General features: G+C 60.1%; 218 protein-coding genes, 3 tRNA genes and 19 pseudogenes (1 of these 240 running past the window's edge). 138 read left to right on the top strand and 102 right to left on the bottom strand.

The window, feature by feature from the left end; genetic code table 11:
• Positions 1-58: 58 nt before the first annotated feature.
• From ACZ1HN_RS17265 to ACZ1HN_RS17240, 6 genes are all read right to left on the bottom strand, one after another.
• Positions 59-499: an SRPBCC family protein gene (locus tag ACZ1HN_RS17265; protein ID WP_472728381.1), complete on the bottom strand. Its 441-nt coding sequence runs from the start codon at positions 497-499 to the stop codon at positions 59-61.
• Positions 499-918 carry an SRPBCC family protein gene (locus ACZ1HN_RS17260; RefSeq protein ID WP_472728380.1) on the bottom strand — a complete coding sequence of 140 codons (420 nt, stop codon included), beginning with the start codon at positions 916-918 and terminating at the stop codon, positions 499-501. Before ACZ1HN_RS17260 ends, ACZ1HN_RS17265 begins: the two co-directional genes overlap by 1 nt.
• Complete coding sequence (locus ACZ1HN_RS17255) at positions 915-1235, bottom strand: ArsR/SmtB family transcription factor (protein WP_299201038.1); 321 nt, start codon at positions 1233-1235, stop codon at positions 915-917. Before ACZ1HN_RS17255 ends, ACZ1HN_RS17260 begins: the two co-directional genes overlap by 4 nt.
• Entirely contained in the window at positions 1232-1639 is a 408-nt protein-coding gene (locus ACZ1HN_RS17250; protein ID WP_472728379.1) for a cupin domain-containing protein, read from the bottom strand. The genes ACZ1HN_RS17255 and ACZ1HN_RS17250 overlap by 4 nt, the downstream gene beginning before the upstream one ends.
• Before the next feature lie 101 nt (positions 1640-1740).
• A complete protein-coding gene (locus tag ACZ1HN_RS17245) occupies positions 1741-2496 on the bottom strand; it encodes a COG3904 family protein (protein ID WP_472728378.1) in 756 nt (251 codons plus the stop codon).
• Positions 2493-3767, bottom strand: coding sequence for a hypothetical protein (locus ACZ1HN_RS17240; RefSeq protein WP_472728377.1), 1275 nt, complete (start codon positions 3765-3767; stop codon positions 2493-2495). The genes ACZ1HN_RS17245 and ACZ1HN_RS17240 overlap by 4 nt, the downstream gene beginning before the upstream one ends.
• A 107-nt stretch (positions 3768-3874) precedes the next feature.
• Here ACZ1HN_RS17240 and ACZ1HN_RS17235 point away from each other — a divergent pair, with 107 nt between their 5' ends.
• Both ACZ1HN_RS17235 and ACZ1HN_RS17230 read left to right on the top strand, forming a co-directional pair.
• On the top strand, positions 3875-4336 hold the full coding sequence (locus tag ACZ1HN_RS17235) for an MmcB family DNA repair protein (protein WP_299742384.1): 462 nt from the start codon (positions 3875-3877) through the stop codon (positions 4334-4336).
• Positions 4337-4556: 220 nt separating this feature from the next.
• The gene (locus tag ACZ1HN_RS17230) at positions 4557-5609 is read left to right on the top strand and encodes a hypothetical protein (protein ID WP_472728376.1); all 1053 of its coding nucleotides are present in this window, start codon (positions 4557-4559) and stop codon (positions 5607-5609) included.
• Between the two features lie 155 nt (positions 5610-5764).
• On the opposite strand, the gene ACZ1HN_RS17225 is transcribed toward ACZ1HN_RS17230, so the two are convergent.
• Positions 5765-5953 carry a DUF6324 family protein gene (locus ACZ1HN_RS17225; RefSeq protein WP_299201024.1) on the bottom strand — a complete coding sequence of 63 codons (189 nt, stop codon included), beginning with the start codon at positions 5951-5953 and terminating at the stop codon, positions 5765-5767.
• Positions 5954-6034: 81 nt separating this feature from the next.
• Here ACZ1HN_RS17225 and ACZ1HN_RS17220 point away from each other — a divergent pair, with 81 nt between their 5' ends.
• Together ACZ1HN_RS17220 and ACZ1HN_RS17215 are read left to right on the top strand one after the other, a co-directional pair.
• Positions 6035-6517 carry a GNAT family N-acetyltransferase gene (locus ACZ1HN_RS17220; protein WP_472728375.1) on the top strand — a complete coding sequence of 161 codons (483 nt, stop codon included), beginning with the start codon at positions 6035-6037 and terminating at the stop codon, positions 6515-6517.
• Positions 6518-6560: 43 nt separating this feature from the next.
• A tRNA-His gene (locus ACZ1HN_RS17215) sits at positions 6561-6637 on the top strand.
• 170 nt (positions 6638-6807) lie between these two features.
• Here ACZ1HN_RS17215 and ACZ1HN_RS17210 read toward each other — a convergent pair.
• Entirely contained in the window at positions 6808-7125 is a 318-nt protein-coding gene (locus ACZ1HN_RS17210) for a DUF6476 family protein (RefSeq protein ID WP_472728374.1), read from the bottom strand.
• Between ACZ1HN_RS17210 and ACZ1HN_RS17205 the strand changes: the two genes are divergently transcribed.
• From ACZ1HN_RS17205 to ACZ1HN_RS17190, 4 genes are all read left to right on the top strand, one after another.
• Positions 7097-8122 (top strand): RluA family pseudouridine synthase, encoded by a 1026-nt coding sequence (locus ACZ1HN_RS17205; protein WP_299699153.1) that lies wholly within the window; start codon positions 7097-7099, stop codon positions 8120-8122. The two genes, ACZ1HN_RS17210 and ACZ1HN_RS17205, sit on opposite strands and share 29 nt — an antisense overlap.
• A gap of 210 nt (positions 8123-8332) precedes the next feature.
• Entirely contained in the window at positions 8333-9229 is an 897-nt protein-coding gene (gene rpoH, locus ACZ1HN_RS17200) for an RNA polymerase sigma factor RpoH (RefSeq protein WP_299201017.1), read from the top strand.
• A gap of 149 nt (positions 9230-9378) precedes the next feature.
• Positions 9379-9696 (top strand): hypothetical protein, encoded by a 318-nt coding sequence (locus tag ACZ1HN_RS17195; RefSeq protein ID WP_299742372.1) that lies wholly within the window; start codon positions 9379-9381, stop codon positions 9694-9696.
• Positions 9693-11768 (top strand): SUMF1/EgtB/PvdO family nonheme iron enzyme, encoded by a 2076-nt coding sequence (locus ACZ1HN_RS17190; protein WP_472728373.1) that lies wholly within the window; start codon positions 9693-9695, stop codon positions 11766-11768. Before ACZ1HN_RS17195 ends, ACZ1HN_RS17190 begins: the two co-directional genes overlap by 4 nt.
• Here ACZ1HN_RS17190 and ACZ1HN_RS17185 read toward each other — a convergent pair whose 3' ends face one another.
• Positions 11769-12944 (bottom strand): dipeptidase, encoded by a 1176-nt coding sequence (locus ACZ1HN_RS17185; RefSeq protein WP_472728372.1) that lies wholly within the window; start codon positions 12942-12944, stop codon positions 11769-11771.
• 146 nt (positions 12945-13090) lie between these two features.
• On the opposite strand from ACZ1HN_RS17185, the gene ACZ1HN_RS17180 reads away from it, so the two are divergent.
• The 3 genes from ACZ1HN_RS17180 (at position 13091) to ACZ1HN_RS17170 (ending at position 15347) form a co-directional block, all read left to right on the top strand.
• A complete protein-coding gene (locus ACZ1HN_RS17180; RefSeq protein ID WP_472728371.1) occupies positions 13091-14092 on the top strand; it encodes a Gfo/Idh/MocA family protein in 1002 nt (333 codons plus the stop codon).
• A gap of 48 nt (positions 14093-14140) precedes the next feature.
• The gene (locus ACZ1HN_RS17175) at positions 14141-14410 is read left to right on the top strand and encodes a DksA/TraR family C4-type zinc finger protein (RefSeq protein ID WP_299200983.1); all 270 of its coding nucleotides are present in this window, start codon (positions 14141-14143) and stop codon (positions 14408-14410) included.
• A 166-nt stretch (positions 14411-14576) separates the two neighbouring features.
• Complete coding sequence (locus tag ACZ1HN_RS17170) at positions 14577-15347, top strand: alpha/beta fold hydrolase (protein ID WP_472728370.1); 771 nt, start codon at positions 14577-14579, stop codon at positions 15345-15347.
• 21 nt (positions 15348-15368) lie between these two features.
• Here ACZ1HN_RS17170 and ACZ1HN_RS17165 read toward each other — a convergent pair whose 3' ends face one another.
• The 6 genes from ACZ1HN_RS17165 to ACZ1HN_RS17140 all read right to left on the bottom strand — a co-directional run bounded on the left by ACZ1HN_RS17165 (position 15369) and on the right by ACZ1HN_RS17140 (position 22042).
• Positions 15369-17189 (bottom strand): M3 family oligoendopeptidase, encoded by a 1821-nt coding sequence (locus tag ACZ1HN_RS17165; RefSeq protein ID WP_472728369.1) that lies wholly within the window; start codon positions 17187-17189, stop codon positions 15369-15371.
• 140 nt (positions 17190-17329) lie between these two features.
• Entirely contained in the window at positions 17330-18187 is an 858-nt protein-coding gene (locus tag ACZ1HN_RS17160; protein ID WP_472728368.1) for an amidohydrolase family protein, read from the bottom strand.
• Entirely contained in the window at positions 18180-19772 is a 1593-nt protein-coding gene (locus tag ACZ1HN_RS17155) for an ATP-dependent DNA ligase (protein WP_472728367.1), read from the bottom strand. The genes ACZ1HN_RS17160 and ACZ1HN_RS17155 overlap by 8 nt, the downstream gene beginning before the upstream one ends.
• Entirely contained in the window at positions 19769-20773 is a 1005-nt protein-coding gene (locus tag ACZ1HN_RS17150; RefSeq protein WP_472728366.1) for a ligase-associated DNA damage response exonuclease, read from the bottom strand. The genes ACZ1HN_RS17155 and ACZ1HN_RS17150 overlap by 4 nt, the downstream gene beginning before the upstream one ends.
• A gap of 38 nt (positions 20774-20811) precedes the next feature.
• Complete coding sequence (locus ACZ1HN_RS17145; RefSeq protein ID WP_472728365.1) at positions 20812-21720, bottom strand: alpha/beta fold hydrolase; 909 nt, start codon at positions 21718-21720, stop codon at positions 20812-20814.
• A gap of 31 nt (positions 21721-21751) precedes the next feature.
• A complete protein-coding gene (locus ACZ1HN_RS17140; protein WP_299200962.1) occupies positions 21752-22042 on the bottom strand; it encodes an SCP2 sterol-binding domain-containing protein in 291 nt (96 codons plus the stop codon).
• 86 nt (positions 22043-22128) lie between these two features.
• On the opposite strand from ACZ1HN_RS17140, the gene ACZ1HN_RS17135 reads away from it, so the two are divergent.
• The 5 genes and pseudogenes from ACZ1HN_RS17135 to ACZ1HN_RS17115 all read left to right on the top strand — a co-directional run bounded on the left by ACZ1HN_RS17135 (position 22129) and on the right by ACZ1HN_RS17115 (position 27102).
• The gene (locus ACZ1HN_RS17135) at positions 22129-22674 is read left to right on the top strand and encodes a tetratricopeptide repeat protein (protein ID WP_299699165.1); all 546 of its coding nucleotides are present in this window, start codon (positions 22129-22131) and stop codon (positions 22672-22674) included.
• Positions 22675-22691: 17 nt separating this feature from the next.
• Positions 22692-25526, top strand: a pseudogene (locus tag ACZ1HN_RS17130) (helicase-related protein).
• Positions 25527-25913, top strand: coding sequence for an RNA-binding S4 domain-containing protein (locus ACZ1HN_RS17125; RefSeq protein ID WP_299200956.1), 387 nt, complete (start codon positions 25527-25529; stop codon positions 25911-25913). It abuts the pseudogene before it with no gap.
• Positions 25914-25964: 51 nt separating this feature from the next.
• Positions 25965-26300: a ferredoxin FdxA gene (fdxA, locus tag ACZ1HN_RS17120; protein WP_299200954.1), complete on the top strand. Its 336-nt coding sequence runs from the start codon at positions 25965-25967 to the stop codon at positions 26298-26300.
• Positions 26301-26589: 289 nt separating this feature from the next.
• Positions 26590-27102 carry a CarD family transcriptional regulator gene (locus tag ACZ1HN_RS17115; RefSeq protein ID WP_299200952.1) on the top strand — a complete coding sequence of 171 codons (513 nt, stop codon included), beginning with the start codon at positions 26590-26592 and terminating at the stop codon, positions 27100-27102.
• A gap of 62 nt (positions 27103-27164) precedes the next feature.
• Here ACZ1HN_RS17115 and cobS (ACZ1HN_RS17110) read toward each other — a convergent pair whose 3' ends face one another.
• Positions 27165-27929 (bottom strand): adenosylcobinamide-GDP ribazoletransferase, encoded by a 765-nt coding sequence (cobS, locus tag ACZ1HN_RS17110; protein WP_472728364.1) that lies wholly within the window; start codon positions 27927-27929, stop codon positions 27165-27167.
• A gap of 71 nt (positions 27930-28000) precedes the next feature.
• On the opposite strand from cobS (ACZ1HN_RS17110), the gene cobT (ACZ1HN_RS17105) reads away from it, so the two are divergent.
• Positions 28001-29008 (top strand): nicotinate-nucleotide--dimethylbenzimidazole phosphoribosyltransferase, encoded by a 1008-nt coding sequence (gene cobT, locus ACZ1HN_RS17105; protein WP_472728363.1) that lies wholly within the window; start codon positions 28001-28003, stop codon positions 29006-29008.
• 59 nt (positions 29009-29067) lie between these two features.
• Here the strand turns inward: cobT (ACZ1HN_RS17105) and ACZ1HN_RS17100 are convergent.
• Together ACZ1HN_RS17100 and ACZ1HN_RS17095 are read right to left on the bottom strand one after the other, a co-directional pair.
• Positions 29068-30949: pseudogene (locus ACZ1HN_RS17100) on the bottom strand (cation:proton antiporter domain-containing protein).
• Between the two features lie 211 nt (positions 30950-31160).
• Positions 31161-31616, bottom strand: coding sequence for an Lrp/AsnC family transcriptional regulator (locus tag ACZ1HN_RS17095; RefSeq protein WP_299597867.1), 456 nt, complete (start codon positions 31614-31616; stop codon positions 31161-31163).
• Positions 31617-31752: 136 nt separating this feature from the next.
• Between ACZ1HN_RS17095 and hppD the strand changes: the two genes are divergently transcribed.
• The gene (gene hppD, locus ACZ1HN_RS17090) at positions 31753-32847 is read left to right on the top strand and encodes a 4-hydroxyphenylpyruvate dioxygenase (RefSeq protein ID WP_472728362.1); all 1095 of its coding nucleotides are present in this window, start codon (positions 31753-31755) and stop codon (positions 32845-32847) included.
• Between the two features lie 58 nt (positions 32848-32905).
• Here hppD and ACZ1HN_RS17085 read toward each other — a convergent pair whose 3' ends face one another.
• Positions 32906-35734, bottom strand: coding sequence for a hypothetical protein (locus ACZ1HN_RS17085; RefSeq protein ID WP_472728361.1), 2829 nt, complete (start codon positions 35732-35734; stop codon positions 32906-32908).
• A gap of 162 nt (positions 35735-35896) precedes the next feature.
• On the opposite strand from ACZ1HN_RS17085, the gene ACZ1HN_RS17080 reads away from it, so the two are divergent.
• Positions 35897-36574 (top strand): SIMPL domain-containing protein, encoded by a 678-nt coding sequence (locus tag ACZ1HN_RS17080; RefSeq protein WP_299200930.1) that lies wholly within the window; start codon positions 35897-35899, stop codon positions 36572-36574.
• Between the two features lie 129 nt (positions 36575-36703).
• On the opposite strand, the gene ACZ1HN_RS17075 is transcribed toward ACZ1HN_RS17080, so the two are convergent.
• The 7 genes from ACZ1HN_RS17075 to ACZ1HN_RS17045 form a co-directional block, all read right to left on the bottom strand.
• Complete coding sequence (locus ACZ1HN_RS17075) at positions 36704-37996, bottom strand: O-acetylhomoserine aminocarboxypropyltransferase/cysteine synthase family protein (protein ID WP_472728360.1); 1293 nt, start codon at positions 37994-37996, stop codon at positions 36704-36706.
• A gap of 102 nt (positions 37997-38098) precedes the next feature.
• Positions 38099-38536 (bottom strand): hypothetical protein, encoded by a 438-nt coding sequence (locus ACZ1HN_RS17070; RefSeq protein WP_299597852.1) that lies wholly within the window; start codon positions 38534-38536, stop codon positions 38099-38101.
• Between the two features lie 125 nt (positions 38537-38661).
• Entirely contained in the window at positions 38662-39669 is a 1008-nt protein-coding gene (locus ACZ1HN_RS17065) for a hypothetical protein (RefSeq protein WP_472728359.1), read from the bottom strand.
• Positions 39670-39747: 78 nt separating this feature from the next.
• The gene (locus tag ACZ1HN_RS17060; protein WP_472728358.1) at positions 39748-40011 is read right to left on the bottom strand and encodes a hypothetical protein; all 264 of its coding nucleotides are present in this window, start codon (positions 40009-40011) and stop codon (positions 39748-39750) included.
• Positions 40008-40763, bottom strand: a complete 756-nt coding sequence (locus ACZ1HN_RS17055) for a hypothetical protein (RefSeq protein WP_472728357.1) — start codon at positions 40761-40763, stop codon at positions 40008-40010. The genes ACZ1HN_RS17060 and ACZ1HN_RS17055 overlap by 4 nt, the downstream gene beginning before the upstream one ends.
• Complete coding sequence (locus ACZ1HN_RS17050) at positions 40760-41833, bottom strand: Rieske 2Fe-2S domain-containing protein (RefSeq protein ID WP_472728356.1); 1074 nt, start codon at positions 41831-41833, stop codon at positions 40760-40762. The genes ACZ1HN_RS17055 and ACZ1HN_RS17050 overlap by 4 nt, the downstream gene beginning before the upstream one ends.
• The gene (locus ACZ1HN_RS17045; protein WP_299699177.1) at positions 41830-42201 is read right to left on the bottom strand and encodes a hypothetical protein; all 372 of its coding nucleotides are present in this window, start codon (positions 42199-42201) and stop codon (positions 41830-41832) included. Before ACZ1HN_RS17045 ends, ACZ1HN_RS17050 begins: the two co-directional genes overlap by 4 nt.
• 237 nt (positions 42202-42438) lie before the next feature.
• On the opposite strand from ACZ1HN_RS17045, the gene ACZ1HN_RS17040 reads away from it, so the two are divergent.
• The 3 genes from ACZ1HN_RS17040 to ACZ1HN_RS17030 all read left to right on the top strand — a co-directional run bounded on the left by ACZ1HN_RS17040 (position 42439) and on the right by ACZ1HN_RS17030 (position 45541).
• The gene (locus ACZ1HN_RS17040) at positions 42439-43404 is read left to right on the top strand and encodes a glycine betaine ABC transporter substrate-binding protein (RefSeq protein WP_472728355.1); all 966 of its coding nucleotides are present in this window, start codon (positions 42439-42441) and stop codon (positions 43402-43404) included.
• 75 nt (positions 43405-43479) lie between these two features.
• Positions 43480-44514, top strand: a complete 1035-nt coding sequence (locus ACZ1HN_RS17035) for an ABC transporter permease (RefSeq protein WP_472728354.1) — start codon at positions 43480-43482, stop codon at positions 44512-44514.
• Position 44515: 1 nt separating this feature from the next.
• A complete protein-coding gene (locus ACZ1HN_RS17030; RefSeq protein WP_472728353.1) occupies positions 44516-45541 on the top strand; it encodes a quaternary amine ABC transporter ATP-binding protein in 1026 nt (341 codons plus the stop codon).
• Positions 45542-45646: 105 nt separating this feature from the next.
• Here the strand turns inward: ACZ1HN_RS17030 and ACZ1HN_RS17025 are convergent.
• A tRNA-Tyr gene (locus ACZ1HN_RS17025) sits at positions 45647-45730 on the bottom strand.
• A gap of 106 nt (positions 45731-45836) precedes the next feature.
• On the opposite strand from ACZ1HN_RS17025, the gene rlmB reads away from it, so the two are divergent.
• From rlmB to ACZ1HN_RS17010, 3 genes and pseudogenes are all read left to right on the top strand, one after another.
• Positions 45837-46613 (top strand): 23S rRNA (guanosine(2251)-2'-O)-methyltransferase RlmB, encoded by a 777-nt coding sequence (gene rlmB / locus ACZ1HN_RS17020; RefSeq protein ID WP_472728352.1) that lies wholly within the window; start codon positions 45837-45839, stop codon positions 46611-46613.
• A 9-nt stretch (positions 46614-46622) separates the two neighbouring features.
• A complete protein-coding gene (locus tag ACZ1HN_RS17015) occupies positions 46623-46913 on the top strand; it encodes a hypothetical protein (protein WP_299599655.1) in 291 nt (96 codons plus the stop codon).
• Between the two features lie 222 nt (positions 46914-47135).
• Positions 47136-47610: pseudogene (locus ACZ1HN_RS17010) on the top strand (CoA-binding protein).
• A 108-nt stretch (positions 47611-47718) separates the two neighbouring features.
• On the opposite strand, the gene ACZ1HN_RS17005 reads toward ACZ1HN_RS17010, so the two are convergent.
• Positions 47719-48117, bottom strand: coding sequence for a DUF2147 domain-containing protein (locus tag ACZ1HN_RS17005; RefSeq protein ID WP_472728351.1), 399 nt, complete (start codon positions 48115-48117; stop codon positions 47719-47721).
• Between the two features lie 157 nt (positions 48118-48274).
• Positions 48275-48652, bottom strand: a complete 378-nt coding sequence (locus ACZ1HN_RS17000) for a DUF2147 domain-containing protein (protein WP_299768844.1) — start codon at positions 48650-48652, stop codon at positions 48275-48277.
• Between the two features lie 130 nt (positions 48653-48782).
• Here ACZ1HN_RS17000 and hisA point away from each other — a divergent pair, with 130 nt between their 5' ends.
• Positions 48783-49502 carry a 1-(5-phosphoribosyl)-5-[(5-phosphoribosylamino)methylideneamino]imidazole-4-carboxamide isomerase gene (gene hisA, locus ACZ1HN_RS16995; protein WP_472728350.1) on the top strand — a complete coding sequence of 240 codons (720 nt, stop codon included), beginning with the start codon at positions 48783-48785 and terminating at the stop codon, positions 49500-49502.
• Positions 49503-49505: 3 nt separating this feature from the next.
• Here the strand turns inward: hisA and ACZ1HN_RS16990 are convergent, their stop codons facing one another.
• A complete protein-coding gene (locus tag ACZ1HN_RS16990) occupies positions 49506-49961 on the bottom strand; it encodes a DUF302 domain-containing protein (RefSeq protein ID WP_472728349.1) in 456 nt (151 codons plus the stop codon).
• 182 nt (positions 49962-50143) lie between these two features.
• Here ACZ1HN_RS16990 and hisF point away from each other — a divergent pair.
• Positions 50144-50903: pseudogene (gene hisF, locus ACZ1HN_RS16985) on the top strand (imidazole glycerol phosphate synthase subunit HisF).
• Positions 50900-51211 (top strand): phosphoribosyl-ATP diphosphatase, encoded by a 312-nt coding sequence (locus tag ACZ1HN_RS16980; RefSeq protein ID WP_472728348.1) that lies wholly within the window; start codon positions 50900-50902, stop codon positions 51209-51211. Before hisF ends, ACZ1HN_RS16980 begins: the two are co-directional and overlap by 4 nt.
• 270 nt (positions 51212-51481) lie before the next feature.
• On the opposite strand, the gene hisH is transcribed toward ACZ1HN_RS16980, so the two are convergent.
• Complete coding sequence (hisH, locus tag ACZ1HN_RS16975; RefSeq protein ID WP_472728347.1) at positions 51482-52120, bottom strand: imidazole glycerol phosphate synthase subunit HisH; 639 nt, start codon at positions 52118-52120, stop codon at positions 51482-51484.
• Positions 52117-52704, bottom strand: coding sequence for an imidazoleglycerol-phosphate dehydratase HisB (gene hisB, locus ACZ1HN_RS16970; RefSeq protein ID WP_472728346.1), 588 nt, complete (start codon positions 52702-52704; stop codon positions 52117-52119). Before hisB ends, hisH begins: the two co-directional genes overlap by 4 nt.
• Before the next feature lie 144 nt (positions 52705-52848).
• Here hisB and ACZ1HN_RS16965 point away from each other — a divergent pair, with 144 nt between their 5' ends.
• Positions 52849-53088 (top strand): Lrp/AsnC family transcriptional regulator, encoded by a 240-nt coding sequence (locus tag ACZ1HN_RS16965; RefSeq protein WP_299200866.1) that lies wholly within the window; start codon positions 52849-52851, stop codon positions 53086-53088.
• A 192-nt stretch (positions 53089-53280) separates the two neighbouring features.
• Here ACZ1HN_RS16965 and ACZ1HN_RS16960 read toward each other — a convergent pair.
• Positions 53281-53355 (bottom strand) — tRNA-Gly (locus ACZ1HN_RS16960).
• A 98-nt stretch (positions 53356-53453) separates the two neighbouring features.
• On the opposite strand from ACZ1HN_RS16960, the gene ACZ1HN_RS16955 reads away from it, so the two are divergent.
• Positions 53454-53879 carry a hypothetical protein gene (locus tag ACZ1HN_RS16955; protein WP_472728345.1) on the top strand — a complete coding sequence of 142 codons (426 nt, stop codon included), beginning with the start codon at positions 53454-53456 and terminating at the stop codon, positions 53877-53879.
• The gene (locus ACZ1HN_RS16950) at positions 53879-54064 is read left to right on the top strand and encodes a hypothetical protein (RefSeq protein ID WP_472728344.1); all 186 of its coding nucleotides are present in this window, start codon (positions 53879-53881) and stop codon (positions 54062-54064) included. The genes ACZ1HN_RS16955 and ACZ1HN_RS16950 overlap by 1 nt, the downstream gene beginning before the upstream one ends.
• Here ACZ1HN_RS16950 and ACZ1HN_RS16945 read toward each other — a convergent pair.
• The 4 genes from ACZ1HN_RS16945 to ACZ1HN_RS16930 all read right to left on the bottom strand — a co-directional run bounded on the left by ACZ1HN_RS16945 (position 54061) and on the right by ACZ1HN_RS16930 (position 60072).
• On the bottom strand, positions 54061-54438 hold the full coding sequence (locus ACZ1HN_RS16945) for a VOC family protein (protein WP_472728343.1): 378 nt from the start codon (positions 54436-54438) through the stop codon (positions 54061-54063). The genes ACZ1HN_RS16950 and ACZ1HN_RS16945 overlap by 4 nt on opposite strands.
• Before the next feature lie 96 nt (positions 54439-54534).
• Positions 54535-55224: a phosphotransferase gene (locus ACZ1HN_RS16940; protein WP_472728342.1), complete on the bottom strand. Its 690-nt coding sequence runs from the start codon at positions 55222-55224 to the stop codon at positions 54535-54537.
• Positions 55221-58667, bottom strand: a complete 3447-nt coding sequence (locus ACZ1HN_RS16935) for a pyruvate carboxylase (RefSeq protein WP_472728341.1) — start codon at positions 58665-58667, stop codon at positions 55221-55223. The genes ACZ1HN_RS16940 and ACZ1HN_RS16935 overlap by 4 nt, the downstream gene beginning before the upstream one ends.
• A gap of 265 nt (positions 58668-58932) precedes the next feature.
• Positions 58933-60072, bottom strand: a complete 1140-nt coding sequence (locus ACZ1HN_RS16930) for an alpha-hydroxy acid oxidase (RefSeq protein ID WP_472728340.1) — start codon at positions 60070-60072, stop codon at positions 58933-58935.
• 164 nt (positions 60073-60236) lie between these two features.
• On the opposite strand from ACZ1HN_RS16930, the pseudogene ACZ1HN_RS16925 reads away from it, so the two are divergent.
• Positions 60237-62667, top strand: a pseudogene (locus tag ACZ1HN_RS16925) (ATP-dependent helicase).
• Positions 62668-62870: 203 nt separating this feature from the next.
• Here the strand turns inward: ACZ1HN_RS16925 and ACZ1HN_RS16920 are convergent.
• The 5 genes from ACZ1HN_RS16920 to ACZ1HN_RS16900 form a co-directional block, all read right to left on the bottom strand.
• Positions 62871-63584: a sigma factor-like helix-turn-helix DNA-binding protein gene (locus ACZ1HN_RS16920; RefSeq protein ID WP_472728339.1), complete on the bottom strand. Its 714-nt coding sequence runs from the start codon at positions 63582-63584 to the stop codon at positions 62871-62873.
• A complete protein-coding gene (locus tag ACZ1HN_RS16915; protein WP_472728338.1) occupies positions 63559-63825 on the bottom strand; it encodes a sigma factor in 267 nt (88 codons plus the stop codon). Before ACZ1HN_RS16915 ends, ACZ1HN_RS16920 begins: the two co-directional genes overlap by 26 nt.
• Positions 63822-64370 carry a hypothetical protein gene (locus tag ACZ1HN_RS16910; RefSeq protein ID WP_472728337.1) on the bottom strand — a complete coding sequence of 183 codons (549 nt, stop codon included), beginning with the start codon at positions 64368-64370 and terminating at the stop codon, positions 63822-63824. Before ACZ1HN_RS16910 ends, ACZ1HN_RS16915 begins: the two co-directional genes overlap by 4 nt.
• Positions 64367-64750, bottom strand: a complete 384-nt coding sequence (locus ACZ1HN_RS16905; RefSeq protein ID WP_472728336.1) for a hypothetical protein — start codon at positions 64748-64750, stop codon at positions 64367-64369. Before ACZ1HN_RS16905 ends, ACZ1HN_RS16910 begins: the two co-directional genes overlap by 4 nt.
• A 391-nt stretch (positions 64751-65141) precedes the next feature.
• Positions 65142-65372: a DUF1127 domain-containing protein gene (locus ACZ1HN_RS16900; RefSeq protein WP_299200833.1), complete on the bottom strand. Its 231-nt coding sequence runs from the start codon at positions 65370-65372 to the stop codon at positions 65142-65144.
• Between the two features lie 223 nt (positions 65373-65595).
• Here ACZ1HN_RS16900 and ACZ1HN_RS16895 point away from each other — a divergent pair, with 223 nt between their 5' ends.
• Entirely contained in the window at positions 65596-66669 is a 1074-nt protein-coding gene (locus ACZ1HN_RS16895; RefSeq protein ID WP_472728335.1) for an Mrp/NBP35 family ATP-binding protein, read from the top strand.
• A gap of 10 nt (positions 66670-66679) precedes the next feature.
• Here ACZ1HN_RS16895 and ACZ1HN_RS16890 read toward each other — a convergent pair whose 3' ends face one another.
• On the bottom strand, positions 66680-67444 hold the full coding sequence (locus ACZ1HN_RS16890) for a hypothetical protein (protein ID WP_472728334.1): 765 nt from the start codon (positions 67442-67444) through the stop codon (positions 66680-66682).
• 750 nt (positions 67445-68194) lie between these two features.
• On the opposite strand from ACZ1HN_RS16890, the gene mraZ reads away from it, so the two are divergent.
• The 9 genes and pseudogenes from mraZ to murD all read left to right on the top strand — a co-directional run bounded on the left by mraZ (position 68195) and on the right by murD (position 77964).
• Positions 68195-68686, top strand: a complete 492-nt coding sequence (mraZ, locus tag ACZ1HN_RS16885) for a division/cell wall cluster transcriptional repressor MraZ (protein WP_299200824.1) — start codon at positions 68195-68197, stop codon at positions 68684-68686.
• 2 nt (positions 68687-68688) lie between these two features.
• Positions 68689-69650 (top strand): annotated as a pseudogene (rsmH, locus tag ACZ1HN_RS16880) (16S rRNA (cytosine(1402)-N(4))-methyltransferase RsmH).
• Complete coding sequence (ftsL, locus tag ACZ1HN_RS16875) at positions 69650-70006, top strand: cell division protein FtsL (protein ID WP_472728333.1); 357 nt, start codon at positions 69650-69652, stop codon at positions 70004-70006. Before rsmH ends, ftsL begins: the two are co-directional and overlap by 1 nt.
• Positions 70003-71790: a peptidoglycan D,D-transpeptidase FtsI family protein gene (locus ACZ1HN_RS16870; protein WP_299200811.1), complete on the top strand. Its 1788-nt coding sequence runs from the start codon at positions 70003-70005 to the stop codon at positions 71788-71790. Before ftsL ends, ACZ1HN_RS16870 begins: the two co-directional genes overlap by 4 nt.
• A gap of 35 nt (positions 71791-71825) precedes the next feature.
• Complete coding sequence (locus ACZ1HN_RS16865; protein ID WP_472728332.1) at positions 71826-73301, top strand: UDP-N-acetylmuramoyl-L-alanyl-D-glutamate--2,6-diaminopimelate ligase; 1476 nt, start codon at positions 71826-71828, stop codon at positions 73299-73301.
• Positions 73298-74746 carry a UDP-N-acetylmuramoyl-tripeptide--D-alanyl-D-alanine ligase gene (locus tag ACZ1HN_RS16860; protein WP_472728331.1) on the top strand — a complete coding sequence of 483 codons (1449 nt, stop codon included), beginning with the start codon at positions 73298-73300 and terminating at the stop codon, positions 74744-74746. The genes ACZ1HN_RS16865 and ACZ1HN_RS16860 overlap by 4 nt, the downstream gene beginning before the upstream one ends.
• Before the next feature lie 12 nt (positions 74747-74758).
• Positions 74759-75841, top strand: a complete 1083-nt coding sequence (gene mraY / locus ACZ1HN_RS16855; protein ID WP_299768786.1) for a phospho-N-acetylmuramoyl-pentapeptide-transferase — start codon at positions 74759-74761, stop codon at positions 75839-75841.
• A complete protein-coding gene (locus tag ACZ1HN_RS16850; RefSeq protein ID WP_472728330.1) occupies positions 75841-76497 on the top strand; it encodes an SDR family NAD(P)-dependent oxidoreductase in 657 nt (218 codons plus the stop codon). Before mraY ends, ACZ1HN_RS16850 begins: the two co-directional genes overlap by 1 nt.
• A 72-nt stretch (positions 76498-76569) precedes the next feature.
• Positions 76570-77964, top strand: a complete 1395-nt coding sequence (gene murD, locus ACZ1HN_RS16845) for a UDP-N-acetylmuramoyl-L-alanine--D-glutamate ligase (protein ID WP_472728329.1) — start codon at positions 76570-76572, stop codon at positions 77962-77964.
• A gap of 70 nt (positions 77965-78034) precedes the next feature.
• Here the strand turns inward: murD and ACZ1HN_RS16840 are convergent.
• Positions 78035-79200 (bottom strand): annotated as a pseudogene (locus ACZ1HN_RS16840) (BaiN/RdsA family NAD(P)/FAD-dependent oxidoreductase).
• 108 nt (positions 79201-79308) lie between these two features.
• On the opposite strand from ACZ1HN_RS16840, the gene ACZ1HN_RS16835 reads away from it, so the two are divergent.
• The 18 genes and pseudogenes from ACZ1HN_RS16835 (at position 79309) to ACZ1HN_RS16750 (ending at position 96741) form a co-directional block, all read left to right on the top strand.
• Positions 79309-79836: a redoxin domain-containing protein gene (locus tag ACZ1HN_RS16835; protein WP_472728328.1), complete on the top strand. Its 528-nt coding sequence runs from the start codon at positions 79309-79311 to the stop codon at positions 79834-79836.
• Positions 79837-79955: 119 nt separating this feature from the next.
• The gene (gene ftsW, locus ACZ1HN_RS16830; RefSeq protein WP_299597746.1) at positions 79956-81119 is read left to right on the top strand and encodes a putative lipid II flippase FtsW; all 1164 of its coding nucleotides are present in this window, start codon (positions 79956-79958) and stop codon (positions 81117-81119) included.
• The gene (locus tag ACZ1HN_RS16825; protein ID WP_472728327.1) at positions 81116-82213 is read left to right on the top strand and encodes a UDP-N-acetylglucosamine--N-acetylmuramyl-(pentapeptide) pyrophosphoryl-undecaprenol N-acetylglucosamine transferase; all 1098 of its coding nucleotides are present in this window, start codon (positions 81116-81118) and stop codon (positions 82211-82213) included. Before ftsW ends, ACZ1HN_RS16825 begins: the two co-directional genes overlap by 4 nt.
• Positions 82214-82215: 2 nt before the next feature.
• Entirely contained in the window at positions 82216-83622 is a 1407-nt protein-coding gene (gene murC, locus ACZ1HN_RS16820) for a UDP-N-acetylmuramate--L-alanine ligase (protein ID WP_472728326.1), read from the top strand.
• Positions 83619-83849, top strand: coding sequence for a hypothetical protein (locus ACZ1HN_RS16815; protein ID WP_472728325.1), 231 nt, complete (start codon positions 83619-83621; stop codon positions 83847-83849). The genes murC and ACZ1HN_RS16815 overlap by 4 nt, the downstream gene beginning before the upstream one ends.
• The gene (locus ACZ1HN_RS16810) at positions 83849-84109 is read left to right on the top strand and encodes a DUF2484 family protein (RefSeq protein ID WP_299699210.1); all 261 of its coding nucleotides are present in this window, start codon (positions 83849-83851) and stop codon (positions 84107-84109) included. Before ACZ1HN_RS16815 ends, ACZ1HN_RS16810 begins: the two co-directional genes overlap by 1 nt.
• Positions 84106-84354 carry a DUF2484 family protein gene (locus tag ACZ1HN_RS16805; RefSeq protein ID WP_299200779.1) on the top strand — a complete coding sequence of 83 codons (249 nt, stop codon included), beginning with the start codon at positions 84106-84108 and terminating at the stop codon, positions 84352-84354. Before ACZ1HN_RS16810 ends, ACZ1HN_RS16805 begins: the two co-directional genes overlap by 4 nt.
• Entirely contained in the window at positions 84351-84620 is a 270-nt protein-coding gene (locus ACZ1HN_RS16800; RefSeq protein WP_299200777.1) for a hypothetical protein, read from the top strand. Before ACZ1HN_RS16805 ends, ACZ1HN_RS16800 begins: the two co-directional genes overlap by 4 nt.
• Before the next feature lie 31 nt (positions 84621-84651).
• Positions 84652-85575, top strand: a complete 924-nt coding sequence (murB, locus tag ACZ1HN_RS16795; protein ID WP_472728324.1) for a UDP-N-acetylmuramate dehydrogenase — start codon at positions 84652-84654, stop codon at positions 85573-85575.
• A gap of 80 nt (positions 85576-85655) precedes the next feature.
• On the top strand, positions 85656-86573 hold the full coding sequence (locus tag ACZ1HN_RS16790; protein ID WP_472729343.1) for a D-alanine--D-alanine ligase: 918 nt from the start codon (positions 85656-85658) through the stop codon (positions 86571-86573).
• Positions 86561-87328: pseudogene (locus ACZ1HN_RS16785) on the top strand (cell division protein FtsQ/DivIB); the annotation flags it as partial. The gene ACZ1HN_RS16790 and the pseudogene ACZ1HN_RS16785, both read left to right, overlap by 13 nt.
• Positions 87329-87433: 105 nt before the next feature.
• A complete protein-coding gene (gene ftsA, locus ACZ1HN_RS16780; RefSeq protein ID WP_189369814.1) occupies positions 87434-88768 on the top strand; it encodes a cell division protein FtsA in 1335 nt (444 codons plus the stop codon).
• Entirely contained in the window at positions 88747-89172 is a 426-nt protein-coding gene (locus ACZ1HN_RS16775) for a hypothetical protein (protein ID WP_472728323.1), read from the top strand. Before ftsA ends, ACZ1HN_RS16775 begins: the two co-directional genes overlap by 22 nt.
• Positions 89173-89523: 351 nt before the next feature.
• Complete coding sequence (gene ftsZ / locus ACZ1HN_RS16770) at positions 89524-91167, top strand: cell division protein FtsZ (protein WP_472728322.1); 1644 nt, start codon at positions 89524-89526, stop codon at positions 91165-91167.
• 198 nt (positions 91168-91365) lie between these two features.
• A complete protein-coding gene (gene lpxC / locus ACZ1HN_RS16765; protein WP_299200764.1) occupies positions 91366-92289 on the top strand; it encodes a UDP-3-O-acyl-N-acetylglucosamine deacetylase in 924 nt (307 codons plus the stop codon).
• A gap of 107 nt (positions 92290-92396) precedes the next feature.
• Positions 92397-93266 (top strand): outer membrane protein assembly factor BamD, encoded by an 870-nt coding sequence (locus ACZ1HN_RS16760; protein WP_472728321.1) that lies wholly within the window; start codon positions 92397-92399, stop codon positions 93264-93266.
• 40 nt (positions 93267-93306) lie between these two features.
• The gene (gene recN, locus ACZ1HN_RS16755; RefSeq protein ID WP_472728320.1) at positions 93307-94956 is read left to right on the top strand and encodes a DNA repair protein RecN; all 1650 of its coding nucleotides are present in this window, start codon (positions 93307-93309) and stop codon (positions 94954-94956) included.
• A gap of 96 nt (positions 94957-95052) precedes the next feature.
• On the top strand, positions 95053-96741 hold the full coding sequence (locus tag ACZ1HN_RS16750) for a chloride channel protein (RefSeq protein WP_472728319.1): 1689 nt from the start codon (positions 95053-95055) through the stop codon (positions 96739-96741).
• Here the strand turns inward: ACZ1HN_RS16750 and ACZ1HN_RS16745 are convergent, their stop codons facing one another.
• The 6 genes and pseudogenes from ACZ1HN_RS16745 to cobS (ACZ1HN_RS16720) all read right to left on the bottom strand — a co-directional run bounded on the left by ACZ1HN_RS16745 (position 96742) and on the right by cobS (ACZ1HN_RS16720) (position 103117).
• Entirely contained in the window at positions 96742-97086 is a 345-nt protein-coding gene (locus tag ACZ1HN_RS16745) for a DUF427 domain-containing protein (protein ID WP_299200757.1), read from the bottom strand.
• A 76-nt stretch (positions 97087-97162) separates the two neighbouring features.
• A pseudogene (locus tag ACZ1HN_RS16740) lies at positions 97163-98952 on the bottom strand (aminopeptidase P family protein).
• 45 nt (positions 98953-98997) lie between these two features.
• A complete protein-coding gene (cobT, locus tag ACZ1HN_RS16735) occupies positions 98998-100875 on the bottom strand; it encodes a cobaltochelatase subunit CobT (RefSeq protein ID WP_299742165.1) in 1878 nt (625 codons plus the stop codon).
• Positions 100872-101573 carry an aspartate/glutamate racemase family protein gene (locus ACZ1HN_RS16730; RefSeq protein WP_472728318.1) on the bottom strand — a complete coding sequence of 234 codons (702 nt, stop codon included), beginning with the start codon at positions 101571-101573 and terminating at the stop codon, positions 100872-100874. Before ACZ1HN_RS16730 ends, cobT (ACZ1HN_RS16735) begins: the two co-directional genes overlap by 4 nt.
• 35 nt (positions 101574-101608) lie before the next feature.
• On the bottom strand, positions 101609-102124 hold the full coding sequence (locus ACZ1HN_RS16725; RefSeq protein WP_472728317.1) for a hypothetical protein: 516 nt from the start codon (positions 102122-102124) through the stop codon (positions 101609-101611).
• Between the two features lie 6 nt (positions 102125-102130).
• Positions 102131-103117, bottom strand: a complete 987-nt coding sequence (gene cobS / locus ACZ1HN_RS16720) for a cobaltochelatase subunit CobS (protein ID WP_299200750.1) — start codon at positions 103115-103117, stop codon at positions 102131-102133.
• 190 nt (positions 103118-103307) lie between these two features.
• Between cobS (ACZ1HN_RS16720) and ACZ1HN_RS16715 the strand changes: the two genes are divergently transcribed.
• Positions 103308-103781: a hypothetical protein gene (locus ACZ1HN_RS16715; RefSeq protein WP_299742160.1), complete on the top strand. Its 474-nt coding sequence runs from the start codon at positions 103308-103310 to the stop codon at positions 103779-103781.
• On the opposite strand, the gene ACZ1HN_RS16710 is transcribed toward ACZ1HN_RS16715, so the two are convergent.
• Positions 103774-104400, bottom strand: coding sequence for a J domain-containing protein (locus ACZ1HN_RS16710; RefSeq protein ID WP_299200746.1), 627 nt, complete (start codon positions 104398-104400; stop codon positions 103774-103776). The two genes, ACZ1HN_RS16715 and ACZ1HN_RS16710, sit on opposite strands and share 8 nt — an antisense overlap.
• Positions 104401-104489: 89 nt before the next feature.
• Between ACZ1HN_RS16710 and ACZ1HN_RS16705 the strand changes: the two genes are divergently transcribed.
• Positions 104490-104747: a BolA family protein gene (locus tag ACZ1HN_RS16705; RefSeq protein ID WP_472729342.1), complete on the top strand. Its 258-nt coding sequence runs from the start codon at positions 104490-104492 to the stop codon at positions 104745-104747.
• A 6-nt stretch (positions 104748-104753) separates the two neighbouring features.
• Here the strand turns inward: ACZ1HN_RS16705 and ACZ1HN_RS16700 are convergent, their stop codons facing one another.
• Together ACZ1HN_RS16700 and ACZ1HN_RS16695 are read right to left on the bottom strand one after the other, a co-directional pair.
• Positions 104754-105248 carry a DUF4177 domain-containing protein gene (locus tag ACZ1HN_RS16700; RefSeq protein ID WP_472728316.1) on the bottom strand — a complete coding sequence of 165 codons (495 nt, stop codon included), beginning with the start codon at positions 105246-105248 and terminating at the stop codon, positions 104754-104756.
• Positions 105249-105296: 48 nt separating this feature from the next.
• On the bottom strand, positions 105297-105770 hold the full coding sequence (locus tag ACZ1HN_RS16695) for a thioesterase family protein (protein WP_472728315.1): 474 nt from the start codon (positions 105768-105770) through the stop codon (positions 105297-105299).
• Positions 105771-105855: 85 nt separating this feature from the next.
• On the opposite strand from ACZ1HN_RS16695, the gene ACZ1HN_RS16690 reads away from it, so the two are divergent.
• The 3 genes from ACZ1HN_RS16690 (at position 105856) to ACZ1HN_RS16680 (ending at position 108766) form a co-directional block, all read left to right on the top strand.
• Positions 105856-106305, top strand: coding sequence for a class I SAM-dependent methyltransferase (locus ACZ1HN_RS16690; protein ID WP_472728314.1), 450 nt, complete (start codon positions 105856-105858; stop codon positions 106303-106305).
• A complete protein-coding gene (locus tag ACZ1HN_RS16685; RefSeq protein WP_472728313.1) occupies positions 106280-107047 on the top strand; it encodes a hypothetical protein in 768 nt (255 codons plus the stop codon). The genes ACZ1HN_RS16690 and ACZ1HN_RS16685 overlap by 26 nt, the downstream gene beginning before the upstream one ends.
• A 120-nt stretch (positions 107048-107167) precedes the next feature.
• Complete coding sequence (locus ACZ1HN_RS16680) at positions 107168-108766, top strand: C1 family peptidase (protein WP_472728312.1); 1599 nt, start codon at positions 107168-107170, stop codon at positions 108764-108766.
• Between the two features lie 37 nt (positions 108767-108803).
• Here the strand turns inward: ACZ1HN_RS16680 and gatB are convergent, their stop codons facing one another.
• Positions 108804-110318: an Asp-tRNA(Asn)/Glu-tRNA(Gln) amidotransferase subunit GatB gene (gatB, locus tag ACZ1HN_RS16675; protein WP_472729341.1), complete on the bottom strand. Its 1515-nt coding sequence runs from the start codon at positions 110316-110318 to the stop codon at positions 108804-108806.
• Positions 110319-110422: 104 nt separating this feature from the next.
• Between gatB and ACZ1HN_RS16670 the strand changes: the two genes are divergently transcribed.
• The gene (locus ACZ1HN_RS16670; RefSeq protein ID WP_472728311.1) at positions 110423-110917 is read left to right on the top strand and encodes a hypothetical protein; all 495 of its coding nucleotides are present in this window, start codon (positions 110423-110425) and stop codon (positions 110915-110917) included.
• Here the strand turns inward: ACZ1HN_RS16670 and ACZ1HN_RS16665 are convergent.
• Positions 110914-111612 carry a hypothetical protein gene (locus ACZ1HN_RS16665; RefSeq protein ID WP_472728310.1) on the bottom strand — a complete coding sequence of 233 codons (699 nt, stop codon included), beginning with the start codon at positions 111610-111612 and terminating at the stop codon, positions 110914-110916. The genes ACZ1HN_RS16670 and ACZ1HN_RS16665 overlap by 4 nt on opposite strands.
• Positions 111612-112220 carry a hypothetical protein gene (locus ACZ1HN_RS16660; RefSeq protein ID WP_472728309.1) on the bottom strand — a complete coding sequence of 203 codons (609 nt, stop codon included), beginning with the start codon at positions 112218-112220 and terminating at the stop codon, positions 111612-111614. Before ACZ1HN_RS16660 ends, ACZ1HN_RS16665 begins: the two co-directional genes overlap by 1 nt.
• 279 nt (positions 112221-112499) lie before the next feature.
• Between ACZ1HN_RS16660 and ACZ1HN_RS16655 the strand changes: the two genes are divergently transcribed.
• Positions 112500-113123: a transglycosylase SLT domain-containing protein gene (locus ACZ1HN_RS16655; RefSeq protein ID WP_472728308.1), complete on the top strand. Its 624-nt coding sequence runs from the start codon at positions 112500-112502 to the stop codon at positions 113121-113123.
• Between the two features lie 91 nt (positions 113124-113214).
• On the opposite strand, the gene ACZ1HN_RS16650 is transcribed toward ACZ1HN_RS16655, so the two are convergent.
• The 5 genes from ACZ1HN_RS16650 to pepN form a co-directional block, all read right to left on the bottom strand.
• Positions 113215-114114, bottom strand: coding sequence for an alpha/beta fold hydrolase (locus ACZ1HN_RS16650; protein ID WP_472728307.1), 900 nt, complete (start codon positions 114112-114114; stop codon positions 113215-113217).
• Complete coding sequence (locus ACZ1HN_RS16645) at positions 114111-114542, bottom strand: hypothetical protein (protein ID WP_472728306.1); 432 nt, start codon at positions 114540-114542, stop codon at positions 114111-114113. The genes ACZ1HN_RS16650 and ACZ1HN_RS16645 overlap by 4 nt, the downstream gene beginning before the upstream one ends.
• Complete coding sequence (locus tag ACZ1HN_RS16640) at positions 114539-115282, bottom strand: SDR family oxidoreductase (protein WP_472728305.1); 744 nt, start codon at positions 115280-115282, stop codon at positions 114539-114541. Before ACZ1HN_RS16640 ends, ACZ1HN_RS16645 begins: the two co-directional genes overlap by 4 nt.
• A 21-nt stretch (positions 115283-115303) precedes the next feature.
• Positions 115304-115819 carry a DUF1993 family protein gene (locus ACZ1HN_RS16635; protein WP_472728304.1) on the bottom strand — a complete coding sequence of 172 codons (516 nt, stop codon included), beginning with the start codon at positions 115817-115819 and terminating at the stop codon, positions 115304-115306.
• 77 nt (positions 115820-115896) lie between these two features.
• The gene (gene pepN, locus ACZ1HN_RS16630) at positions 115897-118440 is read right to left on the bottom strand and encodes an aminopeptidase N (protein WP_472728303.1); all 2544 of its coding nucleotides are present in this window, start codon (positions 118438-118440) and stop codon (positions 115897-115899) included.
• Between the two features lie 111 nt (positions 118441-118551).
• On the opposite strand from pepN, the gene ACZ1HN_RS16625 reads away from it, so the two are divergent.
• Both ACZ1HN_RS16625 and ACZ1HN_RS16620 read left to right on the top strand, forming a co-directional pair.
• Positions 118552-120078 carry a cryptochrome/deoxyribodipyrimidine photo-lyase family protein gene (locus ACZ1HN_RS16625; RefSeq protein ID WP_472728302.1) on the top strand — a complete coding sequence of 509 codons (1527 nt, stop codon included), beginning with the start codon at positions 118552-118554 and terminating at the stop codon, positions 120076-120078.
• Entirely contained in the window at positions 120078-120242 is a 165-nt protein-coding gene (locus ACZ1HN_RS16620) for a DUF2256 domain-containing protein (protein WP_472728301.1), read from the top strand. Before ACZ1HN_RS16625 ends, ACZ1HN_RS16620 begins: the two co-directional genes overlap by 1 nt.
• A gap of 394 nt (positions 120243-120636) precedes the next feature.
• On the opposite strand, the gene ACZ1HN_RS16615 is transcribed toward ACZ1HN_RS16620, so the two are convergent.
• Together ACZ1HN_RS16615 and ACZ1HN_RS16610 are read right to left on the bottom strand one after the other, a co-directional pair.
• On the bottom strand, positions 120637-121500 hold the full coding sequence (locus ACZ1HN_RS16615) for a sugar phosphate isomerase/epimerase family protein (protein WP_472728300.1): 864 nt from the start codon (positions 121498-121500) through the stop codon (positions 120637-120639).
• Entirely contained in the window at positions 121497-122405 is a 909-nt protein-coding gene (locus ACZ1HN_RS16610; RefSeq protein WP_472728299.1) for an NAD(P)-dependent oxidoreductase, read from the bottom strand. Before ACZ1HN_RS16610 ends, ACZ1HN_RS16615 begins: the two co-directional genes overlap by 4 nt.
• 453 nt (positions 122406-122858) lie before the next feature.
• Here ACZ1HN_RS16610 and ACZ1HN_RS16605 point away from each other — a divergent pair, with 453 nt between their 5' ends.
• The 4 genes from ACZ1HN_RS16605 to ACZ1HN_RS16590 all read left to right on the top strand — a co-directional run bounded on the left by ACZ1HN_RS16605 (position 122859) and on the right by ACZ1HN_RS16590 (position 127030).
• Positions 122859-125000 (top strand): malate synthase G, encoded by a 2142-nt coding sequence (locus ACZ1HN_RS16605; RefSeq protein WP_472728298.1) that lies wholly within the window; start codon positions 122859-122861, stop codon positions 124998-125000.
• Positions 125001-125105: 105 nt separating this feature from the next.
• Positions 125106-125531, top strand: coding sequence for a GlcG/HbpS family heme-binding protein (locus ACZ1HN_RS16600; RefSeq protein ID WP_472728297.1), 426 nt, complete (start codon positions 125106-125108; stop codon positions 125529-125531).
• Positions 125532-125642: 111 nt separating this feature from the next.
• On the top strand, positions 125643-126422 hold the full coding sequence (locus tag ACZ1HN_RS16595; RefSeq protein WP_299200709.1) for a gamma-glutamyl-gamma-aminobutyrate hydrolase family protein: 780 nt from the start codon (positions 125643-125645) through the stop codon (positions 126420-126422).
• A 35-nt stretch (positions 126423-126457) separates the two neighbouring features.
• On the top strand, positions 126458-127030 hold the full coding sequence (locus tag ACZ1HN_RS16590) for an REP-associated tyrosine transposase (RefSeq protein WP_472728296.1): 573 nt from the start codon (positions 126458-126460) through the stop codon (positions 127028-127030).
• Between the two features lie 96 nt (positions 127031-127126).
• Here the strand turns inward: ACZ1HN_RS16590 and ACZ1HN_RS16585 are convergent, their stop codons facing one another.
• Complete coding sequence (locus ACZ1HN_RS16585; protein ID WP_299597583.1) at positions 127127-127894, bottom strand: SDR family NAD(P)-dependent oxidoreductase; 768 nt, start codon at positions 127892-127894, stop codon at positions 127127-127129.
• Between the two features lie 168 nt (positions 127895-128062).
• On the opposite strand from ACZ1HN_RS16585, the gene ACZ1HN_RS16580 reads away from it, so the two are divergent.
• The 4 genes from ACZ1HN_RS16580 (at position 128063) to ACZ1HN_RS16565 (ending at position 133226) form a co-directional block, all read left to right on the top strand.
• Positions 128063-128515, top strand: a complete 453-nt coding sequence (locus ACZ1HN_RS16580; RefSeq protein WP_472728295.1) for a methyltransferase family protein — start codon at positions 128063-128065, stop codon at positions 128513-128515.
• Between the two features lie 146 nt (positions 128516-128661).
• A complete protein-coding gene (locus ACZ1HN_RS16575; protein WP_472728294.1) occupies positions 128662-130236 on the top strand; it encodes a Re/Si-specific NAD(P)(+) transhydrogenase subunit alpha in 1575 nt (524 codons plus the stop codon).
• Between the two features lie 15 nt (positions 130237-130251).
• Positions 130252-131748: an NAD(P)(+) transhydrogenase (Re/Si-specific) subunit beta gene (locus ACZ1HN_RS16570; RefSeq protein WP_299200703.1), complete on the top strand. Its 1497-nt coding sequence runs from the start codon at positions 130252-130254 to the stop codon at positions 131746-131748.
• A gap of 194 nt (positions 131749-131942) precedes the next feature.
• Positions 131943-133226, top strand: a complete 1284-nt coding sequence (locus tag ACZ1HN_RS16565; protein ID WP_299768677.1) for a DUF3422 family protein — start codon at positions 131943-131945, stop codon at positions 133224-133226.
• A gap of 145 nt (positions 133227-133371) precedes the next feature.
• Here the strand turns inward: ACZ1HN_RS16565 and ACZ1HN_RS16560 are convergent, their stop codons facing one another.
• From ACZ1HN_RS16560 to ACZ1HN_RS16550, 3 genes are all read right to left on the bottom strand, one after another.
• Positions 133372-134343: an ABC transporter permease gene (locus ACZ1HN_RS16560; protein WP_472728293.1), complete on the bottom strand. Its 972-nt coding sequence runs from the start codon at positions 134341-134343 to the stop codon at positions 133372-133374.
• The gene (locus ACZ1HN_RS16555) at positions 134336-135343 is read right to left on the bottom strand and encodes an ABC transporter permease (protein WP_472728292.1); all 1008 of its coding nucleotides are present in this window, start codon (positions 135341-135343) and stop codon (positions 134336-134338) included. The genes ACZ1HN_RS16560 and ACZ1HN_RS16555 overlap by 8 nt, the downstream gene beginning before the upstream one ends.
• Before the next feature lie 82 nt (positions 135344-135425).
• Entirely contained in the window at positions 135426-137129 is a 1704-nt protein-coding gene (locus ACZ1HN_RS16550) for a peptide ABC transporter substrate-binding protein (RefSeq protein WP_472728291.1), read from the bottom strand.
• Positions 137130-137422: 293 nt separating this feature from the next.
• Between ACZ1HN_RS16550 and ACZ1HN_RS16545 the strand changes: the two are divergent.
• Positions 137423-139256, top strand: a pseudogene (locus tag ACZ1HN_RS16545) (ABC transporter ATP-binding protein).
• On the opposite strand, the gene ACZ1HN_RS16540 reads toward ACZ1HN_RS16545, so the two are convergent.
• Positions 139250-139702, bottom strand: a complete 453-nt coding sequence (locus ACZ1HN_RS16540; RefSeq protein WP_472728290.1) for an HIT family protein — start codon at positions 139700-139702, stop codon at positions 139250-139252. The pseudogene ACZ1HN_RS16545 and the gene ACZ1HN_RS16540 overlap by 7 nt on opposite strands.
• A gap of 83 nt (positions 139703-139785) precedes the next feature.
• Between ACZ1HN_RS16540 and argE the strand changes: the two genes are divergently transcribed.
• The 4 genes and pseudogenes from argE (at position 139786) to ACZ1HN_RS16520 (ending at position 144743) form a co-directional block, all read left to right on the top strand.
• Positions 139786-140946, top strand: a complete 1161-nt coding sequence (gene argE / locus ACZ1HN_RS16535) for an acetylornithine deacetylase (RefSeq protein ID WP_472728289.1) — start codon at positions 139786-139788, stop codon at positions 140944-140946.
• A gap of 90 nt (positions 140947-141036) precedes the next feature.
• Positions 141037-142382: pseudogene (locus tag ACZ1HN_RS16530) on the top strand (NAD(P)/FAD-dependent oxidoreductase).
• A gap of 12 nt (positions 142383-142394) precedes the next feature.
• Entirely contained in the window at positions 142395-143561 is a 1167-nt protein-coding gene (locus ACZ1HN_RS16525; protein WP_472728288.1) for a M20 aminoacylase family protein, read from the top strand.
• A gap of 15 nt (positions 143562-143576) precedes the next feature.
• A complete protein-coding gene (locus tag ACZ1HN_RS16520; RefSeq protein ID WP_472728287.1) occupies positions 143577-144743 on the top strand; it encodes a M20 aminoacylase family protein in 1167 nt (388 codons plus the stop codon).
• 49 nt (positions 144744-144792) lie between these two features.
• On the opposite strand, the pseudogene ACZ1HN_RS16515 reads toward ACZ1HN_RS16520, so the two are convergent.
• The 5 genes and pseudogenes from ACZ1HN_RS16515 to moaA form a co-directional block, all read right to left on the bottom strand.
• Positions 144793-145841 (bottom strand): annotated as a pseudogene (locus tag ACZ1HN_RS16515) (glycosyltransferase family 4 protein).
• The gene (locus ACZ1HN_RS16510; RefSeq protein WP_472729384.1) at positions 145834-146535 is read right to left on the bottom strand and encodes a 3-deoxy-D-manno-octulosonic acid transferase; all 702 of its coding nucleotides are present in this window, start codon (positions 146533-146535) and stop codon (positions 145834-145836) included. Before ACZ1HN_RS16510 ends, ACZ1HN_RS16515 begins: the two are co-directional and overlap by 8 nt.
• 21 nt (positions 146536-146556) lie before the next feature.
• A pseudogene (locus ACZ1HN_RS16505) lies at positions 146557-146739 on the bottom strand (glycosyltransferase N-terminal domain-containing protein); the annotation flags it as partial.
• Between the two features lie 70 nt (positions 146740-146809).
• Positions 146810-147130: pseudogene (locus tag ACZ1HN_RS16500) on the bottom strand (3-deoxy-D-manno-octulosonic acid transferase); the annotation flags it as partial.
• Between the two features lie 7 nt (positions 147131-147137).
• Positions 147138-148145, bottom strand: coding sequence for a GTP 3',8-cyclase MoaA (gene moaA, locus ACZ1HN_RS16495; RefSeq protein ID WP_472728286.1), 1008 nt, complete (start codon positions 148143-148145; stop codon positions 147138-147140).
• Positions 148146-148221: 76 nt separating this feature from the next.
• Here moaA and ACZ1HN_RS16490 point away from each other — a divergent pair, with 76 nt between their 5' ends.
• Complete coding sequence (locus tag ACZ1HN_RS16490) at positions 148222-148671, top strand: hypothetical protein (protein WP_472728285.1); 450 nt, start codon at positions 148222-148224, stop codon at positions 148669-148671.
• A 10-nt stretch (positions 148672-148681) separates the two neighbouring features.
• On the opposite strand, the gene ACZ1HN_RS16485 is transcribed toward ACZ1HN_RS16490, so the two are convergent.
• From ACZ1HN_RS16485 to glmU, 3 genes and pseudogenes are all read right to left on the bottom strand, one after another.
• On the bottom strand, positions 148682-149356 hold the full coding sequence (locus ACZ1HN_RS16485; RefSeq protein WP_472728284.1) for a DNA alkylation repair protein: 675 nt from the start codon (positions 149354-149356) through the stop codon (positions 148682-148684).
• Positions 149353-151172: pseudogene (gene glmS / locus ACZ1HN_RS16480) on the bottom strand (glutamine--fructose-6-phosphate transaminase (isomerizing)). Before glmS ends, ACZ1HN_RS16485 begins: the two are co-directional and overlap by 4 nt.
• Positions 151173-152528 carry a bifunctional UDP-N-acetylglucosamine diphosphorylase/glucosamine-1-phosphate N-acetyltransferase GlmU gene (gene glmU / locus ACZ1HN_RS16475; RefSeq protein ID WP_472728283.1) on the bottom strand — a complete coding sequence of 452 codons (1356 nt, stop codon included), beginning with the start codon at positions 152526-152528 and terminating at the stop codon, positions 151173-151175.
• A gap of 127 nt (positions 152529-152655) precedes the next feature.
• Here glmU and ACZ1HN_RS16470 point away from each other — a divergent pair, with 127 nt between their 5' ends.
• From ACZ1HN_RS16470 to ACZ1HN_RS16445, 6 genes are all read left to right on the top strand, one after another.
• A complete protein-coding gene (locus ACZ1HN_RS16470) occupies positions 152656-153321 on the top strand; it encodes an HAD-IA family hydrolase (protein ID WP_472729340.1) in 666 nt (221 codons plus the stop codon).
• 80 nt (positions 153322-153401) lie between these two features.
• Positions 153402-154601, top strand: a complete 1200-nt coding sequence (locus ACZ1HN_RS16465) for a DegT/DnrJ/EryC1/StrS family aminotransferase (protein ID WP_472728282.1) — start codon at positions 153402-153404, stop codon at positions 154599-154601.
• A 155-nt stretch (positions 154602-154756) separates the two neighbouring features.
• On the top strand, positions 154757-155479 hold the full coding sequence (locus ACZ1HN_RS16460; RefSeq protein ID WP_472728281.1) for an EF-hand domain-containing protein: 723 nt from the start codon (positions 154757-154759) through the stop codon (positions 155477-155479).
• A gap of 79 nt (positions 155480-155558) precedes the next feature.
• Positions 155559-156722 (top strand): isovaleryl-CoA dehydrogenase, encoded by a 1164-nt coding sequence (locus ACZ1HN_RS16455; protein ID WP_472728280.1) that lies wholly within the window; start codon positions 155559-155561, stop codon positions 156720-156722.
• Positions 156722-156997 carry a hypothetical protein gene (locus ACZ1HN_RS16450; RefSeq protein WP_472728279.1) on the top strand — a complete coding sequence of 92 codons (276 nt, stop codon included), beginning with the start codon at positions 156722-156724 and terminating at the stop codon, positions 156995-156997. Before ACZ1HN_RS16455 ends, ACZ1HN_RS16450 begins: the two co-directional genes overlap by 1 nt.
• 2 nt (positions 156998-156999) lie before the next feature.
• Positions 157000-158460 carry an AMP-binding protein gene (locus ACZ1HN_RS16445; RefSeq protein ID WP_472728278.1) on the top strand — a complete coding sequence of 487 codons (1461 nt, stop codon included), beginning with the start codon at positions 157000-157002 and terminating at the stop codon, positions 158458-158460.
• A gap of 14 nt (positions 158461-158474) precedes the next feature.
• Here ACZ1HN_RS16445 and ACZ1HN_RS16440 read toward each other — a convergent pair whose 3' ends face one another.
• Positions 158475-159080 carry an OmpW/AlkL family protein gene (locus tag ACZ1HN_RS16440; RefSeq protein WP_472728277.1) on the bottom strand — a complete coding sequence of 202 codons (606 nt, stop codon included), beginning with the start codon at positions 159078-159080 and terminating at the stop codon, positions 158475-158477.
• Between the two features lie 137 nt (positions 159081-159217).
• Between ACZ1HN_RS16440 and ACZ1HN_RS16435 the strand changes: the two genes are divergently transcribed.
• The 5 genes and pseudogenes from ACZ1HN_RS16435 to ACZ1HN_RS16415 all read left to right on the top strand — a co-directional run bounded on the left by ACZ1HN_RS16435 (position 159218) and on the right by ACZ1HN_RS16415 (position 165085).
• A complete protein-coding gene (locus ACZ1HN_RS16435) occupies positions 159218-160822 on the top strand; it encodes a carboxyl transferase domain-containing protein (protein ID WP_472728276.1) in 1605 nt (534 codons plus the stop codon).
• A gap of 10 nt (positions 160823-160832) precedes the next feature.
• A pseudogene (locus ACZ1HN_RS16430) lies at positions 160833-162766 on the top strand (acetyl/propionyl/methylcrotonyl-CoA carboxylase subunit alpha).
• A complete protein-coding gene (locus ACZ1HN_RS16425) occupies positions 162763-163428 on the top strand; it encodes a glutathione S-transferase family protein (RefSeq protein WP_472728275.1) in 666 nt (221 codons plus the stop codon). The pseudogene ACZ1HN_RS16430 and the gene ACZ1HN_RS16425 overlap by 4 nt, the downstream one beginning before the upstream one ends.
• A complete protein-coding gene (locus ACZ1HN_RS16420) occupies positions 163429-164283 on the top strand; it encodes a hydroxymethylglutaryl-CoA lyase (protein ID WP_472728274.1) in 855 nt (284 codons plus the stop codon).
• A 16-nt stretch (positions 164284-164299) separates the two neighbouring features.
• Positions 164300-165085, top strand: coding sequence for a crotonase/enoyl-CoA hydratase family protein (locus ACZ1HN_RS16415; protein ID WP_472728273.1), 786 nt, complete (start codon positions 164300-164302; stop codon positions 165083-165085).
• Here the strand turns inward: ACZ1HN_RS16415 and ACZ1HN_RS16410 are convergent.
• Positions 165082-165993, bottom strand: coding sequence for a LysR family transcriptional regulator (locus ACZ1HN_RS16410; protein ID WP_472728272.1), 912 nt, complete (start codon positions 165991-165993; stop codon positions 165082-165084). The genes ACZ1HN_RS16415 and ACZ1HN_RS16410 overlap by 4 nt on opposite strands.
• 93 nt (positions 165994-166086) lie before the next feature.
• Here ACZ1HN_RS16410 and ACZ1HN_RS16405 point away from each other — a divergent pair, with 93 nt between their 5' ends.
• The 32 genes and pseudogenes from ACZ1HN_RS16405 to ACZ1HN_RS16250 all read left to right on the top strand — a co-directional run bounded on the left by ACZ1HN_RS16405 (position 166087) and on the right by ACZ1HN_RS16250 (position 191185).
• On the top strand, positions 166087-166368 hold the full coding sequence (locus tag ACZ1HN_RS16405; protein WP_299699273.1) for a DUF1330 domain-containing protein: 282 nt from the start codon (positions 166087-166089) through the stop codon (positions 166366-166368).
• Between the two features lie 176 nt (positions 166369-166544).
• Positions 166545-167336, top strand: a complete 792-nt coding sequence (locus tag ACZ1HN_RS16400) for a GAF domain-containing protein (protein WP_472728271.1) — start codon at positions 166545-166547, stop codon at positions 167334-167336.
• 150 nt (positions 167337-167486) lie between these two features.
• Positions 167487-167852: an NADH-quinone oxidoreductase subunit A gene (locus tag ACZ1HN_RS16395; RefSeq protein ID WP_299549776.1), complete on the top strand. Its 366-nt coding sequence runs from the start codon at positions 167487-167489 to the stop codon at positions 167850-167852.
• Positions 167849-168382, top strand: a complete 534-nt coding sequence (locus tag ACZ1HN_RS16390) for a NuoB/complex I 20 kDa subunit family protein (protein ID WP_472728270.1) — start codon at positions 167849-167851, stop codon at positions 168380-168382. The genes ACZ1HN_RS16395 and ACZ1HN_RS16390 overlap by 4 nt, the downstream gene beginning before the upstream one ends.
• Positions 168383-168391: 9 nt before the next feature.
• A complete protein-coding gene (locus tag ACZ1HN_RS16385) occupies positions 168392-169000 on the top strand; it encodes an NADH-quinone oxidoreductase subunit C (RefSeq protein WP_299200636.1) in 609 nt (202 codons plus the stop codon).
• 5 nt (positions 169001-169005) lie between these two features.
• Positions 169006-169173 carry a hypothetical protein gene (locus ACZ1HN_RS16380; RefSeq protein ID WP_299201149.1) on the top strand — a complete coding sequence of 56 codons (168 nt, stop codon included), beginning with the start codon at positions 169006-169008 and terminating at the stop codon, positions 169171-169173.
• Between the two features lie 129 nt (positions 169174-169302).
• Positions 169303-170520 (top strand): NADH-quinone oxidoreductase subunit D, encoded by a 1218-nt coding sequence (locus tag ACZ1HN_RS16375; protein WP_472729339.1) that lies wholly within the window; start codon positions 169303-169305, stop codon positions 170518-170520.
• Between the two features lie 74 nt (positions 170521-170594).
• Positions 170595-171734, top strand: coding sequence for an NADH-quinone oxidoreductase subunit NuoE (gene nuoE, locus ACZ1HN_RS16370; RefSeq protein ID WP_472728269.1), 1140 nt, complete (start codon positions 170595-170597; stop codon positions 171732-171734).
• 26 nt (positions 171735-171760) lie between these two features.
• Positions 171761-172288, top strand: a complete 528-nt coding sequence (locus ACZ1HN_RS16365) for a hypothetical protein (RefSeq protein ID WP_472728268.1) — start codon at positions 171761-171763, stop codon at positions 172286-172288.
• Positions 172285-172521 carry a hypothetical protein gene (locus ACZ1HN_RS16360; protein WP_472728267.1) on the top strand — a complete coding sequence of 79 codons (237 nt, stop codon included), beginning with the start codon at positions 172285-172287 and terminating at the stop codon, positions 172519-172521. The genes ACZ1HN_RS16365 and ACZ1HN_RS16360 overlap by 4 nt, the downstream gene beginning before the upstream one ends.
• Before the next feature lie 3 nt (positions 172522-172524).
• Complete coding sequence (locus ACZ1HN_RS16355; protein ID WP_299742018.1) at positions 172525-172743, top strand: DUF5337 domain-containing protein; 219 nt, start codon at positions 172525-172527, stop codon at positions 172741-172743.
• Between the two features lie 40 nt (positions 172744-172783).
• A complete protein-coding gene (gene nuoF / locus ACZ1HN_RS16350) occupies positions 172784-174064 on the top strand; it encodes an NADH-quinone oxidoreductase subunit NuoF (RefSeq protein ID WP_472728266.1) in 1281 nt (426 codons plus the stop codon).
• Positions 174061-174339, top strand: coding sequence for a hypothetical protein (locus ACZ1HN_RS16345; RefSeq protein WP_299742014.1), 279 nt, complete (start codon positions 174061-174063; stop codon positions 174337-174339). The genes nuoF and ACZ1HN_RS16345 overlap by 4 nt, the downstream gene beginning before the upstream one ends.
• On the top strand, positions 174326-174769 hold the full coding sequence (locus tag ACZ1HN_RS16340) for a DUF3291 domain-containing protein (protein WP_472728265.1): 444 nt from the start codon (positions 174326-174328) through the stop codon (positions 174767-174769). Before ACZ1HN_RS16345 ends, ACZ1HN_RS16340 begins: the two co-directional genes overlap by 14 nt.
• Positions 174770-174796: 27 nt before the next feature.
• On the top strand, positions 174797-175171 hold the full coding sequence (locus ACZ1HN_RS16335) for a hypothetical protein (protein ID WP_299768604.1): 375 nt from the start codon (positions 174797-174799) through the stop codon (positions 175169-175171).
• A 123-nt stretch (positions 175172-175294) separates the two neighbouring features.
• Positions 175295-175693: a DUF5333 domain-containing protein gene (locus tag ACZ1HN_RS16330; protein ID WP_472728264.1), complete on the top strand. Its 399-nt coding sequence runs from the start codon at positions 175295-175297 to the stop codon at positions 175691-175693.
• Positions 175694-175696: 3 nt separating this feature from the next.
• Positions 175697-177716: pseudogene (nuoG, locus tag ACZ1HN_RS16325) on the top strand (NADH-quinone oxidoreductase subunit NuoG).
• 32 nt (positions 177717-177748) lie between these two features.
• Positions 177749-178093: a hypothetical protein gene (locus ACZ1HN_RS16320; RefSeq protein WP_472728263.1), complete on the top strand. Its 345-nt coding sequence runs from the start codon at positions 177749-177751 to the stop codon at positions 178091-178093.
• A gap of 6 nt (positions 178094-178099) precedes the next feature.
• Positions 178100-179131 (top strand): annotated as a pseudogene (gene nuoH, locus ACZ1HN_RS16315) (NADH-quinone oxidoreductase subunit NuoH); the annotation flags it as partial.
• A gap of 203 nt (positions 179132-179334) precedes the next feature.
• Positions 179335-179829: an NADH-quinone oxidoreductase subunit NuoI gene (nuoI, locus tag ACZ1HN_RS16310; RefSeq protein ID WP_299200614.1), complete on the top strand. Its 495-nt coding sequence runs from the start codon at positions 179335-179337 to the stop codon at positions 179827-179829.
• Positions 179829-180521: a DUF4259 domain-containing protein gene (locus ACZ1HN_RS16305; protein ID WP_299200612.1), complete on the top strand. Its 693-nt coding sequence runs from the start codon at positions 179829-179831 to the stop codon at positions 180519-180521. The genes nuoI and ACZ1HN_RS16305 overlap by 1 nt, the downstream gene beginning before the upstream one ends.
• Positions 180518-180940: a carboxymuconolactone decarboxylase family protein gene (locus ACZ1HN_RS16300; RefSeq protein WP_299200610.1), complete on the top strand. Its 423-nt coding sequence runs from the start codon at positions 180518-180520 to the stop codon at positions 180938-180940. Before ACZ1HN_RS16305 ends, ACZ1HN_RS16300 begins: the two co-directional genes overlap by 4 nt.
• Complete coding sequence (locus tag ACZ1HN_RS16295; RefSeq protein ID WP_472728262.1) at positions 180937-181539, top strand: NADH-quinone oxidoreductase subunit J; 603 nt, start codon at positions 180937-180939, stop codon at positions 181537-181539. The genes ACZ1HN_RS16300 and ACZ1HN_RS16295 overlap by 4 nt, the downstream gene beginning before the upstream one ends.
• A gap of 3 nt (positions 181540-181542) precedes the next feature.
• Positions 181543-182013 carry a hypothetical protein gene (locus tag ACZ1HN_RS16290; protein WP_472728261.1) on the top strand — a complete coding sequence of 157 codons (471 nt, stop codon included), beginning with the start codon at positions 181543-181545 and terminating at the stop codon, positions 182011-182013.
• 45 nt (positions 182014-182058) lie between these two features.
• Positions 182059-182364 (top strand): NADH-quinone oxidoreductase subunit NuoK, encoded by a 306-nt coding sequence (gene nuoK / locus ACZ1HN_RS16285; RefSeq protein ID WP_039686350.1) that lies wholly within the window; start codon positions 182059-182061, stop codon positions 182362-182364.
• A gap of 5 nt (positions 182365-182369) precedes the next feature.
• Complete coding sequence (locus ACZ1HN_RS16280; RefSeq protein ID WP_472728260.1) at positions 182370-182798, top strand: hypothetical protein; 429 nt, start codon at positions 182370-182372, stop codon at positions 182796-182798.
• Between the two features lie 6 nt (positions 182799-182804).
• A complete protein-coding gene (gene nuoL, locus ACZ1HN_RS16275) occupies positions 182805-184931 on the top strand; it encodes an NADH-quinone oxidoreductase subunit L (RefSeq protein ID WP_472728259.1) in 2127 nt (708 codons plus the stop codon).
• The gene (locus ACZ1HN_RS16270) at positions 184931-186472 is read left to right on the top strand and encodes an NADH-quinone oxidoreductase subunit M (RefSeq protein WP_472728258.1); all 1542 of its coding nucleotides are present in this window, start codon (positions 184931-184933) and stop codon (positions 186470-186472) included. Before nuoL ends, ACZ1HN_RS16270 begins: the two co-directional genes overlap by 1 nt.
• Before the next feature lie 10 nt (positions 186473-186482).
• Positions 186483-187919: an NADH-quinone oxidoreductase subunit NuoN gene (gene nuoN, locus ACZ1HN_RS16265; protein ID WP_299200600.1), complete on the top strand. Its 1437-nt coding sequence runs from the start codon at positions 186483-186485 to the stop codon at positions 187917-187919.
• Positions 187920-187973: 54 nt separating this feature from the next.
• Positions 187974-188723, top strand: a complete 750-nt coding sequence (locus ACZ1HN_RS16260; RefSeq protein ID WP_472728257.1) for a biotin--[acetyl-CoA-carboxylase] ligase — start codon at positions 187974-187976, stop codon at positions 188721-188723.
• Between the two features lie 13 nt (positions 188724-188736).
• Positions 188737-189510: a type III pantothenate kinase gene (locus ACZ1HN_RS16255; protein ID WP_299768585.1), complete on the top strand. Its 774-nt coding sequence runs from the start codon at positions 188737-188739 to the stop codon at positions 189508-189510.
• Between the two features lie 4 nt (positions 189511-189514).
• Positions 189515-191185, top strand: a complete 1671-nt coding sequence (locus ACZ1HN_RS16250; protein ID WP_472728256.1) for a ribonuclease J — start codon at positions 189515-189517, stop codon at positions 191183-191185.
• Positions 191186-191236: 51 nt separating this feature from the next.
• Here ACZ1HN_RS16250 and ACZ1HN_RS16245 read toward each other — a convergent pair whose 3' ends face one another.
• The 4 genes from ACZ1HN_RS16245 to ACZ1HN_RS16230 all read right to left on the bottom strand — a co-directional run bounded on the left by ACZ1HN_RS16245 (position 191237) and on the right by ACZ1HN_RS16230 (position 196307).
• Positions 191237-192679 (bottom strand): DEAD/DEAH box helicase, encoded by a 1443-nt coding sequence (locus ACZ1HN_RS16245; RefSeq protein WP_472728255.1) that lies wholly within the window; start codon positions 192677-192679, stop codon positions 191237-191239.
• Between the two features lie 123 nt (positions 192680-192802).
• Entirely contained in the window at positions 192803-193735 is a 933-nt protein-coding gene (locus tag ACZ1HN_RS16240; protein WP_472728254.1) for a glycosyltransferase family 2 protein, read from the bottom strand.
• A 3-nt stretch (positions 193736-193738) separates the two neighbouring features.
• A complete protein-coding gene (locus tag ACZ1HN_RS16235; protein WP_472728253.1) occupies positions 193739-194692 on the bottom strand; it encodes a glycosyltransferase family 2 protein in 954 nt (317 codons plus the stop codon).
• A 4-nt stretch (positions 194693-194696) separates the two neighbouring features.
• The gene (locus ACZ1HN_RS16230) at positions 194697-196307 is read right to left on the bottom strand and encodes a peptide chain release factor 3 (RefSeq protein ID WP_472728252.1); all 1611 of its coding nucleotides are present in this window, start codon (positions 196305-196307) and stop codon (positions 194697-194699) included.
• Positions 196308-196496: 189 nt separating this feature from the next.
• On the opposite strand from ACZ1HN_RS16230, the gene ACZ1HN_RS16225 reads away from it, so the two are divergent.
• Positions 196497-196871 carry a BrnA antitoxin family protein gene (locus tag ACZ1HN_RS16225; RefSeq protein ID WP_472728251.1) on the top strand — a complete coding sequence of 125 codons (375 nt, stop codon included), beginning with the start codon at positions 196497-196499 and terminating at the stop codon, positions 196869-196871.
• Between the two features lie 69 nt (positions 196872-196940).
• Positions 196941-197306 (top strand): SnoaL-like domain-containing protein, encoded by a 366-nt coding sequence (locus ACZ1HN_RS16220; protein WP_472728250.1) that lies wholly within the window; start codon positions 196941-196943, stop codon positions 197304-197306.
• 88 nt (positions 197307-197394) lie between these two features.
• Here the strand turns inward: ACZ1HN_RS16220 and ACZ1HN_RS16215 are convergent, their stop codons facing one another.
• Positions 197395-198234, bottom strand: a complete 840-nt coding sequence (locus ACZ1HN_RS16215) for a universal stress protein (RefSeq protein WP_472728249.1) — start codon at positions 198232-198234, stop codon at positions 197395-197397.
• 84 nt (positions 198235-198318) lie between these two features.
• Positions 198319-199320, bottom strand: coding sequence for a Hint domain-containing protein (locus ACZ1HN_RS16210; RefSeq protein ID WP_472728248.1), 1002 nt, complete (start codon positions 199318-199320; stop codon positions 198319-198321).
• A 134-nt stretch (positions 199321-199454) separates the two neighbouring features.
• Here ACZ1HN_RS16210 and ACZ1HN_RS16205 point away from each other — a divergent pair, with 134 nt between their 5' ends.
• Positions 199455-200234, top strand: coding sequence for an SDR family oxidoreductase (locus tag ACZ1HN_RS16205; protein WP_472728247.1), 780 nt, complete (start codon positions 199455-199457; stop codon positions 200232-200234).
• 122 nt (positions 200235-200356) lie between these two features.
• A complete protein-coding gene (locus tag ACZ1HN_RS16200) occupies positions 200357-201484 on the top strand; it encodes a DNA alkylation repair protein (RefSeq protein ID WP_472728246.1) in 1128 nt (375 codons plus the stop codon).
• Positions 201485-201539: 55 nt separating this feature from the next.
• On the opposite strand, the gene ACZ1HN_RS16195 is transcribed toward ACZ1HN_RS16200, so the two are convergent.
• The gene (locus tag ACZ1HN_RS16195) at positions 201540-202016 is read right to left on the bottom strand and encodes a hypothetical protein (protein ID WP_299699317.1); all 477 of its coding nucleotides are present in this window, start codon (positions 202014-202016) and stop codon (positions 201540-201542) included.
• A 183-nt stretch (positions 202017-202199) separates the two neighbouring features.
• On the opposite strand from ACZ1HN_RS16195, the gene ACZ1HN_RS16190 reads away from it, so the two are divergent.
• The 4 genes from ACZ1HN_RS16190 to ACZ1HN_RS16175 are packed head-to-tail and all read left to right on the top strand — an operon-like array spanning position 202200 to position 205355.
• Entirely contained in the window at positions 202200-203555 is a 1356-nt protein-coding gene (locus tag ACZ1HN_RS16190; protein WP_472728245.1) for an SLC5/6 family protein, read from the top strand.
• A gap of 36 nt (positions 203556-203591) precedes the next feature.
• Entirely contained in the window at positions 203592-204680 is a 1089-nt protein-coding gene (locus tag ACZ1HN_RS16185; RefSeq protein WP_472728244.1) for an ABC transporter ATP-binding protein, read from the top strand.
• Positions 204677-205024, top strand: coding sequence for a Lin0512 family protein (locus ACZ1HN_RS16180; protein ID WP_472728243.1), 348 nt, complete (start codon positions 204677-204679; stop codon positions 205022-205024). The genes ACZ1HN_RS16185 and ACZ1HN_RS16180 overlap by 4 nt, the downstream gene beginning before the upstream one ends.
• The gene (locus ACZ1HN_RS16175; protein WP_472728242.1) at positions 205017-205355 is read left to right on the top strand and encodes a Lin0512 family protein; all 339 of its coding nucleotides are present in this window, start codon (positions 205017-205019) and stop codon (positions 205353-205355) included. The genes ACZ1HN_RS16180 and ACZ1HN_RS16175 overlap by 8 nt, the downstream gene beginning before the upstream one ends.
• A 31-nt stretch (positions 205356-205386) precedes the next feature.
• Here the strand turns inward: ACZ1HN_RS16175 and ACZ1HN_RS16170 are convergent, their stop codons facing one another.
• On the bottom strand, positions 205387-206058 hold the full coding sequence (locus ACZ1HN_RS16170) for a helix-turn-helix transcriptional regulator (protein WP_299200560.1): 672 nt from the start codon (positions 206056-206058) through the stop codon (positions 205387-205389).
• 1 nt (position 206059) lies between these two features.
• Positions 206060-206434, bottom strand: a complete 375-nt coding sequence (locus ACZ1HN_RS16165; protein ID WP_472728241.1) for a hypothetical protein — start codon at positions 206432-206434, stop codon at positions 206060-206062.
• A 212-nt stretch (positions 206435-206646) separates the two neighbouring features.
• Here ACZ1HN_RS16165 and ACZ1HN_RS16160 point away from each other — a divergent pair, with 212 nt between their 5' ends.
• From ACZ1HN_RS16160 to ACZ1HN_RS16145, 4 genes are read left to right on the top strand one after another with little or no spacing between them, the layout of a single operon-like run.
• Positions 206647-206865, top strand: a complete 219-nt coding sequence (locus ACZ1HN_RS16160; protein WP_299200556.1) for a twin-arginine translocase TatA/TatE family subunit — start codon at positions 206647-206649, stop codon at positions 206863-206865.
• Positions 206866-206868: 3 nt separating this feature from the next.
• Positions 206869-207324 (top strand): Sec-independent protein translocase protein TatB, encoded by a 456-nt coding sequence (gene tatB / locus ACZ1HN_RS16155; protein ID WP_472728240.1) that lies wholly within the window; start codon positions 206869-206871, stop codon positions 207322-207324.
• Positions 207325-208254, top strand: a complete 930-nt coding sequence (gene tatC / locus ACZ1HN_RS16150) for a twin-arginine translocase subunit TatC (protein WP_472728239.1) — start codon at positions 207325-207327, stop codon at positions 208252-208254.
• On the top strand, positions 208251-209093 hold the full coding sequence (locus ACZ1HN_RS16145) for an ATP-binding protein (protein WP_472728238.1): 843 nt from the start codon (positions 208251-208253) through the stop codon (positions 209091-209093). Before tatC ends, ACZ1HN_RS16145 begins: the two co-directional genes overlap by 4 nt.
• On the opposite strand, the gene ACZ1HN_RS16140 is transcribed toward ACZ1HN_RS16145, so the two are convergent.
• From ACZ1HN_RS16140 to ACZ1HN_RS16070, 15 genes and pseudogenes are all read right to left on the bottom strand, one after another.
• A complete protein-coding gene (locus ACZ1HN_RS16140) occupies positions 209090-210133 on the bottom strand; it encodes a Hint domain-containing protein (protein ID WP_472728237.1) in 1044 nt (347 codons plus the stop codon). The two genes, ACZ1HN_RS16145 and ACZ1HN_RS16140, sit on opposite strands and share 4 nt — an antisense overlap.
• 167 nt (positions 210134-210300) lie before the next feature.
• The gene (locus tag ACZ1HN_RS16135) at positions 210301-211500 is read right to left on the bottom strand and encodes a peptidoglycan DD-metalloendopeptidase family protein (RefSeq protein WP_472728236.1); all 1200 of its coding nucleotides are present in this window, start codon (positions 211498-211500) and stop codon (positions 210301-210303) included.
• Between the two features lie 68 nt (positions 211501-211568).
• Positions 211569-212219, bottom strand: a complete 651-nt coding sequence (locus ACZ1HN_RS16130; RefSeq protein ID WP_299597354.1) for a protein-L-isoaspartate(D-aspartate) O-methyltransferase — start codon at positions 212217-212219, stop codon at positions 211569-211571.
• Positions 212216-212998 carry a 5'/3'-nucleotidase SurE gene (gene surE / locus ACZ1HN_RS16125; protein WP_472728235.1) on the bottom strand — a complete coding sequence of 261 codons (783 nt, stop codon included), beginning with the start codon at positions 212996-212998 and terminating at the stop codon, positions 212216-212218. The genes ACZ1HN_RS16130 and surE overlap by 4 nt, the downstream gene beginning before the upstream one ends.
• A gap of 106 nt (positions 212999-213104) precedes the next feature.
• Entirely contained in the window at positions 213105-213752 is a 648-nt protein-coding gene (locus ACZ1HN_RS16120) for a class I SAM-dependent methyltransferase (RefSeq protein ID WP_472728234.1), read from the bottom strand.
• A gap of 31 nt (positions 213753-213783) precedes the next feature.
• A pseudogene (locus ACZ1HN_RS16115) lies at positions 213784-214424 on the bottom strand (SDR family NAD(P)-dependent oxidoreductase).
• 31 nt (positions 214425-214455) lie between these two features.
• Positions 214456-214746, bottom strand: a complete 291-nt coding sequence (locus tag ACZ1HN_RS16110; protein WP_472728233.1) for a hypothetical protein — start codon at positions 214744-214746, stop codon at positions 214456-214458.
• A gap of 109 nt (positions 214747-214855) precedes the next feature.
• Complete coding sequence (locus tag ACZ1HN_RS16105; protein ID WP_472728232.1) at positions 214856-215266, bottom strand: hypothetical protein; 411 nt, start codon at positions 215264-215266, stop codon at positions 214856-214858.
• Positions 215267-215310: 44 nt separating this feature from the next.
• Positions 215311-216765, bottom strand: coding sequence for an amidophosphoribosyltransferase (purF, locus tag ACZ1HN_RS16100; protein WP_472729338.1), 1455 nt, complete (start codon positions 216763-216765; stop codon positions 215311-215313).
• Positions 216766-216881: 116 nt separating this feature from the next.
• On the bottom strand, positions 216882-217451 hold the full coding sequence (locus ACZ1HN_RS16095) for a hypothetical protein (protein ID WP_472728231.1): 570 nt from the start codon (positions 217449-217451) through the stop codon (positions 216882-216884).
• A gap of 244 nt (positions 217452-217695) precedes the next feature.
• Positions 217696-218250 carry a CvpA family protein gene (locus tag ACZ1HN_RS16090; RefSeq protein ID WP_299200529.1) on the bottom strand — a complete coding sequence of 185 codons (555 nt, stop codon included), beginning with the start codon at positions 218248-218250 and terminating at the stop codon, positions 217696-217698.
• Between the two features lie 33 nt (positions 218251-218283).
• Complete coding sequence (gene radA, locus ACZ1HN_RS16085; protein ID WP_472728230.1) at positions 218284-219651, bottom strand: DNA repair protein RadA; 1368 nt, start codon at positions 219649-219651, stop codon at positions 218284-218286.
• Positions 219652-219690: 39 nt separating this feature from the next.
• A complete protein-coding gene (locus tag ACZ1HN_RS16080; RefSeq protein WP_299200525.1) occupies positions 219691-220440 on the bottom strand; it encodes a DNA repair protein in 750 nt (249 codons plus the stop codon).
• Between the two features lie 115 nt (positions 220441-220555).
• On the bottom strand, positions 220556-220999 hold the full coding sequence (locus ACZ1HN_RS16075) for a paraquat-inducible protein A (RefSeq protein ID WP_472728229.1): 444 nt from the start codon (positions 220997-220999) through the stop codon (positions 220556-220558).
• Between the two features lie 47 nt (positions 221000-221046).
• Positions 221047-221514 carry the 3' portion of an ABC transporter ATP-binding protein gene (locus ACZ1HN_RS16070; RefSeq protein ID WP_299597321.1) on the bottom strand. It continues 282 nt past the right edge of the window, so only the last 468 of its 750 coding nucleotides appear in the window; its start codon lies beyond the right edge, outside the window; the stop codon is at positions 221047-221049.

The raw sequence follows: 221514 nt of genomic DNA, 5'->3' as shown, positions 1-221514 counted from the left end.
ATGCGCATTTTGTTCCGCGCGCCAGATTTGAGGCGCGCGGACGGGTTAACGCGATACCTTATGCCGCAGGTTGGCTGGTCTCGGGCCGGGCTGTTTCGCCGTTCAGGTGATCGCGCAGGCTGTCTTCGAAAAAGTGTTGCCAGCCGCGTTGGCAGATGTCGAAACAGGCGATCTGCGGCGACAGCCCTTCCTGGGTCAGCGTGACCGAGCTGCCGCCCGGGGCGGGGGCGATCCGCCAGACAAGGCGGGTGCCTTTCCATTCGGCCGGATCGTCCACACCCTCCATGATCATGTGGGCGTCGGTGCAGGTCCATGTGAAGCTTTGCGCCGTGCTGCCGGGATCGATGGCAAAGGTGGCGTGGCTGGTGTTGAAGCGGATGGTGAAGCCGCCCGGTCGGCGGTCCACGCGGGTGGACCACCAGAGTTCAAGATCGTCGGCAATCTGACGCGCGGCCTGTTCGGGTGGCGCGCTGGTGGTGATCGTGGCGGTGTAGTCCATCAATCCTCTCCATGGATGTCGTTGCGCATGCGCATGAGGTGTTCATCCCAGCCGTTGTCGAGCGAGAGGATGAGGCCGAAGGCGGCTTCGCCCTGGGGCAGCCCTTCGTGTGTCAGCGCCAGTTGCGTGCCGCCCGGGACGTCCGAGAGCGTCCATTTCACCGTGCTGACCGCATCGCCCATCGGGCCGACGGTGAACGTGTATTCGAGGTAGTCGGGCGCGTCGGCCTTGATCACCTTGCCCCAGATCAACAGGTTGCCGCTGGTCGTGCCGTACATTTCCAGCTTCTCCCCCTCGGTCATGGGGGTTTTGGGGGCGTGGAACCATTTGGCGAGATGTTGGGGCTGGGTAAGATAGTCCCACACCATCTGCCGCGGTGCTTTGAGGAAGATGGTTTTCTGCAGGGTCGCATCGGTCATTGGAGGTCCTTTTCGATGGCGGTTTTAAGATCGGACAGGCGGTCATCCCAGAAGCGGTCGAAGAATTCGAGCCAGCTGAAGACCGGGGCGAGCCCGGCGGGATTGAGCGTGTTGATGCGTTCGCGGCCGCGTGCTTCGACCGTGATGAGGCCGCCGTCGCTGAGCACGGTGAGGTGTTTTTTGACGGCGGCGCGTGTCATGTCGAAGCGGTCGGAGACCTGGGCGATGGTCATGTCTTGCCCCGAGAGCATGCGCAGGATGTCGCGCCGGGTCGGGTCGGCGAGGGCGCGGAAGGCGTTTTGGGTCGGGTCCGTCATTGCGTCACCGGCAGGAAGTCGAACGCGCCGTCCTGATAGAGCATCGTGATGCAGGGGCTGTCAGAGACGCAGGCCGAGACGTGGGGCATGTTTGCGGGCACTTCGTAATAGCCGCCGGGGCCAACCGTGGTGGCGGCATCTGCGCCGAGGGCCGTGTGCGTCATTTCGCCCTCGATCATCACGCCGTACATGTTGAAGGTTTTGACATGGGGCGGGCTGGTCGTGCCTGCGGGCAGTTTGACCATGGCGAAGTAGGCTTCGGTCCAGCGGTCACCGGAGAGGGCGGCAAAGGCGACGCCTTCGGATGTGGTTTCCCAGTCGAGCGCGCCCGCTGGGGTGAGGGTGATTGCGGGGTCAGCCAGCGCGGGGGTGGCTGCGAGCAGGAGGAGGGCGAGGGGTTTCATCGGGTGTCTCACATATGATGCCATTTGGTATCATATTAATGAGATACCTTTTGGTATCATGTCAAGATGCTTATATCAGTGCGCAGGTTGGGCGCGCTAAGCTATTCAGAAGATTGCGCAAATCCGTATGTTTCCAGCTCGTCCGGCAGCAGGACATATATCTGGTCTGGTGGCGTCGACAGGGCGTGCTGCATGACAAGCGGGTCGATTCCCATCTCGTTGAGGTAGGTCATCACCTCAGCCTGGCCGCGCTGGATGTCTTCGACCGCGAAGGCGGCGGGCAGGAAGGTGTTCTGGCCGAAATAGTGTTGGTGCACGCCAATCGAGGCGTCAGTGTCGATGGTGCGTGTGGTGCCGGCGGCCAGCAGGTAGGGGCAGGCGGAATAACAGAATTCGCCTGCGAGCATTTGGGTGCCGATCCCTTCACGCCGGATCACGCGCCCCAGTGCGAGCGCATCATGGACCGACCCTCCGGGGCTTTGCAGGATCAGCGTTTCGGCGGCGGGGTCAGCCTGCGCGATAAGGTCCGCGAGCCGGTCGGCGTCGCCTGCGCTGATCTCGCCCTCGAGCCGGTAGGTGGTGTCGCTGGACTGTGTCAGCACCAGTCGGTTGGGCAATTCGCCGGGATCGCGGGCGGGTTGGGTGACGGGGCGGTCGCGGTCGGGGCGGAAGGTGCGCCGTTGGTCGCCGGGGCGCACGGGTTCGGTGAGCCGGGGTGCGTCGGGGCCGAAGGAGGGCAGGCGCAGCCCCTGCATGTCGCCAACAATGAGCAATGCGCCGATCCCCAGTTGGAAGATCAGCACCCCCATGAGCGTGCGGGCAATGGGGTTGCGTTGTTTTTGCGTGGCTTCTGTCATTCGGCGACCCGTTTCGGCACCTCGGGTGTGTCGATCTTGTGCGGCGCGGTCATCGTGGTTTCGACGTCGCGCAGGGCCACCATGGCTGCGCGCAGTTCGGCCAGTGTCAACGTGTCCTCGACCGCCGCCCCTTCGCGTCCGCCGCGGATGGCGGATTGGGTGATGGCCAGGATGAACACCAGGACGGCGGGCAACAGGTCGATGGCGATGGCCCCTGCCCAGGAGGGCACGAAATTGCGGGCGTAGAGGATGACCGCGTCGGCGGAGGAGATCGGCGTGTAGGTCACATCGGTGGCTGGTTCCAGCGCCTGTACCGTCTGGGCGGCTCGTTCGAGCGTGGTGGCGCGTTGGGCCAGCACTTCGAGCACCGAGGTGATGGTCGCTGCCTGATCGGTGCGCCCCTGTTCGGTTGTGCTGTCAAGCTCGGGCAGGACAACCGAGGCGGCAAGGTCCTGGGCTGCGCGTTCGACAAGCGGGGCCACCGAGAGCTGGCGGATCTGCGTGATCAGGCCCGCGAGCCGCACCGCCTGTTCCGAGAATTCGACGCTGCGCGCCTCGACCGGGCCGGGTTCGACGGTGAGCGCGCGCATGCGGGAGAGGATCACGTTGCCCTCGGCAAAGGCGCTTTCGACAAGCGGGGTTTGCGCGCTGATTTGCCCTTCGAGCCCGGAGAGTTCGGCGGCTTTCTGGCGCAAAACACGGAACACGGCGCCGCGGCCTGCGAGGCCCGAGAGTGCGCCGGCGGCTTCCTGTTCGGAGAGATCCTCGAATGACTGGCGGACGCGGGCCACGTCGCGTTCGAGGGATTGGCCTGTCAGCGCGACTTCGTGCGCGCGTTCGAGGCTGTTCTGGTAGTCCTGCACGGTTTTGGCGAGGTGCTGTTCGACGGCAGCCGATCCGGCGAGGGCTGCGGCGTTGAGCCAGGATGACATGGCCACGATGGCAAGTGATCCGACGCCCATGGCCACGATCAGCCCGATGCGGGCGCGGGCCGAGCGGACGGCGGGAAACAGGCGCATCATGTAGGACCAGAAGACGAAGATGCCGACCGACACGGCGACTGAGTAGGCGATGGCAGCAAAGACCGACATGGCGCCGTTTTCGTCCAGAAGGGACGAGACCCCCAGATAGGTGTAGATGCCCGACGCGACGGCCAGCACGCCAAGTGCCGTGCCCGAGAATGTGTCGAGCCAACCGAGGTGCCCCTCAAGCTCGCGGGCGTAGCGGACCCCGCGGGCCTGCCCCTGGGTCAGGCGTGTCTCATCACTCATGAACGGTCCCTTCGTGCTGTCGGCTAAAGGTAGGCGCAGGACAGCGGAGCGCCAAGGGGAAAGCCCGCTCTTGTGTTTGTTCAGGTTTTGTTCATATTCTTGATGCTATGCAAACCACACTTGATCCCGCCACGATGATGCCTGGCCAGTTGCTGGCCCGGGGCGTGTCGCGCCATCTGGCCAGCCTTGGTCTTGCGGCGGTCGAGGAGTTGGTGCCCGCCCGTGGTTTGCGGGTCGATGTTATGGCGTTGGGGACGAAGGGCGAGATCTGGGTGATCGAGTGCAAGTCCAGCCGCGCAGATTTCATGTCCGACCACAAGTGGGAAGGGTATCTGGAGTGGTGCGACCGTTTCTTTTGGGCCGTGGACGGGGATTTTCCTGTTGATCTGCTGCCGGAGGGGACCGGGTTGATGATTGCGGATGCCTATGATGCCGAGATCATTCGTATGGCCCCCGAGGACAAGCTGGCACCGGCGCGGCGCAAGGTGATGGTCCAGAAGTTCGCCACACACGCCGCGCGGCGGTTGCAGAGCTTGCGTGATCCGGGGGCTGGGCTGGGGTGGTCCTGACCGGGTATTGTTACCGTGGCCACCTGTAGAGTTGCAGGTTTGCGCGGCGATTTTTTTCGCATGTTGACGGTCGCTGAGCAGCCCTTGTCTGGCTGTTGCGAAATTTTGGGTGGCTGATCAATCGGCGCATATGTAAATATGCACGTGCCGGTCCTCTGCTTGAGCGGCCAAACGACTTCGCCACATCCTGTCTGACCCCGCTCTGCCAAGGGCCTATGTGATGAACGTGATCCATGTCCCCAAAGCGATGTACCTGGCTGCTTTTCCGCAGATGGCGGTGTCACTTGCCAGATGCGTTTTGCCCACTGTTTTGATTGCAGTTGTGGCCCTGTTTGGGATGGGTGACATGAGCAGTCGGGCGGATACGGCCGAGACCCGTAGGCTTATGCATCAGTTGCAAAAAACACGGTTGGACAACCTGATCCGGCACCAACCGGAACTGGCGGCGCTTTTGTCAGGTGTCGGATCGGGTGCCATGAACGCCGATGTGACAGACGATCGCGGCGTGTTGCATTTTTCCAGTGGTGTGGATGCGCCGCTTTGGGCGCGGGCGAGCGGGCGGTGGGACGACAACGGTAAACGGAAGGTCAAATACGGATTTGGTGCGATGGGTCTGCATACCTATGTCACGCCGACGCTTGTTGTTGGCGGCATGATCGAGGCGGATTACCTGTCGCAGGCGGGTGCCCAGTCCGACAGGGCGGGCGGGGGCGTGATGGCCGGGTCCTATTTCCTGGCGCGCCACGCCAATCAGCCTTTGTTTGTCGAAGGGCGTCTTTTGCGGGGGCGGGCCTCTCATAGCATCCGCGGTTCCGGTGATGGCGCGCTGTGGCCGGACACGCGGCGCGGTCTGGCGCAACTGAAACTGACGGGTCAGCTGCGCTACGGCGTTACGACCCTGACCCCGAGTTTTCTGGCGTCATACGCCACGGATGATGTGTTGCCGCGCGGGAGCGATCCGCTTGGGGTGCAAGGCATTCAACAGCGCCAGATGCAGTTGGGATTGGAGTTTCGCCACACGCTGCGTGAGGTGAACGGCGCCCCCATCATCCTGACAGGGGGCGGCGCATTCTCGCGGACATCGACCCGCCGCTTTGGGCACGATGCGTTGGCGTTGCCAGGCCAGCGCAGTGGTAGCGGTCGCGTGAGCTTGGGCATCAGATTTTCGACCCAGGCGGGCGGCTCGATTGCGATCGACAGCTTTTGGGGAGGTTTAGGGACGTATGCCCCGGAGAACTACGGCCTGAAGGCTGGCTACGACATTCGCTTCTGATCGATTGTCTGCGGTCGTCTGTGATCAGCGATTCTCGAAGGGTTTTGACGCGCTGAACGTCACCGTTGGATGAAAAGACTGGCACCCTGCGCCCACATGATGGCATCAAACGGCGCCGCGAAGGACGGAGCACAACAAGCGCACCGTACGCGGCGTTAGCGTTTCATGGCCCCGGCAGCTTTGGCGGCCGCCTTGATCTCATCCGCGATTTCATCGGCCTCTTCGGGGTCGAAATCCATTGGAATTTCAACGCCTTTCGCCTCTACATAGATGCGCACCATGCCCGCGTCGGTCGGGCCGATCTGCAGGTTGGCTTCGATGTCGCTTTCTTTGTTGATGCCCATGGTCATCTCCGGCGGAAGTTGAAGCCGGGTGCTAGCCCGATCGGGATTGAAAGGCAAGAAGGCGTCAGCCATGGTTGCGCCATGACAGATGTGACCCTTCGCCCGTTTTGCCCCGAGGATACCGATTGGCTGGTTGATCAGCACGGCGGTCTCTATGCGCGCGAAGCTGGGTTCGATGACAGCTTTGGTCCGCTTGTTCGGTCCATCCTTGAGGCGTTCAATGCCGAGCATGATGCATCCTGCGAGCGTGGGTGGATCGCCGAGGCGGATGGGCAGCCTTTGGGGTCGATCTTTTGTGTGCGCCACGATGAAACGACGGCCAAGCTGCGACTATTTCTGCTTGTGCCTGAGGCACGGGGCAGGGGTGCAGGGCGGATGCTGCTGGATCAATGCATGTCGTTTGCGCGCGACACCGGATATGCCGGGATGACCCTGTGGACCCATGAAAGCCACGAGGCGGCGTGTGCCCTTTATGCCCGTACGGGGTGGGATATGGTGGCATCGAAACCTGTCCATTCCTTTGGACAGGATTTGGTGGAACAGACGTGGGTTTATCGCTTTTGATGGTCTTGCAATCGGTCGGCGGCATAGGTATTTGACGCGCAGTGCCGCCGTAGCTCAGTTGGTTAGAGCGCCTGATTGTGGATCAGGAGGTCCCCCGTTCGAGCCGGGGCGGTGGTACCATCCGCACTTTCGAACGAAGTAAGAAAGTGACGGTGAGGTGAGAGTGTTTTCGAAGAAAACGCGCGGCCTCACACCCCTGAACATCTAGGCGCTGCCATTCGCAATCCAATTGAGCGCCTTGCGGCGTGTTCCATGGTTTGCCTTGGCTTCCATTTCACCAAGACAAAACCTCAGTCCAGGGTGATGGTCTGGCGCAGGGTGCCGGTGACCTGATCGTAGATCAAGACTTCATCGTTTTCCGTTACGATCCCGAACCAATCCGATCCAACGGTAAAAGCCGTGGCCGTCGTGCCGTCAGGTAGCGTGACCTGATCGGGCAGGGGGAGCGGCGCGGGGTCGGCATTCAGCCGGATGACAAGCAGGGCGACCACCGTTACAACGCCCCCGATCATGATGATCGTCAACACCGTCACCAGCCGCCGCAGAAAGGTCAGGTTGGCCGGCATTTCTGGGGTGTCCATGTCGTCCACGTCCGTCTCCTTTGTCATTGCGGCTGATCCGCCCGCGCGTCTTGATAAGGCCATCGCCCGCGACGTGCCAGAGGGCGCGGCCCTGTCCCGCACGCGTTTGGCGCGGCTGTTGGCGGATGGGGCTGTAACCGTGGATGGGACAGTTGCGTCGGACCCCAAGGCCAAGGTGGTCGAGGGGGCCGTGGTCGAGGTGACCGTGGAAGCCGCTGAGGAGAGCCATATCGGGGCCGAGGATATCCCGCTGGATGTGGTGTTCGAGGATGATGACCTGATCGTCGTCAACAAGCCTGCGGGGATGGTCGTGCATCCGGCGCCGGGATCGCCCTCGGGGACTTTGGTCAATGCGCTCATGCACCATTGCGGCGATGATCTGTCTGGTGTCGGTGGCATGAAACGTCCGGGCATCGTGCACCGGATCGACAAGGACACGAGCGGGCTGTTGGTGGTGGCGAAGTCCGATGCGGCCCATCACGGGCTGGCTGCGCAATTCGCCAAGCATACGGTCGAGCGCTATTACCGCGCGCTTGTCTATGGGGTCCCTGATGGGAACGATCCGCGCCTGCGCGGTGTGAAAGGGGCGTCCTTTGAACCCGGCAACGTGTTGAAGCTGACCACGCAGCTTGCGCGCCACAAGACCGACCGGCAGCGGCAGGCCGTGTTGTTCCAGGGCGGGCGTCACGCTGTCACGCGGGCACGGTTGGTCGAGCGTTATGGCACGCCGCCCGTGTTGAGCCAGGTGGAGTGCTGGCTTGAGACGGGGCGCACGCACCAGATCCGCGTGCACATGGCCCATGCTGGCCACGGGCTGATTGGCGATCCAACCTATGGCGGCAAGCGCAAACTGGCCCGTGGGGCGCTGTCCGAAGCCGCTGCTGCGGCCGTTTCCGGTTTTGCGCGGCAGGCGTTGCATGCTGCTGTTTTGGGATTCGAGCATCCCGTGAGCGGTCAGATGTTACGGTTCGAAGCCCCGTTGCCGCGGGATTTTGCCGATTTGCTGGCCGTTTTGGAGGCTTGAGCGCCCAAAAACCGCTCGGTCAGACGGTCTTTACATAACCCTGTAATGAACAGCACATGCGCGTGACTGCACGGTTTGAGCCCTGCAAAACCGCCGTTCTGCATGCGATATTGGGAGCGCGACGACACCCGCCTCTTGTATGCGGTCGGTCGCCGTCCCATATGGAATGTTAAGCCCCTAAACATGAAACGGGGATACTGGAGGGACATTATGGCTAATTATGCAAATCTTCCCGCACCCACGCCGGAAGGCGGACTGAACCGCTATATGCAGGAAATCCGCAAATTTCCCCTGCTGGAGCCGGAAGAGGAATACATGCTGGCAAAAGCCTGGGTCGAAAAAGAAGACACAGGTGCCGCCCACAGGATGGTGACAAGTCACCTGCGGCTCGCGGCCAAGATCGCCATGGGCTATCGCGGCTATGGATTGCCGCAGGCCGAAGTGATTTCAGAGGCCAATGTGGGCCTGATGCAGGCCGTCAAACGCTTTGACCCGGAAAAGGGTTTCCGCCTCGCCACTTATGCGATGTGGTGGATCCGTGCGTCGATCCAGGAATATATCCTGCGGTCGTGGTCGCTGGTGAAGCTGGGCACGACATCCGCCCAGAAAAAGCTGTTCTTCAACCTGCGCAAGGCCAAGGCCAAGATTGGCGCATTGGAAGAGGGCGATCTGAGGCCTGAAAACGTCAAGCGTATTGCGACGGATCTGGGCGTCACCGAGGCCGAGGTCATTTCCATGAACCGGCGCCTGTCGGGCGGCGACGCGTCGCTGAACGCGACCGTCGGGTCCGAAGGCGAAGGCACCATGCAGTGGCAGGACTGGCTGGAAGACGAAACGGCGGATCAGGCAGGCGATTACGAGGCGCGCGATGAGTTGGAAGTGCGCCGCGAGATGCTGGCCGAGGCGCTGGACGTGCTGAATGAGCGCGAAAAGGACATCCTGACCCAGCGCCGTCTGGCAGATGCGCCTGTGACGCTTGAGGATCTGTCGGGTGAGTATGGCGTGAGCCGTGAACGTATTCGCCAGATCGAGGTGCGCGCCTTTGAAAAGCTGCAAAAGAAGATGCGCGAGATCGCCAAGGCCAAGGGGCTTATGACCCCGGCCTGATCCTGCGCAAACACATGATTGAGACACCCCGCCGGGTTCGGCGGGGTGTTTTCGTTTCGGCCCCTTTTCTTGCCGCGCTTTGAGAACAGAGCAACTTGAAGTAGGCTTTGCCTATTGTTTGAGTTCATTCATCAAAGGGCGGGGTCGCCATGCTTATCTTGAAACGATGGAGCGTCATTACGATCATGGGCCTGATCGGGCTGGCGTTGTTGGGGTATCTGATCGGGTCGGATGCAGGAGAGGCCATTCTGCTATCAGAGACGCCGGATGGTGTCGTGCCGCAAGGTCCCGACACTGGCGGAGACATTGCCGCTGCCGTCACGGCTGTTGCAGGCGCTGTCACAACGCTGGGTGCCGCCGTCTTTGGCCTGTTGGGCAAGTGGACCGATTATCGCAAAGCGCAGCTTGAGGTTGCGGCCAAGGAGCTGGAGCTGGAGCAGAAGCGCCAGGCAGCCAAGGCCGAATGATCTGGCGGCTGGCGGTTGGTCTGGCCCTGTTGGCCGCACCGCTTTGGGCGGAAACGGATGGTCTGGACGAGGCCACGATACGCCCGGACGACCGGTCCGTCACCGAGCGGTTGCTGGTGCGCGCCGGGTTCGGTGAGCTGCAGAAAAGCTATGCCCTGATTGTTGGTGTCAGCGATTTTGATGAATTCACCGACCTGCCAACCGCCAAGGACCCGTTGCGCATGCGGGACTACCTTGTCGACGAGGCGGGCTTTGACCACGTGCATATCCTGACCGGCGACAAGGTTACCAAGGACCGGTTAGAAGAGTTGATGCTGGATGATTTCCGCCAGCTTGTCGGGCCGAATGACCGGTTCCTGTTCTATTGGTCCGGACATGGAGAGACATTGGGTCAGGGGCCGGGTGCTCGCGGCTTTCTGCCCTTGAAAACCAGCCGCAAGGGCCGGTTTTCGACCATGGTGTCGATGGATGATATCGCCGATTGGGACAGCTACATCATCGCGCATCAGGTGCTGTACCTGATGGACAGCTGCTTTTCCGGTTTGGTGGGGTCGGCCCCGCAGTCCGATCTGGCGGATATCACCCGCGCCCAGTTGGGCGGACCCGCGCGCCACGTGATCACGGCCGGGCGTGCAGATGAGCAGACCATCGCGGTAGACCAGTTGGGCGGCTCTGTCTTTACCCATGCCCTTCTCAACGGGTTGCGCGGGGCGGCGGATGCGACAAACGCGCTGGGCAAGGATAATCTGGTCTCGGTCGGTGAGTTGAAATCCTATCTGGGTCAGGAGGTGACGCGTCTGCGCACGCGCTTTGGCTGGCAGCGGTCTATCACGCCGCAGATCCGGGATTTGACCGGATCAGATGGGGCATTCTTCTTTCCCGTTCCTGCCGCGTTCGCCCCCGAGGACGATCCCGAGCGTGATCCGCCCGTGTCGGACGGCGTTGCCGAGATGCAGCAGGCGCTGATTGATCTTGGCTATGACACTGGCGGCGTCACAGGTGTTTTGAACCTGAGGACGCAGGTGGCCTTGGTTCTGTTCCAGCGTGACCAGGGGCTGGAGGAGAGCGGGCAGGCCGATGACGTCACGCGCCGCGCGATCATTGCCGCCCTTGCCGGGTTGGCGCAGCCGCAGGGTGATGGGGATGTGTCCGGGCAGGACAGCCTGCCCGAGACAGTGATGGCGATCGAGCGTACGGAGCGGGCTGCAATAGAGCCCGCGACACCGGCGCCCCTTCCGCCGCAGGACATACGTGTCCGACCCTGTGAGACGTGCCCGGAGTTGATCCGCGTGCCGGGCGGAACGATGGCTTATGGCCCGCGTCCTGTCGATGATCCGATCCCGTCGATCACTGAGGAGGTTGCGCCGTTCTTTATCTCGGCCACCGAGGTCACCATTGGCCAGTTCCGGGCCTATGCGGAGGACACGGGCGTTGCCTTTGTCGATGGCAAGACGTCCGAGGGGCCCAGTTGCTTTGACTGGCAGGAAGGCGACAAGCTGCGCAAGACTGCACAGGCCTTTAACCAGGGAAGTGACCTGAGCAGCGATCATCCCGTGTCCTGCGTCAGTCGCAGGGATGCGATGGGGTATGTTGATTGGTTGAACGAGCAGACCGACGGGCCGCGCTACCGCCTGCCGACCGAGGCTGAGTTCGAGCTGTTGCTGGAACGCCAGTTGAAGCATCGGATCGCGGAGGAAGGGTTCAACCGTGACCTCAACAACGATGCAGATGTGGTCTGTGCGCTGGGCAATTTCGGCGATGCGACGTCGCAATTCAGCTGGCGCAACCAGTCCTGCAATGACGGCAATCCGGGCGTGGCGCTGGTCGCGTCCTACCCGGCTGATGCCAATGGCCTGCACGATTTGGCGGGCAATCTGTGGGAATGGGTGGCCGATTGCTGGCGGGGCAACCTGTCCCTGCCGCGCGCACTGGAGGGGTGCGAGAGCGGGACGCTCAAAGGTGGGTCGTTTGATGACCCGATCAAGAATGCCGCACCGGAGACACGGCAACCCGTGCCCGTGAACCGGCGCCAGACCAATATCGGGTTCCGCGTGGCGCGCGATCTGGAGTGATCAGTTCAAGCGTGCCCGCAGCACCCGCACCATGTTGCCGCCCATGACCTTGCCGATGGTTTCGGTGTCGAGACCCGCCTCGAGCAGCGCATGGGTCAGGCTGGACAGTTTGGACGTGTCGAAGGCGGTCTTGACCGAGCCGTCGAAATCCGACCCGAGCGAGACGTGATCGGCGCCAACGGTGTCCACTGCCTTGACGATCATGGCGGCGATGGCCTCGGGCGTGGCGTTGCGGCACAGGATGTCGCCCCAATAACCCAAACCGATCACCCCGCCGCTGGCGGCGACGGCCTTCATGATGTCATCCTCGAAATTGCGGGTGACGGGGCAGAAGCCGTGTAGGCCGGTGTGGCTGACGATGACGGGCATGTCGGTGAGGGCCAGCACATCTTGCGCCACCGCCGGGCTTGCATGGGCGAGGTCCAGTACCATGCCGCGCGCTTCGATTTCGGCCACGACGGCGCGCCCGAACTCTGTCAGGCCCATGTCGCGTGTGCCGTGCAGGGAGCCGCCCAGCTCATTGTCAAAGAAGTGTTGCAGCCCGATGATGCGGTGCCCGGCCTCTTCCAACCGGTCGAGATTGGCCATGTCCCCTTCGAGCGCGTGCGCCCCTTCGATGCCCAGCAAACCACCCACGGCGTGGCTGCCCGCAGCACGGGCGGCGAGATGCGCGTCCAGCTCGTCCCGCGCGGTGATGACCGTCAGCCGGTCGGGCATCTTGGCGGCGACCTTGTGCAGACGCTCGGCCTGATAGATTGCGCGTTCGGCTAGCGACCCCCATGTGCGGGGCGGCCAGAGCTGGCCGATGGCAAGGGGCGTGATGTTGTCGAAGGCGTCGGCGGAGTTCGCCTCGTAATTCTGTCCTGCAGGGGATTTCGTGACGGCGGCAAAGACCTGGAGCGCCACGCCGCCTTCGATCAGGCGGGGCACATCGACATGGCCACGATCGGCCCGTTTTTCGATGCTGCGTTTCCAGAGCAGGCTGTCGGCGTGCCAATCGCCTACGATCAGGCTGTCATGCAGTGATTGTGCGGCGTCCGACACGGGGTAGGGATCGTGCTCGACAACTGCATTGCGGCTGCGTTCGACATGTCCCGGCGCGATGGCCAGAAAGGCCGTAACGCCTGCAACCAGCAGAACCAGAAGCCCGATCAGGCCCCGTTTGATCCAACGCATGACGTATCCTCCCTTGGCTGGATGGTATCATAGGACCGTGCATGTGGCGCGTGCCAGACTGACGGTGCGGCAGGCATCGCCTTGTGCCGGGATCATGGCGCGATATGGTAGCGCAAACGGTGTTGGATGCAGAGAGGGAGATGGCCATGAAAGATCCGATCAGGTGGGGTATTCTGGGGGCCAGCAACTTTGCTCTCAATGACATGGCCCCGGCCATTCACGCGGCCCAGGGGGCCGCATTGACGGCCCTGGCTACTTCATCACCTGCGAAGGCCGAGGGCTTTTCCGCCTTTTGTCCGGGCCTGCGGATCCATGACAGTTATGATGCATTGCTGGCCGATCCTGCAATTGACGCAGTGTACATCCCGCTGCCCAACCACTTGCATGTGGAATGGTCATTGAAAGCGCTGGAGGCTGGGAAACACGTCCTGTGTGAAAAGCCGATGGCGATGGCCGCCGCTGAGTATGAGGCGCTGATCGCTGCGCGCGAGGCGTCGGGCTGTTTTGCGACCGAGGCCTACATGATCGTGCATCACCCGCAGTGGCAGCGCGCACGTGCCTTGTACGAAGAGGGGGCCATTGGGCGGCTGATCCATGTTGAGGGCCTGTTCGGCTATGACAATTCCAGCGAACCCGGCAATGTGCGCAACCGGCCCGAGACGGGTGGCGGCGGTATTCCGGACATCGGGGTTTACACCTATGGCTGCACCCGTTGGCTGACCGGCCAGGACCCGGACGAGATCACCCATGCCGATGTGGATTTCGAGAATGGCGTGGATGTGCTGGCCCGCGTGTCGGCCCGGTTCCCTGGCTTTTCTGCCCATTGGGTCAACTCGATGCGCATGCATCCCGTTCAGGAGATGACCTTTGTCGGCTCTGACGGTGTGATCAAGCTGACCGCGCCGTTCAACCCGGCGCGCTTTGCCACGGCGCGGCTTGAGTTACAGCGCAACGTACATGGCGGTGCGGGCGGTGCAACGGTGACCGAAGAACGGTTTCCCGGTGTGGACCACTATGTGCTGCAGGTCGAGGCGTTTTCGGCGCATGTTCGTGATGGTGCACCATACCCTTGGCACCTTGAAGATGCGCGTGGCACGCAGAAGGTCATTGACGCGGTGTTTTCCAAAGCCAAAACTACCAGTGGTTGATCGGCCCTCTTTTGGGGATTCTTTTGGGTCGTAATATGGAGCGGGATCATGGCAGGGGGATGGGCCAAGGACGGCGCTGTGTCTGAACAGATCGAGGCCTCGATCTCGGACGAGCTTGCGCGGATGCAGGCCCGCAAAACCCCCGTTGGCGAAAGTCTGACCCATTGCGCCGAATGCGATGAACCAATCCCGGAAGCACGACGCATTGCCGTGCCCGGAGTCAAATTATGCGTAGAGTGTGTTGCTGAGCGGGATGCCATTCGTGTCCAGCGTGGCGGCATCAATCGGCGTGGGTCGAAGGACAGCCAATTAAAGTAAAACTTGTCTAATGCCATTGAGAAAAGAGGATTTTTAGTGCCGCGCGGCAGGCGGCAATCTGAAGTTTCAAACGATTAGAGAGTATGGTTCGCGTGTATATTCAACTCGATACTGCCCGAATTTTTTTGATACTGTTGGCGCCCAGCTGGAGCTTAGCCCCGACATAATGCAAGAGCGGCGGACGCTGCTGGTACTCCATGGGGGGCCAGGTTTCGACCACTCGACCTTGCGCCCTTATTTTGACCGTTTTGCCGATGATTTTCAGGTGATCTATCTGGATCATCGTGGCAGCGGGCGATCAACCGGTGATCCCGAGACATGGACGCTTGACCAATGGGCCGATGACATAGCCGCATTTTGTGATTTGGTGGGCATCAAGCGGCCGGTGGTCTTTGGACAGTCTTTTGGTGGCATGGTCGCGATGCACTATGGTGCGCGGCATACCGATGGGCCCTCCAAGCTCATATTATCCTCCACCTGTGCGCAATTCCGTCTGGACGAGACCATGAATATGATGCGCAGACTGGGTGGCGATGCGGCCGCGGAGATGGCGAACGAGTTCTTTTCCAACCCGTCGCAGGAGCGTTTTGATCGCTATGCCCAGATATGCCTGCCGCTGTACAGCCAGACGGAAAACCCCGATGCTGCAGGCTTTCGCAAGCGGGCGATCCAGCGGCCCGAGGTTGCGGTCCATTTTTTTGGTCACGAAATGAAGGACATGGACATGCGCGGCGAGGTTTCCGGCATCACATGCCCGACCCTCGTCCTTGGCGGTGCGCTTGATCCCGTCACGCCGCCGGTCTGTTCGGAGGAGATTGCGCGGGCCGTGGGTGGCAATGCGACGCTTGAGATGTTCGAGGGGTGCGGACACGGGGTGCACCGCGATGAACCGGATAAGGCCGAGCGCGTGATGAGGGCGTTTCTGGTGGGCGGCTGAGGGCCGCCCGCCGGGACCCTGTCAGTCTTCCATCGCTTCAAGTTCGTCGATGAAGCCAGAGATCATGCTGAGCCCCTTGTCCCAGAATTTCGGGTCCGAGGCGTCGAGGCCGAAGGGGGCCAGCAGTTCCTTGTGGTGTTTGGAGCCGCCTGCTTTCAGCATGTCGAAATACTTGTCTTCAAACCCTTCGGTGCCTTCCGCGTAGACCGAGTAGAGCGCGTTCACCAAGCCGTCGCCGAAGGCGTAGGCGTAGACGTAGAAGGGTGAGTGGACGAAGTGGGGGATGTAGGCCCAGAAGGTCTCGTACCCGTCCATGAATTCGAATGCCGGGCCGAGACTTTCGCCCTGTACGCTCATCCAGATGGCGTTGATGTCTTCAGGCGTGAGTTCCCCGCCGCGCCGCGCTTCGTGCAGTTTGCATTCGAAGTCGTAGAAGGCGATCTGGCGCACGACCGTGTTGATCATGTCCTCGACCTTGCCGGCCAGCATGACCTTGCGCTGGGCGTCGTCCTTTGCCCCGTCGAGCATTTTGCGGAAGGTCAGCATTTCGCCAAAGACGGAGGCGGTTTCGGCCAGCGTCAGGGGCGTTGAGGACAGCATTTCGCCCTGACCGGCGGCCAGTACCTGGTGGACGCCGTGGCCCAGTTCGTGCGCCAAGGTCATCACATCGCGCGGTTTGCCCAGGTAGTTGAGCATCACGTAGGGGTGCACGTCCGTCACCGTGGGGTGGGCGAAGGCTCCAGGGGCTTTGCCCGGCTTTACGCCTGCATCAATCCAGCCCTTCTTGAAGAACGGGTTTGCCAGCTCACCCATGCGCGGATCGAAGGCGTTATAGGCGTCCATCACCGTCTTTTCCGCTTCGTCCCAATTGACGATGCGGGGGTCTTCCATGGGCAGGGGCGCGTTGCGGTCCCAGACCTGCATTTTCTCGAGGCCGAGCCATTTGCGTTTCAGTTCGTAGTAGCGGTGGCTGAGTTTGGGATAGGCCGCGACGACGGCGTTGCGCAGCGCCTCGACCACTTCGGGTTCGACCTGGTTCGACAAATGCCGCCCGGTCTGGGCGGTGGGCATGCCGCGCCAGCGGTCGAGGATTTCCTTTTCCTTGGCCTGCGTGTTGTGCACGCGGGCGAAGGTCTTGATGTTGCCCGAGAACACTTCGGCCAGTTCGCGCGCCGCCGTTTCCCGTTTTTTGCGGTCGGGGTCGGTGAGGAAATTCAGCGTGCCTTCGATATTCAGCGCCTCGCCGTCGATGTCGAAGGTCAGGCCCGCGATGGTTTCGTCAAAGAGCCGTTCCCATGCATCGCCCACGACACCGAGGTCGTGCAGGAATTTCTCCAACTCGTCGGACAGTTGGTAGGGTTTCATCGCTCGGATCTTCTCGAAGACCGGTTTGTAGCGAGCGAGGTCGGTGTTCTTGTCCAAGAGGCCGCTCAAGTGGTCATCTTCCAGCCGGTTGAGTTCCAGTGTGAAGAACACAAGCGGGGTGGTGAAGTTGGTGATCTTCTCCTGCATGTCCGACATGAATTTGGCCCGGTCTGCGTCGGTGGTCAGTTGGTAATAGCGCAGGCCCGCATAGGACATGATGCGACCGGCAACCTGATTGATCCGCTCTTGGCGCTGGATGCAGTCCAACAGTCCTTTGGCGTCCAACTGGTCGAGCTTATTTTCGTAGTCGGCGGCAAAGCTCTTGCACGCGTCCTCCAGCCAGTCGAGGTCGCGTTTGAGTTCGGCGGCATTTTCGCCCGTGTAAAGGTCATCGAGGTTCCATTCGGGCAGGTTGCCCAAGGGCTGATCCCCGGCAGAGGCGTTTGCGTCGCGAACGGGGAAGGGGAGTTGGAACATGTGTCGGCACCTTTGGTTACGTGTTGCGCCCATAGGTATGGGGCGTCGTCGGGAGGAGCAAGGGGTTCACCGCGCCCGGTGCGCGGCGACCGGCTGGGGCTCTGCCCCAGACCCCGAGGTATTTTTGGCCAGAAGAAAGGCTAAGGGGTGAAGAGGCGGTTGGGCGTGTCGAGGAAGATCTTTTGTCGTTCTTCTTCAGTTGTGATGGATGACAGGTTGTCGGCCAGTGTGGCGGCGTGGGGCATCTGCGCGCCGTTCAGCATGATGTGGGGCCAGTCGGAGCCCCAGAGGCAGGCATCTGGGTTGGCGTCAATCAGGCGGCGCATCAGCGGGTGGGTTTGGATGATGTCGTCCTTCAGCCGGTAGGGAGCGGAGAGTTTGACGAAGGCGTGACCCTCGGCCAGCAGGGCACAGAGGGTGTCGATGGCTGTTGTGTTCGGGTTGAGGTCGGTGGGCCAGCCGCAATGGTCGATGACCAGTGGGACGGGCAGGGCGCGGATGTCGTCGGCCAGCTCCGCGATATGCTGGTCGGCGTGCAGGAGCATCTGGATGTGCATCCCGTGATCGGCCAGCGTGGACGCCATGGCCTTGGCTCCGTCCCATGTGAGCACGCCGCCGTGGACGTAGTTCAGGCGGACGGCGACGATTTTGTTGTCTGCAAACTGCCTGATGTCGCGTGTCGGTGCGCCATCCGGCAGAAGGCCCACGCCTTTGAAGCCCCGGCCCATGGCGCGCACCGCTTCGAGCGTCACGGTGTTGTCGGTGCCGTAGAGGATGGAGTGGACGATAAGGCTGTTTGAGCAGCCAAGCGCGTCCAGGTGGGCGCGGTAGCGGGTGAGCCAGCCATCGAAGTCGATGCCTTTGGCCGGGTTTTCTGCGCGGGTGGGCGAGAGGGGGTGTTCGGGGCCGCCCAGCAGGTGCACATGGGCGTCCCATGCGCCTGTGGGCAGTGCCGTTTCGGGGGTTGTTGGTGCAGGCGGCGGCGGGGCGCTATCCATAGGTCTTGAGCATCTCGTTCAGGTCGTCGAGGCTGTTGGCCTCTTGCACGGATTTGTCGTGCCGCCACCGTGACATGCGAGGAAAGCGCAGCGCCACCCCTGATTTATGGCGGGAAGAGGCCTGGATGCCCTCGAACGCGATTTCGAACACGTGGTGGGGCGTGACTTGGCGGACAGGGCCGAAGCGTTGCTGGGTGTTCTTTTTGACCCATGCGGTGATCTTGCGGAACTCTTCGTCGGTGAGGCCCGAATAGGCCTTGGTGAAGGGGACGAGGTCATTGCCGTTCCAGACGGCGAAGGTGAAGTCAGTGAACAGGTTTGCGCGCCGCCCGTGGCCCGATTGGGCATAGATCATCACGGCGTCGATGGTGAGCGGGTCGAGCTTCCATTTCCACCAGTCGCCTTTTTTGCGGCCTGTCAGGTACGGACTGTCGCTGCGTTTCAGCATCAGCCCTTCGGCCTGGGCGTCGCGGGCGGTGGCGCGGGTTTGGGCGAGCGTGTCCCAACTGTCGAACGGCACGGTGGGAGAGAGCCTGACCGGCGCGTCATCGGGCAGTGAGGCGCATAGGGTTTCGAGGGTTGCGCGGCGGTCCTGAAGTGGTGTTTGCCGCAGGTCCGCGCCGCCCCATTCGAGTAGATCGTAGGCATAGAGGATCACCGGCGCTTCGCTCAGCAGCTTCTTGGGCACCGTCTTGCGCCCGATCCGCTTTTGCAGGGCGTTGAAGTTTTGTGGAGCGCCGTCGCCCCATGCCAGCAATTCACCATCGAGTACCGTGCCGTCGGGGATAAAGTCGCGGGCGCGGGCCAGTTCGGGGAAACGGTCGGTCATCAGCTCTTCGCCACGGGACCAGACGAAATGTTTGCCGTCGCGCAGGATGAGTTGGCCGCGGATGCCGTCCCACTTCCATTCCGCCTGCCAATCCTTTGGTTCGCCCAGGTTTTCCGGTTCATCTTCCAGCGCGTAGGCGAGGTAGAACGGGTACGGGCGCGAGGCATTGGCGGCGGGGTCATCTTCGAGGATCAGCTGTGCCCAGGTGGTTGTGGCCGGGTCCCAATCGCCCATCAGACGATGGGCCATCTCGGCCTCGTCCTTGTCCGTGGCGCGGGCCAATGCGCGGGTCATAAGTTTCTGACTGACGCCGATCCGGAAGCCGCCGGTGAGCAGCTTGTTGAAGAGGAAGCGTTGAGTGGGATCGAGCGAGGCCCAGGCGTCGAGAACGAAGGCTCTGCGGTCCGGTTCTTCGACTTGAGAGAGGTCGCGCAACGCATTGATCCAATGCGTCAATCCGTGATCCGTTTCAGTGTCGGGCGGGGGCAGGACCAGTGCGATGGTTTCCGCCAGATCACCGACAATGGGATAAGCCTCTTCAAACAGCCACAGCGGGATGCCCGCCACCTCGGCCCCCCACTCGCGCAGGCGCGTGGTGTTGACCGCGCGCTTGGGGCGTCGGCCCGAGAAGATGGCGATGGTCCAGATGCGGTCTTCTTCCGGGGCCTCTTGGAAATACTCTGCCAAGGCCGCGACCTTGACCGTTGTCTTTGTGGATTGGTCGATGGCGTTGAACAGCGCGGCAAAGCGTTTCATGCCGCTTCGTCCTCAGCATCCTCGCCGCCGAACTCGGTCTGCAGTACTTGCGCGTTCCAACCCTGATCATTCAGATATCGCGTGAATATTTCCGTGTAACCATGTGTGACGTATATGTTTTCTGCCCCTGTATCCGTGATGGCAGACAGCAGACCAGACCAGTCCGCGTGGTCCGAGATGACAAAGCCGCGGTCGCCTGCGCGCCGCCGGCGGATGCCGCGTAGAGCCATCCACCCGGAGGCGAAGGCGTTTTCTTGCGCTCCGAATTTGCGCGCCCACGCGGACCCGAGCGCCGAGGGCGGTGCCAGAACAATTGCGCCCCGATGATCCTTGGGGTTCAGGTCGGGTCTGGCTTGCACAGTGTCGGGCAGTGCAATCCCCTGTGCCCGCATTACCGCATTGGTGTTCTCGATGGCCGTGTGCGTCAGGATCGGGCCGATGTCGGGGTTCAGCATGGACATGAGCCGTTGCGCCTTGCCCAACGCATAACAGCCGAGAAAGGCGGTTTTGCCTGCTGCGGCGCACCCCGCCCACCAATCGTTGATTTGCGCAGCGATGACGGCCTGATCCTGCCAGCGGAAGACGGGCAGGCCGAACGTGCTTTCGGTGATGAAGTGGTGACATTTGACCGGTTCGAACGGGGTCGAGAGGCCGTCATCCACCATCTTGTAGTCGCCTGAAGCGACCCACACTTCGCCCTCCACTTCGACTCGGATCTGGGCTGAGCCGGGCACGTGTCCAGCCGGGTGAAACGACACGGTTGCGCCGCCGATCTGTAACCGCTCGCCATAACCAATTGTGTCTATGGACACATCGCCGAGGCGGTGGCGCATTACTGGCGCGGCAATATCAGTGGCCAGATACGATTCCATCCCCCGGCGCGCATGGTCTGCGTGGCCGTGGGTGATCAGCGCCCGGCTCACCGGTTTCCACGGGTCGATGTAAAAATCACCTGCGGGGCAGTAGATGCCTGCGGGGGTAAAGGTCAGTGCGCCGCTCATGTGAGCGAACCTAGCATGTCTGGAGGGTCAGACCAGCCTCAGGCTGCGCCGGCGAAACGGGCGGTCATGGTGTCAAAGATGCCCGTGCGGGCCTTGGCAGCTTCCATGAGCACTTCGTGCTCACCGCCGTGGATCAAGTGCAGGTTGCCGTCTTCCCAACTGTCCATGCGGTTGTGGATGCGCCCCACATGGACAATGCGCTCGTTTGTTCCAAGGAAGGTGTCGCAAGGCAGTTTCGGGGCCGCCATGCGCGACAAGGCCAATGTTTCATCCAGTGCCTCGCGCAACCACACGAAACTGGGGCCGCCGAGGGCGAGGTCAGGATGTGCGTGCAACTGGTCGCGCATCATGTCGAACATCTCGAGATCGGTGGTGAGCAGGTTGTCTTCGAACGGTGCCGTCAGAACGTAGGAATCGATGATGGTGCCAGGCGGCAGGCGGTGGCCCTGTCCGATGGCAGGCATCATGCGGCCCAAGGCCCAGGCGACCGGGCGCAGGTGGGCCGAGATGCGGATGCCCCACATCGGGCCGGTAAAGGCGGCAGCACTGACAGGCAGCCCTTCGTAGAGCGAGCGCAGGCCGATACAGCCGCCCATCGAATGCCCCAGCAGGAAAAATGGCTCTGGCAGGCCCAGTTCCCGGGCTGCAGTGACCATCGCGGTCACATCATGCTGATAGTCGGAAAACGCAAGAACGTGGCCCATCCGGGCATCGTCCAACATCCGGTCGGCCAGACCCTGACCACGCCAATCGATGCTGATAGTCGCGAAGCCGCGCTCGGCAAGCTCACCTGCCGACGGCGCGTATTTCTCTATGTACTCGGTGCGGCCGGGAAACAGCAGGACTGTCCCCTTGGCCGCGTCAGGCTGCCAAACGCCCAACCGAATGCGCACACCGTCCTCTGTGGTCACCCAGTAGGCGGTGCCGTCCAGCGGTGCAGGATGCACATCGGTGAAAAGGGGGCAGCTGACAGGGTCATCAGGCCAGCACGGACGCCAGTTTCATGGCCATGCCCATGTCGCCATCGACCTTGAGCTTGCCCGTCATGAAGGCAGATGTCGGGTTCGTGTCGCCCTCGAGGATGGAGCGGAACGTGTCTGCGTCTGCCGACAGGGTCACGTCGGCCTCTTCATCGGCGGCACGTGCGCCATTTTCGTCCATCATGATGGCGCCTTCGCCTTCGATGTCGAATTTCGCGGTGCCGGTGAAATCTGCGCCAGCCAGCTTTTCGTTCAAGACGGCCACGGCCTCGGTCACTGTGTCACTCATCTTTGATGCCCTTTTTGGTCTGTGGACGGGTACGGTCTCTGGAATTTGCGGCCCGGCCTGTTACATTCATTGTTATGGGCACTCACTTGCGTAAACTCTACCCTGTCGTCACGGCACTTTTACTGACAGTAGGGAATTCCTTACCCGCCTTGGCGCAATCATCGCTTGACGAGAAGTTGCAGGCTTTGCAGGACGCTGAACCGGCCGAAGCCACGCGGCTCACGCGCGAGATTGAGCGGGAGTGGTCGCAATCGGGCTCCACGTCGCTTGATATGCTGCTGCGTCGTGGACGCGACGCGCTCGAGGAACAGAAGCCGGACATTGCGATCGAGCATCTGACCGCCTTGATTGATCATGCTCCTGATTTTGCCGAAGGCTGGCACGCGCGCGCCACTGCTTTTTATATGAAGGACCTCTATGGCCCGGCGATCAGTGACCTTGAAAAGGCGCTGACCCTGAACCCGGACAATTACAATGCCATGTTCGGTCTGGGCGTCATGTTTCAGGAGTTCGGGGACAACGTGCGCGCGGAACGGGCTTTTCAACAGGTTCTCGACTTGCATCCGCACCATGAAAACGCCACCAAGGCGCTTGAGCAGCTGAAAGCCCAAGGGATCGGCCGCACTCTGTAAGTACCGGGGGACAGCCCATGTCGGGCGACGCGCGGGTGGTTGCCGTTCTCGGCCCCACCAACACAGGCAAAACCACCTATGCCATCGAACGGATGCTGGGCCACCGCACAGGTGTGATTGGCCTGCCGCTGCGCCTGCTTGCGCGCGAGGTTTATGACCGCATCGTTGCGCTGCGCGGCCCGTCTGTCGTGGCGCTGGTGACAGGGGAGGAGCGTATTGTCCCGCCCCGCACGCAGTACTGGGTCTGTACGGTCGAGGCGATGCCCGAGGGCATGGGCTGTGATTTTCTGGCCGTGGACGAGATCCAGCTTTGCGCCGATCCCGAGCGCGGTCATGTCTTTACCGACCGGCTGCTCAGGGCGCGCGGCCTGCACGAAACGCTGTTTCTTGGCTCCGACACCATGCGCGGTCCAATCTCTGCCCTTGTGCCCGAGGCGCAGTTCATGCGGCGCGAGCGGATGTCGCAGCTTATCTATTCCGGTCAGAAAAAGATTTCGCGCATGCGGCCCCGGTCGGCAATTGTCGGATTCTCGGTTGATAATGTCTATGCCATCGCCGAGCTGATCCGCCGTCAAAAGGGCGGGGCGGCTGTGGTGATGGGCGCGCTCAGCCCCCGCACGCGCAATGCGCAAGTCGACATGTACCAGAACGGCGAGGTGGATTTCCTGGTCGCGACCGATGCCATCGGCATGGGACTGAACCTGGACATTGATCATGTGGCCTTTTCCTCGCTCACCAAGTTCGACGGGCGGCGGATGCGCGCGCTGGCGCCCAATGAATTGGCGCAGATCGCGGGCCGGGCGGGGCGGGGGCAAAAGGATGGGACGTTTGGCGTCACGGGCGATGTCAGTCCGCTGGATGAGGGTGTTGCGCAGGCCATCATGGACCACCGCTTTACCCCGCTCAGCAAGCTGCAATGGCGCAACCATGCCCTACAATTCGGCACCATCGACGCACTGGTGCGCAGCCTTGAGGCACCGTCGGATCACGAGGTGCTGGTCAAGGCACGGGAGGCCGACGACCTGCAGGTCTTGAAATCGCTCGCTGAAAGCGCCGAGGTGACGGCCCGATGCACCGATGCCCAATCGGTTCGCCTGCTGTGGGATGTATGCCGCGTGCCGGATTTCCGGGGTATCTCTCATCAGGAGCATTCGTCGTTGCTTGACGTGATCTTTCGCTACCTGCATGAACGCGGGTCTATCCCGAATGACTGGATGGCGCGGCAGATCAAGCGGATCGACCGTGCCGATGGCGACATCGATGCCATATCAAAGCGATTGGCGTTTATCCGCACATGGACCTATGTCGCCCAACGCAAAGGCTGGGTGGACGACGAAAGCCATTGGCGGGACGAGACGCGCCATGTAGAAGACCGCTTGTCAGATGCTCTTCACGAGAAACTGACTCAAAGATTTGTAGACCGGCGCACGAGCGTGCTCTTGCGCCGGCTAGGCCAGAAGGAGGCCATGGTGGCCGAAGTAAATGACGCAGGTGAAGTGACTGTCGAAGGCGAGTTCGTCGGCAAGTTGGACGGGTTCCGGTTCTCTCAGGACAAGGGGGCGGGGGCGGCCGAGGCCAAGACGATCAAGACCGCCGCGCTGCAAGCGCTGGCGCCGCATTTCCACCTGCGGGCCGACAGGTTCTATAATGCGCCGGATACCGAACTGGATTTCACCGAACAGGGCGGCCTGATGTGGGGCAGCTCTGCCGTGGGCAAGCTGGTGGCGGGGCAGGACCCGCTGAAGCCCATGGTCGAGGTGTTCGTGGATGATGTTGCTGGTCCCGAGGTTGCGCAGAAGGTGCAGCGCCGTCTGCAACATTTCATCGACCGCAAGGTTGCTGCGTTGTTCGAGCCGCTGATTGCGATGCAGAAGGATGAGGCGCTGGCCGGTCTGGCCAAGGGCTTTGCCTTCCAGATGATCGAGGGGTTGGGCGTGCTGCCCCGCGCCGCCGTCGCCGATGACGTCAAAGCGCTGGATCAGGATGCGCGCGGGCTGCTGCGCAAGCACGGCATCCGCTTTGGTCAGTTCACCATCTTCATGCCTTTGCTGTTGAAACCCGCACCCACGCGCCTGCGCCTGGTGCTGTGGTCATTGGCAAATGGGCTTTCTGAATTCCCTGAATCTCCGCCCCCGGTCTGGTCACCGTGCCCGCGATGGCGGATGGCCCACAGGGTGTGGACACGATGTCGGGCTACCGTAATGCGGGCGAGCGTGCGATCCGCATCGATATGCTGGAGCGGCTGGCCGACATGCTGCGCGCCGAGGATCTCGCGCGGCGGGTTCGAGGCCAAGGCCGATATGCTGTCGATCACCGGCATGACGCTTGAACAATTCTCGGGCCTGATGGAAGGGCTGGGCTACAAGTCGGAGAAAGGTGAGCGCGAAAAGGTCAAAGTTGCTGACGCAGTTTCGACGGCCGATGCGAAACCTGAAGCCGAGGCCGCACCCGCTGAAACTGCGGCTGAGGAGGTGGAGACACCCGAAAAGGCCGAAATGCCCGAAAAGACTGAAGCGCCACAAACGGAGAGTGCCGAGGCTGTGGAAGCGCCCGAAGCCAATTCGGAAGACGTTCCGGTCGCCGATGGTGACGAGGAAGCCGCCGGGCCAGAGATGGAGGTCTTCTATACCTTCACCTGGGGTCGCAGCGCCGGGAATCGCCGTCCGCAACAAGGCGGCAAACCACGTGGCAAAGGCGGCCCCAAAGGTGGCAAGCCCAAGGGCAAAGGTCCGCGTCGTGATGGCGGCAACAAACCTCAGAACTTCTCGAGCCGACCGCCGAAGAAGGAAAAGGCGATTGACCCCGACAACCCCTTTGCTGCAGCCCTTATGGGGTTGAAGGACGACAAATAAGTGGCTGATGAAGCTGGCAAACTGCGGCTGGACAAGTGGCTGTGGTTTGCGCGCTTCTTCAAGACACGGTCGTTGGCGGCCACGCGTGTTGCCGCTGGTGACGTGCGCGTCAACGGTGATCGGGTCACCAAGCGATCGACCACGATCAGTCCCGGTGATGTGCTGACCTTTTCACAAGGTCGTGTGGTCCGGGTAATCGAGGTCAAAGCCATCGGCACACGCCGGGGACCTGCTCCCGAAGCGCAGGCGCTTTATAATGATATGTCCCCGCCACCGCCGCCCAAGGAAACGCCTGTTCCGGAAAACCCAAGGTTCGAAGGAAAAGGACGCCCGACCAAGAAAGACAGGCGGCAAGCTGATCTTTCCCGGTCGCGCCATCTTGAATGATGGCCTGCACTCCTTTAGCTAAGCTATGCCCGACAAGATGAGACACCCCTTATGACCTATATCGTCAACGACGCCTGCATTGCCTGCAAATACACCGACTGTGTCGAGGTATGTCCGGTCGATTGTTTCTACGAGGGCGAGAACATGTTGGTGATCCACCCCGATGAATGCATCGACTGTGGGGTGTGCGAACCCGAATGCCCCGCCGACGCGATCCGCCCCGATACGGAGCCGGACATGGAAAAGTGGGTCGAGTTCAACCGCAAGTATTCCGAGATGTGGCCGGTGATCATCACCAAGAAGGACCCGCTGCCCACCGCCGAAGAGATGGACGGCAAAGAGGGTAAGATGGATATGTTTTCGGAAAATCCGGGCGAGGGCGGCTAAGTGACCGAATCGCTTTGGGGTGGTTTCTTTGCCCTGAAATCGAGACGGAATGACTTGGAAAATCAGGGGCTTCCGAAAGTTTCCTTTGAGTAAACTTCCGAGAGCCCGTTTTTTGTGATATACTCTTTGAGCAACAGACAGATGGACGCTGCCCTGATCCGTCGCCAACGCGACAGATTTGACTGAAATTTTGACCCGAACCGCACCAAGACGTGGCAGCGCATGCCCCGCCTGATGCGGTTTTGACTGTCAAAAGGCTGGCCAACCCGGAGTCGCATGAGGATCAGGAATGACAAAATCTAAGAAACTCGACTTCCGCCCCAATGAATACGTCGTCTACCCCGCGCACGGTGTGGGTCAGATCACGTCCGTGGAAAAGCAGGAAGTGGCAGGTATCGAACTGGAATTGTTCGTCATCTCGTTCGAGAAGGACAAGATGACACTGCGTGTGCCCACCAACAAGGCGACCGAGATCGGGATGCGTGCACTGTCCAGCCCCGATGTCATCAGCCAGGCCATGAGAACCCTTAAAGGCAAGGCCAAGGTCAAGCGCGCCATGTGGTCCCGCCGGGCGCAGGAATACGAGCAAAAGATCAACTCGGGCGATCTGATCGCCATTGCCGAGGTGGTCCGCGACCTGCACCGTACCGACGACCAGCGCGAGCAAAGCTATTCCGAGCGTCAGCTTTATGAAGCGGCACTCGAGCGTCTGACCCGCGAAGTGGCCGCCGTATCCGGCGGGGACGAGATTGCTGCCGCCAAGGAAGTGGGCGACGTCCTGAGCAGCCGGATCGCTGCCTGAGAACCGGCTGACGAAAGTCGCAACGATTTGACAAAAAACGTGTCCCTGCGGGGGCACGTTTTCTATTGGGACATTGTCACCAGGGTGAGCAGAACCGCGATCTCGGTCATCACTTGTGTCGCGCCCAGAATGTCGCCTGTTTGTCCCCCGATCTTGGCGTTTGCCACCAGCCCGACGCCAAGGGTGACCGCACCCGCAGCAAGGGCGGCCATGAGACCTGCGCTGCCAGCGAGCAGTATTGCACCCACACTCCCGATCAGGACCGCAACCACGACGGCGCCCATATTCGGCGCCCCCACGCTATGGGACAGACCTGTGCTGCGCGCGTGGGGCAGGGCCAACATGAGCGGCGGCATCATCGCGCGGCTCAGCATCATCGCGGCGATCAACCCGGTCCATGACACCTCGGCCAGTCCCAGCCAGCGCAGGCCCATTACGACGATCAGCGCCAACACACCATAAGCCCCGATGCGGCTGTCCTTCATGATCTCGAGCCGCCGTTCGCGGTCGTGCCCGCCCCAGAGCCCGTCTGCCGTGTCGGCCAGCCCGTCCTCGTGCATTGCGCCAGTCAGCATGACAAGGGCGCCGAGTGTCAAACCGGCGACGATTGGTGCGCTCAAGCCCAGTCCATTCAGGACAGCGGCGAACAGTGCAAGGAGGCCGCCCAAGACCAAGCCGACGACCGGGTAGGCCCACACGGCCCGAGCACCGTGGGCAAAGGCATGATCGGGCAGTGCGGGCATGGGCAGGCGCGTCAGCAAGACCAGAGCGGCCGGCACGTCCCAAAGGCGTGCCGCAAGGGCAATGTCGGAATCATTCTGTGCCATGTCCGGTCCTGACTTGCGGGTACGTTCCGATTGGGTAAAGAGCGTGGGACGAACAGGCAAGGACAAGACCCATGAGTTTTGAAAGTTTGGATGCGCTGCGCGCTTTATTGGCCGATATGCCCGGTCCTGACAGCGCCGCCAGTGCAGGTGCGGCAGAGCGCAATGGGCAATTGACCAAGCCGCCGGGGGCTTTGGGCCGACTTGAGGATCTGGCGCAGTGGTATGCGGGCTGGCGGGGCGATGCGCGCCCGTCCATTGATGCGCCGCAGGTCATCGTCTTTGCTGGCAACCATGGCGTTGCTGCGCGCGGTGTGTCCGCCTTTCCGCCGGAAGTGACCGTTCAAATGGTTGCGAATTTCGAACAGGGTGGGGCTGCGATCAACCAGTTGGCCAAGGCTTTTGGCGCGCGCATGGACGTCGTCGCGCTGGATCTTGACCGGCCAACCGCTGATTTCACCCAAGGTCCGGCCATGACCGAGGCCGAGGTTGTAGACGCTTTGCGGGCGGGCTGGGATGCTGTTGCCGAGGATGCGGACCTGTTGATGGTCGGAGAGATGGGGATTGGCAATACAACCTCGGCCGCGGCTATCGCGGCCAAGCTGTTTGGTGGCGAGGCTGGTGATTGGACTGGGCGTGGCACCGGCGTCGAGGGCGACGCACTGGCGCTCAAAATGCAGGTTGTTGCGGACGGGGTGGCCTTGCATGCTGCCGCGACAGACGGGCTCGACGTACTGATGCGTCTGGGCGGGCGTGAGCTGGCCGGGATGGTCGGGGCCATTGCCCGCGCCCGAGCTTTGCGCATTCCAGTGATCATGGACGGCTTCATCTGTACCGCTGCGGCTGCGTGCCTTGCCAAGACGCAAGAGGATGCGCTGGATCACGTGGTGGCGGGACATGAAAGCGCCGAAGCGGCACATGGCCGGATGCTGGATGCTCTGGGTAAGGCGCCGCTATTGTCCCTTGGTCTGCGTCTTGGTGAAGGGTCCGGTGCGGCCTTGGCCATGGGGGTGCTCAAAGGGGCGATCGCCTGCCATTCCGGTATGGCGACCTTTGCCGAGGCGGGCGTGTCTGACGGCTGACGGGTGCTCTCTTTGCTGTGCAAATTCGCCCACCCGCCAACCCTGGGTAACGCGGCGTGTCAGGCGCGTTTGGGTTGTTCTTGTCGTGCAGACAATGCCGCTTCGAGCGACTTTTCGAGCGACTTGGCACGTTCGACATAAGCATCGTTTTTGGATGCAGGTATGTTGGGGTCCCACACTTCGGCCAATTGGCGGACCGCATCCCGGTCATGGGCATAGAACACCCGCTCGGCTTCGGCAGCTTCGTATTCCGTAAGGCCCAGATTTTCGAGCGCGTAGCGTCCGGCGCGCAGCGAGCCGTCGAACATCTCGCGGACGATGTCATTCGCCCCTGCCTGGTAGAGCCGGTAAACGTGCACCCGGTCATAGGCTCGTGCGATGATGTGAATATCGGGCCGTGTCTTGCGAGCATAGGCGACGAGCCGGGTGGACGCATCCTTGTCATCCAGCGCGACCACCAGAATGTGTGCGCTGTCGAGCCCGGCGGCATGCAGGATATCGGGGCGGCTGGGATCGCCCAGAAACCCTTTGAACCCGAACCGGCGCATCAGGGCGATGGTTTCCATATCGTGGTCCAGAACAACCGTCTTGAACCCGGAGCCTTGCAGCAGGCGGTTCACGATCTGCCCGAATCGGCCAATGCCCGCGATGATCACGGGGCCGTCTTCGTCAATCTCGTCGGCTTCGATTTCGACCCCGCGCTTGGCGATCTCGACGCGATTGCAGCTCGTACAGGATGAAGAGCAGGGGGGTGATCAGCATGGTCAGCGCGATGACGAGCAGAAGTGTTTCAGCCACGCCTTGCGGGATCACGCCTTGACCGACCGAGAAGGCCACGAGCACAAAGCCAAACTCTCCCGCTTGGGCGAGGCCGAGGGTAAAGAGCCAGCGGTCGCGTCCCCGGATTTTAAAGGAGACGGCCAGCAGGTAGAGCAGGCAGCCCTTGATCCCGATCACGAGGATCGCCATCGAAAGGAGCGCGGGCCAATCGCGAAACAGCAGGTCGAAGTTGATGCCCGCGCCGACCGTGATGAAGAAGAGCCCCAGCAGCAGACCCTTGAAGGGTTCAAGGTCGGATTCGAGCTCGTGTCGGAATTCCGAGCTGGCCAGCACCACACCAGCGAGGAAGGCCCCAAGAGCGGGGGACAGGCCGACAAGCATCATCAGGAAGCTGATCGACACGACGATCAGGAGGGCAAGGGCCGTGTACATCTCGCGCAGGTGGGCCGCGTGGATGAACCGGAACACGGGCCGAGTGAGAAATACACCGGCGAGGATCACGGCAATGACGGCACCGATTGTCACCAGCGTGACACCCCAGGCGGGCAAGCCTTCAACGAGGCTCATCGTGGCACCATGACCGTGATCGCCATGGTCTTCGCCAACCGCGCGGGTGATCGAGCCGTCCCCGGTGATCTGTACCGGCAGGGTCACCACAAGCAGGGGCAGGAAGGCCAGGATCGGGATCACCGCAATGTCTTGTGTGAGCAGGACCGAGAAGACGGATCGCCCGCCGCTGGTCTGCATCAACCCCTTTTCAGACAGGGTTTGCAGGACGATGGCGGTCGAAGACAGTGACAGGGTCAAACCGATGGCAAGCGCAATACCCCATGGCTGGTTGTAGGCCATGGCGACGCCCATCAGTGCCAGGGCGGACAGAACGATCTGCAACCCACCCAGGCCCAGCAGCTTGTGCCGCATGTCCCAGAGCGCCCTGGGTTCCAATTCCAGACCGATCAGGAACAGCATCACGACCACGCCGAATTCTGCGAAATGCTGAAGATCTTCGGTTTCGGCCCCGACCAGTCCCAGAACGGGACCGATGGCGATACCAGCCGCCAGATAGCCCAGAACGGACCCCAGCCCCAAGCGCGACGCCAGCGGCACGGCAATCACTGCGGCGGCCAGGTAGATCGAAGCTTGGTAGAGAAAACTTTCCATGATGGACCCTGTACGTTTCGGTCTGTTCTCAAGATGCCTCGGCGTTCGGGAAATACAAGGCGAGGGGAACAACTTGGCTTGAATTGGCTTTGGGGTGCTGCGGATGCGCGGCGGTAATAGGCGAAATCGTTCTTATGCGCCCGGGTGCGATCGTGGTTCCGGCCCTGCGGGGACACGGCAGATGGGGGCGCTGTCGTGATCCTTATGGGCCTCAGGTTGGCAGCGGTCCGTCGCGTTTGAGCTGATCCATCACGATCTGACTGTGCACGCGTGCGACGGCGGGATGGGGCAGAAGCACATCGTGGATCAATGTGTTCAGCGCCGTCAGGTCGGAACAGTAGACCCGCAGCAGGTAATCGGCCTCACCCGTCATGGTCCACGCGCTTGTCACCTCGGGCTGCGTGTCGATCAGACGTGCGAAGCTGGCGGCATGCTCTGGCCCGTGCACGGATAGCTGCACCTGCACAAATCCCTGAACGTTCAAACCGAGCCGTTTTGCATCCAGACGCGCGACGTAGCTTTCGATGTAGCCCTCAGCCTCGAGCCGCTGGCGTCTGCGCCCCACCTGGCTGGCCGACAAGTGCAGCATGGTGCTGAGCTCTTGCGCCGTCAGATGCGCGTTTTTTTGAAGGGCGGCGAGAAGACGGGTGTCGATGGAATCAAGCATGTGCGGGGTTCGGTCTGGTTTTGCCCACATGATGCGCGAAAGGCGCGTGGATTGAAAGTTCTATGCAGCATTATGCGCGGATACCGCGCGCCCGAGGCCTCATATTTGCATCAAACCTGAACAAGGAGGCATCTCCATGGGCCCGTTCCCGCACAACGCATCGAAATCGACCATTTCTGCAAACAACCCCGCTGGCACGGACGGGTTTGAGTTTGTCGAGTTTGCCCATCCCGAGCCGGAAGAGTTGCGCGCGCTCTTTGCCCGGATGGGGTATGCGAAGGTTGCGAAGCACAAGACCAAGAACATTGAGCTGTGGCAGCAGGGCGATATCACTTACGTGCTGAATGCCGAGGCGGATAGTTTCGCGGCGCCCTTTGTAGAAGAGCATGGACCCTGCGCGCCGTCGATGGGCTGGCGTGTGGTAGATGCGCAGCATGCCTTTGAGCGGGCGGTGCAGCTTGGGGCCAAACCGTATGAGGGGGATGGCAAGGTGCTGGATGTGCCCGCGATCTACGGCATTGGCGGCAGTCTGATCTATTTCGTGGATCAGTACTATGACACCTCGCCCTACAATGACGAATATGAATGGCTGGCGCAGTCCAAGTCGCGCGGTGTCGGGTTCTTCTACCTCGATCATCTGACTCACAATGTGCACAAGGGGAACATGGATAAGTGGTTCCGGTTTTATGGGGACCTGTTCAACTTCAAGGAAATCCGGTTCTTTGACATCGAGGGCAAGTTTACTGGCCTGTTGTCCCGTGCGCTGACCTCGCCCTGTGGGCGCATCCGTATTCCGATCAACGAAGACCGGGGCGAAACCGGGCAGATCGTGGCCTATCTAAAAAAATACAAGGGCGAAGGTATTCAGCACATCGCGGTGGGGTCAGACGATATCTATGACAGCACCGATGCGATTGCCGCACATGGGTTGAAGTTCATGCCGGGGCCGCCAGACACCTATTACGATCTGTCCAAGGATCGGGTTGTTGGCCACGAAGAACCGATTGAACGGATGAAGAAACATGGCATCCTGATCGATGGCGAAGGTGTCGTCGACGGGGGCGAGACCAGGATCCTGCTGCAGATCTTCTCCAAGACGGTCATTGGCCCGATCTTTTTCGAGTTTATCCAGCGCAAGGGCGATGATGGCTTTGGCGAGGGGAACTTCAAGGCGCTGTTCGAGAGCATTGAGCAGGAGCAGATCAACAGCGGTGAATTGGTGGCCGATTAGCGCCACGCGATCGTTTTCTGACAAAAACTACAAGCGCGGAAACCCTATCGGTTTCCGATTAACCCTTTGGCATCTTCAGGACGAGGTTGCGGTTGCCCTTTTGGTACCGCAACTCGCTGTCGCCGATGGCGGACACGCGCCCGCCGTCAAAGCGGTCACCCACCTTGACCTTCTGATAGCGACCGTTTTTCAACCGGACCAGTGCGCGGCGGTTAGACGGTGTGCCATAGACGCCGATCAGGTTGACGCGGCTGAGGTTGATGGCGTTGCGCACGGTTGCTTCGCGGGTGACCGATGTGGACGAGGGAATGGATGGCGTGACCGTTCTGGGGGCCACAGCGGCCACACGTTGCGGTGCTGACGCGGTGGCCGTGCGGCTGGCGCGGGCAACGACGCGATCAAAGTTTCTGGGTCGCGTCTCGGGCCGGATGGATTGTGCCACGGCGAGCGCGCTGATCGGTTCCGTCACAACGCCTTCGGCAAGGTCGGTGGTGTCGACGTCCTGAACCGGTTCCGCGTCTTGGGGGGCGGCAGGGCGCAGGCGGGGTCGCAGCAGGGCCAGTTCGGATCGCAACAGACCGCCCAGCGTTGCGCGTTCGTTCTGTTCGACCAAATCGGTCGGACGGGCCTGCGGGCGGACCTGTGCAAGCGCCGCGGTGTTCGGCGTGTCACTGCTTGTCTCTGGCGCTTCCTGCTGCTGCAGACGGGCTGCGGGTGGTTTGAGTGGGGGTGACCCCAAGAATACCGTAAACCCATCGGGGCTGAGTGCGCCGTCCTCGGTCGGGACAATGCGCCCATTGTCGTCCACCGCAAAGCGCGTGCCCGGTGGCGGTGGCGATGTGATCTCGGGCAGGGCCGCGTCGGTCAGGTAAGACCGGGTGCTAGGCACGGCAATTGCATCCAGTGCCGGGCTGATGGGGTCGATGCCGGTCACATAGAGGTCTTCGAGCACGATCAGGTCGGAGGGCGACGGGGGAATTTCCGGTGCCTTTGGCCAGATCCCAGTGACCGCATAACGCGCTTCGAGCGCGGCACTGTCGATTTCTTCCTGCTCGGTTGGATTGGGTTGCCGATCCCGCAGCGCGTCCAGAACGGCGGCATCTTCGGCTGTCAGACCATCGTCGCTGATCCCTTCGTTCAGCGACACGACAATCATCTCGTCACCTGTCTGCTCCGTAGGTTTCAGATCAACCGTCGCGCCCACATCCTCGGCCAACGCCCCTTGAACATCAGCGGGGAGGGTCGAGGCAAGGGTGCGTTCGCGTTTGGGAAACAGCTTGGCCAGACCGTCGTCGAGAAAGACCGAGGCCCATGCCGCGACACCGGCGAGAAAGACCAGCAGGATGACCGTCAGGATCAGGCCCAGAAAGCGCGGTTTACCCCCCACTTGCGCATCTGCCCGTGCGCCGAAAACGGTCATGCGCTGCGCTTCGGCATCTGTCGCCGCTGCCACTGTCTCCGCAGGTGATCTTACACGCGCAGCCAGCGCGGGCGCTTGCTGGATCGAGGGTGGGGCGGGCGGTATCCGTTTGGGCTTTCGCCGAGACAGGAAGCCGCTTTTCTCTGCGGGCGCCTTCTGTGGTGTCGGTGGTGTTTCGGGTAGCAGATCTTCAATGGGAGGGGCTGCGCGCAAGCTTTTGGCTGCTGACTGCTGTGGGTTGAGGGCAGGCGCCTTGACTGCTGCCGCGCTGGCGACGTTCAGGCGGGGTGCGGGGCGCTGTGCCGGGGCATCGCGGGTGACACCACCCAGAGGCGCCGCGGACGCGCCGTCTGTCGTCGCGCGGCGGCGTGTTGCGAACCCCATCAGAGCGGACGCCTCGTCCGGCGCTTCATCCTTTGATGCCGGGGCTGTTGCAGCCTCACCTTCTTCGGTCTCGGGCACAATATCCTTGGCCTGCAGCGTAAGCTGTTCGCTCACGTTTTTTTCTTCTGCGGCTTTCGGCTTGGCCTCTGGTTTCTTTGCGGCGGGAACCTGTGGATCAGTCTTGTCAGGCTTGTCGGCCACCGCGACGTCCGGCGGCGATGTCACATCGTCCTTTGCCCCGTCGATGTCTTTTGAAGGAGGCGTTTCGCTGTTGTGAGCCGCGGACATCTTGCGGTCACCAGGTGCGGCCTTTTCTTCAGGTTCCGGCGCACTTTTCGCGGTGGGTGCGGGTGTGTCGACCTTGGCCGTCTGCGCGGGTTCAGGCGCGCTGTCATCGGCGGTTGCATCCTGCGTCGACGCAGCTATTTCTGGCTCTGGCTCTGGCTCTGGCTCTGGCTCTGGCTCTGGCTCTGGCTCTGGCTCTGGCTCTGGCTCTGGCTCTGGCTCTGGCTCTGGCTCTGGCTCTGGCTCTGGCTCGTGCGAGACGATCACGACGCGAATACCGTCTGGCTCGACCTCTGTACCTTCGGCCAGAACATTGTCTGCATGCGCCGTTTGACCAAAGAATGGTTCGCCCAGAAACCCGTCGCCCTCGGGGGCCGCGACAAAGCTGACCGGGTGAAAGCGGTGCTCGACGGCAAACGCTTCGGCCTCGGACAGGGTTTCGCGTGCAACGGCCGCTATATGCGTTTTGTCCCCATCGACCGAGATGTCGAACGCGAGCGCATCAACAGCGTAAGGGGTGGCACCGTCAAGCGCGTCTCTCGCTGCTTCGCGCCGCGCTTCGGGATCGATGTCTCCGGTTTCGATTGTCAGATATTTGATCTGATTGTCCGGAACAATCAGCTTTGTACGGACCCGTTTGTTCTTAACCTCGTTGGCTTGTTTGCGCAGGGCCTTAAGGCTTCCGGTCAGGTCGTCGGTGCCGACATCCACTGCACCCACTTCACGCCATCCTCCTGCCGCGCGGTGCAGCAGTCGGATCCCGTCAAAGGACAAGGATAACGCAAATTCAGGCTTCATAGTTTGCCCATAACAACTGTGCGTTCCGAACGGAACACTGGGGGTGGTTGCACAAAGAATAAAGCAGGTCTTTGCCCATGCAAAGAAAAAGCCGCGTGACCGGCTTGCGCATGTGCGACCCACGCGGGAAATGTTGGAACAATATTAACGTTGGAGATTGCTATGAAACTGACTTTGGTAAGTGCCGCGATCTGGATGATGGTGGCAGGCGCGGTTGCCGCGCAGGATGACGGACCCGTGTTGTCCGTGTCGGGTGAAGGTCGGGTGGCTGTTGCCCCCGACATGGCCATGATTTCATTGGGCGTTGTGCATGTCGACAAAACGGCAGGCGATGCGATGGCCAAAGTCAGTGCCGATGCGACGGCCTTGATTGCAGTGCTGTCAGAACAGGGGATCGAGGCGCGCGACATCCAGACGTCGCAGTTGAACGTTAATCCGGTCTGGAGCGGCTTTGACTCGACCGACCGCCAGATCACCGGCTTTGAAGCGCGCAATGCGGTGACCGTGCGCGTGCGGGATCTGGATGGTTTGGGCGGTGTACTGGATCAGGTGCTTGAGGTTGGGGCCAATACGTTCAACGGATTGCAATTCCAGTTGCAGGACCCAAGTGCGGCCGAGGCCGAAGCGCGGGCTGCTGCCGTCCGGGATGCGATGGAGAAGGCGGCGCAATTGAGTGAGGCCGCCGGTGTGACCCTTGGCCCCGTGCTGAGCCTGAGCGAAGGGGGGCAAACGGCGCGACCCGAGATGTTTGCAGCCGCGCGGTCTGCCGATGTGCCTATTGCAGCGGGCGAATTGGCCGTGACGGCGCGTGTGTCGATGAGCTTTTCGCTCGAGCCTTGATCCAAAAGCCGCGCTGCGCGCGACGACATTTTTCAGGGGGCTCTGCCCCCGGCCTTCAGCCTCCCCCGGGATTTTCCTTAAACAGAGAAGGGGCGCAGCGTGAACCGCTGCACCCCTGTGTTTTCCGGATCAGCTGACGGCTTTGGACAGGGCCTGATCCAGGTCCGCGATCAGGTCGTCTGCATCCTCGATCCCGATAGAGACCCGCACCACTTCGGGCGCGGCCCCTGCGGCGCGTTGCTGTTCGGTCGTAAGCTGGCGGTGCGTGGTCGAGGCCGAGTGGATGATTAGCGACCTTGCATCGCCAAGGTTCGCCACGTGGCTGAAGATTTCCAGCGCGTTCACCAGCTTCACGCAGGCGTCGTAGCCGCCCTTGACCGCGAAGGTGAAAAGGCCACCCGCGCCGCGCGGGCAGATCTTTTTCACCCGGTCAAAATAGGGTGAGGATTTGAGGCCTGCATAGGTGACGTAATCGACACGGTCGTTTTTTTCGAGCCATTCCGCAATCTTGACCGCATTCTCGACGTGCCGGTCCATGCGCAGTGACAGTGTTTCGGTGCCCATCAGGGTGTAGTGCGCTGCCTGGGGGTTCATCGTCATGCCCAGATCGCGCAAGCCGATGGCAATGCCGTGGAAGGTGAAGGCCAGCGGGCCGAATGTCTCGTGGAACTTCAGGCCGTGATAGGCAGGTTCGGGCTGGCTGAGCGACGGGAACTTGTCATTGGCGGACCAGTCGAAGGTGCCGCTGTCCACAACGCACCCACCTGTGACAGTGCCGTTGCCGGTCAGGTACTTGGTTGTCGAGTGCACGACCAGCGTTGCGCCATGTTCGATGGGGCGGCACAGGTATGGCGTGGCCGATGTGTTGTCGACGACCAACGGGATTTCAGCCGCATCGGCAATAGCTGAAATGGCGTCGAGGTCGGTGATGTAGCCGCCGGGGTTGGCGATGGCCTCGCAGAACACGGCGCGGGTCTTGTCATTGATGGCGGCCTTGACCGCATCAAGATCGTCGAAGTCGACAAAGGTGGCTTCCCACCCGAAGCGCTTGATGGTCTGGCCGAACTGCGTGATGGTCCCGCCATAGAGCCGGGTGGATACGACCACGTTCAGGCCAGGGGCCATCAGCGGGAACAGCGCCATGATCTGTGCCGCGTGACCGGACGAACAGCAGACAGCACCTGCACCGCCCTCGAGCGTTGCAATCCGTTCCTGCAGAACGGCAACGGTGGGGTTGGTCAGGCGAGAGTAGATGTAGCCAACCTCTTGCAGGTTGAAGAGGGCGGCAGCGTGTTCTGCGTCGCGAAAGACAAAGGCGGTCGATTGATAGATCGGTGTTTGCCGCGCACCCGTTGCCGGGTCGGGCCGCGCGCCCGCATGAATTTGAAGGGTGTCAAAGCCGTATTTGGGGCCGTCGGTCATATTTCTCTCCCACCTCCGGCGGGGACCGCCGGGTCATTTGCATTGCCTGCATGGTTAGGCAATGCAACGGATGTGGGCAAGGGCAGGCGCGTTCGCGTTCCCTTAGGCGGTCTGCATCAGGGGTAGCGACGCGCAGACCTCTGGGAACCCGATGGAGGTGTAGTCGATCATCTCGATCTTGGGATGCAGGGCCATCCTGTCCTGAAATACCGCATAGCGCACCTGGCTGGTGCATTTCAGGGTGCCCGCCTCATCGAAGTGATCCCATTCCGTCCAGACCTGGGAATACCCCTTGTTCGGGATACCCGTGGCGACCACCCGCGGCGTGATTTGGGCAATGCGGGATTTGCGGGCCACGTTTCGATACAGCTCGAGGGCTTCCATCAGCACACCGGATGAGCCAAAAACCAGCAACTCGCCCCGTGTATAAAGTGGCAGCGGGTAGGTGAAGTGATCGGTCAGCAGGTCCAACCGATCATTGCAGAATGCGTGCGAAAGTGTCGTCAAAAAACGTGTAAGGGATTGCGTCATCTCAGCCATCCGAATGTGGGGATCAATTTTTATTGACTGAGCAATTAATATCCTCGCGTACGTATGTAAGGGGGAAAATGGCGCAATTTGTCTCAAAATTGCCGCGCGCAAAGTTTTTGACGCAGCGTAACCGGTCAGCGCATCCAGAACCCGTTGGATTTGATCCGGTTGCGGATGGCCTGTTCGCGCCGTGGCATGTCGTTCTGATCGAACAAGGCACGGACCTTGGCACCGCGCCCCTGAAAGACCATCCGCTTGATCGGATCGTAGCCTTTGAGGACTTTCTTGATCTTGTTTGGGGCTGTGACTTCCTCGAGGGTGTCGATCACGTTTTGACTTTCACGTGCGTAAAGAAGAGGGAAAATACGATAGTGGCAGGTGACGCTTCCGTCCAGCAGGCCATGCACGGCGCTGTCACGTCCGCCGCCAAAGCTGTGGATCACGAGCGGTAAGGCCACCTGGTCAAGCCAGGGATCAAGCGGCTGACAGACCAGCGGCGCCGGTGGCGTGTCGCGGATCGCCAATGCATAGTCCAGAAAGCGGGAGCCAAAGGCATGCGGGCAAGCGGCAAAGAAGAAGCCTGCGTTGAAGTACAGGTAGCGCTTCCAATACTCGTCAGGTTCGGTGGTATCGAGGCTGGATTCGAAATCCAGACCGAACCGGTCATAGAGGGATTTCCAGATCTCGGCGTAACCGGGGCCATAAAGCTCGATCTGTGGCCACGTGCCTTCCCGCCTGAGCGACGCCGATGGGTAGACGAAGTCGAATGGCACGGTGGTCAGGTCGCCTGTAACGAGCGTGTCGCTGTCGAAGAATACAAACGGCTCGCCTTTTGGCAAAGCCGTCAGCATCTCGATCTTGTTGCCATAGGGGTAGAGTGCGCCGAAATGACGGTTCTGGAAGCTGACAATCTCTGCCCCGAGCGCTTGCAAAGCTTCGCGCACATCGCCGGTCATGCGTGGGTCCTTGGGCCACAGCGGCCCGGGCTGCGGCTCTGCCACCAGCACGCGGCCTGCGAAGTTGGGGCTCTTGGCGCGCAAGGAGGCAACAAACAGCAGCGCCTCGTAACCAAGCCGCCCGGATTGGCCCACAAGGGCAATGTTGAACGTTGGCGGTGCCGATGTCTTGGGTTTGCGTGCCATGTGCCTGTCGATATGCGTTTTCGCTATTTTGTCGGCACTATACGCGGCAGACGGGAACGGCAAAAGCCCCAGATCCGGTCATTCTGGGGGTGGGTTCAAAAGATCGTAGAGTTTTTGCAGGCCGGTCAGGATGACGAAGGCGCCCACGGCCCAGATCAGCAGCTCGAACGGGGCGAAATCCGTACCGCGCAGCCATTGACCGACCAGCCCGCCCTGCGGGCGCAGCGCATCCACGCCGAACAGACCATCGCGCGGCCACAGGCGCAGATACCAGAACCGGGAGACATAGAACAGGATCGCCGCCGTTACTGCCGCGATGATCAGCCAGAGGATGCGCTTCATTCTGTCACCTCGATGGTGTCCACGTCGATTTCCCAGATCAGCAGATCACCGTGCTTGGTGATCTCGCCCTCGGCGGTAATGAATTGGGCCACATGGTCATAGGCTTCGCGCGGCAGGCGCGTGCCGTTCGGGCCGACGACCAGCAGAAACTCTTCGCCCAGCACGGGCTGGGTCGACACGAAAATGGGTGGCACGTCGCCCAGCAGGCACAGGTTGGCACAGGCCTTGTGCGCCAGCCCGCGCCCCGGGCGCATGGCGCCTGCAAGGCATTTGCCGTCGCAAATCTCGCCCGCCAGTTTCCAGCGGCCCTGTGGTTCGGGCGTGATGTTCGGGGCATCGCCCTCGGCCGCTTGTATTCCGTTTCGACCGCCACGCAGTTGCATCATGTAAAGATCGCCACGCTCCAGCACGATGCCAGACACCTGCGCAAGTTGGCCGTTGAGGGGCATGGCGCGGCTGTCGACACCGGATTTGCCGCCCGCCGTCATCATGAAACTGTCGCCGGGCTTGATCCGGTCGTTGCCCTCGGTCACGTGGATGACGGGATAGGGCGTCATCTCGACCACGCCGGTGACGGTCTGGCGACCATAGTCGAAGCGGAAGGCACCGGGGCCGGGGTCGTCCTGTGCGGCACCCATCAGGAAACCCGCACCTGCGAGGCCCGAAATCAACAGGATGCAGGCCGTCAGCAGGAATGTCCTCAAGGGGCCGGGGGCGGGCAGGTAGCCGACGAAGAATGGCTTCTCGCTCATGCTGTGGCTCCTTCCTCGGGCAGGTCCGGTTCGGGTTCGGGCAGGGGGACTGGTTCCACATATGTGCCGGGCGGATTGGCGTCCGGGTGCACCTCGACCATGTCGCCCATCACGCGGACGCGGTAGGTGGGGACCTTTTCGGTAAAGGGCGCAGGTGAGCGTCCATTGCGCACGTCATACTGAAAGCCGTGCCAGGGGCAGGTGACAAGGCAGTCGATGATCTTGCCTTCGCCCAGCGGCCCGTTCTGGTGGGCACAGGCGTTGGAAATGGCGCTCAGCTTGCCCTCCATCAGATAGACGGCAACACGGTCGCCGGTCGCAAGCTTTGCGATCTTGGCATAGCCTTCCCGGAAGTCATTAATGCGCGCCACCTCGGCCCATGCACCGTCTTTGGCAGCCGCCTCGGACCGTTCCTGCAGCCATGCAGCCAGATGCAGGACGATGACTGCCCCAGCACCAACAAGGAACAGTACCGTGAACACATGGTTCTGCTGATCCTGCAAAATGCCCAGGGACACATGCGCCGCGACCGAAAAATAGGCCGCATAGATCAGGTAGTGCAGCCGTTTCCACACCGGTGGCGTCAGGAACTTGAGCCAGAAGTCGTGGGATGTCGCAGCAAGGATCAGCAGACAGACCAACGCAAATATGCCAAATATTTCAAAAGGAAAGCCCGCGATCTGGCCAAAGCTGGAATTGGCATAGAGCAGGCCGACATATTTGTCCGAACTGGAGAAGGCGAAGTACCAGTTCAGGATGTAGCCCGCGTGCGTCAGGGCAACGAAGGCTGTCATCACCCCGAAATGCCGGCGATTGTAGAGCAGGGGCAGGAACCGCTTGTCCAGTCGGGCGGCAGGGCCAATGCACAAGATCACGGTCAACATGACAAAGGCGCAAGCGCCAAAGGCGCGGGCATTGTGGATTTGCGGGTTGATCGGCCACTCGTGGCTGAGCGCGCCGGGCGTGAGGTACAGAAACACCCAAAGAAACGCGGCGACACCCGCCAGCATCACGGCGTCATAGACCCACTTGTTGGGGTTCCACTGAACGGGGATATACTTGACGCTCATTGGCTTGCCCCTTCGGTCAATTGCACGGGGGCAATGTCAGCGGGCCAGGTCTGGCGCACGCTCAGGCCAGCAATGACAATGATCAAGATGCCTATGCTCATGGCGATGATCGCCAGACCATAGGAGGCACGCACCGGGCGATAGCGGTTGGCCCATGCGGCACGTTCGGTTTCAATCTGCCACCAACGCCACAGGACAATGGGCCAGATCAGCAGCACGCCGGGGATCAGGAGCGGGCGGAAAACATAGGCCCCGCGCGCATCTTCATCAATTCGGTCGATCCCGATGGTCAGGAACACGGCCGCAACAAGTGCGCCGATCATCCCCCATGTTTGCATCGCCATCACGAGGGCCTGTGCCACGTCCATGGGGTGTCGTCCTTGCGTCAGTTCTGTCGTTCCGCACTGACCCTAACAAGCTGATCCCGTTTGCCCCAAGCGCAAACTGCCGCTTTTGCCGGACAGAGCGAAATTGTGATCATAGTGCGCGGACCAGCGCGCCCAAATTCGCGGCACAGGCGGGTTTGGACTGTAAGTCCGTGCCGGTTTGGGTCTATCACTTGGCCCATCTTCTGCGAAAATACCGCCAGAACAGGGAGCAAACTCATGAAAAAACTCGCATTTGCCGCAACTTTGATGTTGGGCACCTCTGCCGCATCCATCGCCGCCGCCGAGTGTGGCGAAGTGTCGATCACGGAAATGGACTGGGCCTCGGCCGCCGTTGTGACCAACGTTGCCAAGTTCCTGATGGAGCAGGGCTATGGCTGTTCCGTCACCGTCGTGCCCACGACCACCGTGCCTGCCATGGCATCCGTAGCAGAAACGGGTGAACCCGACATCCTGACCGAGCTGTGGACCAGCTATACCGAGGTCTACGAAGACTTGCGCGGCGAGGGGAAACTGGTCGAGCTGTCCAAGGTCCTGTCCGATGGCGGGGTTGAGGCGTGGTGGATCCCGGACTACCTGGCCGAAGCGCATCCCGAGCTGAAAACGCTGGACGGCATCAAGGCCAACCCGCAACTGGTCGGAGGCCGCTTCCACGACTGCCCGTCGGGCTGGGGCTGTGACATCACCAACAGCAACAACTTCAAAGCGTCGGGTCTGGCCGATGCAGGCGTAGAGCGTTTCCAGCATGGCTCTGGCGAGACGTTGGCAACGGCCATCGCCGCCGCATATGAGGCGAAAGAGCCATGGTTCGGCTACTACTGGGCGCCGACCTCGGTTTTGGGCAAATACCCGATGGTTCAGGTGGAAATGCCCGCCTATGACGCCGAAACCCACACCTGCAACGGTCTGGAAGACTGCGCCACACCCGGCCTGTCGGCCTATCCGGTGTCCAACGTGGTGACGGCCGCGACGCAAGCCTTTGTTGACCGGGAACCGGACGCTGCGGCGCTGATGGGCAATGTCACTTTCACGAACGCCCAGATGGGCGAGGTGCTGGCGTGGCAGGAAGCCAACGAAGCCTCGAACGAAGAGGCGGCCGTGTACTTCCTGACGACCTATAAGGATGTCTGGGGTGGCTGGTTGAACGACGAGGCCCGCGGCAACCTGTCGGCTTTGCTGCAATAAGCTCGGGCGCCGGGGTCCGCCCCGGCGCAACCCTCGCCCCCTTTTGGGCGCAAGATCAAGAAACTGGGGAACGACATGGCAGCCTATGATGGCATCTTCGACGGCCTTGGCCTGCGGGATTGGTGCGACGTGGGCAAGGAAGATGCGCCCATGTCCATGGCGCAACTTTTGGCCCAAAGCAGCGGCAACAACGCGGTGGCAGAAGAGGGCGGGTTGCCGTTTCCATCCCTCGACGTGCTGCACGAGGCCTGCGGGCGCATCGGCCAGACCCGCGACTTGACGGCCGGTATCGAGCGGGGGTTCCTGTCGATCCGGTCCGAGCTGAAATTCGTCCTCGATCCCATCACGCAGCCGCTGAGCTGGATGCTCGACGGCACGCTTTGGGTGTTCCAATCCGCACCCTGGTGGGTGATGATTCCCGCGCTGTTGCTGATCACATGGGTCGTCAGCCGCTCCAGATCCGTGACCGCTTTCGTGGCCCTCGTCCTGCTGTTCTTCGGCTTCATCGACCACTACGAGGTGGCGATGCAAACCCTTGCTATCGTGTTTGTCTGTACCGGCCTTTCTGTCCTGCTTGGCGTGCCCATCGGCATCGGCATGTCCAAATCGGATACGGCGCAGCGCACCATCGTGCCCATCCTAGACCTGCTGCAAACACTACCCACCTTCGTCTACCTGATCCCGCTGATCTTCCTGTTTTCCGTCACGGAATCAAAGCTCTACGGTATCGCTATTATCCTGTACGCCATCGTTCCAGTGATCCGCTTGACGGACCTTGGCATTCGCTTGGTGGACCGCGACGTGATCGAGGCGGCCAACGCCTTTGGCCTGACCGCATGGCAAAAACTCAGCCGGGTGGAATTGCCTCTGGCCCTGCCCAACATCATGGCAGGCGTGAACCAGACCATCATGATGAGCCTTGCCATGGTGGTGATTGCCTCGCTTGTCTCGGCCCCTGGCCTCGGCGTGCTGGTTCTGCGGGGTATCCGCAACCTGGAACTGGGCGTGGGCATCGTTGCCGGGCTGGGCATCGTGCTGCTGGCCGTGATCCTTGATCGCGTGTCCAAGGCCGCGCTCGCCCGTGTCGACACCGGACGCAAGGAACGCTGACATGACTGCAAAAGTGTCCCTGCGCGGGTTGTATAAGATCTTTGGTCCCGATGACACGGCGATGGTGTCCCATGTCCAGGCCGGTATGGACAAAACAACTTTGCTGGAAAAGCACAAGCACGTGCTGGGCCTTCAGGATATCAATGTCGATATGCAGCCGGGTGAGATCACGGTCATCATGGGGCTGTCTGGCTCGGGCAAGTCCACCCTGATCCGGCATCTCAACCGCCTGATCGACCCGTCAGCGGGTGAGATTTTGGTTGACGGTCAGGACGTCATGAAGATGGGGCAAGCGGCCCTGCGCGGCCTGCGGCAAAAACAGATGTCGATGGTGTTCCAGAAGTTTGCCCTGTTACCGCACAAGACCGTGCTGGAAAACGCGCAACTGCCGCTGAGTGTGCAGGGGGCGGACAAGGCGACCTGCGATGCCGAAGGGCGCAAATGGCTGGCGCGTGTGGGACTTGAGGGGTTCGAAGACCGCTATCCTTCGCATCTGTCGGGTGGGATGCAGCAGCGCGTCGGCATCGCCCGCGCGCTCACCGCCAACACCGACATCATGCTGATGGACGAGGCATTCTCGGCCCTTGACCCGCTCATTCGCACCGACATGCAGAACCTGCTGCTTGAGTTGCAAAAGGAACTGCACAAGACCATCGTCTTCATCACGCACGATCTGGACGAGGCGCTGAAACTGGCAGACCACCTCGTGATCCTCAAGGATGGCGCAGTGGTCCAGCAGGGCGAGCCTCAGGGCATTTTGCTCGCACCGTCAGACCCTTACATCGAAGACTTCGTAAGTGACATCAACCGCGCCCGCGTGCTGCGTGTCCGGTCGGTGATGGGCCCGCTGGCAGGTGATCAGTTCGATGGCGAGGTCGAGGCCTCCCGCAACCTCGAAGATATGATCGCGCTGACGGGTGGGGATACCAACCACGTCTACAAAGTGACGGATGGAGGCGAGGTCGTGGGTCAGCTCGACATGAAAGATCTGGTCAAGGCATTGGTGCCTCGGGTGTCTGGATCATAGCGGGCGGTCTATGGTTGGAGGGCCTGCCGCGCAGCGCAGCCGCTTGGCATTCAAACCTAAAATTGATCCCCCGGATCAATTTTGTAGCACAGCTGCCGGTTTGAATGGTGGGCGACCCTGGAATCGAACCAGGCGTGCGTCTCCGCGAGGGAGTTACAGTCCCCTGCCACACCTTGCGGCCTGTCGCCCACTACGCCATTAGGGCCTGAACCCCGGTGGCGTGAGCGCGTGATTACCGGGACGTATATCAAGGGTCAAGGCACAAAATCAGACCCCAAGGGCCAAAGGTGCAAAGATGAAAAAACCCAAATGGGTCGTCGAAAAGGAACAGGCGAAAAAGGCGGACGCGGCAGCAACCGTCTGGCTGTTCGGTTTGCACGCGGTGCGCGACGCGCTGCTGAACCCAAAGCGCGAAAAACTGCGCCTGATGGTGACGCTGAATGCTCATAACAAGCTGGAAGACGCCATTCTGACCGCGGGGATCACTCCGGACATCATTGACCCGCGCAAGTTCAAGCCGCCGATTGATCCCGGCTCGGTTCACCAGGGGGCAGCGCTTGAGGTCAAACCGCTGGACTGGGGCAGCCTTGCGGATGTGGCCATCGGGGCCGAAGCGCCACGTCTGATCCTGCTGGACCGGGTGACGGACCCGCACAATGTGGGGGCGATTCTGCGCTCGGCCGAGGTGTTGGGGGCGTCCGCCGTCATCGGCACGCGCCATCACGCAGCGCCTGAAACTGGTGCGTTGGCCAAAACAGCTTCCGGTGCGTTGGAACGCCAACCCTACGTGCGGGTGCGCAACCTGGCGGATGCCATCGTCGAGTTGCAGGGCATGGGCTACATGGTGCTGGGACTGGACGGAGAGGCCGACGCGACGATTGAGACGACCCTGAATGGTCAAAAGGATCGTGCCGTCGCGCTGGTCCTTGGCGCCGAAGGACCCGGCCTGCGCCAGAAAACCCGCGAAACCTGTGATGCGCTGGTGAAAATCGACGCGGCAGGTGGGTTTGGCTCGCTCAATGTCTCAAATGCGGCTGCGATTGCCCTATATGCCTCCAAGGACCACGCATAGGAGGCGACCATCGCCCACCCCACGAAGATCGCCACCTGCTGCTATTGCGGCACCCGTGCCGCCCTTGTTCTGACAGGGCGCGAGCGCCACGAACTGGCATGTTCCAATTGCGGTGCCCCGCTGCACGACCTGAAGATGTTGCCCAGAAAGCGATCAGGTGACCGCGAAACCGTGCGACCCTCGGCCATTCGCCAAAAAAACAGGCCGAAACCCAGCAAGAAAAAGTACAAGAAGCGCAAGTCGCGTTGGGCGGATATTTTCGACGATGCGTTTGATATTATTGAAGACATTTTTGACTGAGCGCTGCGCTGCGGCTGGCCGGCCAAATCCGATCTTTAAGTTTTCGTTCACAGATTTGCGAGAGGGTCTTTTGCAAGACGTGAGCGATCATATCTTTAAAGGTGAACCACAGGTTTGGAACTCCTGTAGGTTATTTCACTGTCCCTCGTTCCGCACCTCCGCGCCCCTTTCGCTTTGCGATCGGGGCGTTTTTTTGGGAACGTGACCGGACAGGGGGAAATCATGTCCGAAACCTATACCGATGCACATCTGAAACAGGTCCTGACGGCAACCAAGGTTGTCGCAGTCGTGGGCGTGTCCACCAACCCGGTGCGGCCCAGCTACTATGTGGCGCGGTATCTCGCGCTAAAAGGGTTCACCGTGATCCCCGTGAACCCCGTCTACGCGGGTGAAACGCTGTTTGGACGCCAGATCGTCCCTGATTTCGATTCTGTTCGATGACCCCGTCGACATGGTCGATATCTTTCGCCGATCCGAAGCGGTGCCCGAGATCGTGGACACCGCCATGGCCCGCATTCCAACCCTGAAAACGATCTGGATGCAGATTGGCGTGGCACATGCCGAAGCCACTGCCAAGGCGCGTGCGGCGGATCTGACGGTTATTCAGAACCGTTGCCCCAAGATCGAGTATCAGCGCCTGTTCGGCGAGCTGCGGATGGGCGGGTTCAACACCGGCATCATCTCATCCCGGCTCTAGCCGTTTTTCTGTTTTCATCAGTTCCCACTGGGCGGACACCACATTCGCGAAAAGCGGGCGCAATACATCACGTCGTGTGCAGGCGAAGCCTTTAGAGAGAAGTGCCGTTCAGCGCACACGTAGCCAGATCTGACTCTGGCAAACGGGGCCCAGACAACCCGACACCGTCATCCGATTGCCATTGACCCGCATCCTGGCGTTGTAATTGCGATTGTGCGCTGGCACGAAAGCGCGGCCTTCGTAGACGTTGCTGGAGCCGATCATGTCCCAGAACACACGCTGACCGACAGTGGCAGCGCTGATCGGCTCGCCAGACGAGGCAAAGACCGTGACGATTGTCCCGCAATAGGCGACGCCGCACTTCTTGGCATCCACATGCGCGGTTTGGCCCTTGCGGTCGGGTGGGGTCAGCCAAACGCCCTCCGGTCCCGATGTCGCCGGAGCAGGAATAATGCCCAGCCACAAGGCTGCGGCGGGCACGACGAATTTGGCCAACAGATGTGTCATGGTACACCGCATTGTACCACAGAGCGTAATGAACCCCGATGGGCGTCTTGGTCGGTCCGGCTTTCGCGCGTATGGACGGGGATCAAACCGGGGGATCAGGTATGAAAAACCCCGCGCCCAAAGGGCACGGGGCATGGGCCAAAACGTGCCTATGGGATCAGTTCAAGCGCGTCCAGGTCTGCCCGCGGCAGATCGGACCGACACAGCCCGACACTTTCAGCGCGTTGCCGTTCAACGACATCTTGGACCGGTACGTCTTGTCCGTATCCGGAGCCCAGATCTTGCCACCGGAATAGCTGCCGTTGCCCTTGGACTTCATGTCCCAGATGATGGGCTTGCCCAACGACGACGCATCGTCGCTGTTCACAACCTTGGTGATGGTGCCGCACACGTTTGACCCGCAAGGGGCAATCTTGACGTGCAGGTAAGCGCCGCTGTCACCGGTTTCGGTTTTCCACGTGCCGGTTGCGGGCTCTGCCAACGCCATACCTGCGCCCGCAACGGCTACACATGCGGCTGCAATGAGATGTTTCATGAGTGTCTCCTCCGTAATGGCCGGAACTCTGAGCCATGCGGCTGCGATATGGCAAGAATGACCTTGGGTCGCGTTGCGAATCTTGACGATAGGTGCAAGGAGGCGAACAGACAGTGAAAGGCCTGACAACATGATCCTGTACCCCGCCATCGACCTCAAGGACGGCCAGGCCGTGCGCCTCGTACATGGGGACATGGACAAGGCTACCGTGTTCAACGACGATCCGGCGGCACAGGCGCGCGCCTTTGTAGCGGCTGGATGCGAATGGCTGCACCTTGTCGATCTCAACGGCGCCTTTGCAGGTGAGCCTGTCAACGCAGCCCCTGTTGAGGCGATCCTGAAATCCTGTGACGTGCCCGCACAGCTTGGCGGCGGCATCCGGGACATGGCGACAATCGAAACGTGGCTGTCCAAGGGCCTGCATCGGGTCATCCTTGGCACCGTGGCGGTCGAAAACCCCGATCTCGTGCGCGAGGCGGCCAAAGCCTTTCCCGGCCACGTCGCCGTGGGCATCGATGCGCGGAACGGCAAGGTCGCGACCAAAGGCTGGGCCACCGAGACAGACGTGGACGCCACTGATCTGGCCAAATCCTTCGAGGATGCAGGCGTGGCCGCGATCATCTACACCGACATCAACCGTGATGGAGCCATGGGGGGGCCAAACATCCCTGCCACGCAGGCCTTGGCCGAAGCGGTAGACATTCCCGTCATCGCAAGTGGCGGCGTGTCGTCACTGGATGATCTGACGGCGCTCAAGGCGACAGGCGTGATCTCAGGCGCCATCTCGGGCCGCGCGCTCTACGATGGGGCCATCGACCTTGCCTCAGCGCTCGCGGCCCTCAAGGGCTAGCGCTTATTGCGCAGCACCATCGGTGAACTTACCCAACGCGCCGGTCATGGTCTGGACATATGCGGCATCGTCGGCCACCCCACCCAGCTTGCCCAACATCGCCGCCGGGTCTTCGTAGGCGATCATGGTCTTGCCGGTCTCGTCTTCAAACACCGCGATTTTCATCGGCAGGAACAATGCAGATGTCCGGTCATCCAGCATCGCCTGCGTGCCCAGTTTGGGATTGCCAAAGATCAGCAACTCCGAGGCACCGATGTCTTCGCCCACACCTTGCGCACCAGCCCCGTGATCAACGCGGGCAAAGATAGTCAGCCCAGCCCCTTCAAGGGCCGCCTGGAGCGCATCCATTGTCTCGCCCACACTCTTCGCGGATTCCTTGCGAACAATCCCGTTGTCACCAGCCATTGCCGTACCTGCCAAAAAAACGCTCATCACCAGAGCCATAAAAATCCGCATCATGCGTCTCCTCGTTTGCAATAACCCGAACCTGTCATATGCGCGAGCGAAGGCCATGCACCTTTCCGTGAATGGGCCATGATGGGCGGAAATACTCCATCATCTTGCCGGATAAACTCCGGGGAGGCTGCAAGCTCGGGGCAGAGCCCCTTTCCCCGCTGTCAAATCCACGCTACCAGACGCGCATGTTGAAAACCCGCATCATACCATGTCTCGACGTTGCCGATGGCCGCGTAGTCAAGGGCGTCAACTTTGTCGACCTGATCGACGCCGGTGATCCGGTCGCGGCCGCACGCGCCTACGACGCCGCAGGCGCGGACGAGCTGTGTTTTCTAGACATCCACGCAACCCATGAAAACCGTGGCACGATGTTCGACCTGGTGCAACGCACGGCAGAACAGTGCTTTATCCCGCTGACCGTGGGTGGTGGTGTCCGGACGGTGGCGGATGTGCGAGCCTTGCTGTTGGCAGGGGCCGACAAGGTGTCGTTCAACTCCGCCGCCGTGGCGGACCCGGATGTACTCGCGCGCGCCGCTGATCAATTCGGCAGCCAGTGCATTGTCTGCGCCATCGACGCCAAAACGGTTGCACCGGGGCGCTGGGACATCTTCACGCACGGGGGGCGCAAACCTACGGGCATTGACGCAGTCGACTTTGCCCGCACCGCCGCCGAAAAGGGGCAGGGGAAATCCTGCTGACCTCCATGGATCGCGACGGGACACGCGCAGGGTTCAACCTGCCCCTGACACGCGCCATCTCTGACGCCGTGCCGATCCCCGTGATCGCAAGCGGCGGCGTCGGCACGCTCGATCACCTTGTTGATGGCGTCACCGAAGGGGAGCATCCGCCGTGCTGGCGGCGTCCATCTTCCACTTCGGTGATTACACCATCGCCCAGGCCAAGGCCCACATGGCCGCCGCCGGTATCCCGATGAGGCTGACATGACGCTGGACGACCTCTTCGCAACAATCGAAGCCCGCAAAGGGGCCGATCCCGACAGTTCCTGGACGGCCAAACTGCTGGCCAAGGGGCCCGAGAAATGCGCCGAGAAGTTCGGCGAGGAAGCGGTCGAAGCCATCATCGAAGCGGTGAAAGATGACAAAGCCGCCCTGACGTCCGAAGCAGCGGACGTGCTCTACCACCTGCTGGTCATGCTGGCATCGCGTGACGTCGCCCTTTCGGATGTGATGGATGAACTGGCCCGCCGCCAGGGTGTTTCCGGGCTTGCTGAAAAGGCATCCCGACCTGGCTGAGTTCGATAGTTATATTGCATAACTATCTGTCTTCATCTTGCCAGATAAACTTCGGGGGTTTGGGGCAGAGCCCCCATTCAAACATTAATCGCGTCGCGCAGCGTCCTTGGATCACCGCGCGTTGCGTTAACCGCCCAACACCCGCCCGGTGGGGGTGTACAGGGGGTGTACGGATGCTGCACGGGGGTGACACCCCGTTTGAGGCGTCAATCTCCATGAAAACAAGGCAAATGCAACCCAGCGACTCACCCGCCCGAAACAGTTTGTATGTCAGGGCGCCCAGGTCAGAAAATTGCGGATCATGCGCAGGCCGATATCCTGGCTCTTCTCCGGATGGAACTGCATCCCCAGCATCGTGTCCCGCCCGACAACGGCGGTGACATCTCCGCCGTAATCTACATGGGCCAGCCGCATGGCAGGGTCCGCAACTTCGAAATGATAGGAGTGCACAAAGTACGTGTGATCGCCCGTCGAAACCCCTTCAAACACGGGGTGCTGCGCCTCCAGAACCAGGTCGTTCCACCCCATATGCGGCACCTTCAGGGTCGCGTCTGAAGGCGTGATGTGCACGACCTCGCCGTCGATCCAGCCCAATCCGGGCGTGTCGCTGTATTCCCGCCCCCACGCCGCCATCAACTGCATGCCAACGCAGATGCCCAGAAAGGGTCTGCCTTTGTTTTCAATGGCTTCGGCAAGTGCTTCATACACGCCCGAACCGCGCAAAGCCGCTGCACATGCGGGAAAGGCCCCGTCGCCGGGCAGCACGATCCGGTCGGCCTTGGCCACCACATCCGCGTCCGAGGTGACAACGACCGTGCCCGCATCCGCCTCGCGCGCCATGCGCTCAAACGCCTTTTCGGCGGAGTGCAGGTTGCCGCTCTCGTAGTCGATCAGAACCGTCAGGCTCATAGGCTGCCCTTGGTCGAGGGGATGGCGTCCGCCATACGCGGATCGACCTCAAGGGCCACGCGCAAGGCACGGGCCACGGCTTTGAAGGCCGCCTCAGCGATGTGGTGGCTGTTGATCCCGTGCAGCATGTCCACATGCAGCGTGATGCCGCCATGGGTGCTGAGCGCCTGGAAGAATTCGCGCACTAGCTCAGTGTCAAAGGTCCCGATCTTGGGCGTCGGCAGGTCCACGTTCCACACAAGGAAAGGCCGCCCCGACAGGTCCAGTGCTGCCCGGACAAGGGCGTCATCCATGGGCAACAGGCAGGACCCGTAGCGCTGAATTCCCTTTTTGTCTCCAACGGCTTGGCTCAGCGCCTGTCCAATGGCAATGCCGACATCCTCGACCGTGTGATGGTCGTCGATATGCAGGTCCCCCTTGCACCGCACCTTCATGTCGATCAGCGCGTGGCGCGCCAGCTGATCCAGCATGTGGTCAAAGAACCCGACGCCTGTGTCATTGTCGTATTGACCGGTGCCATCCAGGTTGAGCGAGACCGAGATATCGGTTTCGGCGGTGGTGCGGGTAAGGGTGGTGCTGCGCATCACGCGGCCTCCTGCCTAGGGTGTTCGCGTGCCTCTATAGGCGGGCAGGACAGCGCCGCCAAGGGGCGGACCATCACGCTTGCAGGCACCTGTGCAGACGTGCCACTACGGGGATATGCACCGCAGTTGCCCAAGGCCATGCCCATGACCACTTGTGTCTTCATCCAGATCCGCTGCCGCCCCGGTTCCACCTACAAAGTCGCCGAAGAGATTGCGCTGCGTGAAATCCATTCCGAGCTTTATTCGACATCGGGTGATTATGACCTGCTGATGAAGGTCTACATCCCGGAGGGTCAGGATGTTGGGAAATACATCAATGATGAGTTGCTGGATATCGATGGCATCGAACGATCGCTGACAACTATGACGTTCAAGGTGTTCTGAAAACGGGTCCGCTTGTCAGATGGCATCAAGCATTTAGGGCGCTCCTGCCACATCGCCAGAGGGCAAGCGATCAGTTGTATTTGGTCGCTATCACTGAGTGTTGCTTGGCCAGATGCCGTTTCGACCATCACCTAAGAAACAAAAAAGACCGCCAAGCGGCGGCCTTTTTGACACTCCAATATAGGAGGATGTTGGAGCGGGCGAGGCGATTCGAACGCCCGACCCTAACCTTGGCAAGGTTATGCTCTACCCCTGAGCTACGCCCGCTTCCTTGGGTGAGGTGTGGAATACTTTTACCCGCCTCGCGCTGCAAGGGGAAAATGGACAAGATTGCAAAAAATTTGCGAACAGGCGACGGAAGGCCGATGACCCTGCGTTCAAGTCATATGATCCGCCACTCACGTGTCATAATTGCGGTACTTGCCCTGCTTTCGGTCTGTGGTTTTCCTTTGGCGACCGAAGCACATGATGGGCCGCATAGTCCCGCGATGATGGCTCGGGTCGAGCGGGCAGTCATGGTGGGACCCCAAGTGGACATACGCCTGACCCTCACGAGGTTGGGTGGTCCATTGGTCCTGCAGGCGATAGCCGTTCCGGGCGCATCCGTGCAGTTCGATGGGCCAGTTACCGTCAGTTTTGCGCAGGACGTTACGGTGAGTGCGACCCTGACATTTGCCACACCGCCTCAGGGGGCAATTACCCTGCTCCTTGATTTCGGCGTTGCGGGGCAGGGTGCGGTCACCGTCATTCCTTCACTTGTTCAGAACACGCTCAGCAGAAAGGATCTCTGATGCACCTCAGCCTGTCCGCCATGAAATCACTGACGCTCGCCTTTGCGATTGTCCTTGGGTGTGCAGCCTCTGGCGATGCAGAGCCACGATTGAGACATCATGTGAACGTTGGGATCGAGCTGGTTGGTTCCGCGCTTTCCAATGCCGCTGCTATCGTCGAAACGCAGGTCGAGACACTGCTTTAGGCGCGTTGGATCAAGTCCCAGCGGTTGCCAAAGGGGTCACGAAAGACCGCCACGCTTCCGTATGCCTCGTGCCGCGGTTCTTCTTCGAAGATGATCCCGCGTGCCATCAGCCGCGCATGGTCTTGCGCAAAATCATCCGAGTGCAGGAATAACCAGACCCGCCCACCACCTTGGGTGCCGATGCTCGCGACCTGCTCCGGGCCGTCCGCCCGGGCGACAATGATTGACGTCTGCGCGCCGGGTGCGCGCACTTCGACCCAGCGTTTGCGCCCCTGGTCGATGTCGGCAATCAAGTCGAAACCCAGCGTGCCACAGAAGAAGTCCAGTCCAGCTTCGTAGTCTGGAACGAGGATGGAAAAGGATTGGATGTGCATGTGTGTACCGGGTTTGTCTGTCGCGCGCAGGCGGAGTGAGCCTCATCTAAGCCTGATCCGGGGAAGCTGCAATTGTGGGTTCAAACTCACCAGATTTCATGGCGACGTGAAAGAAGAAGCGAGCATTCTTGCATGTGCGGGTTCGAGCAGCCATGAGCACGCGATTTCCCATGCAAGTGCTGCCCGTTTGATGATGGGGGTCTGTGCTTCTGACCAGGTGGCCGTGTCAAAGAGAGGATGATCGCGACGTGCTTCATCCCAATCAATCAACGTGACCGTGCCGTCGGTGTCCGTCAGGATGTTGTTCGGGTTCAGATCGCCATGCACAAGGGTGGTTTCGAGGCTGATTGCCGACCAGGCTGCCCTGAGTTGGATAACCAGATCCGGTGGCATTTCGGCCAGGTCGATGTCACCCCCGGACTCTGCGGTTACAAGATCGCGTGCGGATGCAAACCCGTCGCGTTGAGGCAGGCCAGCAGCAGTGCTTTGAAGGCGTGTGATCTTGTCGGCAATTGCCTTTGGAGGTGTGGGGCCTCCCACGCAGAAAGGTTCGCATGTCCAGCCATCAACCACGAAGGTGTTGAGGCTTGACCGAAGAGGCGCAGGCACCTTCAGTCCGAAAACTTCGGCATGGCGTGCCACAGGCAGGAGCCACGCAATGGCTGCCTCTGACCGCCGCGTTGATTTGAGCACGTGCTGCCCAGTGCGCAGCACTGTGTTGCGATGCCCGCCCGGCAGGGGCACAGGTTGTCCTTTCAGCCCCCATGCGCCGAGCGGTGGGGTCACTCCAACTCGACCAGCAGATCCTTGGCATCGATCTGGCCCCCGGCCGAGATGTGTACGGCTTTTACAACCGCGTCGCGCTCAGCATGGATGCCGGTTTCCATTTTCATGGCTTCAATGGTCAGAAGCAGGTCGCCTTCGCACACTTCCTGGCCTGCCGTAACACCAACGCTGGCGACGACACCGGGCATCGGGGCACCCACGTGACCTGCATTGCCATCTTCCGCCTTGGGACGGGACACGGTTTGGGACTTTACCAGACGGTTTGGTACGCGGATCGTGCGCGGTTGGCCGTTGAGTTCGAAGAACACGCGCACTTCGCCGTCTTCGTTGGTTTCCCCAACAGCCTGCAAGCGGATTTCGAGCGTCTTGCCCGGATCGATTTCCGCCGTGATCTCGTCGCCGGGCTGCATGCCGTAGAAGAACGTCTTGGTTGGCAGGGTTCGAACGGGACCGTATGTGCGGTGACGGCCCATGTAGTCGAGGAAGACCTTGGGATACATCAGGTAGCCCGACAGATCCTCATCATCGATGGCCTTGCCTTCGAGTTGTCCGGACAGGTCGGTGCGCGTGTCTTCAAGGTCGACGGGGGGCACATCCGCGCCGGGGCGTGCCGTGTTGGGTTCCTCGCCCTTGAGCACCTTTTGCTGGATGCCATGCGGGAAACCGCCCGGAGGTTGGCCCAGGTTGCCGCGCATCATGTCCACGACGCTGTCGGGAAAGGCGACCTCTTTGTCTGGATCCTCGACCTCGTCGCGGGTCAGCCCTTGGGACACCATCATCAGGGCCATGTCGCCGACCACTTTGGACGACGGCGTGACCTTGACGATGTCGCCGAACATTTGGTTCACATCCGCATAGGTGCGGGCGACCTCGTGCCAGCGCTCCTCCAGCCCGAGGCTGCGGGCCTGTGCCTTGAGGTTGGTGAATTGACCGCCCGGCATCTCGTGCAGATACACTTCGGACGAGGGGGCCTGCATACCGCTTTCAAACGCCGTGTAGTGCGCGCGGACAGCTTCCCAGTAATCCGAGATGTCACGGACCGCGTCGATGTTAAGGCTAGTGTCGCGGTCGGTGTGTTGCAGCGCTTCGACGACCGTGCCGAGCGTGGCCTGAGATGTGTTGCCCGACAGCGCATCCATGGCACAATCGACAGCATCCACGCCGGCCTCGGCTGCGGCGAGGATCGTCGCAACGGCCACGCCAGCCGTGTCATGTGTGTGGAAGTGGATCGGCAGACCAACCTCTTGTTTCAGAGCGCGGATCAGTTGCGTGGCGGCGGTTGGTTTTAAGAGGCCCGCCATGTCCTTCAGCCCCAGCACGTGGGCGCCTGCGTCTTTCAGCTGATTGCCCATGTCGACATAGTATTTCAGGTCATATTTGGCCCGGTCAGGGTCCATGATGTCGCCGGTGTAGCAGATCGTGCCTTCGCAGATCTTGTTCTGCTCTTGCACTGCATCCATGGCGACGCGCATGTTTTCGACCCAGTTGAGGCTGTCGAAGACGCGGAAAACGTCGATGCCCGTGTCGGCCGCAATGCGCACAAACTCCTGCACCACATTGTCGGGGTAGTTGGTGTAGCCCACACCGTTGGCCCCGCGCAGCAGCATCTGTGTCATCAGGTTGGGCATACGCTCGCGCAGGTCGCGCAGGCGTTGCCACGGGCATTCCTGCAGGAAACGGTAGGCCACGTCGAAGGTCGCACCACCCCAGCATTCCATGGAGAACAGCTGTGGCAGGTTGGCGGCATAGGCGGGTGCCACTTTGATCATGTCGTAGCTGCGCATCCGGGTGGCGAGCAGAGACTGGTGCCCGTCGCGCATCGTGGTGTCGGTGATCAGCAGTTGCTGTTGCGATTTCATCCAGTCAGCGACGGCCTGCGGGCCCTTTTGTTCGAGCAGATTGCGCGAGCCCATCTGGTGAGACGGGTCGGCCTGCAGCGATGGCGGCTTGGGGTCCCTAATGTCCGTGCGGGGGCGAGGGCGGTCTTTGACCTCTGGGTGTCCGTTCACAGTAATGTCGGCGATATAGGTCAGCACCTTGGTGCCGCGGTCGCGACGGCGCGGGAATTGGAACAGTTCGGGTGTCTCGTCGATGAACTTGGTTGTGTATTCATTCGACAGGAAGGTCGGGTGTTTCAGCAGGTTTTCGACAAAAGCGATGTTGGTGGACACCCCCCGGATGCGGAATTCGCGCAGGGCGCGGTCCATGCGGGCGATGGCGATCTCGGGCGTTGGGCCTTTGGACGTCACCTTGGTCAGTAGACTATCGTAGTAGCGGGTGATGACGCCGCCCGCATAGGCCGTGCCACCGTCCAGACGAATGCCCATGCCTGTGGCGGAGCGGTATGCTGTAATGCGACCGTAGTCCGGGATGAAGTTGTTTTGTGGGTCTTCCGTCGTGACGCGGGTCTGCAACGCGTGGCCGGTCAGGACGATGTCCTTTTGGCTGGCCTTACCGGTCGCCTCGTCAATCGGCTTGCCCTCTGCGATCAGAATCTGGGCGCGGACGATGTCGATGCCGGTGACTTCCTCGGTCACAGTGTGTTCGACCTGCACGCGGGGGTTCACTTCGATGAAGTAGAACTTGCTGGTTTCCATATCCATCAGGAACTCAACAGTGCCTGCGCATTCGTAGTTCACGTGCTTGCAGATCTTGTAGCCAAGCTGGCAAATCTCATCGCGCTGCGCGTCAGTCAGGTAGGGTGCGGGCGCGCGTTCCACGACTTTCTGGTTGCGGCGCTGGACAGAACAATCGCGTTCAAAGAGGTGGTACATGCCACCATGCTTGTCGCCGAGAATCTGCACCTCGACGTGCCGGGCGCGGGTGATCATTTTTTCCAGGTAGCCTTCGCCGTTGCCAAAGGCAGCCTCGGCTTCGCGACGGCCTTCGAGGACCTTTTCCTCGACCTCATCCTCGCCAAAGATCGGGCGCATGCCGCGGCCGCCACCGCCCCACGATGCCTTGAGCATCAGGGGGTAGCCGACCTCTTTGGCCTCTTTGCGGATCGCATCCATATCGTCGCCAAGTACTTCCGTGGCAGGGATGACGGGCACACCGGCCTCAACTGCAACGCGGCGGGCGCTAGCCTTGTCGCCCAAGGCGCGCATGGTTTCGGATTTGGGGCCGATGAAAGTGATGCCGTTTTTCTCGCAGGCGTCTACGAAATCGGGGTTTTCCGACAAAAGGCCGTAGCCGGGGTGAATCGCGTCCGCCCCACTTTCGCGGGCGACGCGGATCATTTCGTCAATGCTGAGATAGGCGGCGACGGGGCCGAGGCCTTCACCGATGCGGTAGGCTTCGTCCGCCTTGAAACGGTGCAGGCCAAGTTTGTCTTCCTCGGCAAAGACGGCGACCGTCTTTTTGCCCATCTCGTTCGCGGCCCGCATGATGCGGATGGCGATCTCACCCCGGTTTGCGATGAGAATTTTCTTGAAGTCGGGCATGTAAGTTCCCCCCGGGGCCGTATTTTGCAGTCGCGGCATTCTCTATGACGTTTACGTGACGCAAACAATACGTGGTTGTGGGTAGATGGCCCTGCAGGAGAAAAGGTGCCCGGCGTGGCCGATGGAGCAGCTGACCTAGTCGCCAGCATTTGTTTGAACAAAAACTGCACTCTCATTGTCACGCAAAAAGAGGCAGGTCACTGACCTGGATGTTTGCCAATACGCCATGCGGAGTTTGCCGACGGTCGGCTTGTGCTGGAAGGTTCTAGCTGTGCAAAAACGGTTTGGGCAGGTCCTGAAGCGCGCGCGCTCCAAGCTGCCCCATGTTGGCCTTCAAGTCTTCGGACAGAATGTGGGTCAGATGATCGATCCCGTCGGGTCCAAGGGCGGCAAGCGCATAATGCCATGCGCGGCCCAGCATGATGAAATCAGCGCCCGACGCCATGGCCCGCAGGATGTCCAGCCCGCCTTCGATCCCGCTGTCGAAGATGATGGGCAGGCGTGTCGCGCGTCGGACCGCTGGAAGCACTTCGATTGTGGCGGGGGCGGCATCGAATTGCCGACCGGCATGGTTCGAGACCCAGATGGCATCGACGCCAAGCCCTTCGAGCCGTTCGGCATCCGTACCACGCATCACCCCCTTGACCACGAAAGGCCCATCCCAGGCATCCCGCAGCCATGACACGTAATCCCAGTCTGGCGACGTGCGCAGCAGGTATCCGACATGTGCCGTGACGGGTAGGTTCTTGGTCGCTGCAGTGGCATAGGCATCCAGCATCCGCATATGCGGCATGCCCTTGCGCGCCATCGCCATGGCCCATGCTGGCCGCATGGCGATCTGCGCCATAAGGCGCGGGGTCAGGCGGGGTGGGTTGGTAATGCCGGATCGTGTTTGTCGTTCGCGTCGGGATGCCACGGGCACATCGACGGTCAGCACCAATGTCTTGAACCCGGCGGCACGGGCGCGGTCCAGCATGTCCTTGCGAATGCCTTCGTCACGTGGCGGGTACATCTGGAACCAGGCGTCCTTGCCCAGAACAGGGGCGACATCTTCTGGTGATGCAGCGGCGACCGTGGACAGGGTGTAGGGAAGGTTCAAACGTGCGGCCCCTTGGGCAAGATTGCGTTCGGCATCGGGCCACATCAGTCCCGACATGCCGACGGGGGCGATGCCAAAAGGCAGGGCGCGCTGCTGTCCCAAAAGGTTCGTTGAAAGATCGGTCTCGAATTCGCCATGTAGGATGGATGGAAGCAGCCCCACGCGGTTAAGCGCCGTGCGATTGCGGCGGCGCGTGGCCTCGTCGCCCGTGCCGCTGTCCAGATACTCCCAAACGAATTTCGGGATTCGCTGTTGTGCGCGGGTGCGCAGGTCGCTGAGGGCGGGATAGCGGCTGTTCAGATCCATGCGCGCGACTATGGACATGGGGGTGCGGCGCTGCAAGCCGTTGAATTCACGCATGCTCTGCCTGTTGGAGCCTCCGAACTGCGGTTTTGAAAGCGGTTAAGAGCGGTGGAACATCGCGTGAACATCAGTCTTTTCCTTTGAGTGCAGGCGCGATACATTGCGGCATGAGCAGTTTTGATGATCTTGACGCCTTTGAAGGGGCCTCTCTGTCCGCACGCGCCATGGCAGTGCGCCCGCAGCCTTATCTGGACGGCCTCAATCCGGCGCAGCGCGCGGCGGTAGAAAAGCTGGATGGCCCTGTGCTTATGCTGGCGGGCGCGGGTACAGGCAAAACCAGGGCGCTGACCGCACGGATCGTGCATCTGTTGAACACGGGGCGGGCGCGTCCGAACGAGATTCTGGCCGTCACCTTCACCAACAAGGCGGCGCGCGAAATGAAAAATCGCGTGGGCCAGATGCTTGGGCAGCCGATTGAGGGCATGCCGTGGATGGGCACGTTCCACGCTATTTGCGTGAAGCTTTTGCGCCGCCATGCCGAACTTGTGGGCCTCAAATCGAATTTCACAATTCTGGACACAGACGATCAGATCTCGCCTTTTGAAGCAGCTGGTTCAGGCGGCCAATATCGATGACAAACGTTGGCCTGCGCGCCAGTTGGCCAGCATCATCGACGGGTGGAAAAACCGCGCTCTGACACCTGACAAAGTGCCCGCGGCGGATGCGGGGGCCTACAATCACAAGGGCGTTGATCTTTATGCCCAGTATCAGCGCCGTCTGGTCGAGCTGAATGCCTGCGACTTTGGCGACCTGCTTTTGCATATGGTCACCATCTTTCAGGCCCACCCGGATATTCTGCAACAATATCAACGCTGGTTCGCGTTCATCCTTGTGGACGAGTACCAGGATACCAACGTCGCCCAGTACCTGTGGCTGCGGCTGTTGGCGCAGGGGCACAAGAACATCTGCTGTGTCGGCGATGATGACCAATCGATCTATGGCTGGCGTGGGGCCGAGGTGGGCAACATCCTGCGGTTTGAAAAGGATTTTCCCGGCGCGCATGTGGTGCGGCTGGAACAGAACTATCGCTCGACCCCGCATATCTTGGCGGCGGCATCCGGTGTCATTGATGGCAACGAAAACCGTCTGGGCAAGACGCTGTGGACCGACAAGGACGAGGGCGAGAAGGTGCGCCTGATCGGTCACTGGGACGGCGAGGAAGAAGCGCGCTGGATCGGGGAAGAGATTGAGGCGGCGCAGAAGGGCACGCGAGGTGTGCGTCCTATGTCATTGGAAGACATGTCTATTCTGGTCCGCGCCTCACATCAGATGCGCGCGTTTGAAGATCGTTTTCTGACCATTGGCTTGCCCTATCGCGTCATCGGTGGCCCGCGCTTTTATGAGCGGATGGAGATCCGGGATGCGATGGCCTATTTCCGAGTTGTCGTGTCGCCCGATGATGATCTGGCCTTTGAGCGGATCGTGAACACGCCCAAACGCGGCTTGGGGGACAAGGCGCAACAGACCATTCAGATTACGGCGCGGGCCAATGGTGTGCCATTGGTGGAAGGAGCGCGGTTGGCCGTTGAACAGGGGCTGATCAAAGGCAAGGGCGGTAAGGAATTGGGCGCGCTTGTGGATGGGATTGCCCGCTGGAATTCCAAGCTGCGGGGACCGCGCATTGAAGTGGCGCAGGACGATTCCGTAATTGACGAGGGGGTAGCGCCGCTGCGTGTCGAATACGGTCCACCGCCAGTGAGCCATATCGAATTGGCCGAGATCATTCTGGACGAAAGCGGCTACACTGCCCATTGGCAGAATGACAAGACACCCGAAGCGCCTGGCCGGCTGGAGAACCTGAAGGAACTGGTAAAAGCCCTTGAATCCTTTGAGAATTTGCAAGGATTCCTTGAGCACGTTTCGCTGGTCATGGACAACGCCAGCGAGGATGCCGAGGCGAAGGTGTCGATCATGACCCTGCACGCCGCCAAGGGTTTGGAATTCCCGCAAGTGTTCCTGCCGGGGTGGGAGGACGGGCTGTTCCCGTCGCAACGGTCGATGGATGAAAGCGGGATCAAGGGGCTCGAAGAAGAACGCCGCCTTGCCTATGTCGGGATCACCCGTGCGGAAGAGGTTTGCACCATATCCTTTGCGGCCAACCGGCGGGTGTTCGGGCAGTGGCAATCCTCCATGCCGTCGCGCTTTGTCGATGAGCTGCCCGAGGATCATGTGGATGTGTTGACGCCACCGGGCCTATATGGGGGTGGGTTTGGCGCTGCAGCCCCAAATATGGGGGGCGAGTCGCGGTTGCATCAGGCGGCGGCGGACGCGAATGTCTACAACTCGCCCGGCTGGAAGCGGTTGCAGGCGCGGGCCGGTGAGCGGCCCATGAGCCAACCCAAGGAAAGCCGGAACACGGTCATTGATCTGAATGCGGTGTCGGCTTTCACCATGGGGGAGCGGGTGTTTCACCAGAAGTTCGGTTACGGCGTCATCATCGGGATCGAGGGTGACAAGCTGGAAGTGGAGTTCGAGAAGGCGGGCACGAAGAAGGTTGTTTCGCGCTTTATATCCGGCACGGATGACATTCCGTTTTAGAGGTGTGGCGCGGCGCGGTTAACGCGCCGTGCGGTCCTTTCGATCTGGTAAACTGCGCGTTTTTCGCCGGAAACTGCACATTTTGATCCCTGTAAAACCCCGTGTTTTGGTGGCGTTTTTGCCAAACTGCGCATTTTGGGGCCGAAACTGCGTGTTTTGCTTGGCCGGACCGCGTTAACGATCCGGTCATTCTTGCCCATTGTTTACGTTTGCGCGGAGGGCTTAACTGTTTTGAAAGCTTTGCCGTCGGGCGGCTCTGTTTGCTGGCGCAAAGGCGCCCGCCCGCCGACCCGGTTCGCGATCATGTGTGGCAGCTTGTCCGGGTTGCGCATTGTGAACATCCAGCAGATCTGGCCCTGGGTGTTCAATGCCACAGTGAACAGTGTTTCAGCCCGACCGTTTTCGGTCATCAGCAGCGCGGGCTGGCCATTTGCGGTGACCGGTGTGGGCACGAGGACACCGGCATGTTTCAGCGTGACCGCGTGCGAGACCAGAACAATATCGTCCGGGCCGATGAGCGGACGGCGGGCCGCACGGGCCTTGGCCCCGCCATCCGAGATCGCGATGGCGTCTTCGGCCAGATATGATTTGGCGGCGTCGAGATCATTGCTGACGATGGCGGCGAGAAAGCCGCTGATCTGCGCGGCCCGCTTGCCCGCTGGTTGTGTCAGGTCCGGGGAGGATTGTGCGACGCGACGGTGGGCGCGGCTGACCAGTTGGCGGCAGGCGGCTTCGGATTTGTCCAGTGTCTGGGCGATGTCGGCATAGGAGGCATCGAACGCCTCGCGCAGGACAAATGCGGCGCGTTCGCTGGTGGGCAGCGTGTCCATCATCCAGAGCAGCGCCAGTTCACAGTCCTGCGCCTGGGAAAAGCTGTCTTCGGCGGTGTTTTCATCGATGATCAGGGGTTCGGGCAACCATGGCCCCACATAGGATCTCGCGCCGTGTCTTGGCCCGCCGGAGGCTGTCGATGGCAACCCGTGTTGCGGCTGTGCGCAACCATGCGGCGGGCGTTCGAATGGCTGTATGATCCGCTGCCGCCCATTTGAACCACGTGTCCTGAACCGCGTCTTCAGCGGCGGCACGTTCGCCGAGCATGCGGTAGCACAGGGCCGTGAGCATCGGCCGCTGTGCTTCGAATTGGTCGGTCCACGTCATGCAGCAACCGGGTCGGTGAGCGTGATGGACGTGCCGTTCACATCCAGCCGTTGGCACAGTTTGCCGTGACCCATGCCGCGCTTGAGTACGGGGTAGGCGCGGGTGAACGCAGCGGCAAAGGACGCTGCAACAACGGCGCGCGGGCCATGCGCCGTTTCGATCCGGGCGCGCAGCGCGTCAAGGGTTTCGTCGCCCCGGATCGCGGCCCAGGCAAACTGGTAGCCGAGGCCGAAGTCACCTGCCGCATCGGGCGCGCCGTTCAGGCTTGCCTGGATGTCTGCCGCACGTGCGCCATAGGCCAGGGCCATATCGACGGTTAGTTGCGCGCAGGGTCCACAATCGCCCTCGACAGCGGAGCCGACCATGGCCCCCATCCGAACATGATGTGCGGATTTGGGGCCAGCATAGGCGCTGACCTTTTGAAACAGGGTCAGGCGCAGACCTGCGCGTGTGTCGATGTCGATCAAGTCGTGCATGTACTGTGTATTGTAGTTGAACTGCTTGCCAAAGCGGCGGGCGCCGGAATGAAGAAATGCGCGGATCATGAGGTTTGCTCCTTGGGTTGCATTGAGAAAGCGATTGCAAGGCTTGTCCAGACCGGAAGCTGGATGCCCAACAGGTTGACGAGGGCGATCATGTCAAAGGCAAAGCCGCGATTGGCCCATATCGCGAGGTGATAGAGGGCGTGCAGCGCGGGCCAGCCCAACCCGACAATCAGGACATCGCGTGACCGTGTGCGTGCGGCGTGCAGGATGGCGAGCCCACTGACGCCAAGCACCAGTGCTATGTCGCGGATGAAATGAAGGTTGAACGGACCCATGGGCGCAACACCGGGGGTGTTGGCGTACCAGAACTGCGGCTGCGTCCACATCAAGACGCCCGAGGCCAAATAATAGATCCCTACGATCCAGAGAACACGCACCATGCGACTGTATCCTTGCCATTGTCATGATGATGACGTGGCAGGTCGGGCGTGTGTGACATCTGCGAACGAGTTTCTTGAATGTGGAAATAAAAAAGCGGCGGTCCCCAGGGAGGAGGGGGCCGCCGCCTTCGTCATGCCATCCGGTCAGGGAGGAGGAGGACCGGTTTGACAATCTCTGCACCGTTTTTGGTGCGGTATTCGTGCGACGACATTCGGGAGGAGGTGAATGCCGCCGCTCTTGCAACATCGCGTCGGTCAGGGAGGAGGAAGACCGAAAGTGCGATGTATTGCGGTGTTAAAGTGCGGCGACGCCAGGGAGGAGGAAGGCGCCGCCGCCAATTTCAGATGCCCCAGGGAGGAGGAGGGGCGATCTGATCCGTGTATTCCTTGTTTAGGCTGCGAGGTCGTTCGCAGATTCCCAAGCCACGCGCTTCAGTTCCGACCGGTGCAGACCCAAATCGGCCAGTTCGCGGTTGGACAGTGCGTTCAGCTCGGTGAACGTGGTGCGGAAGATGCGCTGTTTTGCGCGACGCTCTGCAGCAGCTTCAAACACGCGGGCAACCGTGCCGAGGGTACGTTCGACCAGGTCGCTGCGACGTGCTACATCATTGTAATAGGCCATGTTCTTTGCCTCATGCTCGTTTCGTTGACCTGAATATAAGCCAATGCTGCGGGTGCACAATACACACCAATTCAATGCTGCTATGCAGCAATTGCATGGGGTTGAGGTCCAAAGCCTAGGCAATGTGCACAAGGATGCGGCGTTTGCTTCGGGGCGGTTTGCAAGCTCTTGTAAGACGCGAAATTTATGCCATTTCTTTCACCATAAAGCGGGGAAATCGAGCATGGCTGTCACGAAGCAAATTGTTATGGACGCGCTGACGCGCGTGGGAATGCCGGACGGTGGTGATCTGATCAGCCGGGATTTGATTCGCGCGGTGCAGGTGCAGGGCAATGCCGTGCAGTTTGTGATCGAGGCACCCACCCCGGAACTGGCGGCCAAGATGGAACCCGTGCGTGCCGCTGCCGAGGCGGCCGTCCGGTCGTTGGAAGCCGTGGGCGACGTGCGCGTTGCGTTGACGGCACATGGTCCTGCGAAAAAGCCTGCGGCCCCGCCCAGCCTGAAAATCGGGGGACATCCAAAGCCACAGGACGGACCCACCAAGCCCACAGGTGTCAAACGCATCCTTGCCATCGGATCCGGCAAGGGCGGTGTCGGTAAATCCACCGTGTCGTCGAACCTGGCCGTGGCGCTTGCCAAGCAGGGACGCAAGGTCGGGCTGCTGGATGCAGATATATACGGTCCGTCTCAGCCCCGGATGATGGGGGTAAACAAGCGGCCGGCGTCGCCCGATGGCAAAACCATCATTCCATTGCATGCCCATGGCGTAACGCTGATGTCCATCGGGTTCATGATGGAAGAAGGCAAGGCCGTGGTTTGGCGTGGCCCCATGCTGATGGGCGCGCTTCAACAGATGCTGGGGCAGGTCGAGTGGGGTGAGTTGGACATTTTACTTGTCGACCTGCCGCCCGGCACTGGCGACGTACAGCTGACCTTGTGCACCAAGTCCGAACTGTCCGGGGCCATTGTTGTCAGCACACCGCAGGATGTCGCATTGATTGACGCCCGCAAGGCGCTGGACATGTTCGCCACGCTCAAGACACCTGTTTTGGGGCTGATCGAGAACATGTCGATGTTTGTGTGTCCGGACTGCGGATCAGAGCATCAGATTTTCGGCCAGGGCGGTGTGACCGCCGAGGCGGAAAAGATGGGTATTCCGCTTTTGGGCGCATTGCCCATTGATCTTGAGACCCGTTTGGCCGGGGACGGGGGCACGCCCGTGGCCGTGGGGGATGGGCCGATGGCCCAAGCCTACGCCCGTATTGCCGATGGATTGATCAAGGGTGGGATGGCCTGAGCTGGGTGGTTCAGACCTCGCGCCCTTCGACGGCAATGCCATATAGAGTTGTCAGGATGCTTGCGCTGACCAGCGCGAACAGAACCGAGGTGATCACGCTGACCACGCCCAGGATGTAGGGCGCAGGCAGGACGCTGATCACGAGGTTCAGGACAAAGTCCACGACGCCGAGAATGATGGTCAGCCCGATGATTGCACCCGACAGGGGGCGGGACGCGGCCCAGCTTTCGGACATCTTCATGTTTTTGCCGATCGTGCAGGCCGGCAGGATCAGGCTGAGCCGCAACAACACCCAGCCGAGAATGGCAAACAGTGGGATCGCGGCCAGATTTGTGAGAATGTCATTGCCCGTCGACGCAATGACGCCCAAAGGCACAAAGAGCGGGATGGCAGCGATGCCGACGATGATGCCCAACAGAAGGCTGCGCCCGAAATAGCCCAGCACGATACCCGCGCCCGGCGTGAAGCCACCGTCGCGCTGCCCCTCGGGCAGAAGCACATAGCGGTGCCAGGCGGCGACCATCATGATGTAGCCAACAGCCATAACAAGGATTGCCACAACTGCGGCGCCTGCGTTGCCAAATGCATCAGGGTTGAACGCGTCCGTTTCGGTCGCAAGCATCATCGAGCCGAACATGTTTGGTGTCAGGGTCAGGAACAGGACAACCGACAGCGCGACAAGGCTGACGCCCACATAGGTGGCACGCAGCGTGGCGCCGAGATCGTGGAAGACCATTGTGAAGGCGTGTGTGAAGATGCGAACGGCGTTGGACATGTCTGCTCCTGTGTCGGATACCCGCTGCGTGTTGCCGTGTTGCGGGAGGGTGCGCAAGGGATTTCATGGGTGGCGGAAGAATATGGCGCCACGATCATGGGAATTCATGGTCAAACGGTATCAAACTTGATCTGATTCAGATCAATTCTGTGTTTATTGCTTGCATTGTGTGAGAACAAAATAAAAACATCCGCAGGTGTTGTGGTTGTGGTGAAATTTTTTGGGAATTTATGGGTTATGCCGCATCGGGTGGGTGAGGTCTACATGTTGTGTCTGATTTCCGGTGAGCAACATGATAAGCGGCATTTTAATCGGTTTTAGGCTTAAATATGGGATTTTGGGCTTACATATAGATGCGCAGCTATCCCCGGGGGCCGCAAAAAACCATTGCTTCCCATGTTTTCCCACGTCATACCTAATGACATCAGATGAGAACGAGCACGGGGCAACAAACGACCCCAAGCAAAAAACAAAACTCTAGCAGGTTTCATACAGGCACCTCGCTTTCATCAGACCAGAGATCCGGCGCGCGAGCGAGCAGACATCCCCCCAGGTGGCGCGCGCAGCTGGACATCCCGCGAGACGGGACGAGGGCGGCGGGTTGATCAGTGGCAGCAGATCAACCCGCCGTTTCCATTTCTCGCCCCCGAAGGGTGGCGGGAAACACAAGCCCCGGCAAGAGGGCGCAGGTGACTGGGGAACGAATTTGAAGCGCTGGGGCGCGGAAACGAAATAGGGACGGGCCAAACAGTGGCACGCAGGTTCAGAGGCGAAAGCGACCACAAGGTGGACGCAAAGGGGCGGGTGTCTATCCCGGCCTCGTTTCGTCGTGTGATCGAAGCCTGCGACCCCGACTGGACTGACGGCCTGCCACCCCGTGTGATCATCGTCTATGGTGGCGCGACCCGCGGTTACCTTGAAGGCTTCACGATTGAAGCCATGGACGAGGTGGACGCCAAGATTTCCAAATTCCCACGAGGGTCCGCCAAGCGGAAGGCGATGGAGCGGCTGTACAGCGCGCAGGCCATCGAAACCGTCGTGGATGACACGGGCCGCATCGTGCTGCCCGCCAAGCTGCGCGAGAAAATCGGTCTTGATGGCATGGCGCGCTTTATATCTTCGGGCGATACGTTCGAGATCTGGCAGCCCGACGCCTATGACGAGAGTATAGCGGCGCTGGACGATGATGGGTTCGATCCGGACCTGGACCCGTCAGCCTACCTTGACGGGGACATGGACTAGGAATGGCTGGGGGGCCACATATTCCGGTTCTGATCGACGCGATCCTACAGCAATGTGCGCCGATTGAAGGCACGTGGCTTGATGGCACATTTGGCGCCGGGGGCTACACCCGCGCGTTGCTTGAGGCGGGTGCCGATCGGGTGATCGCCGTTGATCGCGACCCGCTTGCGTTCGAGATGGCCGCCGGTTGGGCGGATGCCTATGGCGACCGTATCACGATGCAACCCGGTGTGTTTTCCAAGCTGGATCAGTATGGCGCGGGTTTGGACGGTGTTGTGCTGGACCTTGGTGTGAGTTCAATGCAACTGGATCGGGCTGAGCGCGGCTTTTCCTTCATGAAAGACGGGCCTCTGGACATGCGCATGTCGCAGGATGGGCCATCCGCTGCGGATATCGTGAACGAAGCCGATGAAGGCGTGCTGGCTGATATTCTGTTTCAGTACGGAGAAGAGCGGGCGAGCCGCCGTATTGCGCGGGCGATCATCACGGCGCGTCCAATCACCACGACAATGGCGCTGGTGGGCGTGATCGAGAAATGCCTGCCGCGTCCCAAGCCCGGTCAATCGCATCCTGCCACACGCAGCTTTCAGGCGCTACGCATTGCGGTGAACAACGAATATGATGAGCTGTATCAGGGACTTATGGCCGCAGAGCGGGCATTGAAACCCGGCGGCAAGCTGGCTGTTGTGACCTTCCATTCGGTCGAGGACCGGATGGTCAAACGTTTCATGACGGCGCGGGGGGGCGGCAAGCCAACCCCAATCGTTACGCGCCCGAGGTCGAGGCCGCACCCGCGCAGTTCGAATTGAAGACCCGCAAGGCTATTGGGCCCGACAGGGATGAGCTGGACATGAACCCGCGCAGCCGGTCGGCCAAGCTGCGGGTGGCGGTGCGCACCGATGCGCCCGCCGGAGAGATTGACGCAAAGAGTATTGGTATGCCGCAGGTCAAGGGGGCCATCTGATGCGCACGGTTTTGTATATTTTGACCACGTTGGCCGTGATTGGCCTGGCTTTCTGGGCCTATCGCGAGAACTACGCGACGCAAGAGGTGCTGTCCAAGACGGACAGGTTGCATCGCGACATTCGCATGGCGCATTCGCGGCTGGCCGTTCTCAAGGCCGAATGGGCCTATCTGAACCGTCCGGACCGGTTGCGTGATCTGGCCGACATCAACTTTGATCGGCTTGGCCTGATGCCCTTCCGCCCTGACCAGTTTGGTCACGTGGATGAGGTTGCGTATCCTGCGCCCCCGCTGCTGGTCATCGACAATGCGGTCGAAGTGTCCGGTGAATTGCCCGAGGATGGAGAGCAGCCATGACCCGCACGCCTCTGCGCCCATTGGCCCGCATTCTGCCTGCACGCGCTGCCGGCGAAAGCACCGAGGCGATCGAGCGTGAAAACCTGCGTGCCCGTCACGAGGAAATGCGCGACCGGTCGCGTCAGCGCGCCGAAGGGCGTTTGCTGGTTTTGGGCCTGTTCTTTTTCTGCGCCTTCGTGACCGTCGCTGTACGCATGGGTGTGCTGGCGACGTCCGAACCGGTTGAACCGCGTGCGAGTGCCCAAGGGGCGGCCATTTCAGCGGCCCGTGCGGACATCGTGGACCGGAACGGGCGTTTGCTGGCAACGAATTTTGAGACCCATGCGCTGTATGCCCAGCCACCGCAAATGGTGGACCCCGTGGCATCTGCCAAGGGATTGGCCGCGATCTTCCCCGATCTGAAGGAGGAGGAGCTGCTGAAGGACTTCACCGGCAAGCGCAAGTTCCTTTGGATTCGCAAGAAAATCAGCCCCGAACAGATGCAGGCCGTGCACGAGATCGGCGATCCCGGGCTGCTGTTTGGTCCGCGGGACATGCGGCTTTATCCCAACGGAACGCTTGCCGCCCATGTTCTGGGCGGGGCGAGTTTCGGCAAGGAAGGTGTGAGTGCGGCCGAGGTGATCGGTGTTGCCGGTGTCGAAAAGCAGTTCGACGACTACCTGCGCGACCCCGCCAACGGGCAGAAGCCGCTGGAACTGGCGCTGGACCTGACGGTGCAGGCGGCGGCGGAACGTGTGCTTTATGGCGGCATGAGGCTGATGAATGCCAAGGGCGCGTCGTCGGTTCTGATGGATGTGCACACCGGCGAGGTCATCTCGGTCGTGTCGTTGCCGCATTTCGACCCCAACAATCGCCCGCGACCGGCCACGAAAGGTGATCAGAGCGACAGCCCGCTTTTTAACCGGTCGGTGCAGGGGGTGTATGAGCTGGGTTCGGCGTTCAAGATCTTCACGGCCGCACAAGCCGTGGATCTGGGTATTGTATCACCGTCGACTATCATCAACACCGCGGGTCCCATGCGAGTGGGTGGCTTCCGCATCGGGGAGTTCCGCAACAAGAATTACGGCAAGCTGAGCGTCGCCGACATCGTCGTGAAGTCGTCGAACCGCGGCACGGGCCGCCTGGTGTTGCAGATCGGCAAGGAGCGGCAGCAGGAGTTCCTGAAAAAGATGGGCTTTTTCGAGCCCACGGATTTCGAGATCGTGGAGGCGCGCACCGGCAAGCCGCTGCTGCCCAAACGCTGGACCGACCTGAGCGCTGTGACGGTGAGCTATGGTCATGGTCTGTCGTCTTCGCCCATGCACCTTGCGGCAGGCTATGCGGCCATTGCCAATGGTGGCCGCATGGTCAAGCCCACGATCCTCAAGCAAGATGGCCCCCGTTTCGGCGAACGAGTGATGAGCGAGGGCACCGCCCGCGCTGCGCGTGCAATGCTGCGTAAGGTGGTAACAGATGGTACGGCCAGCATGGCCGAAGTGCCGGGATATGCCGTGGGTGGCAAGACGGGCACCGCCGACAAGCCCAAGCCGCGCGGTGGATACTACGACGACAAGGTGATCGCGACCTTTGCCACGATGTTCCCCGCGCATGATCCCAAATACGTGCTGGTCGTGACGTTGGATGAGCCGGTGGAGACGAGCGGAGACAAACCGCGCCGCAGCGCCGGGTGGACGGCGGTGCCTGTCGCCGCCGAGATGATTGGCCGGATCGCGCCGCTTCTGGGCCTGCGCCCAAGCGTTGAACCTGTCACTCTCGCTGATATAACGCTGACCAGCAGCAACTGAGGTGCATTTCGCATCCGAACCATAGGGCCAGCAATATGGGCGCGCAGGCACGATCACTTTCATCGCTGGGCCTGACCGCCCGGGGTGGGGCCAATCCCGATATCACCGGCATTGCCGTGGACAGCCGCGAGGTGAAGGACGGGTTCCTGTTCGCCGCCATGCCGGGCAGCCGCGTGCATGGGGCGGAGTTTATTCAATACGCGGTGCGCATGGGCGCGGCGGCGGTTCTGACCGATGCCGAAGGGGCCGCGCTGGCCGCTGACTGGCTGGAGGGTGTCGCGGTTGTCGTCACCGATGCCCCGCGCGAGATGCTGAGCCGAACCGCCGCCCTGTGGTTTGGTGGTCAGCCCGATGTGATGGTCGCCGTCACCGGGACCAACGGCAAGACATCCGTATCGACCTTTGTGCGCCAGATCTGGATCGAGATGGGGTTGGCCGCCGTGAACCTTGGCACAACGGGTGTTGAGGGCGCTTGGACCGCTCCGCTTGCTCACACCACGCCAGAGCCGATCACGCTGCACCTCACCTTGGCAGAAGCGAAGGCCAATGGGATCACCCATGCGGCGATGGAAGCCTCATCTCACGGCCTTGATCAGCGCAGGCTGGATGGCGTGACGCTGAAAGCAGCTGGGTTCACGAACTTTACCCAGGATCATCTGGACTACCATCACACGTTCGAAGCGTATTTTGATGCCAAGGCCGGCCTGTTTGCGCGCGTGCTGCCTGAGGATGGCGTGGCTGTGATCAACATGGATGATGCGCGTGGCGTGGACATGGCCGCCATTGCACGCGCACGCGGTCAAACGGTGTTGGCCGTTGGCCGCGACGGCGGTGACATTTGCCTGACAGCACAGCGTTTTGACACCACGGGGCAGGATGTGCGGTTCGAATACGAAGGCAGGGCCTATACCACCCGTTTGCCCCTGATCGGCGGTTTTCAGGCCGACAACGTGATGCTGGCCTGCGGGTTGGTGATTGCCTGTGGCGCCGAACCTGCCGAGGTCTTTGAGACATTGCCGCATTTGGGAACTGTCCGGGGGCGTATGCAGCTTGCCGCAACACGCGAGAATGGTGCTGCCGTTTTCGTGGACTACTCTCACACGCCCGATGCGGTTGAGACGGCGCTCAAGGCGATGCGCCCCCATGTCATGGGCCGCCTGATCGCCGTTGTTGGCGCGGGCGGTGATCGGGATGCAGGCAAGCGCCCATTGATGGGGCAGGCCGCGGCCGAGAATGCGGATATCGTTTTTGTCACTGACGACAACCCGCGCAGCGAGGATCCCGCGTTGATCCGTACCGCCGTTATGGAAGGGTGTCCGGACGCGACTGAAGTTGGCGACCGGGCCGAGGCGATCCTGCGCGCTGTGGATGCGCTTGGCCCTGGTGACGCGCTTTTGATTGCGGGCAAGGGGCACGAGACGGGCCAGGTGGTTGGCGATGATGTGTTGCCCTTTGACGATGTGGAACAGGCCAGCGTGGCAGTGGCTGCCTTGGAAGGACGATTGACATGACGCTTTGGACCTCAGCCGAGGCTGCTGCCGCAACGGGTGGTCAGGCCACGACGGATTGGACGGCCACGGGTGTCTCGATCGATACGCGGACCTTGCAGCCCGGTGATGTGTTTGTGGCGCTCAAGGCGGCGCGGGACGGGCACGAATTTGTTGCTCAAGCGCTTGAGAGCGGGGCCGCGGCGGCCCTTGTGACCCATGTTCCGGACGGTGTGGCCGATGATGCGCCTTTGCTGATCGTCGAGGATGTTCTGGAGGGGTTGGAGGCGCTGGGTGTTGCGGCACGTGCCCGCACGGAGGCCCGTGTGGTCGCCATCACGGGATCCGTTGGCAAAACCTCGACCAAGGAAATGCTGCGCGCGATCCTGTCGGATCAGGGGCGCACCCATGCCTCTGTCGCCAGTTACAACAATCACTGGGGCGTGCCGCTGACCTTGGCGCGGATGCCCAAGGATACGGAATATGCCGTGATCGAGATCGGGATGAACCATCCCGGCGAAATCGCGCCCTTGGCAAAGATGGCCCGCCCGCATGTCGCAATGATTACAACCGTGGCGGCTGCGCATCTGGAAGCCTTCGAGAATATCGAAGGGATCGCGGTCGAGAAGGCATCGATCATTGATGGGTTGGAGTATGGCGGTGCAGCGGTGCTGAACAACGATTGCTCAACCGCCGCGATCCTGCAGGCCAAGGCGCATGATGCCAAGCGCCGCGACATTGGCTTCGGTGAACACGGCTTTGATTTCAAATTGAAATCTGTGGATTTGCAACGCGATACAACCGTGGTGCAGGCCGAGGCGCATGACGTTCCGCTGCTGTTCAAGATCGGCGCGGTGGGCAGACACTATGCCATGAACGGTTTGGGTGCGTTGGCCGCAGCCGAGGCGCTTGGTGCGGATCTGGCGCTTGCGGCGCAATCGCTGGGCCGGTGGTCGCCGTACCAAGGGCGTGGTGCGAGAGAGGTTGTCGTGTTGGATCCGGTTGAAACGCATATGACGCTTGAACTGATCGATGACAGCTACAACGCCAATCCGACGTCGATGGGCGCGGCACTTGAGGTATTGGCGGCAGCGGAAGTGACCCATGACATCGGGCGCGTCAGCAAGGGGCGGCGGATCGCCTTTGTCGGTGACATGAAGGAACTGGGCGATGAAGGCCCCGCGATGCATGCCGAGATTGCCGAATTGCAGTCGCTGTCAGCCATTGACGTGATCCATTGCGTTGGCCCGTTGATGAAGCACCTGCACCAGGCGTTGCCTGCGGACAAACAGGGGCAGTGGACCGAAACGTCAGATGAGATGGCAGGACAGGTGCGGCGTCGGCTGGACAGCGGGGACGTGGTGCTGGTCAAGGGCTCGCTCAGCATGAAACTGGCGCTGGTCGTTGACGCGATCCGCAAAATGGGCCATCCGATGGTTAAGGGCGAAGACCCACAAAATAATGCGTAGGGACAGGCAGGCATGCTCTATTGGTTGACGGCACTTTCGGATGGCGGGGACTTTTTCAACCTGTTCCGCTATATCACTTTTCGGGCCGGGGGCGCGTTTCTGACGGCTCTGGTCTTTGGATTTCTGTTTGGCCGTCCGCTGATTGCGGTGTTGCGGCGCAAGCAGGGCAAGGGCCAGCCGATCCGCGATGACGGTCCCGAGGGGCACTTTTCGAAGGCCGGGACGCCAACGATGGGCGGGCTGTTGATTGTTGGCGCGCTGGCGACCTCAACGCTGTTATGGGCGCGCTGGGACAACCCGTTCATGTGGATCGTGCTGGGGGTTACGCTTGCCTTCGCCCTGATCGGTTTTGCCGATGATTATGCCAAGGTGTCCAAGCAAACCACGGCAGGTGTGCCCGGTAAGATACGGCTTTTGCTTGGGTTTCTGATTGCTGGCATTGCTGCCTATTTTGCCACGATCAGTCATCCGGACGATCTACAGAACCAATTGGCTGTGCCTGTGCTCAAGGACGCGCTGATCAATCTGGGCATACTGTTCATTCCGTTTGCCATCATCGTCATCGTCGGTGCTGCCAATGCCGTGAACCTGACGGACGGGCTGGATGGGCTGGCCATCATGCCGGTGATGATCGCGGGTGGGACGCTGGGTATCATTGCGTACGCCGTTGGGCGGGTTGATTTCACCGAGTATCTGGATGTGCACTACGTGCCGGGCACGGGCGAGCTTTTGATCTTTACCTCCGCTCTTTTTGGCGGGGGGCTTGGGTTCTTGTGGTACAACGCGCCCCCTGCGGCCGTTTTCATGGGCGACACCGGGTCTTTGGCGCTGGGTGGTGCTTTGGGCGCGATCGCCGTTGCGACGAAGCACGAATTGGTTCTGGCCATCGTGGGTGGCCTGTTCGTGGTCGAAGCGCTGAGCGTGATCATTCAGGTCCTGTATTTCAAGCGCACGGGCAAGCGGGTGTTCCTGATGGCCCCGATCCATCACCATTATGAGAAAAAGGGATGGGCCGAGCCGCAGATCGTGATCCGGTTCTGGATCATCTCCCTGATCCTTGCGATGATCGGTCTCGCCACGTTGAAGGTGCGGTAGTGCCCCGTGCGCTGATCACCGGCGGCAACCGAGGGATCGGATATGCCATGGCGCAGGGCCTGCTGGTGCGGGGATGCGACGTTGTGATCGGGGCAAGAGATGCGCAGGCCGGGGCAAAGGCCGCGACCGAATTGGGCTGCGATTGGGTGCATCTTGATCTTGAGGACGCCGCCAGTTTTGCACCGGCCATTGAGGCCGCTGGTGGTGTAGACATCCTGATCAACAATGCAGGTATTCTGATCGAGGACAGCATGGTGCGCCATCCCGAAGGTCTGCGGCGGTCTATGCAGGTGATGTTCCATGCACCGTTCGAGCTGATCCTTCTGTGTCTGCCGCACATGGAGCAGGCTGGGCAGGGGCGGATCATCAATGTGAGCTCGGGCTGGGGCGCTTATGACGAAGGTATGGAAGGTCCCGGTGGATATGGTGTGGCCAAGGCGGCGCTGAATGCGCTGAGTTTTGCACTGCCGCGCGATCTGCCGCCGGGAGTGACCGTCAACGCGATGTGCCCCGGTTGGGTGCATACGCGCATGGGAGGGGCTGCTGCACCGGGGACGCCTGAGCAGGGCGCCGATACAGGCATCTGGCTTGCCCTGGACGCGCCTGCTGATGTTACCGGGAAGTTCTTTCGCAACCGGCGGGAAAAGGCGTGGTGATGATCCTTCTTCTGGCTGAAAATACCTCGGGGAGGCCGCAGGCCGGGGGCAGAGCCCCCAAGGAGCACCGCAATGATCCCGGTGCAGGGTCTGAACGGTGCGCGTGTGGCGGTTCTTGGGCTTGGACGCTCCGGCCTTGTTGCGGCGCGCGCGCTGAAGGCGGGTGGGGCGACACCGATCTGCTGGGACGACAATCCGGACGCCCGCGCCAAGGCTGAAACCGAAGGGTTTGCGTGCCTTGACCTCAAGAAAGGCGGTGCTTTTGACAATGTTGCGCGCCTGATCGTAAGCCCCGGCATTCCGCATCTTTATCCGTCGCCAAACCCGGTGATTGCGGCGGCTTGGGCGGCCGGTGTGCCGGTCGACAATGACATCGGGCTGTTTTTCCAGTCCTTTGCCACATCCGAATGGAACCGTTTTGACACCGTGCCGCGTGTGATTGCGGTGACCGGATCCAACGGCAAATCGACGACCTGTGCACTGATCCATCATGTCATGGAAGTCGCGGGCCGTCCCAGCCAGCTTGCGGGCAATATCGGTCGTGGTGTGTTGGACATCGATCCGCCCCATGATGGAGAGATCGTGGTTCTGGAGCTGTCGAGCTACCAGACCGATTTGGCGCGCAGCCTGACACCAGATGTGGCCGTGTTCACCAACCTGTCGCCCGATCATCTGGACCGGCATGCAGGTATGGGCGGATACTTTGCTGCCAAGCGCAGGCTGTTTGCCGAAGGTGGCCCGGACAGGGCCGTCATTGGCGTGGACGAGGACGAAGGACGATCCCTTGCAGGGCAGCTTAGCGAAGGGCCAAGCGATGATCGCGTGATCCGCGTGTCTGGTGCCGAAAAGCTGACCGGCCCGGGATGGCAGGTCTTTGCCAAGAAGGGGTTTCTGGCCGAGTACCGCAAAGGACGGCAGGTGGCGTCGATTGATTTGCGCGACGTTGCAGGGTTGCCCGGTGCACATAATCACCAGAACGCTTGTGCGGCCTATGCCGCCGCGCGCGCCGTTGGTGTGGCCCCCAAGGTGATCGAGCAGGCGTTCCACAGTTTTGCAGGCTTGCCGCATCGCAGCCAGACCATCGCCGAGGCGGATGGTGTCAGGTACGTGAACGACAGCAAGGCCACAAATGTGGACAGCGCGGCCAAGGCGCTTGCGGCGTTCAAGAACATTCGTTGGATTTGCGGCGGATTGCAGAAAGAGGGCGGGCTTGACCCGCTCAATGATGCGGCATCCGGTGTGCGCAAGGCCTATGTCATCGGACGCGAAGCGGCACAGTTCGCAATGCAACTGAATGTCGAGGCGCAAGTGTGCGGCAGCATGTCGGCTGCTGTTGCGGCTGCCATGGAGGATGCAGAGGCCGGGGACGTGGTCTTGCTGGCCCCGGCGGCGGCTAGTTTCGATCAGTACGACAGCTTTGAACGCCGCGGCGAGGACTTCGTCGCCGAAGTCACGAAACGACTGTAATCCAAAGGCGCGCCTGCGGCGCATTCCATTTTGATTTTGGGTGCGCCTTGCGGCTTCTTTCGGGCTTGGATTAATTCTCGATGGCGCGTGCGGCTGCCATGGCCGATGACCAGGCCCATTGGAAATTGTACCCGCCCAACCAGCCGGTGACATCCAATGCTTCACCGATGAAGAACAGACCGGGGGTGGTTTGCGACTCCATGGTTTTCGAGCTGATCTGGTCGGTGTCGATCCCGCCCCGCGTCACTTCCGCTGTGCGGTACCCCTCTGTCCCACCCGGCGTCAAAAGCCAGTTTTGCAGGTCGTGGGTCAGTGCCTTGATCCGCGCGTCCGACATGTCACCCAGACGCCCCGACATATCCATTTGAGTGCTGAGATGGTCGACAAGCCGTGCGGGCAGGTGGCGGGCCAGTTCGGTTGTCAGTGCTTTTTTTCCGTCTGTTTGCCGTTTGTCGCGGAGAATTTTGGTCAGGTCCGTCTCGGGTGCCAGATGCACCGTGATGTCCTGACCCGAATGCCAGTAGCTGGACGCTTGCAGAATGGCCGGACCGGACAGACCGCGATGGGTGAACAGCATGGCTTCATCAAAGCTGGTGCCATTTGCCGTGACCCGGGCGGGGCATGCGACGCCCGAAATGTCGGCAAAGCGGCGGTCGGGGAATGTGAAGGGGACAAGGGCAGGTTCGGTTTCGGTCACCCGGTGCCCGAACTGGCGCGCGATATCATAGGCAAAGCCGGTGGCACCCATCTTGGGGATGGATTTGCCGCCCGTTGCCATGACGATGTGCCGGGCCTTGATGTTTTGCCCGTCATGCAAGGTTGCGACAAAGCCGCCGTCGCGCTTGGCCAGTTTGGTGACCGACGTTTGCAGGTGCAGTTCAGCACCGGCCTGCTGCAACAGACCGCGCAGCATGGCGATGATGTCCTTGGCCGAGGTGTCGCAGAACAGTTGGCCCAGTGTCTTTTCGTGCCACGAGATGCCGTGCCGGTCGATCAGGTCGATAAAGTCCCATTGCGTGTAGCGGGCCAGCGCGGACTTGGCGAAATGCGGGTTCTGGCCGATGAACGCATGTGCGTCGCAATAGAGGTTTGTGAAGTTGCAGCGTCCGCCGCCCGAGATGCGGATCTTTTCGCCGGGGGCCTTGGCGTGATCGATCAACAGCACACGCCCCCTGCATGTGCTGCGCACATCATGCCCGCAGCTCCGGCCCCTATGACAAGCGTGTCGTATTCCATGACGTCCCCGTGCAGCATCGCACATAAAGGGTCAAGCTCTTGGGGTTGTGTGGGCCTTTGCATTTCCTAGGTCGAGAAGAATGTTGCAAAAAGAAAAGGATATGCAGAATGACAGCTTTGGCCGCAGGGAGTGCTTTCCCCAAACTTGATGTCGCCAGATTGGGTGGCGGTACGTTGTCCCTTGGAACGCCGAGGGGCGGGCACGACTGGCAGTTGGTTGTTGTTTATCGCGGTTTGCATTGTCCGCTTTGCAAGAAATACCTCGCCCAATTGCAAGAGCTTGAGAGTGATTTCAACGCCTTGGGTGTGGATGTCGTGACTGTATCCGGTGATCCGGAGAACAAAGCACAAGCGATGGTCGATGAGAAGGAATTGAGCCTGGCCATGGGCTATGGGCTGAGCGTGACGCAGATGGACACGCTGGGCGTCTACATATCTGATCCGCGCAGCCCGCAGGAAACCGACCAACCGTTTCCCGAGCCAGGCCTGTTTGTTGTGAACGGTGATGGCGCCATTCAAATGGTCGATGTTTCGAACGCCCCGTTCTTGCGCCCCGATCTGCAAAGCGTGCTGAACGGTGTCAAATTCGTGCGTTCGAATGACTACCCGATCCGCGGGACACACAAGGCGGCATAACCCCGCTGGCGGGCCAGTAAACAAAGGCTGGCCCGCGTGATAATTTGCCGCTATGGTATCGCGCAGCACCTTGGATCAACCAAGGGCGTGAGGCAGTACAGGCAGCAAGGCGGCAGATCATGACTGAGATGGTCTATGGCGCGGTCCCGGTGCGGGACGGCGAACCGATTCTTCCAAAATGGTGGCGCACCGTTGACAAGTGGTCACTGAGTTGTGTCCTTTTTCTGTTCGCTATTGGCCTGCTTTTGGCGCTGGCGGCGTCGGTTCCATTGGCCGAGAAAAACGGCTTTCCTCCTTTTCACTATGTGGCGCGGCAAGCGTTTTTTGGATCGGTTGCGCTGATCCTGATGATCATCACGTCGATGATGTCACCGGTCGTGGTGCGCCGTTTGGCGGTGTTGGGTTTCTTGGTGTCCTTTGTGGCGCTCGCCCTGTTGCCGTTTTTTGGGACGGATTTTGGAAAAGGGGCGGTCCGTTGGTATTCGATGGGCTTTGCCAGTATTCAGCCGTCCGAGTTTCTGAAGCCGGGCTTTGTCGTGGCCGCTGCGTGGATGCTGGCCGCCAGCCAAGAGCTGAACGGCCCGCCGGGGCGCACGTGGTCCTTTGCACTGTGTGTCTCGATCGTTTTGATGCTGGCCTTGCAACCTGACTTTGGGCAGGCATGCCTTGTCCTGTTTGGCTGGGGTGTGATGTATTTCGTGGCCGGTGCGCCCATGATCCTGCTGGTCGGCATGGCCGGGCTGGTCGTTTTTGGTGGCACCATTGCCTATTCCAATTCGGAGCACTTTGCCCGTCGTATTGATGGCTTTCTAAGCCCTGATGTCGATCCGCGGACTCAGCTTGGATATGCAACAAATGCGATCCAGGAGGGCGGGCTTTTTGGTGTTGGTGTTGGTGAGGGGCAGGTGAAATGGTCACTTCCTGACGCACATACAGATTTCATCATTGCCGTGGCGGCCGAGGAATACGGTCTGATCCTCGTGTTGTGCATCATCGCGCTTTACACCGGTATTGTCGTGCGGTCGCTGATGCGGTTGGTGCGCGAGCGTGATCCGTTTATCCGCCTTGCGGGTACTGGGCTGGCTTGCATGTTTGGTGTTCAGGCGATGATCAACATGGGTGTCGCCGTGCGCCTGTTGCCTGCCAAAGGCATGACACTGCCCTTTGTCAGCTATGGTGGTTCGTCCGTGATCGCATCGGGCATTGCCGTCGGCATGCTGCTGGCCTTTACCCGAAGCCGCCCGCAAGGTGAGATTTCGGATCTTTTGGGGCGCCGTCGATGACGAAACAGCCGCTTCTTCTGATCGCAGCCGGTGGCACCGGTGGTCACATGTTCCCGGCCCAGGCTTTGGCCGAGGCGATGCTGGCGCGCGGTTGGCGGGTGAAGCTGAGCACGGATGCGCGCGGCGCCCGCTATACGGGCGGGTTCCCGCACACGACCGAGATTGAACAGGTGTCCTCGGCCACCTTTGCGCGTGGCGGGGTGCTGGCCAAGATTGCCGTTCCGTTTCGTATTGCTGCGGGCATAGCGGCAGCCAAGATCAAGATGCTGCGGGACAGGCCGGCTGTTGTCGTGGGGTTTGGTGGGTATCCGACCATTCCGGCGCTTGCCGCCGCCGCGATCCTGCGTGTTCCACGTATGATACATGAGCAGAACGGTGTGCTGGGCCGTGTGAACCAATTGTTTGCAAAGCGCATGGATGCCGTTGCGTGTGGAACCTGGCCCACGGAATTGCCCGAAGGTGTCGAAGGCACCTATGTGGGCAACCCCGTGCGCAACGCGGTGCTGGAGCGGGCAGGGGCAGGATACATCGCCCCAGGTGACTACCCTATGGAGATTTTGGTGATCGGCGGCAGTCAGGGTGCGCGCATCCTATCCGATGTCATCCCACCTGCCATTGCAAGCCTGTCCATGGACCGTTTGCGTAACATCCGGGTCAGCCATCAGGCGCGCGGCGAAGATGAAGACCGCGTGCGCACCTTCTATGCGGAAAACGGCATCAATGCCGATGTGCAGCCTTTCTTCCACGACGTGCCACGCCGGATGTCCGAGGCGCAATTGATTATCTCGCGGTCTGGTGCGTCTTCGGTGGCGGATATTTCGATCATCGGACGGCCTTCGATCCTTGTTCCATTGGCCGCAGCCATTCGGGACGAGCAGACGGCTAACGCCCGTGGTCTGGTGGATGCAGGTGCTGCAATTCTAATCCCGGAAAGCCAATTGAGCGTCGAAAACGTGGCGGAACAGATCAACGCTGTACTGGACAATCCTCACGGCGCGTTGCAGATGGCCAACGCCGCGCTGACCGTGGGCAAACCGGATGCCACCGAACAGCTTGTCTACATGGTCGAAACCCTCGCCCAGAAAGGGACCTGACAATGAATGCCGCAACCAAACTGCCCGGAGATGTGGGACCAATTCACTTCGTCGGTATCGGCGGGATTGGGATGTCTGGCATCGCCGAGGTGCTGTTGAACCACGGCTATGTCGTGCAGGGGTCGGATCTTAGACGCACGCCGATCACGGATCGGTTGCAGGAATTGGGCGCGCATATCTTTGTCGGGCAGAATGCCAAGAATGTCGAACAGGCCGAGGTGGTTGTGATTTCGTCCGCCATCAAGCCGGGAAACGCTGAACTTGACGCCGCCCGTGCGCGCGGATTGCCCATCGTGCGGCGGGCCGAGATGCTGGCCGAGCTGATGCGCTTGCGGTCGAACATCGCCGTGGCCGGAACCCACGGTAAGACGACGACCACAACCATGGTTGCGGCCCTGTTGGACGAGGGCAAGTTTGATCCCACAGTCGTCAATGGCGGCATCATCCACGCCTATGGCTCGAACGCCCGGAAGGGCGATGGCGAGTGGATGGTGGTTGAAGCGGATGAGAGCGACGGCACCTTCAACAGATTGCCCGCGACGATTGCCATCGTGACCAATATCGACCCTGAGCATATGGAGCATTGGGGCACCGAAGAGGCGCTGCACAAGGGTTTCTATGACTTCGTGTCGAACATCCCGTTCTATGGTCTGGCGGTGTGTTGCACCGATGATCCGGATGTGCAGGCCCTTGTTGGCAAGATTACTGACCGCCGCGTGACGACCTATGGCTTCAACGCGCAAGCCGATGTGCGGGCCATGAACCTGACCTATGAGAATGGCGTGGCGCATTTCGACATTGCCTTGCAGGCTGAGGATCAGGTGATCGAGGGTTGCAGCCTGCCGATGCCCGGCGATCATAACGTGTCGAACGCTTTGAGCGCTGTGGCCGTGGCCCGCCATCTGGGCATGAAGGCGGATGAGATCCGCACCGCTCTTGCCAATTTCGGCGGCGTTAACCGTCGGTTTACCCGCGTGGGCGAGGTTGAAGGCATTACGATCATCGACGACTACGGCCATCATCCAACGGAGATTGCTGCCGTGTTGAAAGCTGCGCGCCAAGCGACAACGGGCCGCGTGATCGCGGTTCACCAGCCGCACCGCTATACGCGGCTGCATCATCATTTCGATGATTTCTGTTCCTGTTTCAATGATGCCGATGTTGTGGGCATCGCGGACATCTTTGCCGCGGGTGAAGACCCGATTGAAGGGGCCAGCCGCGATGATCTGGTTGCGGGCCTGATCCGTCATGGCCACCGCCACGCCCGCGCCGTCGTGGACGAGAATGATCTTGAACGGTTGGTGCGCGAACAGGCGCGTCCCGGTGATATGGTCGTGTGCCTTGGGGCCGGGTCGATCAGCGCATGGGCCAATGGCTTGCCCACGAGATTGCACAAGGGGGCTGCGTGAGTACCCTCGCGATCATCTTTGGCTTGTTGATGATGCCCGTCGGTATCCTGCTGCGCATGCGTAACTTGCCCATGGTGTTGGGTGCGTTGATCGTGCTCTGCGTGATCCTCAGCTTGTACAATCTGTTTGCAGGTACGCCGGGGTCACCGTTGTTCTTTGCCGGTCCGGCAGCGCTGGCGTTGATGTTGGGCTGGACGCTTGGCAAACGCTTTGGAGGGGGCGGCTGATGTTGATCTGGGCGTGCATCGGGTGGGTCTTTGCCGCGACGGTTGTCGCGATGCTGCCCATGCGCCATCAATACATTCCTGGTGTCACTCTCTTGATCGTAGCGCCTGCGTTGATCCTGTGGGTTGGCATCAGCGTTGCCTGGTGGGCGGGTGCCCTCGCTCTTGCCGCGTTTGTGTCGATGTTTCGCAACCCGCTGCGCTATTTCCTGGCCAAGGCCCGTGGCCAAAATCCTCAACTTCCGCCGGAGCTCCGTTCATGAGCCTTTCCCTGATACTTGCGTGCCTTTGGGGCGTCGCGGCAAACGTGCTTGCCATGATGCCAAGCCGGGACAACCATTGGACCAATGCGTATGCGCTGATTGCCATTGGTATTCCGATTATCGGTTACGTCACGTGGCAGCATGGTCCCTGGCTGGGTCTTGTCGTTATGGTCGCGGGGATGAGCATTCTGCGGTGGCCGGTCATCTACCTGAGCCGCTGGATCAAAGGGAGGGTGATCCGATGATGTATGCAATTGCGCTTACGGCGCTTGGTTTGGGTATTGTAGCTGGATGGTCGATGGCCTCGCGTTTCATGTTGCGCAGTTTGGCAGCCGTATTCATTCTGCTGGCCTCGGCGGTCTTGTGGGTCAGTCTGGCGCCCACCACGCTTCCGGGTGATGGTTTTGCTGTGGTGGTTGCTACCTTTTTGGTGGCATTGCCCATGGCCTCCGGGTTGCTGGGCGGCGCTGTGTTTTGCGGCTTGATCCGCCGTCACGCCAAGGCGACTTGACCTCTTCCACCCATGGCGGCATTGCAGCGGCATGAGTTATGACCTGCCAGCCGTACGCGGCACACTGACCCCGAACAAGGACTTGTCCGGCCTGACCTGGTTGCGTGTTGGCGGCCCGGCGGATTGGTTTTTCCAACCTGCTGACATCGAGGATCTGAGCGCGTTTCTCTCTGCCCTTGACCCGTCTGCCCCGGTCTTTCCCATGGGGGTTGGCAGCAACCTGATCGTGCGCGATGGCGGCCTGCGGGCCGTGGTGATCCGTCTGGGACGCGGCTTTAACGGCATCGAAGTGGAGGGTGATACGGTCACGGCAGGGGCGGCGGCACTTGATGCACATGTCGCCCGCAAAGCAGCGGATGCAGGCATTGATCTGACGTTTTTGCGCACCATTCCGGGTGCCATCGGTGGTGCTGTGCGCATGAATGCGGGCTGCTATGGCAGCTACACGGCAGATGTTTTTGTGAAGGCGCACATCGTGCTGAGGGATGGCACGATCACTACCTTGGACGCCAGCGACCTGAACTTCCAATACCGCCAAACCGACCTGCCCCAGGGCGCGGTCCTGACCCATGTGACGCTGCGCGGGCCCAAGGGCGACCCGCAAGAGTTGCATGCGCGCATGACGGACCAATTGGCCAAACGCGATGCGACCCAGCCCACCAAGGACCGTAGCGCAGGGTCCACGTTCCGTAACCCGGCAGGGTTCTCGTCCACCGGGAAGGACGACGATGTGCACGATCTGAAGGCTTGGAAGGTCATCGATGACGCGGGCCTGCGTGGCGCGCGGCGCGGTGGGGCGCAGATGAGCGAGAAGCATTCCAACTTCATGATCAACACTGGGCAGGCGACCGCCGCCGATCTCGAAGGATTGGGCGAAGAAGTGCGAAAAAAGGTTTACGATTCCAGTGGCATCACGCTAGAATGGGAAATCATGCGTATTGGTGATCCGGCATAGGGTTCCACGCGCAAGGCAGGCCGAAAATCGGCGTATAAATCGAGGGTTCGCAAAAGGACCCCGGGACTTAGAGGCACATGTTGGGGCAGTCGAGCAGACGTTCCAAAGTGGCGGTGTTAAAGGGTGGCCCCTCGGCTGAGCGCGAGGTGTCGTTGTCAACGGGACAGGCCTGCGCAGCCGCGCTGAGGGACATGGGATATGATGTGGTTGAGGTCGATGCCGGCCCCGACCTTGTTTCCGTTTTGCAATCAATATCGCCTGATGCGGTCCTGAACTGCCTGCATGGCCGTTGGGGCGAAGATGGCTGTGTCCAAGGTATTCTTGAATGGTTGGGTATCCCGTATTCGCACTCCGGGGTGCTGGCCTCGGCGCTTGCCATGGACAAACAGCGCACCAAGGACGTCTTTCGTACAGTTGGTTTGCCGGTTGTCGACAGTGTCATCCGATCGAAAGAGGACGTGATGGCCGATCATGTTATGCCGGTGCCCTATGTCGTGAAGCCCAACAATGAAGGGTCGAGCGTTGGTGTTTACCTCGTCAACGAGGGGGCCAACAGCCCGCCGCGCCTGAGTGACGACATGCCCGAAGAGGTCATGGTCGAAGCCTTCGCGCATGGGCGCGAGCTGACCACCACCGTGATGGGGGATCGCGCGTTGGGTGTGACCGACATCATCACCGATGGCTGGTACGACTACGACGCCAAGTACAAACCCGGTGGATCGCGCCATGTGATCCCGGCGGATGTGCCTTCTGAAATTGCCGACATGTGTCAGGATTATGCGTTGCGCGCGCACCAGGCGCTTGGGTGCCGAGGTGTGACGCGCACCGATTTCCGTTGGGATGAAAGCAAGGGCGCCACAGGTTTGATCCTGCTTGAAATCAACACGCAGCCTGGCATGACCCCAACGTCGCTGACGCCCGAGCAGGCGCAGGCGGCGGGCATGTCCTTTGGCGAGTTCTGTGCCTGGATGGTGGAGGATGCGTCATGCAACAGGTAAAGCGCGCCGACCCGGCACCTTCGCGCTGGTCATGGCGGATGCAGCGGTTGATGCTGACGCCCGGTATCCGGCTGATGCTGCGCGCGGGCGTGCCGTTTGTCCTGTCATTTGGTGCCGCGACATGGTGGCTGTCAAATCCTGACACCCAGGCCGCCATTCATGCCACGGTTGCCGAGGCCCGTGCGAGCATCGAACAACGCCCGGAATTCATGGTGAACCTCATGGCCATTGATGGCGCGGACACTGAATTGTCCGAAGCCATCCGCACGGCTGTTCCGCTCGATTTCCCGATTTCCTCCTTTGACCTTGATCCGGCAACCATCCGCGCAACGGTGCGCGAGATGCCCCCGGTCAAGGAAGCCTCTGTGCGGATCCGCCCGGGCGGTGTCTTGCAGGTGGACATCACGCCCCGGGTTCCCATTGCCATCTGGCGCAAGCCCGAGGGTTTGACCCTGATTGATGACGCCGGAGCACTGGTTCGACCGATTGCACGGCGTGGGCTGCGTCCCGATCTGCCCGTGATCGCGGGGGAGGGAGCCGCGAGCCACGTGGATGAGGCCATGAAGCTGATCGCAGCGGGCGCACCGCTTGGTGACCGGATGCGCGGGCTTGTCCGCCTGGGTGACCGGCGTTGGGACGTCGTTTTGGACCGCAACCAACGCATCATGCTGCCCGCAGACGGTGCGGTGCAGGCGCTGGAGCGGGTGATTGCCCTTGATGGTGTGGACGAGGTGTTGAAGCGCGACATCGCCCGCATCGACCTGCGTTTGGAGGATCGCCCGACCGTGCGCATGACAGACAATTCCACCGCCGAATGGCGGCGTATCGAGACAGTTGACCCCGGGGACCGAGTAGTAGTGATGACCGACCTTTATGCCAGCCAGCGCAGCATGCGTAACATGCGCAAGATCGCGATGCAGCGGGGTGTCGTGGCAATCCTTGATGTCGGCAGTTCGAAAATTGCCTGTCTGGTTCTGCGTTTTGACGGCACGAACCAACTGGGCGAAGAGGGTGAGATCGGTTCGCTGGCCGGGCAATCCGGCTTTCGGGTCATCGGGGCCGCGACAACCCGGTCGCGTGGGGTGCGCTTTGGTGAGATCTGCGCCATGCAGGAAACCGAGCGTGCCATTCGCACTGCGTTGCAGGCTGCACAGAAGATGGCCGGTATCCGCGTGGATCACGTGATCGCATGTTTTGCGGGGGCTGAACCGCGCAGCTATGGCCTTGATGCGCGGCTTGATCTTGAGGGCGGTGTCGTCTCAGAACAGGATGTGGCGCGCGTGCTGTCGCGCTGCGATGTGCCGGACTACGGGGAAGGACGCGAGGTGCTGCATGCGCAGCCTGTGAACTTCGCGCTCGATCATCGCTCGGGCCTGTCTGATCCGCGCGGCCAGTTGGGCAATGAATTGGCCGTTGATCTTCATATGCTGACGGTTGACGCATCAGCCGTGCAGCACCTTGCCCATTGTATCAAGCGCTGTGATCTGGAGTTGGCGGGTATTGCATCGTCTTCCTACGCGTCGGGGATTGCGGCGCTTGTCGAAGATGAACAAGAGCTTGGTTCTGCGTGCATTGATCTGGGCGGTGGATCGACGGGCGTGTCGATCTTTATCAAGAAACACATGATCTATGGCGATGCGGTGCGCATGGGCGGGGACCATGTGACCAGCGACATTTCCATGGGTTTGCAGGTGCCTATGGCCAATGCCGAACGGATCAAGACGTTCTATGGCGGCGTGCACGCCACCGGTATGGACGACCGCGAAATGATCGAAATCGGTGGTGATACCGGTGACTATGAACATGATCGTCGCACGGCGTCTCGGGCCGAACTGATTGGAATCATGCGCCCCCGTGTGGAAGAGATTCTGGAGGAAGTACGCGCCCGTCTGGATGCTGCCGGGTTTGATCACCTTCCCAGCCAGCAGATTGTACTAACTGGCGGCGGTAGCCAGATCCCCGGCCTTGACGGTCTCGCCTCTAAAATCCTGGGCCAGCAGGTGCGTCTGGGCCGGCCTCTGCGTGTTCACGGTTTGCCGCAGGCGGCGACCGGGCCCGGCTTTGCGTCGGCTGTTGGTCTGGCCCTGTTTGCAGCCCATCCGCAAGACGAATGGTGGGATTTCGATATTCCTGCTGATCGCTATCCTGCGCGCTCGCTGCGCCGCGCGGTCAAATGGTTCCGCGACAATTGGTAGGCGACCGCCTATTCGCGATTGTGCTGGTGGTGCTGTTTGGGCAACCGGGCACGGCCCAACAGCGGATCGCCCCCGAAAAGTTTCTGGCAAGGGTCACGGGTAAAACAGTTTCGTTCTATGATCGCAGCCGAGGCAATCTGGTTGGCGTCGAGCAGTTCCTATCCCCAAGGCTTTCCGTTTGGCGCGGTCGCGAAAACAGATGCGTATATGGTGAAATCACGACGCCCGACGGGCAGGTCTGCTTCCTTTACCGTGATCTAGACCAGACCGAGCGGGTGTGCTGGGTGCCTTACGACACAGAGGGGACTCTTATGGTCTTTGGTCTGGGGCGTAGCTTTGGGCAAAGCCAATTGGCGCGGTTCAACGATCAAGATCTGGGGTGTCCGGAGGTGCCGCTGAGCTAGGGAATCGCTTGATTGTCAGGGCGTTATGGACCACCCTGCGTCCAACGCCCGAAAGAGGCGCGCGGCACATGGCAGGCCGCAACACATGGCAGACCGAGCAGTTTGCACCCAAACCCGTTCTTTGCACGCCCTCGCGGCGCGCGCTGTTGTGTTGCTTGTGTCATTGCCGCTTTGAGACCCAAGATGTGCATGTTTCGGCGAAATTTTGCGGATCATCATTCGAATATGGCCATATTTTGCGGTGAAACTGCGATTTGTGGGTGACGTTGGGGCGTTGAATCGCTAAGATTGCGGGGATTTAGGCACAAAAACACCCGCGAATGCGGCAAACCAGACAGGCGGAACCGATCTATGACCCTCAACCTCTCCATGCCCGGACATGACGAGCTGAAACCCCGCATCACCGTGTTTGGTGTTGGCGGTGCTGGTGGCAACGCCGTCAATAACATGATTGAAAAACAACTGGATGGCGTCGAATTCGTCGTTGCCAACACCGATGCGCAGGCGCTGCAACAGTCCGCCGCGACCAACCGGGTCCAGTTGGGTATCAAGGTGACCGAGGGTCTTGGCGCAGGGGCGCGCGCATCCGTGGGGGCCGCAGCAGCCGAAGAATCAATTGAGCAGATCGTGGACCACCTGGCTGGCGCGCACATGTGCTTCATCACAGCCGGTATGGGCGGCGGCACCGGCACTGGGGCCGCGCCGATCATCGCGCAAGCGGCCCGCGAATTGGGTGTTCTAACCGTTGGCGTCGTGACCAAGCCCTTTCAATTCGAGGGCGCCAAGCGGATGCGTCAGGCCGAGGATGGCGTTGAATCGCTGCAAAAGATGGTCGACACGCTGATCATCATCCCCAACCAGAACCTGTTCCGTCTGGCGAACGAGAAAACGACCTTTACCGAAGCGTTCAGCATGGCTGATGACGTGCTTTATCAAGGTGTTAAGGGCGTGACTGACCTGATGGTGCGTCCTGGCCTGATCAACCTCGACTTTGCAGACGTGCGCGCCGTGATGGACGAAATGGGCAAGGCCATGATGGGCACAGGCGAAGCGGATGGCGAAGATCGCGCAATCCAGGCCGCCGAGAAGGCCATTGCGAACCCGCTGCTGGACGAAATCTCGCTCCGCGGTGCGAAGGGTGTTCTGATCAACATCACCGGCGCACACGACCTGACCCTGTTCGAACTGGACGAAGCGGCCAACCGCATCCGCGAAGAGGTCGATCCAGATGCGAACATCATCGTGGGTTCGACCCTCGACACAGCGATGGAAGGCAACATGCGCGTAAGCGTGGTTGCGACAGGCATTGACGCATCCGACGTAAACAGCGAAATCCCTGTGCCGCGCCGCTCCATGGCAGCACCGCTCAGCCAGACCGTCATGTCGGAAGAAACTGTGCATGTTCCGGCAGCAGATCCTATGCCAGAACCTGCGCCAGCCCCGGTTGCAGCGGCGGCAGAAGAACCATCGCTGTTCCAGGAGATGGACGTTCAAAAGGTGGCAGCACAGGACATGGCCGAGGACATCTTTGCGGATGAAGCTCCAGCCGCGGCAGGGGATGATCTGCCCCCGCCCGCCTACCAACCGCAGGTGGCTGCGTTCGAACCGAAGCCGGATCCGGAAATCACACCCGCAGAAGAATTCGTCGCTCCTCGCGCACCTGCGCCCGGCACCCCATCGCCCGAGGCATTGGCCCGTTTGCGCGCTGCCACGCAAAAAGCCGCACCTGCTGCGGCTCCTGCACCGCAACCCGCACAGCCTGCCGCGTCGGCTGCAGAGAAACCGCGCTTCGGTATCAACTCGTTGATCAATCGCATGACCGGCACTGCCGAAGGCGCACCGGCAGCGCAAGAACGTCCTGCGCGTCAGCAGCCTCCGGTGCAGGGAAATGGCGCGGCTCCGGCACCCGCACCGGCACCTCGTCCAGCCGAAGCGGTTGACCCAGATCAGGAACGGATTGAAATTCCGGCCTTCCTGCGGCGCCAAGCAAACTAAAAACCGGTCACAAACCGGCATGAGGGCTGCCTTGAGGCAGCCCTTTTAATTTATACTTTCCAAATACTTACTGACGCATGCGCGCATTGCTGCGCAGTCGTTACATCCATGTTTCATACCGTTGCAAAGAGTGAGTTGAGTGTTTGCCCGTGCCACCTTAGCTCTGGCGATGTCATGAAACTGTAATGGGTGGGCCCCGTGCAAACGACCGTCAAAGGACCAGTTGTTTTTACCGGATGCGGATTGCATTCCGGGAAACCTGCGCGTTTGACTGTGCGTCCGGCCATGGCGGAACATGGCATCTGGTTCCGACGTACTGACATCTCGGATCGCGATGCGCTGATCCCGGCGCGCTACGACGTGGTTCGCCAATCCCCTTTGTGCACGACACTCGTGAATGAGGCGGGTGTGTCTGTTGGGACCGTGGAACATATCATGGCTGCCATTGCAGGCTGCGGTGTCCACAACGCCCTGATCGAAATTGACGGCCCGGAAGTGCCAATCGTCGATGGCTCGGCTCTGCCGTTTGTACGTGGCATCATGCGGCGCGGTCTGCGTCGTCTGCCTGCGCGTGTGCGCGCGTTCGAAGTGCTGAAGCCGGTCACTGTCACCCAAGGGGATGCGACAGCCACCATTGCGCCTTCGGATGTTGTGCGGATCGACTTCCATATTGATTTCGCGGATGCAGCTATCGGGCGCCAGTCGAAGTCTCTGAACATGTCCAATGGCAGTTTTGCGCGCGAACTGAGCGACAGCCGTACTTTCTGCCGCAAGGATGACGTAAAACAGATGCAGGCCAACGGCTTGGCCCTGGGCGGTACGCCCGGTGTGAACGCGGTTGTTTTTGACGGAGATCGGGTATCGAGCCCGGGCGGCTTGCGCCATTCGGATGAGCCTGTACGCCACAAGATGCTGGATGCACTTGGTGACCTGGCGTTGGCCGGAGCGCCGATTATTGGCCACTATACGGGCACGCGTGCTGGCCATACGCTGACCAATCAGTTGCTGCGTGAACTGTTCGCAACACCAGACGCTGTGCGCATGGTGACCTGCGACGCTGAGATGACGGCGCGCCTGCCCGGATCGGGCTTGGTATGGGATGAAATCCCTGAAGTCGCCTGATCCGCGCCATCCGGACAAATCGTCATTTCATCCTCCCGAAACTTTGTGCTAGAGACGGGCAAACAGCCTGAAATGGGCGGTGCTGAGCATCTTGGGGGTGGCAAGGAATGACCCGCGTAAAATCCATGACGCGTCTCGCGGCTGTCGTAACGATAACCGCTCTTGTTGCGGCTTGCGGCAACAGCAGCGGGCGACCAACCACAGGCGGCTTTTTCAACCGTGAGGAAGTACCGCTCGAAAACTTCACCGCACAGCAGATATTTGAGCGGGGCGAGTTCGAACTTGAACAGGGAGAGCTGCCGGAAGCAGCCTTCTATTTCTCGGAAATTGAACGGCTTTACCCATACTCTGACTGGGCGCGACGGGCGCTGATCATGCAGGCCTTTGCCCATCACCGGGACAAGGATTATCCGAACAGCAGGTCCGCCGCGCAACGTTTCATCGATTTCTACCCGGATGATGATGATGCGGCCTATGCCCAGTACCTGCTTGCGCTGAGCTACTATGACCAGATTGACGAAGTTGGCCGGGATCAGGGGCTGACCTTCCAGGCGTTGCAGTCGCTGCGTGAGGTCATCGAACGCTACCCGGACAGTGAATATGCCAGATCTTCGATCCTGAAATTTGATCTCGCATTCGACCACTTGGCCGGGAAAGAGATGGAGATCGGTCGCTATTACCTGCGCCGCGACAACTTTTCGGCCGCGATCAATCGCTTCCGTGTTGTGGTCGAGGATTTCCAAACTACGAGCCATACGCCCGAAGCGTTGCACCGTCTGGTCGAAGCCTATCTGTCGCTCGGCCTCACGGATGAGGCACAGACCGCTGGCGCCATCCTTGGATACAACTTCCAAGCCACGGAATGGTATCAGGACAGCTTCAACCTGCTGACGGGTCAAGGTCTTGAACCGAACGCGCGCGGAAACAATTGGCTGTCGCAGATCTATCGACAGATGATCCGGGGACGGTGGCTCTGATCTTAGGGCGGGGCCTGTCGACCTTAATGAGGGTCTGTTAATGCTGCGCGGGTTGGATATTTCCGACATGCTGATTATCGACCGGCTGGAATTGCAGTTCCAGCCCGGCCTCAACGTGTTGACCGGAGAAACAGGCGCGGGCAAATCCATCTTGCTGGACAGCCTTGGTTTCGTTTTGGGGTGGCGCGGTCGTGCTGATCTGGTGCGCCAGGGGGCTGCCCAGGGCGAGGTGACAGCATGGTTTGACCTGCCCGATGATCATCCCGCGCGGGCCGTGTTGGATGAGGCGGGATTGCCAGCCGAAGACGAGTTGATCCTGCGGCGTATAAATACTGTGGATGGGCGCAAAACGGCTTGGGTGAACGACCGGCGTTGTTCGGGTGAAGTGCTGCGTGCGCTCTCTGACACTTTGATCGAATTGCACGGCCAGCATGATGACCGTGGTTTGCTGAACCCGCGCGGTCACCGCGTTATCCTGGATGAATTTGCGGGGCTTGATGCTGCGCGCAGCAAGACGCGCAAAGCGTGGCGGGCAATGGGCCAGGCACGTAAGGCCATGGCCGCAGCCGAAGCGGCGATGGCGGCCATCCGGGATGAAGGGGATTTCCTGCGGCACGCGGTTGCTGAGCTGGATACTCTTGATCCACAGCCCGGGGAAGAGGCCGAGCTCGACACCCGACGCCGATTGATGCAAGGGGCTGAGCGCATTCGCGAAGATGTGCAGCGCGCGCACCAGATACTGGGCCATGACGGGGCCGAAGGGGCCATGAGTGATGCCATCCGCTGGCTTGATGGTGTTGCTGACAAGGCCGAGGGCCAACTTGATGCGCCCCTTGCCGCATTGGCGCGTGCGATGGTCGAGTTGGACGAGGCAACGGACGGTATCGTATCCGCACTGGATCATCTGACTTTTGACCCGACCGAGCTGGAGGATACCGAAGAACGGTTGTTCGCCATTCGCGGGTTGGCGCGCAAGCACGATGTGTCCCCGGATGACCTGGCCACATTTGCGGATGGGTTGCGCGCAAAACTGTCTGCGCTGGACGCAGGGGATGCCGATCTGGGCCGCCTGCAATTGGCTTTGGCAGAGGCCGAAGCGGCCTATGACACAGCAGCAGAAAAACTTGGCGCGGCGCGTCGGAAGTCGGCCAAGGCGCTGGACAAGGCCGTGATGGCGGAGCTGGCCCCGCTCAAGATGGAGCGGGCGATTTTCGAAACCCAGATCACTGCGGATGAGCCTGGGCCTGACGGACGCGATGCAGTTGCGTTCACCGTTGCCACGAACCCGGGTGCACCGTCTGGCCCCCTGAACAAGATTGCATCGGGCGGTGAACTCAGCCGTTTTCTGCTGGCCCTCAAGGTGTGCCTGACGCGCGAACAATCTGGCCTCACCATGATTTTTGACGAGATTGACCGCGGGGTTGGCGGCGCGACGGCTGATGCCGTGGGCCGCAGGTTGAGCCAGATTGCCCAAACGGGGCAAGTGCTGGTGGTGACCCACTCACCGCAGGTGGCGGCATTGGGTGCACACCACTGGCGCGTGGAAAAGCAGGTGTTGCGCGGCATGACCACCTCGCAGGTTGTGCCGCTTGCGGCGCCTGAGCGCGTGGATGAGATTGCGCGCATGCTTGCGGGCGACACGATTACGGATGAAGCCCGTGGCGCAGCACGCGCGCTGCTGAGCGGTTAAGGTCACAGTCGCCGCTCTGTGATGGTGCGAGGGCTTTCGCAGGCGCAGCAAAGGGCGTAACCCTTGAGCAGCCACGTATCTATGTAGCCCGGCCTCATGTCCGCCCCCGACCGATCTGTTCTGTCCCAGCAACTCGACCTTGCAGTCACCGCCTGCAAGGATGGTTGGCATGTGTTGCGCCGCCGCGGTCCCAGTCAAATCCAGTTCTGGTTCATCGCGCTTGCCATCGGGATTGCTGCCGGATTTGCGGCCCTGTTTTTCCGCAAGGGGATCGAGGCGCTGCAGGCATTTCTGTACGGGACCGAGGATGTGCAATACCTGCACACATTCGCGTCGTCCCTGCCGTGGTACTGGATTCTGGTCATTCCGATTGTCGGTGGATTGATCACCGGTTTGATCCTGCACAATTTCACCAAGGATGCCGTTGCCCGCAGCGTTGCGGACGTGATCGAAGGGGCTGCCCTGCGCGATGGGCGTGTCAGCACGCGGGCAGGGGTGGCCTCCGCTTTCGCCAGCTTCATCACACTCTCTACAGGTGGTTCGACAGGACGAGAGGGGCCAGTGGTGCACATCGCCGCTGTGATCTCGACCAAGGTGTGTCGCTGGATCAAGGCGGATGGCGTCACGGGGCGCGACTTGCTTGGTTGCGCTGTGGCCGCCGCCGTTTCTGCCAGCTTCAATGCGCCTATCGCCGGGGCGCTCTTTGCCCTTGAGGTGGTGCTGCGTCATTTCGCGGTACATGCCTTTGCCCCCATCGTCATCGCGTCGGTCGCCGGAACCGTCATCAACCGTCTGGAATTTGGCGATGTGACAGAGTTCAGGCTGCCCGAAGCAAACGAACTTGTGTTTTATCAAGAGCTGCCTGCATTCCTTATTCTTGGTCTTTTGTGCGGTCTGGTGTCGGTGGTTCTCATGCGTTCCATCTTCTGGACGGACGATTTTGCGTCACAGTTTCAGCGTCGAACTGGGATGCCCCGCTGGCTACGGCCCGCAATGGCTGGCGCATTGCTGGGTGGGATGGCAATTTTCTATCCCCACATCATCGGGGTGGGGTATGAAACCACATCGATGGCTCTGACCGGGCAACTTGCCCTGAACGAGGTGATGGTGTTCATCGTGATGAAAACTGCAGCGGTCGCCATCACCATGGCAGGGCGTATGGGGGGCGGTGTGTTTTCTCCCTCGCTGATGATCGGGGCGCTCACCGGGCTTAGCTTCGGGCTTGTTGCGACGGGGATTTTCCCGGATGTATCGGGGTCCGTCACGTTATACGCGCTTGCAGGTATGGGGGCTGTGGCCGCCGCCGTTTTGGGCGCGCCGATTTCCACGACGCTGATTGTGTTCGAATTGACAGGCGACTGGCAAACGGGGCTTGCCGTGATGGTGGCTGTATCCATGTCGACAGCGCTGTCGTCGCGGCTTGTGGATCGGTCTTTCTTCCTGACCCAACTGGAACGGCGGGGTGTGCATCTTGCCGCTGGCCCGCAGGCCTACCTTTTGGCAATGTTCCGGGTCGGGTCCGTCATGCGCAAACCGGGCGATGCCCGCATGGCTGACGAAGCACGCTGCTGGGACATGATCTCAGACGGTATTTATGTCGATGAAAGCGCGACGCTGGAAGCCGCGTTGCCGATTTTTGACAGCACAATGGTGCCCTTCATTCCGGTGGTCACGCTGACGGGCGAAAACGCGGCCCCGGAATTGCAGGGCGCGTTGTTCCACGTCGATGCGCTGAAGGCTTACAACCGCGCGCTCGCCGCCACCGCGGCAGAAGAGCATAGCTAATCAGATTTCCTCGACCGTGACGCCGTTGCCGCCGTAGAAAGCAAGGTGGTCCTTGATCCGCGCAACGTCGCCTTTGGGGTCCTCATAGGTCCAGACAGCATTCGCCAACGTCTGAGATTTTGTGACGACGGAAAAATAGTTGGCGTCGCCCTTGTGCGGGCAATGGGTGGTCTTGTCTGTGCGATCAAGAAACGCCATCGCAATGTCACCACGCGGGAAATAGATGACGGCGGGATAGTCACCTTCACTCAGCTCAAGCGCATTGCTGCTTTCGCCCAGAACGGCCCCTCCTGCACGTACTGTCCATGTGCCGGGTGCCTTGCGGATCTTGATGTGATCAGCCATGCCTGCGCCTCCTGTCGTCAGTGTTCTTGCCGTGATGAAGGGCAGGTGTAACAGATCAATGAAACCGCGGCCAGACTTACAGGGGCGCGCAAGCCTGCGTGAGCCACTCTCGGGTTTCATCCGATACGCGAGGGCCAATTTTCTCAATAGTTTCAGCGTGGTAGGCGTTAAGCCACGTACGTGACGTTGCGTCCAGCATGTCCGGCACGATCAATCGCCGATCAATGGGCGCGAAGGTCAGTGTCCGCCAGCTGAGCATCTCTCGATGGGCGTCGCCGCCGGGTGGACACTCCGCTTTTTCCACGACAATCAGGTTCTCGATCCGAATGCCGAACCCACCTTCCCGGTAATATCCCGGCTCGTTCGACAGGATCATGCCGGGCTTGAAAGGCACGGTGCTGAGGCGGCTCAGGCGCTGCGGTCCCTCATGCACCGAAAGATACGTACCGACACCATGACCAAGCCCATGATCAAAATCCTGGTGCGCATACCACAAAGGGGCCCGGCCAATCGCCTCGATATCCCGTCCAGCCAGTCCGACCGGCCAGATCAGGCGGGACATGCCGATCATGCCAAGCAACACGCGGGTAAATGCGGTGCGCGCCTCGTCGGGGGGGCACCAATGGCAATTGTCCGTGTGATGTCCGTGGTGCCGTCCAGATACTGGCCGCCGCTGTCCAGAACGATCAGATGACCATTCTCAAGCGTGCTGTCTGTCTCTTCCGTCACGCGGTAGTGCATGATGGCGCCATTCGGCCCGGTCCCCGCGATTGTCTCGAAACTGATGTCCTGCAGGGCGTTGTCGCGCCGACGATACTGTTCCAACTGCGTGACAACCTGCGTTTCGCGCAAGCTGCCGGGGGCCTGTCGGTCCAGCCACGCCAGCAACTCGACCACTGCAGCACCATCGCGCAAATGCGCTTCGGCAGTGCCCGCAATCTCCGCGGCATTCTTGCAGGCCTTGGGAAGGGCACAGGGGTCGTCCCCCCATTGCACGCGATCCCCGATGGCATCCGCAATGATCACGGGGACCGACGATTTTTCAAGGCGCACCGGCCCCTCCAAATCAGCGAGCGCACTCAGAAAGCTGTCTGGCGCATGGCAGGTCACGTTATCCCCAAGATGATCGCGCACCTCGACAAGCTTGATCGCATCCATGAACAGATCGACCGCCCCTGAGGCGTGCAGGATGGCGAAGCCCTGCGCAATTGGATTGCGGGGAATGTCAGAACCACGGATGTTCAACAGCCAGCACAGGCTGTCGGGCAGGGTGATGACGGCCGACTTTGCACCTGCGTCCGAAAGCGTCCGGGCCAGCCGTGTGCGCTTGTCCTTGTGGGACTCGCCCGCAAAGTCCAGCGGATGCACCTTGGCTGGTTCTGCTGCCGGTGCGGGTTGATCATCCCAGATGCGGTCCACAAGGTTCTCGCATTGCACAAGTTCAATGCAAGTCCCTTTCAGCTCGTCCTCTGCCTGCGCGATCTGTCCCGGCGTGTGCAACCAGGGGTCAAAACCCACCTTGCCGCCTTCGGGCAGCTGGTCCTTCAGCCAACTTGCGAGGGACACCTCGGGCCATGGCACAGGGGTGTAGTCGGAAGCGACCTGTGCCTTCACCTGGGTGCGATACCGCCCGTCAATGAATACGCCTGCCACGTCCCGCAAGGCGGCACAAAACCCGGCAGAGCCTGTGAATCCGGTCAACCATGCCAACCGTTCATCGCGTGGCGAAACATATTCGCCCTGATGCGCATCTGCGCGCGGGATCAGAAACCCGTCCAGACCCTCGGTGTCCAATTCAGCGCGCAGCGCGGCCAAACGGGGTGGACCTTGTTCGGGGCGTGAAGTGACCTCAAAGCTCTGGAACATGATCCACCTTCATCTTGCTAAAAAACTTTCCCCGAAGGGTCGATCTCAACCCGCGCGCTTCATCCCCATGACACGCGCCCGCGCACGTGGATCACTGTCAAACAGCGCAGCCAATTGTTCAGTCATCGCCCCCGCCAATTGTTCGACATCGGTAATGGTCACCGCGCGGTCATAATAGCGGGTCACGTCATGCCCGATCCCGATGGCCAACAATTCAACGGCTTTCTTCCGTTCGACCATCGCAATCACATCCCGCAGGTGTTTTTCCAGATAGTTGGCCGGGTTCACGGACAAGGTACTGTCATCGACCGGCGCGCCATCCGAAATCACCATCAGAATCTTGCGTGCTTCGGGACGCCCCGCCATCCGGCGATGCGCCCATTCCAGTGCCTCACCGTCGATGTTTTCCTTCAGCAGGCCTTCTTTCATCATCAGCCCCAGATTGGGCCGTGTCCGGCGCCAGGGCGCATCGGCGGACTTGTAGATGATATGGCGCAGGTCGTTCAGACGCCCGGGCTGGCTGGGGCGTCCATCGTTCAGCCACGCCTCACGGGCAAGGCCGCCTTTCCATGCGCGGGTGGTGAAGCCGAGGATCTCAACCTTCACATTGCACCGCTCAAGCGTGCGGGCCAGAACGTCGGCACAGATGGCCGCAATTGAAATCGGACGCCCACGCATGGACCCAGAATTGTCGAGCAGCAGCGTGACGACCGTATCGCGGAATTCAGTATCCTTTTCGACCTTGAAGGACAGCGGCGTCGTCGGGTTCGCTACCACGCGCGCCAGACGCCCGGCGTCCAGAATTCCTTCCTCGCGGTCGAACTCCCAGCTACGGTTCTGTTGCGCCTGCAAACGCCGCTGCAACTTGTTGGCCAGACGGCTCACGGCACCCTTCAGAGGCTCCAACTGTTGATCCAGATAGGCACGCAGCCGTTCCAACTCGACCGGCTCGGCCAGATCCTCGGCGCCGATCTCTTCGTCATGGGTGTCGAGGTAAACTTTGTAGTCCGGATCAGCCTCGGACACCGGCTGCGGGGCAGGGGGCTCCAGCGGCGCCTCGCCTTCGGGCATCTCCGCCTCTTCGCCCATCTCCTGATCGGCCATGTCATCCATGGACACCTGGGCCTCTGAGGCATCCTGCGTCTCGTCCTGCGAGCTTTCAGGTGTGCCTTCGGCGTTCTCTTCGTCCTGATCGTCCTGACCAGTGCTGTCGGGTTCCTGCTCTTCTTCCTGGCCTTCCTCGGCCTGGTCTTCCTGATCCTCGTCCAGCTGATCAGGATCGTCACCCAACTGATCACCATAACCGAGGTCCGTGATCACCTGCCGCGCAAAACGAGCAAAGGCCGTTTGGTCGTCCAGAATGTCACCAAGGTTTTCCAGCGTGCCGCCGGCCTGATCCTCGATAAAGCCGCGCCACAGCTCCATGGCATTCTCAGCCCCGGCCGGCAGGGGGCGACCGGTTGCCAGATGGCGCACCAGATAACCGGCCGCGGCAGCCAAGGGCACGTCAGAGGCTTGCTTGCACTGATCATAGCCTTTGCGCAGGGCTTCATTGGCAATCTTGGCATCAATGTTGCCGGCAGTGCCCGGCATGTCCCGCGCACCCATCGCCTCGCATCGGGCGGTTTCCATGGCTTCGTATAGATCGCGCGCCATCTCTCCTTGAGGGGAGTAGCGCGCATGAGTCTGTCCGTTGTGATAGCGGCGGTGCAGGGCCAGTGCGTCGGCGGTCCCACGGGCCAGCAACACCTCTTCGCGGGTCATACGACGGGAAACCTGTGGCAACCGCATGGAATCGCCCGACACCCCCGCTGGATCGACAGAGTAGGAGACGTTCAACTCGGGATCATTCGCCATGACCTTGGTTGCCTCGGCGAGGGCCTTCTTGAAGGGATCGGCGGGGTTGTCGTTTTGGGTGCTCATGCAGAACCGCCTACGGAATGGTCAGACAGGGTGGCGCGCCCGGTCGCAAGGGCAACCAGCACATCCACATGGATATCAAGCGCGTCGATGACTTCATAGCCCAAGTCGCGCCCGTCAAAAGCAAGGTTGAGATCGGTGCCAGCCAACACAACAGCTTGCGCCCCCGCATCGACCAGTTTGCGCCCTTCTTCGATGAAAAAGGCGCGTTGCTCGTCTGTGCAGGCACCAGCCAAGGCCATGTCGGTGTAGGCCGTTCCAACTCCGTCGATATCTTGCGGCGTAACGGCCTTGGTGCGTTCAAGCTGGCCATACAACTGCGTACGCATGACGACGCCCGTTCCAAGCAATCCCACCGTTTCAAAGCCATTTGCGGCAAAGAATGCATCAAGTGGGCTTACCGCGCTGACCAAAGGCAATGTTGACAACGCAACAGTCTCGTCAAAACAGAAATGTCCGCCCAGCGACGTGATGGCCGCGCACTCGGCACCGGCCGCCTTCAGCCGTTTAATGAGACCAACGTAAATTTGCGCCTGCGCCGCCGTGTCCCCGGCCAAATTGTTAGCAAGCAAGGTCGAGGCCTCCGTATTGACAATGGTCAGTTCCAAAGGTGCAACCAGCGCACGCATAGCATCGGTCAAGCGCTGGTAATACACAATGGTCGCCGCAGGTCCGATGCCTCCGATTAGGCCAATATGCATGCGCTTACTCCTACACGGCCAAAGCTTCTCAAATTCTACGAACCCGGCTTGAGTTGCACCAGCGTTTGAGACTGTTGTGATCGAACAGATGCGCAAAAACGTCTGTCATTTGCCAGTACACTTGGCGCCTGTCCGGTGACGGTAACTTTCACGCTGCTGGCATCGATGATCTTATTGTAATTCTTTGAAAAGGTTTCAGAACCTTCTTTCACACGTCTTTTGCGACCAGCCTCGGCGAAGTTGGATGGGTGGAACTTAGGTTGCTCTGCGAGAGCTTTAAAGTCCGAGTAGGTTTTTAAAGCAGTGAGTGTCGCGTCTGGATCCGGCAATGGCCCAGCCAGATCAAACGTACCAATGGAGTCGATGAAAACCCTGGATACAGCCATGCACTGCAGGTAGGTTTCATACTCGTTGATTGCTCCTGACCGAACCTGCTGTCGTAGAGGAACTTCTGCAAGCCACGCAGTTTGCTTTTCCGATTCTGGAGCATTTTCGCAAGCAGCGGCTAACATAAGGCAGATTGCCGTCCCAACTTTGGCCGTTACGTGCATGAAGTCTTACCCCAAGCTGACACTCGCCGCGCTTTCCGGCAGTTCCTCGTCGAACAGACGCTGGTAGAACTCGGCCACTGTCTGCCGCTCCAGCTCATCGCATTTGTTCAGGAAGGACAGGCGGAACGCATAGCCCACGTTACGGAAAATCTCGGCGTTCTGTGCCCAAGAGATCACCGTCCGAGGCGACATCACGGTCGACAAGTCACCGTTCATAAATGCGGTGCGGGTCAGGTCGGCAACGGTCACCATCTGCTTGACGGTCTTGCGACCCTCGGCGGTGTTGTAGTGCGGGTTTTTCGCCAGTACGATTGCCGTTTCGGCATCGATCGACAGGTAGTTCAGCGTTGCCACCAGCGACCAGCGGTCCATCTGGCCTTGGTTGATCTGCTGTGTCCCGTGATACAGGCCCGTCGTATCGCCCAGACCGACCGTGTTGGCTGTCGCAAAGATGCGGAAATAGGGGTGGGGGTTGATCACCTGGTTCTGGTCAAGAAGCGTCAGCTTGCCGTCCACCTCCAGCACACGTTGGATCACGAACATCACGTCGGCGCGGCCCGCGTCGTATTCGTCGAACACGATGGCGGTGGGGTTGCGCAAGGCCCAGGGCAGGATACCTTCTTGGAAATCAGTGACTTGCTTTCCGTCCTTCAACTTGATGGCATCCTTGCCAATCAGGTCGATGCGGGAAATGTGGCTGTCGAGGTTCACACGGACCGCAGGCCAGTTCAGACGCGACGCCACCTGTTCGATGTGTGTCGACTTGCCCGTCCCGTGATAGCCTTGGATCATCACACGACGGTTGTGGGAAAAGCCCGCAAGGATCGCCAGCGTGGTGTCGGGATCGAACTTGTAGGTGCTGTCCAACTCGGGCACGCGCTCTGTCCGGTCTGCAAAACCCTTGACCACCATGTCCGTATCAATGCCGAACACTTCGCGGACCGAGATTTCCTCGGTTGGTTTTGCATTGATGTCCATTCCACCGTCCGCCATCTCAAATTGTCCTTCAGCATAGAAAACGCGCCCCGGATGGGCGCGCTGATCGTGGTGCAACATATAGCCGGAAAGGGCAAGGGGAAGGGGGCGGGTAGCCCTGGAAATTGCGCAAGACCTGCACAAGCAGCAGATCAGTCTCTGCACAACCCTTGGTCACATTGGGATCGTCAACAAAGGAAATCTCATCGTGACATGCTTCATCCAACCCTCCATTCGAATGCACAGCGCCATCCTGACCGGCATAGGTGGTGGTGCAACAGCGCAAGCCATGAGCCTGTGGGGCGGCGATTTGGCGCGCTTTCTGCCACCAACATGGCTTCTGACTTTGACAGCTGTTTTTGGTGCGGCTTGCGCAGGCGCCATCCTGGCCAGCGCATTGGGCCGCAGTGGGTTGATAGGCGTGGTGATCTGCATCTTGGCCTGGCCGGTCGCCACCGCACTAGGGGCGGCCATCGCTGCGGTGCCGTTCGGCCTATCAGGAGCCGATATGCGTTACGGCGTGGCCGGTGGTTTCGTCACTGCCATGACGGAGGCAGCTCCTCTGGGCCTTTTGGCCGTCGGCGATGGCATCACCACCAGTTGGGTGGTCGCCGCCGTCTGGGTGTTGTCGGCGGCTCTTGTTCATGTCGTCTTGCGTGTGGAAAGGCAGGTATCTATTTGAAATTTCGGCTGTCTTTGATCTGGTCCCAAGCCCACACAACCTCTTGCAGCTGCTCCTCCTGGCTGCGATCTCCGCCGTTCATGTCGGGGTGCAGCACCTTGATGAGCGCCTTGTAGGCCTTGCGCACTTCGGCCTTGGTCGCATCGGCCGTGGCGTCCAGGATCTCGATGGCGCGCTTTTCAGTGGGCGGCAAACGACGGGCCGCAGCAGAGCCACCGCGACCGGGGTTCTGCGTCGCGTTCTTGCCCAGCACCTGGTGCGGGTCCTCGATGCCCAAGCGTGCCCACGCGCGCGCTTCGGGGTCGCCCATAGGCTTGGTCTGGCGTTCCCACACCTTGTCCTTGGACTGCTGGGCGTTGATCTCGGCCTCGGTCGTGCCGTCAAAGAAGTTCCACTTGGTGTTGTACTCGCGCACGTGCTGCTGACAGAACCAGAAGAAATCATCCAGCACATCCGGCGCTTTGGGCGCGCGAAACTTGCCTGCTTCTTCGCAACCCTCGTGATCACACACCCGAGTGGACGTTTCGGACGCGCCTGACATACCCCTGCGTCCGCGCGGGTTCTTCTTCTTTGCAGAAGACACGGACATATCAAAACCAAATGGATCGTGTTTGGGCATGGGAAGGGGTCCTTTCCAGACTCAGGCCCACAAGTTTAGAGTCTGCGGACAGAGATTGAAGGGGGTGAATGAAAAAAATGTCAGGTGAAATGACCGTTCGGCAAGAAATTGAAGACAAGCTGCGCGCCGCGTTCAATCCGCGCGAGGTTGTCGTGGTCGATGACAGCGCCAGTCATGCAGGCCATTCCGGGGCGCCAGCTGCGGGGCAGAGCCACTTTAATGTCATGCTGCGAAGTTCTGTTTTTGAAGGGAAAAATCGTGTTTCTTGTCATCGTGCCGTGCATACAGCGCTTGGACCCGAGCTGATCGGGCGCATTCATGCGCTTGCGCTGGATCTGGATGTTTAAGAAGCTTTAATCCTTTGCGTCTGCACTGCCACGCTGGTTTGCCAGGTTCTTGAGCGACGCGGTCATGCCAGATACCGGACTGGTTTCCTCGACGCCATTGTCAGATGCCATCTGCGTGGCGCCTTCACCGGGCGCAAATGTCGCATCTACACGCTCGTCCTCTGTTTCGACATCGGTCGTACTGGCTTCCGTTTCCAACGCTTCGGTGGGCGGTGGAAGCAGCTCGGGTTCAAACTCGTCAATCGGGTCGCTGACCGTCCGACGGAACACCAGAAGGTTGCGCCATTCCGTTGTGCTGCCTGTAAGGCCGGACCGTTCGATCGAAGGCAGCGTTTCAGCGCGCTGAAATTCCCAACCTTCACGGCCCATATCGTTCATCATTGCCTCAAGCGCATGTGCAAACCGCGCTTCCGGACCTTTGACGCCCTTGCCCTTCACACCCTTGGTGGGGGCGGGCACCACCTTGTATTCCCAACCTGACACGATCTGTCCCCTTGTCATGTTTCGCGCGGATATATCTGGCAAGATGTCGCGTGAAAAGCCCGCTGCTCAGGTGCGGCGAATACCGATGCTGGCATGCACACCCTCTGGTTTGTCTAGAACCGCATGTGCGTCCGCGACGCGCTTCACCCGCGCCAGCACGTCGCCGGGCATCGGTGCCACGCGTGGACCTGATTGGTCCACATGCAATGTCATGGTTTCTCCCGTCGCCGCCAGCCACCCGTCCGCATGGCGTAGCTCTTGAAAGGAATGCAGCCGCTTGTCGTCAAAATCCACAAGATGATAGCTGACAATTACCGGATCGTTCACATGCAGTTCGCGCAGGTAACGCACGTGGAACTCGGCCGCATAGGTCGTGTTGCCGGTGCGTGACTGATAATCCGGGCCGAACCCGAAGTGTTTGAACATCTGGTCCGCGCCCATGTCGAACAGCACGCCATAATAGGCCATGTTCAGGTGGCCATTGAAGTCGATCCACTCGGGTTTGACCGTCATCACGGTCGATTGAAACGGGGCTTGCATGTGACCTCCTGCTGGCGCGTCCTACCGGATTGCATGCGCGGGCAGGGGTGGTAAAGCTGAAAACCATTGTTTGAATGGATATGCCATGACCGACACCGTGCGCGCCCAATACGAGGCGTTTCCTTACCCCGAGCGTAAACCCACGGACGAACGCAAACGTCTGATCACCGGGTCGCCGTCGTTGCCGGTTGAAATGGACCACTGGCTCTGGGGCGGGGCACGGGACTGGTCGCAGCCCCTCAAGGCGCTGGTTGCCGGGGGCGGGACAGGCGATGCCCTGATCCAACTGGCGCAGAAGCTGACGGATGCCGGGCGGCCCTATGACATCACCTATCTCGATCTGTCACAGGCCTCGCGTCGGATTGCAGAGAAGCGGGCAGAGGTGCGCAAACTGCGCGGTATTACCTTTGTCACTGGGTCACTGCTTGATGCAGGCGACCACGGTCCATTCGATTACATCGATTGCTGCGGCGTGTTGCATCACCTGCCAGATCCGCAGGCGGGGTTCGATGCGCTTGCGGGTGCCCTTCCTTAAACCGGATGGCGGCATTGGCCTCATGGTCTATGCCCCCCACGGGCGGTCCGGCGTTTACCCGCTGCAAGATGCCTTCAACACAGTACTGCACACCCTGCCGCCCGAGAAACAACTGAAAGCTGCCAAGCGCGTCTTTGATCGCTTGCCGGACGCACACCCGTTCAAGCGCAATCAACGCCTTGTGGATCACAAGAACGGGGATGTGGGTTTCTATGATCTGCTGCTCCACAGCCAGGATCGCCCCTTCACGATCACGGCGCTGATCGAGGCGTTAAACGCTGCCGGGTTGGACTATGCGGGCGCGCCCGAGGCGATGCTCTACGATCCGACAGCGTTGTTGGACGATGCAAGCGGCCTTGGCCCGGTTGCCGATATGCAATTGGCCGAAGACCTGCGCGGCACGTTCAAAACCCACATCGCCTATGCCCATCCCAAGGGACAGGTGATTGCACCGCCACTGGGCCAGCCCGATGCGGTGCCGCACTTGCGCGACATGGATGCCGCAGCGGTGGCCAACCATCTGGCAAAAGGGCAGGGCCTGACCATCGACACGGCAGGGGCATCCTTTCACTTCGACATCCCGACACAGGCTGCGCCGCTGGTTGCGCGCGTGGATGGGCAGCGGTCTGTCGCGGATATTGCGCCGTCGGACACGGACCTGCGCCACTGGGCGGCGGTCGAGGCGGCGCTCCGCCCGTCGGGACTGATGCACTATTCCCGCCTGTTGGTCGAACAAGACTGAATCGGGCACGCTAACCAACAACACGCAATGGTGGAACCCTCCGTTTGGGGGGATTGTCGAACGCTGCGCAGGCGGTAAATCTCAATCGTATTTTTTGTTATCTTTGAAAGGTTTGAATAGATGCGATTGAGAATTGTGTTTGGTTTTGTGGTTGTGCTTCTGGGATTGGGGACGGCCGTATCTGCCCAAAACAGTGTCGACTTGCGATCACAGCAGACAGGCATTCGGAATCAAGGAAACCAGAATACATGTACCCATTTTGCGGCCATCGCCGCGATCGAGGCCGCGTATCTGCGGCGCGGTATCCGCGTTGATCTGTCCGAAAGCTTTGCGCGGAGCGCGATCAAGACGATGTGGCTGACGCGGTGGACCAATGTTGCGGCAGGGACCGCCGCTCAAACCGAGAACCAATTGGCCTATGCGGGCGGGGGCACTGCCACCGAAACGCTCAAACTGTTGTCGAGTGGTATCAAAGTGCCAACAGAACGCGATTGGCCCTACCGCGACCGCTATACGGTGAACGACGACCCACGGGTCGCCAACCGCTGGAATGCACCGTTTTGGCAAAGCCAGCGCACGATGAACAATTTCAACCTGACCAGCGGTATCTGGCCGCGCGAAGCGCTGGAAGCGCCGCGTTACTATGCTGGAACCGGGTACACAGACATCAGTTTTGCAAACGGCGTCAATGCTGCCATCCGCCAGATCGAGGGGCAGCTTGCCCAAAACCGAGAGGTGACAGGCGGGTTCACCAACGGCAACGGCGTCATCCGGACCGCAGGGTCGCGCGATACGATCCTGGTAGATGATTGCCCGGGCGGATGTCCTCCTGCCGGTCATGCCATGTTGCTTGTCGGCTATAACAAGACAGACCCGAACCCTGCCAACCACTACTTCATCGCCAAGAACAGTTGGGGGGTATCGAACGGTGCCACCCGGTCCGACGGGTTTACCTATCTCACCTACGCGTTCATGCGGGGCAATCTGGTCAATGCTGGTTACATCACTGGGGTCGTCGAACCGAAACCGTGGCGCGAGGCGGCTTTTGTTGGCCGTTGGAACATCATCTTTGATGGGCATCGCGGCGTGATTGACATCAACAAGGTTCCGGGTGTGATGACCAGCATCACCAAATCCCGTGACGACCTGCAGGATCGGCGCATCGGGACATACTTTGACGCCAACGGCACGGCATACCGGGTGAACGGCGCGATGTCCGGCAATCGTATCCGCTTCTACATCGACAAGGACAATCCGAATGCGCGCTATGATACGCTCACGGGCCGAACGTTCGACTACACCCTGACCGAGGATGCGAGCTTTGCCAGTGGCCAGCATCGCGACCCGGACGGGAAAGTCTATGGCGGGTATATGTGGCGTGACGATGTCGATGCACCACAGGCTCCGGCACGCGTGTCCGGCATCGACTGGCAACGCGCGCAGGGCACATGGGACGTCCACACCGGGGCGGGCGGCCCGGTCAGCACGTTTGAGTTGCGATATGACCCGGCACAAGGTCAGCCGCGCATTCTTGAGGGCAATGTGCTCTACGATACGACAATGCCGCGTACCCGGAACCAGCGGTCATTTGTATTCGCGCGCGGACAGCGCGAGATTGGCATGTTCCACGCCATGAGCTGGGATGCCAATCGCGCTGTCGGACGTATTGCGTATGGTCCGGCGGCCACGCTGGTGCCAGCCGTTTTTATAAAACGCTAAGTATGGGCGCGGGCGGGCCAGTGACCGCCCGCGTGCATCACCCCTGAAGCTTCTTGGCGACGATTTCGTTCACCGCCTTGGGGTTGGCCTTGCCGCCCGTGGCCTTCATCACCTGACCCACGAACCAGCCCGCCAGTTTTGGGTTCGCCTTGGCCTTTTCGACCTGCGCGGGGTTGGCGGCAATCACCTCGTCCACGGCGGCTTCGATGGCGCCGGTGTCTGTCACCTGTTTCATGCCACGGGCCTCGACGACCTCAGCCGGGTCACCGCCCTCGGTATAGATGATCTCGAACAGGTCCTTGCCGATCTTGCCCGAGATGTCGCCCTTGCCGATCAGGTCGATGATGCCGCCCAACTGGGCCGGGGACACGGGGCTGTCGGTGATGCCCTTGTCGTCATCTCGCTTCAGGCGGCCGAACAACTCGTTGATCGTCCAGTTCGCGGCTTGCTTACCATCGCGACCTTCGGCAACGGCCTCGAAGTAGGCTGCCGTATCCACATCGGCGGTCAACACGGATGCGTCATAGTCGGTCAGTCCAAAATCCCCGATAAACCGGATCTTCTTGGCATCCGGCAGTTCGGGCAGGGAGGCGGCGATGTCATCCACCCATGCCTGCTCGATCTCAAGCGGCAGCAGATCGGGATCGGGGAAATAGCGATAATCATGCGCTTCTTCCTTCGAGCGCATCGACCGCGTTTCGCCCTTGTCCGGGTCATAGAGGCGTGTTTCCTGATCGACGGAGCCACCGGCCTCGACAATCGCAATCTGACGCCGCGCCTCGACCTCGATCGCCTGCTGAATAAAGCGCATCGAGTTCATGTTCTTGATCTCGCAGCGCGTGCCCAGATGCGAAAAGTCCTGCGTTTCCTGGTACTCCTCGTACTGACCGGGGTGACAGATCGACACGTTCACATCCGCGCGCAGGTTGCCGTTTTGCATGTTGCCGTCGCAGGTGCCGAGATAGCGCATGATCTGGCGCAGCTTGACGATATAGGCGGCGGCCTCTTCGGGGCCGCGAATGTCGGGGCGGCTGACGATTTCCATCAGGCAAACGCCCGTACGGTTCAGGTCCACGAAGGACATGTTCGGATCCATGTCGTGGATCGACTTGCCTGCGTCCTGCTCCATGTGGATACGCTCGATCCGCACCATGCGCGCGGTGCCGTCACCCAATTCGACCAGCACCTCACCCTCGCCCACAATGGGATGATACAGCTGCGAAATCTGGTAACCCTGAGGCAGGTCAGGGTAGAAATAGTTCTTGCGGTCAAAGGCCGAGTTCAAGTTGATCTCGGCCTTCAGCCCCAACCCGGTGCGCACCGCCTGTTCCACGCAATATTCGTTGATGACGGGCAACATGCCCGGCATGGCCGCGTCCACAAAGGCAACGTTTGAGTTGGGTTCGGCGCCGAACTTTGTCGACGCACCTGAAAACAGCTTGGCGTTGGATGACACCTGCGCGTGCACCTCCATCCCGATCACCAGTTCCCAATCGTGCTTGGCACCGGAAATCACTTTGGGTTTGGGAAGGTCATAGGTCAGGTCAAGCATGGTCTCACCGATCTGCATCAAGGGGCTATCGCGCGGTGTAATGCGCTGCTGCAGCGCTCGCAAGAGGGCGCGACGATGCGGCGTCTTTGCAGAAGGGGCGTATCATGCAAGCTGGCGCCATGAAGATTGATGAAATCCCGGTGCCGCAGGGCACGTTGATCGCGCCCTACGCTGAAAAAGAGGCGCACTATACCGATTGCTTTGAGACACCGGTTTCAGCGCCGGTGTCACTGGAGACGTTTGTATACGCCTTCTACACCCAACCCTTGTTCAAGGCAGAACGGGTGCTTCTGCGTTTGCTAGCGCAGCAGGCGTCAACAGATGCCGAGGCAGAGGCGCTTGCCAAGGGAACGACAGACCGGTTCGCGGTGTGGCAGGTCGAAGGCCGCACTCCGGCCGAGATTCTGATGGCGGACCGGGCAGGGCGCACGATGTCCTGGCTGATGGTGACAGAGGATCGCATGCGGTTTGGATCCATCGTGGTCCCGCTGCGCACCAAGTCTGGCAAGCTGACACTTGGACCGGTGTTTCACAGCCTGATCGGCGCGCACAAAGTCTACTCTCGCGCACTTCTGTCAGGCGCGGCACGCCGGGTTTAGAAGGACTGAAGCTCGGGGCCGTGGTCAGTGAAAACCACGTTTTTGCCCGATGCCAATTCGCGGCGAAACAACTGGGTCAGATAGCGCAAGGCATCGGCGTGGCCTGACGCGGCAAACCGGTCTGCACAGCGCACGCGCAACCCGTTGTCAAACCCGCGGGCGGCGTGGGCCCAGACCATCGGGTGCACTTCGGTCAGATGCTCGCGCACAACCTCGTCGGCGGCCGCGGCTATCTGAATGCGGATATAATCCGTTTCGTCATCCCCCGTGGGTGCTGCACCCATCGTATTGGCGCAATAGGCCGCAATCAGGTTGACCGTATGCTGATCAGGGCTGCGTTTCAGAATGTCATTCAGACCATCCAGAAAGAAATCCAGATCAAGCCGTGCACAGGCTTCGCTGTCTTGGGCGATTGCATCGAACATCACCCAAGCGTAGGCGCCGGACCCCCACAAATCAAAACTGTGACCGGCGGCGCGGCGGGCTTCGACGTCCAGACGCGCGTATGAACCTCTCCAGCGTGGCAGCAAGTGGGTGCCCATCGCCCGAAATGCGCGGGGGTTCTTTGGATCCAGATCAATCCAGGTCTCGTAGTTGGACACGACCCTTGACGTCGCGCCGCCCTGTCCGGTGATCAAGGCACAATGCGCCGCAGCAAGCAGCGGCGAAGCATGTTCTCTCGCGTCGAAATCCATCAGGATGTCGGCTGCCCTGTCAAAATGGGCGGCAAACGCCTCGCGATTGCGTGTCGGTACTTCAACGTCCCAGCCCGTACCGCGCCAGGCCCACCCCAGATCCATGTGTGTTTGCGCCACGATGGTTGCGATGACTGGGTTTGCAGAGTGCTCTGCCAGAACCCTCTCCAGCGCCTCGATTCCAGCCAAAGGGGCGCACCCGGATCGGGGCGACCGGAAATCAGGGCATGTTCGGCCGCGCTCACCACGTCCGCGCGCGCACCAAAGGCCAATAGATCTGCAACAGGCGTGCCGCCCAGTGTCTTTTGCCTGGCTTTGTCGGTTCGGGTGATTTCGGCTGTCAGCCGGGACCATTCGTCAAGGCGAGCCAATTTCAACCCGCGCGCCTGATGGGTGTCGCGTGCGCGTTCTTCTGCCGTCGGATTGGGGCAGGGGATCGACAGTTTTCCAGCGGGTGTTTCGGCTTGGCAGGGTGAAAGCGGGTCGGATACATCGGGCGCCTCGTGTCCCATCTGCAGAACGCCATCCGAGGCCATGGTGAAATGTGGCGCCGCAAGCATGTTGCGAATATGCGCCCATGGCGCCCTGAGGCGTTCTGCAAAAGCCATAGTTACCTGTCCGCTACTCGTTACAGCATCAAACTTGCCCGAAAAATGGGTCACAAAAGGGGCGAAGCCGGGACAAGTTCAGGCCTTGTATGTAGTCATTTTTGGCAAACTCGCGCGCTGGTTTTATCAATGCATGACATGCGGGCAGATTGTTGCCAACGCGGCCACAGAGCGCGGATTCGAACCCATGCGCTGGGTGGACAGAGTTGGTAGGAAACGCGCATATTTGCCGTCATGTCCGGTCTGCGCATACTGCTTGTCCTCGCAACTGCCCTTTTGATGCCGAATCTTTCAAAGGGGCAGGACAGTGATCCCTATGCCGGGCTGCGCCCGCCCGCTCGAACGGGGGACGTACCACGTACCCGATGGACGCATCAGCCAGGCTATGTTCTGTGGAATCGCGCCGCCCTGTCCGCGCTCAAGGGGCATGGCAAACCGCTGGTGGACCTAGTGCCTTCAGACATCAAGGATTGGTGTCCGCGCTATCCCGTTGCCAATGATGATGACCGCCGTGCGTTCTGGCTTGGTTTCATGTCGGCCTTGGCCAAGTATGAAAGCACCTACAAACCGCGTGCCGTCGGAGGCGGCGGGAAATGGTACGGGCTTTTGCAGATATTGCCTGCAACAGCACGCGGCTATGGCTGCAATGTAGGGACGGGTGAGGCGCTGAAAAACGGGGCTGCGAACCTCAGTTGCGCTGTGCGGATCATGGCCACGACCGTCCCCCGGGACGGGGTGATCTATGGGCGTGGCGGCAAGGGCGTGGCCGCCGATTGGGGGCCGATGAGATCTTCGTCCAAACGGGCGGACATGGCAGGTTGGCTCAAACGCCAACGCTATTGCGCGCCCTTGGATACGGTCCGTCCGGTGTCCAGACCTGCTCTGACGGTGGTGACCGACTAAGCGGCGCGCCCTGTCGGGCGCACACGATGTTTTGCAGCCCCCTCCGGCGGCTGTTTTGGTGCGAGGCTCTGCCTCGCGCTCCGTGGTATTTTCAGTCAGAAGAAGCCTGGGTCAGTGTTGATGCGATGTGATCCCAGACTTGTGGGTAGGTGAGCAGGATCAGGTGGCCGTGCCCATTGATGAAGGTGGCGCGCGCATCGGGCAGCGTGTCGACGAAGCGTTGCGTCGGGCGCGGTGGAAAGACCGGGTCGACGGCCCCGTGGTAAAAAGAGATATCCGCCCCTGCCAATGCTTCGGGATCGGGGTTCGTCCAGCGCCGCAAGTCACGGGTGTGACGGCGATAAAGCCCGTTTTCAGGCAACTGGATTCGCTCGTCATTGGCGGCAACCAATGCGTCCGCAGCCTCAACCGTTTCCGGGCGCGTATCGACATCGGGACCATAGGCGAGGCGGCGATAGTATTCGAGCCACACCTTGCGCGGGTTCAGGCTGCGGGCGCGGGCCGCTGCGGCGGCAGTTCCAGCCGCGCCGCGCAGCCCTGCCAGCACGGGTTGTGGTGCGGGCAGCGCAGTCGAGATGCCGATGACATGCACCTCGACATCCGGAGAGGCTGCGCGAATGTCCTTGGCCGCTTCCAGTGCGATCACCGCACCTGTGGAATGGCCGATCAGGTCGATGCGTTTCAGATCATGGGTTTGAACAAGGCGCGCGATCCGTGCCGCGGCGCGATCGAGGACGATGCTTTCATCTGCAGGACGGCCGTCAAACCCTGGCAGGCGGAAATAGGCGACGGCCCGGTCCCTGGTTTCCAATTCATCGATGGGGCGCAACACGCGGATCGACGTCATTGCGCCGGGGATACCAATCACGACGCTATCTGCCTGTGCCAGCGCCCTTGCATCATAGAGCAATGGGTCAGTGGGAGGGCTGGCTTCCTGTACCGCGCAGGCGGACAGCCAGAGGCTTGCGGCGAGGGCGCAGAACCACCTCATCCCAGCAGCGAGAAATGGTGCCGTTTCACGGTAATCCCCCGGTCTGTTAGCACGGTTTCGAATGTGTCTGCAGGCGGGGTCGCTTCCAGTGGGACGCGCACCTTGCGTCCCGAGGTCAGCACTGCACTGGTCCGCACCGAGAAATCGAGACGGGTGTCGAGGCGGATATGGTCGATCTTGTCCCACGTGATCTCTCCGGTGCGGCGCCCTGCAAACCAGCTTAGCCCATCTGACGCCAAAGCGATGCCTGCGCTGCGCCCGGAGACCAGATCATAAAGCGCGGGCGCCGTGCACAGCGCGATCAGCGCCATGAGGATCAGTGACGCGTCAAGCAATGCTATGGCCGCAAGGATCAAGGACCACACGACCAAAAGCGCAACCAGCGTCCGCCGGTTACGCCCGTTTGTTTCATACCGGTAAGGCGTCATCGCCCGCCGGTCACGTCAAGGGTCGAACCGGTCACATAGCTTGCCTCGTCCGACGCCAGCCAGAGGATCGCCTTGGCCACCTCCTCGGCCGATCCTTCGCGGCGCATGGGCACCATGTGGGCCAGCTTTTGCGCGCGCCCCGGTTGGCCGCCCTTGGCGTGGATCTCTGTGTCGATCAGTCCGGGGCGGACAGACATGACGCGAATACCATCTGACGCCACTTCGTCTGATAACCCCTTGGTAAAGGTGTCGATGGCGGCCTTGGAGGCGGCATAGTCGATGTATTGATTGCCCGAGCCCAACCGGGCTGCGGCAGAGGAAACGTTGATGATCGCGCCGCCGCTGCCCTGCGCCTGCATACGTATCACAGCCTCCTTTGCGACCAGCATCGCGCCGATCACGTTGACATTCATCATACGTGTCAGGCGGGCATGGTCGATATCGGTCAACGTGGCGGACTGATCTACGATGCCTGCGTTGTTGATCAGCACGTCGACACGGCCAAAGGCATCGTCGGCGGCCTGGTAGATGCGGGCGATGTCGTCGGGCTCTGCCACGTCGCCCTGCACGGTGATGGCCGTGCCGCCAGCCGCTTCAACGGCAGCCTTTGCAGCATTCGCGCCACCCAGATCGGACCGGTAGGCCAGCACGAAATCATAGTCTGCAGCACCAAGCCGGACACATGCGGCACCAATACCGGCGGACGCGCCGGTGATCAGGCAGACAGGGCGTTTGGACATGGAATAACCTTTCGAATTCAATCAGTTCAGGGGTGTGTCGGACACGAAACTGGTGCCGGGACCGTAGATGTGGAACCCATCCAGATCACCCTTCCCAACCTTTGCACCGGCCATCCGCACGGTGGCATAGGCAAGGGTCAGATGAAACTGGGCGTTGGGCAGGGCATAGAGCAAAGCATAATCGCGGCCCGATTGGGTCAGGGCTGCCTCTCCGGCAATATGAGAAATCTCACGCTCCTCGGCGCCGTCGAACGCGCCTCTGTCCAGCTGATCCAGAAGGAAACGCATGTCGTGGGCCAGCGCGAGGATTGCGCCCGGATCGGTGTCCATCGGCATCTCGGGCACCTCATCGCCCATCATTGGCATCACTGTGCGCGCGACGTAGCCCAAGGCCACGCAGAAATGCTCGGCCGCGGAAAAGCTGTCGGGGGCCAGCCGTGCCTCAAGCTGCACCGGATCGTCAAGGCACGACAGCAGGCGCTGCACCGCATCGGTGAGCCGCTTCAAAGGGGGGATCGTTACGTCGTATATGTCCATTGTCGGCTCGGTTATAATGTAAGGACCGGGGGCTCTGCCCCGGGCCCCCGAAGTTTACTTGGCAAGATGAAGGCGGATCAGCCCTCGCGAATACGCGTGATCATCTCGGTCGTGTCGCGGCTCAGGTTCGGGGTGGATGCGATACGCTCGAGCTCCTTGCCGATCATTGATTGGCGGATCGCATCATAACGGCGCCAGGTCTGGAAGGCGGAACACATACGCGCTGTCGTTTGCGGGTTCACCGGATCAAGCTTGATCAACCAGTCCGCCAGAAGGGTGTAGCCCGAGCCATCCTTGGCGTGGAAACCGGCGTGATGGGCGGCAAAGGTGCCCAGGGTCGCGCGGAACCGGTTGGGGTTCTTCCAGTTGAAATCGGTGTGTTTGGTCAGCGCCTTGGCCGTGTCGGCGGCGTCGTCCGGCTTGGCCTCGATCACCTGCATCCCGAACCATTTGTCCATCACCAGGCGGTCATGCTTCCATTGCGCCTCGAACTGGGCCAGGGCCGCATCGCCGCGGCCCGCGCGGATCAGGTAGGCAAGGGCCGCCAATTGCTGGGTCATGTTGGTGGCGCCGTCAAATTGGGCCTGTGCCATGTCCCCGCTATCAAGCCGCGTCAGGAGGGACAGCGCCGCGTTCCCCAATGCGCGCTGCCCCGATTGCTCTGCGTCTGGGGCATATGGGCCGTGCACCTGATGGCGTGTGTACAGGTCGGGAAGGGCGTCCGACGCGCGTTGTGCCAGCGCCTGTCGGTGGCTTTCGCACGCATCCCAGATCGCGTCCGGGTCCGGCGTTGTGCCGTTGGCATGCAGGTCGGCGGCCAATTGCGACTGACCGGGCAGGGCCAGGCAATAGGCACGGTAGGCGGGGTCGAGCGTGTCGTCGATCAGCAGGCCCGCCACCCCGTCGAGCCATTTGGCGTCGGGCGCGCTGCCTTTTGTCACCGCACTGATCAGGGATGCTTTGCCAAGGTTGCGCGCGGCTTCCCAGCGGTTGAACGGGTCGGTGTCGTGGGCCAGCAGGAATGCGTGGTCGGGGGTATGCTCCAATACGATGGGCGCCGAAAATCCGCGCAAGATCGATGGCACTGGTTTGGCACCCAACCCCGGAAAGTTGAAGCTTTGGCTGTCTTTGGTCAGTTCCAGCACCTGGGTTGGCAAAACCTCGTCCCCGTTTGGACCTAACAGGCCGACAGCAATCGGGATCACCTGCGCCTGCGGTTCCGGAGTTGCGGCAGAGGGTGGAGTGAGTTGCTCGAATGTCAGCGTATATGTGCCATTGTCAAAGCTGTCCGTGACGGCGACCCGTGGTGTGCCGGCTTGTGAATACCAACGTTTGAACTGCGTCAGGTCACGGCCCGTGGAATCCTCGAACACCTTGAGCCAGTCTTCGATCGTGGCCGCGTCGCCGTCGTGACGGTCAAAGTAGAGGTCGAGCGCTTTGCTATATCCCTCATCACCCACCAGCGTCTTGAGCATGCGGATCACCTCCGCCCCTTTCTCATAGACTGTGGCGGTATAGAAGTTGTTGATTTCCTGAAAGCTTTCGGGGCGCACTGGGTGGGCAAGCGGCCCCTGATCCTCGGGGAACTGGCGCGCCCGCAAATCGATCACATCGCTGATGCGTTTCACCGGTTCCGACCGCATGTCGGCGGTGAACTGGCTGTCGCGGAACACCGTAAGTCCTTCTTTCAGACACAGCTGAAACCAATCCCGGCAGGTGATGCGGTTGCCGGTCCAGTTGTGAAAATACTCGTGCGCGATGATCGCCTCGATCCGTTCGAAATTGGTGTCGGTCGATGTTTCGGGCGAGGCCAGAACGGCCGAGGCGTTGAATATGTTCAGCCCCTTGTTCTCCATTGCGCCCATGTTGAAATCGTCCACGGCCACGATGTTGAAGACATCAAGGTCATAGGCACGGCCATAGACGTCCTCGTCCCATTTCATTGAATCTTTCAGTGCCTGCATGCCAAAAGCACATTTGCCCTCATCCCCTGGACGGACGTAAAGGGCCAGGTCCACCTTGCGCCCCTCCATGGTGGTGAAGCTGTCGCGATGGGCAACCAGTTCACCGGCCACCAGTGCGAAGAGGTAAGCCGGTTTGGGCCACGGATCATGCCATTCGGCCCAACCGTCACCAGACGCCACCGGATTGCCGTTTGACAGCAGCACAGGGTGCGGTCCGTTGACCCGAACCGAGAAAGTCGACATCACGTCGGGCCGGTCTGGGTAATAGGTGATCTTGCGGAACCCCTCGGCCTCGCATTGGGTGCAATACATACCGTTCGACAGGTACAGCCCTTCAAGCGCCGTGTTGGCCGCAGGATCGATTTGCACCTCCGCCTCCCATGTGAAGGGCACGTTGGGCACGTCGCAGGTCAGCCCTTCGTCTGTGAGCTTCGGTTTGACCGCCTCTCCGTCGATCTTTGCCGCGATCAGCGACAGGTTTTTGCCATGCAGGAAAAACGTCTTGTTGGTGGCGTCGGGGTTTGGTGAGAACTTGATGCGTGATGTGACCCGCGTGGCCGAGGGGGCCAGATCGAAGGTCAGATGCACCTCTTCCACAACGTAGCCGAAGGGGGTGTAGTCCTTGAGGTAGATCGTCTGTGGAGATGCGTCGCGCATGGGGTCGCCTTTGTGGTCCGGAGTTGCGCGGACGGTAGGCCGATGGCGCGGCAGCGGCAAGAGTGTCGCGGGCGGGTTGGCAAGGATGTGTTCACTGCTAGCTTTTGGCACATGACAACAGTCGTATGGTTCAAACGGGATTTGCGGGTGACAGACCACCCGGCGCTTGCACGGGCAGCGGCGCGGGGGGATGTGGTGCCGCTCTATGTCTTTGAGCCGGAATACTGGGCAGAGCCGGATGTGTCGGGCCGTCAGTTCGCATTTGTGCGTGAAAGCGTTGATGATCTGTCAAGTGCCCTTTCAAGGCTTGGCGTGCCTTTGGTGGTGCGGGTGGGACGTGTTGTGGATGTGCTGGCCGATCTTCATGCGCGTTTTGGATTTGACGCGGTGATCAGTCACGAGGAAACGGGCAGTGCTTGGACTTTTGCCCGGGATCGCGAGGTGGCTGCCTGGTGTCGCGACAACAGTGTGGCTTGGGAAGAGTTGGCGCAGTCCGGCGTGGTCCGCCGTCTGAATGGTCGAGACGGGTGGGCCAAGCAGCGCAACGCTTTTCTGCGACAGCCGCAGGTGGATGTCCCCGCGAGGATGACGGGACCTGTGGTGCCGTCGGATGATGTGCTGCCCTTGGTGGCAGGTGATCATTGTCCGGAACGGCAGCTTGGTGGGCGTCAGATGGCGTTGTCCCTTTTGGGGTCATTCCTGACGGAGCGGGGGCAGCATTATCGCAAGGACATGTCGTCACCTGTGACCGGTGAGTGGTCCTGTTCCCGGCTGTCCCCTTACTTGGCGTTCGGTTGTTTGTCGGGGCGCGAGGCGTCTCAGGCCGCTGCAGCGCGACAGCGCGAGGTGAAGGGCACGCGGGAAGGGTGGGGCGGGTCGCTGAAGTCCTTTCAGGCGCGGTTGGCGTGGCGGGATCACTTCATGCAGAAGCTCGAGGACGAACCGGCGCTGGAACACCTTTGCCTGCATTCGGCCTACGAGGATATGCGTCCAAAAGTGCCTGATGCGGAGCAGCTCGCAGCCTGGGAGAAGGGCGAGACCGGGATGCCATTTGTCGACGCCTGCATGAGATATCTGGCGACGACGGGGTGGATGAACTTTCGGATGCGGTCGATGTTGATGGCTGTTGCGTCCTATCACCTTTGGCTCGACTGGCGGGTGACCGGGCTGCATCTGGCGCGGCAGTTCACCGATTTTGAGCCGGGCATTCATTGGCCGCAAAGCCAGATGCAATCGGGGACCACGGGCATGAATACCGTCCGCATATATAACCCGGTCAAGCAGGGGAAGGATCAGGACCCGACCGGCGTGTTCACACGAAAATGGTGTCCTGAACTGGCACCCGTGCCGGATGCGTTCTTGCAGGAGCCATGGACATGGGAGGGGGCGGGGACGTTGCTAGGCAATGCCTATCCAGCGCCTATTGTGGATGTTTCGGAGGCGGCCCGCGAAGCGCGGGAAAGGGTCTGGGCCGTGCGTCGTGGTGGGGCGTTTCGGGAAGAGGCGCAGCGCGTTGTGCACAAGCATGCCAGCCGCAAGGACCCGCAGGGGCATTTTGTCGACGACCGCGCCCCAAAGTGGCGCAAGGCGTCTGTTTTGCCAGCCAAGGACAGCCGGCAGATGGGGTTTGATTTCTGATGGGTCGGATGCGCAAGAAGGCCGATCTGCCCGAAAAAACATGCCTGGTTTGCGACCGTCCGTTCACGTGGCGAAAGAAGTGGGAAAAGGTCTGGGACGAGGTGAAGTACTGCTCGGATCGGTGCCGTCGAGAGGCGAGGACAAAGGTGCTGCACAGGCCTTGAGCCGATTTGTCCCCGCGGGGACACGCTTTTCGGTCAGCTCATTGAATTTTCATGATTTTGTGAAAGTGCCGATGGATCAACGGGTTGACCCATCGCACGGTGCGTTTTGTGGATTTTAACCACCTGGAACGCACACTACACCCCGAAACGGGGCGGCGTTTTGTTCGGTGGATTCAGCGCCTTTGAGCCCCGCAGTGATGATCGCCCTGTAAGACGTCGCCGACCGCGGAAGGGGCTTGGTGAGCTTGCCTGTTTTCGTTGTCAGGCGGCGCCGCCCGGCGTTGAGCCGAGCGACGCATGGTTTGATCCAAGGCTACATTGTAGGGCCGGGCCAATCCTTTGCCCTATGCCGTGATACGTGTCCGACGAGCGAAGCCGCCCTCCGCAACTTGGTCTAGGCAAAAATCGCTTTGAACTTGTCGACACATAGTCGAAAGCCGTCTTCGAAGTTGCCATTGCCGGGATGGTACACGCTTTCAAAGGAAATCACGCCGTCATAGCCATCGTCCCGCATGGCATTCGCCATCGGTTCAAACTGCTCCGCGAGCTGGCCTTCACCCACGCGGCGCACTTCAAGCGTGGCGCGCGGTGTGTCGACCATGACATCCTTTATGTGAACATGGCCCAGGTAGCCCCCGCGCATCTCTTCATAGCCATCGGGGTAGGCGCGTTCATGACACCAGCAATTGTTGCCTGGATCCCAAAGCACCTTCAGCGTGTCCTTGGCATCCAGATCATCAATGAGTTTCCGCGCCGTGTAGCAGGAGTTCACAAGCGTCCCATTGCCTGTTTCTACAACCAGAACCACCCCTTCGGATTTTGCCAGCTCAACGGCTGGCGCGATCAGCGGCGGCATCGTGTCCCAGACCCCGTGTGCGACATTCCATTTTTCGGCGCCATGACTGCCCCAAAGGATCTGTTCCTTGCGTTGGGTCATGATACGGACCAGCGGCGCACCTACGACATGTGCCATGTCGATGACCCGTTTGAGCGCATCCATGTGTTGGGTGTGCAGTGCATCACCCGGTCGGTTGGCCGCTGTCATTCCCGCGAAAATGTGGCGCGAGAGGCAGGACACGGGCTTGCCCCGGTCACGCAGAAGGCTGTCTATCTCGGCGATTTCTGCCTTTGAGTGATCGCCCACCTCTGTGTCGCCGACGAATTGCAGCTCGGCATACTCAAGGTCAAATTCGTCCATCACGTCGATAGCGTGGCGAAGATCGCGGCTGATGCCGTCGCAAATAACCCCCAGTTTCATGTCGAGCCCTCCGGATTGCGGTACAACTCGGCGCCGACGATATCCTCGATCACGCGGGTGCACACCCAGTTGTCACCGTCCGGGTATTTCGATTTGCCCGCGTGGAAAATCTGCATGGCGGCCGAGGCGGTGTGCATGGGCACGCCAAGATTGGATGCCAGTTCGAGCGATATGGTGAGGTCCTTGTGCATGGTCGAGATATGGCTGCCCGTGCCTTCGAATTGCCTGTCGATGATGTGCTCCAATGCCGTGTTTGCCACGCCGCAGCCTGCGCCGGAGGTCGAGAAGACGCGCAACAGGGCATCGCCGGGTACGCCCGCTTTTGCGGCTAGGGCGCTGGCTTCGAACGTGGCGGAAAAGATCGACCCGATCAGCGTTTGCAGGCAGGCCTTCATGGTTTGCCCGTCGCCTGCCTTGGTGCCGACATGATGGATGGTTGCCGAGACCGCATTCATGACCGAGGCATTGGCGTCAAGCACCGCAGCATCGGCGGCAGCCATCATGGTGAGCGTTCCATTCTGTGCGCCCGCGAAGCCGCCGGATACGGGGCTGTCAATCAGATGCACGCCTGACCCTTCCATGGCATGGCCGATCGCCTGCGCCTCGGCTGGTTTTATCGTGGCCGTGAGGATGACTGATCCGCCGCGGGACATGTTGGCGACAAGCCCGTCGGGGCCGAGAATAACCGATTTGGCCTGATCGCCATTCATCACCATCACGAAGACACAGTCCGACTGTGCCCCGATCTCTGCCGGGCTGTGTGCCGGGGTTCCTCCCATCTCTTCAAACTGGGCCATGCGATCTTTGCTCAGATCGAGGCCCCAGGTTTGAAACCCATTTCCAATGAGGTTCTTGGCAAGGCCACTGCCCATGTCGCCAAGTCCCACTACGCCTACGGTTTTCATAAAAAAACCTCCCGCTGTTTTAGGCAGCCGCATCCGAATGCGGGCTGACATTTCGAAAAGACGCCAAAGGGCATCCAATTTCGCGGGGATTTCACACGCCGGTGTGCGGCGTTGGGCGAGTCCGGAAGACACCCCGCTGCCCAGTTAGGTGAGACAAGGGAAGCCGGATTCCTGGAGTTCTGCAAGAAAAATTGGGTGCATATGCGTGCTGTGTTTTTCGGCGCCGATCGAAAGCGGGGTCGTGACCCGAGGATGAACCGCGTTTCCGGAGCTAACGGACGCGCCTATGAGGATTTTTCACGCGCGGTGCGTCTGTGTTTGAGGTCTTATGAAGCTACGCTTTTCGACTGGAAAATGGTATTGGTAAATTTTTTTGACCAATGATGTTTACGATAGGAAACTTTTTCTCTAAGCCTTGCGATGAGTCGTAATCCAAGGCCAGGAGGGCATCCTATGACAGCTTATGTGGACCGCAGTGATTTGAAAGTGGCGGACAGCCTTGCGCATTTCATCGAAACCCATGCCCTGCCGGGCACTGGTGTTGCGTCGGCCGATTTCTGGGCCGGGTTTTCGGCACTGGTGCACGATCTGGGTCCAAAGAACCGGGACCTGTTGGCCGAGCGCGAGAGCATGCAGGCCAAGATCGATGATTGGCATGTAGCGCACCGCAGTGCGGACCATGACCCGGCGGCCTATCGCGCGTTTCTGGAAGAGATCGGGTATCTTGTTCCGGAGGGGCCTGATTTCGAGATCGAGACCCAGAATGTGGACCCCGAGATTGCATCGACACCGGGCGCGCAGCTGGTGGTGCCAATCATGAATGCCCGGTTTGCGCTGAATGCCGCGAATGCGCGGTGGGGGAACCTGTATGACGCCCTGTACGGCACCGATGCGCTGGGCGACCTGCCCGGTGGGAAAGGCTATGACGCCGCCCGTGGCGCGCGTGTGATTGCATGGGCCAAGACGTTTCTGGATGAGGCTGTGCCATTGAACGGTGGGTCGTGGACCGAGGTGACGTCCTTGGGTGTGTCTGAAAATGCTTTGGATCTGGGCGGGATGTCCTTGTCCGATCCGGCCCAATTCCTGGGCCACGGTGGGAATGAAGAGGCGCAGACCTTTCTGTTCCGAAACAACCATCTGGCCATTGAGATCGTGGTGGACCGCAACGATGTGATCGGGGCCTCCGATCTTGCGGGCATTTCAGCCGTGAACCTTGAATCCGCCCTGTCCACCATCATGGATTGTGAAGACAGCGTGGCGGCTGTGGATGCCGAGGACAAGGTGCTGGCCTATGGCAACTGGCTGGGCCTGATGAAAGGCGATCTGGAAGAGAGTTTTGAGAAGGGGGGCAAGGTGATCACGCGCCGGATGGCCAGTGATCGCGCCTACACCGCACCTGACGGGTCAGCCGTGAGTATAAAAGGCCGCAGCCTGATGCTGATCCGGAATGTGGGTCACCTGATGACCAATCCGGCCATTCACGACCGTGATGGCAACGAGGTGGGTGAGGGGCTGATGGACGCCATGATCACCACCCTGATCGCTATGCATGACCTGAAGAAGACAGAAGGGCTGCGCAATTCGGTTTGTGGGTCGGTGTACGTGGTGAAGCCCAAGATGCATGGGCCGGTCGAGGTGGCTTTTGCCGACGAGATTTTCACCCGCGTCGAGAAGGTGCTGGGCCTGCCTGCGAACACCGTCAAGCTGGGCATCATGGACGAGGAGCGGCGCACGTCGGCCAATCTCAAGGAGTGTATCCGGGCGGCGAAGGCGCGCGTGGCCTTTATCAACACGGGCTTCCTGGATCGGACCGGGGACGAGATTCACACGTCTATGGAAGCGGGGCCGATGATCCCAAAGGGCGAGATGAAGGGGGCGGCATGGATCGCCTCTTACGAGGATCGCAATGTCGATATCGGTCTGGCCTGTGGTTTGAAGGGCAAGGCGCAGATCGGCAAAGGCATGTGGGCCATGCCAGACCGTATGGCGGAGATGCTGGAGCAGAAGATCGGGCATCCGCAATCGGGCGCGACCTGTGCCTGGGTGCCATCACCAACGGCCGCGACCCTGCATGCCACGCATTATCACAAGGTGGACGTGATGGCCCGCCAGGACACGTTGAAAGCGGGTAGTGCGCGCGGCACGCTTGAGGATCTGCTTACCATTCCTGTCGCCGTGGGGCGCAATTTCTCCTCCGAAGAAATTGCCCGCGAGATGGAGAACAATGCGCAGGGCATCCTTGGATATGTTGTGCGCTGGGTGGATCACGGCGTTGGCTGTTCCAAGGTGCCGGACATCCATGATGTGGGGCTGATGGAGGACCGCGCGACATGTCGGATCAGCGCGCAGGCCATGGCGAACTGGCTGCATCACGGCGTGGTGAGTGAGGATCAGGTGATGGCCTCCCTCAAGAAGATGGCGGAGGTTGTAGACCGTCAGAATGTGGATGACCCCGCGTATCTGCCAATGGCCCCGGGTTTTGAAGGCGTGGCCTTTCAGGCGGCGTGCGATCTGGTTCTGAAGGGCCGGGTGCAGCCATCGGGTTACACAGAGCCGGTGTTGCATGCGCGCCGTTTGGAGTTCAAGACGGCCTGAACCGCGTTTTGAACTGGTGGGACCGAGGGGCGCTGCCCCTCGGGCTCCCCGTCGTACTTTCAGTCAGAAGAAACTGGGGCGATGGCCCCGATCAGGAGACAAGACATGTCGATTTCATTGCGCAAGGCGCGGACTATTATTCGCAAAGCGTTGGAAAAGGGGCGGGAGATGGAGTTGAAGCCTCTTTCCGTCGTGGTTCTTGATGCAGGTGGCCACGTGCAGGCCTTTGAGCGTGAGGATGGCGCGGCGCCCGGTCGGTTCGCGATTGCGCAAGGCAAGGCCTATGGCGCAGTCATGCTGGGCATGGCGGGTACGGCGCAGATGGCGCGGGCTGAACAGCAGGCTTACTTTATGGCGGCGGTGAACGGTGTTTATGGCGGGCAGGTTGTGCCTGTGCCCGGCGGTGTGCTGGTCCGTGACAAGAAAGGGGCCGTCATTGGCGCTGTTGGTGTGACTGGCGATACATCGGACAACGATGCGGTTGCTGCCGTTGTGGGCATCGAAGCCGTGTCGCTGGTGGCTGAAATTTAGGCATCGGCCGCATCTGCGGCTTTTTGCACAGGTCGTTGCGCGCCCGTCTCTCTGTTCAGGAGGCGGGCGTCTGCGTATATCAGGTCAAACGCAACCAGTGCAGAGGACCCCATGGCCCGGCCCATCATCGGCATCATTTCGAACCACCACGTGATCAATGACGAATACGAGGTGCAGGCGGCTGGCCTGATCAACGTGTCGGCTGTCGCAGATGTGGCCGAAGGCTTGCCCATGCTGATCCCGGCGGAACCTGCGAAGGTGCGGATTTCCGATCTGCTGGAGCATTGTGCGGGTTTTGTGTTCACCGGCGGGCGCGCCAATGTGCACCCTGAAGAGTATGGCGAAGAGCCAACCGAGGCCCATGGGGCGTTTGACCGGAACCGGGACGGCGTGACCTTGCCCCTGATCCGTGCCTGTGTAGAGCGCGGCCAGCCCTTTCTTGGCATTTGCCGCGGTTTTCAGGAAGTGAATGTGGCCATGGGTGGCTCACTCTATCCAGAGATCCGTGATCTGCCGGGCCGCGACAACCATCGCATGCCCCCTGATGGGACTCTGGAAGAAAAGTTTGCCTTGCGCCACGATGTGACCTTTTCCGAGGGCGGCGTGTTTCATCGTCTGATGGGGCGCCAGTCCGTGCCCACGAACACATTGCACGGGCAGGGCATCAAGACTGCTGGCCCGCGTATTGTGGTGGATGGGCATGCACCTGATGGTACGGCTGAAGCCATCTATATCGACGGTGCGCCCGGTTTTACCCTTTCGGTACAGTGGCACCCGGAGTGGAATGCCAAGTGCGACCCCGTTTCGCGCCCGTTGTTCGAGGCCTTTGGCGAGGCGTGCCGCGATTGGGCGGATGGCGGGCGCGCGCGCCCGGTTTTGCGCTCGGCTTAAACGCCCGTTAACCAAGAGGCGGGCAGGGTGGCGGCATGCCACGTTATGTCCGCTCTGATTGCCCCGGTTCCACTTATTTCTTTACTGCCCGCGCCGCGCGCCGCGGCACCGACCTGTTTCTGCGCGAGATAGATCCGCTGCGTGCCGCCATGCGCAAGACGCGGGAGATGTACCCGTTCTCTATCGAAGAGATCGTTGTGCTGGGAGATGTCATACACACCCTGTGGCGGCTGCCCGAGGGGGATGCTGATTTTTCCACCCGCTGGCGGATGCTGAAAAGCCTGTTCTCCCGGTCTGTGGACGCGCCGCAGGATGTTGGTGCGCTGCGTTTGCGTGCGGGCGAGAAAGGGCTGTGGCAGCGCCGCTTCTGGGAACATGTCATACGGGATGGGGATGATTTGGCGGCTCATAGGCATATGATTTTTTCGGCCCCTGTGCAGGTTGGTTTGGTGAACCGCCCGGAAGACTGGCCGCATTCGTCAATTCACCGAGCCATTGCGCAGGGGCGATATATTGCTGGCGGCCCTGTTGGTCGGGCATACCGCCCTTTGCCAACGGCGGGGCGCACGGCACGTGCGCCTTACGATGCGGGAACCGCGGCCATGTAAGGCGGGGCTTTGCCCCGCTGACGGACATCCGAACTGCGCGATGAATTGATGTGTAAGGCGGAGATGTCCTCCGCCATCGGCGGATCAGGATCCGCCTTACGCTGTCTGCCCGCCAGAGATCTGGATGCATTGGCCGTTGATGCTTTGCGATCCCGGACCGACGAGCCAAAGCGCCGCAGCAGCCACTTCGTCGGCGTCGATCAGCCGTTTGTGACGGTTGGAATCGATCATCACCTGCCGCGCGTCTTCTGTGCTCATTCCGGTGCGTTCGGCTATGGCGACCTGGTTACGGTCCACGATCGGCGTGTCGACATATCCGGGGCAGAGCGCGTTGAAGGTGTAGGGTTGGCCCATGTAGTCCTCACTGAGGCTGCGGATCAGGCCAATCAGCCCGTGCTTGGAGGCCGAATAGGCCGCACCGCCTGGCAAACCACGCAGCCCTGCGATGGACGAGACGGCAATCACGCGGCCCCAGTCGGTCTCGCGCATGCCAGGCAGACATGCACGGATGGTCAGGAACGCGCCGTCGAGGTTCGTGGACATCATGTTCCGCCAGAAATCCAGCTTGGTTTTGTGTAAAGCTCGCCCTTCGGCGATGCCCGCGTTGGGAACGCAGATCTGGATAGGACCGCGTGCTGCCACGGCCGCGTTCACCACCGTATCGACCGATGCTTCGTCCCGCACATCCATGGCGGCACCCCACAGTCCGTCGCCCGCGACCGCATCCAGGACCTCTTGCCGTCGGCCCGTGATGGTCACCTGCGCGCCGCGCTGGGCGAGGGCGTGCGCAATGGCAAGGCCAATGCCGGTGCCACCGCCGGTGACAAGAGCGTGCTTTCCGGTCAGGGACGTATCGGATGTCATGATGGTGTTCCTTTTTGTGCCAAGGAGTGGACCGAGATTGGGCCGTTTGCGCTGAAGGATCAATCACAATCCACCGGTTGAATGCGCCATTGGTCGCGGTTTCTTTGCAAGGCGTTGACAGTGGCGCGCATTTTCTCTTCAGGTACATCCACTTCTCTTGTGTGCCCAATGATCAGCCTATTGCATATCCCTCCGGTCTGGCTTGTGTTCTGCGTGTTTCTGGCGTGGTGCCAAGGACGCTATCTGCCGTTTGGGATGAGTGTGGATCACCCGGTGACGCACATGATGGCAGGTCTGATGATTGGTGCGGGTTTGCTTTTGATGGCAGCGGCGTTGCGCGCGTTCTGGCGGCACAAGACTACGGTGATCCCGCACCAGGAACCGCAGCGCTTGATCACCGATGGCGTTTTTGCCCGCACCCGAAATCCGATCTATCTGGGCGACACACTCCTTCTTGCGGGTTTGATCCTTCGCTTTGACGCGGTTCCATCCCTGGTGTTGGTTCCGGCCTTTGTCTGGTGGATCGAGCACCAGTTCATCATCCCGGAAGAGGACCGGATGCGCCGCATTTTTAGAGCGGAGTTTGCGCGCTACGAACAAAAAGTGCGCAGGTGGGTCTGAAATTTTTCGAATCTTACTTTTATGACGCAGGGGCGCTTCTTGTATCTCGGGGATGGGTTGGGTAGTGGACAGCTTACGGCGCTGCGCCACATCGCCTTTGGGTTAAGCGTGAAATTGACTGCCACGAACGGATGGGGGTTCTTCGAATGAAGATCGGAACACCAAAAGAGATATTTGAGGGAGAGCGCCGCGTCGCCATGACGCCGGAGAGTGCCGCAGCCTTGCAAAAGCTGGGCCACGACTGTGTGGTCGAGACGGGGGCGGGGGCCGGGGCCGGGTTTTCCGATGCTGATTACAAGGCGGCCGGTGTCGAGGTGGTCAAGACCGCGGCCGCCCTTTGGAAAGCCGCAGATGTGGTTGCCAAGGTACGCGCGCCTGACGCGACCGAGATGAAGCGCCTGCGCGAAGATCAAACCCTGATTTCGTTCTTCAGCCCCGTGGCCGACGAGGCCAAGATGGCCTCTGCCGCCAAGAAGGGTGCCACTGTTGTGGCGATGGAGATGATCCCCCGCATCAGCCGTGCCCAGAAGATGGACGCGCTGTCCTCCATGGCGAACATCGCGGGCTACCGCGCCGTCATCGAGGCGGGCAACAACTTTGGCCGCTTCTTTACCGGGCAGATCACTGCCGCCGGTAAGGTCCCACCGGCCAAGGTTCTGGTGGTCGGTGCCGGTGTGGCCGGTCTGGCCGCCATTGGGACGTCGACCAGCCTTGGCGCCATCACATACGCCTTTGACGTGCGGCCCGAAGTGGCTGAGCAGGTTGAATCGATGGGGGCCGAGTTCGTTTATCTCGATTTCGAGGAAGAGCAGCAGGACGGATCGTCCTCGGGCGGATATGCCTCTGTTTCTTCACCTGAATTCCGTGAGGCGCAGCTTGCCAAGTTCCGTGAGCTGGCACCTGAGGTGGACATTGTTATCACCACGGCCCTGATCCCGAACCGTGAGGCCCCCGAGCTGTGGACCGAGGACATGGTTGCCTCCATGAAACCCGGTTCGGTCATTGTGGACCTCGCGGCGGAAAAGGGCGGGAACTGCAAGCTGACCGTCGCGGATGAGAAGATCGTGACCGACAATGGCGTGACCATCATCGGCTACACCGACTTCCCCAGCCGCATGGCGACGCAGTCATCGAGCCTTTATGCCACGAACATCCGTCATCTGATGACGGACCTGACGCCGGAAAAAGACGGTGTCATCAACCATGACATGGAAGATGACGTGATCCGTGGCGCGACGATCGCCCACGCAAACGAAGTCACGTTCCCACCGCCACCGCCCAAGGTGGCCGCGATTGCCGCAGCCCCGAAAAAGGAAGCGGCAAAGGAACTGACGCCTGAAGAAAAACGCGCTGCAGAAGTTCTGGCGTTCAAGGCCCAGACGAAGAACCAGGTCACCTTGCTGGCCATTGGTGGCGGGTTGGTGCTGCTCGCAGGGCTTTATACCCCGGCCAGCTTCATGCAGCACTTTATCGTCTTCGTGCTGAGCGTGTTCATCGGCTTCCAGGTGATCTGGGGCGTGGCGCACAGTCTGCACACACCGCTTATGGCGGTGACAAACGCCATTTCGTCCATCGTGATCCTTGGCGCACTCATACAGATCGGATCAAGTTCAGGGGTCATCACGTTCCTGGCGATATTCGGGATATTCATGGCAGCCATCAACATCTTCGGTGGCTTCCTCGTGACACGGCGCATGCTCGCCATGTTCCAGAAATCGTAAGTAGGGGCGGGAACTATGGAACTCGGATTTACTACCGCCGCGTACGCTGTTGCGGCTGTTCTTTTCATTCTGTCCCTGGGCGGTCTGTCCGGTCAGGAAAGCGCCAAGCGGGCCGTCTGGTATGGCATCGTGGGCATGTTTATCGCCGTTGTGGCGACGTTGATCGGACCGGGATCGGGCCTGTGGCTGTTGTCGCTGGTGCTGATCGCGGGTGGTGCGGTCGTCGGCTACCAACTCGCGACCAAGGTCGAGATGACGCAGATGCCCGAGCTTGTGGCGGGTATGCATGCCCTTGTGGGTTTGGCTGCCGTTTTCATCGGCTTCAACGCGCATATCATGATCGGCTACGTGGACAACCACTTGGCCGAGAATGGTGCGCAGCTGGGCGGTGCGCTGGCCAATGGGCAGTGGATTCAGTCGGTCGAAAAGGCTGTGCTTGAGCCGCTGTCGGCCTTTGGTCAGCTGATTGCCAAGAAAACTACTGTTGAGATCACTATCCTGAAGATCGAGCTGGTGCTGGGTGTCTGGATCGGTGCGGTGACCTTTACCGGATCCTATGTGGCCTGGGGCAAGCTGTCGGGCAGGGTCGACTCTGCGGCGACCAAGCTGCCGGGCGGGCACATGCTGAACGCCGCTGCGGCGGGCGCGTCGCTGATCCTTGCCATCATCTACTTTGCTACAGGTGGATTGCTGCCGCTGGTTCTGTTGACGCTGCTGGCGCTGTTCATTGGTTGGCACCTGATCATGGGTATTGGCGGGGCGGATATGCCGGTCGTGGTGTCGATGCTGAACAGCTATTCCGGCTGGGCGGCAGCGGCCATCGGTTTCAGCCTTGGCAACGACCTGTTGATCGTGGTGGGTGCGCTTGTGGGCTCGTCCGGTGCGATCCTGTCCTACATCATGTGTAAGGCGATGAACCGGTCGTTCGTCTCTGTCATTCTGGGCGGCTTTGGTGGCCCGGCAGGGGAGCAGATGGCCGTTGAAGGTGAGCAGATCGCGATTGAAGCAGATGGCGTCGCCACGGCCCTGAATGAGGCCGATAGCGTCATTATCATCCCCGGCTACGGCATGGCTGTGGCGCAGGCCCAGCAAGGTGTGGCCGAGTTGACGCGCAAGCTGCGCGCTGCGGGCAAGGAGGTGCGCTTTGCGATCCACCCCGTTGCGGGTCGTTTGCCGGGTCACATGAACGTGCTGCTGGCCGAGGCGAAGGTGCCTTACGACATCGTGCTGGAGATGGACGAGATCAATGACGACTTCCCGGACACGGATGTGGCCATCGTTATCGGCTCGAACGACATCGTGAACCCGGCCGCACAGGACGACCCGAACAGCCCCATCGCGGGTATGCCGGTGCTTGAATGCTGGAAGGCCAAGCAGGTGTTCGTGTCGAAGCGTGGGCAGGGCACCGGCTATTCCGGCATCGAGAACCCGCTGTTCTTCAAGGAGAATACGCGCATGTTCTACGGTGATGCCAAGCAGTCCATCGACAAGTTGTTGCCGATGATCGACTGACGCGACAGGTGCCATATCAGTTTTGAAAAGGCGGGCCTTCGGGCTCGCCTTTTTTTGTTCGCGCATGGAATTGGCTGCTATCCGCGGTCTTGGTATACAATTGCATTCTATTAAGTCGTTGATAAGAAGTAATAATCTGCGTTGACTTTGTTCGATTTGTGCTTATTTGGGCATAACGTATCATCGGAGCAGTCATGGCCCCCATCGAAGATCACCCGTTGCGATACCAGCTTGCAAACGAGCTGCACGCCCGCCCATTTCCGTCCATGCGCGCACCATGTGCTGCGGCTTATGTCGCATTCAAGCAGCCGGAGATGGCGGTCAACCGCGACCGCGCCAAGGACGTGGCGCACTTGCAGGCTTTGTTGGATCGCCACGGGGCACCGCATCCGCAGCCGGGGGCCACGCACTACTATGGGCAGATCGGGCGGCATTGGCTGAAGTGGGAACAGCATACCGAGTTTGTGACCTACACCATCTTTTCGGATGGGGTCGAAGATCGCCCCTTTGACGCCCGTGCGTTCGAACCGTTTCCGCAAGAATGGCTGGAGACCGCGCCAGGTCAGCGTTTTACATCGGTCCTCATTCGGGTTGAACCGCGACCGGAAGAGGCAGAGATCAAAAATCGTTTGCTGGACTGGTTTGTGCCGGAAAGCCTGGCCGTCAGCTCTGTACTGGATGACGCCGCTGTCATCGCGGGAGACTTTCGGATCGATCAGAATGGCAATATGCGCTTTGCCGCCTTCATTTCTGAACAGACGGGCCAGCGGCGCGTCGGGCGGATCGTACAACGTCTGTGTGAGATCGAGACATACAAATCCATGTCGATGCTGGGCTTTGCCCGCGCCCGCACTACCGGTGCGCAGTTGACCGCACTCGACACAAGGTTGATCGAATTGGTCGAGAGCATGTCGGGCGAACATGCGGAAGCCGAAGAGACCCTGCGGGCGCTGTTGTCAATTTCCGCGGAGCTGGAAAGCCTGTCGGCGCAATCTTCGTTTCGTATCGGGGCAACGCGGGCCTATGAGGCGATTGTGAACGAGCGGATCGAAGCCTTGCGCGAGGATCGCTACCAGGGACGTCAAACCTTTGCCGAGTTCATGATGCGCAGGTATCAGCCCGCGATGCGAACGGTGCAGTCCACTGAGCGGCGTTTGGCGGCCATGTCGGACCGCAGTGTACGTGCCGCGGACCTGTTACGGACACAGGTGGACGTGGAGCGGTCTGCACAGAACCAGGCACTTCTTGAAAGCATGGACCGGCGGTCGGATCTGCAGATGCGCTTGCAGCGTACCGTCGAAGGGTTTTCGGCCGTGGCCATCAGTTACTACTCGGTTTCGTTGCTATCGTACCTGTTCTACTCGCTGGAAGCGACGACAGGTGTGTCAAAGAACCTGATGACCGCTTTGATCACGGTGCCGGTGGTGTTCCTTGTCTGGACGGCGATCAAGCGCTTGAAGAGCAAGGTGGAGCGATAGGGACGGAGTGCGGACGCTGTTTGCCGTTGGCAAATGCGCCCCGCCCGCCGTCCCTTTGCCTATGTGCTACATTGGCTGAAACCGAGGAGGGGGCGCTGCCCCCGCGGCTTTGCCGCCCCCCTGTGGTATTTGCAGTCAGAAGAAGTCAGCGGCCGCGAATGCGTGGATCGAGAGCGTCGCGCAGGCCGTCGCCGAGGTAGTTTACACCCAGGACCGTTAGCGAGATGAGGATGCCCGGCAGCACCACGCGCTCTGGGTATTGCTCCATCCGTTGTACGGCGTCGGCCAGCAATTTGCCCCATGTCGGGAAGTCCGACGGGAAGCCGACGCCAAGGAAGCTGAGCGCACTTTCGGTGATGATGGCCGTGGCGAGGCCAAGTGTGGCAGAGACCATGATGGGAGAGATCACGTTGGGCAGCAGGTGCCGCCGGATGATCTTGCCCGACGTGGTGCCGATGGAGCGGGCGGCTAGGATGAACTCGCGCTCCTTGAGTGCCAGAATGTCGCCGCGCACGATGCGGGCCGTTTGCATCCACGACGTCAGGCCCACGACCCCTACGATCAGGATGAACATGCCGCCCTCGGGGCCGAAATTGGCCCTGAGTGGTTCGCGGAACAGGGTTACGGCCACCAGCAGCAAAGGCAGAATGGGGAGCGACAGAACGAGGTCTGTGAAGCGCATCAGCCAGAAGTCGGCCTTTTTGAAATACCCGGCGATCACGCCAATGGAGGTGCCGATCAGCAGCGCAAGGACCATCGCGGCCCAGCCGACGGCCATGGAGGCGCGCCCGCCGGCGATCAGATTGGCCAGGATATCACGGCCCAGGTTGTCCGTGCCCAAGGGCCGGAACCACCCGACCTTGGCGTCGCCATTCCAGAGGGCCACGTAGATGGGCCGCATATCCTTGTTCCGGATATCCAGCTTTTGCGGATCGACTTGCCAGATGTATGGCCCGAGGATCACCGCCAGGGTGATGAATACGAGGAAGCCACCGCCAAAGAGCGCGCCCTTGTGCCGTTTGAACTGGTCCCACACATCCTTCCACTGGCTGCGCGGGGCTTTTGGCGGCTCCTTGTCCTGGAGCGCGGCATAGGGGTCTGCTGCTTGATCAGTCATAGCGGATCCTTGGGTCAAGCACGCCGTAGAGCACGTCGGCAATCAGGTTGAAGAGCACGATCAGGATCGCGAAGATGAAGGTCAGGGTCATCACCATCGGGATGTCGTTGGCAAAAAGTGCTGTCAGCAGCAGTTGCCCGATCCCGTTCACCTTGAACACGTTCTCGGTGATGATGGCGCCACCGAAGATCGAAGGAACGCCAAGTGCGATCACGGTGATGACCGGGATCATCGAGTTCCGCAGAACGTGCTGCATGACGACGACACCTTCGCGCAGGCCCTTGGCCCGCGCCGTGCGTACATAGTCCTGACCGAGATTGTCGAGCATGGAAGACCGCATGTAGCGGCTGATCTGAGCCGTGGTCTGCAGCGCCAGCACCATTACGGGCATGACCATCTGCATGAACTGTATTTTGAAACTGGCCCAGTCGGTGACCACGTGCGTCGTGTCATAGATCGAGGGCAGCCAGCCCAGTTGGACCGAAAAGATCACGATCAGCAGGGGGCCGGTAAAGAAGGGCGGGATCGAAAAGCCGATCATCGTGATGAAAGTGCCGGACTGATCGAAGACCGAGTATTGCTTGTAAGCGGAGTAGATGCCGATGGGCAGGGCAATCAGGATGCCGACGATATAGGACAGGCCGACCACCCAGAGTGTTTGCGGGATACGCTGCACCACGATGTCCATGACCGGGCTGCGGGTCTGCCACGAGATCACGCGTTGCTTGCCTTCGGCCAAGGATGTGCCGAACCAATGGTCAATGAGCACCTGCGGTTCGATCCAAAAGAACTGAACCATCCATTTCCAGTACTGGACATGTAGCGGCGCGCCGAGACCAAGCGCCTCGCGCATCTTCTCTTTGACTTCTGGGGGGACGGTCAGCGGGACCTGTGCCATCGGGTCGCCGGGGGCGAGTTGCAACAGCAGGAAAATAACAAGGCTGATGAACAAAAGCGTCGGGATCGAAAGGATCAACCGGCGGATTGTGAAGGTCAGCATAGGGGGCCAATCCTTTTGCGGAGGTCTTTTTGTTTTTGGTCAGAAAGTAGGGTGGGCGATACCGCCCACCCCGAAAATCTGATCACTTGATACGGTACCAGTCCGCAGTGTTCCAGATCTCGCTGTCCCAAACGTTCAGCTTTACGCCACCCAGTGTGTTCGAGTGGGCGGACACGCGGCCACGGTGCACAAGTGGCACGATGGTGAAAGTGTCCTTGGTGATCATGTTGTTCATCTTGATCGCGATTTCGGCGCGTTTGTCGATGTCACCCGTGCGGGCCAGTTCATCGATCAGTGCATCATATTCGGGATCGCAGAAGCGGTTGATGTTCTCACCCTGCCACTGGCTTGCTGGGCGAGGTTCGTTGCCGCAACGGTAAGCCGCGAGATATTGCTGCGGGTCCGTGCCGTTGAAGGTGTTGGCATACATTTCAACGTCGGCGTAGAACTTCTGGAACGTGTCGGGCGAGCCCGGGTCACCACCAAAGAACACGGATGCGTCCAGGTTACGCAGCTCGGTCTCGACGCCGATTTCTTCCCACCATGACTTGATCAGAGCCTGGAAGTCCTGACGGACGGCGTTGGTCGACGTCTGGTACAGAATGCTGAGTTCAACACCATCCTTGTCACGGGACCCGTTGCCGTTCGAGTCAACCCAACCGGCTTCCTCCAGCAGTGCCTTGGCCCCTTCGATGTCCTGTTCAAAGCAATGCTGGTCACCGCCTGCGAACAGGTCCGGTGCGGGTACAAGGTCACAGGTGATCTTGCCCGCCTGACCATAGCCAACTTCGACAAGCAGCGCGCGGTCGATGGCCATCGACAGTGCCTGGCGTACATTGATGTCGCTGAGGAACGGGTGCGGTTCCGCCACTGTCGAACGCGTGTCTGCAGGCAGATCAGGCGATGGGTTCGTAAGGTTCATTTCAATGCGTTCGACCAGCGGGCCAAACCCTGCGACCGCCTTGCCCTGACCGCCTTCTTCCATCTTGGCGATGACGTCGGGTGCCAGTTGCAGGTTCCACGCGTAATCGAACTCGCCGGTTTCTAGCACAGCCCGACCTGCGGCGGTCGCGTCGCCACCACCTTTAAACGTCACTCTTGCGAATGCGGGCTTTGCCGGATCGCGGTAGTTGTCATTCGCGATCATGGTGATCACGTCGTTGGGACGGAAGTCTTCAACCTTGAAACCACCTGTGCCGATGGGATTGAAGTTTGCTTCGGTGCATTCGGGGGCCTTGGCGCCAAGGCATTCCGCAAATTGCGCTGCCTGGATGATCGGCGACTGGCCACCCACGAATGGGCCATACGGGTTCGGTTTTGGTTGGTTGAAGGTGACCTTCACGGTCAGATCGTCCAAGGCTTCGACGTTCTCCACGCCATCGAAGAATGCCAGCTGCGCACAGCCACCTTCGGGATGCATGCAATACTCAGCGGTGAATTTCACGTCTGCGGATGTGAACGGGGTGCCGTCAGACCAGGTGATGCCCTCCTTGATCTTCCAGGTGATGGTTGTGAGGTCTTCGCTCACGCCGCCGTTGCCGACAGTCGGGATTTCTGCAGCCAGCCAGGGTGTCAGGGCGCCTGTTTCGTCGTAACGGGCGAGTGGTTCGATGATCATGGAGGCGGATTCGATATCCTTGGTGCCGCCCGAAAGATACGGGTTCAGGATCGATGGCGCCTGCCAGTAGATGATCTTGAGTTCGCCATCCGCGCCACGCTCGGCAAAGGCTGCCGGGGCAAGTGCCACCGATGCCACAGCACCCATGAGAAGGGTTTTGAGGGTCATATCATACTCCTTGTTGGACGGCAGGTTTGGCCTGCTCGTCAAATGCACGCCAAACCCAGTATGGCGCAAATCCAGCTTGAGGGGAGGATACGTGTACGCGATAACCTACGGTTTCCCCGTAGTTTTTACTCTTGACCCCCAAGCGCACGGCGATATCGAAACAGCTTTTGGGGAAATTGCAAGCGTTGCGTGCGGTCAACGATGAATTTCGTAGGTCTATGTTTGACAGTGCCCGTACCTTCGCCCACTCTTTGGAAAACCTGAGCCGAAAAGGCTCGATTGCGGGGATACGAATGCTCGACCACACAGATACGTCGCCGATTGCCAACATTCAGAATCTGCGCGTGCAGTTTCAAACCAAGGACGGCCCTGTCCTCGGTGTCGAGGATGTATCGTTCGAGGTCCACGCCGGTGAAACAGTTTGTGTCGTTGGCGAATCCGGGTCCGGCAAGTCGGTGTCGTCGCTGTCACTGATGCGGCTTGTGGAGTTCGGTGGGGGTGAGATTGCAGGCGGTCGGCTGCTGTTTGATCGCAAGGCAGCGGATGCCGTCGATCTGGCCAACACGGATCAAAACCTGATGCGCACCATTCGCGGCAACGAGATTGGTATGATCTTTCAGGAACCGATGACGGCGTTGAACCCCGTGTTCACCGTGGGGCGTCAGCTCACCGAGGGTTTGCGCCTGCACAAAGGCTTGAACAAGGCGCAGGCCGAAGAACGTGCCCTGTCGCTGCTTCAGCAGGTGCGCATTCCGGAACCTGCCCGCCGGATGAAGCAATACCCGCACGAACTGTCGGGCGGGATGCGGCAGCGTGTTGTGATTGCCATGGCGCTGGCGTGTGAGCCGCGTTTGCTGATCGCGGACGAACCGACGACTGCGTTGGATGTTACGATCCAGGCGGAAATCCTGGCACTCATGGACCGGTTGAAGCGCGAAACCGGTACGGCGGTGATGTTTATTACCCACGACATGGCCGTCGTTGCGCAGATGGCGGATCGTGTCGTTGTCATGTTCCGCGGCAACAAGGTCGAGGAAGGCCCGGTCGCCGAGATTTTTGAGAATCCGCAGCACCCTTACACCAAGGCATTGCTGGCCGCCGTGCCCAAGTTGGGCGAGATGCGAGGCAAGACCTATCCCGAGCCGATGAAGCTTTTGGGCCGGTCGCAGGGTGAAATCGCCCCGATCCCCGGCACCGATGAAAAGCTACTGGAAGTGCGTAACCTGACCACGCGTTTTCCGGTCAAGGGTGGGTTTTTCCGGCGCACAGTGGCGAACGTGCACGCTGTCGAGGATGTGTCCTTTACCATCAACAAGGGCCAAACCCTGAGCTTGGTTGGGGAATCGGGCTGTGGCAAATCGTCAGCGGGTCGGTCGATCCTGCGTTTGGTCGAGCCGCAATCGGGGCATATCGTACTGGATGGCACCGAAATCATGGCGCTGAACGATCGCGATTTGCGCGAGGCGCGGCGTGACATGCAAATGATCTTTCAGGATCCGTTTGCGTCCTTGAACCCGCAAATGCAGTTGGCCGATCAGGTGGCCGAACCGATGCACAATTTTGGTATGTTCAAGGGCGACGAAGGCACCAAGCGTGTTGAAATGCTCTTTGACCGGGTGGAACTGCCACGCAGCTTCATGCGCCGGTATCCGCACGAACTCTCTGGAGGTCAGCGGCAACGTGTCGCCATCGCCCGTGCGCTGGCATTGAACCCCAAGCTGATCATCGCGGATGAGGCCGTTTCAGCGTTAGACGTGTCCGTTCAGGCGCAGGTTTTGAACCTGATGATGGAGTTGCAGGCAGAGTTGGGGCTGTCCTTCCTTTTCATCAGCCACGACATGGCGGTGGTTGAACGCGTCAGCCACCATGTGGGCGTCATGTATCTGGGCCGCATTGTCGAAATGGGTCCGCGCGCCCGTGTCTTCGAGAACCCGCAGCACGCCTATACTCAAGCCTTGATGAAGGCCGTGCCTATTGCTGATCCGCGCCAGCGCAAGGCCGAGAAAGACTTGAATTTCAAGCCGATCCCATCACCCATTCATCCGGTCGATTATGATCCTGCGCCATCCGAGTACAACGAGGTTGAGCCGGGCCATTTCGTCCTGACGACGAGACAGCGGTTACTGATCGCGGAGGAACTGCGCCGCATCGTCATCCAAATCGGAACGTGACCGTAATGGCACGGCATCGTGGGCAATGCGCAGTCCCGCGTCTGTTTGGACGATGTGCTTTGCCGAGACGATGTTACTGCTTTCCTGTAGGGGCACAACGTTGAGATGTGCATGTGCAACCCCGAACCCATGCACCACGTATCCAACCCGTTTGGGCGCGAAGACCTGCATCATCCGCCGTCCCAACCGTTGGCCTGTCACCATGATGTGCGCCGCCAGATCGTCGGACAGGTCGGTGAAATGATCGATGTGCTGCAGCGGGATCACCATGAACTCGCCTGGATGTAGTGGGCGAAGGTTCATGAAGGCCATGCATTGATCATCGCGGTGCACGACGCTTGCGGGCGCATGACCTGCTATGATGGCACAGAAGATGCAAGTGGTGCTGTTGTGATCGGTCATTTCCTTGGCTCAAGTCCGGAGTTCTTGCACTGGCGATAGGTCAGCACTACGCCTAGGCTGAACGCGCATCAAACGGGATCCAAATGACACGCAGAATGACGCCGCTTGAGCTGATGACCAAGCTCATCAGTTTTCCGACAGTGAGCCGCGACACCAACTTGCCCTTGGTGGATTGGGTCGAGGGGTATCTGAACGACCACGGCATTTCGGCGCATCGGTATTATCACCCGGAAGAGCCCAAGGCGGCCCTTTACGCCCATGTCGGTCCCGAGGTTGAAGGGGCTATTGTTCTGTCCGGCCACACGGATGTCGTGCCTGTGGATGGGCAGCCCTGGGACACTGATCCGTTTGTGGTGACCGAAAAGGACGGAAAGTATTTCGGACGAGGCACATGCGACATGAAAGGGTTCGATGCGCTTGCCCTTTGGGCGCTGGTGGAGGCGCATTATGCGCGTGTAAAAACACCTTTGCAGTTGGCGCTAAGCTTCGATGAGGAGATCGGGTGTTTGGGTGCACCACCGATGATCAAGGCCATGCAAGGTGTTGTGCCCAAGGGTGGTCCGGTCATCGTCGGCGAACCTTCGATGATGAAAGCCGTGACAGGCCACAAGGGCGGGCAGGGGTTTGACACGCATGTGGTGGGCTTCGAAGTGCATTCGTCCCTGCTTCCCCAAGGGGTAAGCGCGATCCTTGAGGGTGCAAAGATCATCGACTTTGCCAACCAGCGGAATGCCGAGAACATGGCGGCTGAACCTTCGACGCTGGCGGCTATGTTCGACCCGCCCTTTACAACGTGGCATGTCGGGCAGGTGCACGGCGGAACGGCGCACAATATCACGGCCAAGGACTGTCACTTCGCGATGGATTTTCGCGCAGTCCCGGGGGATGACTTGGTTGCCCTGAAAGAGGGTTATCTGGCCCATGTTGCAGAGATTGAAAAAGGGATGAAAGCCATACATCCCGAGACTCGGGTCGAGATCGAAACCCGGTTTGATGTGCCGCCATTGAAACCGGAAGAGGACGGTGAAGCCGAGGGACTTGCACGCGCCATTACGGGCGACAATGGCACCCATGTGGTCAGCTACGGAACCGAGGCTGGGCAGTTCCAGGCAGCCGGTTACTCTGCGGTGGTCTGTGGACCAGGCGACATTGCGCAGGCGCACCAGCCTAACGAGTTCATCACCGTCGCCCAGTTCGAGGCCGGGCACGCATTCATGCGTGATCTGGTGGCGCGCCTTGCTTAGGGCACGGGGACACAAGGCGCGAAACGGTCCGGAGCCTGTGCAGTGTTGTCTTTGGCGAATGAAACCCGGTGCAACACCTATCGGTTTGGCATGACCGGTTTCCCCATCCATGACGCCACACCCATCACGTGGCCGGGTCCACCGCCGGAAGAGGCAGATGTGGTGGTGATTGGCGGCGGTGTCATCGGCGTCTGCACTGCCTTGTATCTGGCGGAATCCGGACAAAGAGTCGTTCTTTTGGAAAAGGGCCGCATTGCCGGGGAACAGTCCAGCCGCAATTGGGGGTGGATCCGTCAGCAGGGGCGCGATCCGGACGAATTGCCCATCATGGTCGAGGCCAACCGCCTGTGGCGCGATCTGGCCCAGCGAACCAATGTCGATATCGGCCTGACGCAAGGTGGGGTGACCTATCTTGCGAAAACGGACGCCGAAATGGCGCGCTATACCGATTGGATACACCACGCCGCAGCGCATGATGTGGATAGCCGCCTGCTGCGCGCAGGTGAAGTGGCCGACCTTATCCCGGGAATGTCGCGGGGCTATGCCGGTGCGCTCTATACCGCATCTGACATGCGGGCCGAACCTTGGGTGGCCGTGCCAGCGCTGGCGGGCGTTGCCGCGCGTGCAGGTGCAACCATTGTTGAGAACTGCGCGGTTCGGACACTCGATATACAGGCGGGCCGCGTTGCAGGGGTTGTCACCGAACAGGGCCGGATCGCATCGCCTGAAGTTGTGCTTGCGGGGGCGCTTGGTCCGCATTGCTGCTTCGCCGTCACGGTATTGCGTTACCGCAGCTGTCGGTGCGTGCGACCGTTGCTGCAACGGATCCGCTGCCGATGGTATTTCCCGGCGGTGCTGCTGATGACGGGATTGCATTCCGACCGCGCAAGGATGGGGGCTATTCCCTTGCTGCAGGTGGGTTTCACGAATTGTTCGTTGGCCCGGATGCATTTCGGGCCCTGCCGAAATACCTGGCACAATTGCGCGCCGATCCGTTCGGCACGCGGTTCCTGCCAGCCGCACCGCGTGGGTATCCCGATGCGTGGTCAACGCCGCGCCGTTGGGATGCCGATGGTCCAAGCCCGTTCGAAAAGATGCGCATTCTCAACCCGGCACCCAATCGCCGCAAGGTTGCGCAATTGACCAGCAGGTTTCACGCGCTGTTCCCCGATATTGGCCCCGTGCGGATCAAGACCGCATGGTCGGGCATGATTGACACCATGCCCGACGTCGTGCCTGTCGTGGACCGGGTGGCTGCATTGCCGGGGCTGACCATCGGCACGGGCATGAGCGGTCATGGTTTCGGTATTGGACCGGGTATGGGAAAGGTGTTGGCCGCTCTGGTCATGGGCGACGATCCGGGTCATGATCTGACACGGTTCCGCCTGAGCCGTTTTTCCGATGGCAGCAAGATGCGCCTCGGCCCATCTGTCTGACAGGATCACACTATGCCCATCAAGAACCGCCTTGCTGAGACCCACGCTGAGATCACGGGCTGGCGCCGCCACCTGCATGCGCATCCAGAACTGGATTTCGACGTGCATGAAACGGCGGCTTTCGTTGTGGAACGGCTGCGAGACTTCGGTGTTGACGACATCACAACGGGTATCGGCAAGACCGGTGTGGTTGCCGTCATCAAGGGACGTACGGACACGAAGAGCCGTGTTGTTGGCCTGCGCGCCGACATGGACGCACTTCCGATCGAAGAAGCAACCGGGCTCGACTATGCGTCGAAGCACCCGGGCAAGATGCATGCTTGCGGTCATGACGGGCACACGTCGATCCTGCTCGGGGCAGCGCAATATCTGGCTGAGACGCGGAACTTTGACGGCACGGTTGTGCTCGCCTTCCAACCTGCCGAGGAAGGTGGCGGCGGGGGGCGCGAGATGGTCAATGACGGGCTGATCGATCGCTGGGGCATTCAGGAGGTCTATGGTCTGCACAACATGCCGGGTCTGCCCACGGGCAGCTTTGCCATTCGGCCCGGGGCTTTGCTGGCCTCCGCCGATGAATTCGAGGTCACGGTAACGGGCAAAGGCGGCCACGCCGCCGCGCCACACCAGTCCATCGACCCCAACGTGGCGGCGGCCCATATCATCCTTGGCTTGCAAAGTATTGCGAGCCGGAACGTGGACCCGCTAGCCTCGGCCGTTGTGTCGGTGTGCGCGCTGCATTCCGACATCGACACGCACAACATCATCCCACAGGTCACACGGATGACCGGTACGGTTCGCGCACTGGACTCAGATGTGAGGGATTTCGTGGAAGCGCGGGTGACCGAGATCGTAACCGCCACAGCTCAAGCCTACCAATGTGAAGCCAAGGTGGATTACACCGTTGGGTATCCTGTGACCATTAACCATGATGAACATACAGAATATGCGGCGGCGGCTGCCCGCGCCGTGGCCGGGGACGTAATTACCGATATCCCGCCCATCATGGCAGCCGAGGATTTCTCGTTCATGTTAAATGCCTGTCCCGGTGCCTATATCATGCTGGGGAATGGAGATGGGCCGATGGTGCATCACCCCGAATATCAATTCGATGACGAAGCTATTCCCGCAGGCGCCAGCTGGTTCGTGGAACTGGTCGAACAACGTATGCCTGCGCAGTAAACAAAGGACGCATTAATGCCCATCAAGAACCGCTTTGCCGAAATGCACGCCGACATAACTGCGTGGCGACGTGACATCCATCAGCATCCCGAAATTCTGTTCGATACCCATCGCACCAGCGCGCTGGTGGCCGAAAAGCTGCGCGCTTTTGGCTGTGATGAAGTGGTTGAAGGGATCGGACGCACCGGCGTCGTGGGCGTGATCAAAGGGAAGGCTGATGGATCGGGCAAGGTCATTGGTCTGCGCGCGGATATGGATGCGCTGCCGATCCATGAGGCGACAGGCGTTGAATATGCGTCGAAAACCGACGGGGCCATGCATGCCTGCGGCCATGATGGGCACACGGCGATGCTGCTTGGGGCCGCGCAGTATCTTTCGGAAACGCGGAACTTTGACGGATCGGTTGTCGTGATCTTCCAGCCTGCGGAAGAGGGTGGCGGCGGCGGTCGCGAGATGTGCAACGACGGCATGATGGATCGGTGGGGCATTCACGAAGTCTATGGCATGCACAACTGGCCGGGTCGGCCTGTGGGCGAGTTTTCTATCCGTCCGGGGCCGTTTTTTGCGGCAACCGATCTGCTCGAAATCGAGTTCGAGGGCCTTGGCGGGCATGCCGCAAAGCCGCATGAAACAATCGACACGACGCTGATGGCGTCTCACGCGGTGACGATGTTGCAATCCATCGTAAGCCGCAATGCAGACCCGATCGACCGGATCGTGGTGTCTATCACATCGTTTGAGACGTCTTCCAAGGCGTTCAACGTGATCCCGCAGACGGTGCAGATCATGGGCACTGTGCGAACGATGAGTGCCGAGGCGCGAGATTTGGCTGAAAAGCGGGTGGTCGAGATCTGCGAGGGTGTTGCCAGCACCTTTGGTGGTGTGGCGCAGGTGAATTACAACCGGAACTACCCGGTGATGGTGAACCATGACGAGCAGACGGAATTTGCTGCTGACGTGGCGCGGTCGGTGTCAGGGCAGTGCGAAGAGGCTGCGTTGGTTATGGGAGGCGAGGATTTCGCCTTTATGCTGGAGGAACGTCCCGGGGCTTATATCCTTATGGGTAACGGTGACACGGCGATGGTTCATCACCCGGAATACAACTTCAATGACGAGGCGATTCCGGCGGGTTGTTCATGGTGGGCGGAGATTGTGGAGCAGCGGTTACCAATTGCGTCGTGACGGCGTGTGACGCTCCTGCCTCTGGCAGACCGCCCCACCCACCGTCCCTTCAGGAGCTTAGAAGTTCTTTGTAGATCGCGATGATTGCGTCCGCTTCCTGCTGAAGCTGGAAGTGGTCGACCATGTGCTGACGGGCGTTGTTCGACCATTCGGTTAGTTTGTCTGGATTGGTCAGCAGCGCGGTCGATGCATCCACCATCTGGTCCACATCTCCAGCGTCGATGAGCGTGCCTGTTTGTCCGTCAACGATCAACTCTTCGAACGCGCCGACGCGGGTTGTAATGGCGGGCGCACCGCAGGCCATGGCCTCAAGTGGTGTGAGGCCGAAGCCTTCCCACCGTTGGGGTGCGATATAGATGTCGAGGGCCTGGTAGAAGCGGGGGTTTCCCAGACGGGAACCTCTGGCAGGAACAGTAGTCGATCAGCAAGATCAGCGGCCTGCACACGCGCTTTGAGGTCGTCGAGAAAGCTTTGATCCTTGTCGACGGCCCGGCCCATGACAATGGCGGCAGCCCGTTGATGATCGTTCAACACCCGGATCATTGCATCAACGAAGACATCCGTGCCCTTCTGCGCCCGAATGCGCCCGAAACAGCCCATGAGTGGACCATGTGGCAACCCGAGTTCTGACCTGAGTGCTGCCTTGTCCGGATGCGGCACAAAGGTGTTGGTGTCGATACCATGGTGGATAACCGTGGCATCGCGCTCAAGATAGCTGGCCGTCTTAGCAGACGTGGCAATGATCGCGTCCATGCGTGCGATCAGCGCTTTGGTCAGCCCGGTGTGATGGCGCTGGCTGGCTGAGGTAAACAGCAGTTTGAGCCGCTTGCCCAGCAATCCGCGCAGGGCCAAGCCGGCGATCATCTCCACATTGCGCCGGGCATGCCAGACCCGAGCGCCGGACGGACCGCTGCGCGGCATGTTCAGAAGGCGGGACCATGGGACGTTTGGTACGTCGTCCGGCATTTCGGGGGCGCAGGCGGTAATGGCGATGGACTGCGCTTGCAGCGGCACCAGCCGCGCGACGGTGGCGGTGACACCCGAAAGCCGTCTTTTGAAATTTGGGGCAATAACGTCGATGTCAGCGAGATCAGGCATGGGGGTCCATAGCCTGACCATCCATCAGAGAGAAGAGGCGGTGCGCAATCGCATCCAGCGCTTCGGTGCCCGTGGGGGCAAGAGGGCGGGCATTGGTCGCCAGTTGCGCGGCACGGCTTGGGTGGGTGAGGAGTGTGTCGATCTCTGCCGCGAGTGTGGCGCTGTCTGTCACTTGCACGCTCGCGTCCTTCATCTGGAAAGCGGCGTAGGCCTCCGCGAAGTTTGCGTAGTTCGGTCCGTGAACGATGGCTGTCTGTGCGGCCGCCGGTTCGAACGGCGTGTGGCCTCCGACATCCGAGAAGGAGCCGCCGAGAAACACGATTGGACTGAGCGCGTACCAAAGGTCTGTCTCGCCCATCGTGTCGGCGAGATAGACTTGCGTAGGTGCGTCCAAACTCTGCCCCATGCTGCGCTGTGCGACGCTTAGGTTGGCCTCACGGATCAAGGGCAGGATATCGGTGGCCCGTTCTGGATGGCGTGGCACAAGGATCAGGCACAGGTTCGGGTGCGACTTCAGCAGAACGTTGTGCGCGGCCAGCACCTGTTCTTCTTCGCCGGGATGGGTTGATGCAGCGACCCAGACAGGTCGTCCTCCCAGCGCGCCGTGTGCCGCATCCAACTCTTCCGGTTTGACGCGGGGTGCTCCGAGGATGGATTTGAGGTTGGTGCCCTGTTCAGCCTCAATGAGCCCCATATCCCGCAAGTGGTCACGGCTCCGCCTGTCCTGGCAATGCGCCCAGGTTATCCCGCGCAGAACATAGGACGCAGTGGTTGGAAATTTCTTCCACCCGTCCGCGCTGCGATCTGACAAACGGGCATTGAGCAGGGCAACGGGCAAATCCCGTTGCGCGCAGATATCCAACAGGTTGGGCCATAACTCGGATCTCGACCAGTACACACAAGTCGGGGCGCCAATGGTTCAGAAAGCGGCTGAGGGGACCCATGCCGTCCAGGGGACTGAACTGGTGCAGGACGCCTGTGGGCAGATGAGGAGCAACAGCTTCGGCTGAAGTGGCGGTGCCCGACGTCAGCAGCACTTGCACATCCGGAGCCACATCGCGGATGCGCTTGATCAGCGGCAGCACCGATTTTGCTTCGCCCACCGAAGCGCCATGAAACCAGATCAATGGTCCAAGCGGACGTTCAGCACTGGAGTGTCCCAGCCGTTCATGCGCGCGATCCACGGTAACCCCAGCCCGCCGCAATTTGTTTACAGCAGAGCGCGCGGCAAAGGGTAGGGCCACCGCGCTGAGGGCGCGGTAAAGCCGGAACAGGGCCGTGGGGTGCATGGGCGTCCTAGCCGCCCGTGTGGCTCATGTGCCGGGGCATCTGCCCATCCAGCCGTTGCCGGGAGTAGTCGAAATCATGTCCCTTGGGCTTGAGGGCAATGGCGGCGCGAATGGCCTCCTTGAGCGGGCCGTCGTCCTCGGGGAAATCACGCAATGGCGCGCGCAGGCCGGCCATATCTTCCTGACCCAAACACATGTATATCTCACCCGTGCAGGTGATCCGCACGCGGTTGCAGCTTTCGCAGAAATTGTGGCTGAGCGGTGTGATGAAGCCGATCTTTTGGCCCGTTTCTTCCAGCCGGACATAGCGTGCGGGACCACCCGTGCGTTCGGCGAGATCCGTGACCGTGTAGTGTTCGGAATAGCGCGCGCGCACATCCTTCAATGACCAGTATTGGCCCAAACGGTCCTCGTTGCCGATGTCGCCCATCGGCATGACCTCAATCCAGGTGAGGTCCATGTCGCGCTCGGCGCACCACTGAGTGATGGTCGGCAACTCATCTTCGTTGAAACCTTTGAGAGCGACGGCGTTGATCTTGATCCGCAGGCCGGCGGCCTGAGCTGCATCAATGCCGCGCAGCACTTGGGGCAGGCGGCCCCAACGTGTGATGTCGGCGAATTTACCCTCGCCCAGAGTATCCAGCGATACGTTCACCCGACGGACACCCGCAGCATAGAGTTCCTTGGCGAAACGCTCCAACTGACTGCCATTTGTCGTGAGCGTCAGTTCCTTGAGCGATCCAGCATCAAGATGCCGACCCATGCCGTTGAAAAAGGTCATGATGTCCCGGCGCACCAGCGGTTCGCCGCCTGTAATGCGCAGCTTTTGCACGCCGAGGTCGACAAAGGTCGAACACATGCGGTCCAGTTCTTCCAGTGTCAGCAACTCTTTCTTGGGCAGAAAGGTCATGTTTTCCGACATGCAATATACGCAGCGAAAATCGCACCGGTCGGTAACGGATACGCGCAGATAGGTGATGGCGCGCTGGAAGGGGTCGATCAAAGGGGCTGTCATAGGTTAATTGGTATGCATCGCGCGGCCTACCTGCAAGGGGCATTGCGCGACAATGGACCAAAGTCGAGGTATGCGAATGCGCTGGTTTATGTTGAGTGTCTGCGTTCTGAGTGTGGCGGCATGCGATGCGCTGCCCCAATGGGCGGGCGGTGCCAGGCCCGCGCCAACGGTGGAGCAACCGGTTGATGAACAGGCGGGAGGGGCGGAAACTGATGCGGACGACGCGGTTGATGAACAATCTGCTGCAGCACCTGATGACGCGGCCGAGGTGTCGATCGGAACACTTGGGCGCACCGTTGCATCGCTTGGGAATGCGGCGGAACCGGGGTTGTGGTTGAAGACGCCGCTGGTGTCGGTCGAACAGAGTGGCCGCGTGTACTATGCCGAAACCAATACGACCGTGGACGTCACATTGATCCCCATTGACGGACCCAGCACAGCAGGCAGTCGCCTGTCCCTTCAGGCGATGCAGGCGCTGGGTGCGCCTTTGACCGGATTGCCAGAAGTGGATGTTTTTGGCGCGTAGCGCTAGGCTTTCAGAGGTACTTTCCCGCCTCACGCCGCGCAAAGGGTTTCATCGCATCACCGTGTGTTGCCAAGAATTCTGTGGCGCGCGGGACGTCGTGTTTTGAAAGCTCACGCACCCACCATGCAATCACTTTCTGGATGAACCACGTCTGATCCGGCACATAGGTTGCGGCCCAGCTCAGTACGCGGTCACGTATTTCAATGTCCTGCGGCTTGGGATTGTTCTGCTTGGTCCACGGGAGGGTAATGACCAGAGCCGCCCGACGCGTCCACATGTGATCCGAGCCTGTCCAGGCTTCGACTTGATCCACTCGTGTTGGGTCAGCGACAAGCCGTCTTTGACCCGCCATGCAGGCGTGATCGGCGATGGCCCAGCTGTCGAAGTCGGGAACCCATGACGCGATCAGAGCCCAGGCATCCTCGTCGGGCCGGATCCGCGCTTGCGTCAACAGCTTGGCGGCTGCAACACGCGCTTCGTAAACGTCCGTCTGCCAAAGCCCGTCGGCCAAGGCGATGCGCGCTGGCACGTCCAGCCCTTGCCGCCATTGCTTGGACAGGTCGTTCAGAACCGGGTTCGGCACGCCCAAATGCAGCCGGTCAGACTTGTGATAGGCTTTGGCGCCCGCTGCTCGTTCGACATCGGCATGCGCATTTATCTGATCCAGTGCCTCTTCGGGGGTCATTCCACGGTCACGGATTTGGCGAGGTTGCGGGGCTGATCCACATCGGTGCCTTTGGCGACAGCAGTGTGATAGGCCAGCAACTGCGCGGGCAGGGCATAGAGGATGGGTGCGACGATATCCGGACAGTCGGGCATGGCGATCTCTGACCAAACGCCATCCCCGGCTTCGGCAATACCGGCCGCGTTCGAGACCAGAACCACTTTGCCCTTGCGGGCCATGACTTCCTGCATGTTTGACACCGTTTTGTCGAACAACCCGTCCTTGGGCGCCATGACAACCACCGGAACATGTTTGTCGACCAACGCAATGGGCCCATGCTTTAACTCACCTGATGCATAAGCTTCGGCATGTATGTAACTGATTTCTTTCAGTTTAAGGGCGCCCTCCAAGGCGAGCGGATACATGACGCCGCGTCCGAGGAACAGGATGTCCCGCGCCTCGGCCAGTTTGCGTGCCGTGCGCTTCATCACAGCGCTTCGGTCAATGCCATGCGTCATCAAAGATGGAAGGCTGCGCAGTGCCGATACGTGATTGGCGAAGGTTGCCGTGTCAATCTCTCCGCGGTCCCGCGCCGCGCGCAGGGCCAACATCAGCAGAACAGTCAACTGGCACGTGAACGCCTTGGTCGACGCCACGCCAACTTCGACCCCTGCATGGATCGGCAGGGCGAGGTCGCTTTCACGGGCAATCGAGCTTTCGGGGACGTTGATCACGGATACGATCTTGTCCGCCTTACCGTCGCAATAGCGGAGGGCGGCAAGGGTGTCCGCCGTTTCGCCCGATTGGCTGACAAACAGGGCCAGTGTTTTGCCGGGGATGGGTGGCTCACGGTAGCGGAATTCGGACGCGACATCGACCTCGACCGGCAGGCGAGCGATCTGTTCGAACCAGTACTTTGCGGTCAGGCAGGCGTAGTATGCAGTGCCGCAAGCAACCATGGTCAGCCGCTCAATGTTTTTGAAGTCGATGCCGGGGTCGGGCAGGGTGATTTCGCCATCGCTGCCCAGATAATTGGCAAGCGTATTGTTCAGAACATTGGGCTGTTCCGCGATTTCCTTGGCCATGAAGTGCTTGTGACCGGCCTTGTCCACGCGGGCTGCATCGATCTGGATTTGACGTACCGCCCGGTTGGCCAAAGTGCCGTTAGCATCCCGGATCTCGACCCCTTGGCGGGTAACAACCGCGCGGTCGCCTTCCTCCAGATAGGTGATGCGATCGGTCAGGGGGGCCAACGCGATGGCATCTGACCCGACAAACATCTCGCCCTCGCCATGGCCGATGGCAAGGGGGAGCCTTTGCGCGCCGCGACAATCAGGTCGTCCTGCCCATCAAAAAGGAATGCGAGGGCGAATGCGCCCTCAAGCCGGTCCAACGTTTTGAACGCGGCCTCAACCGGCTCGGCACCTTGCTGCATGTGGTGATGCGTCATCAGGGCGACGGTTTCGGTGTCTGTCTCGGTCTCGAAACTGATCCCGGCGTCGGCCAGTTCGGCACGCAATTCGCGGAAGTTTTCAATGATCCCGTTGTGCACGACGGCAACCGGACCGGCGCGATGCGGGTGCGCGTTGCCCTCGCTTGGGCCGCCATGTGTGGCCCAGCGGGTGTGACCTATCCCCGCTTTCCCAGCCAGGGGTTCATGCACCAACTTGTCGCTCAGGTTCACGAGCTTGCCAACGGCACGGCGGCGGTCAAGGACACCACCGTTGATCGTTGCAATCCCGGCGCTGTCATAGCCACGGTATTCAAGCCGCTTCAGCGCCTCGACCAGAATGGGGGCCACTTCATGATCGCCCAGAACGCCTACAATTCCACACATTTAACTGCCTCTGCTCTGACGGGCCTTCTTGGCGCGCAACATTTCAAAGAGTTTGCGGGCCATACCCGGTTTTTCGACTTGCGGCGCGCGGGCAATGGCAAGGGCGCCGTCCTCCACATCAGATGTGATGACCGAGCCGGAGCCGGTCATTGCCTCATCACCGACGGACACAGGCGCCACAAGCATCGTATTGGACCCGATGAAGGCACGTGCGCCAATCTCGGTCCGGTGTTTCATGACGCCGTCGTAGTTGCAGGTGATGGTCCCTGCGCCGATATTGCTGGCCTCGCCCACCGATGCGTCGCCGATATAGGACAGGTGATTGACCTTCGCTCCGGTGGCCAGTGTCGCGTTCTTGACCTCGACGAAATTGCCGATGCGTACATCCTCGGCCAGCTCGGCACCGGGGCGCAGGCGGGCATAGGGGCCAACGATCGCACCGCGCGACACGTGGCACCCCTCCAGATGCGAAAAGGCGCGGATGGTGGCGCCGCTTTCAACGGTCACGTCGGGGCCGAAGACCACATTTGGCTCGATCAAAGCATCCCGCCCGACGACGGTGTCAAAGGACAGATAAACCGTGTCGGGGGCCATCATTGTCACGCCGCTGTCCAGCAATTGAGCGCGCGCGCGGGTCTGAAAGATGGCGTCAGCATCCGCTAGGTCAGAGCGGCTGTCGACACCCAGGGTTTCGGCCTCATCGCACTTCACCGCCGTGACCTTCAGTCCGCGCGCATTGGCCAGTTCTGGCACGGCAGTTAGGTAGTATTCGCCTGATGCGTTGTTGTTTGTGACCTCAGACAGAAGCTCGAACAGCACCTTTGCGTCACAGGCCATCAACCCGCTGTTGGTAAAGCGGATGGCCCGTTCGTCTTCGGTGGCATCCTTGTATTCGACGATCTTGACCAGCCGGTCTCCGTCCATGACCAGACGTCCGTAGCGGGGCTGCAACTCGGCGATGTCAAAGCCCAGTACGACGACATCGTGGGTGCGCCGGGCCTCAACCATACGGGTGAGGGTGTCGGGTTGCAGAAAGGGTGTGTCACCAAAGACGACAACCACGTCGCCCTCAAATCCTTCAAGCGCTGCGCGGGCCTGATCCACGGCATGGCCGGTGCCAAGCTGTTCTTCCTGAAGTACCACATGAACGCTTGGGTCAAAATCCATCGCTGACGCGCGCACCTGATCGCTGCCGTGTCCTGCGACCACGATTGTGTGTGCGGGTTCGAGGGCTGATCCGGCCCTGAGCGTGTGGTGCAGCATCGGGGCGCCAGCAATGGGATGAAGGACCTTGGGCAGGTCCGATTTCATCCGTGTGCCTTTGCCCGCGGCCAGGATGATTAGTGCAACGCTCATGGCTTTCTCTTTGTATTTTTGTTTGGCCCTGTTTATCCGCTGGGCGCAAAGGCGCAAGCGTGTGGCAATCAAAGAAGATTTCGGCTTGCAACAGGAATGGGCGGTCATCCGCCAGAAGGGGCGACGTATGGCGGCGGTGATTTTCGATCTGGATGGCACGTTGGCAGACACAAGTGGGGACCTGTTGGCTGCAGCCAATCACTGTTTTCGCGACATGGGTTTGGGTGATGTTCTGGGGCCGGACGATGCGGGTGTCGCGCTGCGGGGCGGGCGGATGATGCTGCGCACTGGCCTGACACGTGTGGAGCAGATGGATGATGCGGTGGTCGACAAATACTACCCCGTACTCCTCGAAGCCTATGCGGCTGACATCAGCAGCCGCACAACACTGTACCCCGGGGTAATGCAAGCCATCGCGGTCTTGTCCGATCAGGGCTATGCCATCGGCATTTGCACCAACAAACCTGAAGGGTTGGCGGAACAGTTGATGCAGGACCTTGGTGTGCGGGATGCGTTCGGCAGCCTGGTCGGGGCCGATACACTGCCCGTACGCAAGCCTGATCCAGAACCTTTGTTCGAGGCAACACGCCGTTTGGGCGTCGATCAGCAGACCTGCATTCTGGTGGGTGATAGTGACACCGATCGGAACACTGCCCGCGCAGCAGGTGTGCCATCGGTGCTGGTGACTTTTGGACCGTCTGGCGAGGATATGGCGGCTTTGGAACCCGAAGCGTTGCTGGACAACTATGCCGCACTGCCCAGCGTTGTCACCGCGCTGCGCCCACTGGCCTAATCCCGCAGGTTCGCTTTCGGAACATGAAATAAGAGCAGGATGTCTTGACGGGTTCTGCGCCACATCTCACAAACACCACCATGACAGAGCATTTTACAGGCAGCTTCACCCAGCAAGAGCCCATTCCCGAAGCGGGGATTGAGGCGGCGATTGCAGTTATGCGGCATGGCCGCTTGCACCGATACAACACGGTCGAAGGCGAGTTGTCGGAAACGGCGCTGCTGGAACAGGAGTTTGCAGCCGAGGTCGGGGCGCAATACTGCCTTGCGGTGGCATCGGGCGGGTATGCCATGGCGACGGCCCTGCGTGCGGTCGGGGTGCAGGCAGGGGACAAGGTGCTGTCAAATGCCTTTACCCTCGCGCCGGTGCCTGGTGCGATTGCATCGCTTGGTGCCGTGCCTGTGTTTGTTGGGGTGACTGAAAGCCTGACCATCGACTTGGATGATCTCGAAGGCAAGTTGGACCAGGCCAAGGTGCTTCTGCTCAGTCACATGCGCGGGCATATCTGCGATATGGACCGCTTGATGGCCATGTGCGATGCCGCCGATGTGACGGTGATCGAGGATTGCGCCCACACTATGGGGGCCGCATGGAACGGTGTCGCCTCGGGGCGGCATGGGGCCATCGGGTGCTATTCGTGCCAGACCTATAAACATGTCAATTCGGGTGAGGGCGGATTTCTGGTCACTGATGATCCGCATCTGGCGGCCAAGGCCGTAATGCTGTCCGGCAGCTACATGCTGTTCGAGCGTCACCTTGCCGCCCCGCCGAAAGAGGCGTTCGACGACATCAAATACCACACACCCAACATTTCGGGGCGTATGGACAACTTGCGCGCGGCAATCCTGCGCCCACAGATTGCGGATATTGCAACGCAGTGTCAGCGCTGGAACGACCGCTACTATGCGATTGAGGACGGTTTGCGTGACACGCCCGGCCTGACCGTAATTGATCGTCCCAAGGCAGAAACGATTGTTGGGTCGTCCATTCAGTTTCTTTTGCTGGATTGGGCTGCATCCGCGGTGCGCGAAGTCATTAGCCGATGCGCTGCACGTGGTGTTGAATTGAAATGGTTTGGCGCAGCAGAACCGGTTGCGTTCACCAGTCGCTATGACAGCTGGCGCTATGCCCCTTCAAAACCGATGGCGGCCAGTGACCGGGTGCTGGCGGGCATCGTGGATATGCGTGTTCCCTTGACGTTCAGTCTGGAAGACTGCGCGTTGATTGCCCGGATCATTCGGGACGAAGTCACCCGTATCAACAATCGCATGACGGCCTGAACGTGGGTAAATAGGCGGATGGGCGCCGCTCTAGCGGGCTCAAATGCTTTGTCCGGACACGAATTGGCGTGCGTCCCGGCACGTTGGTGATAGCATTTGGTGCATTCCGTGCGGCTTATGTTCAGCAGCACGACATTGACCAAAAGCTATCGACTATGCGCACAGAGAAGAAGTCTGAGACCCTCGAAGTTCGGGTGAGCCTGAGTGAAAAATCCGCCTTTGCAGCCCGTGCGGCTGCGCGGGGCGAATCCATGAGCGCTGCCCTGCGCAGGCTGATTGCAGAAGATGCCGTGCCTCATCTTTTATTCAATGAGGTTCCCATGTGGCGAAAATTCGTCTTTGCCGGTGCGCCGGCCGCTCTCACCGCTTCTGTCCTGATCGCCGTCTCTCTTGCCGGAGCGGAAGCCAAAACTGATTTCAAGGGCAACTTTCGCTCCTTGGATACCAATCGGGATGGTGTGGTCGACCGCGCAGAACTTGTGGCGGACATGACCCATCAAATTGCACAGGCAGACATTCCACGTGCGTGCAAAGGCACGCAATGGGAAGAACGCTGGACCGCCACACCCGAGAAGTTGGCCGATGGGCATATGGAATTTTATGACGCAAATGGTGACGGGGAAGTGACGCTGAAGGAATACGTAGCCGCCTTTGAACGTCAGAGAGCAAACGACTTTGTTGATGCCGACACAGACAACAGCGGGTTTGTCACACTGAGCGAGCTTGAAGCGGCGTATCGTTTGGATGAGGCCAAGGTAAGTGCGAAATGCCGCGCGGCCATCGGGATGCAGAGCGCGGCCAAGGCCCCTGAGATCATCGAGTTTCTGGACGCCGACGGCGATGGCCACGTGAGTCTTCGGGAATTCGTGGACCACTGACCGGGACTCGACACTGAAATCCTTCCTCGCTATTATTGAACGTGCGTTCAATTTACGGGCGAATATCGGGGGAGGACCCATGTTCCACGCATCAATGACTTTCGATCTGGGTGACGAGATCGGCGCGCTGCGCGATATGGTCCATCGTTGGGCGCAGGATCGTGTGAAACCGATTGCGGCCAAGATCGACACGGACAACAGCTTTCCGCCCGAACTTTGGCCCGAGATGGGTGAGCTTGGTCTACTTGGCATTACCGTGTCAGAGGAAGACGGTGGGGCGGGCATGGGCTATCTCGCCCATACGGTCGCTGTCGAGGAAATCGCACGGGCCAGCGCTTCGGTCTCTCTCAGCTACGGTGCGCATTCGAACCTTTGTGTGAACCAGATCAAACTGAATGCCACCCCCGAGCAGAAGGCAAAGTACTTGCCCGGATTGGTCAGCGGGGAAAATGTCGGCGCACTTGCCATGTCGGAAGCTGGCGCTGGCTCGGACGTTGTGTCGATGAAACTGCATGCCGAGAAACGCAATGATCGCTTTATCCTGAACGGTACGAAGTATTGGATCACCAACGGACCGGACGCCGATACGCTGGTTGTCTACGCCAAGACTGATCCGAACGCCGGTGCCCGGGGCATGACAGCATTCCTGATCGAACGCAGTATGGTCGGGTTCTCCACATCCCCACATTTTGACAAACTTGGTATGCGGGGGTCGAACACGGGTGAGTTGATCTTTGAAGATGTCGAGGTCCCGTTCGAAAACATTCTTGGGCAAGAGGGGCACGGCGTGGCCGTCCTCATGTCTGGCTTGGACTATGAACGGGTTGTTCTGGCAGGGATCGGACTGGGCATCATGGCGGCATGTCTGGATGAGGTCATGCCCTATGTCACCGAACGCAAGCAATTCGGTCAGCCCATCGGAAACTTCCAATTGATGCAGGGAAAGATCGCAGACATGTATGCCGCGATGAACTCGTCCCGCGCCTATGTCTACGAAGTCGCCAAGGCCTGTGATCGGGGCGAGGTCACTCGGCAGGACGCGGCTGCATGCTGTCTCTATGCGTCCGAGGAAGCCATGAAACAGGCGCATCAGGCCGTTCAGGCCATGGGTGGCGCAGGATTCCTGAACGATGCACCCGTTGCGCGGATTTTCCGTGACGCAAAGCTGATGGAAATCGGGGCGGGAACATCGGAAATCAGGCGCATGCTGGTGGGGCGTGAGCTGGTTTCGGCCATGATGTGATGCCGCGCCAGGTTATCATTACAACAGCCACTTTGGTTGTTCTGGCTGCGCTCGGTGGCTTCTGGCTGGGCCAGCGGCAGGTGAACCTGGACGCGACTGGTGTGATCGAGGCTGTGGCCGATGCACATGTGGCAACGCATGGCGGCGACAGTCGCGAATGCGTGGGATGGCCCGGGGATGACAGCGCCGTCTTTTTTGTGCGTTGCGGCGCATCCCTTTATGCCGTGGACCGGTGGGGGCGGGTCTCTCTGGTTGATCAGGAGGGCGGAGCGTGAATATGGCTGCCCAGTGCCTGAAGCATCCTGACGAGCAGGTCGCAATCATTGATCTCGCACCAGCGGGTCGTATCGACGTGACCTATGCCGATTTGTCCGCGATGGTGGATGGATTGGCTCGGGCTTTGCAAGCCGAGGTGAGACCGGGTGATCGCGTGGGCGTGTTGTTGTCACAGTCGCCTTGGTGCGCTGCGGCGCATCTGGCGATCTGGAAAATTGGCGCGATTTCAGTGCCTTTGTTCAAGTTATTCAAGCATGACGCGTTGCGGTCTCGTATCAGCGATGCGGCTGTTTCCTTGGTTCTGACCGACCGGGAAGGTGCCGCACTGGTCGGAGAGTTGGCCCGGTGCTGGCAGGCGGATCAGGCGGGCATGCCGGGTGATCCTGTGCCTTTCGCATCTGCGACGGCAAAAACTCCGGCTGTTCTTATCTACACGTCGGGCACCACTGGGAGCCCGAAGGGTGCACTGCATGGGCACGGGGTTCTGGACGGCCACTTGCCCGGTGTCTCGCTCAGCCATGATGAGCTGGGTCAGTCGGGTGATTGTTTGTGGACGCCTGCCGACTGGGCCTGGATTGGCGGCCTCTTTGACGTGTTGATGCCGGGGCTTGCCTTGGGCGTGCCCGTTGTCGCCGCACGCATGCCAAAGTTCACCGTGGAAGGTTGCCTGAAAACTATCGAGCAAGCATCTGTACGGAATGTGTTTTTCCCTCCAACGGCTCTGCGCATGTTGAAGGCCGAGGGCGCTCGGATTAGCGGATTGCGGTCGGTTGCCAGCGGCGGCGAACCATTGGGCGCGGAAATGCTCGCCTGGGGTCGGGACGCGCTGGGTGTTACGATCAACGAGTTTTACGGCCAGACGGAATGCAACATGGTGGTGACGTCCTGCGCCGCACAGTACGAGAGCAAGTCCGGGTGCATGGGCCGCCCGGTGCCCGGGTTTGATGTGGCGATCATCGATGAGGATGGCAGCATAACGGAAGGTGAGGGCGACATAGCGGTCAGGCGTGGCGCACCATCAATGATGCTTGAGTATTGGCAGCGCCCGGGGGCCACAGCAGACAAGTTTCGAGGCGAGTGGATGCTGACCGGGGATCGTGGTCAACAAGACGGGCCCGATATCCGGTTTGTTGGACGCGATGACGATGTTATCACGTCAGGCGGTTATCGAATTGGACCGGCTGAGATTGAAGACTGTCTGCTGACGCATCCGGACGTTGCAACAGTTGGTGTTGTAGGAAAGCCCGACGCACTGAGGACTGAGATCGTCAAAGCCTACGTTGTGCCCAAACTGGGCAGGCATCCGGATGCGAAGTCTTTGCAAGCTTTCGTCAAAGACCGGCTCGCAAACTATTCATATCCAAGGGAAATCGAATTTCTGGATGCCTTGCCCATGACTGTCACAGGCAAGGTTATTCGTAAAGAGCTCAAGGCGCGCGCAATCCGCGAGGTGCAGGAGTGATGCGCGCCTTGACTTTAGAAGCGCCGCACATAGGCGAAGTTCAGAACGATCGGGTCAATCTCGGCAGTGCCGATATTTGCGCCGTCCAAGGTCACATCGCTGTCGATGTCGATCCAACGGATGTTGGCACGGAACGCATCACGATCGCTGATGGCATAGTCGACACCGGCCTGCACGGCGACGCCCCAGCTGTCATCCAGTTTAAGGTCGCCAAGAGGCGAGGATTCATCCGAGAAGGTGGTGTAGTTCACACCGATACCCAGATAGGGTTTCCAGGCGGTATCAGTGGGGAAGTGATAGTTGACCGACAAGGTCGGAGGCAGGTGTTTGACCGACCCGATATCGCCCGAGGTGGACAAGGATACGTCGTGTTTAAATTGGGTTGCGGCCAAAAGTTCTATGCCCCAGTTGTCGGCAAAGAAGTATTCACCGGTAATGGTCAGCGCATAGCCGTCATCGACATCTGCAGTTTGAGAGGCAACGGTCCCATTGTCAGAGTCGGGGAAAACCCCACCCAGACCGACACCAAGGGTCCAATCTCCTTTCGATTGAGCGGATGCGCCACCGGCAAGAGCCAGCGCTGCGCAGGCGGCGATCACGAATCTATTGGTGTGTTTCATCTCTTTTTTCACCTGTTTTTGAGTTCCTGCGTATCTTTTGCCCAAGCGGCAATTTCTCGCGATGATCCAGATCAATCGCAGACAAGTTTCGGTTGCGACATTCTGTCCACCAATCTCTCTACATACGGAGTTCTGCCATGCGCCTGACCTCTTCGGTCCTGACCGGGTCCGACGATTTTCGTTCCAACCGCGCGGCGCATCTGGACGCTTTGCGCGTTGTTGAAGAGGCGGCGCACGCGGCGGTGCAAGGCGGCGGCGAACGGTCACGCGACCGGCACATCAGTCGCGGCAAGATGTTGCCGCGTGATCGTGTGGCAAACCTGTTGGACCCCGGTTCGCCTTTCCTTGAGGTTGGGGCGACTGCCGCGCACGGGCTCTATGACGGCGCGGCACCCTGTGCCGGGGTGATTGCAGGTGTGGGGCGCGTCATGGGGCACGAGGTCATGGTGGTGTGCAACGACGCCACCGTGAAGGGTGGCACCTATTACCCGATGACCGTCAAGAAGCATTTGAGGGCTCAGGAGATCGCGGAACAGAACCATCTGCCCTGCATCTACCTGGTCGACAGCGGTGGTGCGAACCTCCCCAATCAGGACGAGGTGTTCCCGGATCGTGATCATTTCGGGCGCATCTTCTTCAACCAGGCGCAGATGAGTGCAAAGGGCATTCCCCAGATTGCGGTCGTCATGGGGTCTTGTACGGCAGGTGGTGCATATGTCCCTGCCATGTCCGACGTGACAATCATCGTAAAGGAACAGGGCACGATCTTTCTGGCCGGGCCGCCACTGGTCAAGGCCGCCACGGGCGAGGTGGTTAGTGCCGAAGACCTTGGTGGCGGCGACGTACACACGCGTCTCTCTGGTGTGGCCGACTATCTGGCCGAGGATGATGCGCACGCACTGGCTTTGGCGCGTAGAAGCGTTGGCAACCTCAACCTGCGCAAGCCGACCGCCGTCACGCTGCAAAGTGTTGAGGAACCTGCTTATGACCCCGAGGAAATCCTTGGTGTCGTGCCTGCCGACCTGCGCACACCTTATGACATTCACGAGGTGATTGCGCGGGTCGTTGACGGTTCACGCTTCGATCCGTTCAAGGCGCGGTTTGGCGAAACGCTGATCTGTGGTTTTGCCCATATCAAGGGCGTGCCCGTCGGCATCATCGCCAACAACGGTGTGCTGTTTTCCGAAGCCGCCCAGAAAGGTGCGCATTTTGTCGAGCTGTGTTCGCAACGCAAGATTCCATTGGTGTTCCTGCAAAACATCACGGGATTCATGGTCGGCCAGAAATACGAAAACGAAGGGATCGCGCGCCACGGGGCCAAGATGGTGACGGCGGTGGCGACCACGTCGGTGCCGAAGGTGACGATGCTTGTCGGTGGATCCTTTGGCGCGGGCAATTACGGCATGGCCGGGCGCGCCTATTCCCCAAGATTCCTGTGGTCATGGCCGAACTCGCGCATATCGGTCATGGGCGGCGCACAAGCTGCGGGTGTGCTGGCCACTGTGAAACGGGACGGGATCGAGCGGGGCGGGGGCACGTGGTCAGCCGAGGAAGAGGCCGCGTTCAAACAGCCGACCATAGATATGTTCGAGGAACAGTCGCATCCGCTCTACGCCTCCGCGCGATTGTGGGATGACGGCGTGATTGATCCCCGCAAAGCGCGGGACGTTTTGTATCTCAGCCTGTCTGCGGCCCTGAATGCACCGATTGAGGACACACGCTTTGGCGTGTTCCGGATGTGAGGAATTGCTGATGTTTGGTACAATCCTCATTGCAAACCGGGGCGAGATTGCCTGCCGTGTCATGGAAACCGCTCAGGCCATGGGTGTGCGGTGTGTGGCGGTGTATTCCGAAGCGGACGCCGCCGCAAAGCATGTGCAAATGGCTGACCAGGCTACGCTCATCGGCGGTGCAGCACCTGCTGACAGTTACCTGAAGGGCGATGCCATCATCCAAGCTGCGTTAGACACTGGTGCGCAAGCCATTCATCCCGGCTATGGCTTTCTCTCCGAAAACCCGGAGTTCGTGGAAGCGGTCGAGGCGGCGGGCCTGACCTTTATCGGGCCATCGGCCCAAGCGATCCGGGCCATGGGGCTCAAGGACGCGGCCAAGGCCCTGATGGTCGAAGCGGGCGTACCCGTTGTGCCCGGCTACCATGGCGCGGATCAGTCCGATGACCTTTTGGCGGCTGAGGCGGGCAAGATGGGCTATCCCGTTCTGATCAAGGCTGTTGCAGGCGGCGGTGGCAAAGGTATGCGCCTCGTGGAACGTGCAGCCGACTTTGCAGACGCGCTCGCCAGCGCCCGAAGCGAGGCGCAGACCGCCTTTGGCAACCCGGATGTGCTGGTCGAAAAATTCGTAACGCACCCCCGCCATATCGAAGTGCAGGTCTTTGGCGACGGTACGAACGCTCTGCATCTCTTTGAACGCGACTGTTCGCTGCAGCGCCGTCACCAGAAGGTCATTGAAGAGGCGCCAGCGCCCGGCATGACAGACGAGATGCGGGCGACGATGGGGGCTGCCGCCGTGCGGGCAGCGGAAGCCATCGGTTACAAGGGGGCAGGGACGGTTGAGTTCATCGTTGATGGCTCCGGCCCGCTGCGCCCAGACGGCTTCTTTTTCATGGAAATGAACACGCGCCTGCAAGTCGAGCACCCGGTGACCGAGGCGATCACCGGCGTCGATCTGGTCGAATGGCAATTGCGCGTCGCGGCGGGGAGCCTTTGCCTGCCACACAAGATGATCTGGCGATTTCGGGCCATGCCTTTGAGGCACGTCTTTACGCCGAGGATGTGCCAGCCGGGTTCTTGCCGGCAACGGGGACACTGACGCATCTGAGTTTCCCGGACATGGCGCGCGCTGACAGCGGCGTGCGTGCAGGGGATGAGATCAGCGCGCATTACGATCCGATGATCGCCAAGGTCATCGTGCACGGGCCGACGCGCGATATTGCGCTGAAACGCTTGTCGCAAGCACTGGCAAAGACACAGGTCGCGAGCACGGTGACCAACCTTGCTTTCCTTGGCGCGCTGGCGGGGCACGAGGGCTTTGCGGCTGGCGAGGTAGATACCGGCCTGATTGCGCGCGACATTGATGTCTTGACAACGCTATCAGAGGTTCAGCCAAGGCACGCCATTGCGGCTGCGATGGCTGTGTCCGGTCTGGATGGCGTTGTCTCCAACGCCGGGTTCACTCTCTGGCAGCCATTGCGACGCTCGGTACCGCTGATGTATGGCGACGATGTATTGGAGTGCTGTGTCGAGGTTCTGGATCAGGACACGCAGCGCTGGCATATTGATGGACCCGATGTGTTGGCCGAGCGACGGCAGGGACAATGGACGATCGGTGGTCAACTCGCTCCGGATGTGCACGTTGCCGATGGTATCGCCACGGTCTTTGACGGCTATGGAATTGCGTTCCAAATTGTCGATCCTTTGAATGTGAACGCCACGGCAGCGGGTGACGGCAATGTGGTCGAGGCACCGATGCCCGGTCTGGTCAAGGCGGTGTTCGCTGCACCGGGGGCGGTTGTGGCCGAAGGCGATAGGCTCGCCATTCTCGAAGCGATGAAAATGGAGCACGTCCTACTGGCGGCCCGCGATGGAACGGTGGCCGAGGTATTGGCGTCCGCAGGCGATCAGGTGGTCGCTGGCGCTGCGCTGGTGCGGTTGGAGGATCAGGCGTGATCACGCTGCATCACTGCCCCCAAACCCGGTCCATGCGGTCGCTATGGTTGCTGCACGAATTGGATTTGGACTTTCGGGTCCACGTGCACCCGTTTGACAAGTCGTTGCGCGCCCCGGAGTTCTTGAACCTCAGCCCCGCTGGGCGGGTCCCTGCGCTTGAGATTGACGGTCACCGCATGTTCGAAACCGGTGCAATCACACAGTATCTGTGCGAGCGTTTCAGCCCTGACGGTCTTGGCCGCAGCCCCGGCACGCCTGAGCGCATGGATTGGTTGGTCTGGGTGCACTTTGCGGAAACGGTCAGCCAGCACGCCGCGGCGCTGACACAGCAGCACATCGTACTTTACGATGACAAAATGCGCAGCCCGACCGTCATGAAGCTTGAGGCGGCGCGTCTGGGAAAGTGTTATGACGCGATCGAGGCTCGCTTGTGTGACCCGTCGGCTGAACGCGATTATCTGCTAACGTCAGGTTTCTCTGCTGCGGATGTTTCCGTTGGGCAGGCTGTCTATATGGCGCGGTACTTCCGCACCTTTGATGATCATCCAGCCTTGGCGCGCTGGTTTGAGCGGATCACCGACCGCCCGGCATTTCAGGCAAGTTTGCCGGATGTGTCCGACCGGCTCTATGATCAAGACTTCTATCCTGCTTGGGAGGCATGAATGGACGCGGTTGAAATCTACGAAGTTGGACCGCGTGACGGTCTGCAAAACGAAGCGGGCGAGATCCCGGTTGCCGACAAGATCGCACTGGTCGACAAACTGAGCGCTGCAGGCTTTCGGCGGATCGAATGTGCAAGCTTTGTCAGCCCCAAATGGGTGCCACAGATGGCGGGCAGCGCCGAGGTGCTGGCAGGCATCACCCGCGCACCCGGCATCCGATATGCCGCCTTGACCCCGAACATGCGCGGTTTTGATGACGCACGCACCGCTGGCGCGGATGAGATTGCAGTGTTCGGCTCGGCCAGCGAAGGTTTTTCGCGCGCCAACATAAACGCCAGTATCGACGAGTCACTGGATCGGTTTGCCCCCGTCATCGATGCCGCGCGCGCCGTTGATCTGCCAGTACGCGGCTATGTGTCTTGCGTGGTGGAGTGCCCCTACGACGGCGCGGTTGACCCCGAGGCAGTAGCGCGCGTCGCGGACCGCCTGTTCGCCATGGGCTGCTATGAAATAAGTTTAGGGGACACCATTGGGCAGGGCACGCCAGACGCGGTCGCGCGCATGCTGCTTGCCGTGCGTGACGTGGTGCCAGTGGGCCGTCTTGCCGGGCATTTCCACGACACCAATGGAAAGGCGCTCGACAACATCGACGCATCTCTTGCGCTGGGTGTTCGGGTCTTTGACGCCGCCGTTGGTGGTCTGGGCGGATGCCCCTATGCGCCAGGGGCGGCGGGCAATGTTGCGACTGAAGCGGTGGCTGCGCATTTGACACGTCTGGGATACGAGACCGGGCTTGATCAAACCTTGATCGAAGAAGCTGCCGAGTTGGCGCGCAGCATGCGCAATACCGCATAAGGCAAGGAAAAGAACCGTGACTGACACTCTTTCGATCACTGTCGATCCACGCGGTGTTGCAACGCTGCTGCTGGACCGTGCGGACAAGCACAATGCGATGAATGCGGCCATGATTGCGGACCTGCACAAGGCAGCCAAGGTGCTGGGCAGCGACGACGCTGTTCGTGTTGTCGTGCTTGCCGCCGCAGGCAAAACCTTCTGCGCGGGTGGCGATCTGGGCTGGATGCGTGAGCAGATGCAGTCGGATGCGGACACAAGAGCGCACGAGGCCGGCAAGCTCGCCCACATGCTGCACGCATTGAACACAATGCCGAAGCCCCTCATCGGCGCCTTGCATGGCAATGCCTTTGGGGGCGGGGTTGGCATGGCGTCGGTCTGCGATGTGGCGATAGGGGCTGATCACATTAAGTTGGGACTGACCGAGACTCGGCTTGGCATTATTCCAGCAACAATCGGCCCCTATGTGGTCGCGCGGATGGGGGAAGGACGCGCCCGGCGCGTGTTCATGTCTTCGCGGCTCTTCGATGCATCCGAAGCGGTTGAGCTCGGCCTTTTGGCCAAATCGGTCCCGGCGAATGACCTGATGCAAGCCGTCGAGGACGAAGTGACCCCGTATCTGAACTGTGCACCCGGCGCCGTCGCCGCCGCCAAGGCATTGGCGCGGGAGTTTGGTCCCCGGATTGATGACCAGACGATTGCCACGTCCATTGCAGCACTGAAAGCACGCTGGGAAACGGAAGAGGCCGCAGAAGGCATTGACGCTTTCTTTGCCAAGCGCAAAGCAACCTGGGTGCGGGCCTAGTCTTCGTCCGCACCGGCAAAGGCAGAACGTTTCCGGCGCAGCGCAGTTGAGACGAATTCGGTAAAGGTGGCGATGCGCGGCACGGCACGCAAATCTGCGTGCGTCAGTACCCATATAGGCAGGTAAGGCATAAGCGGGAGGCCGGGCACCCGGGCAAGGTCCGGATCAGTGTCGCCCAGAATGCAAGGAACACGCGATGCTCCAAGATCGGCCCGTATCGCCCCCAGCATGGCCACCATGTCATCAAGGGCCATAAAGGTTCTCGTGTTCGGATAAATGGTCAGCACCTCTTTGGGCGTCGGCTGCCAATGCAGAAAGCGCAACCACCGCAAACAACGATTTGGGTCGCTTTCCAGCTTTGCGATATAGGCTTTGCTCGCATAAACAGCGGATTTCTGCACCGCAACCTGCCGCCCAACCAGATCCGGATCGGGGGTGTCTGAAATCCGAATGGCCACGTCAGCTTCGCGTTCTGCAAGGTTCAGCGTTTCAATGCTGCCTATGATCGTCAGCTCGATGTCGGGGTGCGCTTGCACAAAATCGCCAAGGATTGGCGCAAGCACAGACTGCACCATCAAATGGGGTGCTGTTACGGTCAGCGGACCGCTCAGGGCAACATCGCGTGCGGCAATCGCACGCGACAGGCTGGCATGCTCGATTTCAAATGCTTCTGCGGTGCTGGCTGCATCACGGCCGGCTTGTGTGGGCACATATCCAGAGGGGCGGCGGTCAAAAAGTGATGTTCCAAGCGCCGCTTCTGCTGCCGAAATCCGGCGTGAGACGGTGGCGTGATTGACCCCAAGCGACCGAGATGCGCCGCTTATGCCGCCGTGCCGAACTGTTTCAAGAACATATTTCAGATCATTCCAATCCATGTCGCCCTCGTCCTCACTGCCACGATTGATCATTTTTGCACATGGTTTGCGCAAATACTCTCATTTTCCTCACAGATTGGACGTGGTCAAGATATGTGGAAACTCCAAAAGCAAAGGATGGAAACCATGACCACGCATGCCGTCGTTATGATGCGGATCACAAACCCGGAAAGCCTGGCTCAATATCGTGAGCAGGCTGCTGATGCACTTGCCCGCCACGGTGGGGAAGTGGTGCAGGCTTCTCCTGATCCGATTGCACTTGAGGGCGCGCCAGTGATGCCAGACGTGCTTGCGGTCCTGCGGTTTCCTGATCGCGCTGCCGCTGAAGCCTGGAAAGCCGACCCAGAGCTGCAGAGCATCCATGAATTGAGACGCGCCAGCGGTGGCTCGGATATAATACTGATGTGATTGCTGCGTGACTCAAAGCAATCGTTTGTGCAATCGTTGGACGCAAACGCAAAGTCCGATGGGCGGGTCAGCCCTTCGGATCGTTTTTGTTTTACCTAGCGTCAACATTTCGATATTTCTCATTGAGTACGCTGCGCTATACTGCGCATGACGGGTTGCGTAGTGGATCTAGAAAGATGGCAGATTTTGCATTTGATTTCAGCCATACGGACGAGTTTGATAAACTTGCGCGCGCCATAAAAACGAAGCTGAACTGCCAAACAAGCATGATCAGTGTACGGCAAGACGACGCGATCCTTGCTTTGGGTCATTCGACCAAGTCAACGCGGCTCGAAGATCGCCTGTTTGCCGCGCAGGACACGATCTGCACGTACACGGTGAAAATCCGGGCGCCGCTGCGTGTGGTTGATGTTCCAAGCCATAGTTGCTGGCGCCACGCGCCGGTTACGACAACCCTGAACATAGGCGCTTACCTGGGGGTGCCTGTTCGGTTGAACGAAGGCGACCCAATCGGCGCCGTGTGCGTGCTCTCAAGTGCGCCGCGCATCTGGAGTGATGAAGAGCTCGCCTATCTCGAGACAATTGCTGACCTGATCGGCAGTAAAATTGAGCGCCTTATGCTGCGATACGAGCAAAAGGCGCTGAGTGATGCGCTGGCCGAAAACGACGCAATCCTGACTACGCTTGCCGAGACAAGCGGCAAAGCCATCACTGTTCACAATGATGCAGGCGAACTGGTCTTTGCCAATGCGGCACTTCGGGCGGATTTGGAACTTACATATCAGGAACTGCTGACACTGCCTCACGTCGCGCAGCGGCTCGCCAGTGATGGCGCAAGGTCCGGCGCGGTATCGGTCAGCGCGCCAGGTCGTCCAAGCCAGGCGCTGCACGTTCAGCTCTACGCGCCGAAGGAAGGGCTGACGCTCGCCGAGTGGAGCAGGAGCGACGCGTCGATCACATTTATCTGAAGACGCTGCGTCGAAATCACCCGGTAATTTCCGCGTCTTCGTGCACCTGCCTTTATTGACCCTGCCGGGTGGCGCGCGTAAACCCGTTGTCAGCCAATCATGCCACTTGACCTGGCGCACTCACGCTCGCGCCAAGAAAAGGAGCCCAACGTGGAAGAGATGTTGCGGGAGTATCTCCCCATTCTCGTATTTCTGGCCGTCGCCATTGGCCTCGGACTTGTCCTGATCCTAGCTGCTGTGGTCCTTGCTGTACGCAATCCGGACCCTGAAAAAGTGTCGGCTTACGAATGCGGGTTCAACGCATTTGATGACGCGCGTATGAAGTTTGATGTGCGGTTCTACCTCGTGTCGATCCTGTTCATCATCTTCGACCTCGAAATCGCCTTCCTCTTCCCTTGGGCCGTGGCCTTCAAGGATGTGAGCATGGTCGGTTTCTGGTCCATGATGGTGTTCCTGGGCGTTCTGACCATCGGCTTTGCCTATGAATGGAAGAAGGGGGCGCTGGAATGGCAATGACAGACACCGCCGGTCCCGCCTATGTAGGTGGAGACAAGGACCACGCCGCGCAGGCCCTGAATGCCGAGCTGCAGGATAAAGGCTTCCTGCTCACGTCGACCGACGACATCATCAACTGGGCACGCACCGGTTCGCTGCACTGGATGACTTTTGGCCTCGCCTGCTGCGCGGTCGAGATGATGCACACCTCCATGCCGCGCTATGACCTCGAACGGTTCGGCACCGCGCCCCGCGCTTCCCCGCGCCAGTCCGACCTGATGATCGTGGCTGGTACGCTGACGAACAAGATGGCGCCAGCGCTGCGCAAAGTCTATGACCAGATGCCCGAGCCGCGCTACGTTATCTCCATGGGCTCTTGCGCCAACGGGGGTGGTTACTATCACTACAGCTATTCCGTGGTGCGCGGCTGCGACCGGATCGTCCCGGTTGATGTCTACGTCCCCGGTTGCCCGCCCACAGCCGAGGCGCTGCTTTACGGCATCCTGCAGCTGCAACGCAAAATCCGCCGCACTGGCACCATCGTCCGCTAGGGGGTCCTCATGTCCGAAGCAATGACCGAACTTGGCACCTATCTCGAAGCCAAGCGCCCCGATTGCGTGCTGGCGTGGGACGTCACCCATGGCGAGCTGAACATCGACGTGGCCCCGTCCAGCCTGACTGGCTTTGTCGAATTCATCACCTCTGACAGCACCTGCAAGTTTTCGTCGCTCGTAGATATCACCGGCGTCGACTACCCCGGCCGGGCCAAACGGTTCGACGTCGTCTACCACTTCCTGTCGATGTACCAGAACCACCGCATCCGCCTGCGCCTGTCGATCCGCGAGGATCAGATGGTGCCGTCAATCGTGGACATTCACCCATCGGCCAACTGGTTCGAACGCGAAGTGTTCGACATGTTCGGCATCCTGTTCTCGGGCCACCCGGACCTGCGGCGCATCCTGACGGACTATGGCTTTCGCGGCTATCCGCTGCGCAAGGATTTCCCGACGACGGGCTATACCGAAGTCCGTTATGACGAGGCCGAAAAGCGGGTTGTCTACGAACCCGTCAGCCTCGTTCAGGAATACCGCCAGTTCGACTTCATGTCGCCCTGGGAAGGGGCCGAATACATCCTTCCCGGCGATGAAAAAGAAGCGGAGGCGAAGTAGTGGACATGATCTGGTGGCTCCTCATTGCCGCAGCAAGCATCATCCCGATGTTCAAGCTGTTGCCCCATTTCGGGATCAACCAGTATTGGGCGCTGTTCTGCATCCTGCCCGTGGGCACCATCGTGCTGCTGTGGATCATGGCGATGAAGCTGCAAGAGCTGGAGAAGCGGTGATGTGGTTTGACCTGATCAATACGGGGATTGCGGCAGCTGGCTTGGGTCTCGCGGTAATGCCGTTTTTTAAAAAACCTTCGATGCTTAGTTTTCTAAGCATAAGCTGAGAAATGTAGGAGAAACCGCATGATGGACGGCACCAAGGGTTTTGACGACGCCCTCACAGGCGAACAGAAAATCCGCAATTTCAATATCAACTTCGGCCCGCAACACCCTGCGGCGCACGGGGTTCTGCGGCTGGTCCTCGAACTTGACGGCGAGATCGTGGAACGCTGCGATCCGCATATCGGCCTGCTGCACCGTGGCACCGAAAAGCTGATGGAAAGCCGGACCTACCTGCAGAACCTGCCGTACTTCGATCGGCTCGACTACGTCGCACCCATGAACCAGGAACACGCCTGGTGTTTGGCCATCGAAAAGCTGACGGGCGTCGAAGTGCCCCGGCGCGCCAGCCTGATCCGCGTCCTCTTCTGCGAGATTGGCCGTGTGCTGAACCACCTTCTCAACATCACGACTCAAGCGCTCGACGTGGGCGCGCTGACACCGCCGCTCTGGGGCTTTGAAGAGCGTGAGCAGTTGATGATCTTCTACGAACGGGCCTGCGGCGCGCGCCTGCACGCAGCCTACTTCCGCCCCGGCGGTGTGCATCAGGACCTGCCGCCCGAACTGCTCGACGATATCGAGGAATGGGCCCACAAGTTCATGTCCGGCTTCATGGAGGACATCGACGGCCTCCTGACCGAAAACCGCATCTTCAAACAGCGCAACGCCGATATCGGCATCGTGACCGAGGATGACATCCTGAAATACGGCTTCTCGGGCGTGATGGTGCGGGGCAGTGGCCTCGCCTGGGACCTGCGCCGGTCGCAGCCCTACGAATGCTACGACGAATTCGACTTCCAGATCCCTGTGGGCAAGAACGGCGACTGCTACGACCGCTACCTCGTGCGCATGGAGGAAATGCGCCAGTCGGTGTCGATCATCAAGCAGGCCATCGGCAAGCTTCGGGATTGCCCTGGCGACATTCTGGCGCGCGGCAAGATCACTCCGCCGTCACGCACCGACATGAAAACGTCGATGGAAGCGCTGATCCACCACTTCAAACTCTACACCGAAGGGTTCCACGTGCCCGAGGGCGAAGTGTATTGTGCGGTCGAAGCGCCCAAGGGCGAGTTTGGCGTGTACCTTGTGGCCGACGGATCCAACAAACCCTACCGCTGCAAAATCCGCGCGCCGGGCTTCCTGCACCTCCAGGCGATGGACTACATCTCCAAAGGGCACCAATTGGCCGACGTCGCCGCGATCATCGGCACCATGGACGTGGTGTTCGGGGAAATTGATCGCTGATCCACCTTCATCTTGCCAAATAAACTTCCGCCGGAGGCTCCCGCAGTTTCCACGCAGACCAAGGGAAGACCATAATGCTCCGCCGTCTCCACTCAGAACAACCAGACAGCTTCGCGTTCACCCCGGACAACCAGGCATGGGCCGAAGCGCAGATCACCAAGTATCCCGAAGGCCGTCAGGCCAGCGCCATCATTCCGCTGCTTTGGCGCGCGCAAGAGCAAGAGGGATGGCTGACCCGTCCGGCGATCGAAGCGGTCGCGGACATGCTCGATCTTGCTTATATCCGCGCCCTGGAAGTGGCCTCTTTCTACTTCATGTTCCAACTACAACCCGTTGGATCCGTGGCACATATTCAAGTTTGTGGCACCACGTCATGCATGATCTGCGGGGCTGAAGATCTCGTCGCCGTCTGCAAGGACAAGATCGCCCCGAAATCCCATCAGTTGTCCGCCGATGGCAAGTTTTCATGGGAGGAAGTCGAATGCCTCGGCTCCTGCGCCAACGCGCCGATGGCCCAGATCGGCAAGGATTATTACGAGGACCTGACCGCCGCCCGCATGGGCGAGATCATTGACGAACTGGCCGACGGCAAAGTACCGACGCCTGGACCGCAAAACGGGCGCTATGCATCAGAGCCCTTGAGCGGTCTGACCAGCCTGAAGGAATTTGACAGCGGGCATACGAAATACAACGCCTCTGTTCAGCTCGCGACGGACATTGGCGACACGGTCAAGCGTATCGACGGGGCCGAGGTGCCATTGCTGGCACCATGGGGGAAGGCGAACGCATCGGAGGATGCCAGCAACGCCAACGAAAAGCCTGCCGCTAAGGTGGCGAAGGCCAAGGCGAAACCCAAAGCGGACGCACCGGTAACGAAGAATAAATCCAAGGAAAAACAAAAGGGTAACCCTGTCCCCGCGGGGACAAAACCCACGTTGCTTTCGAAAGCACGCGATGGCGGAGCGGACGATCTCAAGCTGATCAAAGGCGTCGGACCCAAGCTCGAAGGTCTTTTGAACGGCATCGGAGTGTTCCATTATGACCAGATCGCAGCCTGGAGTGATAACGAAGTCGCTTGGGCGGATCAGAACCTCGTGGGCTTCAAAGGTCGGGTGAGCCGTGACAATTGGGTCACGCAGGCGCAGGCCCTCGCGCGGGGAGAAGAGACAGAATTTTCCCAACGCGCGAAAAAAGACGATATCTATAAAGAATAACATCCTTAAACAGGAGAGGTATCGTTATGAACAAGAACGAGGGAATGATCAGTTGCGCAGTGGGCTGCTGGCTGATCGCGCTGCTGGGTGGTGTTTTGGCAGCGATGCTGCTGATGGTGCTGGGCGGTTGGACGTTTATGCAGGGCGTGTTTATGGGCGTCGTTGTATTTGTCGTCGCCGGTGCGCTTCTCAGCTGGATCATTTGCAAACCGCTACCGGCGGTCGGCGAAGCATCAGTTGACGCGGCGAAACCGGAAGAGGCTCCGCGCCCCGCTGCAAAATCGTCGGCTCAAGCCACTGCAGCGTCTACCGCCGCAACTGCCGAGCCGGAGATCAAACCTTCGACACCGTTGCCGGGCGAAGCTGATCTAGCGGCGCGCAAGGGCGAATGGAAATACGAGGCTGAGCCGAAGGCCGACGAAAAGCCAAAGGCGAAGAAAGCTGCCAAGAAACCCGCGGCCAAGAAAAAGCCGCCGAGCCAGCCGCTGCGCCGGGCGATGGCACCAAGCCCGAGACGCTTTCCGCCGCACGCGAGGGCGGTCCTGACAACTTGAAAGAGATCAAGGGCGTCGGGCCAAAGCTTGAGGCGCTTTTGCATTCAATGGGCTTCTATCATTTCGATCAGGTTGCAGGCTGGGGTGCCGACGAGGTGGCCTGGGTTGATCAGAACCTGCAGGGTTTCAAGGGCCGTGTCAGCCGCGACGACTGGGTCGCGCAGGCCAAGATTCTTGCCGAGGGCGGTGAAACCGAGTTCTCCAAGAAGGTCGGTAAAGGCGACGTGTACTAACGCATGTCTGATCGGCTTGATCCGAAACTGGCCCGTCAGGGCCGTATCGCGGCCCTTGTCATTGCAGGGGCCGCTTTGTTGTCTGTGTTCGCACCAGTGATTGTGCGGGGCCTTGGTTTACCCGCGCGTTACGAAATTCTGATTTTGCTTTTTGCACTGGCTGCGTTCATTTGGTCTCTGGTGGTTGCCATCAGGATTTGGCAAAAGAGTCGTGACAACTGACAGCCCTGCGCGCGGGGCTTCAAGGCAAAGGATAACACCCATGCTGGCTGACAAAGATCGTATCTTTACAAACATCTACGGCATGCACGACCGCACGTTGAAAGGTGCGCGGGCGCGTGGGCATTGGGATGGCACGGACAAGTTGATCCAGAAGGGTCGTGACTGGATCGTGCAAGAGATGAAGGACAGTGGCCTGCGTGGTCGTGGCGGGGCGGGCTTTCCCACGGGTCTGAAATGGTCCTTCATGCCCAAGGAAAGTGATGGTCGACCCAGCTACCTTGTTGTAAATGCTGATGAATCTGAGCCGGGCACGTGCAAGGATCGCGAGATCATGCGCCATGATCCGCACACGCTGGTCGAAGGGTGTTTGATTGCGTCCTTCGCTATGAACGCTAACGCCTGCTACATCTACATCCGTGGCGAATACATCCGGGAAAAGGAAGCGCTGCAGGCAGCCATTGATGAAGCCTACGACGCTGGCTTGGTTGGCAAGAACGCCGCAGGGTCAGGCTGGGATTTCGAAATTTACCTGCACCATGGGGCAGGGGCCTATATCTGCGGTGAGGAAACCGCACTGCTGGAATCGCTAGAAGGCAAAAAAGGTATGCCCCGCATGAAACCGCCATTCCCGGCAGGTGCGGGCCTTTATGGCTGCCCGACCACGGTGAACAACGTTGAATCCATTGCCGTTGTTCCGACGATCCTGCGCCGTGGCGCCTCGTGGTTCTCTGGCTTTGGTCGTCCGAACAACGCCGGGACCAAGCTGTTCGCTATCTCGGGTCACGTGAACAACCCCTGTGTGGTCGAAGAGGCGATGTCCATCAGCTTTGAAGAGTTGATCGAAAAGCATTGTGGCGGCATTCGCGGCGGATGGGACAACCTCAAGGCCGTCATCCCCGGCGGTTCATCCGTGCCCTGCGTTCGCGGGGAAAAGATGAAAGACGCCATAATGGACTTCGACTATCTGCGGAACGATCTGCAGTCGGGTCTGGGGACGGCAGCAGTGATCGTGATGGATCAGAGCACCGATATCATCAAGGCGATCTGGCGGCTGTCCAAGTTCTACAAGCACGAAAGCTGCGGTCAGTGCACGCCCTGCCGCGAAGGCACGGGCTGGATGATGCGCGTGATGGACCGTCTGGTGCGTGGCGAGGCGGAGGTCGAGGAGATCGACATGCTGCTTGACGTGACCAAGCAGGTCGAAGGGCACACGATCTGCGCGCTGGGGGATGCGGCGGCGTGGCCGATCCAGGGGTTGATCCGGAACTTCCGGGATGAGATCGAAGATCGGATTGCGGGCAAGCGGATCGCGGCGGAGTGACTACAAGCACTGTCTTTATCTATGTGGCCATCGTCGGCGTACTGTTGATGATCCCGACCAATGTCTACTTGTTGCGCGCAAATGGGTTCGCTCCGATCAAAGCGCTGTCGGTGGCCATTGCCCCTTGGATTATCGCCTTTGTCCTCGCATTCTCTTTGGGGGCATCGGAGGCTGGATATCATCCTTCGATATTTGGCCTGCTGCTCTTATTTGTTTCCGGCTTGAACGCACTGCTCGCCTGGAAGGCGCATCGGTTGGTGAATGCACCTCGCTGAATTCAACATCGGCACTCTAAAGTACGACTGGGAAGATCCGCGCGTGGCGGACTTCCTAAACAACCTCGACCGTGTCTATGACATCGCGCGTCGCAGCCCCGGCTATGTCTGGCATCTGGAAGGCGACGAGATGGAAGCGGCGCAGCTTGACCCGAATGGCCCGCTGGGTGGCAATCCACGCACGGCCAGCACGCTATCTGTCTGGAAAGACGTGGAAAGCCTGCACGCCTTCACATTCAACACCGTTCACAAGCAATTCTATGACCGCAAGGGCGAGTGGTACGACCCCGACCAGGGTTTGCGTTTTGTCATGTGGTGGGTTCCCGAAGGACATATACCCACGATCAAAGAGGCAATCGACCGCTTCCATCATCTTGAAAACCATGGCAATACTGACTTTGCCTTTGGCTGGGATCACCTGCCGCACTAAGGCCAAGATCCGGTGGAGGAGACCGCATTGATCCAGACGAAAACCCGCGCATTGCCCGATATGCGGCCAACACTTTTGACTGGTGCGCTGTTGATCGCGGCCTTGCTTCTGTCTGCCTGTCAAGAACGGCGCTCGGAGCGCGTTGCTTTTGACGGCGTGTTTTTCCGTGCAACTTCGGGCAAGGTGGACAAGGAACGCGAACAATTCGAAATTGGTGTCAGTCCCGTATCTGCATCTCTTGAAGGTGCACGTGAAGCGGGGCGGTATGAAGCGGTACGTTATTGCATCAAGCAGTTCGGTTCTTCTGATATCGTATGGATCGAAGGGCCGGATGCCGAGGACGGCAGGCTGCGCATTTCCGGGGACAAGCTGCTCTTGCGTGGCACCTGCACGCCAGCGTGATAACAACCCGTTTTCAAGGCGACATTTTGCGTCCTAACGGGTTGTGTCGGCCCGTGTTATTGCATAGCACAGACCTGCTTTCCCACATGGCATCAAAGTGATGCAGTACGTGGAGAGAAAACGATGCGCGCGATGACCATGGCCCTGATCCTTAGCCTGACTGCCGGGATAGCCTCGGCGAAGCCACACCTTCGGGATGTGCCTGAAATCGACGGTACCATTCTGGCGATTGGGATCGCGGACGAGATCCGCAAGAACTGCCCGAGTATTTCGGCCCGCATGTTCAGGGCGTTGAGCGTTGCGAACGGTTTGAAGGCCCGCGCCCGGAACCTGGGCTACTCGGACGAAGAGATTGATGCCTACCGCAATTCTGATGCTGAACGGGAGCGTCTGAAGGCAAAGCGCAGGGCATATCTGAAACAAGGCGGCGTGACCGCTGGCCAACCGGCAAGCTACTGTGCGCTTGGCCGCGCAGAAATCAATACAGGCGGCCAGATCGGCGCCCTACTGAGGATGAACTGACGCATGAGCGACCTCCGCAAGATCATCATCGACGGCAACGAGATCGAGGTGGACGGGGCAATGACCCTGATCCAGGCCTGTGAAGAGGCGGGGATCGAAATTCCGCGCTTCTGTTATCACGAGCGTCTGTCGATCGCAGGTAACTGCCGGATGTGTCTTGTGGAAGTTGTGGGTGGTCCACCCAAACCCGCGGCGTCTTGCGCGATGCAGGTGCGTGACTTGCGACCCGGTCCCGAAGGGCAGCCGCCGGTCGTGAAAACCAATTCGCCCATGGTCAAGAAGGCCCGCGAGGGCGTGATGGAATTCCTGCTGATCAACCACCCGCTGGATTGCCCGATCTGCGACCAGGGCGGTGAGTGTGACCTGCAGGATCAGGCAATGGCTTACGGTGTCGATTTCAGCCGCTTCCGTGAGCCAAAGCGTGCGGTGGATGATCTGGACCTTGGCCCACTTGTTGAAACCCACATGACCCGCTGCATTTCCTGCACCCGTTGCGTGCGCTTCACCACTGAAGTGGCGGGCATCACCCAGATGGGCCAGACGGGCCGTGGCGAGGATAGCGAGATTACGTCCTATCTGGGCGAGACATTGGATCTCGAACCTGCAGGGCAACATCATTGATCTGTGCCCCGTGGGTGCACTGGTGTCGAAACCCTATGCGTTCACCGCCCGTCCTTGGGAACTGACCAAGACCGAGAGCATCGACGTGATGGATGCGCTTGGGTCCTCCATCCGCGTGGACACCAAGGGCCGCGAGGTCATGCGTTTCCTGCCGCTCAACCACGACGGCACGAACGAAGAATGGATTTCCGACAAGACCCGGTTCGTTTGGGATGGCCTGCGCCGTCAGCGTCTTGATCGACCTTACATCCGCGAGAATGGAAAGCTGCGTCCAGCTTCTTGGGGTGAGGCATTGGGCAAAGCGTCGGATGCGATCAAGGGCGCGTCTTCGCTCGCCGGTTTGGTCGGTGATCTGGCTTCGGTTGAAGCCGCCTATGCGCTCAAGGAGCTGATCGAAGGGCAGGGCGGTCTCGTCGAATGCCGCACTGATGGCGCGAAGCTGCCCTCGGGCAACCGGGCCGCATATGTCGGGACGGCTGCTGTTGAAGACATCGACACAGCTGAAGCAATCATGCTGATCGGCACCAACCCGCGTCTGGAGGCGCCCGTGTTGAACGCGCGTATCCGCAAGGCCTGGGCACGTGGCGCCAATGTGGGTGTGATCGGTGAGATGCCGGACCTGACCTATGAGGCGAACCACATCGGGACAGATGCAACCGTCATCAATGATCTGCTCAAGCGTGATCATTCAGAGGTGCAGGAAAAGCCGTCGATCATCATTGTCGGCATGGGTGCCCTGACCCAGGGTGATGGCGCGGCAATCCTTGCCGGGGCCCAGGCGCTGGCGGAAAGCACCAAGTCGGGTCTGATGATCCTGCACACGGCAGCGGGCCGCGTCGGTGCGATGGATATTGGCGCCACAAACCCTGATGCAATGGCGGCCATTGAGAAAGCGGATGTCATCTACAACCTTGGCGCCGATGAAATCGAAATCGGTGACGGGGCGTTTGTCATCTACCAGGGCAGCCATGGCGACCGCGGCGCGCATCGTGCCGATGTGATCCTGCCGGGGGCGGCCTACACCGAAGAAGGCGGGCTGTTCGTCAACACGGAAGGGCGGCCACAACTGGCGCAACGCGCTGGTTTTGCACCGGGTGAAGCCAAGGAAAACTGGGCCATCCTGCGTGCGCTGTCGGGTGAGATGGGCGCAACGTTGCCCTACGATAGCCTTGCCGCCTTACGTCAGAAACTGGTGGGCGACCATCCGCACCTCGGCGATGTGGATGTGGTTGCGGAAAATACTGGCGACGCGCTGGAAGCTGGCAAGATTGAAGGTGGGGTTCTGACTTCGACCGTCAGCGATTTCTACCTGACCAACCCGATTGCCCGTGCCAGCCAGTTGATGGCCGAACTGAGCGCCAATGCCAAGGCGCGCCGGACCGAGGCAATGGCCGCCGAATGAAGGCCAGTTGGCTCATATCCCTGACACCGCTTATGGCCTGCGAACCCGTGCCGACAGCTGAACAGTTCATCCCCGACTACCGTGGGGTCGAAACGAAGCTCTTGGCCGAGGATCTTGTGCAGTTTGATGTTGAGATGACCAACGCACTGACAGCAGCCGATGTTGAGGACTACGCCGAATGTGTCGCCGCTGGATATACGTTGATCCGCGGTTGGGGATTTGCGCGTCATTTGCGCACAAATGTGAATGAAGAGGCTGGCGTGTGGAGAGCGGATGCTGTTTACACGATTTCGCCAACCCTCCCGCGTGGGATCAAGACCATCGACGCCGAAGTCGTGGCCGCTGCCTGTGCGGAGAGGGGAATACCGACGGTGTGAGGACTGATGGCTGATTTCTTTACCACTCCTGGCGGCATCGCCGTCCTGATCTTGGCCCAAGTGCTGGCCGTCGTGGCGTTCGTCATGATCTCACTCTTGTTCCTGGTCTATGGTGACCGCAAGATCTGGGCCGCCGTGCAGATGCGCCGGGGGCCGAACGTGGTGGGTGTCTACGGCCTGCTGCAAACCGTGGCCGACGCACTGAAATACGTGGTGAAAGAGGTCGTTGTGCCTGCTGGCGCAGACAAGACCCTGTTCATGCTCGCTCCGATGACCAGTTTCGTACTTGCCATGGTGGCGTGGGCGGTGATCCCGTTCAACGATGGTTGGGTGCTGTCGGACATCAATGTTGCGATCCTCTATGTTTTCGCCATCTCGTCGCTTGAGGTTTATGGTGTGATCATCGGCGGCTGGGCGTCGAACTCGAAATATCCGTTCCTTGGGTCGCTGCGGTCCGCAGCACAGATGATTTCCTACGAAGTCAGCATTGGCTTGATCATCATCGGAGTGATCCTGTCGACCGGGTCGCTGAACTTCGGCGCGATCGTGAACGCGCAAGATACTGGCTACGGCTTCTTCGGTTGGTACTGGCTGCCGCACCTGCCGATGGTATTCCTGTTCTTTATCAGCGCCTTGGCTGAAACGAACCGTCCGCCGTTCGATCTGCCGGAAGCGGAATCTGAATTGGTCGCCGGCTATCAGGTTGAGTATTCCTCAACGCCGTTCCTGCTGTTTATGGCGGGTGAATACATCGCCATCTTCCTGATGTGCGCGCTGATGTCGCTGCTGTTCTTTGGCGGCTGGCTGTCGCCGATCCCCGGCCTGCCGGACGGCGTGCTGTGGATGGTTGCGAAGATGGCTTTCTTCTTCTTCCTCTTCGCCATGGTGAAGGCGATTACGCCCCGCTACCGTTATGACCAGCTGATGCGCTTGGGCTGGAAAGTGTTCCTGCCCTTCAGCCTGGTCTGGGTCGTGTTCGTGGCCTTTGCCGCCAAGTTCGATTGGTTCTGGGGCATCTATGCCCGCTGGGCCGTAGGGGCTGATATGGGATTGGCCACTGCCATCAATGAAGCGCCGGAACACCATCTGGATGACCTTGTGTCGTTCCTAAGTTCCGAGTTCGCCATTGGAACGACCGATGAAGACGGGGCGCTTGACCGCGCGGATCCCGGGGAAGTCGTCTCGGCCCTCAAAGCCTGGGCGTATATGCATCTTAACGACGGAACACAGGGAGACTAGCAATGACGCAGATCGACTACGGCCGCGCCGCCAAATACTTCCTGCTGCAAGACTTCTGGCAAGGTATGAAGCTGGGGCTCAAGTACTTCTTTGCGCCCAAGGCCACTCTGAACTACCCGCACGAAAAGGGGCCTTTGTCCCCACGTTTCCGCGGTGAGCACGCGCTGCGCCGCTATCCCAATGGGGAAGAACGCTGTATCGCGTGCAAGCTGTGCGAGGCGATTTGCCCGGCGCAGGCGATTACCATCGACGCTGAACCGCGCGAGGACGGCAGCCGCCGCACCACCCGGTATGACATCGACATGACCAAATGCATCTATTGCGGCTTCTGTCAGGAAGCGTGCCCGGTCGATGCCATTGTCGAAGGTCCGAACTTCGAATTCGCCACCGAGACCCGCGAAGAGCTTTTCTATGACAAGGAAAAGCTGTTGGAGAATGGTGAGCGATGGGAAGCCGAGATCGCACGTAATCTTGAACTGGATGCACCGTATCGCTGATGGGAGCCTGGGGACCACATAGCTTTGACAACGATACGGCAGCCGACCTGCTGGATACGTTGAAAAACCTCGATCAGCCGTTCGAGCAGGCAGAAGCTGTTTGCGAAAGCTTTGAGGCAGTGTTTGAGGCACCGGCGGGTGATCTTGATGCGGATCTGGCATCGACAGCGGTGGCCGGAGCCGAGGTTATTGCGGCGTGTTTGGGTCAGCCGAAGGACGGGGCCGAAGCGCCATTTGATCTCGAAGCCTCGTTCAAGTTTTACGATGACGCAGTCGGGATGGCTCTTGCGGCTTTGGACCGGGTGACCACCGCGGGCTCAGAACTGGCTGAACTGTGGGACGAGACCGAAGATGCGAGCACGTGGCGCGCAAGCGTTGCTGATCTTGCCGCGCGTTTGAAGGCCGCGGCGAAAGTCCATGACCTTGCGACAGATTTCGCACCCGACGCGCCTGAGGCTGACCCTGAACAGGCGCTGCGCAGTGACGTAGATCAAGTCTATGCCGACATGATGGTTGAGATCGAGCGTCTCGCCGATGGCGCGGCGGGTAACGTTCAAGTCGAGGTTCTGCGCCATTTGGTGCGCAAGCTGCATCTGATCCACAGCGACATCAACAACACGCGCTATTTTATTGCGGATAGCCTGGATGCACTGACCGCCCGCATCGAAGGTCTCGAGGGGCAACGCTCATGACAGATGACAAGAACAACCCCTTTGCCGCGATGCTGGCCCAGATGCAGGAGATGACCAAAGCGTTTCCGCAAATGGCGGCGTTCGATCCGTCGAAAGGGTTTGATCCCAAGATGTTCGAGGCCCTGTGGCCGACCATGCCCAAGGATTTGATGGAGACGTGGTTTGGCAACAAACTCAATGAGAATGGGCTGGATGCCAAAACCCGGCTCCTGCTGACCCTTGCCGGGCTGACCATGCAAGGTGCCCAGGCTGATACGGCCATTCGCCAGACCGTGCGACACGCACGCGAGGCGGGTGCCACCGACCAACAGATTTCCGAGACTTTGGGCATGATGGCGATGTTTGCCGGTGTGCCCGCCATGACCCGTGCGATGGCATTGGCCCAAGAGGTCATGGGTGACGACGAGGACGAGACATGACTGTATTTGCCTTCTACATCTTTGCGATCAGCGTGATCGCGGGCGGCCTGTTCACGGTGATCAGCCGCAACCCCGTCCACTCGGTCCTTTGGTTGATCCTATCCTTCCTGAGTGCGGCGGGCTTGTTCGTGCTCTTGGGCGCTGAGTTCGTCGCGATGCTTTTGATCATTGTCTATGTGGGCGCGGTCGCGGTGCTGTTCCTTTTTGTGGTGATGATGCTGGACGTGGACTTTGCCGAGCTGAAGGCGGAGATGGCGAAGTACATGCCGCTTGCGCTGCTTATTGCTGTAGTAATCCTGATGCAGTTCGTCATGGCCTTTGGCGCATGGGAATCGAACGCCGCCGCCGAAGGTCTGCGTGCGCAGGTGACGCCCGTGGATCGCCACAACACTGAAGCTCTTGGCATGATCCTTTACGACCAATACTTCCTGCTTTTCCAGCTTGCGGGTCTGATCCTGCTGGTCGCCATGGTGGGTGCAATCGTGCTGACCCTGCGCCACCGTTCAGACGTGAAGCGACAGGACGTTATCGCCCAGATGATGCGCGATCCGGCACTGGCGATGGAGCTGAAGGACGTGAAACCGGGGCAGGGGCTCTGATCCTTGAATACCCGGTGCGCATATCTTGCAGCATTTGTCGCGATGCTTGGGGGCGAGGCTGTGGCCTTGTCACTGACCGATTGCGACCGCACCACGCATATCAGCCATGGCGGCGAGGCGGATCATGTCGATCTGGGTGAAGCCCGTGTGATGTGGCGTGATTGGTGGAGCCAGGAGGGGACGGCAACGTCCTTCTCGGTTGTGGACTGTGCGCCTGGCACGGCGCTCACCTTCCGCACACAGGAAGAGAACATGGGAAACCGCTTGCCTTTCAACCGGACGGACAAGGCGCTGGCCCTGATCGAACGCCACGAGACTGGCGCACGCGCTTTTGCCACCTTTGAACGCATGGCTGCCGATCTGGATGGCATCGCGCGAGACATCAACATCATCACGCTGGAAGCAGAGCCTTGCGCCTGCGCCGCACTCTACCCCGAGGTTCGGGGTGACAAGACGGAATTCATGCTGGGCTGAGCCCTGCAACAGACGACAAGCGGGGGCACACCCCGGAGGGACGATATGATAGGACTTGAGCATTACCTGACCGTCGCGGCGACGCTGTTCGTCATTGGCATCTTCGGGCTTTTCCTGAACCGCAAGAATGTGATCATCCTGCTGATGAGCATCGAATTGATGCTGCTGGCGGTGAACATCAACCTCGTGGCCTTCTCGTCCTTCCTGGATGACCTCGTGGGGCAGGTGTTCACCCTGTTCGTGCTGACCGTCGCTGCGGCTGAGGCCGCCATCGGTTTGGCTATCCTGGTCTGTTTTTTCCGCAACCGCGGCACCATCGCCGTCGAAGACGTCAACGTGATGAAGGGCTGACCAGTATGCTCCGACACCTAGCGTTGATTACAAGTCTGTGCACGGTTTGTGCACATCCGGCGGCCGCTGAAGCCACCGTAAATCTACAAGTAAATCTTGCTCCGGGCTGCCAATTGGACAGCGGAACGTTCGTTGGAACTGGCTACTGGCAACTCACCAATTCCCGGGAAGTTGTTTTGATGGGTTTAACGGACCGAGAAAATATCTGGCGCCAAGCCTATGCCATGGTGGATACCAGACATGAGAAGATGGTGTCTGTCATTGTGCCAGATACCAAGCGCGGGATTGATCTTGTGCACGACGCGATTAACGCAACGCTTGATAAGTATCCTCGAATTTCAATGCGCCGCTTTCAAAAAGCGATGGATCGCAAAGACTTTGACACACAAGCGGAAGATGCGCCCGCCGGTGTGGTTGAGTGTTTGAAAGGTTAGACAAATATGGAAACCATCATCCTCTTTGCCCCCCTCGTTGGCGCGCTCCTGTGCGGGTTCGGCTGGCGTGTTTTTGGCGAGGCTGCGGCCTGCTGGATTGCCACTGGCCTACTGTTCCTGAGTGCCTTCTTGTCGTGGATCGTGTTCATCACTTTTGACGGCACGACCGAGCAGATCCAGATTCTGCGCTTCATCGAAAGCGGGAGCCTCAGCACTGATTGGTCCATCCGCCTTGACCGTCTGACGGCGATCATGCTGATCGTGATCACTACGGTATCGTCGCTCGTTCACCTCTATTCCTTTGGCTACATGGACCACGACCCGCAGTGGAAAGAGGGCGAAAGCTATAAGCCGCGCTTCTTTGCCTACCTGTCGTTCTTCACCTTCGCGATGCTGATGCTGGTGACGGCGGATAACCTTGTGCAGATGTTCTTTGGCTGGGAAGGCGTGGGTGTCGCCTCGTACCTGTTGATCGGGTTCTACTACCGCAAGCCGTCGGCCAACGCCGCCGCGATCAAGGCGTTTGTGGTCAACCGCGTGGGGGACTTCGGTTTTGCGCTGGGTATCTTTGCGCTCTTTTTCCTCACGGACTCCATCAAGTTCGACGATGTGTTTGCTGCCGCGCCTGAACTGGCAGAGACGCAATTGACGTTCCTGTGGACCGATTGGAATGCGGCAAACCTTGTGGCTTTCCTGTTGTTCATCGGCGCCATGGGTAAATCGGCGCAGCTGTTCCTGCACACGTGGTTGCCTGACGCGATGGAGGGTCCGACGCCTGTGTCGGCCCTGATCCACGCCGCGACCATGGTGACGGCGGGTGTCTTCCTTGTCTGCCGGATGTCGCCGCTGATGGAGTTCGCACCCGAGGCGATGGCCTTTGTCACTTTCCTTGGTGCTGCGACGGCCTTTTTTGCCGCAACGGTGGGATTGGTCCAGACCGACATCAAGCGTGTGATCGCTTACTCGACCTGCTCGCAGCTGGGCTACATGTTCGTGGCAGCAGGCGTTGGCATGTATTCGGCGGCCATGTTCCACCTGCTAACGCACGCCTTTTTCAAGGCGATGTTGTTCCTTGGCGCAGGCTCGGTCATCCATGCGATGCACCACGAGCAGGATATGATGAACTACGGCAACCTGCGGAAGAAAATTCCCTACACCTTCTGGGCGATGATGATTGGCACGCTGGCGATCACTGGTGTTGGCATTCCCGTCTGGATTTTCACGCTGGGTGAAATTCCGATTGGTTTTGCGGGCTTCCAATCCAAGGACGCGATCGTGGAAAGCGCTTATGCGGCGGGCACCGGTTTCAGCTTCTGGGCGCTGGTCATTGCTGCGCTGTTCACCAGCTTCTATTCTTGGCGCCTGATGTTCCTGACCTTCTACGGCGAGGCGCGCGGCGACAAGCACACCCATGACCACGCTCATGAAAGCCCGATGACGATGATCGTTCCTTTGGGGGTTCTGAGCATCGGTGCGATCTTTGCCGGGATGGTTTGGTACGGGTCGTTCTTTGGTCACACCGATCAGGTCGCCAAGTTCTATGGCATTCCTTATGCGGAAGAGAGCCATGGGGACGATCATGCCAAGGCTGAAGATCACGGCGATGATCACGTCGCAGACAAAGCCGATGACCACGGCAAGGCGAAGGACGAGCATCACTACATGTTCGCCGGGGAACCGGGGCAGGGCGCCATCTATATCGGCGAGGGCAACACCGTCTTGGATGACGCCCACAAGGTTCCGTACTGGGTTAAAACCTCACCCTTTGCCGCAATGCTGATCGGCTTCCTGATGGCCTATTGGTTCTACATCAAGAACCCCGAGTTGCCGAAGCGGTTGGCCGAGAACCAGCGCCCGCTTTACCTGTTCCTCAAGAACAAGTGGTACTTTGACGAGCTTTATGACTTCATCTTTGTCCAACCCGCCATGTGGATTGGTAAGAAGCTGTGGAAGAAGGGTGATGGTGACGTCATTGACGGGACCATCAACGGGGTGAGCATGGGCATTGTACCCTTCTTCACCCGCCTCGCGGGCCGCGCGCAATCCGGCTACATCTTTACCTATGCCTTCGCCATGGTGATCGGGATTGCGGTCCTTATCACTTGGATGACGCTCAGCGGAGGAGCGAACTGATGGACAATATCCTTTCCATCACCACCTTCATGCCGGCGCTGGCGGCCCTGATCCTGGCCGTGTTCCTACGCGGCGAGGATGAGGCGGCACAGCGCAACGCCAAGTGGGTGGCTATGGCCACGACGGTGATTACCTTTATCGCGTCGCTGTTCATCCTGTTCGAGTTTGATCCTAACGACACCGGCTTCCAGTTTGTGGAAGAAGGCACATGGATCATGGGCCTGACCTACAAGATGGGGGTCGACGGCATCAGCGTTCTGTTCGTGATGCTGACGACGTTTATCATGCCGCTGGTCATTGCCGCGTCGTGGTCCGTGACGGATCGGGTCAAGGAATATATGATCGCCTTCCTGCTGCTGGAAACGCTCATGCTGGGCGTGTTCATGGCGCTGGATCTCGTGCTGTTCTACCTGTTCTTCGAGGCCGGTCTGATCCCGATGTTCCTAATCATCGGTATCTGGGGCGGGGCGAACCGTATCTATGCAAGCTTCAAGTTCTTCCTCTACACCTTCCTCGGGTCCGTGCTGATGCTGGTGGCGATGGTCGGGATGTATGCGGATGCGGGCACCACCGATATCGAGACGCTGCTGAACCACCAGTTCGGAACAGAGACGTTCAGCTTGCTGGGCATTCAGATTGTCGGCGGGATGCAGACGCTGCTGTTCCTCGCCTTCTTCGCCAGTTTTGCAGTGAAGATGCCGATGTGGCCGGTGCATACTTGGTTGCCAGATGCGCACGTTCAGGCCCCAACGGCCGGGTCGGTCGTGCTGGCCGCCATCCTGCTGAAGCTTGGTGGCTACGGCTTTATCCGCTTCTCGATCGGCATGTTCCCGGTTGGATCCGATGTGATGGCCCCGCTTGTGCTGTGGATGTCGGCGATTGCGATTGTCTATACGTCGCTCGTGGCGCTGGTACAGGAGGACATGAAGAAGCTGATTGCCTATTCGTCTGTCGCCCATATGGGTTTTGTGACGATGGGCATCTTTGCCGCCAACCAACAGGGGCTGGACGGTGCGATCTTCCAGATGCTTAGCCACGGGTTCATCTCAGGCGCGCTCTTCCTCTGCGTTGGCGTGATCTATGACCGGATGCACACGCGGGACATTGACGCCTATGGCGGTCTGGTGAACCGGATGCCGGCCTACGCGCTGATCTTCATGCTGTTCACGATGGCCAATGTAGGCCTGCCGGGCACATCGGGCTTTGTCGGTGAATTCCTGACGCTGATGGCGGTGTTCCAAGTGAACACCTGGGTGGCTGCGGTGGCGACCACTGGTGTGATCTTCTCTGCCGCTTATGCCCTGTGGCTTTATCGCCGGGTGGTTATGGGTGACCTGATCAAGGAAAGCCTGAAGTCGATCACCGACATGAGCCGCCGAGAGCGGGCAATCTTTGCCCCGCTGGTGGTGATGACGATCCTGCTGGGTGTGTATCCGGCGCTGATCCTCGACATCATTGGCCCGTCGGTGGCTGCCCTTGTGACCCAATACGATACGGCACTGGCCGCGGCTGAGGCCGCGACGCAGTTCGCCGAAAACTAAGGACGCTGATATGTCTGCTGATCTGACCATCATCCTGCCCGAGATCCTGCTGAGCGTCTTTGCCATGCTGGGTCTCATCGGGGCGGTTTACACGTCCAAGGACGGCCTCGCGTCACCTTTGCTTTGGGCGACATCAGCCGTGTTCTTGGCCGTTGCTGCCTGGATCGGGTTTGCGGGTGAGGGGACGAATGTCGCCTTTGGCGGCATGTTCGTTGATGACGGGTTTTCGCGCTTTGCCAAGGTCACGATCCTTGTGTCCGCCGCCGCAGTCCTGTTGATGAGCGAAGGTTACATGTCGCAGCGCGGGTTGCTGCGCTTTGAATACCCGATGCTGGTGGTGCTTGCTGTGGTTGGCATGATGACCATGGTATCGGCAGGTGACCTGATGGCGCTCTACATGGGTCTCGAGCTTCAGTCCTTAGCGCTCTATGTTGTTGCATCGCTGCGTCGTGACAGCGTGAAGTCGACCGAGGCAGGACTGAAGTATTTTGTGCTGGGCGCATTGTCCTCAGGCTTGCTGCTCTATGGTGCGTCGCTGGTTTATGGCTATGCAGGCACAACATTGTTCTCGGGCATTGTGCAGGTCGCGGAAGAGGGTGTGTCGCTTGGCCTTCTTTTCGGTCTCGTCTTCCTGATGGCGGGCTTTGCGTTCAAGGTTTCGGCTGTGCCCTTCCACATGTGGACGCCGGACGTTTACGAGGGATCGCCCACGCCGGTTACAGCGTTCTTTGCAACGGCCCCCAAGATGGCAGCCATGGCGTTGTTTGCCCGGGTGATGCATGACGCCTTTGGCGGCGCGGTGGCCGACTGGCAGCAGGTGATGGCGCTGTTGTCTGTGCTGTCGATGTTCCTTGGGGCCTTCGCTGCTATCGGCCAGACCAACATCAAGCGGCTGATGGCGTTTTCGTCCATTGCCCATATGGGCTATGCCCTCATGGGGTTGGCGGCAGGCACCGTACTGGGTGTACAGGCGATGTTGGTCTACATGGCGATCTACGTGACCATGAACGTGGGTACCTTTGCCTTCATCCTTATGATGGAGAAGGACGGGCAGCCGGTGGTGGAGATCGACTCGCTCAAAATGTATTCCAAGCGCGAACCGGGCAAGGCGCTGGCAATGCTGGTGTTGCTGTTTTCGCTTGCTGGCGTTCCGCCGATGCTGGGCTTCTTTGGCAAACTCTATGTGCTGCGCGCGGCCTATGAGGGCGGACTGGCATGGTTGGCCATCGCGGGTGTGATCGCATCCGTGATTGGTGCCTACTATTACCTGCGCATCGTCTTCTACATGTACTTTGGCGACACGGATGAAGAGCGCCTGAACGGCGGCAAATCCCCGATCCTGTGGGCGATGCTGATGGGATCGGCCGCCGTCATGGTGCTGGGGATCATCAACATGTTCGGTGTCGAAGGGGCTGCTGCCGCGGCTGCGCTGACCTTGGTGAACTAGTGCGCCTTTGACACACCGGCCCTTCGGGGAGGATTTTTTGGAAACAGGGAAGTCATGACCGCTTGGCCCTCAGGATATGGGCGGCGCGTACTGCCGTCGGTGGATTCAACCCTGAGCGAGGCGGCGCGTATCGCATCCGATCTGGCGGGACCGGAGTGGCTTTTGGCGCTGGAGCAAACTGCAGCGCGTGGGCGTCGCGGTCGGACTTGGGCGATGCCGGCCGGCAACTTTGCTGGCACGTTGGTGTTGCCGTTGGACGAGGTGCCAGGGCAGGCTGCCTTGCGGTCTTTTGTCATGTCTCTGGCCCTTCGCGATGCGTTTGTGGCCGCAACGGGTCGAGAGGATGTGTTCGCTCTGAAGTGGCCCAATGATGTGCTGCTGCGCGGTGGCAAAGTGGCCGGTATCCTGCTGGAGAGCGTTGGCAGTGGTGCGCGGGTCACTCATTTGGCAATTGGGGTGGGCGTAAACCTTGCTGCAGCGCCTGACGCATCTCAGGTAGAAGAAGGGGCGCTGCCGCCCGTGGCGCTCAAGCCGACGCTTGGAGCGGATATCTCGCCGGAAAGCTTCCTGGACTTGCTAGCGGCTGCCTACGCGCGTTACGAAGACCAATTCCGAACTTATGGGTTTGACCCGATCCGCACCGCTTGGCGCGCGCATGCGGCCAAAATGGGCGAGGTCATCACGGCCCGCACGACGCGCGACACACATGTCGGTACTTTCATGGACGTGGACCGCGATGGTCAACTTGTTCTAGAGACGGCCAAGGGTCGGATCACCATCCCGGCGGGCGACGTCTATTTCTGAAAAGGGGCATACGATGCTTCTAACCATCGATTGCGGCAACACGAACACAGTCTTCTCGATCTGGGATGGAACAGAGTTCCTTGCCACATGGCGCGCCTCGACCGAATGGCAGCGCACCGCAGATCAATACTATGTCTGGCTGTCGACCCTGATGGAGTTCCAGAAGCTGGACGTGGACATCACGGATGTCATCATTTCATCCACGGTTCCCCGCGTTGTCTTCAACCTGCGCGTCCTGTGTGACCGCTATTTTAACTGCCGTCCTTACGTTGTGGGCAAGTCTGACTGTTTACTGCCAGCACCGCCGCGCGTGGATGAAGGGACACAGATTGGTCCAGACCGTCTGGTCAACACGGCGGGGGCTTATGACCGGTGTGGCGGCGACCTGATCGTTGTGGATTTTGGGACCGCGACCACCTTTGACGTCGTGGCCTCCGACGGTGCCTATGTCGGTGGGGTTATCGCACCCGGTGTGAACTTGAGCCTTGAGGCCCTACATAGTGCAGCGGCAGCGCTGCCACATGTCGATATCACCAAGCCGCAGGCCGTTGTGGGCACGAACACCGTGGCGTGTATGCAGTCTGGCGTCTTTTGGGGTTACGTGGGCCTTGTTCGTGAGATATGTGCCCGGATTAAAGCGGAGCGCGCCCGCGAGATGCGCGTGATCTCGACAGGAGGGCTGGCCCCCCTGTTTCAGCAAACAGAAAAACTGTTTGACGACTTTCAAGACGATTTGACGATGCATGGCCTGACGGTCATCCATCGCTTTAACAAGGAAAACAACTGAAGCAATGAGCAGTGAACGTTTAATCTACCTGCCCCTTGGGGGAGCGGGTGAAATTGGCATGAATGCCTATGTTTATGGGTATGGCCCCGAAGATGCCGAGCGGCTGATCGTTGTCGACCTCGGCGTGACCTTTCCCGATATGGACAGCACGCCCGGTGTGGACCTGATCCTGCCCGATATCACCTGGTTGGCGGAGCGTAAGGACCGCATTGACGGTATCTTTGTCACCCACGCCCACGAGGACCACATCGGGGCCGTCGCGCATACCTATGGCCAGCTTGGCGCACCGATCTATGCGCGGCCTTTCACGGCCAACATCGCGCGGCGCAAGATGGACGAGCATGGGCATCCCGAGGATGCAGTGCGGGTGGTCGCCGGTTGGCCGGACCAAGTGCAGGCAGGACCGTTCAAGGTGGGCTTTCTGCCGATGTCCCACTCGATCCCCGAAAGTGCTGCATTGATCATCGACAGCCCCGAGGGCCGTTTGATCCATTCGGGCGACTTCAAACTGGACCCGACACCTGTTGTTGGCGAGCCTTTTGATCCAGACCTTTGGGCCGATGTGAGCAAGGACGGGGTCAAGGCGCTGATCTGTGACTCGACCAACATCTTTTCACCGCATGCAGGCCGGTCCGAGCTTTCGGTGGGGCCGGAGATCGAAAAGCTGGTGCGTGGCCACACGGCGGGGATCGTGGTTGCCACAACATTTGCATCGAACGTCGCGCGGGTCAAAACGCTGGCCGAGGCGGGTGAGCGGGCAGGGCGGTCCATTGTCCTGCTGGGTCGCGCCATGCGCCGGATGATTGAGGCCGCCGTTGAGACTGGCGTCCTGACGGAGTTTCCATCGGTTGTCAGCCCGGAGGATGCCAAGAACATCCCGCGTGAAAACCTGATGCTGCTCGTCACCGGCAGTCAAGGCGAACGGCGTGCGGCGTCGGCCCAACTGGCGAATGGCAAGTACATGGGGTTGGAGCTGAAAGAGGGCGATCTGTTCCTATTTTCATCCAAGACCATTCCGGGCAACGAGCGTGGTGTGATCCGCATCATCAACCAGCTTTCCGAAAAGGGTGTTGATGTTGTCGATGATTCATCGGGTCTCTACCACGTATCGGGGCACGCCAACCGGCCCGATCTTGAACGCCTGCAGGACATCGTCAACCCTCAGATCGTTGTTCCCATGCATGGTGAACACCGGCATTTGCGGGAACATGTCAAGCTGACCGAGGGTAAGGGGCGCGCAGGTGTCCTTGCTGTGAATGGCATGATGATTGACCTGAGCGGCAATGCCCCGAAGGTTGCGGAGTATATCGAAACCGGGCGGACGTATCTGGATGGGTCCGTGCAGATCGGTGCGTTGGACGGTGTGGTCCGTGACCGTATCCGCATGGCGCTGAACGGGCATGTGCTGGTCACGCTGATCTTGGATGAAGAGGATGAACCGCTCGGTGAGCCATGGTGTGAACTGATGGGCCTGTCCGAGACCGGGCGCAGCAATGCTGCGCTGGTTGAGGTGCTGGAAGAAGACCTGAGCCAGTTCCTTGGGCGGGCAGATGCCAAGACCTTGCGTGACGATGATAGCTTGACCGAAGCGTTGCGGCGCATCGTGCGCAAGTCGGCGCAGGATGAGATCGGCAAGAAGCCCGAAGTGACGGTTGTGATCAGTCGGATGCACTGAACAAAAAAAGGCGGGCCAAGGCCCGCCTTTTTCTTCATAAGAATGCGATGGTCAGCTCGCCATACGCTCTTCAAAGCTCAGGCCAATGAAACTGGGCGTATGATCACCCAATCCAACAACCTTGTTGCCACCACGATCATCGCGGGACGACCGGCTGCGGCTGGAGGATGAGCGGCTGCGCGATTTCGAAGAGGTGTCCTCGCGAGGCGTTTCTGCCTTGGTTTCGGTTATGGCTTCGACAGGTGTTTCGGTTTTCGGTTCCGACTTTGACCGTGACGACCGGCTGCGTGTCGACTTTGGTTTTTCTTCTGCGTCGGTTTTTTCTGTTGTCGCAGGTTTGGACGATTTCACCGGGTTGTCGAGGCGCGGGATTTCCTTCTGAATCAGCTTCTCGACCGCGTCGAACTGCTTTTCATCGCGGTGCACGCAGATGGTAATCGCCTTGCCCGCGCGCCCGGCGCGGCCGGTCCGACCGATGCGGTGAACATAGTCCTCGGGGTGGCCGGGGACATCGAAGTTGAACACGTGGCTCACCGACGGCACATCAAGGCCGCGCGCCGCCACGTCCGATGCCACAAGGATACGCAGCTCACCGTTGCGGAAGCCATCCAGTGTGCGGGTCCGTTGTGACTGGTCCAGATCACCATGGATCGGGGCAGCATCATATTTGTATTTTTTCAAAGACTTGGCGACGATATCTACATCCGTCTTGCGGTTGCAGAAGATGATCGCATTGGTCAGCTTTTCGCCTTCGGCATCGATCAGGCCGCGCAGAACCTTGCGCTTTTCGGACGCCTCACGGTCTTTGCGCGAGCCTTTGAACATGACAACGCCCTGTTCGATCGTCTCGGATGCCGTGGCCTGACGGGCCACTTCGATACGTTCCGGGTTCGACAGGAAGGTGTTGGTGATGCGCTCGATCTCGGGCGCCATGGTGGCCGAGAAGAACAGCGTCTGGCGGGTAAAAGGCGTCAGGCCAAAGATGCGTTCGATGTCAGGGATGAAACCCATGTCCAGCATCCGGTCCGCTTCGTCCACGACCATGACCTTCACGTCATTCAGGATCAGCTTGCCGCGTTCGAAATGGTCCAGCAGGCGGCCGGGTGTGGCAATCAGTACATCAACACCTTTGTCGATGAGCAGGTCCTGTTCCTTGAAGCTGACGCCGCCGATGAGCAAAGCCTTGGTCAGCTTCACATGCTTGGCGTAGGTGTCAAAGTTTTCGGCCACCTGTGCCGCCAATTCGCGTGTCGGACACAGCACAAGGCTGCGCGGCATCCGGGCGCGGGCGCGGCCACGGGCCAGCGCGGTGATCAGGGGTAGGGTGAAGCTCGCGGTCTTGCCGGTGCCGGTCTGGGCGATCCCCAGAACATCACGCCCGTCCAAGGCGGCGGGAATCGCACCCGCCTGAATTGGGGTTGGCGTTTCATAGCCAGCTTCATCGATGGCTTTCAGCACCTTGGGATTCAGGTTCAGATCAGAAAATTTTGTCATGTATGTCCGTTGGTTGCGGACACTGACTTGGCCCGCGGCGTATGATGATGTTAGCCGGAGTGGCCCAAAGGGGGCACCGTGCCCCAACATGCTGCGCGTCCATAGCAAAGGCGCTGCTTCGCGTCAAACCGCGCCGTTGGGGAAATGCTTGGCCATCAGGGCGTCGAGGCTCAAATCGACCTCGCGCAAGAGACCGTGCGCTTGCAATCGGGCACGCATGTCGGGGCTGTCGCCGATCACCTCGTCATAAAACGCACGCAGCCCATCTTCGCCCTCAGTCGCTTCCAGATGCTTGAACATCTCATGTAGTGTCATTCCACCTTTCTCGGGTGTCATGGCAGGCTTGAGTTCCGCGCGGTAGGACCCCTTTTCGAGCCGGTATGCATAGGTGGCCCGCCAAGCCTCCCAGGATTTGGCGTGACAATGCGCGAGTGCGATCTCGGGCAGTTCGACAGCGTTCGGTAACATCTGGCCGCTTTGAAAGGCATTGTGGATGCGGACCTGGATGTCCGGGAGGCCAGTACGAACAAAGAGTTTGCCTGCAACATGGCTGAGGAAGCCACCTTTCACATATGCGCCGAATGTGGGGTAAGTCGCGCGTACGATCTTTGCCCTGTTCGAACCCGGTGGCAGATATGCCTTGAGCGCGTTGTTAGACCCGCCTAGCACCTCCATCGGGCGGACGCGGGCGTGTTGTTGTTTGGTGTCCAAAGCCGCCAGATGTTCGGACACTGACTGGTCTGGCAGCAGAAATTCGTCAGCATCCATGTGGATCAGCCAATCCACCTCAGGCCGCCGGTTGTACGCATGTGTCGCATTCTTTGTCTGGCGCACCTGATGCTTGACTGGACGCCCACTCTGTTGCTTCCAGTAGGTGGCATTGCATGTTTGAACGCGCACTTTCGGGTGCTTTTTCAGATGGTTGAAAGCGTCCTGATTGTCATCGTCCAGATAGATGTAGAGCCGATGCGCGCCCAGCTCGATGTGATGGGCCGCAAAGCGCAGGATGTCTTGGGTCGGGGCAAGAATGGTTGCTGAGAGACCCCACTTGACCATCCCTCAATCCTCCAGATTTCCGAAGAAACGTTCGACCTTGGCATCCAGGTTCAGCGCTTCTACGCGAAGCAAACCATGTTCCTTCAAAAGTGCAATTCGCTCCTTTGTAGGGACACAAAGCTCTGTATGGAATGCGCGCAATGCGTCGGGTTCCGGGTCATCCATCAAAGCCCTGAAGAGGTGACCCCGCAGGTTCGTTTCACCGTTGCGGTCATGGTAGCTGCCCTTTGACAAGCGGTAGGCCAAATGCCGTTCAAACGTTTTGAAATCGGGGGCGTGGGCGTGCCCGAGTTCGACACCCGGAAGCAGTGCGGCCCCCGGAACCGGCTGACCGGCATGGTGCAGCGCGTGGATGCCTAGGCGGACATTTGGCAACCCGGTGCGTGCCGCAATTTTTGGGGAACGTGTGCCGATGAACCCGCCGGGGATGTGCTCTCCGAACACCGGGTAGATGGTACGTCGGATCGTCTTTGAGGCCGGGCGTTTGAAGTGATACGGGTCTGAGGAACCCTCCATCATTTCAACAGGTTGCAGTTCGATATGTGACGCATTGGACTCAACTGCGGCCAACAGGTCCGCAAGCGGGTGCGGGCTCAGAATAAACTCGTCCACATCGATATGTATCAGCCAATCCAGTTGGCTCATCCGGTAGGTTCGGGCGGCATTGAACATTTGCCGCCTCTGGTGGGTTGTCCGGGCACGGCTGGGCTTGCCTTCCCAATACCCGTCGTCACATTGAGTGAAACGCACCCGTGGATGTGCGAGCCGTTCAGCGATGGATGGGTCAGGCACATCCAGATGGATGCGGATGCGTTGGGCGCCAAGATCGAGGTGAAAGGCGATGAATTCCGCCACCTTGCGCAATGGCGCTTTGACAGTGGACACGATGCCCCAACGCAGTTTTGTCGGGTCTGTTTGAACCGGCTGCGGGACCGGGATTTGCGGCCCGTTGGTCATGTCGTCAGACCATCATTTCCTTGGTCGCGCTCAGTGTCACATCCGGATAGTCGCGGGCGACGCGGTCGATGTCCCATTGCAGACGGGTGAGATAGACGATGTCGCCATCGTGGTCGTGGCTGATGTGCTGTTTGTTGCTTTCCGAAAATTTATCAACGGCTTGTTTGTCACCGCTCACCCAGCGGGCAGAGGTGAATTGTGATTGTTCGAACCGCACGGGCAGCCCGTATTCCAGCTCGATCCGGCTGGCGAGTACTTCGAATTGCAGTGCGCCAACTACACCAACGATAAAGCCCGCTCCGATGGACGGTTTGAAAACCTTGGCCGCCCCTTCCTCTGCAAATTGCATCAACGCCTTTTCCAGATGCTTGGCCTTCAATGGATCACCGGCGCGGACACCTTGTAGCAGTTCAGGCGCAAAGCTGGGAATACCTGTAACACGCAAAGCTTCACCTTCGGTTAACGTGTCACCGATGCGCAATTGGCCGTGGTTCGGAATGCCGATGATGTCGCCGGCCCAAGCCTCTTCCGCCAGTTCGCGGTCAGAGGCGAGGAACATAACAGGGTTCGAGATCGCCATGGGTTTCTTGGACCGCACATGGGTCAGTTTCATGCCCCGTTTGAAGTGGCCCGACGCCATGCGGACAAAGGCCACACGGTCACGGTGCTTGGGATCCATGTTGGCCTGTACTTTGAAGACGAAACCGGAAACCTTTGTTTCTTCTGGTGAAATCTGGCGCGGTTGGGCGGACTGAACCTGTGGCTGCGGGCCATAGTTGGCGATGCCGTTCATCAGTTCCTTGACGCCAAACGAGTTGATCGCCGAGCCGAACCAGATCGGTGTCAGCGTGCCTTGCAGCATCGCCTCGGCATCCAGCGGTGGCAGCAACTCGCGGGCCATTTCAAGTTCTTCGCGGAGCTGGTTCAATTGTGCTTCGGGCACGTGCTCGGCCAGCTTGGGGTCGTCCAAGCCGTTGATTTCAATGCTTTCCGCGACCTTGTTGCGGTCCGCGCGGTCCATGAGTTCCAAGCGGTCGCGCAGGATGTCGTAGCAGCCGATGAAGTCGCGTCCCACACCGATGGGCCAGGAGGCCGGAGTGACGTCGATGGCAAGGTTTTCCTGAATTTCGTCAATGATCTCAAAGACGTCGCGGCTTTCGCGGTCCATCTTGTTACAGAAGGTCAGGATGGGCAGGTCACGCAAGCGGCAGACCTCGAACAGTTTTTGCGTCTGGCTTTCGACCCCCTTGGCCCCGTCGATCACCATGATCGCTGCATCCACGGCTGTCAGCGTACGATAGGTGTCTTCGGAGAAGTCGGAGTGGCCAGGCGTGTCTACAAGGTTGAAGCGGAACGTGTTGGTTTTGCTTGTGAAATCAAAGGACATCGCCGAGGCTGAAACCGAGATGCCGCGGTCTTTCTCCATCGCCATAAAGTCGGAACGGGTGCGCCGTGCCTCACCCTTGGCGCGGACCTGTCCAGCCATCTGAATGGCCCCGCCGAACAGCAGGAACTTTTCGGTCAGGGTCGTCTTGCCCGCGTCGGGGTGCGAGATGATCGCGAAGGTGCGGCGACGGGCAATTTCGGGGGGCAATTCAGGGCGGTTATCCAACATGAGCGCCGTATATCCGGGGTCTTAAACCGGGGCAAGCGCGGCATGTTTCGGGGTCAGCAGCAGGGTGTCACCCCCAGTGTAGCATCCGTACACCCCCTGTGCACCCCCAACGCGCGCATCTGTCAGGGCGTGTTAATCCTTTGGTGACAATCTTGCCCTGTGCGCAGATCGCAATCAGGAGCCGAAGCCATGCACCAGAGCCAACGCAAAGCCCAACTGGACCTGATGGTGACGCTGGACCGTCATCAGGGCGAGATGCGGTACAAGCATATCGAAGAATCGATCCCGGCAGCCTGGAACGGTCTGGATAGCTTCGATGGCATCAAGCCGCACAAGACACGCGTCACCATTCGACTGGATGCGGACATGGTGAGGTGGTTTCGCAAGTTGGGGCCAAACTATTCCCAGCGGATGAACGATGTATTGCGCATCTATTGGTCAGCACTGATGGGTGGTCAGATCACGGCCTTTGTCGGGGACGATCCGATGCCGCGGATGTCACTGGAGATGAATGCGCTGAACAAGCGGATGAAAGAGCTGAACGCGGAAATGGGGATCACCTGAGCCGTCGTGACAAAAACTGTCAGTGGGACGGCGTAGGGTTGGGATATTCATTTCAACGAGGATATCGCCATGACGCTAAATGAAATTGCCGACAAACTGGTCGAAGGCTGCCGCAACAACACCTCGGCCGACAATCTTGACGCGCTCTATGCCGCAGATGCCGTTTCGGTCGAAGCGATGGACAATGGCATGGGGCGGGAGGTGCAGGGTATTCCGGCGATCCGGGGCAAGCATGAATGGTGGGAGACCACGTTCGACGTTTTGGATGCCTCGGTTTCGGATGCGATGCTGCACCCGGACGACCGCTTTGCCGTGATCTTTGAGCTGAAGGCCAAGCACAAGGAAAGTGGTGAGGTCACCGACATGAAGGAAGTGGCGCTGTATACAGTTGCGGATGGGAAGATCGCGCGGGAAGAGTTTTTCTACTCGGTCTGAGCTTACCCGTTTGTTTCTTTCATCAATGATGTGCGCGAGAGGCGCATCGAAGTCTCTCGCGCTTTTTCAGCAGTCTTTGTAATGCTGGTTAAGGTCTTGCGATCAATACATCGCACAGGGGTTCCCGCATGAGGTCGGTCGCAAGTGAGCCAAGCAGGCTCCGCGCAGCGCCGACCCGCCCGTGGGCACCCACCGCAATCAAGTCAACGTTGCCCGCGTCCACCTTGCGGCGCAGAATGGGGTAGGGCACGCCCGCCAGAATTTCGAGCTGCTCCATCTGCTCCGATGGTAGGTCCTCGCCGCGCATCCAAGCTTTTGCTGCACTTTCTGCCTCTTGTCGGAACGACGCTTCGATGGCGTCGGCGGCGGCCTTGGTCTGCGACAGCATGCCAGAATAGGGGATGTGCAGCGCGTGCACCGGGTGAATGGTGGCGGTGGGGGCCAAGGCATGTGCCATCCGCATGGCGCCGCTGCAGGCCGGGGAAAAGTCGCAGGCAGACAGAACCGTGGAATAGGCATGGTCGACCCGGTCTGTCACCAGAAGAACAGGTGTTGATATGCGCCGTACGATGCGTTGCATCGTTGTTTCACGCACGGCGTCCAGAAACGGGCGTTGACGGTGCGTGCCCATGACAAGCAAATCCACCTCGTCTGTGCAGGCGCGAATGATGTTGGCGCTGGGATCCCCTGGTTCGGCCTTGATCGTCACGTTCACCCCGTCGCAGACCGAGGTGACGAACCGGTCCAGCGTGGCGCGGGCCTTTGCGTGCAGGGTGTCGATGATCTCCAATGGCATCGCATCGTCCAGCACCGTCAGAACCGTCAGCGCAGCACCATGTTCACGCGCGATTTGCGCGGCCCGGCGCACGGCCCGATCAGACCGGATGGACAGGTCTGTGGCAACAAGGATCGAGGTCAGCTTGGTCATTGATGTCTCCGTTTCAGGTGCTTGAACCTGATGTGGAGACTGCGACGCCTGCTTGCCTTGATATGCGTCAAGCGTCGGCGGATTTCAGCGCGTTGATGCCCGTTTGAGCAATTCGGCAACGTCTGGACGGTCCAAAAGCGTCTCGGTCACATCGAGGCCGGACAGGCCCGTGTCGGTGTGCGAGGTGAGTTGCGATGAGACCTCTTTGGGCAAGACAGGCATTGTCCGCGTGTCGATCAACATGGATTCCGCCGCAATGCCTTCGGCATAGATGATCTGGTGGGTGTCGAACAGAAGTTCGAAATAGTCCACGAACCCACCATCCTGTACCGTTACGCTGTCATTGTTGACCAGATGCCTGGCCTTGACGAGAAGTTCGGAACGGCCAGCGCCGAGACGATCCTTGCGCTGGTAAATGAACAGCCGGTGATCGGGTGAAACGATCAGGTCGCGGTCATTGTTCAATGTGCCTGCGCGAATGCGGATGGGGGCGAAGTCGCCCGTCGCCCGAACCGTCGATTGACCAACCCATCGCACCTCTTGCACACCATCATTGCGCGTCAGCACGCGCTCTCCGACCACCAGGTCTTCGATCGGTTTTTGGGCGCCGGAGGCCATAGTAATATGGGTGCCGCGGGTGAATCGGGCGCAGGTAAGATGCGCAAGTTTACTACGCGCTTCGTCCCGTTCGATGCCGACAAGGGCGTAACCGATCCGCGGAGCCAGCCGGGCGAGTGGCAGCAGGTAGACCTGATTGATATTGCCTGCAGCGTCCACTTCGACCAGTACGATTGCGTCCGTGATGTGCCCATCTGGTGACATGAGCGTGAGGGCGCAATCGAGGTGGATGGCCGCCCCGGGCGCGCCGCATTCGCTGCCTTCCGCGACGGTCAGGTGAGCCGGGTCACCGGCATGTGTCGACAGCCGCATGGGCTGGGCTGACGCGGCCAGCGCATAAATATCATCCAGCAGCATATCGTCCGCGTACGTCAAAGGGTCGCCCAGATTGGCGCCTTCACTCACCACAAAGTCTTCTGCGCGGAAGACGGACATGCTTTGCGCTGGTGTATGGGCGATCTTCGTCATCTGATTTGCTACTTGGGTAATATACCACCCACTTAAATAGAATTGTGCCCCCCGGTCAACGATTTGGTCTTTTACTGGCGCATCAGTGAACGTCCCGTTACCTGTTGGTGTGAAAACTGAATGGGAGAGCGATCATGGATCTTGGAATTGCAGGCAAGCGAGCGGTTGTGTGCGCCTCGTCCAAGGGGCTGGGTCTGGGATGCGCCGAGGCGCTGGCGGCTGCGGGTGTGCATCTGGTCATGAATGCGCGTGGCGCCGAGGCTTTGGAGACATCGGCAGACGCGATCCGCGCGGCGCACGGCGTTGATGTGCAGACTGTCGCGGCTGATGTGACAACGGCCGAGGGGCAGGGCGCGTTGGTCGCGGCTGCTGGTGATGCCGACATTCTGGTCAACAATGCAGGCGGCCCGCCCCCGGGCATGTGGCATGACTGGGACCGTGACGATTTCATCAAGGCACTGGATGCCAACATGCTGGCCCCCATTGCCCTGATCAAAGCCCTTGTGCCCGGTATGATGGACCGCGGCTGGGGCCGGGTCGTGAATATCACGTCACAATCGGTGAAAGCCCCCATTCCCGTGCTTGGATTGTCCAATTCGGCCCGGGCGGGTCTGACCGGCTATGTCGCGGGCACCTCGCGGCAGGTGGCGAACAAGGGCGTGACCATCAACAACCTGCTTCCCGGCATTCATGCCACCGATCGTGCGGATGCGCTGGATGGGGGCGTGGTTGCGGCCAAGGGCATCACGTTGGAGGAAGCCCGAGCCGAGCGTGCGGCCACCATTCCGGCGGGCCGCTATGGCACACGCGAAGAGTTTGGCGCGGCTTGTGCATTCCTGTGTTCGCAGCACGCGGGCTTTATCGTGGGGCAGAACCTGTTGCTGGATGGCGGTGCGACTGTGGCGACAATATAAAGAGCGGTCGCATCGGCAGACGCGGCCAGTGGCAAGGGTCGCTTCTGCTGCCAAAAACTGTCAGCGTCCCGGGGCTATTGGGACTGTGCACGCAACCATCTTTGCATTGAAGGATAGACCCAATGGCCAAGGCGCAGCCGACTTTTTCGCTGAAAGACCAACTTTTCAATGCGGAGTCCTTGGGTGACTTGGCGGATGAGTTTGTAGCGGGCGTTCCCGGCTTTGACCGCGATGCTTTTCATGTGGCTGCCCTGTCGGGCATCGCCGAGCGGTCGCTGATGGAGTGTCTGGATTGGTTTGCGGACTGTTTGGAGCCGCATCTGGCGGCCGATTTCCCGACGATGGCGGACCAGTTGCAGGCGGCGATGCCGCCCCGGCTTGACCCCACGCTGCGCGATGACGATTTTGGGCGCTTCATTCACGCAGTGCCGGGGGTGCTGGCGGTCCGGCACGGGCTGGAGGATCACCGTGAGCGCGCGTTGGACCTGCTCTATGAAGCCACGCAACGGTTTTCCATGGAGTTTTACATTCGTGCTTTCCTGAACCGGTGGACGGACGAAACACTGGCCCGTCTGCAGATGTGGGCCGGAGACGACAATTACCATGTACGGCGGTTGGTCAGTGAAGGGATGCGGCCCAAGCTGCCCTGGGCGCGAAAGGTCGAGCTGACGCTGGATCAGACCTTGCCGCTGTTGGACCGTTTGCAGGCGGATCCCACGCGGTTTGTGACCCGTTCTGTCGCCAATCATCTCAATGACGTGGCCAAGACCGAGCCTGATGCCGTGCTGGAGCGGCTGGCCGCCTGGGAGGCGCAAGCCACGCAGGACGCCAAAGAGCGCGCGTGGATGCGCCGCCATGCGCTGCGGACGCTGATCAAGGATGGGCATCCGGGCGCAATGGATATGCTGGGCTATCGCGGTGATGCGCACCTGTCGGTATCTGTTGATGTCGCCACGCCAAAGGTGCCGTTGGGCGAGGGGTTGGCATTCACCGTCACGCTGGAGGGGGCGGAGGCAACCCCCGTGCTGGTCGACTACCGCATCCGGTTTGCGCGGCCCGGGGGTAAAACCGGTGAAAAAGTGTTCAAGCTGAAGGTGGTGGAGGTGAAGCCTGGCAAGCCGCTGGTGCTGAAAAAGGTACACAAGCTGAAGGCCAATGCGACGACCTTTGAATTGCATCCCGGCGCACATGGGCTGGTTGTGCAAGTGAACGGAGTGGACCGTGCCGAGGCGTTATTCGACATCGTTTAGGGTCGGTGCGTGCACTCTTTGCTGCGCAAATTCGCCCACCCACCGACCCTGATGATCATTCAGCCTGATCCATATTGATGGTCATGATGCTGTTGTTGGCACCGTAGGACCACTTGTCCTGCGCGGCGACAATAGAAGCGGTCACAAGGCCAACCACCAAACCGGCGGGCGAAGCGGCGCCCACTGCGGTGCCGTTCAGGACTGGGTTGACTGTTTGTTTGCCGCTGAGGCCGGGTGCCTTGCAATCAACACGCAGGGCGGTTGGTTGCCCTTTGAAGATGGGCATGCGAACAATGGCTGGTGTGACGGCCGAGCCGGTGAGTTCGGCTGAGTCAAACGTGCAGCGCGCGCCCACAACTTCGCTTTGATTGCCGTCCTTGCGCACGAATGTACGCATCGTGGGTTCTGTAAATCCGAGTACTTGGCGTCCGCTTGTTTTCATGCTGACCTCGACGGGTGCTTGCGTGACCTCGGCATAGTCGCAGCCCGCCACAAGGAGACATGCGGCAAGCACACTGGCTTTCAGTTTCATGATGGTTCCGTACCTTTGTTGGTTTTTTTGGTGCCGCAGTCTTGCCATCCCCGGTTGATGCATCCAATCGGCGATTGACGCGACCTAACGTCAGCTCACAATCCGGTGCAGACGTGCAACATGCGTGGCCAACCCCAAACGTCAGTGTTACCGCTGCGATCAAATGAAATGGGGTGAGCAGCAATGGATCCATTTGTATTGATTGTACTTTTTGTTGTCCTGATCGGGGCGAGCGTGCTGGCGGCGCCGCGCCGCGTGTCGGTCGAGGGGTTTTATTCGGGTCAGTTGGCGGGGCAGGCACCCGGTTTGTGGGTGCTGGTGCTAAGCCAGGTCACGACCTGGATCTTTGCCCGCAGCCTGATGAACGCCGCCATTCTTGGCTATTTCTACGGGATTGCCGGCACGTTGGCCTACACCGCTTACTACGGCAGCTTTCTGACCGGTGGCTTCATCGTCGCGCGGTTGCGGGCGAAGGGGGCAATGTCCGTTCAGGATTGGTTGCACGACCGGTTCGGTGCGCGCGGCACCGTGGCTTACAACCTTGTCATTGCGCTGCGCCTGCTGTCCGAGGTGTTTGCCAATCTGTTGGTGGTTGGGTTGATTGCAGGTGCCGTGATTGAGGGTAGTGGCACGTGGGCCATCCTGATCGTGGCCGTTGTCGGGCTGGCCTATTCCGCGTGGGGAGGATTGAGTGCTGCCTTACGTACAGATGTCGTCCAGATGTCAGTTTTTCTTGGCGTGTTTGGCCTTGCACTCCTCTACCTTGTGCTGAGCCCAGGCTTTTCGCTGGGGGCTGTGCTGACCGCCTCGGGCACGGCGGGCGCATGGAATGGGTGGGTGTTGCTCGCTGTTGCGGCGCTTCAGGTGTTTTCCTATCCAGCGCATGATCCGGTGATGATGGACCGGGGGTTCATTGCGGATGAAGAGACCACGCGCCGGTCTTTCTTGCACGCCTTCTGGCTGTCGACCTTCTGCATCATCGGGTTCGGGTTCTTTGGCATTCAAGCAAGCCTTGTGGGGGCAGAGTATAAGGGCGAGTTGATTGGCACATGGGGGACAATGTTCCCGATGTGGGTCTTTGCCCTCTTGATGCTGTCGCTGCTTGTGTCGGCCCTGTCGACGCTGGATTCAGCCTTGTCCTCTTCGGCTCGGTTGGTGGTTGAGGAGTTGGCGCTGGCACCGCGCACGCTGATGGGCGGGCGTGCTGTGATGGTGGTGTTCATGGTGTTGGGCGCGGCATTGACCCTGTGGGGAAATGCGACGCTGTTTGATGCCGTGGCCGTCAGCGGTACCGCGTCGATGTTCCTGACACCCGTGCTGATCGTGGGGCTGGTGATGGGCTTGCGCGTGCCAACGTGGTCTTATCTGCTCGCCTTTGCCGCTGCCATGCTTGGGGCTTTGGCCTATTTCGGGCGCGCGTGGCCTGTCTTTGCCTCTGTCCTGCCGGAGGGTCACAAGTACGAGCAATTGCTGGTGATTTGTGTTTTCGTTCTGGTCGCCGGCTTTGCGGCAGTGCTTGCGGGCGCGCGCCGGGCCTGATACGTCCCGACTGTTTTGATCGGGTATGGGGACGCCGTGACTGCACCTCGGCTGGAAATTCGCAATCTTGTGCGCAGCTTTGGTGGGCGGCGTGTGGTCGATGGGGTGAGCCTGTCGATCCAGCCGGGGCAGGTGACGTGCCTGCTGGGGCCGTCCGGGTGCGGAAAATCAACGACCTTGCGCATGATCGCCGGGGTCGAGATGCAGGACTCGGGCGAGATCTATGTCGACGGCAAACTGATCTGTGACACGCGCTTTCGTGTGCCGCCCGAGCGGCGCGAGATTGGCTTGATGTTTCAGGACTTTGCCCTGTTCCCGCATCTGAGCGTTGAGGGCAATATCGCCTATGGCCTGTCGGGCAGTCGTGACGAAAAGCGCGCGCGTGTGGTCGAGATGCTGGCGCGGGTGCGCATGTCGCGCTTCATCGATATGTATCCGCACCAGTTGTCTGGAGGTGAGCAGCAGCGCATCGCATTGGCCCGGGCCTTGGCGCCTCGTCCGCGCATCATGCTGATGGACGAGCCATTCTCGGGCCTCGACAACCGGTTGCGCGACGGTATTCGGGACGAGACTTTGGCGATCCTCAAGGAAGAGGACACAGGGGTTTTGTTGGTCACGCACGAGCCGGAAGAGGCCATGCGCATGGCCGATGAGATTGCCCTGATGCGGGATGGTCATATCGTGCAGCAGGGTGCACCGTATAATGTTTATACCCGTCCAGTGGATCGCGCGTCTGTTGCATTTTTCAGCGATGCCAATAGGTTGCGGTCCGTTGTTGAAGGGGCCTTGGCGATAACGCCCTTTGGTCACTTCCTGGCCCCGGGTGTGGCGGATGGCACGCAGGTGGATATCGTTTTTCGCCCTCAGCATGTGAAGATCGACTTCGACCGTGCGGGGATTGGTCCCAGTCCGACGGCGACGGAGGGGACGGCGGCGCGGGCCCATGTGGTGCGGGCGCGGTTCATGGGCAATGAGAGCCTTGTGGAGTTTCGTCTGGATGACGGGGTTGCCCAGATCAAGAGCACCGTGCCGGGCGTGTTTCTGCCGCAACCCGATACCGTGATGTGGCTGCGCGTCCGGCGCGACAAATGCTATGTATTTCCAAGCGCGGAGGCGGCGGAATGAGTGGACCGATGATTGTGGAATTCGGCCTGGGTACGTCCTTGCGCCGGGGCAGCTATACCGAGGCGGCGGCGCGGGCTGTGCGCGCGGCGTTGTGGCGCAATTCGATCAACCTGGCGGAATATATGGGGGTTGGCAAAGAGGATATGCGCATCGAAGTGCATATCGGCTGTGCCAAGCCTGAACTGGTGGACACCGACGTGTTGGCCGAGGTGTTCCCCTATGGTGAGACCTCTTTCGTCGTCGGGCATGGCGGTCTTGATGTTGCGCGGCCTGAGGGGCAGGGAAACCCGACAGTGATGGCGCAGGCGGCGTTGATCGTGTCGGTGGAGGTGCCAAATGCCTGAGCAACGGTTGATCATCGAGATGGCGCAGGGTGTTGATCTGCATGGCCGCGATGACACGAAGGCGGCAAAGCGCGCGGTGGAGCAGGCTTTGCAGGGCGCGTCCTTGCCGATCTTTGGCACGTTGGGTGTGGACCGCGAGACGATGCGCGTTGTGGTGCATGTGGCTGTGCCACGTCCCGAGGCTGTGGATGTCGATGTGATCGCAGGTTTGTTGCCCTATGGGGCTGTCGAGGTGGTCGCCGAACAGGGCGGGCTGGATGTGCCTGTGGCCGGTGATGTCGCGGTGATGGCTGTCGCAGCCATCGAAGTGTTCCTGCCGGTGCGGGGGTGAGATTTTTCTGAGAAAAATCTGGTTCTGTTCATCACAGGTTCGGGTCGTAATCCGACAGGCGTTTGCCAGGTTCATCCACAAACATTTCCGGCAATGCCTCGGCCGACTGGATCAGGTCCACGCGGAAGACGCGGAAGTCGTCGCGTAGCTCGCACCACGAGGTCAGGGTCCAGACGCGGCCCCAGTATTCCATGTGCAATGGGCGGATGGTGCGGGTGCTGATCCGGTCGCCTTTGGAGTGATAGGTTAGCTTCAGTTTCTGCTTGGCACGGATCGCTGCCCGCAAGGTGGGCATCTGGGCAAAGCCACGCACTGCGTCTGCGAACGGGTAGACTGCAAACTTCCATTTGTCAGCTTCGGCCACGGTCCGTTCGGGCAGCACAGCGTCGATCTTGTCGGCCAGCGTGCGGGCCGCGGATTTGAGCGTGTCATCCGCCGCTTCTGCCACAATCGCCATGCCGAGGTTCAGCGCCTCAAGCTCTTCGGTCGTGAGGGTAAGCGGCGGCAGGCTGATCGCCTCGGTGATCATGTAGCCCACGCCGCGTTCACCTTGCACGGGCACGCCCGAGGCCACCAGCGTGTCCATGTCGCGGTAGATGGTGCGCACCGACACCTCGCAGGCATCCGCGATCTCTTGTGCTTTGTGCAACTTGCCGTCGCGCAGGATCTGGATGATGTCAAAAAGGCGGTCGGTGCGGCGCATGTTACTCCTGTTGCAACTGGATGGGGGCGTGGCGCATGTCGATGCTGTCATGATCAATCATCGACATGACAGGCTGCGCCTCGGGCCGCTGGAACATTTCGTTTGCAGCCGTTTTGGCGGCTTCGAGGGATGTCCAGGTGATATGGTCCGTCCAGAGGCCGCTTTCGTCAGACGACAGTGTGCGTGTGATCATCGCGCCCGTGCTGCGCAGAAAGGGGCCCATGCCATCTGCGGCAGAGATGAAAGACGCCGGATCGGTGCCGTCGACCAGCCGGAATGTCACGATTTCGGCGACGGGGTGCGCGCTGCCTGTGCCTTCACCGGCGGCTGCGTGGGCAATCGTGGCTGCAAAGAGGGTGGTTGTCAGTGTGCGCATCGGTTTCTCCTGTGTTCGAGCGATGATGCGCCGGGTTTAAGGTTAGCTAACTGACATTAACCTGTCAGTTGACTGCAGGCTACAGGAATTTTCTTGAGGATTTGGCGTCTTCGTTACCGTCAAGTCGGCTGTCAGCCTTTTCGCAACTGCGGCAAAACCATAGAACACTAACCGACAGGCGGCATTCCGTCGCCAGAGATGGGAGAGACACCATGGGAATTGGAAACATTGGACTTCCGGGCCTGCTGCTGATCGCCGTTGTGGTGCTGGTGCTGTTTGGCCGGGGCAAGATTTCAAGCCTGATGGGTGAGGTCGGCAAGGGCATCACCAGCTTCAAGAAGGGCATCAACGAAGGCAAGGAAGAGCTGGAAGCGGCGCAGGCCGATGAGGCCAAGGACATCACGCCCGAGTCCGAAAAAGACAAGGTCTGATCCATGTTTGACCTTGGGCTGGCGGAATTGCTGGTCATCGGGATCGTGGCGCTGATCGTCATTGGCCCCAAGGACCTGCCAATGGTGTTTCGCAATGTCGGCCGCTTTGTCGGCAAGGCACGGGGCATGGCACGCGAGTTTTCGTCTGCCATGAATCAGGCTGCGGACGAGGCGGGTGTCAAAGACATTCAGCGCACGATCAAGACCGCCACCAATCCGGTCAAGAGTGCGATGGACGGGGTGAAAGACGCGGCGCGCGATGTGACATCGTCGCTGACGGATCTTGATCCCGAGAGCGAGACGGGAAAACTGGCCGCGGACAAGGCAGAGCGGGCTGAAAACGCGCGTAAGATCCAAGCCGCAACCGCCCGTGCACAGGCCGAGCGCAAGGCCCAAGAGGCCGCAGATGCGTTGAAAAAAGCCGAAGAGCTGGAAGCACAGGCGCCGAAAGAGAGCTAGATGAGCCAGACCGAAAATATCGACGACAGCACAGCGCCATTGATCGAACACCTGGCCGAGCTGCGCACGCGGCTGATCCGGTCGGTGATTGCGTTCATCCTTGCGATTGCGGTGTTCTTTATCCCCATTCAGGGTGAGTTCATTGCGGTGCATGTGCTGAACTTCCTGATGGAGCCGATCGTCGATACATTGCGCGATCTGGGCGACCCTTCGCCCACGCTGCAATACACGTCGCCCCAAGAGTATCTGTTCACGCTGTTCCGCATCTCGATGGTGTTTGGGTTTGCGCTGGCCTTTCCGGTCATTGGTTTTCAGATGTGGCGATTCGTGGCGCCGGGTCTGTACCGGCAGGAAAAGAATGCGTTCTTGCCGTTCCTGATTGCGTCGCCGGTCATGTTCCTGCTTGGCGCGAGTTTTGCGCAGTTCGTTGTGACACCGCTGGCCATGGCGTTTTTCCTGGGCTTTGCAGATGTGTCGTCGGTTCTGGCTATTGTCTTCGGCAATCCCGAAACCTTGCCGGATGGCGCCGTCATCACGCCAGAGGCGGCAAACGAAGGGCCGACGATTACCTTCTTTGGGAAGGTCAACGAAAGCCTTGATATCACGCTGAAATTCATCATGGCCTTTGGCTTGTGCTTTCAGCTTCCCGTGCTGCTGACCTTGATGGGCAAGGCGGGGCTGGTCAGTTCCGAGGGCCTCGGCAATGTGCGCAAATACGCGATGGTTGGCATTCTGGTGCTGGCCGCTGTTGTCACGCCGCCCGACGTCATCACGCAGCTGATCCTGTTCACGGTGGTGTATGGTCTGTACGAGGTGTCGATCTGGCTGGTCCGCCGCGTTGAGAAGAAGCGTGACGCGCAGCTGCGTGAAGAAGGATACTTTGACGACGAGGATGACCTTGGTGACATGACCGAGGAAGACCTGAAGTGATCGACGACCCCATGGACCGCATTGCAGCGGCGCTTGAGCGGATGTCTCCTGCGCCGTTGGAGGCCCCCGATTTTGATGCGGCATCGGCCTTTGTCTGGCAAACAGGTCCTGACCGGCTCGAACCCGTCGCGCATGTGTCGCGTGTGCCCTTGGACTTGCTGTTGGGCGTCGACCGGTCGCGCGATACGCTGCTGGCGAACACCAGACAGTTTGCCCAAGGCCTGCCCGCGAACAACGCGCTGCTATGGGGTGCGCGCGGGATGGGGAAATCCAGTCTCGTCAAGGCGATACATGGCGCACTTGAAGTTGAGTGCGGGCAGCTGAAGATCGTTGAGTTGCACCGCGAAGACTTGCCGTCGGTCGGCCGTTTGCTGAATGTTCTGCGCCAAGCGCCGGATGCCCGTTTCATCCTGTTCTGCGATGATTTGAGCTTCAGCCACGATGATCAGCACTACAAATCGCTCAAGGCCGTGCTGGATGGCGGGATCGAAGGACGGCCTGACAACGTGATCCTTTACGCCACATCGAACCGTCGCCATCTGATGCCGCGCGATATGATCGAGAACGAGCGCGGTAGCGCCATCAACCCGTCCGAGGCGGTTGAGGAAAAGGTGAGCTTGTCCGACCGCTTTGGCCTTTGGTTGGGCTTCCACGCCTGCGATCAGGATCAGTATCTGGCGATGATCCGTGGGTATTGTGCCGCCTACGGGGTTTCGATTGACGAAGATACGCTGTGGGCAGAGGCCATCGAATGGCAAGCCACGCGCGGGTCACGGTCGGGGCGCGTGGCATGGCAATACTTCTGTGACCTGGCTGGGCGGAGAGGCGTGGCTATCTAGGCCGCCAAGAGGTGTGCCTCGAACCCTTTAAGGCAAGGCGCGCACATCGGGCCATAGCTGGCGATATCCGGGAACAATCGTTCGATTTCCAAGCGGGCATGATCTCCGACTGCGCCCATGGCGATTGAGCCGGGATAGAGGGTTTCGCTCCAGATTCCGTGCGACTTCACCACGTTATGCGCATCCAGCAGGATATGGTGATACGTCACCTGACCACCGATCTTGCGGTACACACCATCCATGCTCAAGAGATCCTTGGCGCGGACAAGGACTTCGTCCTGACCAAACAGAAGTTCGGCCCGCCAGTCGCTGAGAAGGATCGCGTGCTGCGGCGATACGATCAAATCGCTGTCATTGCCCAGTGTCCCGGCCGAGATCACGATAGGGGCCAGATCGGCAGTCGCGCCAACCGTCGTATGGCCGGTCCACATAATCGGTTGTGGGCCGTTATCGGCCGTCAGCACCATGTCTCCGATCTCAAGTGTGTCGATGGCGCGGGTCCCGTCGGGGGTTTCGATCAGCATGCCTGAGGCGAAGCATACAATCGTGCCACCCAAGCTGGTGTGGGGCACAAGCTCGCCATTGTCGACGATGCCACCAACGGTCAGGTCGGTGTTGGGCGGCGGCATACCATCGGGAAAGACGAGGTAGTATCCGTCCTCGTCCGTGGCCGAGGCGTCCGCGCCATCGTTCAGGTCATTGTCATTGTTGAGGTCGACATCGATGACGGCAACCTGCCATGTCGTTGTGCCATCCGTGACTGTAAAGGTGTAGTCCCAGATGACCTGCCGTTCGGTCCCGTCGATAAAGACGGTTTGCTGGCCGATTTCGCCGAGCCGCTCTTGAACCTGAACGGTTTCGTTGTTTGCACCGTCGCCGTTGAAGTTTGTCGCGCCGTCGTTCTCGTTTACCACGAAATACGTGGTGTCGCCGGTATAGCGCCACGTGCCGGACGGGGCGAAAGCATAGTTGTTCGCCGCACCGTCAACGGTGGTCTGAATACCCCGCAGGGCAAAGCTGTATCCATAAAAAACAGGCATGCGCCCGAACCAATCCAATTAGTTTCTTTGGATTGTTTCTGATCCCTCAACCGGGCAGAGTTAGGGCCGTACGTCGCCGTTTGCGGAGAATTCAGGGAATGTTTGGGGCAATTGCGGCGCATTCACCCGCGTGAGTGGCAATCAGCCACAATTGCCCAAGGTCCGCCTTATTCGAAGAAAGGGTTCGGGTTTACACTGTCGAAACCATCCCGCACTTCGAAGTGGACATATGCCGTGTCGCTGGTGTCGCGCAGTTTCGCGATGGATTGTCCGCGCGATACCGTATCGCCCTTGGCAACACTCACGTCCGTGACGTTGGCATAAACGGTCAGAAGGTTGTCCGGGTGCCGCACAACGATGATGGGCACGCCTTCGGCGCTTTCTGTGATGGCCGCAACGGTGCCACCGGCTGCTGCGCTGACTGCCGTGCCTGGTGCGGCCTGGATGTCGACGCCTTCGTTCCGGCCCTTGGCATAGTCCCGAATGATCGTCCCTTGAACGGGAAGGGACATTTCACCGGACTGGGTGGAGGCGCTGGTCTGGCCCACATCCGCCACGGGCTTTTCAGGGTCTGGCGTGGCGGCAGGCGGATTGGCGGTATCATCTTCAGGCAACGGCTTGGCCGAGCTGGGGGGCAGCGGGGTCGGAGTACCCGTGCCGGGTGCGGTTGTGCTATTGTCGACTGCTGCACCGCGGTCGGGTGCCGCCGCGCGGGCCACGGGGATCAACAGGTACTGTCCCTCGCGCACAGCGAAATCAGCGCCAAGCCCATTCCATTCCGCCAGTGATTTGGCAGGCACCTGGTACAGCCGTGCTATTGTAAAGGCCGTCTCGCCTCGTTCCACTCGGTGGCGGATTGGCTCTTGGCCGGTTTGTGGCAGGGGCGTAGTTGTCGGCGTGTTCGCCACGGGCGTCGGCGCGGCACTGTCGATCGCGTTGCCGGCAAGCGTGGTGACATCCACGGATGATGACTGGATCGGGCCGGTGCCAATTGCGCCGGTCGATGGTGAGGGTTCCGACACACGGCGGGGCAGGGCGATGATTTCGCCGTTGCGCAACGGCACGTCCGTTTCTACGCCATTGAAGCTTGCGAGCTCAGCCACTGGCAATCCAACGCGGGTCGCCACATCCTGTAGCGTATCGCCCCGTTTGGCCACGGCAACCTGGTAATTGGGGTAGGAGATGACACCGCGGTCGTCCGGTTCCGGTCTGTCCGCTGTTGCGTTCTGCGCCGCCTCAGCCGTCGTGAAACCACCACCAAGACCACGCAGGTCAAAATCCAGCGGCTCTTCGCAGGCTGCCAGCACCAGCAAGCCGCAGGTTGCAATCATCAGGGGCCCACGGGGGCGCTGTAGGGTCGGGATCATCTGCGTCGTCCTCTGCCTGACCCCTCGTGAATGGGGGCCTTGTCGGTTGCGCGCTACTTACACCAGTTTCAGTCTTTGCCCAAGCCCTCGAGCAAGGGAACAAAGCGCACATCGCGCAATTCGTCATATTCTAGGCCGTCTGCGGTCTTGCGCACACGGATCAGGCTTTGCACGGCGTCTGATTGCCCTACGGGCAGCACCATGATCCCACCCTCTTTCAACTGACCCAGCAGGGGGCCTGGCGGGTCCTCTGCGGCGGCGGTGACAATGATGCGATCAAACGGGGCCTGGTCCGGCAAGCCGAAAGACCCGTCCCCGGTGATTGCTGTAATGGTGTGCAGGTTCAGCTCTTCGAAGATCGCGCGCGCTTCGTGCACCAGCCGCCTGTGCCGGTCGATCGTGTAGACCCGACGCGCAAGTTTGGCGAGGATGGCCGCTTGGTAGCCAGAGCCGGTCCCGATTTCGAGCACCTTGTCCCGTGGGCTGACATTCAAGGCTTGCGTCATGAGGCCAACGACCGATGGTTGGCTGATCGTCTGCCCGCAGGCAATGGGCAAAGGCATATCTTCATATGCACGTTCGGAAAACAGCCCGCGGACAAAGGGGCCGCGGTCGATCTCTTCCATCGCGCCAAGCACACGCTTGTCGGTCACGCCCTTGGACCGCAGCGCATAAAGGAACTGCATCTTGCGCGTCGCGAGATCGGTGTCCTCACTCATGTGGCGATGGACCCAAGCTGGTCCAGCATGTCATGCGCGGTGAAATCCGCGCGCATCGGCGTGACCGAGATGTAGCCGTCCAGGTTCACGGCAGCGTCGGTATCGGGGGCCGTGGGGACATGCTGGTTGCCGCCCCGGATCCAGAGGAAGTTGCGTCCGCTGGGCGACTGCGTCTGTTCGGTATGGAACCCCACGCCGGGGCGCAGGCCCTGGGACACGACCCGCGTGCCTTTGACATCCGCCGCCGCCACGGGCGGGATGTTGACGTTGTAAAACAGTTGGTACCCGGGTTGGTCCTTGGGTGTGGCGGCAATAATCCGCTCAACGAGTGTCTTGCAGTGGGTGGCAGACGCATCGAACGGGTCGTCCAGCTCTCGGTTCGCGGGGCCAAAATACTGAGACAGCCCAATCGATAGCACACCCTGCAACGCCCCTTCGATGGCCGCGCCCAATGTGCCGGAATAGAGCGCGTTCTCGGCCGAGTTGTTGCCCCGGTTCACACCGGACAGGATCAAGTCGGGCGGACCCTCCAGCACTTGATGCAATCCAGCCAGGACGCAATCCGCCGGACTTCCTTCAACCGTGTACCGGTTGGGCGCGATCTGTTGGAACATGAAGGGCCGCGCATAGTTGATGCAGTGGGCCACGCCCGATTGCTCAAAGGCGGGGGCAACGGTGGTCACATGCCCGTCCGGCCCGGCAAGGTCGACCGCGATCTGTTCAAGTACCCGAAGGCCGGGGGCCGAGATACCGTCGTCATTTGTGATGAGAATGCGCATGTGTCGCCCCTTTGCGCCTTACTATGTGCCGCGCACGCGCGGGGCAACTGTCGCGGCCCCCGATGGCGATTTTTTGGAACAGCGACATGGGACCGTTGCGTACCCGCTACGGGCGAATGGCGATGTATCCGTGTGACACGCGGCTGGGAGGACCGCTCTTGAACGGGTGCAGGGTGATGTCGGTAAATCCTGCCGCGTCCAACATGTTTTTGGCCTGTGCCGGGTGGTACGCGGCATTACCCCACCGCCATCGAACAAGTGCCGTACACCAGTGGGGACGAGAGAGGGCAAGGACCAACATTCCGCCGGGTGCAAGTTGATCATGCAACCAAGCCAAGGCAGCTTGCGGGTCCTCCAGATGCTCGATCACATGGGCGCACAGAACGACGTCCTGTGGCGGCAACTGATCCAATTGCCCTCCCAACGGGGTTGCAATCGTGGCGGCGCCGGGCAAACGGGCCGCGGCTGTGTCGAGCATGGATTGCGAGATATCCGTCAGTGTCAGCGTGGCGGGTGCACCATGTGCGTTCAGCCACGCTTGTGCGAATGCGCCGGTGCCCGTGCCGACGTCCAGCACCGTTGCGCTGGTTCTGACGGCAGGAACGGAAGACATCAAATCAGCATAGGCAGACAGAAACCCCAGTTTGGAAATGCCGTCCTGCCAGCCTGTTGCCGCCGCATCGTAGATGGATTGCAGGGTGCCGGACCGCGCAGGCGGTCGGGGCCGGTCAAATCGGGTGAGGCGGGTCAGCATGATCCTATTGGGTCATGCCTGCCTGCTTCGTTCAACCGTTGATTTCGGACAGGATACGGGCTGCTTCGTCCGCCGGATTGGCGAGGGGGAGCGATCTTCGCCGGGATGGAAGCGCGCACGCGTTGCCGTTGGCATGGGTTGAGGGGTTGCGATATGCACCTGTGGCCCTGTCTTGGCCGTCTCGGCTTGCCAACTGCGGGCCAGCGCGATCTGCGCGGCCTTGGTCGCGCCATATGCGCCGTAGAATGATTGGCCAGCAACCGGGTCATCCATGAATACAGCCTTGCCAGATGTGCCGAGCAGGGGGGCAATGTACGTGATCAGTGTCGCCGTCGCTGCCACGTTGCCCGCGATGGACTTTGACATGTCCTTGGCGTCGATCATGCTGGTCGGGGCCAGTGGGGCGGCATGGATTGCGCAATGTACCCACATGTCCAGGCTGCCCCAGCGGTCAAAGATGCCACGGCACAGGGTCTGCATTGCCGCGTCATTGCCGATGTCCATGGGGGCAAGCGTTGCGGCACCACCTTTGGCAGTGATCTGGTCATCCAGCTCTTCCAGTGCGCCGGTCGTTTTGGCCACTGCAATGATGTGATGCGTCGGAGCAAGGGCCAACGCCATGGCCGCGCCAAGGCCACGGGAGGCACCAGTGATAAGGGCAGTCTGTGTCATGGCCCGCTCTTGCCTTGTGGCGGGCCAAGGGTCAAGCGGCAGCCTTGGGCCGGCCGGGCAAAGTAAGCGTGCGTTGGCCGACGCCTCCTGCCAGGACAACCCGATCCTCGCCTATCGCAATGACGGTGCCATGGCGGAACGTGTCGCCAACCTGCACCATGCGTGTTTGCCCTCCAGCCGTTCGCAAGAGTGCGCGGCGGCTGTTTTGTGTCCCGACAACACCCAGAAGCTGCAGGTTGCGCAGCGGTAGCACACCGTTTTGGGTCGCAAGATCTGCGGTGGTTGCGTTTGTCTCTTCGGCCATTTGCGTGTTCATCCCCATGAATCAAGGGGCGCGGCTAACATGACCTTTTGGCAAGGTGAACGGGCCCGCGCATAAATACGCAATGCTTTGCCCAGTGACGTTGGGACATTCGGCGGTGGCGTGCTGATCAGCCCTGACGCTTGGACCTGTGATAGGTCAGCGTGATGTGGGCAAGGTGCCAAAGCGCGTCTTCGTTCAGTGGCGCATCAAGGTCAAACCCCAGCGCGCGCCGTCCGTCATTGTGGAACTGGTTTGGGTACTGATTGTCCATCTGCGCTGCCAGATCAGTCTTGCAGTCGACAAATGTCATAATGCGGTTTGGCGTTGCAGGCGACCAATCCACGCGCAAAGTTGATCCGACGCGTGGGCGTTTGGGCCGCCATGCGGGCTGCCCCCATTTCAGGCTTTCGTCGAGAGGGCCGATGTCGGCACTGGTCGCTACATCATGCACAATGCTGCGAAGACGCAGGAAATGTGTCTGCGCCTCGTCAGGCCAATTTTCGGTTCGGTTCAAAATCTCTGAAGGCGTAACATCCATACTGAACCATCGCCTGCACTGATGTCACAAAATGTCAGCAGCGATTACTCTGCCGCCTTCATCTCAAAACCCTTCTCGATCATGTCGGCGGGTTCGACCGGGTACTCACCCGAGAAGCAGGCATCACAATATTGCGGACTGGATGCATCGCGCCCCTTGGTCTCGCCGACAGCGCGGTAGAGGCCATCGAGCGAGATGAACTTCAGGCTGTCGACGCCCAGATGCTGGCACATCTCTTCCTCGCTCATGGTCGCGGCCAGCAGCTTTTCACGTTGCGGCGTGTCGACGCCGTAAAAACAGGGCCAAGCCGTCGGCGGTGAAGCGATGCGGAAATGCACCTCCTTGGCACCAGCGTCCAAGATCATTTCCTTGATCTTGCGAGATGTTGTGCCGCGCACAACCGAGTCGTCGACCAAAATCACCCGTTTGCCCCGGATCAGGGCGCGGTTCACGTTCAGCTTCAAACGCACCCCCATGTTGCGGATGCTTTCCGTTGGCTCGATAAACGTCCGGCCCATGTACTGGTTCCGGATGATGCCCATGGCATAGGGAATGCCGGATTCGAGCGAAAAGCCGATGGCCGCAGGGGTGCCGCTGTCGGGAACGGGGCAGACGAGGTCCGCCTCAACCGGGGCTTCCTTGGCCAGTTCGCGGCCAATGTTTTCGCGTGTCTCATAGACTGACCTGCCGCCGAGGATGCTGTCGGGGCGGCTGAAATACACATGTTCAAAGATGCAGAAGCGCGGTTTTTGCGGGCGGAAAGGGAAACGGCTGTCCACACCCTTGTCGGTGATCACCACCATTTCGCCCGGTTCAATCTCCCGCACAAATTCGGCCCCGATGATGTCGAGCGCACAGGTTTCCGAGCTGAGGACATAGCCGGTGTCGAGCTTGCCCAGCACCAGTGGGCGCACGCCCAACGCATCGCGCACGCCGATCAGCTTGGTGCGGGTCATGGCGACAACCGAAAATGCGCCTTCGACCCTGCGCAGCGCGTCTTCCATCCGCTCGGGGATATTGCGCTGCAGGCTGCGGGCCATCAGGTGGATGATGCATTCGCTGTCCGAGGAAGACTGGAAGATCGAGCCGCGCTCGATCAATTCACGGCGCAGCGCGTCGGCATTGGTGATATTGCCGTTATGGGCAATGGCCGCGCCGCCCATGGCGAATTCGCCAAAGAAGGGCTGCACGTCACGGATCGCGGTTTGCCCTTTGGACCCAGCTGTTGAGTAGCGCACATGGCCAATCGAAAGGGAGCCGGGAAGCGTTTCCATCACCGCCTGAGAGGTGAAGTTGTCGCGCACATAGCCAAAGCGCCGGGCCGAGTTGAAACCGTGTTCAGGGTGGTAGGCAACGATACCGCCCGCTTCTTGTCCCCGATGTTGCAGGGCGTGCAGGCCAAGGGCCACGAAATTCGCGGCGTCCATTGTCCCGAGGACCCCGAATATCCCGCATTCTTCCTTGAGTTTGTCGTCATCAAAGGGATGGGCAAGGGGCATTTGCGCGTGTGCGGCAAGGTCGGACAAGGGGCAGCTCCGAATCCGTGAATGGGATATGGGCGCGGTGTAACAAGACAGACTGCCCCTGTCACGAAAGGATCACAATTGATCGTGCATTACGCAGCGACCGTGTCCGGTTGGCCAATTTTGCCAGCGGACAGGGCCAGCATGGCGCGAGTGTCACCGTAATTGAGCTTGGAAAAGAAGCTGTCGCCTGATGACGGTGCGGCGTGGATCAGCAGACCAGACTGGGCATAGATCATCTCTTCGTCCGTGAAATGCAACTCAGCCAGGTCAGGCCCATTAAACAGGGTAGGGCGGATGCCACACCAGCCGCTAAGGGCCTTGACCGGGACAGAGACCACCGGGGCGTCTACCCAGCGGGCCGGGGTGTGCAACGCAACATGGGCATTTGCGGGCAAGGCGATGTCGGAGCAGGTCGAGAGGACACCGCCGGGGATATGCACAAGCGGTACAGTGCTGTCGGGGCGCGTGATCGCGGTGATTTCGACAAAGCCACCGTCGAGCGTCGCCACGGCGTCGCCTGCCTGCAGCGTGTCAACCGATGCCCATCCTTTTTCAGTCTCCAGCAATGTATGTGCCGTGACTGTTGCGCTGATGCGGGGGGCAGCCGGTGTTTTAATGGGCGTAATGTCGGCAAATGCGGCGTCGTGGTTCAGAAACATCGGTGTATCCTCGGGTCAGTTTGTGTTCGTGTTCTGGGGACAAGAACGCTCCACAAATCTGCCGCTTTTTGGTCACAACCACGGCCAAAGCCGGGCGCTGTTTCGCCACAGTCACCAGTGGGGTGCAGGCGGCCCACACTCTCCGCATCACGGCGACGCGATTAATCCGTGCTTAACCATGATTGCGTGCGGGCGGTGCTGCCCGCGCCTTTGAAATGTCTGATTCCCGCTTCGTTGGGACGAATTATTCGCTGCAGGCGCCCACAAGGCTCTCGTATTGGCGGGTGATCCAGCCAAGCGCCTCTTCGGGGTTCTGCTCTTCGATCTGCCCGGTGAAGCGGCCAAACACGGCGGCCGAACGGCTTTCATCAACGATGGTGAATTCCTGGCCGGTGATCACCGTGTCGTAGACAAAGAACGCAATGGCAACCAGAAGGATGCCGCGCGCCACGCCAAAGAGAAAACCAAGACCCTGATCGATACCGCCAAGAGCGGACCGTTGCACAATCGATGAAAAAAGCGGGGTGAACAGGGACACCACGATCAACGCAACAGCAAAGACAAGGGCAAAGGCCCCAATAATGCTGAGCTCGCAACTGTCAGCGATGAAGTCGCCCACAACCGGAATCTCGCGCACCAGCGGTTCCACGCGCGGGGCAAACAGGAATGCCAGAATGGCGGCTGCAATCCAGCCTGCAATTGCCATGGCTTCGCGCACGAACCCGCGCCCATAGGCCAATAGGGCCGACAGGATGATGACCACGGCAACTACGCCGTCAATGATGGTGAACCCTTCCATGGTCCTGCCCCTTATGTTCTGCCCGTGCGGCGTCTAGCCTGCGCCGAATACGTCGCCTACAAACCCGGTCAGGTCACCGAAGCGTTTCAGCGTCATTCCCGGTGCACCTTGGGCTTTGCCGCCTTTGGGTGCAATGGATGACGAAAAACCAAGTTTTTGGGCTTCTTTCAACCTGTTTTCCGTCTGAGGGGCAGGCCGAAGCGCGCCAGATAGGCTGATTTCCCCAAAAACAACTGTATCTGCGGGCAATGCACTATCCTCGCGTGCAGACAAAAGGGCGGCTGCGACGGCCAGATCGGCAGCAGGTTCGCTGATTTTCATGCCGCCTGCGACATTCAGATACACATCAAGCCCGGCAAAAGGGATGCCACAGCGTGCCTCAAGGACCGCAAGGATCATGGCAAGACGCCCACCATCCCAACCCACCACGGTCCGGCGCGCTTGGGAATGCGGGGAGGGTGCGACAAGGGCCTGCATCTCGCACAACACGGGACGGGTGCCTTCGATCCCGGCAAATACCACGGACCCGGGCGACGGCTCGCCGCGTTCGGACAAGAACAGGGCCGACGGGTTCGTGACCTCGGCCAGTCCTTTGCCGGTCATTTCGAACACGCCAATTTCGTCGGCGGGGCCGAAGCGGTTCTTGACCGCGCGCAGGATGCGGAACTGGTGCCCGCGCTCGCCCTCGAAGTACAAGACTGTATCGACCATGTGTTCGACCACGCGGGGGCCTGCAATCTGCCCTTCCTTGGTCACGTGCCCAACCAGAATGACGCTGATGCCTTTTCGCTTGGCAAAAGTCGTCAGTTCATGTGCGGCGGCACGAACCTGGCTGACCGACCCGGGCGCACTGTCGACAGTGTCGAGCCACATGGTCTGGATTGAATCGATGATGGCCAACCCCGGCGCCTCGGCCTCGAGCGTGGTCAGGATGTTGCGCAGGTTGGTATCTGCCGCCAGTTGTACTGGCGCATCGGACAGCCCAAGGCGCTCCGCACGCATCCGGACCTGCGCACTTGCCTCTTCGCCGCTGACATAGATCGTTTTCAGGCCGTTGCGGGCGAAACGCGCCGCGGCTTGCAACAGAAGGGTGGATTTCCCGATGCCGGGATCGCCACCGACCAGAATGGCAGAAGCGGGAACCAAACCGCCGCCCAGTACCCGGTCAAGCTCGGCCACCTTGCTTTCGGCTCGAGGTGGTGGCGTTTCCTGCGTCGCCAGATCGGTCAGGGTGACCGTATTGCCCCGTTTTGTGCCCAGCCCCTTGCTGCTGGGGCCCGCAGAAAGGCCGGTGTCTTCGCTGATCGTGTTCCACTCACCACAGCCGTCACAGCGCCCGGACCACTTGGAGAAGGACGCGCCGCATGAGGAGCAGGAATAGGTCGTGCCGGTTTTTACCATGCGCGTTGGTCTGCCAGCGGCGGCGTGGGCGGGCAAGCCCTATTCAGCGCGCAAGGGCAGTTGGGTGACTTTTGACGGTGTGGCAGGTTGGTTCAGTTCGGGCAGCAGTCGCTCCATCTCGTCCAAAAGACGTTCAAGATGGGCGCGTGCCACGTTCTCCTCCAGTTCCAGCCGGTTGATCCAGGTCGAAAACTCGCCATGGATCGCCTTGGCCTGTTCCAAGCGGTCGTTGAACTGCTCAATCTCGAACTGGCGCTGCTGAAGGAAGGACCGCGCCCGTTCGACCTTGGTGTCTGAATAGGCTTGGGCAAGGTCCCGGCTGATATGGGACATCTTTGCCGCCAACTCCAGCAGTTCAGGCTCCAACATACCCAGATCGGGATGATCGCGCAGGAACGCCAGACGATCCTGCGTGCTTTCAAACGCATCGCTCAGACCAAAAGTGCCGCTGCGATCCGCGTGATGTGCAGCGTGATAGGCACGGGTGATGTCATCTACGCCAACACTGAATTGCCGGTGCGAGTTTTCAAGCTGCATGATGCGCATGTTCGTTGGCAGGAAAAAACACAAGGCAACTGCAAGGACAGTCAGCCCGATCTGGGCAATCATCCCAGCTTGGTCAACCGGCGCGCCATTCCAAGTAACCGAAAGGTCAATCCACGGCCAAAAGCCTGCCGCAGCCATCCCAGTTGTGACAATCAATCCAAGTGCGAGCGCAGCGAAAAGAAAAAGCGCGAGCCGTTGCATGGTTGCAGCAAGAACCTGTGCTGCGAAAATTACTTGTTTCATTAGCCTTCCCCCCAGAAGACGCACTAATCTAGGCAGCATATCCTTAAGCGTCGGAAAATACAGTCAAAAAGTGGTGACTTGTGAGAGCGCGATATGGATTGTTTCCGGTTTCGCATCAATCCATGGGTTTGGACGCAATCCTTTCAGTTCGAACACCGACCCAAAGCGATGCCAGAATGCACGCGGTAAAGAGGTAAAGACCCCACGCCACTTCCAGCCGCCCAACACCGATGCCTTTGGCAACCGTGATGTACATTGCGATCAGAAAAATATCGGCCATCGCCAGCTTCCCCATGATCCGCAGCGCAGGGGCAAGGCGCGGGCTGGCCATGTTCCAATGCAGCAGCGCCAGTCCGATGGTCTTGGCCATCGGCGCCACCAGGGCAAAGATGGCAACGATTAGGGCAAGGAAGACATCCGTGCCCCAAAGTGATTGAAGCCCGGTCAGAACGGAAATCTCTTTCAGCTTGAAAAGCGGCAGTAGCCCGGCCTTGAGCAATGGCGCAAACCACGAGACCGGGAACAGGATAAGCAGGGACAGGTTGATCCAGCGATGCATGACGGCAAGTGGCCGCGCCGGAATGCCTGTGTCAAGCGCTACACGCCTCAGCGCACGGTCTCGATCGGCCCTTCTGCCCGCCCGTGAATGAACTGATCCACGTATGGATCGGTCGCCCCGTCAATGTCGGCCACGGGACCTGTCCAGCGGATCTTGCCCCCGTGCAGCATCGCGACGTTATCCGCAATGGTCCGCACGGACGTCATGTCGTGGGTGATCGTCATTGTTGTCGCACCCATCTCGGTCACGATCTCGCGGATGAGGTCGTTGATGACACCTGCCATGATCGGGTCAAGGCCGGTGGTCGGTTCATCAAAAAAGATGATCTCGGGTTCTGCCGCAATGGCCCGCGCCAGCCCCACGCGTTTCTGCATCCCACCGGACAGTTCGGCAGGCAGACGGTCCGCCACATCCGGCGTCAGCCCCACGCGGCGCAGTTTCTCAATGGCAATCTCATGCGCCTCTTCCTTCGGACGCGCAAGGCTGCCGCGCAGCAGTCGAAAGGCGACGTTCTG

Source organism: Tateyamaria sp. GN1-10, assembly GCF_055693845.1.
This window is presented reverse-complemented; position numbering and strand designations above follow the sequence as displayed.

Bases quoted from the DNA above. Each gene is read 5' to 3' on its own strand.
- ACZ1HN_RS17245 (WP_472728378.1), bottom strand. From the start codon at position 2,496: ATGACAGAAGCCACGCAAAAACAACGCAACCCCATTGCCCGCACGCTC.
- ACZ1HN_RS17070 (WP_299597852.1), bottom strand. From the start codon at position 38,536: ATGGCTGAGATGACGCAATCCCTTACACGTTTTTTGACGACACTTTCG.
- ACZ1HN_RS16595 (WP_299200709.1), top strand. From the start codon at position 125,643: ATGGCCCGGCCCATCATCGGCATCATTTCGAACCACCACGTGATCAAT.
- ACZ1HN_RS16135 (WP_472728236.1), bottom strand. From the start codon at position 211,500: ATGATCCCGACCCTACAGCGCCCCCGTGGGCCCCTGATGATTGCAACC.
- ACZ1HN_RS16915 (WP_472728338.1), bottom strand. From the start codon at position 63,825: ATGACGTGGACCGACCAATTCGAAGCACAGCGGCCGATGCTCACGGCC.
- ACZ1HN_RS16575 (WP_472728294.1), top strand. From the start codon at position 128,662: ATGAAGATCGGAACACCAAAAGAGATATTTGAGGGAGAGCGCCGCGTC.
- ACZ1HN_RS16950 (WP_472728344.1), top strand. From the start codon at position 53,879: ATGCACCTCAGCCTGTCCGCCATGAAATCACTGACGCTCGCCTTTGCG.
- ACZ1HN_RS16180 (WP_472728243.1), top strand. From the start codon at position 204,677: ATGAGTGGACCGATGATTGTGGAATTCGGCCTGGGTACGTCCTTGCGC.
- ACZ1HN_RS16640 (WP_472728305.1), bottom strand. From the start codon at position 115,282: ATGTCCAAACGCCCTGTCTGCCTGATCACCGGCGCGTCCGCCGGTATT.
- ACZ1HN_RS16245 (WP_472728255.1), bottom strand. From the start codon at position 192,679: ATGACAAAATTTTCTGATCTGAACCTGAATCCCAAGGTGCTGAAAGCC.
- ACZ1HN_RS16375 (WP_472729339.1), top strand. From the start codon at position 169,303: ATGGACGGCACCAAGGGTTTTGACGACGCCCTCACAGGCGAACAGAAA.
- murB (WP_472728324.1), top strand. From the start codon at position 84,652: ATGAGTTATGACCTGCCAGCCGTACGCGGCACACTGACCCCGAACAAG.
- ACZ1HN_RS16660 (WP_472728309.1), bottom strand. From the start codon at position 112,220: ATGGCTTTTGCAGAACGCCTCAGGGCGCCATGGGCGCATATTCGCAAC.
- ACZ1HN_RS16645 (WP_472728306.1), bottom strand. From the start codon at position 114,542: ATGACGCCTTACCGGTATGAAACAAACGGGCGTAACCGGCGGACGCTG.
- ACZ1HN_RS16160 (WP_299200556.1), top strand. From the start codon at position 206,647: ATGGGAATTGGAAACATTGGACTTCCGGGCCTGCTGCTGATCGCCGTT.
- mraY (WP_299768786.1), top strand. From the start codon at position 74,759: ATGCTCTATTGGTTGACGGCACTTTCGGATGGCGGGGACTTTTTCAAC.
- ACZ1HN_RS17230 (WP_472728376.1), top strand. From the start codon at position 4,557: ATGAACGTGATCCATGTCCCCAAAGCGATGTACCTGGCTGCTTTTCCG.
- ACZ1HN_RS16905 (WP_472728336.1), bottom strand. From the start codon at position 64,750: ATGGTGCGTGTTCTCTGGATCGTAGGGATCTATTATTTGGCCTCGGGC.
- ACZ1HN_RS16470 (WP_472729340.1), top strand. From the start codon at position 152,656: ATGGCGGCGGTGATTTTCGATCTGGATGGCACGTTGGCAGACACAAGT.
- ACZ1HN_RS16745 (WP_299200757.1), bottom strand. From the start codon at position 97,086: ATGGCTGATCACATCAAGATCCGCAAGGCACCCGGCACATGGACAGTA.
- ACZ1HN_RS16810 (WP_299699210.1), top strand. From the start codon at position 83,849: ATGTTGATCTGGGCGTGCATCGGGTGGGTCTTTGCCGCGACGGTTGTC.
- ACZ1HN_RS16610 (WP_472728299.1), bottom strand. From the start codon at position 122,405: ATGAAAACCGTAGGCGTAGTGGGACTTGGCGACATGGGCAGTGGCCTT.
- pepN (WP_472728303.1), bottom strand. From the start codon at position 118,440: ATGCGCGACGCATCTCCACAGACGATCTACCTCAAGGACTACACCCCC.
- ACZ1HN_RS16725 (WP_472728317.1), bottom strand. From the start codon at position 102,124: ATGCACGTAACGGCCAAAGTTGGGACGGCAATCTGCCTTATGTTAGCC.
- ACZ1HN_RS16080 (WP_299200525.1), bottom strand. From the start codon at position 220,440: ATGAAACAAGTAATTTTCGCAGCACAGGTTCTTGCTGCAACCATGCAA.
- ACZ1HN_RS16865 (WP_472728332.1), top strand. From the start codon at position 71,826: ATGGGCGCGCAGGCACGATCACTTTCATCGCTGGGCCTGACCGCCCGG.
- ACZ1HN_RS16110 (WP_472728233.1), bottom strand. From the start codon at position 214,746: ATGGGGATGAACACGCAAATGGCCGAAGAGACAAACGCAACCACCGCA.
- ACZ1HN_RS17150 (WP_472728366.1), bottom strand. From the start codon at position 20,773: ATGAGCGGCGCACTGACCTTTACCCCCGCAGGCATCTACTGCCCCGCA.
- rpoH (WP_299201017.1), top strand. From the start codon at position 8,333: ATGGCTAATTATGCAAATCTTCCCGCACCCACGCCGGAAGGCGGACTG.
- ACZ1HN_RS16560 (WP_472728293.1), bottom strand. From the start codon at position 134,343: ATGACTGATCAAGCAGCAGACCCCTATGCCGCGCTCCAGGACAAGGAG.
- ACZ1HN_RS16895 (WP_472728335.1), top strand. From the start codon at position 65,596: ATGGCTGTCACGAAGCAAATTGTTATGGACGCGCTGACGCGCGTGGGA.
- ACZ1HN_RS17170 (WP_472728370.1), top strand. From the start codon at position 14,577: ATGCAAGAGCGGCGGACGCTGCTGGTACTCCATGGGGGGCCAGGTTTC.
- ACZ1HN_RS16680 (WP_472728312.1), top strand. From the start codon at position 107,168: ATGCGATTGAGAATTGTGTTTGGTTTTGTGGTTGTGCTTCTGGGATTG.
- ACZ1HN_RS16935 (WP_472728341.1), bottom strand. From the start codon at position 58,667: ATGCCCGACTTCAAGAAAATTCTCATCGCAAACCGGGGTGAGATCGCC.
- cobT (WP_299742165.1), bottom strand. From the start codon at position 100,875: ATGAGCACCCAAAACGACAACCCCGCCGATCCCTTCAAGAAGGCCCTC.
- nuoN (WP_299200600.1), top strand. From the start codon at position 186,483: ATGTCTGCTGATCTGACCATCATCCTGCCCGAGATCCTGCTGAGCGTC.
- ACZ1HN_RS16620 (WP_472728301.1), top strand. From the start codon at position 120,078: ATGGGTCGGATGCGCAAGAAGGCCGATCTGCCCGAAAAAACATGCCTG.
- hisB (WP_472728346.1), bottom strand. From the start codon at position 52,704: ATGCGCAGCACCACCCTTACCCGCACCACCGCCGAAACCGATATCTCG.
- ACZ1HN_RS17030 (WP_472728353.1), top strand. From the start codon at position 44,516: ATGACTGCAAAAGTGTCCCTGCGCGGGTTGTATAAGATCTTTGGTCCC.
- ftsZ (WP_472728322.1), top strand. From the start codon at position 89,524: ATGACCCTCAACCTCTCCATGCCCGGACATGACGAGCTGAAACCCCGC.
- ACZ1HN_RS16700 (WP_472728316.1), bottom strand. From the start codon at position 105,248: ATGACAAGGGGACAGATCGTGTCAGGTTGGGAATACAAGGTGGTGCCC.
- ACZ1HN_RS17045 (WP_299699177.1), bottom strand. From the start codon at position 42,201: ATGGACGTGGCACAGGCCCTCGTGATGGCGATGCAAACATGGGGGATG.
- ACZ1HN_RS16490 (WP_472728285.1), top strand. From the start codon at position 148,222: ATGCGCTGGTTTATGTTGAGTGTCTGCGTTCTGAGTGTGGCGGCATGC.
- hisH (WP_472728347.1), bottom strand. From the start codon at position 52,120: ATGAGCCTGACGGTTCTGATCGACTACGAGAGCGGCAACCTGCACTCC.
- ACZ1HN_RS16460 (WP_472728281.1), top strand. From the start codon at position 154,757: ATGCGCACAGAGAAGAAGTCTGAGACCCTCGAAGTTCGGGTGAGCCTG.
- ACZ1HN_RS16225 (WP_472728251.1), top strand. From the start codon at position 196,497: ATGCACCAGAGCCAACGCAAAGCCCAACTGGACCTGATGGTGACGCTG.
- ACZ1HN_RS16380 (WP_299201149.1), top strand. From the start codon at position 169,006: ATGATCTGGTGGCTCCTCATTGCCGCAGCAAGCATCATCCCGATGTTC.
- ACZ1HN_RS16710 (WP_299200746.1), bottom strand. From the start codon at position 104,400: ATGCCCAAACACGATCCATTTGGTTTTGATATGTCCGTGTCTTCTGCA.
- nuoK (WP_039686350.1), top strand. From the start codon at position 182,059: ATGATAGGACTTGAGCATTACCTGACCGTCGCGGCGACGCTGTTCGTC.
- purF (WP_472729338.1), bottom strand. From the start codon at position 216,765: ATGCCCCTTGCCCATCCCTTTGATGACGACAAACTCAAGGAAGAATGC.
- ACZ1HN_RS16365 (WP_472728268.1), top strand. From the start codon at position 171,761: ATGAACAAGAACGAGGGAATGATCAGTTGCGCAGTGGGCTGCTGGCTG.
- fdxA (WP_299200954.1), top strand. From the start codon at position 25,965: ATGACCTATATCGTCAACGACGCCTGCATTGCCTGCAAATACACCGAC.
- ACZ1HN_RS16650 (WP_472728307.1), bottom strand. From the start codon at position 114,114: ATGAGGTGGTTCTGCGCCCTCGCCGCAAGCCTCTGGCTGTCCGCCTGC.
- ACZ1HN_RS16075 (WP_472728229.1), bottom strand. From the start codon at position 220,999: ATGCATCGCTGGATCAACCTGTCCCTGCTTATCCTGTTCCCGGTCTCG.
- ACZ1HN_RS16955 (WP_472728345.1), top strand. From the start codon at position 53,454: ATGACCCTGCGTTCAAGTCATATGATCCGCCACTCACGTGTCATAATT.
- argE (WP_472728289.1), top strand. From the start codon at position 139,786: ATGACACGCAGAATGACGCCGCTTGAGCTGATGACCAAGCTCATCAGT.
- ACZ1HN_RS16570 (WP_299200703.1), top strand. From the start codon at position 130,252: ATGGAACTCGGATTTACTACCGCCGCGTACGCTGTTGCGGCTGTTCTT.
- ACZ1HN_RS16305 (WP_299200612.1), top strand. From the start codon at position 179,829: ATGGGAGCCTGGGGACCACATAGCTTTGACAACGATACGGCAGCCGAC.
- ACZ1HN_RS17060 (WP_472728358.1), bottom strand. From the start codon at position 40,011: ATGAAGCGCATCCTCTGGCTGATCATCGCGGCAGTAACGGCGGCGATC.
- ACZ1HN_RS16205 (WP_472728247.1), top strand. From the start codon at position 199,455: ATGGATCTTGGAATTGCAGGCAAGCGAGCGGTTGTGTGCGCCTCGTCC.
- ACZ1HN_RS16805 (WP_299200779.1), top strand. From the start codon at position 84,106: ATGAGCCTTTCCCTGATACTTGCGTGCCTTTGGGGCGTCGCGGCAAAC.
- ACZ1HN_RS16585 (WP_299597583.1), bottom strand. From the start codon at position 127,894: ATGACATCCGATACGTCCCTGACCGGAAAGCACGCTCTTGTCACCGGC.
- ACZ1HN_RS16270 (WP_472728258.1), top strand. From the start codon at position 184,931: ATGGACAATATCCTTTCCATCACCACCTTCATGCCGGCGCTGGCGGCC.
- glmU (WP_472728283.1), bottom strand. From the start codon at position 152,528: ATGAGCGTTGCACTAATCATCCTGGCCGCGGGCAAAGGCACACGGATG.
- ftsA (WP_189369814.1), top strand. From the start codon at position 87,434: ATGACCGACCTTTATGCCAGCCAGCGCAGCATGCGTAACATGCGCAAG.
- ACZ1HN_RS16600 (WP_472728297.1), top strand. From the start codon at position 125,106: ATGTCGATTTCATTGCGCAAGGCGCGGACTATTATTCGCAAAGCGTTG.
- ACZ1HN_RS16910 (WP_472728337.1), bottom strand. From the start codon at position 64,370: ATGATCCGCGCATTTCTTCATTCCGGCGCCCGCCGCTTTGGCAAGCAG.
- ACZ1HN_RS16330 (WP_472728264.1), top strand. From the start codon at position 175,295: ATGCGCGCGATGACCATGGCCCTGATCCTTAGCCTGACTGCCGGGATA.
- ACZ1HN_RS16980 (WP_472728348.1), top strand. From the start codon at position 50,900: ATGACGCTGGACGACCTCTTCGCAACAATCGAAGCCCGCAAAGGGGCC.
- ACZ1HN_RS17115 (WP_299200952.1), top strand. From the start codon at position 26,590: ATGACAAAATCTAAGAAACTCGACTTCCGCCCCAATGAATACGTCGTC.
- nuoI (WP_299200614.1), top strand. From the start codon at position 179,335: ATGACGCAGATCGACTACGGCCGCGCCGCCAAATACTTCCTGCTGCAA.
- ACZ1HN_RS17265 (WP_472728381.1), bottom strand. From the start codon at position 499: ATGGACTACACCGCCACGATCACCACCAGCGCGCCACCCGAACAGGCC.
- ACZ1HN_RS16670 (WP_472728311.1), top strand. From the start codon at position 110,423: ATGCAAGCTGGCGCCATGAAGATTGATGAAATCCCGGTGCCGCAGGGC.
- ACZ1HN_RS17035 (WP_472728354.1), top strand. From the start codon at position 43,480: ATGGCAGCCTATGATGGCATCTTCGACGGCCTTGGCCTGCGGGATTGG.
- ACZ1HN_RS17085 (WP_472728361.1), bottom strand. From the start codon at position 35,734: ATGAAGCCTGAATTTGCGTTATCCTTGTCCTTTGACGGGATCCGACTG.
- nuoL (WP_472728259.1), top strand. From the start codon at position 182,805: ATGGAAACCATCATCCTCTTTGCCCCCCTCGTTGGCGCGCTCCTGTGC.
- ACZ1HN_RS16200 (WP_472728246.1), top strand. From the start codon at position 200,357: ATGGCCAAGGCGCAGCCGACTTTTTCGCTGAAAGACCAACTTTTCAAT.
- ACZ1HN_RS16240 (WP_472728254.1), bottom strand. From the start codon at position 193,735: ATGGTCAAGTGGGGTCTCTCAGCAACCATTCTTGCCCCGACCCAAGAC.
- murD (WP_472728329.1), top strand. From the start codon at position 76,570: ATGATCCCGGTGCAGGGTCTGAACGGTGCGCGTGTGGCGGTTCTTGGG.
- ACZ1HN_RS16260 (WP_472728257.1), top strand. From the start codon at position 187,974: ATGACCGCTTGGCCCTCAGGATATGGGCGGCGCGTACTGCCGTCGGTG.
- ACZ1HN_RS17255 (WP_299201038.1), bottom strand. From the start codon at position 1,235: ATGACGGACCCGACCCAAAACGCCTTCCGCGCCCTCGCCGACCCGACC.
- moaA (WP_472728286.1), bottom strand. From the start codon at position 148,145: ATGACAGCCCCTTTGATCGACCCCTTCCAGCGCGCCATCACCTATCTG.
- ACZ1HN_RS16165 (WP_472728241.1), bottom strand. From the start codon at position 206,434: ATGCGCACACTGACAACCACCCTCTTTGCAGCCACGATTGCCCACGCA.
- ACZ1HN_RS16945 (WP_472728343.1), bottom strand. From the start codon at position 54,438: ATGCACATCCAATCCTTTTCCATCCTCGTTCCAGACTACGAAGCTGGA.
- nuoE (WP_472728269.1), top strand. From the start codon at position 170,595: ATGCTCCGCCGTCTCCACTCAGAACAACCAGACAGCTTCGCGTTCACC.
- ACZ1HN_RS17040 (WP_472728355.1), top strand. From the start codon at position 42,439: ATGAAAAAACTCGCATTTGCCGCAACTTTGATGTTGGGCACCTCTGCC.
- ACZ1HN_RS16235 (WP_472728253.1), bottom strand. From the start codon at position 194,692: ATGACCAACGGGCCGCAAATCCCGGTCCCGCAGCCGGTTCAAACAGAC.
- ACZ1HN_RS16355 (WP_299742018.1), top strand. From the start codon at position 172,525: ATGTCTGATCGGCTTGATCCGAAACTGGCCCGTCAGGGCCGTATCGCG.
- ACZ1HN_RS16580 (WP_472728295.1), top strand. From the start codon at position 128,063: ATGATCAGCCTATTGCATATCCCTCCGGTCTGGCTTGTGTTCTGCGTG.
- ACZ1HN_RS17080 (WP_299200930.1), top strand. From the start codon at position 35,897: ATGAAACTGACTTTGGTAAGTGCCGCGATCTGGATGATGGTGGCAGGC.
- ACZ1HN_RS17185 (WP_472728372.1), bottom strand. From the start codon at position 12,944: ATGCGTTGGATCAAACGGGGCCTGATCGGGCTTCTGGTTCTGCTGGTT.
- ACZ1HN_RS16465 (WP_472728282.1), top strand. From the start codon at position 153,402: ATGACAGAGCATTTTACAGGCAGCTTCACCCAGCAAGAGCCCATTCCC.
- ACZ1HN_RS16635 (WP_472728304.1), bottom strand. From the start codon at position 115,819: ATGGACATATACGACGTAACGATCCCCCCTTTGAAGCGGCTCACCGAT.
- ACZ1HN_RS17235 (WP_299742384.1), top strand. From the start codon at position 3,875: ATGCAAACCACACTTGATCCCGCCACGATGATGCCTGGCCAGTTGCTG.
- murC (WP_472728326.1), top strand. From the start codon at position 82,216: ATGAATGCCGCAACCAAACTGCCCGGAGATGTGGGACCAATTCACTTC.
- ACZ1HN_RS17165 (WP_472728369.1), bottom strand. From the start codon at position 17,189: ATGTTCCAACTCCCCTTCCCCGTTCGCGACGCAAACGCCTCTGCCGGG.
- ACZ1HN_RS16120 (WP_472728234.1), bottom strand. From the start codon at position 213,752: ATGCTGACCCGCCTCACCCGATTTGACCGGCCCCGACCGCCTGCGCGG.
- ACZ1HN_RS16890 (WP_472728334.1), bottom strand. From the start codon at position 67,444: ATGTCCAACGCCGTTCGCATCTTCACACACGCCTTCACAATGGTCTTC.
- ACZ1HN_RS16340 (WP_472728265.1), top strand. From the start codon at position 174,326: ATGCACCTCGCTGAATTCAACATCGGCACTCTAAAGTACGACTGGGAA.
- ACZ1HN_RS16520 (WP_472728287.1), top strand. From the start codon at position 143,577: ATGCCCATCAAGAACCGCTTTGCCGAAATGCACGCCGACATAACTGCG.
- cobS (WP_299200750.1), bottom strand. From the start codon at position 103,117: ATGGCGGACGGTGGAATGGACATCAATGCAAAACCAACCGAGGAAATC.
- ACZ1HN_RS17225 (WP_299201024.1), bottom strand. From the start codon at position 5,953: ATGGGCATCAACAAAGAAAGCGACATCGAAGCCAACCTGCAGATCGGC.
- ACZ1HN_RS16215 (WP_472728249.1), bottom strand. From the start codon at position 198,234: ATGACCAAGCTGACCTCGATCCTTGTTGCCACAGACCTGTCCATCCGG.
- ACZ1HN_RS16825 (WP_472728327.1), top strand. From the start codon at position 81,116: ATGACGAAACAGCCGCTTCTTCTGATCGCAGCCGGTGGCACCGGTGGT.
- ACZ1HN_RS17250 (WP_472728379.1), bottom strand. From the start codon at position 1,639: ATGAAACCCCTCGCCCTCCTCCTGCTCGCAGCCACCCCCGCGCTGGCT.
- ACZ1HN_RS17000 (WP_299768844.1), bottom strand. From the start codon at position 48,652: ATGAAACATCTCATTGCAGCCGCATGTGTAGCCGTTGCGGGCGCAGGT.
- ACZ1HN_RS17205 (WP_299699153.1), top strand. From the start codon at position 7,097: ATGTCGTCCACGTCCGTCTCCTTTGTCATTGCGGCTGATCCGCCCGCG.
- ACZ1HN_RS17175 (WP_299200983.1), top strand. From the start codon at position 14,141: ATGGCAGGGGGATGGGCCAAGGACGGCGCTGTGTCTGAACAGATCGAG.
- ACZ1HN_RS17155 (WP_472728367.1), bottom strand. From the start codon at position 19,772: ATGAAACGCTTTGCCGCGCTGTTCAACGCCATCGACCAATCCACAAAG.
- gatB (WP_472729341.1), bottom strand. From the start codon at position 110,318: ATGCTTGACCTGACCTATGACCTTCCCAAACCCAAAGTGATTTCCGGT.
- hppD (WP_472728362.1), top strand. From the start codon at position 31,753: ATGGGCCCGTTCCCGCACAACGCATCGAAATCGACCATTTCTGCAAAC.
- ACZ1HN_RS16175 (WP_472728242.1), top strand. From the start codon at position 205,017: ATGCCTGAGCAACGGTTGATCATCGAGATGGCGCAGGGTGTTGATCTG.
- ACZ1HN_RS16195 (WP_299699317.1), bottom strand. From the start codon at position 202,016: ATGAAACTGAAAGCCAGTGTGCTTGCCGCATGTCTCCTTGTGGCGGGC.
- ACZ1HN_RS16870 (WP_299200811.1), top strand. From the start codon at position 70,003: ATGACCCGCACGCCTCTGCGCCCATTGGCCCGCATTCTGCCTGCACGC.
- radA (WP_472728230.1), bottom strand. From the start codon at position 219,651: ATGGTAAAAACCGGCACGACCTATTCCTGCTCCTCATGCGGCGCGTCC.
- ACZ1HN_RS17055 (WP_472728357.1), bottom strand. From the start codon at position 40,763: ATGAGCGAGAAGCCATTCTTCGTCGGCTACCTGCCCGCCCCCGGCCCC.
- cobT (WP_472728363.1), top strand. From the start codon at position 28,001: ATGAGTTTTGAAAGTTTGGATGCGCTGCGCGCTTTATTGGCCGATATG.
- ACZ1HN_RS16105 (WP_472728232.1), bottom strand. From the start codon at position 215,266: ATGGATGTTACGCCTTCAGAGATTTTGAACCGAACCGAAAATTGGCCT.
- ACZ1HN_RS16450 (WP_472728279.1), top strand. From the start codon at position 156,722: ATGCCGCGCCAGGTTATCATTACAACAGCCACTTTGGTTGTTCTGGCT.
- ACZ1HN_RS16550 (WP_472728291.1), bottom strand. From the start codon at position 137,129: ATGACCCTCAAAACCCTTCTCATGGGTGCTGTGGCATCGGTGGCACTT.
- tatC (WP_472728239.1), top strand. From the start codon at position 207,325: ATGAGCCAGACCGAAAATATCGACGACAGCACAGCGCCATTGATCGAA.
- ACZ1HN_RS17260 (WP_472728380.1), bottom strand. From the start codon at position 918: ATGACCGATGCGACCCTGCAGAAAACCATCTTCCTCAAAGCACCGCGG.
- ACZ1HN_RS17160 (WP_472728368.1), bottom strand. From the start codon at position 18,187: ATGGATAGCGCCCCGCCGCCGCCTGCACCAACAACCCCCGAAACGGCA.
- ACZ1HN_RS16230 (WP_472728252.1), bottom strand. From the start codon at position 196,307: ATGTTGGATAACCGCCCTGAATTGCCCCCCGAAATTGCCCGTCGCCGC.
- recN (WP_472728320.1), top strand. From the start codon at position 93,307: ATGCTGCGCGGGTTGGATATTTCCGACATGCTGATTATCGACCGGCTG.
- ACZ1HN_RS16835 (WP_472728328.1), top strand. From the start codon at position 79,309: ATGACAGCTTTGGCCGCAGGGAGTGCTTTCCCCAAACTTGATGTCGCC.
- ACZ1HN_RS16190 (WP_472728245.1), top strand. From the start codon at position 202,200: ATGGATCCATTTGTATTGATTGTACTTTTTGTTGTCCTGATCGGGGCG.
- ACZ1HN_RS16690 (WP_472728314.1), top strand. From the start codon at position 105,856: ATGACCGACACCGTGCGCGCCCAATACGAGGCGTTTCCTTACCCCGAG.
- ACZ1HN_RS16445 (WP_472728278.1), top strand. From the start codon at position 157,000: ATGGCTGCCCAGTGCCTGAAGCATCCTGACGAGCAGGTCGCAATCATT.
- ACZ1HN_RS16990 (WP_472728349.1), bottom strand. From the start codon at position 49,961: ATGATGCGGATTTTTATGGCTCTGGTGATGAGCGTTTTTTTGGCAGGT.
- ACZ1HN_RS16210 (WP_472728248.1), bottom strand. From the start codon at position 199,320: ATGACGAAGATCGCCCATACACCAGCGCAAAGCATGTCCGTCTTCCGC.
- ACZ1HN_RS16410 (WP_472728272.1), bottom strand. From the start codon at position 165,993: ATGATCAATCGTGGCAGTGAGGACGAGGGCGACATGGATTGGAATGAT.
- ACZ1HN_RS16760 (WP_472728321.1), top strand. From the start codon at position 92,397: ATGACCCGCGTAAAATCCATGACGCGTCTCGCGGCTGTCGTAACGATA.
- ACZ1HN_RS17195 (WP_299742372.1), top strand. From the start codon at position 9,379: ATGCTTATCTTGAAACGATGGAGCGTCATTACGATCATGGGCCTGATC.
- ACZ1HN_RS16435 (WP_472728276.1), top strand. From the start codon at position 159,218: ATGCGCCTGACCTCTTCGGTCCTGACCGGGTCCGACGATTTTCGTTCC.
- ACZ1HN_RS16590 (WP_472728296.1), top strand. From the start codon at position 126,458: ATGCCACGTTATGTCCGCTCTGATTGCCCCGGTTCCACTTATTTCTTT.
- ACZ1HN_RS16750 (WP_472728319.1), top strand. From the start codon at position 95,053: ATGTCCGCCCCCGACCGATCTGTTCTGTCCCAGCAACTCGACCTTGCA.
- ACZ1HN_RS16300 (WP_299200610.1), top strand. From the start codon at position 180,518: ATGACAGATGACAAGAACAACCCCTTTGCCGCGATGCTGGCCCAGATG.
- ACZ1HN_RS16455 (WP_472728280.1), top strand. From the start codon at position 155,559: ATGTTCCACGCATCAATGACTTTCGATCTGGGTGACGAGATCGGCGCG.
- ACZ1HN_RS16295 (WP_472728262.1), top strand. From the start codon at position 180,937: ATGACTGTATTTGCCTTCTACATCTTTGCGATCAGCGTGATCGCGGGC.
- ACZ1HN_RS16665 (WP_472728310.1), bottom strand. From the start codon at position 111,612: ATGGATTTCGACGCGAGAGAACATGCTTCGCCGCTGCTTGCTGCGGCG.
- ACZ1HN_RS16405 (WP_299699273.1), top strand. From the start codon at position 166,087: ATGACCACGCATGCCGTCGTTATGATGCGGATCACAAACCCGGAAAGC.
- ACZ1HN_RS17095 (WP_299597867.1), bottom strand. From the start codon at position 31,616: ATGCTTGATTCCATCGACACCCGTCTTCTCGCCGCCCTTCAAAAAAAC.
- ACZ1HN_RS16400 (WP_472728271.1), top strand. From the start codon at position 166,545: ATGGCAGATTTTGCATTTGATTTCAGCCATACGGACGAGTTTGATAAA.
- ACZ1HN_RS16525 (WP_472728288.1), top strand. From the start codon at position 142,395: ATGCCCATCAAGAACCGCCTTGCTGAGACCCACGCTGAGATCACGGGC.
- ACZ1HN_RS16860 (WP_472728331.1), top strand. From the start codon at position 73,298: ATGACGCTTTGGACCTCAGCCGAGGCTGCTGCCGCAACGGGTGGTCAG.
- ACZ1HN_RS16320 (WP_472728263.1), top strand. From the start codon at position 177,749: ATGGCCTGCGAACCCGTGCCGACAGCTGAACAGTTCATCCCCGACTAC.
- ACZ1HN_RS16140 (WP_472728237.1), bottom strand. From the start codon at position 210,133: ATGCCTGTTTTTTATGGATACAGCTTTGCCCTGCGGGGTATTCAGACC.
- ACZ1HN_RS16605 (WP_472728298.1), top strand. From the start codon at position 122,859: ATGACAGCTTATGTGGACCGCAGTGATTTGAAAGTGGCGGACAGCCTT.
- tatB (WP_472728240.1), top strand. From the start codon at position 206,869: ATGTTTGACCTTGGGCTGGCGGAATTGCTGGTCATCGGGATCGTGGCG.
- ACZ1HN_RS16095 (WP_472728231.1), bottom strand. From the start codon at position 217,451: ATGTTTCTGAACCACGACGCCGCATTTGCCGACATTACGCCCATTAAA.
- ACZ1HN_RS16485 (WP_472728284.1), bottom strand. From the start codon at position 149,356: ATGACCCCCGAAGAGGCACTGGATCAGATAAATGCGCATGCCGATGTC.
- ACZ1HN_RS16540 (WP_472728290.1), bottom strand. From the start codon at position 139,702: ATGACCGATCACAACAGCACCACTTGCATCTTCTGTGCCATCATAGCA.
- ACZ1HN_RS16385 (WP_299200636.1), top strand. From the start codon at position 168,392: ATGTCCGAAGCAATGACCGAACTTGGCACCTATCTCGAAGCCAAGCGC.
- ACZ1HN_RS16965 (WP_299200866.1), top strand. From the start codon at position 52,849: ATGACCACTTGTGTCTTCATCCAGATCCGCTGCCGCCCCGGTTCCACC.
- ACZ1HN_RS16130 (WP_299597354.1), bottom strand. From the start codon at position 212,219: ATGAGTGAGGACACCGATCTCGCGACGCGCAAGATGCAGTTCCTTTAT.
- ACZ1HN_RS16695 (WP_472728315.1), bottom strand. From the start codon at position 105,770: ATGCAAGCCCCGTTTCAATCGACCGTGATGACGGTCAAACCCGAGTGG.
- ACZ1HN_RS16420 (WP_472728274.1), top strand. From the start codon at position 163,429: ATGGACGCGGTTGAAATCTACGAAGTTGGACCGCGTGACGGTCTGCAA.
- ACZ1HN_RS17210 (WP_472728374.1), bottom strand. From the start codon at position 7,125: ATGACAAAGGAGACGGACGTGGACGACATGGACACCCCAGAAATGCCG.
- hisA (WP_472728350.1), top strand. From the start codon at position 48,783: ATGATCCTGTACCCCGCCATCGACCTCAAGGACGGCCAGGCCGTGCGC.
- ACZ1HN_RS16555 (WP_472728292.1), bottom strand. From the start codon at position 135,343: ATGCTGACCTTCACAATCCGCCGGTTGATCCTTTCGATCCCGACGCTT.
- ACZ1HN_RS16775 (WP_472728323.1), top strand. From the start codon at position 88,747: ATGGTTCCGCGACAATTGGTAGGCGACCGCCTATTCGCGATTGTGCTG.
- ACZ1HN_RS17065 (WP_472728359.1), bottom strand. From the start codon at position 39,669: ATGGCACGCAAACCCAAGACATCGGCACCGCCAACGTTCAACATTGCC.
- ACZ1HN_RS17190 (WP_472728373.1), top strand. From the start codon at position 9,693: ATGATCTGGCGGCTGGCGGTTGGTCTGGCCCTGTTGGCCGCACCGCTT.
- ACZ1HN_RS16705 (WP_472729342.1), top strand. From the start codon at position 104,490: ATGACCGTTCGGCAAGAAATTGAAGACAAGCTGCGCGCCGCGTTCAAT.
- ACZ1HN_RS16930 (WP_472728340.1), bottom strand. From the start codon at position 60,072: ATGGATCTGAACAGCCGCTATCCCGCCCTCAGCGACCTGCGCACCCGC.
- ACZ1HN_RS16510 (WP_472729384.1), bottom strand. From the start codon at position 146,535: ATGGGGCTCATTGAGGCTGAACAGGGCACCAACCTCAAATCCATCCTC.
- ACZ1HN_RS16440 (WP_472728277.1), bottom strand. From the start codon at position 159,080: ATGAAACACACCAATAGATTCGTGATCGCCGCCTGCGCAGCGCTGGCT.
- ftsW (WP_299597746.1), top strand. From the start codon at position 79,956: ATGACTGAGATGGTCTATGGCGCGGTCCCGGTGCGGGACGGCGAACCG.
- ACZ1HN_RS17240 (WP_472728377.1), bottom strand. From the start codon at position 3,767: ATGAGTGATGAGACACGCCTGACCCAGGGGCAGGCCCGCGGGGTCCGC.
- ACZ1HN_RS16220 (WP_472728250.1), top strand. From the start codon at position 196,941: ATGACGCTAAATGAAATTGCCGACAAACTGGTCGAAGGCTGCCGCAAC.
- ACZ1HN_RS16565 (WP_299768677.1), top strand. From the start codon at position 131,943: ATGGCCCCCATCGAAGATCACCCGTTGCGATACCAGCTTGCAAACGAG.
- ACZ1HN_RS16170 (WP_299200560.1), bottom strand. From the start codon at position 206,058: ATGCGCCGCACCGACCGCCTTTTTGACATCATCCAGATCCTGCGCGAC.
- surE (WP_472728235.1), bottom strand. From the start codon at position 212,998: ATGCGCATTCTCATCACAAATGACGACGGTATCTCGGCCCCCGGCCTT.
- ACZ1HN_RS16280 (WP_472728260.1), top strand. From the start codon at position 182,370: ATGCTCCGACACCTAGCGTTGATTACAAGTCTGTGCACGGTTTGTGCA.
- ACZ1HN_RS16390 (WP_472728270.1), top strand. From the start codon at position 167,849: ATGACAGACACCGCCGGTCCCGCCTATGTAGGTGGAGACAAGGACCAC.
- ACZ1HN_RS17220 (WP_472728375.1), top strand. From the start codon at position 6,035: ATGACAGATGTGACCCTTCGCCCGTTTTGCCCCGAGGATACCGATTGG.
- ACZ1HN_RS16655 (WP_472728308.1), top strand. From the start codon at position 112,500: ATGCCGAATCTTTCAAAGGGGCAGGACAGTGATCCCTATGCCGGGCTG.
- ACZ1HN_RS16685 (WP_472728313.1), top strand. From the start codon at position 106,280: ATGCGCTTGCGGGTGCCCTTCCTTAAACCGGATGGCGGCATTGGCCTC.
- ACZ1HN_RS16625 (WP_472728302.1), top strand. From the start codon at position 118,552: ATGACAACAGTCGTATGGTTCAAACGGGATTTGCGGGTGACAGACCAC.
- ACZ1HN_RS16800 (WP_299200777.1), top strand. From the start codon at position 84,351: ATGATGTATGCAATTGCGCTTACGGCGCTTGGTTTGGGTATTGTAGCT.
- rlmB (WP_472728352.1), top strand. From the start codon at position 45,837: ATGAAAAAACCCAAATGGGTCGTCGAAAAGGAACAGGCGAAAAAGGCG.
- nuoF (WP_472728266.1), top strand. From the start codon at position 172,784: ATGCTGGCTGACAAAGATCGTATCTTTACAAACATCTACGGCATGCAC.
- ACZ1HN_RS16090 (WP_299200529.1), bottom strand. From the start codon at position 218,250: ATGGAAGGGTTCACCATCATTGACGGCGTAGTTGCCGTGGTCATCATC.
- ACZ1HN_RS16255 (WP_299768585.1), top strand. From the start codon at position 188,737: ATGCTTCTAACCATCGATTGCGGCAACACGAACACAGTCTTCTCGATC.
- ACZ1HN_RS16730 (WP_472728318.1), bottom strand. From the start codon at position 101,573: ATGCATATTGGCCTAATCGGAGGCATCGGACCTGCGGCGACCATTGTG.
- ftsL (WP_472728333.1), top strand. From the start codon at position 69,650: ATGCGCACGGTTTTGTATATTTTGACCACGTTGGCCGTGATTGGCCTG.
- ACZ1HN_RS17140 (WP_299200962.1), bottom strand. From the start codon at position 22,042: ATGAGTGACACAGTGACCGAGGCCGTGGCCGTCTTGAACGAAAAGCTG.
- ACZ1HN_RS16250 (WP_472728256.1), top strand. From the start codon at position 189,515: ATGAGCAGTGAACGTTTAATCTACCTGCCCCTTGGGGGAGCGGGTGAA.
- ACZ1HN_RS17050 (WP_472728356.1), bottom strand. From the start codon at position 41,833: ATGAGCGTCAAGTATATCCCCGTTCAGTGGAACCCCAACAAGTGGGTC.
- ACZ1HN_RS16615 (WP_472728300.1), bottom strand. From the start codon at position 121,500: ATGAAACTGGGGGTTATTTGCGACGGCATCAGCCGCGATCTTCGCCAC.
- ACZ1HN_RS17005 (WP_472728351.1), bottom strand. From the start codon at position 48,117: ATGACACATCTGTTGGCCAAATTCGTCGTGCCCGCCGCAGCCTTGTGG.
- ACZ1HN_RS16900 (WP_299200833.1), bottom strand. From the start codon at position 65,372: ATGGCCTATTACAATGATGTAGCACGTCGCAGCGACCTGGTCGAACGT.
- ACZ1HN_RS17180 (WP_472728371.1), top strand. From the start codon at position 13,091: ATGAAAGATCCGATCAGGTGGGGTATTCTGGGGGCCAGCAACTTTGCT.
- ACZ1HN_RS17075 (WP_472728360.1), bottom strand. From the start codon at position 37,996: ATGACCGACGGCCCCAAATACGGCTTTGACACCCTTCAAATTCATGCG.
- cobS (WP_472728364.1), bottom strand. From the start codon at position 27,929: ATGGCACAGAATGATTCCGACATTGCCCTTGCGGCACGCCTTTGGGAC.